At 63.8% G+C, this 171,319-nt stretch carries 157 protein-coding genes, 3 tRNA genes and 1 other RNA gene (1 of these 161 cut by a window edge); 89 read left to right on the top strand and 72 right to left on the bottom strand.

Going from position 1 to position 171,319, the window contains the following annotated elements; genetic code table 11:
- Nucleotides 1-68: 68 nt before the first annotated feature.
- The 4 genes from AU381_RS11455 to AU381_RS11440 form a co-directional block, all read right to left on the bottom strand.
- Nucleotides 69-1,631, bottom strand: a complete 1,563-nt coding sequence (locus AU381_RS11455; protein WP_064241813.1) for an adenylate/guanylate cyclase domain-containing protein — start codon at nucleotides 1,629-1,631, stop codon at nucleotides 69-71.
- 14 nt (nucleotides 1,632-1,645) lie between these two features.
- Entirely contained in the window at nucleotides 1,646-2,017 is a 372-nt protein-coding gene (locus tag AU381_RS11450) for a response regulator (protein ID WP_064241812.1), read from the bottom strand.
- A 148-nt stretch (nucleotides 2,018-2,165) separates the two neighbouring features.
- The gene (locus AU381_RS11445) at nucleotides 2,166-4,925 is read right to left on the bottom strand and encodes a response regulator (RefSeq protein WP_064241811.1); all 2,760 of its coding nucleotides are present in this window, start codon (nucleotides 4,923-4,925) and stop codon (nucleotides 2,166-2,168) included.
- Nucleotides 4,922-5,680, bottom strand: a complete 759-nt coding sequence (locus AU381_RS11440) for a Tll0287-like domain-containing protein (RefSeq protein WP_064241810.1) — start codon at nucleotides 5,678-5,680, stop codon at nucleotides 4,922-4,924. Before AU381_RS11440 ends, AU381_RS11445 begins: the two co-directional genes overlap by 4 nt.
- A 521-nt stretch (nucleotides 5,681-6,201) precedes the next feature.
- Here AU381_RS11440 and AU381_RS11435 point away from each other — a divergent pair.
- The 7 genes from AU381_RS11435 (at nucleotide 6,202) to deoA (ending at nucleotide 15,102) form a co-directional block, all read left to right on the top strand.
- Nucleotides 6,202-8,460 carry a heavy metal translocating P-type ATPase gene (locus AU381_RS11435; protein WP_064241809.1) on the top strand — a complete coding sequence of 753 codons (2,259 nt, stop codon included), beginning with the start codon at nucleotides 6,202-6,204 and terminating at the stop codon, nucleotides 8,458-8,460.
- A 426-nt stretch (nucleotides 8,461-8,886) separates the two neighbouring features.
- Nucleotides 8,887-10,422, top strand: coding sequence for an ABC transporter ATP-binding protein (locus AU381_RS11430; protein ID WP_064241808.1), 1,536 nt, complete (start codon nucleotides 8,887-8,889; stop codon nucleotides 10,420-10,422).
- Nucleotides 10,419-11,552 (top strand): ABC transporter permease, encoded by a 1,134-nt coding sequence (locus tag AU381_RS11425; RefSeq protein WP_064241807.1) that lies wholly within the window; start codon nucleotides 10,419-10,421, stop codon nucleotides 11,550-11,552. The genes AU381_RS11430 and AU381_RS11425 overlap by 4 nt, the downstream gene beginning before the upstream one ends.
- 4 nt (nucleotides 11,553-11,556) lie before the next feature.
- A complete protein-coding gene (locus tag AU381_RS11420) occupies nucleotides 11,557-12,528 on the top strand; it encodes an ABC transporter permease (RefSeq protein WP_064241806.1) in 972 nt (323 codons plus the stop codon).
- A gap of 42 nt (nucleotides 12,529-12,570) precedes the next feature.
- Nucleotides 12,571-12,990 carry a cytidine deaminase gene (locus AU381_RS11415; protein WP_064241805.1) on the top strand — a complete coding sequence of 140 codons (420 nt, stop codon included), beginning with the start codon at nucleotides 12,571-12,573 and terminating at the stop codon, nucleotides 12,988-12,990.
- A complete protein-coding gene (locus tag AU381_RS11410; RefSeq protein WP_064241804.1) occupies nucleotides 12,987-13,784 on the top strand; it encodes a purine-nucleoside phosphorylase in 798 nt (265 codons plus the stop codon). Before AU381_RS11415 ends, AU381_RS11410 begins: the two co-directional genes overlap by 4 nt.
- Nucleotide 13,785: 1 nt before the next feature.
- Nucleotides 13,786-15,102, top strand: coding sequence for a thymidine phosphorylase (deoA, locus tag AU381_RS11405; RefSeq protein WP_064241803.1), 1,317 nt, complete (start codon nucleotides 13,786-13,788; stop codon nucleotides 15,100-15,102).
- On the opposite strand, the gene AU381_RS11400 is transcribed toward deoA, so the two are convergent.
- The 7 genes from AU381_RS11400 to AU381_RS11370 form a co-directional block, all read right to left on the bottom strand.
- A complete protein-coding gene (locus tag AU381_RS11400) occupies nucleotides 15,095-15,616 on the bottom strand; it encodes a TIGR02281 family clan AA aspartic protease (RefSeq protein WP_064241802.1) in 522 nt (173 codons plus the stop codon). The two genes, deoA and AU381_RS11400, sit on opposite strands and share 8 nt — an antisense overlap.
- Before the next feature lie 129 nt (nucleotides 15,617-15,745).
- On the bottom strand, nucleotides 15,746-16,375 hold the full coding sequence (upp, locus tag AU381_RS11395; RefSeq protein WP_064241801.1) for a uracil phosphoribosyltransferase: 630 nt from the start codon (nucleotides 16,373-16,375) through the stop codon (nucleotides 15,746-15,748).
- Between the two features lie 219 nt (nucleotides 16,376-16,594).
- Entirely contained in the window at nucleotides 16,595-17,569 is a 975-nt protein-coding gene (locus AU381_RS11390; protein WP_064241800.1) for an adenosine deaminase, read from the bottom strand.
- Nucleotides 17,566-18,786: a phosphopentomutase gene (locus tag AU381_RS11385; RefSeq protein ID WP_064241799.1), complete on the bottom strand. Its 1,221-nt coding sequence runs from the start codon at nucleotides 18,784-18,786 to the stop codon at nucleotides 17,566-17,568. The genes AU381_RS11390 and AU381_RS11385 overlap by 4 nt, the downstream gene beginning before the upstream one ends.
- Before the next feature lie 125 nt (nucleotides 18,787-18,911).
- Complete coding sequence (locus AU381_RS11380; protein WP_064241798.1) at nucleotides 18,912-19,496, bottom strand: TadE/TadG family type IV pilus assembly protein; 585 nt, start codon at nucleotides 19,494-19,496, stop codon at nucleotides 18,912-18,914.
- A gap of 7 nt (nucleotides 19,497-19,503) precedes the next feature.
- Nucleotides 19,504-20,127 (bottom strand): TadE/TadG family type IV pilus assembly protein, encoded by a 624-nt coding sequence (locus tag AU381_RS11375; protein WP_064241797.1) that lies wholly within the window; start codon nucleotides 20,125-20,127, stop codon nucleotides 19,504-19,506.
- 243 nt (nucleotides 20,128-20,370) lie between these two features.
- Nucleotides 20,371-20,796, bottom strand: a complete 426-nt coding sequence (locus tag AU381_RS11370) for a pilus assembly protein N-terminal domain-containing protein (protein WP_064241796.1) — start codon at nucleotides 20,794-20,796, stop codon at nucleotides 20,371-20,373.
- A gap of 253 nt (nucleotides 20,797-21,049) precedes the next feature.
- Here AU381_RS11370 and AU381_RS11365 point away from each other — a divergent pair, with 253 nt between their 5' ends.
- The 12 genes from AU381_RS11365 (at nucleotide 21,050) to AU381_RS11310 (ending at nucleotide 31,317) form a co-directional block, all read left to right on the top strand.
- Nucleotides 21,050-21,232 (top strand): Flp family type IVb pilin, encoded by a 183-nt coding sequence (locus AU381_RS11365; RefSeq protein WP_018235350.1) that lies wholly within the window; start codon nucleotides 21,050-21,052, stop codon nucleotides 21,230-21,232.
- 142 nt (nucleotides 21,233-21,374) lie between these two features.
- On the top strand, nucleotides 21,375-21,887 hold the full coding sequence (locus tag AU381_RS11360) for an A24 family peptidase (RefSeq protein ID WP_064241795.1): 513 nt from the start codon (nucleotides 21,375-21,377) through the stop codon (nucleotides 21,885-21,887).
- 148 nt (nucleotides 21,888-22,035) lie between these two features.
- Nucleotides 22,036-22,218: a Flp family type IVb pilin gene (locus tag AU381_RS11355; RefSeq protein ID WP_018235348.1), complete on the top strand. Its 183-nt coding sequence runs from the start codon at nucleotides 22,036-22,038 to the stop codon at nucleotides 22,216-22,218.
- Between the two features lie 204 nt (nucleotides 22,219-22,422).
- A complete protein-coding gene (cpaB, locus tag AU381_RS11350) occupies nucleotides 22,423-23,235 on the top strand; it encodes a Flp pilus assembly protein CpaB (RefSeq protein ID WP_064241794.1) in 813 nt (270 codons plus the stop codon).
- 94 nt (nucleotides 23,236-23,329) lie between these two features.
- A complete protein-coding gene (locus AU381_RS11345) occupies nucleotides 23,330-24,802 on the top strand; it encodes a type II and III secretion system protein family protein (protein WP_244520050.1) in 1,473 nt (490 codons plus the stop codon).
- 56 nt (nucleotides 24,803-24,858) lie between these two features.
- Nucleotides 24,859-25,512 carry a CpaD family pilus assembly protein gene (locus tag AU381_RS11340; protein WP_064241792.1) on the top strand — a complete coding sequence of 218 codons (654 nt, stop codon included), beginning with the start codon at nucleotides 24,859-24,861 and terminating at the stop codon, nucleotides 25,510-25,512.
- 37 nt (nucleotides 25,513-25,549) lie between these two features.
- Entirely contained in the window at nucleotides 25,550-26,833 is a 1,284-nt protein-coding gene (locus AU381_RS11335; RefSeq protein ID WP_064241791.1) for a CpaE/TadZ family protein, read from the top strand.
- Nucleotides 26,834-26,907: 74 nt separating this feature from the next.
- Complete coding sequence (locus AU381_RS11330) at nucleotides 26,908-28,374, top strand: TadA family conjugal transfer-associated ATPase (protein ID WP_064241790.1); 1,467 nt, start codon at nucleotides 26,908-26,910, stop codon at nucleotides 28,372-28,374.
- Between the two features lie 107 nt (nucleotides 28,375-28,481).
- Complete coding sequence (locus AU381_RS11325; protein WP_064241789.1) at nucleotides 28,482-29,492, top strand: type II secretion system F family protein; 1,011 nt, start codon at nucleotides 28,482-28,484, stop codon at nucleotides 29,490-29,492.
- A 14-nt stretch (nucleotides 29,493-29,506) separates the two neighbouring features.
- A complete protein-coding gene (locus tag AU381_RS11320) occupies nucleotides 29,507-30,490 on the top strand; it encodes a type II secretion system F family protein (protein ID WP_064241788.1) in 984 nt (327 codons plus the stop codon).
- Nucleotides 30,491-30,646: 156 nt separating this feature from the next.
- Nucleotides 30,647-30,889, top strand: a complete 243-nt coding sequence (locus AU381_RS11315) for a type II toxin-antitoxin system VapB family antitoxin (RefSeq protein WP_064241787.1) — start codon at nucleotides 30,647-30,649, stop codon at nucleotides 30,887-30,889.
- Nucleotides 30,889-31,317: a type II toxin-antitoxin system VapC family toxin gene (locus AU381_RS11310; protein WP_064241786.1), complete on the top strand. Its 429-nt coding sequence runs from the start codon at nucleotides 30,889-30,891 to the stop codon at nucleotides 31,315-31,317. Before AU381_RS11315 ends, AU381_RS11310 begins: the two co-directional genes overlap by 1 nt.
- A gap of 57 nt (nucleotides 31,318-31,374) precedes the next feature.
- On the opposite strand, the gene AU381_RS11305 is transcribed toward AU381_RS11310, so the two are convergent.
- Nucleotides 31,375-32,199: a tetratricopeptide repeat protein gene (locus tag AU381_RS11305; protein ID WP_064241785.1), complete on the bottom strand. Its 825-nt coding sequence runs from the start codon at nucleotides 32,197-32,199 to the stop codon at nucleotides 31,375-31,377.
- Nucleotides 32,200-32,331: 132 nt separating this feature from the next.
- Here AU381_RS11305 and AU381_RS11300 point away from each other — a divergent pair, with 132 nt between their 5' ends.
- The 3 genes from AU381_RS11300 to AU381_RS11290 all read left to right on the top strand — a co-directional run bounded on the left by AU381_RS11300 (nucleotide 32,332) and on the right by AU381_RS11290 (nucleotide 35,200).
- Nucleotides 32,332-33,723 carry a leucyl aminopeptidase family protein gene (locus AU381_RS11300; RefSeq protein WP_064241784.1) on the top strand — a complete coding sequence of 464 codons (1,392 nt, stop codon included), beginning with the start codon at nucleotides 32,332-32,334 and terminating at the stop codon, nucleotides 33,721-33,723.
- Between the two features lie 269 nt (nucleotides 33,724-33,992).
- Nucleotides 33,993-34,337 carry a MarR family transcriptional regulator gene (locus AU381_RS11295; RefSeq protein ID WP_064241783.1) on the top strand — a complete coding sequence of 115 codons (345 nt, stop codon included), beginning with the start codon at nucleotides 33,993-33,995 and terminating at the stop codon, nucleotides 34,335-34,337.
- An 8-nt stretch (nucleotides 34,338-34,345) separates the two neighbouring features.
- Nucleotides 34,346-35,200: a C40 family peptidase gene (locus AU381_RS11290; RefSeq protein WP_064241782.1), complete on the top strand. Its 855-nt coding sequence runs from the start codon at nucleotides 34,346-34,348 to the stop codon at nucleotides 35,198-35,200.
- Between the two features lie 164 nt (nucleotides 35,201-35,364).
- Here the strand turns inward: AU381_RS11290 and AU381_RS11285 are convergent, their stop codons facing one another.
- The 5 genes from AU381_RS11285 to AU381_RS11265 all read right to left on the bottom strand — a co-directional run bounded on the left by AU381_RS11285 (nucleotide 35,365) and on the right by AU381_RS11265 (nucleotide 42,208).
- Nucleotides 35,365-36,324, bottom strand: coding sequence for a 2-hydroxyacid dehydrogenase (locus AU381_RS11285; RefSeq protein ID WP_064241781.1), 960 nt, complete (start codon nucleotides 36,322-36,324; stop codon nucleotides 35,365-35,367).
- 9 nt (nucleotides 36,325-36,333) lie between these two features.
- Nucleotides 36,334-37,962, bottom strand: coding sequence for an ABC transporter ATP-binding protein (locus AU381_RS11280; RefSeq protein WP_064241914.1), 1,629 nt, complete (start codon nucleotides 37,960-37,962; stop codon nucleotides 36,334-36,336).
- Nucleotides 37,963-37,970: 8 nt separating this feature from the next.
- A complete protein-coding gene (locus AU381_RS11275) occupies nucleotides 37,971-39,104 on the bottom strand; it encodes an ABC transporter permease (protein ID WP_064241780.1) in 1,134 nt (377 codons plus the stop codon).
- Entirely contained in the window at nucleotides 39,104-40,183 is a 1,080-nt protein-coding gene (locus tag AU381_RS11270) for a microcin C ABC transporter permease YejB (RefSeq protein WP_064241779.1), read from the bottom strand. Before AU381_RS11270 ends, AU381_RS11275 begins: the two co-directional genes overlap by 1 nt.
- A 168-nt stretch (nucleotides 40,184-40,351) precedes the next feature.
- Complete coding sequence (locus AU381_RS11265) at nucleotides 40,352-42,208, bottom strand: extracellular solute-binding protein (protein WP_082909802.1); 1,857 nt, start codon at nucleotides 42,206-42,208, stop codon at nucleotides 40,352-40,354.
- A 201-nt stretch (nucleotides 42,209-42,409) separates the two neighbouring features.
- On the opposite strand from AU381_RS11265, the gene mepA reads away from it, so the two are divergent.
- The 6 genes from mepA to AU381_RS11235 all read left to right on the top strand — a co-directional run bounded on the left by mepA (nucleotide 42,410) and on the right by AU381_RS11235 (nucleotide 48,646).
- Nucleotides 42,410-43,477, top strand: coding sequence for a penicillin-insensitive murein endopeptidase (gene mepA / locus AU381_RS11260; protein WP_064241778.1), 1,068 nt, complete (start codon nucleotides 42,410-42,412; stop codon nucleotides 43,475-43,477).
- A gap of 306 nt (nucleotides 43,478-43,783) precedes the next feature.
- Nucleotides 43,784-44,164: a methylglyoxal synthase gene (locus AU381_RS11255; RefSeq protein WP_014330524.1), complete on the top strand. Its 381-nt coding sequence runs from the start codon at nucleotides 43,784-43,786 to the stop codon at nucleotides 44,162-44,164.
- Between the two features lie 45 nt (nucleotides 44,165-44,209).
- On the top strand, nucleotides 44,210-45,229 hold the full coding sequence (locus tag AU381_RS11250) for a glucokinase (RefSeq protein ID WP_064241777.1): 1,020 nt from the start codon (nucleotides 44,210-44,212) through the stop codon (nucleotides 45,227-45,229).
- A 109-nt stretch (nucleotides 45,230-45,338) separates the two neighbouring features.
- Nucleotides 45,339-47,144 (top strand): ABC transporter ATP-binding protein, encoded by a 1,806-nt coding sequence (locus AU381_RS11245; protein WP_064241776.1) that lies wholly within the window; start codon nucleotides 45,339-45,341, stop codon nucleotides 47,142-47,144.
- Between the two features lie 18 nt (nucleotides 47,145-47,162).
- Nucleotides 47,163-47,981, top strand: coding sequence for a 4-hydroxy-tetrahydrodipicolinate reductase (dapB, locus tag AU381_RS11240; RefSeq protein ID WP_064241775.1), 819 nt, complete (start codon nucleotides 47,163-47,165; stop codon nucleotides 47,979-47,981).
- A 29-nt stretch (nucleotides 47,982-48,010) separates the two neighbouring features.
- On the top strand, nucleotides 48,011-48,646 hold the full coding sequence (locus tag AU381_RS11235) for a 2,3-bisphosphoglycerate-dependent phosphoglycerate mutase (RefSeq protein WP_064241774.1): 636 nt from the start codon (nucleotides 48,011-48,013) through the stop codon (nucleotides 48,644-48,646).
- 174 nt (nucleotides 48,647-48,820) lie between these two features.
- On the opposite strand, the gene AU381_RS11230 is transcribed toward AU381_RS11235, so the two are convergent.
- Both AU381_RS11230 and AU381_RS11225 read right to left on the bottom strand, forming a co-directional pair.
- A complete protein-coding gene (locus AU381_RS11230; RefSeq protein ID WP_064241773.1) occupies nucleotides 48,821-49,693 on the bottom strand; it encodes a methylated-DNA--[protein]-cysteine S-methyltransferase in 873 nt (290 codons plus the stop codon).
- A 269-nt stretch (nucleotides 49,694-49,962) separates the two neighbouring features.
- A complete protein-coding gene (locus tag AU381_RS11225) occupies nucleotides 49,963-50,460 on the bottom strand; it encodes a DUF2244 domain-containing protein (protein WP_064241772.1) in 498 nt (165 codons plus the stop codon).
- Between the two features lie 22 nt (nucleotides 50,461-50,482).
- Between AU381_RS11225 and nth the strand changes: the two genes are divergently transcribed.
- On the top strand, nucleotides 50,483-51,259 hold the full coding sequence (gene nth, locus AU381_RS11220; RefSeq protein WP_064241771.1) for an endonuclease III: 777 nt from the start codon (nucleotides 50,483-50,485) through the stop codon (nucleotides 51,257-51,259).
- Between the two features lie 14 nt (nucleotides 51,260-51,273).
- Here nth and AU381_RS11215 read toward each other — a convergent pair whose 3' ends face one another.
- Nucleotides 51,274-51,870, bottom strand: a complete 597-nt coding sequence (locus tag AU381_RS11215) for a TetR/AcrR family transcriptional regulator (RefSeq protein WP_064241770.1) — start codon at nucleotides 51,868-51,870, stop codon at nucleotides 51,274-51,276.
- A 68-nt stretch (nucleotides 51,871-51,938) separates the two neighbouring features.
- Between AU381_RS11215 and AU381_RS11210 the strand changes: the two genes are divergently transcribed.
- Both AU381_RS11210 and AU381_RS11205 read left to right on the top strand, forming a co-directional pair.
- The gene (locus AU381_RS11210) at nucleotides 51,939-52,364 is read left to right on the top strand and encodes a VOC family protein (RefSeq protein WP_064241769.1); all 426 of its coding nucleotides are present in this window, start codon (nucleotides 51,939-51,941) and stop codon (nucleotides 52,362-52,364) included.
- A 124-nt stretch (nucleotides 52,365-52,488) separates the two neighbouring features.
- Complete coding sequence (locus AU381_RS11205; protein ID WP_064241768.1) at nucleotides 52,489-53,481, top strand: adenosine kinase; 993 nt, start codon at nucleotides 52,489-52,491, stop codon at nucleotides 53,479-53,481.
- Nucleotides 53,482-53,654: 173 nt separating this feature from the next.
- Here AU381_RS11205 and AU381_RS11200 read toward each other — a convergent pair whose 3' ends face one another.
- The gene (locus AU381_RS11200; protein ID WP_064241767.1) at nucleotides 53,655-54,206 is read right to left on the bottom strand and encodes an SH3 domain-containing protein; all 552 of its coding nucleotides are present in this window, start codon (nucleotides 54,204-54,206) and stop codon (nucleotides 53,655-53,657) included.
- Between the two features lie 289 nt (nucleotides 54,207-54,495).
- Between AU381_RS11200 and AU381_RS11195 the strand changes: the two genes are divergently transcribed.
- Nucleotides 54,496-55,500, top strand: coding sequence for a 2-hydroxyacid dehydrogenase (locus AU381_RS11195; protein WP_064241766.1), 1,005 nt, complete (start codon nucleotides 54,496-54,498; stop codon nucleotides 55,498-55,500).
- Nucleotides 55,501-55,706: 206 nt separating this feature from the next.
- Here the strand turns inward: AU381_RS11195 and AU381_RS11190 are convergent, their stop codons facing one another.
- Nucleotides 55,707-56,468: a molybdopterin-synthase adenylyltransferase MoeB gene (locus tag AU381_RS11190; protein ID WP_064241765.1), complete on the bottom strand. Its 762-nt coding sequence runs from the start codon at nucleotides 56,466-56,468 to the stop codon at nucleotides 55,707-55,709.
- 61 nt (nucleotides 56,469-56,529) lie between these two features.
- Nucleotides 56,530-57,654: a DNA replication/repair protein RecF gene (recF, locus tag AU381_RS11185; RefSeq protein ID WP_064241764.1), complete on the bottom strand. Its 1,125-nt coding sequence runs from the start codon at nucleotides 57,652-57,654 to the stop codon at nucleotides 56,530-56,532.
- A 264-nt stretch (nucleotides 57,655-57,918) separates the two neighbouring features.
- On the opposite strand from recF, the gene AU381_RS11180 reads away from it, so the two are divergent.
- Both AU381_RS11180 and AU381_RS11175 read left to right on the top strand, forming a co-directional pair.
- Nucleotides 57,919-58,554 carry a DUF1326 domain-containing protein gene (locus tag AU381_RS11180; RefSeq protein ID WP_064241763.1) on the top strand — a complete coding sequence of 212 codons (636 nt, stop codon included), beginning with the start codon at nucleotides 57,919-57,921 and terminating at the stop codon, nucleotides 58,552-58,554.
- 1 nt (nucleotide 58,555) lies between these two features.
- Nucleotides 58,556-59,452 carry a DUF2182 domain-containing protein gene (locus AU381_RS11175; protein WP_162273418.1) on the top strand — a complete coding sequence of 299 codons (897 nt, stop codon included), beginning with the start codon at nucleotides 58,556-58,558 and terminating at the stop codon, nucleotides 59,450-59,452.
- A gap of 144 nt (nucleotides 59,453-59,596) precedes the next feature.
- Here the strand turns inward: AU381_RS11175 and dnaJ are convergent, their stop codons facing one another.
- The 3 genes from dnaJ to AU381_RS11160 all read right to left on the bottom strand — a co-directional run bounded on the left by dnaJ (nucleotide 59,597) and on the right by AU381_RS11160 (nucleotide 65,428).
- The gene (dnaJ, locus tag AU381_RS11170; protein ID WP_064241761.1) at nucleotides 59,597-60,739 is read right to left on the bottom strand and encodes a molecular chaperone DnaJ; all 1,143 of its coding nucleotides are present in this window, start codon (nucleotides 60,737-60,739) and stop codon (nucleotides 59,597-59,599) included.
- Nucleotides 60,740-61,016: 277 nt separating this feature from the next.
- A complete protein-coding gene (gene dnaK / locus AU381_RS11165) occupies nucleotides 61,017-62,942 on the bottom strand; it encodes a molecular chaperone DnaK (RefSeq protein WP_064241760.1) in 1,926 nt (641 codons plus the stop codon).
- A 266-nt stretch (nucleotides 62,943-63,208) separates the two neighbouring features.
- A complete protein-coding gene (locus tag AU381_RS11160; RefSeq protein ID WP_064241759.1) occupies nucleotides 63,209-65,428 on the bottom strand; it encodes a transglycosylase domain-containing protein in 2,220 nt (739 codons plus the stop codon).
- Nucleotides 65,429-65,940: 512 nt separating this feature from the next.
- On the opposite strand from AU381_RS11160, the gene AU381_RS11155 reads away from it, so the two are divergent.
- Together AU381_RS11155 and AU381_RS11150 are read left to right on the top strand one after the other, a co-directional pair.
- Nucleotides 65,941-66,828: a DMT family transporter gene (locus AU381_RS11155; protein ID WP_064241758.1), complete on the top strand. Its 888-nt coding sequence runs from the start codon at nucleotides 65,941-65,943 to the stop codon at nucleotides 66,826-66,828.
- Between the two features lie 107 nt (nucleotides 66,829-66,935).
- Nucleotides 66,936-67,424, top strand: a complete 489-nt coding sequence (locus tag AU381_RS11150) for a hypothetical protein (protein ID WP_064241757.1) — start codon at nucleotides 66,936-66,938, stop codon at nucleotides 67,422-67,424.
- A gap of 162 nt (nucleotides 67,425-67,586) precedes the next feature.
- Here the strand turns inward: AU381_RS11150 and AU381_RS11145 are convergent, their stop codons facing one another.
- The 3 genes from AU381_RS11145 to AU381_RS11135 all read right to left on the bottom strand — a co-directional run bounded on the left by AU381_RS11145 (nucleotide 67,587) and on the right by AU381_RS11135 (nucleotide 70,739).
- Complete coding sequence (locus AU381_RS11145; RefSeq protein WP_064241756.1) at nucleotides 67,587-68,534, bottom strand: lysylphosphatidylglycerol synthase transmembrane domain-containing protein; 948 nt, start codon at nucleotides 68,532-68,534, stop codon at nucleotides 67,587-67,589.
- Nucleotides 68,535-68,805: 271 nt separating this feature from the next.
- A complete protein-coding gene (locus tag AU381_RS11140; protein ID WP_082909800.1) occupies nucleotides 68,806-70,197 on the bottom strand; it encodes a M20/M25/M40 family metallo-hydrolase in 1,392 nt (463 codons plus the stop codon).
- A 98-nt stretch (nucleotides 70,198-70,295) separates the two neighbouring features.
- Nucleotides 70,296-70,739: a MarR family winged helix-turn-helix transcriptional regulator gene (locus AU381_RS11135; protein ID WP_064241754.1), complete on the bottom strand. Its 444-nt coding sequence runs from the start codon at nucleotides 70,737-70,739 to the stop codon at nucleotides 70,296-70,298.
- 428 nt (nucleotides 70,740-71,167) lie between these two features.
- On the opposite strand from AU381_RS11135, the gene polA reads away from it, so the two are divergent.
- Nucleotides 71,168-74,182: a DNA polymerase I gene (gene polA / locus AU381_RS11130; RefSeq protein WP_064241753.1), complete on the top strand. Its 3,015-nt coding sequence runs from the start codon at nucleotides 71,168-71,170 to the stop codon at nucleotides 74,180-74,182.
- 163 nt (nucleotides 74,183-74,345) lie between these two features.
- On the opposite strand, the gene AU381_RS11125 is transcribed toward polA, so the two are convergent.
- Nucleotides 74,346-75,347 (bottom strand): chemotaxis protein CheB, encoded by a 1,002-nt coding sequence (locus AU381_RS11125; protein ID WP_064241752.1) that lies wholly within the window; start codon nucleotides 75,345-75,347, stop codon nucleotides 74,346-74,348.
- A 298-nt stretch (nucleotides 75,348-75,645) separates the two neighbouring features.
- Here AU381_RS11125 and AU381_RS11120 point away from each other — a divergent pair, with 298 nt between their 5' ends.
- Together AU381_RS11120 and AU381_RS11115 are read left to right on the top strand one after the other, a co-directional pair.
- Nucleotides 75,646-79,137, top strand: a complete 3,492-nt coding sequence (locus AU381_RS11120) for a chemotaxis protein CheB (RefSeq protein WP_064241751.1) — start codon at nucleotides 75,646-75,648, stop codon at nucleotides 79,135-79,137.
- The gene (locus tag AU381_RS11115; RefSeq protein ID WP_064241750.1) at nucleotides 79,121-79,507 is read left to right on the top strand and encodes a response regulator; all 387 of its coding nucleotides are present in this window, start codon (nucleotides 79,121-79,123) and stop codon (nucleotides 79,505-79,507) included. Before AU381_RS11120 ends, AU381_RS11115 begins: the two co-directional genes overlap by 17 nt.
- A 14-nt stretch (nucleotides 79,508-79,521) precedes the next feature.
- Here the strand turns inward: AU381_RS11115 and AU381_RS11110 are convergent, their stop codons facing one another.
- The 9 genes from AU381_RS11110 to AU381_RS11070 all read right to left on the bottom strand — a co-directional run bounded on the left by AU381_RS11110 (nucleotide 79,522) and on the right by AU381_RS11070 (nucleotide 91,420).
- Nucleotides 79,522-80,154, bottom strand: a complete 633-nt coding sequence (locus AU381_RS11110; RefSeq protein WP_064241749.1) for a TetR family transcriptional regulator — start codon at nucleotides 80,152-80,154, stop codon at nucleotides 79,522-79,524.
- Between the two features lie 150 nt (nucleotides 80,155-80,304).
- A complete protein-coding gene (locus AU381_RS11105; RefSeq protein ID WP_064241748.1) occupies nucleotides 80,305-83,451 on the bottom strand; it encodes an efflux RND transporter permease subunit in 3,147 nt (1,048 codons plus the stop codon).
- Nucleotides 83,452-83,461: 10 nt separating this feature from the next.
- Nucleotides 83,462-84,670 (bottom strand): efflux RND transporter periplasmic adaptor subunit, encoded by a 1,209-nt coding sequence (locus AU381_RS11100; RefSeq protein ID WP_064241747.1) that lies wholly within the window; start codon nucleotides 84,668-84,670, stop codon nucleotides 83,462-83,464.
- Nucleotides 84,671-85,077: 407 nt separating this feature from the next.
- Nucleotides 85,078-86,088 (bottom strand): ABC transporter ATP-binding protein, encoded by a 1,011-nt coding sequence (locus tag AU381_RS11095; protein ID WP_064241746.1) that lies wholly within the window; start codon nucleotides 86,086-86,088, stop codon nucleotides 85,078-85,080.
- Nucleotides 86,089-86,105: 17 nt separating this feature from the next.
- Nucleotides 86,106-87,170: a Gfo/Idh/MocA family protein gene (locus tag AU381_RS11090; RefSeq protein WP_064241745.1), complete on the bottom strand. Its 1,065-nt coding sequence runs from the start codon at nucleotides 87,168-87,170 to the stop codon at nucleotides 86,106-86,108.
- Nucleotides 87,167-88,006 carry a carbohydrate ABC transporter permease gene (locus AU381_RS11085; protein WP_064241912.1) on the bottom strand — a complete coding sequence of 280 codons (840 nt, stop codon included), beginning with the start codon at nucleotides 88,004-88,006 and terminating at the stop codon, nucleotides 87,167-87,169. Before AU381_RS11085 ends, AU381_RS11090 begins: the two co-directional genes overlap by 4 nt.
- Before the next feature lie 13 nt (nucleotides 88,007-88,019).
- The gene (locus AU381_RS11080) at nucleotides 88,020-88,967 is read right to left on the bottom strand and encodes a carbohydrate ABC transporter permease (RefSeq protein WP_064241744.1); all 948 of its coding nucleotides are present in this window, start codon (nucleotides 88,965-88,967) and stop codon (nucleotides 88,020-88,022) included.
- 241 nt (nucleotides 88,968-89,208) lie between these two features.
- Entirely contained in the window at nucleotides 89,209-90,465 is a 1,257-nt protein-coding gene (locus AU381_RS11075) for an ABC transporter substrate-binding protein (RefSeq protein ID WP_064241743.1), read from the bottom strand.
- Between the two features lie 58 nt (nucleotides 90,466-90,523).
- The gene (locus tag AU381_RS11070) at nucleotides 90,524-91,420 is read right to left on the bottom strand and encodes an N-acetylmuramic acid 6-phosphate etherase (protein WP_064241742.1); all 897 of its coding nucleotides are present in this window, start codon (nucleotides 91,418-91,420) and stop codon (nucleotides 90,524-90,526) included.
- 198 nt (nucleotides 91,421-91,618) lie between these two features.
- On the opposite strand from AU381_RS11070, the gene AU381_RS11065 reads away from it, so the two are divergent.
- The 4 genes from AU381_RS11065 (at nucleotide 91,619) to nagA (ending at nucleotide 95,516) form a co-directional block, all read left to right on the top strand.
- Nucleotides 91,619-92,503, top strand: coding sequence for a glucosamine kinase nucleotide-binding domain-containing protein (locus AU381_RS11065; RefSeq protein ID WP_064241741.1), 885 nt, complete (start codon nucleotides 91,619-91,621; stop codon nucleotides 92,501-92,503).
- Nucleotides 92,500-93,264 carry a GntR family transcriptional regulator gene (locus AU381_RS11060; RefSeq protein WP_064241740.1) on the top strand — a complete coding sequence of 255 codons (765 nt, stop codon included), beginning with the start codon at nucleotides 92,500-92,502 and terminating at the stop codon, nucleotides 93,262-93,264. Before AU381_RS11065 ends, AU381_RS11060 begins: the two co-directional genes overlap by 4 nt.
- Before the next feature lie 72 nt (nucleotides 93,265-93,336).
- On the top strand, nucleotides 93,337-94,359 hold the full coding sequence (locus AU381_RS11055) for an SIS domain-containing protein (protein WP_064241739.1): 1,023 nt from the start codon (nucleotides 93,337-93,339) through the stop codon (nucleotides 94,357-94,359).
- Complete coding sequence (gene nagA / locus AU381_RS11050) at nucleotides 94,356-95,516, top strand: N-acetylglucosamine-6-phosphate deacetylase (RefSeq protein ID WP_064241738.1); 1,161 nt, start codon at nucleotides 94,356-94,358, stop codon at nucleotides 95,514-95,516. The genes AU381_RS11055 and nagA overlap by 4 nt, the downstream gene beginning before the upstream one ends.
- Before the next feature lie 213 nt (nucleotides 95,517-95,729).
- Here nagA and AU381_RS11045 read toward each other — a convergent pair whose 3' ends face one another.
- Complete coding sequence (locus tag AU381_RS11045) at nucleotides 95,730-96,674, bottom strand: AEC family transporter (protein ID WP_064241737.1); 945 nt, start codon at nucleotides 96,672-96,674, stop codon at nucleotides 95,730-95,732.
- A gap of 228 nt (nucleotides 96,675-96,902) precedes the next feature.
- Between AU381_RS11045 and AU381_RS11040 the strand changes: the two genes are divergently transcribed.
- The 3 genes from AU381_RS11040 (at nucleotide 96,903) to AU381_RS11030 (ending at nucleotide 98,472) form a co-directional block, all read left to right on the top strand.
- Complete coding sequence (locus tag AU381_RS11040; RefSeq protein WP_064241736.1) at nucleotides 96,903-97,178, top strand: BON domain-containing protein; 276 nt, start codon at nucleotides 96,903-96,905, stop codon at nucleotides 97,176-97,178.
- A 26-nt stretch (nucleotides 97,179-97,204) separates the two neighbouring features.
- Nucleotides 97,205-97,648 (top strand): SRPBCC family protein, encoded by a 444-nt coding sequence (locus tag AU381_RS11035; RefSeq protein WP_064241735.1) that lies wholly within the window; start codon nucleotides 97,205-97,207, stop codon nucleotides 97,646-97,648.
- 107 nt (nucleotides 97,649-97,755) lie between these two features.
- Nucleotides 97,756-98,472, top strand: a complete 717-nt coding sequence (locus AU381_RS11030; protein ID WP_064241734.1) for an SOS response-associated peptidase — start codon at nucleotides 97,756-97,758, stop codon at nucleotides 98,470-98,472.
- A gap of 22 nt (nucleotides 98,473-98,494) precedes the next feature.
- Here the strand turns inward: AU381_RS11030 and abc-f are convergent, their stop codons facing one another.
- The 5 genes from abc-f to AU381_RS11005 all read right to left on the bottom strand — a co-directional run bounded on the left by abc-f (nucleotide 98,495) and on the right by AU381_RS11005 (nucleotide 104,454).
- Nucleotides 98,495-100,117 carry a ribosomal protection-like ABC-F family protein gene (abc-f, locus tag AU381_RS11025; RefSeq protein WP_064241733.1) on the bottom strand — a complete coding sequence of 541 codons (1,623 nt, stop codon included), beginning with the start codon at nucleotides 100,115-100,117 and terminating at the stop codon, nucleotides 98,495-98,497.
- A gap of 279 nt (nucleotides 100,118-100,396) precedes the next feature.
- Entirely contained in the window at nucleotides 100,397-100,804 is a 408-nt protein-coding gene (locus tag AU381_RS11020; RefSeq protein WP_244520041.1) for a c-type cytochrome, read from the bottom strand.
- A 13-nt stretch (nucleotides 100,805-100,817) separates the two neighbouring features.
- Complete coding sequence (locus AU381_RS11015) at nucleotides 100,818-101,186, bottom strand: hypothetical protein (protein WP_064241731.1); 369 nt, start codon at nucleotides 101,184-101,186, stop codon at nucleotides 100,818-100,820.
- Nucleotides 101,187-101,386: 200 nt separating this feature from the next.
- Nucleotides 101,387-104,068, bottom strand: a complete 2,682-nt coding sequence (locus tag AU381_RS11010; protein WP_064241730.1) for an ATP-binding protein — start codon at nucleotides 104,066-104,068, stop codon at nucleotides 101,387-101,389.
- Nucleotides 104,069-104,364: 296 nt separating this feature from the next.
- Nucleotides 104,365-104,454 (bottom strand) — tRNA-Ser (locus AU381_RS11005).
- Nucleotides 104,455-104,767: 313 nt separating this feature from the next.
- Here AU381_RS11005 and AU381_RS11000 point away from each other — a divergent pair.
- The 3 genes from AU381_RS11000 (at nucleotide 104,768) to AU381_RS10990 (ending at nucleotide 106,995) form a co-directional block, all read left to right on the top strand.
- On the top strand, nucleotides 104,768-105,085 hold the full coding sequence (locus tag AU381_RS11000) for a hypothetical protein (RefSeq protein ID WP_064241729.1): 318 nt from the start codon (nucleotides 104,768-104,770) through the stop codon (nucleotides 105,083-105,085).
- 48 nt (nucleotides 105,086-105,133) lie between these two features.
- A complete protein-coding gene (gene msrA, locus AU381_RS10995) occupies nucleotides 105,134-105,784 on the top strand; it encodes a peptide-methionine (S)-S-oxide reductase MsrA (RefSeq protein ID WP_064241728.1) in 651 nt (216 codons plus the stop codon).
- 218 nt (nucleotides 105,785-106,002) lie between these two features.
- Nucleotides 106,003-106,995, top strand: coding sequence for a BMP family lipoprotein (locus tag AU381_RS10990; protein ID WP_064241727.1), 993 nt, complete (start codon nucleotides 106,003-106,005; stop codon nucleotides 106,993-106,995).
- A 77-nt stretch (nucleotides 106,996-107,072) separates the two neighbouring features.
- Here the strand turns inward: AU381_RS10990 and AU381_RS10985 are convergent, their stop codons facing one another.
- Together AU381_RS10985 and AU381_RS10980 are read right to left on the bottom strand one after the other, a co-directional pair.
- Nucleotides 107,073-107,282, bottom strand: a complete 210-nt coding sequence (locus AU381_RS10985) for a SlyX family protein (protein WP_064241726.1) — start codon at nucleotides 107,280-107,282, stop codon at nucleotides 107,073-107,075.
- 65 nt (nucleotides 107,283-107,347) lie between these two features.
- Nucleotides 107,348-108,091 carry a sulfate transporter family protein gene (locus AU381_RS10980; RefSeq protein WP_064241911.1) on the bottom strand — a complete coding sequence of 248 codons (744 nt, stop codon included), beginning with the start codon at nucleotides 108,089-108,091 and terminating at the stop codon, nucleotides 107,348-107,350.
- Between the two features lie 192 nt (nucleotides 108,092-108,283).
- Between AU381_RS10980 and AU381_RS10975 the strand changes: the two genes are divergently transcribed.
- The 3 genes from AU381_RS10975 to AU381_RS10965 are packed head-to-tail and all read left to right on the top strand — an operon-like array spanning nucleotide 108,284 to nucleotide 111,272.
- Nucleotides 108,284-109,645: an amidase gene (locus tag AU381_RS10975; RefSeq protein WP_064241725.1), complete on the top strand. Its 1,362-nt coding sequence runs from the start codon at nucleotides 108,284-108,286 to the stop codon at nucleotides 109,643-109,645.
- Nucleotides 109,642-110,550 (top strand): ROK family protein, encoded by a 909-nt coding sequence (locus tag AU381_RS10970; protein WP_064241724.1) that lies wholly within the window; start codon nucleotides 109,642-109,644, stop codon nucleotides 110,548-110,550. The genes AU381_RS10975 and AU381_RS10970 overlap by 4 nt, the downstream gene beginning before the upstream one ends.
- Nucleotides 110,550-111,272 (top strand): copper homeostasis protein CutC, encoded by a 723-nt coding sequence (locus tag AU381_RS10965; protein WP_064241723.1) that lies wholly within the window; start codon nucleotides 110,550-110,552, stop codon nucleotides 111,270-111,272. Before AU381_RS10970 ends, AU381_RS10965 begins: the two co-directional genes overlap by 1 nt.
- A gap of 87 nt (nucleotides 111,273-111,359) precedes the next feature.
- On the opposite strand, the gene AU381_RS10960 is transcribed toward AU381_RS10965, so the two are convergent.
- Both AU381_RS10960 and AU381_RS10955 read right to left on the bottom strand, forming a co-directional pair.
- Nucleotides 111,360-112,457 carry a branched-chain amino acid aminotransferase gene (locus AU381_RS10960; RefSeq protein ID WP_064241722.1) on the bottom strand — a complete coding sequence of 366 codons (1,098 nt, stop codon included), beginning with the start codon at nucleotides 112,455-112,457 and terminating at the stop codon, nucleotides 111,360-111,362.
- Between the two features lie 234 nt (nucleotides 112,458-112,691).
- Entirely contained in the window at nucleotides 112,692-113,339 is a 648-nt protein-coding gene (locus tag AU381_RS10955) for a c-type cytochrome (RefSeq protein WP_064241721.1), read from the bottom strand.
- A gap of 156 nt (nucleotides 113,340-113,495) precedes the next feature.
- Here AU381_RS10955 and AU381_RS10950 point away from each other — a divergent pair, with 156 nt between their 5' ends.
- The 3 genes from AU381_RS10950 (at nucleotide 113,496) to AU381_RS27705 (ending at nucleotide 115,773) form a co-directional block, all read left to right on the top strand.
- Complete coding sequence (locus AU381_RS10950; protein WP_064241910.1) at nucleotides 113,496-114,242, top strand: 3-deoxy-manno-octulosonate cytidylyltransferase; 747 nt, start codon at nucleotides 113,496-113,498, stop codon at nucleotides 114,240-114,242.
- A gap of 13 nt (nucleotides 114,243-114,255) precedes the next feature.
- A complete protein-coding gene (locus AU381_RS10945) occupies nucleotides 114,256-115,110 on the top strand; it encodes a prephenate dehydratase (protein WP_064241720.1) in 855 nt (284 codons plus the stop codon).
- A gap of 525 nt (nucleotides 115,111-115,635) precedes the next feature.
- Nucleotides 115,636-115,773 carry a DUF1127 domain-containing protein gene (locus AU381_RS27705; protein ID WP_012710021.1) on the top strand — a complete coding sequence of 46 codons (138 nt, stop codon included), beginning with the start codon at nucleotides 115,636-115,638 and terminating at the stop codon, nucleotides 115,771-115,773.
- A gap of 162 nt (nucleotides 115,774-115,935) precedes the next feature.
- On the opposite strand, the gene nudC is transcribed toward AU381_RS27705, so the two are convergent.
- Entirely contained in the window at nucleotides 115,936-116,916 is a 981-nt protein-coding gene (nudC, locus tag AU381_RS10940) for an NAD(+) diphosphatase (protein ID WP_064241719.1), read from the bottom strand.
- 2 nt (nucleotides 116,917-116,918) lie between these two features.
- Entirely contained in the window at nucleotides 116,919-117,323 is a 405-nt protein-coding gene (locus tag AU381_RS10935) for an HIT domain-containing protein (protein ID WP_156528570.1), read from the bottom strand.
- A gap of 106 nt (nucleotides 117,324-117,429) precedes the next feature.
- Here AU381_RS10935 and ffs point away from each other — a divergent pair.
- From ffs to AU381_RS10910, 5 genes are all read left to right on the top strand, one after another.
- Nucleotides 117,430-117,527, top strand: an RNA gene (gene ffs / locus AU381_RS10930) — signal recognition particle sRNA small type.
- A 45-nt stretch (nucleotides 117,528-117,572) separates the two neighbouring features.
- Nucleotides 117,573-119,450 (top strand): DNA polymerase III subunit gamma/tau, encoded by a 1,878-nt coding sequence (locus tag AU381_RS10925; RefSeq protein ID WP_064241717.1) that lies wholly within the window; start codon nucleotides 117,573-117,575, stop codon nucleotides 119,448-119,450.
- A 62-nt stretch (nucleotides 119,451-119,512) separates the two neighbouring features.
- A complete protein-coding gene (locus AU381_RS10920; RefSeq protein ID WP_064241716.1) occupies nucleotides 119,513-119,836 on the top strand; it encodes a YbaB/EbfC family nucleoid-associated protein in 324 nt (107 codons plus the stop codon).
- Between the two features lie 89 nt (nucleotides 119,837-119,925).
- Nucleotides 119,926-120,531, top strand: a complete 606-nt coding sequence (gene recR, locus AU381_RS10915; RefSeq protein ID WP_064241715.1) for a recombination mediator RecR — start codon at nucleotides 119,926-119,928, stop codon at nucleotides 120,529-120,531.
- A gap of 214 nt (nucleotides 120,532-120,745) precedes the next feature.
- Entirely contained in the window at nucleotides 120,746-122,011 is a 1,266-nt protein-coding gene (locus tag AU381_RS10910) for a lytic murein transglycosylase (protein ID WP_064241714.1), read from the top strand.
- 214 nt (nucleotides 122,012-122,225) lie between these two features.
- On the opposite strand, the gene AU381_RS10905 is transcribed toward AU381_RS10910, so the two are convergent.
- A complete protein-coding gene (locus AU381_RS10905) occupies nucleotides 122,226-123,854 on the bottom strand; it encodes an MFS transporter (RefSeq protein WP_064241713.1) in 1,629 nt (542 codons plus the stop codon).
- A 247-nt stretch (nucleotides 123,855-124,101) separates the two neighbouring features.
- Here AU381_RS10905 and rimP point away from each other — a divergent pair, with 247 nt between their 5' ends.
- From rimP to AU381_RS10855, 10 genes are all read left to right on the top strand, one after another.
- A complete protein-coding gene (gene rimP / locus AU381_RS10900; RefSeq protein WP_064241712.1) occupies nucleotides 124,102-124,719 on the top strand; it encodes a ribosome maturation factor RimP in 618 nt (205 codons plus the stop codon).
- 46 nt (nucleotides 124,720-124,765) lie between these two features.
- Nucleotides 124,766-126,376: a transcription termination factor NusA gene (gene nusA / locus AU381_RS10895; RefSeq protein WP_064241711.1), complete on the top strand. Its 1,611-nt coding sequence runs from the start codon at nucleotides 124,766-124,768 to the stop codon at nucleotides 126,374-126,376.
- A 6-nt stretch (nucleotides 126,377-126,382) separates the two neighbouring features.
- Entirely contained in the window at nucleotides 126,383-127,084 is a 702-nt protein-coding gene (locus tag AU381_RS10890; RefSeq protein WP_064241710.1) for an RNA-binding protein, read from the top strand.
- A 105-nt stretch (nucleotides 127,085-127,189) separates the two neighbouring features.
- Nucleotides 127,190-129,862 (top strand): translation initiation factor IF-2, encoded by a 2,673-nt coding sequence (gene infB / locus AU381_RS10885; protein ID WP_064241709.1) that lies wholly within the window; start codon nucleotides 127,190-127,192, stop codon nucleotides 129,860-129,862.
- Nucleotides 129,863-130,139: 277 nt separating this feature from the next.
- The gene (rbfA, locus tag AU381_RS10880; RefSeq protein ID WP_064241708.1) at nucleotides 130,140-130,547 is read left to right on the top strand and encodes a 30S ribosome-binding factor RbfA; all 408 of its coding nucleotides are present in this window, start codon (nucleotides 130,140-130,142) and stop codon (nucleotides 130,545-130,547) included.
- A gap of 8 nt (nucleotides 130,548-130,555) precedes the next feature.
- On the top strand, nucleotides 130,556-131,491 hold the full coding sequence (gene truB / locus AU381_RS10875; protein ID WP_064241707.1) for a tRNA pseudouridine(55) synthase TruB: 936 nt from the start codon (nucleotides 130,556-130,558) through the stop codon (nucleotides 131,489-131,491).
- Between the two features lie 127 nt (nucleotides 131,492-131,618).
- Nucleotides 131,619-133,331, top strand: coding sequence for a sensor histidine kinase (locus tag AU381_RS10870; RefSeq protein WP_064241706.1), 1,713 nt, complete (start codon nucleotides 131,619-131,621; stop codon nucleotides 133,329-133,331).
- 183 nt (nucleotides 133,332-133,514) lie between these two features.
- Entirely contained in the window at nucleotides 133,515-133,784 is a 270-nt protein-coding gene (gene rpsO / locus AU381_RS10865; protein ID WP_037377744.1) for a 30S ribosomal protein S15, read from the top strand.
- 350 nt (nucleotides 133,785-134,134) lie between these two features.
- Nucleotides 134,135-136,297: a polyribonucleotide nucleotidyltransferase gene (gene pnp / locus AU381_RS10860; RefSeq protein ID WP_064241705.1), complete on the top strand. Its 2,163-nt coding sequence runs from the start codon at nucleotides 134,135-134,137 to the stop codon at nucleotides 136,295-136,297.
- 209 nt (nucleotides 136,298-136,506) lie between these two features.
- Nucleotides 136,507-137,523, top strand: a complete 1,017-nt coding sequence (locus AU381_RS10855) for a class I SAM-dependent methyltransferase (protein ID WP_064241704.1) — start codon at nucleotides 136,507-136,509, stop codon at nucleotides 137,521-137,523.
- 114 nt (nucleotides 137,524-137,637) lie between these two features.
- On the opposite strand, the gene fabI is transcribed toward AU381_RS10855, so the two are convergent.
- The 3 genes from fabI to fabA are packed head-to-tail and all read right to left on the bottom strand — an operon-like array spanning nucleotide 137,638 to nucleotide 140,235.
- On the bottom strand, nucleotides 137,638-138,444 hold the full coding sequence (gene fabI / locus AU381_RS10850; RefSeq protein ID WP_064241703.1) for an enoyl-ACP reductase FabI: 807 nt from the start codon (nucleotides 138,442-138,444) through the stop codon (nucleotides 137,638-137,640).
- A 4-nt stretch (nucleotides 138,445-138,448) separates the two neighbouring features.
- Complete coding sequence (gene fabB / locus AU381_RS10845; RefSeq protein ID WP_064241702.1) at nucleotides 138,449-139,669, bottom strand: beta-ketoacyl-ACP synthase I; 1,221 nt, start codon at nucleotides 139,667-139,669, stop codon at nucleotides 138,449-138,451.
- Between the two features lie 50 nt (nucleotides 139,670-139,719).
- Nucleotides 139,720-140,235: a 3-hydroxyacyl-[acyl-carrier-protein] dehydratase FabA gene (gene fabA / locus AU381_RS10840; RefSeq protein WP_064241701.1), complete on the bottom strand. Its 516-nt coding sequence runs from the start codon at nucleotides 140,233-140,235 to the stop codon at nucleotides 139,720-139,722.
- A gap of 378 nt (nucleotides 140,236-140,613) precedes the next feature.
- On the opposite strand from fabA, the gene irrA reads away from it, so the two are divergent.
- Nucleotides 140,614-141,036, top strand: coding sequence for an iron response transcriptional regulator IrrA (gene irrA / locus AU381_RS10835; RefSeq protein ID WP_064241700.1), 423 nt, complete (start codon nucleotides 140,614-140,616; stop codon nucleotides 141,034-141,036).
- A gap of 3 nt (nucleotides 141,037-141,039) precedes the next feature.
- On the opposite strand, the gene AU381_RS10830 is transcribed toward irrA, so the two are convergent.
- The 4 genes from AU381_RS10830 to AU381_RS10815 all read right to left on the bottom strand — a co-directional run bounded on the left by AU381_RS10830 (nucleotide 141,040) and on the right by AU381_RS10815 (nucleotide 143,622).
- A complete protein-coding gene (locus tag AU381_RS10830) occupies nucleotides 141,040-141,675 on the bottom strand; it encodes a trimeric intracellular cation channel family protein (protein ID WP_064241699.1) in 636 nt (211 codons plus the stop codon).
- A gap of 373 nt (nucleotides 141,676-142,048) precedes the next feature.
- Nucleotides 142,049-142,843, bottom strand: a complete 795-nt coding sequence (locus AU381_RS10825) for a YdcF family protein (protein WP_064241698.1) — start codon at nucleotides 142,841-142,843, stop codon at nucleotides 142,049-142,051.
- A gap of 116 nt (nucleotides 142,844-142,959) precedes the next feature.
- Nucleotides 142,960-143,035 (bottom strand) — tRNA-Ala (locus AU381_RS10820).
- Between the two features lie 197 nt (nucleotides 143,036-143,232).
- A complete protein-coding gene (locus AU381_RS10815; protein WP_064241697.1) occupies nucleotides 143,233-143,622 on the bottom strand; it encodes a TIGR02300 family protein in 390 nt (129 codons plus the stop codon).
- Between the two features lie 295 nt (nucleotides 143,623-143,917).
- Here AU381_RS10815 and aroA point away from each other — a divergent pair, with 295 nt between their 5' ends.
- From aroA to rpsA, 4 genes are all read left to right on the top strand, one after another.
- Nucleotides 143,918-145,264 (top strand): 3-phosphoshikimate 1-carboxyvinyltransferase, encoded by a 1,347-nt coding sequence (gene aroA, locus AU381_RS10810; protein ID WP_064241696.1) that lies wholly within the window; start codon nucleotides 143,918-143,920, stop codon nucleotides 145,262-145,264.
- A gap of 62 nt (nucleotides 145,265-145,326) precedes the next feature.
- Nucleotides 145,327-146,010, top strand: coding sequence for a hypothetical protein (locus AU381_RS10805; protein ID WP_244520040.1), 684 nt, complete (start codon nucleotides 145,327-145,329; stop codon nucleotides 146,008-146,010).
- Nucleotides 146,011-146,148: 138 nt separating this feature from the next.
- On the top strand, nucleotides 146,149-146,784 hold the full coding sequence (gene cmk / locus AU381_RS10800) for a (d)CMP kinase (protein ID WP_064241695.1): 636 nt from the start codon (nucleotides 146,149-146,151) through the stop codon (nucleotides 146,782-146,784).
- Nucleotides 146,785-147,046: 262 nt separating this feature from the next.
- Nucleotides 147,047-148,753, top strand: a complete 1,707-nt coding sequence (gene rpsA / locus AU381_RS10795) for a 30S ribosomal protein S1 (protein ID WP_064241694.1) — start codon at nucleotides 147,047-147,049, stop codon at nucleotides 148,751-148,753.
- Nucleotides 148,754-148,878: 125 nt separating this feature from the next.
- On the opposite strand, the gene AU381_RS10790 is transcribed toward rpsA, so the two are convergent.
- On the bottom strand, nucleotides 148,879-150,459 hold the full coding sequence (locus AU381_RS10790; protein ID WP_064241693.1) for a hypothetical protein: 1,581 nt from the start codon (nucleotides 150,457-150,459) through the stop codon (nucleotides 148,879-148,881).
- A gap of 410 nt (nucleotides 150,460-150,869) precedes the next feature.
- Between AU381_RS10790 and AU381_RS10785 the strand changes: the two genes are divergently transcribed.
- Entirely contained in the window at nucleotides 150,870-151,199 is a 330-nt protein-coding gene (locus tag AU381_RS10785; protein ID WP_064241909.1) for a DUF6665 family protein, read from the top strand.
- Nucleotides 151,200-151,298: 99 nt separating this feature from the next.
- Here the strand turns inward: AU381_RS10785 and AU381_RS10780 are convergent, their stop codons facing one another.
- Nucleotides 151,299-151,742: a hypothetical protein gene (locus AU381_RS10780; RefSeq protein ID WP_064241908.1), complete on the bottom strand. Its 444-nt coding sequence runs from the start codon at nucleotides 151,740-151,742 to the stop codon at nucleotides 151,299-151,301.
- 337 nt (nucleotides 151,743-152,079) lie between these two features.
- On the opposite strand from AU381_RS10780, the gene AU381_RS10775 reads away from it, so the two are divergent.
- Together AU381_RS10775 and AU381_RS10770 are read left to right on the top strand one after the other, a co-directional pair.
- Nucleotides 152,080-152,164, top strand: a tRNA-Leu gene (locus AU381_RS10775).
- A gap of 191 nt (nucleotides 152,165-152,355) precedes the next feature.
- Nucleotides 152,356-153,999, top strand: coding sequence for a site-specific integrase (locus AU381_RS10770; RefSeq protein WP_156528568.1), 1,644 nt, complete (start codon nucleotides 152,356-152,358; stop codon nucleotides 153,997-153,999).
- Nucleotides 154,000-154,029: 30 nt separating this feature from the next.
- Here AU381_RS10770 and AU381_RS10765 read toward each other — a convergent pair whose 3' ends face one another.
- Nucleotides 154,030-154,773, bottom strand: coding sequence for a hypothetical protein (locus tag AU381_RS10765; protein ID WP_064241691.1), 744 nt, complete (start codon nucleotides 154,771-154,773; stop codon nucleotides 154,030-154,032).
- A gap of 83 nt (nucleotides 154,774-154,856) precedes the next feature.
- On the opposite strand from AU381_RS10765, the gene AU381_RS10760 reads away from it, so the two are divergent.
- The 3 genes from AU381_RS10760 to AU381_RS10750 all read left to right on the top strand — a co-directional run bounded on the left by AU381_RS10760 (nucleotide 154,857) and on the right by AU381_RS10750 (nucleotide 157,394).
- The gene (locus AU381_RS10760; RefSeq protein ID WP_064241690.1) at nucleotides 154,857-155,945 is read left to right on the top strand and encodes an MBL fold metallo-hydrolase; all 1,089 of its coding nucleotides are present in this window, start codon (nucleotides 154,857-154,859) and stop codon (nucleotides 155,943-155,945) included.
- 328 nt (nucleotides 155,946-156,273) lie between these two features.
- The gene (locus AU381_RS10755; RefSeq protein ID WP_064241689.1) at nucleotides 156,274-156,942 is read left to right on the top strand and encodes a recombinase family protein; all 669 of its coding nucleotides are present in this window, start codon (nucleotides 156,274-156,276) and stop codon (nucleotides 156,940-156,942) included.
- Nucleotides 156,943-157,139: 197 nt separating this feature from the next.
- The gene (locus AU381_RS10750; protein WP_064241688.1) at nucleotides 157,140-157,394 is read left to right on the top strand and encodes a hypothetical protein; all 255 of its coding nucleotides are present in this window, start codon (nucleotides 157,140-157,142) and stop codon (nucleotides 157,392-157,394) included.
- Nucleotides 157,395-158,805: 1,411 nt separating this feature from the next.
- Here the strand turns inward: AU381_RS10750 and AU381_RS10740 are convergent.
- From AU381_RS10740 to AU381_RS29645, 3 genes are read right to left on the bottom strand one after another with little or no spacing between them, the layout of a single operon-like run.
- Nucleotides 158,806-159,159, bottom strand: coding sequence for a hypothetical protein (locus AU381_RS10740; protein WP_064241686.1), 354 nt, complete (start codon nucleotides 159,157-159,159; stop codon nucleotides 158,806-158,808).
- A complete protein-coding gene (locus tag AU381_RS10735) occupies nucleotides 159,160-159,834 on the bottom strand; it encodes a hypothetical protein (RefSeq protein ID WP_156528567.1) in 675 nt (224 codons plus the stop codon). It abuts the gene before it with no gap.
- Complete coding sequence (locus tag AU381_RS29645) at nucleotides 159,834-160,160, bottom strand: hypothetical protein (protein WP_199275321.1); 327 nt, start codon at nucleotides 160,158-160,160, stop codon at nucleotides 159,834-159,836. Before AU381_RS29645 ends, AU381_RS10735 begins: the two co-directional genes overlap by 1 nt.
- A gap of 575 nt (nucleotides 160,161-160,735) precedes the next feature.
- Here AU381_RS29645 and AU381_RS10725 point away from each other — a divergent pair.
- Nucleotides 160,736-160,936, top strand: coding sequence for a hypothetical protein (locus tag AU381_RS10725; protein WP_064241683.1), 201 nt, complete (start codon nucleotides 160,736-160,738; stop codon nucleotides 160,934-160,936).
- Between the two features lie 2 nt (nucleotides 160,937-160,938).
- On the top strand, nucleotides 160,939-161,268 hold the full coding sequence (locus AU381_RS10720; RefSeq protein WP_064241682.1) for a hypothetical protein: 330 nt from the start codon (nucleotides 160,939-160,941) through the stop codon (nucleotides 161,266-161,268).
- 222 nt (nucleotides 161,269-161,490) lie between these two features.
- Here AU381_RS10720 and AU381_RS10715 read toward each other — a convergent pair whose 3' ends face one another.
- The 3 genes from AU381_RS10715 to AU381_RS10705 form a co-directional block, all read right to left on the bottom strand.
- A complete protein-coding gene (locus tag AU381_RS10715; protein WP_064241681.1) occupies nucleotides 161,491-163,449 on the bottom strand; it encodes an adenylate/guanylate cyclase domain-containing protein in 1,959 nt (652 codons plus the stop codon).
- Nucleotides 163,450-163,544: 95 nt separating this feature from the next.
- Nucleotides 163,545-164,576, bottom strand: coding sequence for a hydroxyacid dehydrogenase (locus tag AU381_RS10710; RefSeq protein ID WP_064241680.1), 1,032 nt, complete (start codon nucleotides 164,574-164,576; stop codon nucleotides 163,545-163,547).
- A 40-nt stretch (nucleotides 164,577-164,616) separates the two neighbouring features.
- Nucleotides 164,617-164,946, bottom strand: a complete 330-nt coding sequence (locus AU381_RS10705) for a hypothetical protein (RefSeq protein WP_064241679.1) — start codon at nucleotides 164,944-164,946, stop codon at nucleotides 164,617-164,619.
- Nucleotides 164,947-165,158: 212 nt separating this feature from the next.
- On the opposite strand from AU381_RS10705, the gene AU381_RS10700 reads away from it, so the two are divergent.
- Entirely contained in the window at nucleotides 165,159-165,785 is a 627-nt protein-coding gene (locus AU381_RS10700; RefSeq protein WP_064241678.1) for a ribonuclease D, read from the top strand.
- Between the two features lie 311 nt (nucleotides 165,786-166,096).
- Here the strand turns inward: AU381_RS10700 and AU381_RS10695 are convergent, their stop codons facing one another.
- Both AU381_RS10695 and AU381_RS10690 read right to left on the bottom strand, forming a co-directional pair.
- Nucleotides 166,097-166,441, bottom strand: coding sequence for a YqaA family protein (locus AU381_RS10695; protein WP_064241677.1), 345 nt, complete (start codon nucleotides 166,439-166,441; stop codon nucleotides 166,097-166,099).
- Between the two features lie 85 nt (nucleotides 166,442-166,526).
- Nucleotides 166,527-166,808, bottom strand: a complete 282-nt coding sequence (locus AU381_RS10690; protein ID WP_064241907.1) for an Rdx family protein — start codon at nucleotides 166,806-166,808, stop codon at nucleotides 166,527-166,529.
- A 179-nt stretch (nucleotides 166,809-166,987) separates the two neighbouring features.
- On the opposite strand from AU381_RS10690, the gene AU381_RS10685 reads away from it, so the two are divergent.
- From AU381_RS10685 to AU381_RS10665, 5 genes are all read left to right on the top strand, one after another.
- Nucleotides 166,988-167,437, top strand: a complete 450-nt coding sequence (locus AU381_RS10685; RefSeq protein ID WP_064241676.1) for a DoxX family protein — start codon at nucleotides 166,988-166,990, stop codon at nucleotides 167,435-167,437.
- A gap of 119 nt (nucleotides 167,438-167,556) precedes the next feature.
- On the top strand, nucleotides 167,557-168,048 hold the full coding sequence (locus tag AU381_RS10680; protein WP_064241675.1) for a GFA family protein: 492 nt from the start codon (nucleotides 167,557-167,559) through the stop codon (nucleotides 168,046-168,048).
- On the top strand, nucleotides 168,045-168,596 hold the full coding sequence (locus tag AU381_RS10675) for a sugar O-acetyltransferase (RefSeq protein WP_082909782.1): 552 nt from the start codon (nucleotides 168,045-168,047) through the stop codon (nucleotides 168,594-168,596). Before AU381_RS10680 ends, AU381_RS10675 begins: the two co-directional genes overlap by 4 nt.
- A 27-nt stretch (nucleotides 168,597-168,623) precedes the next feature.
- Entirely contained in the window at nucleotides 168,624-169,124 is a 501-nt protein-coding gene (locus tag AU381_RS10670; RefSeq protein WP_064241674.1) for a GNAT family N-acetyltransferase, read from the top strand.
- Between the two features lie 138 nt (nucleotides 169,125-169,262).
- Entirely contained in the window at nucleotides 169,263-169,547 is a 285-nt protein-coding gene (locus AU381_RS10665; protein ID WP_064241905.1) for a GIY-YIG nuclease family protein, read from the top strand.
- Nucleotides 169,548-169,640: 93 nt separating this feature from the next.
- Here the strand turns inward: AU381_RS10665 and AU381_RS10660 are convergent, their stop codons facing one another.
- Entirely contained in the window at nucleotides 169,641-169,916 is a 276-nt protein-coding gene (locus AU381_RS10660) for a hypothetical protein (RefSeq protein ID WP_244520039.1), read from the bottom strand.
- Between the two features lie 675 nt (nucleotides 169,917-170,591).
- On the bottom strand, nucleotides 170,592-171,319 hold the end of the coding sequence (gene lepA / locus AU381_RS10650) for a translation elongation factor 4 (RefSeq protein ID WP_064241671.1). Its footprint extends 1,108 nt past the window's final position; the window shows 728 of its 1,836 coding nt (coding positions 1,109-1,836); its start codon lies beyond the right edge, outside the window; it ends in the stop codon at nucleotides 170,592-170,594.

The following is a 171,319-nucleotide window of genomic DNA, read 5'->3' as shown; positions in this document are numbered from 1 at the left end:
CAACCAACGACACCGACAAAGGCGCCCGCAGGGCGCCTTTCGCGTTTCAAGGCCGTGCCGGCTCCAGTTTAGCGCACGAGGTAGGTCTCGATCCGGCCGATGCCCTTCAGATCGAGGGCGCAGCGCGGTTCGAGCGCCCACTGGCCGTGCAGGGCGCGTCTGGTCGCCTCCGAGATCTGCACGCTGTCGGGAACACCCTGGGATTCGAGCCGGCTTGCGATGTTCACCGTTTCTCCCCACACGTCGTAGACGAAGCGAAGCCGGCCGATCAGGCCGGCGACGACCGGCCCCGAATGAATGCCGATGCGGACCCGAAAGCGGTCGCCGTCGGGGACGGTGTCCTGCAACGATTCCAGCATCGATTTCCCGAGAGCCACGATCCTGTCGGCGTGATCCGCCGAAGCTTCCGGAATGCCGCAGGCGGCCATATAGGCATCGCCGATGGTCTTGATCTTCTCCACGCGATGCTGCTCGGTCAGCAAATCGAACTTGCTGAACATCCGGTCCAGCCGCCTGACCAAATCTGACGGCGGCAGCCTTGCCGCGATGGACGAGAAGCCGACGATATCGGCGAACAGGATGGAAACCTCTTCGAAGCGGTCGGCGATGATCTCCTCGCCGCCTTGCAACCGGGCAACGATTTGGTCGGGCAGGATCGCGTGAATAAGGCTGTCGGCGCGCCGCTTCTCCGTTTCGATCTGCTGAAGATAGCGATGCTCGCGGTCGAGCCAGCGCTTCTTCTCGAGGGTGGAGTTGATGCGCGCCCGAAGCAGGACGGGATTGAACGGTTTCGTCAGATAGTCATCCGCCCCCGCCTCGATGCAGCGGGCCACCGCGGCAACTTCGCTCAAGCCCGATATCATGATCACCGGGACGTGCCGCCATCGGTCCTCCGCCTTCAGCCGCGAGAGGACTTCGATGCCGTTCATGTCCGGCATCAGTATGTCGAGCAGAATGAGGTCGAACTCGTCCTCTGCCAGTCTGGCGAGTCCCGAGCGGCCGGAATCGGCGGTGACGACGCGATGGCCCTCGCGCCGAAGCCGGCGGGAGAGAAGGTCGCGATTGCTGGCGACGTCATCGACGACGAGAATCCTGCCGCCCTGATCCGGCCAGGCGCCACGCTCGGTCGCGAACAGCAGCCGCTCAAGTTCGGCCGCGTCGAGCCCGGCCTGGTCCCTTGGCTGCAGCGCTTCGATGGCTCCCCCGCGCGAAAGGCCCGCAATGGCATCAACGTGCTTCAACAGCTCAGCCGCCGCCGCCAGTATCACGCCAAGATCCTCCTTCAACGTGTGCGGGTGCAGTTCTCCGGTCTCTTCGAGGATCATTTCGGAATAGCCGATGATGGCGTTGAGCGGCGTGCGCAGGTCATGGCGCAGCCGTGCTTCCGCTTCGGCTTCCTCTCCCGCCGGGCACTTCGCCTTGTCGTCGATCAGGCGATCGATGAGACCGTTCAATTGTCTTGCCGCGTCGCCGATCCGCTCCAGGTCGGTGAACATATGGGCCAAGCCGAGATCCCGCGCCTGTTCGAGCAACAGTTCCTGGAAGCCCAGGATCGCCTGTGCCGGGCCAGCCATCCGCTGCGCCACGTGGGTGGCGAGGGCCTGACGCTGGAATTCATTCCCGACACTCATTGTTCAACCGCCATTCAATGGGATGTGGTGAGCAACTGCTCGATCTTGCGGACAAGCTGCGGCAGGTCGACCGGCTTGCTGTCATAGTCGTCGCAGCCGGCGTCGAGCGCCATGTCCCGGTCGCTCGCCATGGCGTGGGCCGTCAGCGCGATGACCGGAATCGTAGAGGTGAGCGGATTGGCCTTGATCTGCCTGGTCGCTTCCCAGCCGTCCATGACCGGCAGGCTCATATCCATCAGGATCAGATCGGGCTTTTCCGAAGCGGCAAGCTCGACGCCGGCCTTGCCGTTTTCCGCAATCAGCACGTCGAAGCCGCGGCGAGACAGCCGCCGCGAAAGCATGTCGCGGTTCATTTCATTGTCTTCCACCAGAAGGATTCTCGTCATTTCCGATTTCCTCCGGCCTGCTGCAGGTTTGCACGGACGCCTACAGCGCCGTCCGTCTTTTCAGACGCACGAAGACGCTGTAGCCCTTTGAAGCGCTGCATGTTTTTATCCTTGAATCGGCTACGATTAAGGAAACCTGCAGTAGGCTTCAGTCGCCGCCGATGGCCTGACCGGCCGTTTCACGCGACGCGATCTGGCGCTCGAGGGCTTTGACCAGTTGCGACCTGCTGTTTGCCCCCTTGTTGACGACAGCGACCGCCCGATCGCGCAGCCACCCCAACTCATTCGCCGAGAGATCCTTCGACGTGACCACGACCACCGGAATGTCCTGCAGCTCAGGGATTCTCTGCATCTCGCTGAGCGTCTGGAATCCATCCATTTCCGGCATCAGCAGGTCGAGCAGGACCAGGCGGGGCAGAAGCCGTTTCATCATTTCGAGACCGCGCACGCCGTCGCCCGCCTCGTGGACCCTCCAATCTCTCTTCACCAGAATGCGCCTCAGGAACTCGCGGGAAGCCTGGTCGTCGTCGACGACCAGCACGTCGCGGTTTCCGCCTCCGCAGGCCTCAATCGTCCGGATCAGCTTGTCGGTGTCGATGGGCTTGGTCAGATATTCGACCGCACCGAGTGACAGGCCGAGGTCGCGATCGGCCAGGATTGTCGCGAGGATCACGGGGATGGTGCAGAGTTCAGGATCGCTCTTCAACGTGCGCAGCACCGACCAGCCATCCTGGCGGGGCATGATGATATCGAGAATGATGGCATCGGGCCGATGCTCCCGTGCAACCGTTATGCCTTCCGCTCCGCTTGCCGCCTGTATCGAGGCAAGGCCGGCTTCCGCGAGCGCTTTTGCGATCAGGTTGCGGGCCGCCGGGTCGTCGTCGATGATGAGGGCGGTGCGGCCCGGCTGGATGATCCGCGACGGCTCGGCTGCCTGAGCCTCTTCGGCCTCCCGCCTGCAGCGTGCCGGCACTTCCATCGTGAAGACCGAGCCCTTTCCGACTTCGCTTTCGACATTGACGACGCCGCCGATCATGCGACTGAAACTGCGGGTGATGCTCAACCCCAGGCCGGTACCGCCGTAGTTGCGGGTGGTGGAAGCATCGGCCTGCGTGAAGGCGCTGAAAAGCCGGTCCTGCTGTTCCGCCGTCATGCCGATGCCGGTATCGGAGACCTTGAAGACGAGCCAATCGCCGTCCGCTCGCCCTTCGCGCCGAGCCGAAAGCGTGACCCGGCCGCCATTGGTGAATTTCGCCGCATTGCTCAGCAGGTTGAAGAGATTCTGGCGCAGCTTGGTCTGGTCCGAGTGCATCTCCCCGAGGTCGCCGTCGAGTTCCTGGATGAATTCGTTGCGGTTCTTCGCCATCAACGGTGCGACAGTCGCACTCACGTCGGCGAGCAATTCGGCGACGCCGAAGGTTTCGAGGAAGACCTCCATCTTGTTCGCCTCGATCTTCGACAGGTCGAGGATGTCGTTGATGAGCGACAGCAGATGCCGGCCGGCCGAGGCAATTTTCTCAAGGTCGGCAACCAGCTCGTCTCCGTCGTGATCGCGCGCCTCCTCCATCAGCATCTCGCTGTAGCCGATGATCGCGTTGAGCGGCGTGCGCAATTCGTGGCTCATCGAGGCGAGGAAGCGGCTCTTTGCTTCGCTTGCCGCCTCGGCATTGCTCTTGGCACGCTCGAGCTCGACCTGTCGCTGCTTGAGTTCGGTGATGTCGGTATAGACGGCCACCGTTCCACCGTCGGGGACCTTGCGCTTGGTGATGCGCACCCACTTGTCGCCGAACCGTTTCTCGTCGACGAGCCCGGCCGGATCTCGGTGGAGGCGCAGGCGTTCCTCGACCCACTCTTCCGGCCCCTTGCCCTCAAGGTCCACTTTCCCTTTTGCGAGATTCTGCTCGAGGATCTCGCGGAAGCTCTTGCCGCGAAGCTCGTTTGGTTTGTGGCTCGGGAAAATCTCGCAATACTTGCTGTTGGCCACGAGGATTCTGTCATCCGGGTCATAGAGGACGAAGCCGTCGGAGATCGCCTCGAGTGCCGCGGCGATCGTCCGCCTTTGCCGCTCCGCCTCGTCTTCGAGCTTCTTCTTTTCGATCGCGTTCTGCTGGAAAAGAGAAAGCGCTTTCGCCATCGCACCGAATTCGTCGCCGCCCTCCTCGGGGATCGCCACATCGTAGCGGCCCTCGGTCAGGTCGCCGATCACGCGATTGAGGCGCCGCAGCGGGCCGACGATGGAGCGCAGCACGAGGAGCGTCAGAAGCGAGCCGATCAGCACCACGCCGCCCACCAGGACGGCGGCGGTTCTGGCCGTCTTCTGCGTCTGCGCCACGACCTCGTTGCGGGCGGCCTCGGCATCGGCCTTTACCTGCTCGACGAGCCTGTTGAGATTCGTATCGACATGGCCGCTGTGAGTGCGTGCCTTTGCCAGCAAGGTGTTGCCGAGGATGCGGTTGTCCTGGGTATAGCTTTCCGTTGCCTGCAGCGCCGTCTCGACATAGGCGTCGATTTCCGTGCGAATTTCCCGGACGGCGTCCGGGGAGTGCTTGGCAAGGCGCTCCAGTTGGGCATGCAGGCGTTCGCGGGCCTGCTCGGCATTGCGCTGCGAGTTCATCAGCAGACTGACGGAGAGATCGGTCAGCCAGTATCTCAGATCGCCGAAGGCGACATGCGCCGCCGCCGCCGATGCGGCGCGATCGAACAATTCCTGGGTGTCGGCCATGCGCTCGGCGCTGCGATGGAGCGCCTGGGTGAGAAAGACCGATGAGAGGACAAGGCTGATCAGGCCGGCCGCGGTCAGCGTTGCGACGCGGACGGAGATCGGCAGGTTGGCGAGCCGGCTGGCAAGCTTCCTGGCCGGCGCCGGCACGGTCGAGACTGGCCGCAATTTCTCTCCCAGCGCGCTCATTGGAACAAGACGATGCTGATCGCACCGCCCAGGTCGCCCGCCTTGCCGCCCTCTTTCGGATAGCCGGTGACGTCGATTTCACCCTTCGGCGCGCCGTGACAGGTGAGACAGGACTCGGTGTAGTATTCCGGCAGCAGCATACGAAAGGCAGGGCGGCCGTTCATCGTCGTCATTTCCGTGTAACTGTCTCCCTTCGGTCTCTGCGGATCCGGGAAGACCTCCTCGATGACCTTCGCCTCCCAGGCGTCCGGAAGCGACTTGCGGTTACGCACCAGGACCTCCGGCGCAGTCACGCGCACCAGTGCGTCGTTTCCCACCTTGGCGGCGAATTTTTCGTTCATCAGGCGAGCGAAGACGGCCGGCACAAAACCCTTGAAGCCTATGCCGGGTCGGTTGATGTCGTGCTGATGTTCGTCGATCACCTCGCGCATGGCCTCGACCTGTGCCTGGAGCAGTTTGCGGTCGCGCTCCGCCAGATCATCGGAGATCAATTGACTGCCGGTGCGCTTGCCGTAAAGGGCAATCGCTTCCGCCGTGAAACGCTCGCCATCGAGATGCTTGTCTGCGACGGCCGGATCATTGATGAGCGACTGATAATTCGAAAGCACGCTCCGGGCGGCCCTGAGCAATTCGGCGAGCCGCGTCCCGGTCGCTACATCGGCGGCCTCTTCGGCCGCCACCGGAGACGAGAGAAGCATGCAGCCGGATAAAACAGCGAGAATGCAGTTTCGTGCGAAGACCGTAAGAGCTTCCATGTTGCTTTCCCTCCGCAAGGAAGCACAAGTCGGAAAGATATCACAGGAAGCACATGGGAAGGAGTCACCTCATGGGACATGACGGCCCCGCCTGATCTTCCGAAAAGCATTGTCGCGCCCCGGCACGGAATGCCCTGACCGTTCCCGGCCAGGGCGATTTTGATTCCGGGGTATGGAAATAAAGCCATGGCACGGCAATGCGGCCGCAAACGTTACGAGTCGATCAGACCATTGAGCGTTATAGGTTGTGTCAGGGCAGCAATGAAAATACATGGTTGTGTCGAGTTTGCAACTAGAAATTAGGGGTATTTGAGGGAGTCGCGCGGCCACGAAGCAAGGGCACGAACCGGTTGCAAATGTCGGCCGACTTTCAAGCCGCTGCTTGAAGAGCCGAAACTGTAGCCGGCGCTGCGGAATGGCGCTTACAGGCCTGCAACGTCGCGCCCCCCCGACACTTTTTCCGCTTGTAGCTCTAGGCGCTAGAGGTTGTAGCCTGCTCCTGAAGCTAAAGGAGGCGATGCATGACAGGTCCGATTCGGGAAACGAGATATCGCGTCGACGGCATGGATTGCGCGTCCTGCGCCGCAAAGATCGACACCGCCGTTAGGCGGGTCGTCGGTGTCGAGGATGTCAGCGTGTCGGTGACTGCGGCGACGATGACGGTGCGCCATGCCGACCACGCAGATGTCGGCCCGGCGATCAATCGGAAGGTCGTCGGGCTTGGTTACGGGCTCTCGCCCCTGGCTGGCGAAGCGAGGTCGGGTTCATCGCTGCCGGGCGCACATGCTTGCTGCGGCCATCCCCATGGCGCCGAGGGTCATGATCACGGCCATGGGCACTCCCCTGATGTCCCGCCCGAACCTTCCCTCGACCTTACGAAATTTAGCGCCGCCGCGGACCATGTGCGCCACACGGAGCCGTGGTGGCGAACAGGAAGGGGCAGGCTGACACTGGCCTGCGGCGGCGCACTGGTCTGCGCCTATGGTGTCGGAAAACTCTTTCCTGCGACCGAGCCCTGGATATTCACCCTTGCCATGCTTGTCGGCCTGCTGCCGATCGCGAGACGTGCGGTCATGGCCGCACTCGCCGGCACGCCTTTTTCCATCGAGATGCTGATGACGATCGCGGCGGTCGGCGCGGTCTTTATCGGCGCGGGCGAGGAGGCGGCTATGGTCGTGTTTCTCTTCCTGATCGGCGAACTCCTGGAGGGGATCGCCGCCGGCAAGGCACGGGCGAGCATCGAGGCGCTGACCGCGCTTGTGCCGAAAACGGCGCACATGGAGGCACAGGGCCGGTTGATCGAGGTGCCGGCGGAGAGCCTGCCGGCCGGCGCCATCATTCTCGTCCGGCCCGGCGACCGGCTCGCCGCCGACGGGGTGATCCTCACCGGCGAGAGCGGCATCGACGAAGCGCCGGTCACCGGCGAGAGCGCGCCCGTTTTGAAGGGGCCGGGCGACAGCGTCTTCGCCGGCACGGTCAACGGAGACGGAGCCTTGCGGCTGCGCGTCACCGCCGCTGCCGCCGACAACACCATCGCCCGCGTCATCAGGCTCGTCGAGGAGGCGCAGGAGACAAAGGCGCCGACGGAACGGTTCATCGACCGGTTCTCCCGCACCTATACGCCGGCCGTGGCTCTCGTCGCCGCGCTGGTTGCGATGGTGCCGCCGCTCTTCCTCGGTGGGCTCTGGCAGGAGTGGATCTACAAGGGGCTGGCCCTTCTGCTGATCGGCTGCCCCTGCGCCCTGGTCATCTCCACACCGGCGGCCATCGCCGCCAGCCTTTCGGCCGGCGCGCGCCGTGGCCTGCTCATCAAGGGCGGCTCGGTGCTCGAAGGTCTCGGCGAGGTCACGGCCGTCGCCTTCGACAAGACCGGCACGCTCACCGAAGGTAAGCCGAGGGTGACGGATATTCTCGGATTCGACCGAAGCGGAGCGGATGTTCTCAGCCATGCGGCCGCCCTCGAACAAGGATCGAGCCACCCGCTGGCCCAGGCGATCCTGTGCCGCGCCGAAGCCGATGGAGTCGCATTGCCGGCTGTCGCGGACGTCAAGGCGCTCGGCGGCAAAGGCGTCGGCGGCAGGGTGGCGGGCGCAGACCTCTTTCTTGGCTCGCCGCAGGCGGCTGACCACCGCGTGCCGTTGACGGCCGAGCAGAAGGCGCAGGTCGCCGCCCTGCACGATCAAGGGAAGACCGTTTCGGTGCTGGTCGCCGATGGCCGTGCGGCCGGCGCTCTCGCCATGCGCGATGAACCGCGTGCCGATGCCGCGGCGGGCCTGAAGGCGCTGGCCGGTATCGGCCTTCGTGTGATCATGCTCACCGGCGACAACCGGGGCACCGCGCATGCCATTGCCGGCCGGCTCGGGATCGAGGCGCGCGCCGAACTCCTGCCGGAAGACAAGCAGCGTATCGTTGGCGAACTGAAAGCCGAGGGATACGTCGTCGCCAAGGTCGGCGACGGCATCAACGACGCGCCGGCACTGGCGGCGGCCGATGTCGGCATTGCCGTCGGCGGAGGCACCGACGTGGCTCTCGAGACGGCCGACGCCGCCAGCCTGCATGGGCGCGTCACGGATATTGCCGCGATGGTGAGGCTGTCGCGGCGAACGATGCGTAATATCTACCAGAACATAGCCATGGCGCTTGGCCTCAAGGGCGTCTTTCTTGCGACGACCATTGCCGGCGTGACCGGCCTCTGGCCGGCGATCCTGGCCGACACCGGCGCCACGGTCCTGGTAACGATCAACGCGCTGCGCTTGCTGCAGTGGCCAGCGAAAGGCTGAGGCGGTCGGGTAGCGCAATCAGGTTGGTCCGGTTCTGATACCGCCCCGGAGACCCCTCCCCAACCCCTCCCCACAAGGGGGAGGGGCTTCCGATGCCGCGCCGTTTCGACTCCTGTGTCTGCCCCTGCGCCTGATAGCAACGTCTTGAAATGGCGGGCGTTCAAGGCGCGTCAGAGCCCCTCCCCCTTGTGGGGAGGGGTTGGGGAGGGGTCTTGCAGCTTGCCGCGCTCACCGCCCGCATAGCCCCGATCCGCCTGTGTATATTCATGCTGGACTCTCACCGGCGATCCGATGAGAGTATAAGGAGATCGCGATTTGAGGCTTCCGTGCCGGAAAATCGGTGATAAACTTAGACCAAATGGTAAAAATTTGCCGGCACGGTCCTGGGGCGGGTCGAAGCGGGCAAAAAGGGGATCGCAGGCCAATATGGACAATATTGCCATCGAATTGCGCGGGATCGACAAGAGCTTCGGTCCGGTCCATGCCAACAATGACATCAACCTCAAGGTTCGCAAGGGCACCATCCACGGTATCATCGGTGAAAATGGCGCCGGTAAATCGACGCTGATGTCGATCCTCTACGGCTTCTACCAGGCCGACCGTGGCGAGATATTCGTCGACGGAAAGGAAGTTGCCATTCGCGATCCGAACACGGCGATCTCCGTCGGCATCGGCATGGTGCATCAGCACTTCATGCTGGTCGAGAATTTCACCGTGCTCGAGAACGTCATGCTGGGCGCCGAGGACAGCCAGATCCTCAACAAGGGCATCGCCAAGGCGCGCCAGGAACTGAAGGGGCTTGAAAAGGAATACGCGCTCGAGGTCAATCCGGATGCGCTGATCGAGGAGCTGCCGGTCGGCCTCCAGCAACGGGTGGAAATCCTGAAAGCCCTATATCGCAGAGCCGATATCCTCATTCTCGACGAGCCGACCGGCGTGCTGACGCCGGCCGAGGCCGACCACCTCTTCCGCATTCTCGGTCAGCTCAAGGCGCAGGGGAAGACGATCATCCTGATCACCCATAAGCTGCGCGAGATCATGGCGATCACCGACGAGGTCTCGGTGATGCGCCGCGGCGAGATGGTCGCGACCCGCACGACGCGCGAGACCTCTGTCGAGGAGCTTGCCGAGCTCATGGTCGGCCGCCGCGTGCTGCTGCGCGTCGAGAAGGGGGAAGCCAGCCCCGGTGACGTGAAGCTTGCTGTCGAAGGACTGACGGTCAAGGACAGCCGCGGCGTGACCATGGTCGACGATGTCTCCCTCGAGGTGCGGGCCGGCGAGATCGTCGGCATTGCCGGTGTCGCCGGCAACGGCCAGTCGGAACTGCTCGAGGCGATCGCCGGCATCCGCAAGGCGACTTCCGGAACCGTGCTTTTGAACGGCCAGTCCGTCGACGTGACGGGCCATAGGGATCCCGCCGAACTCCGGGCCCGCGGCTTGGCGCATGTCCCGGAAGACCGGCATCACGTCGGTCTTGTCTTGAAGTTCGAGGAGAGCGAGAACGCCATTCTCGGTTACCACAACGACCCGCGCTATCTGAACGGCGTCTTTCTCGACATCGACGCGATCCGCAAGGATGCCGAGGAGAAGATCGCCAAATACGACATCCGCCCGCCGAATGCCCGGTTGAAGACGGCCAATTTCTCCGGCGGCAACCAGCAGAAGATCGTGCTTGCCCGCGAAATGGAGCGTGGCCCCGATGTGCTGATCATCGGCCAGCCGACCCGCGGCGTCGATGTCGGCGCGATCGAATTCATTCACAAGCGGATCATAGAGATGCGCGACCAGGGCAAGGCCGTGCTGCTCGTCTCGGTCGAACTCGACGAGATCCGCTCGCTTTCGGACCGCATCCTCGTGATGTTTGCCGGCCGCGTCGTCGGCGAGCGCAGCCCGGAGGCGACGGAGGGCGAACTCGGTCTCCTGATGGCCGGTGTCGAAGGCCGCAAGGAGGCCGCAGAATGAGCACACCTTACGCGAAGCTGCCGGGCTGGGTCGAATATGGCCTGATCCCGCTGATCAACCTTGCCGTCGCCTTCCTCGTCGCCGGTCTCGTCGTGCTGCTCGTCGGCGAAAATCCGTTCGAGGCCGCCTACCACCTGATCAACGGCGCTTTCGGGCGCGGCGAATATATCGGCTTCACGCTCTATTACGCGACGACCTTCATCTTCACGGGGCTTGCCGTCGCCGTCGCTTTTCATGCCGGGCTCTTCAATATCGGCGGCGAGGGTCAGGCCTATGTCGGCGGCATCGGCGTGGCGCTCGCCTGCCTATGGCTTGACCAGACGTTGCCCTGGTATGTCGTCTTCCCGCTCGCCATTCTCGGCTCGGTCTTCTTCGGCGCGCTCTGGGCCTTCCTGCCCGGCTGGCTGCAGGCCAAGCGCGGCAGCCATATCGTCATCACCACCATCATGTTCAACTTCATCGCCTCGAGCCTGATGGTCTATCTTTTGACGCGCGTCCTGAAACCGCTCGGGTCGATGGCGCCGCAGACGCGGAACTTCGCCGAGGGCGGGCAGTTGCCGAAGCTCGACTGGCTGCTGTCGATCTTCGGCCTCGATGTCGGAACGGCGCCGTTCAACATCTCCTTCCTGCTGGCGCTCGCCGCCGCCTTCGGCGTCTGGGTGCTGATCTGGCGCACCAAGCTCGGCTACGAGATGCGCACCATGGGCCACAGCCCCTCGGCGGCGCGCTATGCCGGCATTCGCGAAAGCCGCATCACCGTCATCACGATGATGATCTCCGGCGGCCTTGCCGGGATGATGGCGCTGAACCCGATCATGGGTGAGCAGTTCCGAATGCAGCTCGATTTCGTCCAGGGCGCCGGCTTCGTCGGCATCGCCGTCGCGCTGATGGGCCGTTCGCATCCCGGCGGCATCATCCCCGCGGCGATCCTCTTCGGTGTTCTCTACCAGGGCGGCGCCGAGATCGCCTTCGAGATGCCGTCGATCTCGCGCGACATGATCGTCATCATCCAGGGTCTCGTCATCCTCTTTGCCGGCGCGCTCGAAAACATGTTCCGGCCGGCGATCACCCGCGCCTTCGCGATGCGCGGCCAGCGCGCGGCGGCCGTCGTCCAGACCAAGGGAGCCTGAAGCCATGGATTTCTTCCACGTCCTCGTGGTGCTCCTCGAATCGACGATCCGCGTCTCCGTGCCGCTGGTCTTTGCGGCGCTCGCCGGCCTCTTCACCGAGCGCGCCGGCGTCTTCGACATCGGGCTTGAAGGCAAGATGCTCGGTGCGGCCTTCGCGGCCGGCGCGGTCGCCGCCGTCACCCAGTCGGTCTGGATGGGCCTCCTTGCCGCTATCCTCATCTCCATACTCCTGTCGCTGGTGCACGGCTATGCCTCGATCACCCAGCGCGGCAACCAGATCGTCTCGGGCGTGGCGATCAACTTCATCGTCGCCGGCTCCACTGTGATCCTCGGCGAAGCCTGGTTCCGCCAGGGTGGCCGCACACCGGCGCTTGCCGAAGGCGCACGGTTCCAGACGATCAACCTTCCCGGGGCGGACGCGATCCGCGATGTGCCGGTCCTCGGGCCGATCTATGCGGATCTCCTGTCCGGGCATTTCCTGCTCACCTATCTCGCCTTCGCCATGGTGCCGGCGAGCTGGTGGATCCTTTACCGCACCCGTTTCGGCCTTCGGCTCCGGGCGGTCGGCGAAAACCCCGGCGCGGTCGACACGGCGGGCATTTCGGTGATCTGGCTCCGGTACCGCGCGGTCATCTGCTGCGGCATTCTCTGTGGCTTTGCCGGCGCCTATCTGTCGCTGGCGATGACCGCCGGCTTCGTCAAGGGGATGACGGCGGGCAAGGGCTATATCGCGCTCGCGGCGCTGATCTTCGCCAAATGGCGGCCGAAGAACGTCATGTTCGCCTGCCTGCTCTTCGGCTTCCTCGACGCGCTCGCCATCCGCCTGCAGGGCACACCCCTGCCGCTCGTCGGCCAGGTGCCTGTGCAACTGATGCAGGCGCTGCCCTATATCCTCACCGTCATCCTGCTTGCCGGTTTCATCGGCAAGGCCATCCCGCCCAAGGCCGGCGGCGTACCCTATGTGAAGGAGCGCTAGTGCATGTCGCCCAAAAGTGTGTAGCGGTTTTGGGATAATGACATGCACAATAACAAGGAAAGATCCATGTCCGAAAACGAGCTTTTCGTCGCGGCGCGTGAAGCCATGGCCAAGGCGCATGCCCCCTATTCGAAGTTTCCGGTGGGGGCGGCGATCCGGGCCGAGGATGGCAAGATCTATACGGGCGCAAACATCGAGAACCTCTCTTTTCCCGAAGGCTGGTGCGCCGAGACGACGGCGATCAGCCACATGGTGATGGCAGGGCAGCGCAAGATCATGGAAGTCGCCGTCATCGCCGAGAAGCTGGCGCTATGCCCGCCCTGCGGCGGCTGCCGGCAGCGGCTGGCGGAATTTTCCGGCGCCAGCACCCGCATCTATCTCTGCGACGAGACGGGCATCAAGAAGAGCCTGGCGCTCGCCGACCTGCTGCCGCACAGCTTCGAAACCGAGATCCTCGGATGACCGGCGCGGCGGAATTCCTGCTTGAGAAACTTGGCGGGCTGTCACCCCGCTATGGTATCGTCCTCGGTTCGGGTCTCGGCGCGCTCGTCGAGGCGGTGACCGAGCCGGTCCGTTTCTCCTATGCCGACATACCTGGCTTCCCGGTCAGCAGCGTTTCCGGCCATGCCGGCGAGCTCGTCCTCGGCCGGCTCGGCGACGTTCCGGTCGCGATCCTGTCCGGCCGGGTTCACTACTACGAGCGTGGCGATGCCAATGCGATGCGCGTGCCGATCGAAACGCTGAAGCAGATAGGCGTCGAAAATCTGATCCTGACCAATTCGGCCGGATCGCTGCGCGAAGACATGCCGCCCGGCTCGGTGATGCGCATCGCCGATCACATTGCCTTTTCCGGCGCCAATCCGCTGATCGGCGCCGAAAGCGACGACCGCTTCGTCGGCATGACGAACGCCTATGACGCGGCGCTCGCCGTCGGGATGGAGGAGGCGGCCGAGCGGCTCGGCATACCGCTCGCGCGTGGCGTCTATATGTGGTTCTCCGGCCCGAGCTTCGAAACGCCGGCCGAAATCCGCATGGCCCGCATTCTGGGTGCCGACGCGGTCGGCATGTCCACCGTGCCGGAGGTCATCCTCGCCCGGTTCTTCGGCTTGAAGGTTGCGGCCGCATCGGTCATCACCAATTTCGGCGCCGGCATGACCGGCGCGGAGCTCAGCCATCAAGAGACCAAGGAGATGGCGCCTTTCGGCGGCCAGCGGCTGGCTTCGATCCTCAAGGAAATGATCGCGAGCGAAGGCTGAGATGGCCCTGCTGCCCCAGGAGGTGATCCGCAAGAAGAGGGACGGCGGTCGGCTCGAACCGGCGGAAATACGCGACTTCATCGACGGCGTCACCGACGGGTCTGTCTCGGAGGGGCAGGTTGCCGCCTTCGCCATGGCCACGTGGTTTTCCGGCATGAACCGCGACGAATGCGTGGCGCTGACGCTGGCGATGCGCGATTCCGGCGAGACCCTCGACTGGAGCGAGTTCGGCCGCCCCATAGTGGACAAGCATTCGACCGGCGGCGTCGGCGACAATGTCTCGCTGATGCTGGCGCCGATCATTGCCGCCTGCGGTCCCAATGTGCCGATGATCTCCGGCCGCGGCCTCGGCCACACCGGCGGCACGCTCGACAAGCTCGAATCGATCCCGGGCTATAACATCCAGCCGTCGCCCGAGTTGTTTCGTCGGATCGTCGATGAGGTCGGCTGCGCCATCATCGGCCAGACCGCCGATCTGGCGCCGGCCGACAAGCGCCTCTATGCGATCCGCGACGTGACGGCGACGGTCGATTCCGTGCCGCTGATCACCGCGTCGATCCTTTCGAAGAAGCTCGCTGCCGGCCTTCAATCGCTGGTGCTCGACGTCAAGCTCGGCAACGGCTCCTTTCTGACCGATCCCTCGGAAACCAAAACCCTCGCCCGTTCGCTCGTCGACGTCGCCAACGGTGCCGGCGTTCGAACCTCGGCGCTGATCACCGACATGAACGAGCCGCTGGCGGATGCGGCCGGCAACGCGCTCGAAGTCGAAAACTGTCTCGCCTATCTGCGCGGCGAGAAGGCGGGCACGCGGCTCGATCGGGTGGTGATGGCCTCCGCGGCAGAGATGCTCGTCGCGGCGGGCATTTCGGCGCATGCGGTTGAGGCGGAAGCGCTGGCTCGCCGCGTCCTGGACAGCGGTGCCGCGCTGGAACGCTTCGCGCTCATGGTCCATCGGCTCGGCGGACCGGCCGATTTCGTCGATCGCCCGGACGTCTATCTCGAAAGGGCGCCGGCAATAATCTCCGTGCCGGCTAGCCGCGACGGCTACCTGACGGCGTGCGAGACGCGCGAGCTCGGAATGGCGGTCATTGCGCTCGGCGGCGGGCGAACGCGCCCGGACGACCGGATCGACCATCGGGTCGGCCTCTCCCACCTCTTGCCGCTTGGCACGAAGGTGGAAAAAGGCGAGCCGATCGCCCTGGTGCATGCCGCCGACCGAAGCCAGGCGGAAGCCATGCGGGAAAGGATTGCGGGGCTCTGCACGATTGGAGATGAGCCCCCCGAGGCGCGCCCCGTCATCATATCCAGGATTATCTGATGAGCCGGAGCGCCCCGTCCTCGACCCTATAGGACGATAGCCGGCTGAGGAAGGACATGCCCACGAGCATGCCCGAGAGTGCCTTGTCCGGAAGGACCATGGCTTTGACGTTCCGAACCGAGATGCCGCCGATTTCAACGCGATCGAGGCTGACAGGAGCGGCCTCGACTATGCCGTTGGCCGTCTGCGCCCGCGCATCGAAGGAGAGGCTGCCGACGGCGATGCCGAACCGCCGGGCTGCAGAGGCATTGATGGCGATCGTGCTTGCACCTGTGTCGACCAGCCCTTGTTCCGACCGCCCGTTGATCCGGAACGTGCCGACGAAATGGCCGGAGCGATCGGCTACGAGCACGACGCCCTGTCCGCTCGCATAGCTGCCGGTCGGCGTGGCGCTCGCCGCGGCTTGCAGTGGCGATGTGGGCTCCCCGCGACCGAGATAATTGGAGACGAGGTCCGGCACGACGAGGGCGATGGCGGCAAGTCCGCCGGCAAAGGCAATCAGACGCGTCAGCATTCCTGTCTCCGGGGCATCGGCGGGGCATTCCACCGATTTGAGCGCATCATTGCTAATGCCGCACAAAAAAGCCGCCGGAAAACCGGCGGCGCTTCATGTGCTTGGACATCTGGTTAACAAAGGACGAACTTATTTCGTTCCGTACATGCGGTCGCCTGCGTCGCCGAGGCCCGGCACGATATAGCCCTTCTCGTTCAGGTGGCTGTCGATCGCGGCCGTGAAGATCGGCACGTCCGGATGGGCTCCCTTGAAATTGCGGATGCCTTCCGGTGCCGCAAGCAGGCAGAGGAAACGGATATTCCTGGCGCCCCGTTCCTTCAGCTTTTCGACCGCTGCGATGGAGGAATTGCCGGTCGCAAGCATCGGGTCAACGACGATGACGAGCCGTTCGTTGAGGCTTTCCGGCGCCTTGAAGTAATACTCGACCGGCTGCAGCGTCTCATGGTCGCGATAGACGCCGATATGCGAGACGCGGGCCGAGGGCACGAGCTCGAGCATGCCCTCGAGCAGGCCGTTGCCGGCGCGCAGGATCGAGGCGAAGACAAGCTTCTTGCCCTCTAGAACGGGAGAGTCCGTCTCCTGCAGCGGCGTCTCGATCCGCTCCATGGTGAGTTCCAGATCGCGCGTCACTTCGTAGCAGAGCAGCGTCGAGATTTCCTTGAGCAGCCGGCGAAATCCTGCGGTCGAGGTCTCTTTCTTGCGCATGATGGTCAGCTTGTGCTGCACCAGCGGATGATCGATCACTGTAACGCCGTCCATGGCTTCACCTTCCCCGAGAATTGGCCTGTCCGACCTCTTTTCCATGGAAAGAGGTGAGGCCGCAAGGGTGTTGGTCGAACTTGCTCTGTGGAGTTGCCCCTCATCCGCCTGCCGGCACCTTCTCCCCGCAGGCGGGGAGAAGGGAAATGCCGCGCCGTCGCAGTCCCCTCTCCCCGCTCGCGGGGAGAGGGCTAAGGTGAGGGGCAATCGCGCACTTAGCTAGACGTGCAAAGCTTCCAGCAGTCTTTCTCTCGTCGGCTCATCCACGAAGGCCGATTCGATTGCCGTCTTCGTCATCCGGTCGATGTCGCTGTCGCCAAAGCCCATCACATGTGCGGCGATCTCGTATTCCTGCGCGAGCGAGGTGTGGAAGAAAGGCGGATCGTCCGAGTTGAGCGTGACGCGGACGCCGGCCTCGTAGAGCGGCCGCAGCGGGTGCGAGGCAAAGTCCGGAAACACTTGCAGCGAAATGTTGGAGCCCGGGCAGACCTCCAGCACCACACCCTCGTCGGCAAGCCGCTTGACGAGATCCGCGTCCTCGATCGCCCGAACGCCATGGCTTATGCGGGAGGGCCGGACATGGTCGAGCGCGTCGCGGACGCTGAAGGCGCCGGAAAGTTCGCCGGCGTGGATGGTCAGGCCGAGACCCGCGTCGCGGACGATGTCGAAGGCGCGGGCGAACTCGGCGACGCTGTGCATGCGCTCCTCGCCCGCCAGGTTGAAGCCGGTGACCAGCGGGTGCCGGTGCATGGCCGCATATTCGGCGGTCCTGGCGACCGATTCCGGTCCGAGATGGCGGATGCCGGTGATCAGCATGCGCGACTCGATCCCGGTTTTTGCCCTGGCCGCCTCCATGCCGGCGGCAAGCCCCTCGAGATAGGCGTCGGCACCGAGCCCGATCGTATTGCCGTGGTCCGGCGAGACGATGATCTCGCTGTAGATCGTTCCCGCTTCGGCGAGCTCCGTCAGGTAGGTTTCGGCGAGCAGCGCATAGTCGCCCTCGGTGCGAAACAGCGAGGCGACCGCGTCGTAGCATTTCACGAAGCTGGTGAAATCCTCCCAGACATAGGCCTTGTCGCGGATGATGGCGCTCGTGTCGACGCCGTATTTGCGGGCCTGCCTCAGCGCCAGTTCCGGCGGTGTGGCGCCCTCGATGTGGCAATGCAGCTCGGCTTTCTTCAGATGTGCGGTCAAATAAGGCTTCTCCCATGTGGACCCGGGGCGATGCCGAGATGTCGGGCGACCGTCTCGCCGATATGGGCGAAACTGTCGGCTATGCCGAAGGACCGGCTCCTGAGCGTCGGGCCGAACATCAAGACCGGCACGCGTTCGCGCGTATGGTCGGTGCCGCGCCAGGTGGGGTCGCAGCCGTGGTCGGCGGTGAGTATGACCATGTCGCCGGGCCGCAGCCGCCTGTCGAGATCGGGCAGGCGCGCGTCGAATGCCTCGAGCGCCGCCGCATAGCCCGGCACGTCGCGGCGGTGGCCGTAGAGCATGTCGAAATCGACGAAATTGGTGAAGACGAGGTCGCCCTCCTCCGCCTCTTCGACCGCCGCGAGGCTCGCGTCGAAGAGCGCCATGTTGCCGTTCGCCTTGGTGAGCCGCGTCACGCCCTGGTGGGCGAAGATATCGCCGATCTTGCCGATCGCATGCACCGTCCGACCGGCGTCCTTCAGCCGGTCGAGGATGGTCGGCTCCGGCGGCAGCACCGAATAGTCGCGCCGGTTGCCGGTGCGGGTGAAATTGCCGGGATCGTCGCCGACGAAGGGCCGGGCGATGACGCGGCCGATATTGTAGTCGTCGACGAGCCGCCGCACGATCTCGCAGAACTCCAGCAGCCGCTCGAGCCCGAAGCTCTGCTCGTGCGCCGCGATCTGGAAGACCGAGTCGGACGAGGTGTAGCAGATCGGCTTGCCGCTTCGCATGTGTTCTTCGCCGTGGCGGGCGATGATGTCGGTGCCGGAGGCGTGGCAATTGCCGAGAATGCCCGGAACGCCGCCTTCACGGCAGATCGCCTCGACGAGCTCGGGCGGAAAGGCATCGCCTTCGGCCGGAAAATAACCCCAATCGAACGTCACCGGTGTGCCGGTGATTTCCCAGTGGCCCGACGGCGTGTCCTTGCCGCGCGAAACCTCGGTGGCGGCGCCGTAGACGCCATAGACGCGCTCCGGAAGCGGCATTCCGGCAGGAACCCGCCCGGTCGCAAGCCGTGCCGCATGGATAAGGCCGAGCGCCGACATGTTGGGGAGTTGCAGCGGCCCTTCGCGCAAACCGGCGCGGCCGCCGGCGCCGGCCGCGCAAAACTCGGCGATGTGTCCCAGCGTATCGGCGCCGAGATCGCCGAAAGCCTCGGCGTCGGGCGCACCGCCGATGCCGAAGGAGTCGAGGACGAAGAGAAAGACACGCGCCATTGAACACCCGCTGAACCGGAGCGCGGGCGCGGTCCGGTGCTATCGAACCGGGCGGGAGCGATCCCGCCCAATCCGGCAGGAATAGCGCGGTGCCAAATTCAATGCAATTGAGCGGATCGAACGCCTCAGCAACCCGAGCATTCGATCGTCGTGCCGAAGCGCTGGCGGTAATAGGAGGTTTGGGAGAGGTCGATCGTGTTCACGCTGCTCGAAAGATCCGGTGCAAAGAGGAGCAGGTCATGCGGGACGACGAGTTCGGTGCGCACGACGAAGGCGTTCACTGCCTCGAGCTCGGCGGGCACAGCGGTCGTGGAATTGGCCGGGTAAGGCGTGCCGCCGTCCTGGTCGCGCGACCAGAGGACGGTGCCAGTCGTCGTACCGGTGACCTGTATGCCGGTGATCTTCAGCGTGTAGTTCGTGCCGCTATAGGGCGCGAGAATGCTTTCCGTGACGTCGTTCATGCCGTCCAGAAAGGCCGTGTCGACGTCCGGCTCCTGGCTCACGAGGTCGGCGACGGCACTCGAGGCACGGGCGACCTTGCGCAGCACCGTGAAGCCGACGGAAATCTCGAATGCGCCGATATAGGCCATGATCAGCAGCGGCGCGACGATGGCGAATTCCACGCCGCCGACGCCGCGACGATCCCGCGACAGGCGGGACAAGGGGCCCAGGACACGCCGGACAAAGGTCTTTCCATGCGAGCGTTCCATGGTGCCCTCAATAGTCTTCGTTGCGGAACGTTGCGGTTGCGACCATCAGATAATCGCGTGGCATGCTGCTGCCGGCGGGCCGGAGCTTGGTGACATAGGGCCGTACGAGATCGGTGATCACCTGCCACCGGTAATAGGCCCGCACCATGGTGAATTCCTGCGCGCCGCCCGGCGCGAACTGGAAGCCGCTGGGGTCGAGGTCGGAGGACGAGGATGAACCGACGCGCGGCACCGCCGCCGGGAACAGGGAGGGGTCACTGACTTCGCGGACATCCAGGTATAGCTTTTCCGGCTGGTTGACCTCCGTCGCAGAGCAGGTCATGAGGACGGCAATCTCGTCGCAGAAGGCCTGTCGGAATTCTGCTTCGCTCATGTCCGTCGACTTACCCTGGTTGAAGGTGATTTCGCCGGTGCGGATCTTGCGCGCCAGGGTGTCGGTCGCATTGGCGAGCAGCTGCTCGCCGGCGAAGGCCACGAATGTCTCGATCGAGGCGAAGACGACGAGGAAGAACGGCAGGGCGAGGATAGCGAATTCGATCGCGGCCGTGCCCTTTCTGTCGCCAAGCAGGCGGCGGAAGATGCCGCGCGATGTGCGCTGGCGGGGCGGGGAGGCTTTCGCATTCGTCGACATTTAGCCGTTCCGTCATGTCACGTCGTGAGCGACGCGGTGCACGCAGTTTCGCCCGCATGCCCGCTTTGTGCAATTGACGCGAGAATACGCTGCGACTGTTGAAAAATCGTTTTCCAAGACCCGAAAAATTTTAGTGGTCTTGGCTACTGCATGTTCTCTTGATCGGAGGCGATCCAAGGATAAAAACATGCAGCACACTCAAAGCGCTACAGCGACCTTTGTGCGTCTGATAAGACGTAGACCTCAGTTTCTGCCTGACGTGGTCGCCTTGCGTTCGGCGTGACGCTCGCAGTTCGGAGAGCATGAGAAGACGGTGCGCGTCGTCTGCTTGTAGACGCGCACGGTGTTGCCTTCGTCGATCGACACGAGGATTCGTTCGTCGACGATCGCATTGCCGTCCTGGTCGAGGATGACGAGGTTCGTCGTGCCGAAATTGCGGCCAGTCAGGACGATGGTCTTCGGGTCGGCGACCGTTGCGTCCGCGACGTCCGAATTGCCGATGATCACCTTGCTGACCGGGCGGTCGAGTTTCAGCACGCGCGCGTGATCCATATAGACCCGCATCATTTGCTCTGCTGCGCCCGCGCCGCCGGCGGCGGATATCCCAACAAGCGTGGCTGCGAGAAAGGCGAGCGTGGCGACCTGCTTGGTCGCAATCGGCGTGGTCATGGCGCGTCCTGATGGCGAATGGCTGCCCGCATCTTGACCTGTTTTGGTGAATGAAAGGTTACATTAGCGCCGCGCAATTTACCGCATCCCTTTCCGGTGCATTCACCCAGAAAAAGGGGGCTTCGCCTTTACCTCGCGCTAACCGGTTTCCTTAAGCCGGTGGCAATTCGACCCCGCTATTTTTCAGGGTATCCGATCAACGGCAAACAGTTGGCGGAAGTGCTGAACAACACGGTGAAGTAGGAGAACCTCCATGAAGACCATTTTCGCCCGCCTGATGAAAGACGAATCCGGTGCAACGGCAATCGAATACGGCCTGATCGCCGCGCTGATCTCTGTCGCCCTGATCACTGGCGCCACGACGCTTGGTGGGCAGTTGAACACGCTCTTTACCGATCTCGGTACCAAGATGACCACTGCCGAAACCAAGTACTGAGCGGCAGTTTCTCATCTGGTGTGGATATGGAAAGCCGCTTCCTCGCGAAGCGGCTTTTTCACTTCAGAAGGGTGCGGCAACCGAATTCGGTGCGGAGCACTTGCTACGACAGAACTTCCTACATCTCGGCAGGCCTAACATTATGGTTATCGCATCTATCTTCGTGGTCTTCCCACTTTGCCTAGCAGTTGCGGCCCTCACTGATCTGTTGACAATGACCATTCCCAATCGAGTGTCCGCAATTCTGCTTGGCGCATTCGTAGTCATTGCGCCGGTTGCCGGGCTGGATATCGGACAGATCGGCCTCCATCTTCTGGCGGCGGCAACGGTATTTGCTCTGTGCTTTTGGCTTTTCGCTCTGGGCGTAATGGGTGGAGGCGACGCGAAACTCCTAACCGCAAGCGCTGTCTGGTTTGGCCTTAACGTGTCTCTGGTCTCATTCCTGATCTGGGTTGCCGTGCTTGGAGGAGTTCTGGCGCTTGTCATCCTCCTTCTCCGCTCGAAGGAACATGTGATTCTTGCTGCAGGAGTGCCGGTGCCCAGCCTGTTGCTGACTGCGAAGAAGATTCCATACGGGATTGCAATCGCTCTGGGCGGCTTCGCGGCCTACCCTGCGTCGCCGATGATGCAAGTAGCGTTCACGCACCTATCCTAAATTGCTACAAAAGCTTCGGCTCTTTTACTTTGCGCTAACTCGTTTCTTTAAGTTCATAGCAATTCGACCCGGCTAAATTATGGGGTATCCGATCAACGGCAAACAGTTGGCGGAAGTGCTGAACAACGCGCGAAGTAGGAGAACCTCCATGAAAACCATTTTCGCCCGCCTGATGAAGGACGAATCCGGTGCAACGGCAATCGAATACGGCCTGATCGCCGCCCTGATCTCTGTCGCCCTGATCACTGGTGCGACTGCACTTGGTGAGCAGTTGAACACGCTCTTTACCGATCTCGGCACTAAGATGACCACTGCCGAGACCAAGTACTAACCGGCGGCTCCACTCGATGTGAAGAAAGCCGCTTTTCAGGAGCGGCTTTCCTCTGAAGCTGTCTGCGTGGCGTTCGTCAGCACGGCGTAGCCGCGAAAATGCGGGTTAATTCTCATTAACCGTCTCCATAAGCAATCCGTTAACTATAATTACACCAATTCCTGATCAATCTGCCCCTGGGGATTTCCAGGGGCTTAGAAGATCATGAAACCGGTGCGCATCATCATTCTGGCGGTAGCCGTGGGTTCCGCGGCAATGGCTGGGCTATTGGCGATGAAGCTCACCCGTGCTCCGGCGCAGCGGATGGCGGAACCGCTTGTCGAGCAGGCGCCGAGCATAAACGTGCTTGTCGCAAGCAAGAGCCTGCCGGTGGGCTCCCGGCTCGGCGCCGATTCGATCCACTGGCTGGCCTGGCCGAAGGATGGTGTCGCCGACGGCATGATTACCGAGGAGAACCGTCCGGCGGCAATCGACGATCTTTCCGGCGCCGTCGTCCGCCTGCCGCTCTTCGACGGCGAGCCCGTGCGCCAGGAAAAAATCGCCGACCCGTCCAACCGCATCATGTCGTCGCTGCTGCCGGCCGGAAAGCGGGCCGTGGCGACAGAGATCACCGTCGCAACCGGCGCCGGCGGCTTCATCCTGCCGAACGACCGCGTCGACGTCATCATGGTGCGGAAGTCCGACGGCGACGTCTACCTGACCGAAACCGTGCTCAGCAACGTCCGGGTGCTGGCGATCGACCAGCAGGTCGAAGAGAAGGACGACGGCTCCAAATCCGTCATCGGCACCACGGCGACCCTCGAGCTCACCCCCGACCAATCGAAAGTCATGACGGTCGCGCAGCAGATGGCCGAGCGCATTTCGTTGGCGTTGCGCAGCGTCGCCGATGCCCAGGAGGCCGATACGGAATCTGCCGACTATCTCTTGAGCGGCGACGGCCAGCCGAGCATCCAGGTCATCAAGTCCGGTTCCATCGTCAAGGACGACGGCACCGCCACCACGCAGAACCAGCAGTAAGATCGGACGGGGCGAGAACGTGAAGCGGAGCGGAAACACATTTCGGACCTGTCTCGCAGCCGGTCTTTCCTTCTCACTGGCATTTTCCGGCGTGATGCTGCCGGCAGGGCCGACCGCGGAAGCGGCTGCCTCGTCGGTGGTCCGGATCCTCGAGAGCGGCCCGGGCGTCAAGAAGAAGGTCAATCTCGGTCTCAACAAGGCCGTGGTCGTCGATCTCCCGACCGACGCCCATGATATTCTCGTTGCCGATCCGGCGCTCGCCGATGCCGTCACGCGCACGTCGCGCCGCATGTACCTGTTCGGCAAGACCGTCGGTCAGACGAACATCTTCGTTTTCGGACCGAATGGAGAGGAGATCGTCAGCCTTGACGTTGCCGTCGAGCGTGATGTCGCCGGCCTCGAAGCCAATCTGCGCCGCTTCATTCCCGATGCGGATATCCATGTCGAAATCGTCTCCGACAACGTGGTCCTGACCGGCAGCGTCCGCACGCCGCTCGACTCGACAAAAGCCGTCGATCTTGCCCGGGCCTTCCTGCAGGGCGGCGAGGCGACGACTCGCAACATCACCGCCCAGGGTACCAATGGCGATGCAGACATATTTGCCGAAGAGCGTCAGACCTCCCAGATCGTCAATCTTCTGACGGTGGAGGGCGAGGATCAGGTAACATTGAAGGTCACGGTGGCCGAGGTCAGCCGGCAGGTGCTTAAGCAGCTCGGCTTTAACGGCCGCGTGACCGATGGCGAAAGTGGACTGAGCTTCCGCAATCCTGCCAATCTGGGCAACGCGATCGGGGTCGCCGCGAACTCCCTCATAAAGGGAACGGTGGGTGGCACCCTCATTGAGAGCTATGTCAATGCCATGGAGCAGGCGGGCGTCATGCGCACGCTGGCGGAGCCGAGCCTGACTGCGATTTCCGGCCAAGAGGCCAAATTCTACGTCGGCGGCGAATTCCGCCTCGCCGGCGTGCAGGAGATCACAACGGAAGAGGATGAGGCTACCGGAGAGTCCGTCCCGGTAGTCGAGCGGGACGTCGAGGATGCCGAATATGGCATTCGCCTGAATTTCAAGCCTGTCGTCCTTGGTGCCGGCCGCATCAGTCTGGCAATCGAGACGGAAGTCTCCGAACCGACCTATGAGGGCTCGGTCGCAACGGGTAATAGCTTTACCAATATCCCCGGCAGTACATTTCTCGGCATCCGTCGGCGCGAAGCCTCGACCAGCGTCGAACTCCCCTCCGGCGGCTCGATCGTCATTGCCGGTCTGGTGCAGGACAATATCCGCCAGGCGATGTCCGGCCTGCCCGGCGCCTCGAAGATCCCGATCCTCGGCACGCTGTTCCGCAGCAAGGACTTCCAGCGCAATGAGACCGAACTGGTGATCATCGCGACGCCCTATCTCGTGCGGCCGGTCGCCCGCAGCGCGCTGTCGCGGCCCGATGACAATTTCAATCCGGCCAACGATCTGGAGAGCTTCTTTGTGGGCCGCGTCAACCGGATCTACGGACGTCCGGAGGCGGCACCGCCCGTCGGTCGCTATCACGGCAATGTCGGTTTCATCTACAAATAGGCCGGGTCATGCACAACCGAAACGCAGTTCCCAGAACACTTGAAAGGCCGACCCCGATGTCGCTGATCCGCACCTCCGCCCGCATGGCCGCATTGGCGATCATTGCCGGCCTCGTTGCAGGCTGCGGCAGCAAGGACAATCTGTCGACCGGCTCGATCCCGGACGACTACCGCACCCGCCATCCGATCGTCATTGCCGAAGGCGAGCGGGTGATCGACATTCCCGTCGCCTCGGGTGACACGCGGCTGACCGCGGGCACGCGCGACGTCATCCGCGGCTTTGCCGCCGAGTACCGCAATGCGTCGAACGGCGTGATCCAGATCATGCTGCCGCGCGGCTCCGCCAATGGCCATGCCGCGCAAATCGTCCGCAAGGAAATCCGTCGCCTGCTGGCGGCAAGCGGCGTGCCGCCGAAGAGAATGATCGAGACCAGCTACGAAGCGGTTGCGCCGGGAGACGCCGCACCCATCCGCCTGAGCTATGTCGCGATCACCGCGCAGACCGCGCCCTGCGGCGAGTGGCCGGAGGACCTTACGCTGAACACGCTGGAGAACCGCAATTACTACAATTTCGGCTGCGCTTCGCAGTCCAATCTCGCCGCCCAGATCGCCAATCCGACCGACCTGATCGGCCCACGCCAGATGTCGCCGGTCGACGCCGCCCAGCGCGGCGAAGTGATTGAAGCCTGGCGCGACGCGGCGTCCGACTGAGCGACGGTGGAATGATGCCGGATTTGAGGAACCCAAGATGAGCGCGATTGACTACAACATCGACACCGGCGCAGCCGAGTTTGCGGCGGACGGATCGCGCCCCGGTGACCTCGACCAGCTCCGGCCCTTGCCGCGCATCTCGATTCACGCCTTCTGCGAGAGCGAAGCCATGCAGCGCCTCATGGAGCGATGCGGGCAGGATCGTCGCATGTCGAAGGTGAGCCTTCGCATCACCGGAGGGAGCATCGCCGCCGCCGCCAACATGTTCGCGAGCGTGTCGACGCCCAATCTGATCATCCTCGAGACCGCCACGGAGCCGCGATCCCTGCTCGCGGAACTGGCGCCGCTGGCTGCGGTCTGCGACCCGACCACCAAGGTCGTCATCGTCGGCCGCCACAATGACATCGCGCTCTATCGCGATCTGATCCGCAACGGCATCTCCGAATATATGGTCGCGCCGGTGGCTATGGCGGATCTCCTGGCGGCAGTCGCGGCGATCTTCGTCGATCCGGAGGCCGAGCCGGTCGGGCGGAGCCTCGCCTTCATTGGCGCGAAAGGGGGCTGCGGCTCGTCGGTGATCGCCCATAATTGCGCCTGGGGGATTTCCAACCTCTTCTCGACGGAAACGATCCTTGCCGATCTCGATCTGCCCTATGGCACCGCGAATATCGATTTCGACCAGGATCCGCCGCAGGGGATCGCCGAGGCGGTCTCCGCGCCGGACCGGCTGGACGAGGTCTTTCTCGACCGGCTTCTCACCAAATGTTCCGAGCACCTGTCGCTGCTCGCCGCACCCTCGATGCTCGATCGCGCCTATGACTTCGAGGCGGCCGCCTTCCAGCCGATCCTCGAAATCCTGCAGCGCAGCGCGCCCGTCTCGGTGCTCGATGTTCCGCATGGCTGGTCGGATTGGACCCGTTCGGTCCTCGGGGAGGCCGACGAGGTGGTGATCACCGCGATCCCGGACCTGGCGAGCCTCAGGAACACGAAGAACCTTCTCGATGCCCTGAAGAAGCTTCGGCCGAACGACAGGCCGCCGCATCTTGTCCTTAACCAGGTCGGTATGCCGAAGCGGCCGGAAATCGCTCCCAACGAGTTCTGCGAGTCGCTGGAAACCGAGGCCGCCGCCATCATCCCCTTCGATGCGGTGCTCTTCGGAAACGCCGCCAATAGCGGGCGGATGATCGCGGAAATCGACAGGAAATCCCCCGCCGCCGAAACATTCTCACAGCTCGCCCATCTCCTGACCGGGCGCACGGCGATCAAGAAGGCGCGCAAGGGCGGTCTCGGAAAGGTTCTGGCAAAACTCGGCAGACGATAGGCACCCGCGGGGCGGGAGCACTTTCGACTCCCGTTCAAACCTGAAGGATCGATGAGAGCAAGCGGAATGAAGTGATGTTTGGCAAACGCGGAAATGAAGGTTTTGGCAAGGTCGGCGCAAAAGCACCCGGGATGCCGCCGTCCATGCCGGCCGCGCCGTCGGGAGCGATGGAGCGTCCCGCCGCCCCGATTCTTTCGGAACCGGCGGCTGCCGCGCCCCGTGCGCAACCGCCCGCCGCTCCGGCGCGCCGCCGTGCGCCGCGCGCGGAGGACTACTACGATACGAAATCGCAGGTCTTTTCCGCGCTGATCGACACGATCGACCTGTCGCAGCTCGCCAAGCTCGATACGGAGAGCGCGCGCGAGGAAATCCGCGACATCGTCAACGACATCATCACCATCAAGAACTTCGCGATGTCGATCGCCGAGCAGGAGGAACTGCTCGACGACATCTGCAACGACGTGCTCGGCTACGGGCCGCTCGAGCCGCTCTTGGCGCGCGACGACATCGCCGACATCATGGTCAACGGTGCCGGCCAGACCTTCATCGAAGTCGGCGGCAAGGTCGAGGAGTCGGACGTCCGCTTTCGCGACAATGCGCAGCTTCTGTCGATCTGCCAGCGCATCGTCAGCCAGGTGGGCCGCCGCGTCGACGAATCGAGCCCGATCTGCGACGCGCGTCTGCCCGACGGCTCGCGCGTCAATGTCATCGCCCCGCCGCTGGCGATCGATGGAACGGCGCTGACGATCCGCAAGTTCAAGAAGGACAAGCTGACGCTGGAGCAGCTCGTGCGCTTCGGCTCGATCACCCCCGCCGGTGCCACGCTCCTGCAGATCATCGGCCGCGTCCGCTGCAATATCGTCATTTCCGGGGGCACGGGCTCCGGCAAGACGACGCTGTTGAACTGCCTGACGCGCTACATCGACGCCGACGAACGGATCATCACCTGCGAAGACTCCGCCGAACTGCAACTGCAGCAGCCGCATGTGGTCCGTCTCGAAACCCGCCCGCCGAACATCGAGGGCGAGGGTCAGATCACCATGCGCGACCTGATCAAGAACTGCCTGCGCATGCGGCCGGAACGCATCATCGTCGGCGAAGTGCGCGGCCCGGAGGTCTTCGACCTGCTTCAGGCGATGAACACCGGCCATGACGGCTCGATGGGCACGATCCACGCCAACACGCCGCGCGAGTGCCTGAGCCGCATGGAGTCGATGATCGCCATGGGCGGCTACACGCTGCCGGCCAAGACCGTGCGCGAAATCATCGCCGGCTCGGTCGACGTGATCATCCAGGCCTCGCGCCTGCGCGACGGGTCGCGCCGCATCACCCACGTCACCGAGGTGACCGGCATGGAGGGTGACGTGATCGTCACCCAGGACCTGATGCGCTACGAGATCGACGGCGAGGACGCCAACGGCCGGATCATCGGCCGCCATGTTTCGACCGGCATCGGCCGGCCGCATTTCTGGGATCGCGCCCGCTACTTCAACGAGGACAAGCGGCTCGCTGCCACGCTCGACGCCATGGAAAAGAACTAGAGCGGGATGTGGAGACGTGCGTGCGGTTTTCCGCCCGCATCCCGCTCCGACAAGAACCCCGCGGCATTCCGCCCGCGTGCTGCTGAAGCAAAGGAACAGACCAAGCGATGTTCGGCATAGACATCACCGTTCTGGCACTGGCCGGCCTTGTCGCGATTGCCGCGGCGGCGCTCGCCTACGGTGTGCTCTATTCCCGGATCGAAAACGACAAGAAGGCGGAAGGCCGCCTGCGCCGGGTCAGCGCCGCCGAGACCGACCGCGCCAAGATCAAGGCGGCGCGCGACCGCGTCAACGAAATGTCGAAGCGGCGCAAATCCCTGCAGGATTCGTTGAAGGAGCTCGAAAAGAAGCAGCAGGAAAAGTCGGCAAATGCCGCCCCCTCCATGAAGAAGCGGCTGGTGCAGGCCAACGTGTCGATCTCGCTCACGCAGTTCTATCTCTTCAGCGCATTTTTCGGCCTGTTCGCCTTCATCGTCGTCCTCATCGCCGGCGCCGGTCTGTGGGTGGCGGGCGGTGTCGCACTCATCGCCGCGGCAGGTCTGCCGCGCTGGGTCGTCGGCTGGAAGATCAAGCGGCGCTGCAAAAAGTTCCTCGACGAGTTTCCGAATGCGCTCGACGTCATGGTTCGCTCGATCAAGTCCGGTCTGCCGCTCAACGATGCATTGCGGCTGATTGCCAGCGATGGCCAGGAGCCGGTGAAGACGGAATTCCGCCGCGTCGTCGAATCCCAGCAGGTGGGGTTGAACGTTCCGGACGCCTGCGCCCGCATGATCCAGAGCATTCCGCTGCCCGAGGTGAACTTCTTCGCGATCGTCATAGCCATCCAGGCGCAGGCCGGCGGAAACCTCTCCGAAGCGCTCGGCAACCTCTCCAAGGTGCTGCGCGAGCGCAAGAAGATGAAGGCGAAGGTCGGCGCCTTGTCGATGGAGGCCAAGGCCTCGGCCTGCATCATCGGCGCGCTGCCCTTTATCGTCTCGCTGCTCGTCTATCTCACATCGCCGGAATACATGATGATCCTTTTCACCGATGCACGCGGCCACATCATCATGGGCGCTTCGGCCGTCTGGATGAGCATCGGCATCTTTGTGATGCGCAACATGATCAATTTCGATATCTGAGGCGAGCGCTTACGATGGACGGCTGGATCAAGACACTCACCGACCCGAACATCATCGTCGCGGTCCTCGTCTCGATGGCCGTTCTTGCGACCTTTTACTCGCTCGCCATTCCCTTTTTCGAGCGCGGCGACCTGACAAAGCGGATGAAGTCCGTCGCCACCGAGCGCGAGCAGATCCGCGCCCGCGAGCGGGCCCGGCTGAACGCCGAAACCTCAGCCGGCAAGGCAAGTCTCAGGGCGCAGCACAATACGTCCGTTCGCCAGATCGTCGAACGGCTCAATCTGAGGCAGGCGCTGGTCGACGAGAATACAGTCAACCGGCTGAAGACCGCCGGCTATCGCTCGCAGAATGCGCTGAACACCTTCCTCTTCGCCCGCTTCTGCCTGCCGTTCCTGTTCCTGGCCATTGCCGTCGTCTACATTTTCGTGCTGGGCAATTTCGCCGACAAGCCGTTCATGCTGAGGGCATGTTTCGCGATCGGCTTCGGCTATCTCGGCTTCTACGCACCGAATATCTTCATCGCCAATGCGATATCGAAGCGCCAGCATTCGATCCGCCGTGCCTGGCCGGACGCTCTGGACCTCCTGCTGATCTGCGTCGAATCGGGCGTGTCGATGGAACTCGCCATGCGGCGTGTCGCCGACGAGATAGCCGCCCAGTCGCCGGCGCTGGCGGAGGAACTGGTGCTGACGACGGCGGAACTCTCCTTTCTGCCCGATCGGCGCATCGCGCTTGAAAATCTCGGCCTGCGCGCCGGCCTCGAGGAGGTCAAGGCGGTGATGCAGGCACTGATCCAGGCCGATCGCTACGGCACGCCGATCGCCCAGGCGCTGCGCGTCCTGGCGCAGGAGAGCCGCGACCAGCGCATGACGGCGGCGGAGAAGAAGGCGGCCGCGCTGCCGCCGAAACTGACGGTGCCGATGATCCTCTTCTTCCTGCCGGTCCTCGTCGCCGTGATCCTTGGCCCCGCCGGCATCCAGGTGGCGGATAAGTTCTAGGGCGCCCACGACTCCTGAGTCAGCGATCGCCTCCGCTCGTTTCACACTCCCGAGAGAGCCCCTTGAAGCTTCTGAGAAGGCGCTACGTATCCGGTGACGTGCTCTTGTTGTGATTGCTGATTTTAGATATCGTGATTTCTCACTGGAGATATCACCATGCCGCTATTCATTCGCGACGATGATGTAACAGCCATGGCCGAGAAGCTCGCCAAGCTCACCAAGGTCAGCAAGACCGACGCCGTTCGGGCGGCGCTTCGCCACGAGTTGGAGCGCACACGGTCGAGTGTGCCGCTGCGCGAACGCCTTGCCAAGATTCATGAGAGGGCGGCTGAAATCGGCCTTCCCAATCCCGCCTTCGACATGAAAGCCTATACCGATGAGATGTGGGGCGACGCCTGATGTTCGTTGATGCCTCGGCGCTCGTCGCCGTCATCAATCAGGAGCCAGGATGGAACGAGCTGGCAAAGCGACTGTCGGACGTTCAAAATGCATGTTTCATCTCCCCGCTCGTGTGCTTTGAGGCGGCCCTGGCGGTGGCTCGGGCGGCCGCCACGGCGGGCGGCGCGGCCGCTAGGCCGACGCTCGAAATCTTCGCGATTGCGCGTGAGCTCGTCGACAACCTGGTTGCGGAACTCGGCGCCAAGGAGATCAGCATTTCCGGCTCGATCGGCGACAAGGCGCTCGATGCTGCGATGACCTACGGCAAAGCCGTGGGGCATCCGGCCGATCTCAACTTCGGCGATTGCTTCGCCTATGCCTGTGCGAAAATTTCCGGGGTGGGGCTCATCTACAAGGGGGACGACTTCGCTCAAACCGATTTGGCGTGAAGATGATGCCGCGACGATCAGAAAATCGCCACCGGATCCGGGTGAAATGAGACCCCGCTAGTCAGTATTCCCGTCATCCGCCTTGGCGAGCTCCGTCCAGGCGCCCTTCTGCGACAGCATCGAGCGCAGATAGGCGACGTTCGCTTCCGCCTGCTCGGGGGTCAGCTCCTGCCGGGCGATTGTTTCGGCCTCCTGGAAGCGGCCCTGCAGCCCGACGGCAAGGGCGAGGTTCTGCCGGACACTGCTGTCGGCGCCCGGCTGGCTCGCCGCCGATTTCAGATACGTCTCGGCGGTCTTCAGATCCTTGGTCAGGAGATAGGACATTCCCAGGTTGGACAGGATGGTGGGCTCGTTCGGCTGAAGGTCCAGAGCCTCGCGATATTTAAGGCGCGCTTCGGACGAGCGGCCGAGCTGGTCGAGGACGGCGCCTTCCGCCGATTTCAGCTTCCAGTCGGGACGGTCCGGCGTCTGCGCCCGGCCGATGGTTTGAAGCGCCTGTTCGAGCTGGCCGGCCGCGGCCTGGGCCTTGCCGTAGGCACCGAGGACTTCGCGATCCGCCGGGTGATTGATCGCCACCTGCCGCATCACGGCCAGCGCCTGTTCGTTGCGGCCGGTCATGCGCAGCAGATTGGCGTAGTTCAAGCCCGCTTCGCGGTTCTTGGGATCGCGTTCATAGGCCTGGCCGATATTCTCCGCGGCGGCCGCCAGCTCGGTCGCGTTCATCGATTGCACCGGTTTTGACAGCTTCGGGATGGAGCCGGTCGTCAGCTCCTGCTTGCCCTGCTGACCGGCACAGCCTCCGAGCGCAAGTGCCATGAGTGCGACGGCCGCGCCTAGCGCGAGGCGATGCATTGAGGATGAGAAGATGTGTTGCGTTGGCATGAAGTGGCGTCCCAGCAGGCAATTGGCACCGGAACTCCGAACATCAGCGGCGCAACTTTCACTCCAGCAATAATCTGTTAACCCTAACAGAGCGTTAATCACGCGAACCCTATCTGTCAGTCGAGGACATTCATGGCTCCCTTCCAGTTCATCGAACGGCCGTCGCCGTTCAACAGCAGCGCCGGCAAGACGCTGCCCATCTTTGCGGTGACGCCGGCGCATATCGAGACGGGGACCATCGACCCGATCGCGCTCGACTGGGCGAAGAAGGCCGGCTTCAAGGCGGACTCCGGCGCCGTGCTCCTCATCCCCTCGGCCGACGGCCATCTCGGCGGCGCGCTGTTCGGTCTCGGCTCGAACCCGTCGGAGGCCCCGTTTCTCACCGGCAAGCTCGCCCGCGCGCTGCCGGCCGGCAAGTGGCATGTCGAAACGGCGCCGCTCACCGCCAATCGCCTGGCGCTCGGCTACGGCCTCGGCTCCTACCGCTTCGAACGCTACAAGTCCGCCAAGCCCGAGGCGCCGACGCTGATGATCCCGGCCGACGCGGACGCAACCGACATCAAGAGGCAGCTCGCCGGCGTCTTCCTGGCCCGCGATCTCATCAACACGCCGACCAATGACATGGGGCCCGAAGCGCTGGAAGCTGCCTTCCGGGCGCTCGCCGCCCACTACAAGGCGGATGTCTCGGTGATATCCGGCGAGGCCTTGCTGACCCAGAATTTCCCGCTGGTGCATACGGTGGGACGCGCCAGCGCCGAGGCGCCGCGGCTCCTCGAGCTGCGCTGGGGCAAGAAGGGGAACAGGAAGGTGACGCTGGTCGGCAAGGGCGTCTGCTTCGACACCGGCGGCCTGGATATCAAGCCAGCCGCCTCGATGCTGCTGATGAAGAAGGACATGGGCGGCGCGGCCAATGTCATGGGCCTGGCGCTGATGATCATGGACGCGAAACTCAAGGTTGATCTGCGCGTCATCGTGCCGGTCGTCGAGAATTCGATTTCCTCCAATGCCTTCCGTCCGGGTGACATCTACAGGAGCCGCAAGGACCTGACGGTGCAGATCGACAACACCGACGCCGAGGGCCGGCTGATCCTTGCCGACGCGCTCGCCTATGCCGACGAGGAGAGGACAGACCTCCTCGTCGACATGGCGACGCTCACCGGCGCCGCACGCGTTGCGCTTGGCCCGGACCTGCCGCCCTTCTTTACCGATGACGAGGAATTGGCCCGGGATCTTTCCGATGCGAGCCTGACGGTGGACGATCCGGTCTGGCGGATGCCGCTCCACATGGGTTACGACAAGGATGTCTCCGCCCGCATCGCCGACCTCACCAATGCGCCCTCGGGCGGCATGGCCGGTTCGATCACCGCGGCGCTGTTCCTCAAGCGCTTCGTGACGAATGCGAGGAGCTGGGTGCATTTCGACATATTCGGCTGGGCGCAGAGCGAGCGACCGCATTCCCCGATCGGCGGCGAAGCCCAGGCGATAAGGGCGCTGTACCATCACATCGGTCGGATTGCGGGATAGCCTTTCGTCCGTATCTGCCCCTCATCCGCCTGCCGGCACCTTCTCCCCGCGAGCGGGGCGAAGGGACAAGTGGCGGCGCCTCGCCCACCACACCGGCCGTGTATAGAAGGGAGATGAGCGAGCGCCGCGAGTTCCCTTCTCCCCATCAAGATGGGGAGAAGGTGCCGGCAGGCGGATGAGGGGCAGCGCGATCGAGAGCAACGAAGGAAACGCTTGCGTAACGAACGGCTGGCTATTGTGCAGGACGTGACTTACGCAGGAGTTTTCCCTTGCCGGTCGAACTGACGCCCTCCCAAGCGCTGGGGCTCTGGCATGCCGTCTCGCTCGAGCAGGTCCGGGTGGATAGCCGCGATCTGACGCTCCGCCAGATGGCGATTCTGCTTGAAATCTATCTCGTGCCGCCGCCGCACACGGTGCGCGGCCTCGCCGCGAGGCTCGGCGTGACCAAGCCGGTGATCACCCGCGCCCTCGATACCATGGGCGCGCTCGGCCTCGTCGACCGGGTGCGCGACGACCGCGACAGGCGTAATGTCGTCATCAAGCGCACCGTCGAGGGCGCGCTCTATCTTGAAAAATTCGGCGATCTGATCATCAATCAGGGCCGCAAATTGTGAGTTCTACCATGCCCGAAGCACTCGATCGCCGTCTCAATGCCTATCGCGAGGACCTGGCGGAGGAGCGCCTGCGCGGCCTCGTCGAAGCGCAGCGTTTCGTCGAGGGCACGCCGGCCGTCGTCTCCGTGCCGGTGACGCCGCTCAGGGCCCGGCCGGATCTCGCCTGCGGCACCGATACGGAATTGCTCTATGGCGAAACGGTGCGCGTTCTCGACGTCGATGATGGATGGGCCTGGGTCAAGTCGGACCTCGACGGCTACGTCGGCTACTTGCCGCAGGACACGCTAGGGGAGCCCGGCGCTCCGCCGACCCACATCGTCGCAGTGCCCCGCACATTCGTTTACCGCGGAGCGGACCTGCGCTTCCCGCAGGCCTTCGCGCTCTCCCTTGGCAGCCGCATCAATGTCGTCGGCGAGGCGGAGACCCGCGGCACCCGCTATTTTCTCCTCGACGGCGGGCTGGCGGTGGTCGCCAACCATTGCGCGCCGGCCAGCGGGCCGATCGGCGACGACTATGTCGCGATCGCCACCCGCTTTATGGAAACCCCCTATCTCTGGGGCGGCCGCTCCGGCTTCGGCATCGACTGTTCCGGTCTCGTGCAACTGGCGATGCAGATGACGGGCCGACGGGTTCCGCGCGATACCGACATGCAAGCCGCGGGGATAGGCAGGCCGGTCGGCCGCGAAGAACTCCGGCGCAGCGACCTCGTCTTCTGGAAGGGGCATGTCGCCATCATGGAGGACGACACGACCCTGGTGCATGCCAACGGCCATACGATGACTGTGGCCCGCGAAGGGCTCGACGATGCTATCCGCCGCATCGGCTGGCTCTACGGAGAGCCGACAGGGTATCGCCGGCCTTAGGAGCCGGTCGTTGACGTCGTGATTTGCCCCTCATCCGCCTGCCGGCACCTTCTCCCCATTCTGATGGGGAGAAGGGACTCGCGGCACGCTCCCAGTCCCCTCTCCCCGCTGGCGAGGGCTAGGGTGAGGGGCAATTCACGGAGATCGAAGCTCTCGGCGGCCGATCAGTAGCCGGCTACCTGATCCACCACATGCTCCAGAGGCAGCCCGTTTTCAAACCGCTCGATCTGCTCATCGACATGGGCAAAGAGCGCCTTGACATCGGACGAAGCAGCAACGTGCGGCGTCACATAGACGTTCGGCATGTCCCAGAAGCGGCTCTCGGGCGACAGCGGCTCCTGTTCGAAGACGTCGAGCGAGGCTCCGCCCAACACGCTGCGATCGAGGCATTCGAGGATGTCGGCCTCGACCTGGCTGCCGCCGCGGCCGGCATTGATGAAGACCGGGGCGCCGAAAGGACCCTTGCGGCTGAGTTTCCTGAACAGGCCTGCATTGAAGATCCCCTTCGTGTCCGCAGTCAGCGGCAGAAGACCGACCAGGAAATCCGTCCTGCCGAGAAAGGCGTCGAGCCCCGCGGCATCATAGGTGTCGATGCCCTCGACCGTCCGCTTGCTTCGCGACCAGCCGATCACCTCGAAGCCCATCACGGCAAGCTTGCGGGCGGCGTCCTGGCCGAGCACGCCCATGCCCATGATTCCGACGGTGACGTCGGTGGCTTCCGGCTGGCTGAGGTCCCGCCATTCGCGCTTCTTCGCCAGCGCCTCATAGGCGCGGTGTTGCCGCAGATGCAGGAGACATTGCATCACGACCCATTCGCTCATCCGCGTCGTTAAAGTCCGGTCGACGAAACGCACCAGCGGCACGTCGGGAAGGCCCGGCAGCGTCAGAACGTGGTCGACGCCGGCGCCGCCGGAAAAGACGACCTTCAAATCCGGCGCACGAGAGAAGAGATCGGGCGCCGACTTCCAGACGACCGCATAGTCTATCCCCGAGAGGTCCCGGCCTCGATGGGCCGGATCCGCAAGATTGATCACCTCGCGTCCGGGAAAGGCGCCTTGGAGGGCGGCGTCCACTTCCTCCGGAATGAATTTCAGATCGACGATGAGGGGACTTTTGGCAGGCATGCGGACGCTCTACTGACGGATGGCGGAAAGGTTGACGGCCTCGAGATTGAAGGCGGCGGCCATCAGCGCCTTGGTATAGTCCTCGGCCGGCGCTTCGAAAATGCGCTCGGCCGGTCCCTGTTCGACAACCTTGCCGAGGCGCATGACGATTACCTCATTGGCAAGCGCCCTGACGACCTTCAAGTCATGACTGATGAACAGATAAGCGAGATTGTGCTTGCGCTGCAGGTCGCGCAAGAGATCGACCACCTGCGCCTGCACGCTCATGTCGAGGGCCGAGGTCGGCTCGTCGAGCATGACGAATTGCGGCTTCAACACCATGGCGCGGGCGATCGCGATGCGCTGCCGCTGGCCGCCGGAGAATTCGTGCGGATAGCGCCAGCGGGTGGCCGGGTCGAGCCCGACCTCCTGCAGCGCTGCGGCGACGCGCCGGTCGCGCTCGTCGTCGGAGAGCGCCCTCTCATGGATTTTCAGCCCCTCGCCGACGATGTCGGCGACGGACATGCGCGGGCTGAGTGACCCGTACGGGTCCTGGAAGACCACCTGCATCCGGTTTCTGAGCGGCCGCATTTCACGGAAACTATAGGCGTCGATATTCTGGCCGACAAAGGCGATCCGTCCCTTCGACGAGATCAGCCGTGTCAGCGCCAGGCCGAGCGTCGTCTTGCCCGAACCGGATTCGCCGACGACGCCGAGCGTCTGCCCGGCGCGCAGCGTCAGGTCGATGCCGTCGACCGCCTTCACATGGTCGACGACGCGGCGCAGGAAGCCGGCCTTGATCGGGAACCAGACCTTGACGTCCTTGCCTTCGATAACGATCGGCTTCGACTGATCGGAAGGCGGCGGCTCGCCCTTCGGCTCGGAGGCGAGCAGGTGCCGCGTATAGGCATGCTGCGGATTGGCGAAGATCTCGGCGGTCGGGCCGGTCTCGACGATCTTGCCCTTGGTCATCACGCAGACCCGGTCGGCGATCTTGCGGACGATGCCGAGGTCGTGGGTGATGAACAGCATGGACATGCCGTGCTCATCCTTGAGCGACTTCAGGAGCTCGAGGATCTGCGCCTGCACGGTGACGTCGAGCGCCGTCGTCGGCTCGTCGGCGATCAGCAGCTCCGGCCGGTTGGCAAGCGCCATGGCGATCATCACGCGCTGGCGCTGGCCGCCGGAGAGCTGGTGCGGATAGGCGCCGAGCCGCTTCTCCGCCTCGCGGATGCCGACCTGGTTGAGGAGCTCCAGCGTCCTGGCGCGCGCTGCCGGCCCCTTGAGGTCCTGGTGGAGTTCGAGGATTTCGCCGATCTGCTGCTCGATCGTGTGCAGCGGATTGAGCGACGTCATCGGCTCCTGGAAGATCATCGTGATGTCGTTGCCGCGCACATGGCGCAGCTCGGCATCGCTCGCTTTCAGGAGATCCTTGCCGTTGAAGAGGATCTCGCCGCTCGGGTGGCTCGCAGCCGGGTAGGGCAGGAGCTTCAGGATCGAGTTCGCCGAGACCGATTTGCCCGAGCCGGACTCGCCGACGAGCGCCACGGTTTCACCGCGCTTGATGTCAAAGGAGATGCGGTCGACGGCGGTTGACGTGTCGCCGCCCTGATGGAAAGCGACGGAAAGATCGCGCACGGAGAGGAGAGTATCTGTCATCGTCGCGCTCACCGGAACGTCTTTCTCGGGTCGAAGGCGTCGCGCGTCGCTTCGCCGACGAAGATCAAGAGCGACAGCATGACCGACATCGCCCAAAAGGCGGTGAGGCCGAGCCACGGCGCCTGGAGGTTCGATTTTCCCTGGGCGATCATCTCGCCGAGCGAGGGCGAGCCGGGCGGCATGCCGAAGCCGAGGAAATCGAGGGATGTGAGCGTCGTGATCGAGCCGGACAGGATGAAGGGCAGGAAGGTCAGCGTCGCCACCATGGCGTTCGGCAGGAGGTGGCGGTGCATGATCGTGCCGTTACCGACGCCGAGCGCGCGCGCCGCGTTGACGTATTCGAAATTGCGCGCCCTGAGGAATTCGGCCCGGACGACGCCGACAAAGCCGACCCAGGAGAAGAGCAGCATGATGCCGAGCAGGATGAAGAAGCCGGGCGGCAGGATGGCGGCGATGATCAGCAGGATGTAGAGCACCGGCATCGACGACCAGATTTCAATGAAGCGCTGAAGAAGCAGGTCGGTCCAGCCGCCGAAATAGCCCTGCACCGCCCCGGCCGAAACGCCGATCACCGCCGAGGCTATGGTGAGCGCCAGGCCGAACAGCACCGAGATGCGGAAACCGTAGATCATCCGTGCCATCACGTCGCGCGCCTGGTCGTCTGTGCCGAGCCAGTTCAGGTTGCCGAGCGTGCAGTTCGGATCGGCGGCGCCTTGCGGATAGGCGGAGCAGCGCTCCTCCTCGCTCATCAGCCAGAATGGAGCGGTCGGCGCCGAATGCGGGATGTTCGAATTGACCGTCTGGTAGGAATAGCGGATCGGCGGCCAGACCATCCAGCCGTTCGCCTCGATCTCGTCGCGGATGAAGTCGGAGCGGAAGTCGGTTTCGGCGAGGAAGCCGCCGAACTTCTCCTCCGGGTAGTTCACCAGCACCGGGAACAGGATCTCGCCCTTGTAGGAGGCGACGATCGGCTTGTCGTTGGCGATCAGCTCGGCACAGAGGCTGAGGCCGAAGAGCACGAGGAAGATCCAGAACGACCAGTAGCCGCGCCGGTTCGCCTTGAAGTTCTGCCAGCGCCGCCGGCCGATCGGCGTCAGCCAGCCGTTTTCCGGGGCCGCTGCGTAGGTTGCGACTGTGCTCATCAGACGTCCCTCCGCTCGAAATCGATCCGGGGGTCGACCCAGGTGTAGATCAGGTCGGAGATGAGGCTGACGAAAAGGCCCATCAGCGAGAAGATGTAGAGGGTGGCGAAGACGATCGGATAGTCGCGCTTGACCACCGCGTCATAGCCGAGCCGGCCGAGACCATCGAGGGAGAAGATATATTCGATGAGCAGCGACCCGGTGAAGAAGGCGGAGATGAAAGCGCCGGGGAAGCCGGCGATGATGATCAGCATGGCGTTGCGGAAGACATGGCCGTACAGCACTTTCCGCTCGGTCAGCCCCTTGGCGCGCGCCGTCGTCACATATTGCTTCTTGATCTCGTCGATGAAGGAATTCTTGGTGAGCAGCGTCGTCGTCGCGAAGGCCGAGAGCAGCAGCGTGATCAGCGGCAGCGTCATGTGCCAGAAATAGTCGAGGATCTTCTGGTACCAGGGAAGCGCGTGGAAATTATCCGAGACGAGACCGCGCAAGGGGAACCAGTCGAAGAACGACCCGCCGGCGAAGATCACGATCAAGAGGATAGCGAAGAGGAAGCTCGGCACCGCATAGCCGACGATGATGACTCCGGAGGTCCAGACATCGAAGGTCGAGCCGTCTGACACCGCCTTCCGGATGCCGAGCGGGATCGAGATGGCGTAGGAGAAGATCAGGATCCAGACCCCGAGCGAGATCGACACCGGCATCTTCTCGATGATGAGGTCGACGACCGAGGTGTTGCGGAAAAAACTCTCGCCGAAATCGAAGCGGGCATAGTTCCACATCATGCCGAGAAAGCGCTCGAGCGGCGGCTTGTCGAAGCCGAACTGCTTCTCGAGCTTGGCGATGAATTCCGGATCGAGACCCTGCGCGCCGCGATAGCTTCCGCCCTCGCCGCCGCCCGGCACGAGATCGCCGCCAGTGCCGGAGAGCCTGTCGGAGCCGGCTGCATTCGTCAGGTCGGCGATCACCTGTTCCACCGGCCCGCCCGGCGCGAATTGGATGACAGCGAAGGAAATGGCCATGATCCCGATGATCGTCGGGATCATCAAGAGCAGCCGGCGCAGGATATAGGCACCCATCAGGCGAACCTCGGCATTGTGGCGCCACCGGTTACCCGGGCGCTGGCTTGCCGTCTATTTCGTCTCAATCCCATACTCCTTGGGCCCCGTCCGATGCCGGCGGTCGATCCATATTTCACTGATTCGCTTCCTGCATTTGGAATCGAGAGCGGGCTCAAGCGCAAGTCTTCATTGGCTGGCGGCACTCTTGAACCACCACACGTCGGGAAAGCCGATTGCGTATTTCGGCAGTTCCGCCGGCCGGCCGAACTTGTCCCAATAGGCGACATTGGCCTTGAGCTTGTAGTAGAGCGGGATGACGTAATTGTGGGCGAGCAGGACGCGGTCGAGCGCCCTGGTGGCGGCGACGAGGGTGTCTCGATCCTTGGCGAAGATCACGCGTTCGATCAGCTTGTCGACACCCGGATCGGCGATCCCGGCGTAGTTCCTCGAACCCTCGCGGGATGCGGCCTTCGATCCCCAATAGTCTGCCTGCTCGTTTCCCGGGCTCAAGGTCTGGCCCCAGACTTCCCAGGTCATGTCGTAATCGAAGGCACGCTCCCGGTTGGTATATTGCGACGGATCGACCATGCGCACGCTTGCTTCGATGCCTATTCTCTTGAGGTTCTGTGTGTAGGGAAGCGCGACCCGCTCGAGCGCTGGGCTGTTTATCAGAATTTCGAAGGCGAAGGGCTTGCCAGTCGCCTTGTTGACCATGCGGTTGCCCTTGAGTTCGAAGCCGGCTTCCTTGAGAAGCGCGATCGCCTTGCGGAGATTGTCGCGCGCCTTTTCCGGCGTTCCGCCGACCGGGTTGGTGTAAGGGGTCGTGAAGACTTCCGGCGGCACCAGGGCTTTGACCTCGTTCAGGATCTTCAATTCCTCGCCTTGCGGCAGGCCCGAGGAGGCGAGCTCGGTGCCGAAGAAGAAGCTGTTCACGCGCTGATACTGATTGAAGAAAATGGTCCGGTTCAGTTCCTCGAAATCGAGCGCATAGTTCAGCGCCTGGCGGACGCGCTCGTCGTCGAAGGGCTTGCGGCGCATGTTGGCAACCATCGCCTGCATCACGCCGGTCGCCCGGAAGGGGTTGGGGATTTCCTCGCGCTTGACACGCCCTTCTTTCACCGCGGGAAAATCGAACCCGGTCGCCCAGCGCATTGCCTGGTTCTCGGTCCAGAAATCGATGTTGCCGGAGCGGAAGGCCTCGAATTCGACGTCGCGATCACCGAAGAAGGAATAGGTGATCGAGTTGAAGTTGTTCTGCCCGACATTGACGTTGAGCGAGGCGCCCCAATAGTCGTCGCGCCGCTCGTAGCGGATCGTGCCGCCGGGGGAGAAGGAGGCGATGCGGTACGGGCCCGATCCCATGACCGGTTCAAGAGTCGTGCGGGTGATGTCGCGCGGCTTGCCGTCCGGCCCGGCGCCTTCCCACCAATGCTTCGGGACGATCAGGATTTCCCCGAGGATATGGGGCAGCTCGCGATTGTTTTTCTCGTCGAACTGGAAGGTGACGTCGCGATCGCCGGTCTTCTCGGCCTTCACGACATGCCCGTAATAGCTTTGATAGAGCGGGTTCAGTTCCTTCGCCTTCTCGAAGCTGAAAACGACGTCCTCGGGTGTCACGGGCTTGCCATCCGCCCATTTCGCCTCCGGTCGCAGGCGGAAGGTCGCCGACGAGATGTCGTCAGGATAGGAAACGCTCTCCGCCAGCAGCCCATAGGCGGTCGAAATCTCGTCGTCGGCGCGCTTCATCAGCGTGTCGAAGACGAGCGCCAACCCGACGGCCAGTTCGCCTTTGGCGACGAGGAGCGGATTGAAAGTGTCGAAGGTCCCCGTCTGTGAAAGCCTGAGGTCGCCGCCCTTCGGGGCATCAGGGTTTGCATAGTCGAAATGCTTGAAGCCGGGCGGATATTTGAGTTCGCCGATGAGGGAGAGTCCGTGGCGCCAGACCGGTTGTTCTTGCGCCTCCGCCAACGGCGCCAGGATGAGGGACATTGCCAGAAAAGCGGTCGCCAGCGTCGTTCGTCCAATACCGCTAAAATCCAGCATCCCGCCGTTTCTCCTTTGTTTTCGGTGATCCTTATAAGCAGAATAGGCCAAATCGCGGCAAATGACAGGACCTGCCCAAAATCAGGCGAAATTTTTGAGTCACATCCGGGCGAATCGCAAGGCTGATGCAACTGCGGCGAATCAGGATAAATGAGCGGGGTGAACCCCGCATGTTTCGGGTCGCCGCCGATGGGGAATGGAATGGGATTTGGTATGCGCGCCGCGCTTCGACGCTCAGGCTCCGGGCTGCTCGCATTGATCGTGAGCGCGGGCCTCTTTTCGACCGATGCCGCGTCGGCGGACGGCACGCCCGCCAAGGAGCTCTTCGGCGCCAGGGCCTTGCCGACTGCAGCGGCGCCGACGTCCTACGGGTTCTATTCCAAGGGATGTCTCGCCGGCGGCATCGCCATCCCGACCGACGGTCCGACCTGGCAGGCGATGCGCCTGTCGCGCAACCGCCGCTGGGGGCATCCCGAGATGATCGCGCTGATCGAGCGCTTCTCCCACGACGCGGCCGAGAGGATCGGCTGGCCGGGCCTGCTCCTCGGCGACATCTCGCAGCCGCGCGGCGGCCCGATGCTCTCCGGCCATGCCTCTCACCAGATCGGTCTCGATGCCGACGTCTGGCTGACGCCGATGCCGCAGAAGACGCTCAGCTATCAGGAGCGCGAGTCGATTTCCGCGACCTCGATGCTCGACAAGAGCAGGTTCCTGACGATCGACCGCTCGGTCTGGACGCCATCCCACGCGCGGCTGATCATGCTGGCGGCGAGCTACCCGGAGGTCGAGCGCGTCTTCGTCAATCCGGCCATCAAGAAGAAGCTCTGCGACAGCTGGAGAGGCGATCGCGCAGCCCTCGGCAAGGTGCGGCCGATCTATGGCCACGACTACCATTTCCATATTCGCATGAAGTGCCCGGCCGGCTCCAAAGGATGCAAGGACCAGGCCGCGGTGCCCGCCGGCGACGGCTGCGACAAGTCGCTCGCCTGGTGGTTTACCGACGAACCCTGGGCGAAACCGAAGAAGAAGCCCGGCGAGAAGCCGCCGAAGCCGAAGTTTGCGACGCTTGCCGATCTGCCGAAGGCCTGCGCACTGGTGCTGAACGGCCCGGCGCCGGCCTCCGAGCAGCAGGCGACCTACGGCACGGCGTACCGGGCTCCAGCCGCCATTCCCGCCGCGGCGACGAGCATCGAGTCGGTCATCGGCGCTGCGGCGGAAGCGCCGCTCGCCAGCGTTCCGGTGCCGCTGCCGCGCCCCGCTCTGCAATAGCCGTCCCCAGGAAAACGCACGGGCTCGCCCACTGCGTCGTTCCTTAACTCACCCCTCCATCCGTCATCCTCGGGTTTGACCCCGGGTCAAGCCCGAGGATGACGGGGAGGGAGCGTTGGCAATTATTCTGCACCTCGGGAATCGTTGGAGTCTTGCAGTTCAAAGTGCAAAAGGCGGACGGCGCGTTAGGTGCCTTCCCAATTCCATGGCGCTCATGTATAGGCGTTCAAATCGATTTAAATCCGACCGGATGTGAACGCGCCGTGCTTTCCGCTCCGGTCCTCGTGAGCTAGCCGGGGACGCCGCATGGCCGATCGCAAATGTCTCGCCCTGATCGCCCATGATCAGAAGAAGGATGACCTCGCCGCCTTTGCTAAGGCGCACGAGGCGACGCTTTCCGGTTGGAAGATCGTTGCAACCGGCACGACCGGCGGCCGCGTCCTCGACGCCTGCCCAGGCCTCGACGTCACGCGGCTGAAAAGCGGGCCGCTCGGCGGCGACCAGCAGATCGGCGCATTGATCGCCACGGGCGACGTCGATTGCCTCATCTTCTTCGTCGACCCGCTGACCGCCATGCCGCACGACGTCGACGTCAAGGCGCTGATGCGTCTGGCGATCGTCTACGATATTCCGATGGCGCTCAATCGTGCGACCGCCGAGCAGTTGATCGACTTCAGGCGCAACTGATACACATCCCCGGAACTATACGCCGCGATTGAGGACGGTCTTGCCATGTTGACTGCGAGTGACCAGAGCTTCTCCTTTCCGATCTTGATCGGAGATATCGGCGGTACGAACGCCCGCTTCGCATTGCTCGCCGACCGGTCAGCCGAGCCCCTGCAGCTTCCGCCGGTCAAGACGGGCGACTTCGAGACGATCGAGGAGGCGCTGCAGAAGAGCATTCTCGACAAGATTTCCGAAAGACCGCGTTCGGCGATCCTCGCGGTGGCGGGTCCGATCAAGAGCGACGAGATCCCCCTGACCAACGCCGGCTGGGTGATCCGGCCGAAGGACATGCTGGCGCGGCTCGGGCTGGAAGACGTGCTGGTCATCAACGACTTCGAGGCGCAGGCGCTCGCCATTGCCGCACCGGCCGAAAAGGATGTCGTGCAGATCGGCGGAGGCAGCGTCCGGCCGCGAAGTTCCCGCGTGGTGCTCGGACCGGGCACCGGGCTCGGCGTCGCCGGCCTGGTCTTTGCCCAGGACACCTGGATTCCCGTTCCGGGCGAAGGCGGCCATGTCGATATCGGCCCGCGCAGCGAGCGCGATTTCCGGATATGGCCGTTCCTCGAGCCGATCGAGGGCCGCATGGCAGGCGAACAGATCCTCTGCGGCCGGGGCATCATGAATCTCTACCGCGCCGTCTGTGCCGCCGATGGTCTCGAGCCGTCGCTCAAGGATCAGGCGGAGGTGACGACCAGCGCGCTTTCCGGTGACGATCCGGCGGCAGTCGAGACCGTATCGCTGTTCTGCGCCTATCTCGGGCGCGTTGCCGGCGACATGGCGCTGATCTTCATGGCGCGTGGCGGCGTCTTCCTGGCCGGCGGCATTTCGCAGAAGATATTGCCGGCGCTGATGAAACCGGAATTCCGAGCCGCCTTCGAGGACAAGGCGCCGCATTCGTCGCTGATGCGGACGATTCCCACTTTTGCGGTCGTCCATCCCATGGCGGCGCTTTCCGGGCTTGCCGCCTTCGCGCGCGCGCCGAGAGATTTCGGTGTTGCAATGGAGGGACGGCGCTGGCGAAGCTGAGCGGCGGACCGATGCAAAGACTCGCCAAAGCAGCTTCAAACCACTATAGACCCCCGACACGTGGCGCCGACGTGCGGCATGCCACAGCTGGCCAGGGAAAACGGGCTTCTTGAACGCCACGAACAGAAAACAGCGCGCGATCGATTCCGAGACGATCACCGGAATCCTGCGGCGCGTCATCGCCGAGAACGGTCGCGACCACATCCGGGGTTATGCCTTCGCCATTTCCTGCCTGATCGTTGTGGCGGCAACGACCGGCTTCACCGCCTGGATCATGGAAACGGTCGTCAACGAAGCCTTCGCCAACCGGCGGGCGGATATCGTCCTCGTGATCTGCGCCGCCATTTTCGCGGCTTTCGTGCTGCGGGGCCTTGCGACCTACGGGCAGGCCGTGGCGCTCTCGAAGATCGGCAACAACATCGTGGCGCGCTACCAGCGCCGGCTCTACTCGCATATCATGGCGCTCAGCGTCGGCTATTTCCACGAGCATCGCTCGGCGCAGCTTGCGGCGAAGATCAGCCAGAATGTCAGCGGCATACGTGACGTACTCAACATGACGGTCACGTCGATCGCCCGGGACTTCCTGACCCTGATCGGTCTGATCGGCGTCATGTTCAGCAAGGACTGGCTGCTCTCGCTGATCGTCTTCTTCGTCGCACCGCCGCTGTTCCTCGGCCTGCGCTACATATCAAGGCGTCTGCGTCTGGCGACGCGCGAGGCCATCGAGGTCAACAGCCGGGTCCTCGGGGCGATGCAGGAAACCATCCAGGGCGTCACCATCATCAAGGCCTTCACGATGGAGAACGAGCTCCGCCGCAAGGTCGAGACGATCATCGATCGGGCCGAGAATCGCGCAAACCGCATCGCGCGGTTGAGCGAGCGCACCGCACCGATGACGGAAACCTTCGCGGGCCTCGCGATCTCCAGCGTGCTTGCTTATGCCGCCTTCCGGACGATCTACGGCAACGTGCCGCCAGGGGCCTTCTTCGCCTTCGTCACGGCGCTGCTGATGGCCTATGATCCGGCGCGGCGCCTGGCGCGGCTGCAGGTGTCGATGGAGCGCGCCGCCGTCAATGCCCGCATGATCTACGAGATCCTCGATACGATTCCGCATCAGCGCGATCGCCCCGATGCGACCGAGCTCAAGCTCGGCGGGGCGACGGTCGAACTGCGCGATGTGCGCTTTTCCTATGCCAATGGCGACGAGATCCTGAGGGGGGTGAGCTTTCGCGCCGAGGGCGGCAAGACGACGGCGCTCGTCGGCCCCTCCGGCGCCGGCAAGTCGACCATCATCAGCCTCATCCCGCGCTTCTACGATCCGCAGTCTGGCGAGATCCTGATTGACGGCCAGAACATCGCCGGCGTTACCAAGCAGTCGCTGCGCAACGGCCTCGCCTATGTCTCGCAGCAGCCCTATCTCTTCGAAGGCTCGATACGCGACAATATTCGCTACGGCCGCCCCGACGCCACGGACCAGGAAGTCGAGGAGGCCGCAAGGCTTGCCTATGCGCACGACTTCATCCTGGCGCAGCCGCAGGGCTACGACACGCCCGTCGGCGAGCATGGGGTGACACTCTCCGGCGGACAGCGGCAGCGCCTGTCGATCGCCCGCGCGCTGGTCCGCAATGCACCGATCCTGCTTCTCGACGAGGCGACCTCGGCGCTCGACACCGAGTCCGAGGCTGCCGTGCAGAAGGCGCTCGAACAGGCGATGAGCGGGCGCACCGTCATCGTCATCGCCCACCGCCTCTCGACCGTCGTCAATGCCGACAAGATCGTCGTGATGAAGGACGGCAAGGTGGTCGAGGAGGGGTCGCATGAGGAGCTTGCGCGGCGGCCGGAGGGTCTCTACGCTCGCCTCCACAATCTGCAGGGCAGCAGCGCAGACCTGCCCGAAGAAGCGAAAATCCTATAGACGCGAGGAAATCTGGCGATGAGCGAAACGGACATGAAGCTCGTGGTGGTCGGCGCGGCCGGTCGAATGGGCCAGACACTGATCCGGATCGTTCACGCGACGGCCGGCGTCCGCCTGCATGCCGCGATCGAACGCTCGAATTCGCCCTTTATCGGCCGGGACGCGGGCGAGCTCGCCGGCCTCGGGCCGATCGGCATCCCCGTCACCGACAAGCCGCTCGAAGCCTTCGTCGAGGCGGAGGGAGTGCTCGACTTCACCGCGCCGGCGGCAACCGTCGAGTTCGCCGGTCTCGCGGCCCAGGCGCGCATCGTCCATGTCATCGGCACCACCGGATGCTCGGCGGACGACGAGGCGAAGATCCGCGCCGCCGCGCGCCATGCCCGTGTCGTAAAGTCGGGCAATATGAGCCTCGGCGTCAATCTTTTGGGCGTGCTCACGGAGACGGCGGCGCGCGCATTATCGCCGGCCGATTGGGACATCGAGATCCTCGAAATGCACCACAAGCACAAGGTCGATGCGCCCTCGGGCACGGCGCTCCTGCTCGGCGAGGCGGCGGCGAAGGGACGCCGCATCGGTCTTGCGGAGCATGCCGTCAAGGTGCGCGACGGCCATACCGGCCCGCGGCCGCAAGGGACGATCGGCTTCGCGACGCTACGCGGCGGCTCGGTCGTCGGCGAGCACTCGGTGATTCTTGCGGGCGAGGGTGAAACGGTGACGCTTTCGCACAGCGCCACGGATCGCTCGATCTTCGCGCGCGGCGCCGTCGCGGCGGCCCTTTGGGGCCGCAGCCAGAAGCCCGGCTTCTATTCCATGCTCGATGTTCTCGGGCTCAACTGACACGTCAATCTCTCAAAGAGGAAATCGAAATGAGCGGCACCCTCGTCCTCGTCCGTCACGGCCAGAGCGAATGGAACCTGAAGAACCTTTTCACCGGCTGGCGCGACCCGGACCTGACCGAGCTCGGCGTCGAGGAGGCGAAGGCGGGCGGCAAGGCGCTCGCCGAATACGGCATCAAGTTCGACGTCGCCTTTACCTCCGATCTCGTCCGCGCCCAGCGCACCTGCCAGATGGTGCTCGACGCCGTCGGCCAGTCCTCGCTCGAAACGATCCGCGACCAGGCGCTCAACGAGCGCGACTACGGCGATCTCTCCGGCCTCAACAAGGACGATGCGCGCGCCAAATGGGGCGAGGAGCAGGTCCACATCTGGCGCCGCTCCTATGACGTGCCGCCGCCCGGCGGCGAAAGCCTGCGCGATACCGGTGCGCGCGTCTGGCCCTATTACCTGACCGAGATCCTGCCGCGTGTGTTGGCCGGAGAGAAGCTGCTGGTCGCCGCCCACGGCAATTCGCTGCGCTCGCTGGTCATGGTGCTCGACCGCTTGACCAAGGAGCAGGTGCTGAACCTCAACCTCGCGACCGGCGTTCCGATGGTTTACAAGCTGAAGGCGGACTCGACGGTTGCTTCCAAGGAAGTGCTCGGCGACATGTCGGCCGCGCACTAATCTTTTGCTGCGTTGAGGGATGCCTCAGCGGCGATGCCCCTCACCCTAGCCCTCTCCCCGTTCTGACGGGGAGAGGGGACCGAGGCGGCGCGGCAAGTCCCTTCGCCCCGCCTGCGGGGAGAAGGTGCCGGCAGGCGGATGAGGGGCAATCCAATCCGCGCAGTGCTTACGATCTCACGCCTTCCCCGCTTCCCAGCCGAGAATCGCCCGCTTTCGCGTCAGCCCCCAGTGATAGCCGGTGAGCTCGCCGCCCTTGCCGAGCGCCCGGTGGCAGGGCACGACGAAGGAGATCGGGTTGCGCCCGACCGCCGCGCCGACGGCGCGCGATGCGGTGGGCTGGCCGATTTCGCCGGCGATCCTCGAATAGGTCGTCGCCTTGCCGAGCGGGATGTTCAAAAGCGCCTGCCAGACCCGGATCTGGAAATCCGAGCCGATCAGCACGATGTTGAGCGGCTCGTCGGCGCACCAGCGCTCCGGGTTGAAGATGCGTGCGGCGTATCGTGCCGTTGCCGCGCTGTCCTCGACGTAGGTGGCATTCGGCCAGCGGCGGGCCATGTCCTCGAAGCTCGCCCGCTCCTCGCCCGCATCGGCAAAGGCAAGGCCGGCGAGGCCGCGGTCGGTCACCATCACCAGCGCCGTGCCGAAGGGGGAGGGGTGAAAGCCGTAGCGGATCGTCAGGCCGGCGCCGCGCGCCTTCCACTCGCCGGGCGACATCGCCTCATGGGTGACGAAGAGGTCGTGCAGCCGCCCCGGGCCGGAGAGCCCGACCTCGATGCTGGTCTCGAGCAGCGGCATGTCCCCCTGGCGAAGGAGCCGCTTGGCATGGTCGAGCGTGACCGCCTGCAGGAAGGCCTTCGGCGAAAGTCCGGCCCAGCGGGTGAAGACCTTCTGGAGCTGCGTCGGCGACTGGCGCAGCCGCCGGGCGATCGCTTCGAGCGACGGCTGGTCGCGGTAGTCCTCCGTCAGCATCTCGATGACATGCCTCACCGTGTCGTAATCGGTACCGTCCGGGGTGATGTCAGTGGGAATGCTTGTCACGACGTTCATGGATCATCTCCTGTCATTGCCGCAGGAAACCATGCGGGGGACCGGATAACCACCCGATTCTTGACTAGAGCGCCGCGCTTTCACTTGAACGCGCAAAGGACGCTCTACAGCGCCGCGCGTCTTATCAGACGCGCAAAGGTCGCTGTAGCACTTTGAACTGCTGCATGTCTTTGTCCTTAAATCGAGGTCGATTTAAGAAGACATGCAGTAGAACTTTGAATCCAGAGCATCTTTCTGCCTTCAGTGATTCCTCCTGAAAGCAGGACCCTCTAGCGCGCCCTGGCCGTGGCGAGCGCGCGGGAGAAGGCGAGGGCGAAGGTTTCGCGATCGTCGCGGTTGAGAAACGAACCGATATCCGTCTGCCGGCCGCCGCCGCTGATCCTCATCGAGACGATTCCGATCTCCTGGTGGCGCTTGATGCTGAAGCGCGCCCAGAACGGGTTGAAGCGATGTTCGGTCATGCGGCCCGACGGCGCGAACTTCTTCACCGACACGTCGGTCCGCGAGACGCTGACCTCCTCCCGGACGCGCGCCGAATGGTAGTTGAACCAGAAGGCCCCGAAGAGCAGCGCGAAATCGAAGCCGAAGAAAAACACGATCGGCCAGGCGCCGATGACGAGGAACACCAGGACATGCAAGAAGCTCATGGCGCCGGCGATCATCAGCAGGATCTTGAACCCCCTCCAGCCGAGCGAACGGTAGGGCGTCAGTTCGGCCGCGAAGATCGGCTCGTCGTTGATGCTTGTCTCGGCGTTGCCTTCGATCATAACCAATGACTATAGATGCAGCATGAAAAACGTGAAGCTCAAATCGTCGCCGGGATCCGCGAAACCGAGAGCGGCAACGGCCGCCCGCCGAACAACGCGGCAGCGCAGTGTCTACAGCAAGGCGGAAGTCGAGGAGATTTTTCGCCGTTTCTCGGTCCAGCGGCCGGAGCCGAAGGGCGAGCTCGAACATGTCAACGCCTTCACCCTGCTGGTGGCGGTGGCTCTGTCGGCGCAGGCGACCGATGCCGGCGTCAACAAGGCGACGCGTCCGCTTTTTGCGGTCGCCGACACGCCGCAAAAGATGCTGGCTCTCGGCGAAGGGAAGCTTCGCGACTACATCAAGACGATCGGTCTTTACCGCAACAAGGCAAAGAACGTCATCGCGCTCAGTGAAAAGCTGATTGCCGACTTCGGCGGCGAGGTGCCGAGGACGCGCGAGGAACTGATGGTCCTGCCGGGCGTCGGCCGCAAGACCGCCAATGTGGTGCTGCAGATGGCCTTCGGCCAGCGGACGATCGCCGTCGACACGCATCTTTTCCGCATCGCCAACCGCATCCGGCTGGCACCCGGCAAAACGCCCGACGAGGTCGAGGCCAATCTGATGCGGGTCATCCCGGAGAAATATCTCTATCACGCCCATCATTGGCTGATTCTGCACGGTCGCTACGTGTGCAAGGCGCGCCGGCCGGAATGCGAGCGGTGCATCATCGCCGACATCTGCAAATCGCCCGAAAAGAGTTGCGACATCCCAGCGCCGCTCGTCGAGTTGCCGCCTCAGGTCATCCCCGTCGCCGGCTGACGGCTGTTCGACCTTCACCGGCCGATCAATCCGCCGATCAGCCGCCCGATGGCGTTGACATAGGCCTCTCGCGCCGCGCCGGTGTCGATTTCGAGCGCCGCCCGGTCGAAGGCGGCCGATAGCAGCACGGCCATCGCCGCAAGCCCATTTCCGTCGAGGTGCCCCGGCGGCATGGCTGCCGCGAGCCCCTCCTGCAACGTCTGCCCGCCATACGCCGCGTCGATGGCCGCCATCTCCGCCACGCCAAGGACAGCAGGGCCATCGAGCAGCAACAGGCGCACGCGCCCTGGTGCTGTCACGGCATCGAAATAGGCCGAAGCGCCTTTGAGCAGCACGTCTCGCGGCGAGCCCTGCCCATCGTCGGAGCGTTCGATGGCTTCGGCGACCTCTCCTGCCTCCCGTTCGACGACGGCGCGAAACAGCGCCTTCTTGTCCTCGAAATGGTGGTAGAGGGCGCCGCGGGTCAGCCCTGCCGCGGCGACGATGTCCGGCGTTGTCGTGTCCGCATAGCCTTTGGCGACGAAGAGTTCGCGCGCGGCGTCGATGATGGCGGCGCGGGTCGTGTCTGAGCGCTCGCGATTCGAGCGTCGGGGCTTTTCCTCTTGTTGCATACATACAGCCTGTATGTTTATACTGAGATACAAACAGATTGTATGTTAATGATCGATGGAGGAAAAGCATGAAATCGACGAGCTACTATCCGGTGATCATGACGGCCGATGTGCGGGCGACCGCCGACTTCTACGTGAAGCATTTTCGCTTCGAGGCGCTTTTCGCCAGCGACTGGTACATGCATCTGCAATCGACCGAAGACGAGCACGTGACGATTGCCGTTCTCGACTACCGTCACGAGACCGTGCCGGAGCAGCACCGGGTTCCCGTCCAGGGGGTGCTCTTGAATTTCGAGGTCGAAGATCCCGATGGGCTCTATGCCGAGATGCGAGATGCCGGGCTTCCGATTCTCAAGGCACTTTGTGACGAAGACTTCGGCCAGCGCCATTTCATCACCGCCGATCCCAACGGCGTGATGATCGATGTCATCAAACCGATCCCGCCCAACGCCGAATTCGTCGACGCCTATGACGAAAGAGTGCTGCCGGCGTGATCGCCGGCGTTGCGCAGGATGCTACGGCGACCTTATGCGTCCCGAACGTCGCTGTTGTGACTTCCAAATGGCCGGAAAACCGCTATTAACGAACACCGGCCATTCAGGAAACCGGACGGAGCTCATGACGAAATTCGATGTACTGACGATCGGCAATGCGATCGTCGATATCATTGCGCGCTGCGATGACAGCTTTCTCGTGCACAACGGCATCATCAAGGGCGCGATGAACCTCATCGATGCGGAGCGGGCGGAGCTTCTCTATTCGCGCATGGGTCCGGCCGTCGAAGCCTCCGGCGGGAGCGCCGGCAACACCGCCGCGGGTGTGGCGAGCCTCGGCGGGCGGGCGGCCTATTTCGGCAAGATCGCCAACGACCAGCTCGGCCAGATATTCACGCACGACATCCGCGCCCAGGGCGTCCACTTCCAGACCACGCCGCTCGAGAGCCTGCCGCCGACGGCGAGATCGATGATCTTCGTCACCGAGGATGGCGAGCGCTCGATGAACACCTATCTCGGCGCCTGCGTCGAGCTCGGCCCGGAGGATGTTGAGGCCGATGTCGTCGCCCAATCCACGGTCACCTATTTCGAAGGCTATCTCTGGGATCCGCCGCGCGCCAAGGACGCCATCCGCGAGGCGGCGCGAATCGCCCATGCCCATGGCCGCGAGACGGCGATGACGCTCTCGGACAGTTTCTGCGTGCATCGCTACCGGGACGAGTTTCTCGACCTGATGCGCTCGGGCACCGTCGACATCGTTTTCGCCAACAGGCAGGAGGCACTGGCACTTTACGAGACGGAGGATTTCGAACTCGCGCTCGAGACGCTCGCCAAGGACTGCAAGCTCGCCGCCGTGACGCTCAGCGAAGAGGGTTCGATCGTCGTGCGCGGCGAGGAACGGGTGCGCGTCCGGGCGAGCGCGGTCGAGCAGGTGGTCGATACGACCGGCGCGGGCGACCTCTATGCGGCCGGCTTCCTCTACGGCTATACGGCCGGCCGTTCGCTGGAAGACTGCAGCAAGCTCGGCAACATGGCGGCTGGCATCGTCATCGGCCAGATCGGCCCGCGGCCGATGGTCTCGCTCGCCGACGCTGCCCGCCAGGCCGCTCTCGTCTAGGGTCCTTACTTACGGTGGCAAGCAAGCCCCTCACCCTAGCCCTCTCCCCGCCTGCGGGGAGAGGGGACTGAAGGTCGCGTCGCGATTCTCCTTCGCCCCGCTTGCGGGGAGAAGGTGCCGGCAGGCGGATGAGGGGGAATTGCAGAACTCAAAGGCGTCCCGCGGCCGGAGCTCTACTTGAACGCTTCGCCCGGGTAAGCGCCCCAGATCTCGCCCTGGGCGATCCAGCCTTCGACCCCTTGTGTCTCCGCATGGCACCAGTCGCCGTTGCACTCGCCGATATGCAGCAGCACGCCCGGCTGCATGCGGGCGACGATCGGCGCCGTGCTTTGCGGGTCGCGCCTCAGATTGACGAAGATTTCTTCGCCCTTGCCGCGCATCCACGGCGCAGCAACGGCGGTGCGATCGCCGGAGAGCAGCGCCTGGTTGACCCAGCCCTCCGTTCCGTCGGCGTCTCGGATGCGGCGCCAGTTGTCGTATTCCTGGATGATCTCGACGGGAACGCCGGATCTCAGATAGCGGAAGGCGACCGCGTAATCGAGGCTGGGCCCTATCCTCAGATTGACGCTCTTGGACTTGAGGCTGACGAAGCGGGGGAGCGGCAGACCACTCGGGCCCTTGGCCGCCTGGCCAAAGGCGGCGGAATTCATGATGGCCGTTCCGAGGAAGGCGGCCAACAACAATTGCGAGGCTTTGGAAATGATGTGACGCATGACGAAGCCCATGTTCCGATCGTAAGCGAAGCCTTGCGGCGTCTCCACAGCGCCGTTGGCCCATCGCAGATGCACAAAGGTCGCTGTAGCACTTTGAATTGCCGCGTGTTTTAATCCTCGGACCGGATCCGATCCAAGGAAACATGCTGGAACGCGCCCGCCCGGACGCGTGCCGCGAATCCTCAACCCGGACAGCGACTTTCAATTGTCTTCCCCACCGGGTCTGGTAGAAATTGCGGCTACAGGGAGAAACTATCACCCAACTTGGTTAACGACCCGTCAACGAGGGCCGCTCACAGGAATGACAAGCAAGAAGAAGCCAACCGTCTACATCACCCGGAAACTGCCGGATGTCGTCGAGACCCGGATGCGCGAGCTCTTCGACGCCGAGCTCAACATCGACGACACGCCGCGCAGCCAGCCGGAGCTGGTTGCCGCGGTGAAAAGGGTCGATGTGCTGGTGCCGACGGTGACGGACCGGATCGACGCCGCTTTGATCGAACAGGCCGGGCCGCAGTTGAAGCTCATCGCCGCCTTTTCGAACGGTGTCGACAACATCGACGTCGACACCGCCGCCCGCAAGGGCATCACCGTCACCAACACGCCGAACGTGCTGACGGAAGACACCGCCGACATGACCATGGCGCTCATCCTTGCGGTGCCGCGCCGGCTCGCCGAGGGTGCGCAGGTGCTGACCGACCGGAAAGGCGAGTGGGCCGGGTGGTCGCCGACCTGGATGCTCGGCCGGCGCATCGCCGGCAAGCGCATCGGCATCGTCGGCATGGGGCGGATCGGCACCGCCGTCGCCCGCCGCGCCAAGGCCTTCGGCCTTTCGATCCATTATCACAACCGCCATCGCGTCAAGCGCGAGACCGAGGAGATGCTGGAGGCGACCTATTGGGACAGCCTCGACCAGATGCTCGCCCGCGTCGACATAGTTTCCGTCAATTGCCCGTCGACGCCCGCCACCTATCATCTGCTTTCGGCCAGGCGGCTGGCGTTGATGCGCCCCGACAGCTACATCGTCAACACCGCGCGCGGCGACGTGATCGACGAAACCGCAATGATCAAATGCCTGCGGGAGGGCAAGATCGCCGGAGCCGGCCTCGACGTCTTCGAGAACGAACCGGCCATCAATCCGAAGCTCATCAGGCTTGCCGGCGAAGGCAAGGTCGTGCTCTTGCCGCATATGAGCTCGGCGACGCTCGAAGGCCGCATCGACATGGGCGAGAAGGTGGTGATCAACATCCGCACCTTCTTCGACGGCCACCGCCCGCCGGACCGCGTGCTGCCGGGGCGGGATTGAAGCGCGTACTGAAAAAGGGTTTTTGCACCTCATCCGCCTGCCGGCACCTTCTTCCCGCAGGCGGGGCGAAGGAGACTCGCGGCGACGTCCCACTCCCCTCTCCCCGCTTGCGGGGAGAGGGTTAGGGCGAGGGGCAAATCCCGCGACGATCGGCTCACTGCTTTCCGCATTTCGATCGCTATCAGGAGCTGGGCTCGAGGCGAATCTCAACCCCGGCCGCGCCGGTAGCGGATCGTGCTGAAGGCGGCGGCGAGGCCGTCATAAAGCAGCAGCCGTCCGATAAGCGGCTCGCCGATGCCGGTGATAAGCTTGATCGTTTCCATTGCCTGCAGCGTGCCGATAACGCCGGTTAAGGCGCCGACCACGCCCGCTTCCGCACAGGCCGGCACGGCGCCCGGCGGCGGCGGCGTCGGGAAGAGATCGCGATAGGACGGATTGGGCTGGCCGTCGGCGTTCGTTTCGTAGGGCTTCAACACGGTGACGGAACCGTCGAAACGCCCGACGGCGCCGGTGACGAGAGGGACCCGTGCCGCCTCCGCCGCATCCGCCGCCAGATAACGCGTCTCGAAATTGTCCGATCCGTCGACGACGAGGTCGTATTGCTGAAAGATCTCCTCGGCGTTTTCGGATGAGAGACGCTGCGCATGCGGCATGACCTCCACATGCGGGTTGAGGTCGGCAATTGCGGCGGCCGCGCTTTCGACCTTCGGCCGGCCGATATCGCCGGTGGCGTGAATGACCTGGCGCTGCAGGTTCGACAGCGAGACGACGTCGTCATCGACAATGCCGAGCCTGCCGACGCCTGCCGCGGCAAGATATTGCAGCACCGGGGCGCCGAGCCCGCCCGCGCCGATGACCAGCACGCGCGCCGCCTTCAGCTTCTGCTGTCCCGCGCCGCCGATCTCCGGCAGCACGATATGGCGCGCATAGCGGGCGATTTCCGATGAGTCGAGGGCCGTTGTGGTCATGTCCGTCTCCGTGGGCTACCTGCCGGCGCATCCTTGAGCACGCCATGGAGCAGGGCGGATGTCACTCCGATACGCGGCCGTTTGCAACGGTCAGATAGCACGCTCGTTCGCCGAGCGCCTCGAACATCGCCCGGTCCGTCCCGGTCATGAAGGCCTGGCCACCGAGCGCGTCGACGCGGTCGAAGAGCGCCGCGCGCCGTCCCTGGTCGAGATGGGCGGCGATCTCGTCGAGCAGCAGGACCGGCGCGTGCCCGGTCATGTCGCCGACGAGGCGCGCATGGGCGAGAACGAGGCCGACGAGCAATGCCTTCTGCTCGCCGGTCGAGCAGCGTTCCGCCTCCATATCCTTCTCCCGGTGGCGGATCAGCAGGTCGCTGCGGTGGGGACCGTCGAGCGTCCGGCCCGCGGCGGCATCGCGAGCACGCCCGTCCTGCAGCGCCTGGAGATATCGCTCTTCCAGATCGTAGGCCGGCGTTCCGTGGAAATCGTCGAGAAAGCCGGCAAGCGACAGGCTGGCCGAAGGGAACGTGCCATCCCCTTGGCTTCGCTCCACGAGCGCCGTCAGGAGCCCCAGCATCTCCAGGCGGGCAAGGGCCATCGAGACGCCCAAGCCGGCCATTTCCCGCTCGATGGCGGTCAGCCAGGCGGGATCCGGCCGGAATTCCGAGAGCAACCGGTTGCGGCTGCGCATGGCACGGTCGAATTCGCTGGCTCGCCGGCCGTGCTCGGGATCGAGCGAGAGCACCAGCCGGTCGAGGAACCGCCGCCGGTCGGAGGACGGGCCGGTGAAGAGGCCGTCCATCGCCGGGGTCAGCCACAGCACGCGCAGATGGTCGGTGAGCTCGTCAACGGTGCGGGCGGGCGTGCCGTTCAGCCTGAGGCGGCGCGATTGCCCTTCCTCGGCGCCCGCGGTACCCGTGCCGATCTCCACCGGCCCTTCCATCCCCTCGACGGCCGCGAAGACCGAGAAGCCATCCATCGCATCGACGCGGACGACCTCCGCGTAGGCGGCGCGCCGCAGGCCGCGGCCCGGCGACAGAAAGGAGATCGCCTCCATCAGATTGGTCTTGCCCGCGCCGTTCTCGCCGGTCAGCACCACATGGCGCTGGTCGAGATCGAGCGAGAGCGCCGCATAGTTGCGAAAATCGCTGAGTTTCAGGCGGGTGAGATAGACCTTGTGGGGCATTGCGGGTCCGAATTCGACGTGTCTGTCAGGTAGGACGAAAGCCGGGCCAAGGCAAGGCGAAAGGGCATCGCGGTTTGCCACTCATCCGCCTGCCGGCGCCTCCTCCCGCGAGCGAGGCGAAGGGATATGCGGCGCACTCTTTACTCCTCGCCCCAAGCTTCGCTCGACCGGCGCCGCGTCGTGCCGTTGGCATCGCTCATTCTCGGGAGTATATTTTTCGTCAGCTGGTAGATAGCTGAACGGTCAGATCCCGGGGAGGTGACGATGACGAACGTCAAATGGACGATCAAGGGCCGTGAGTTTCTTCATTGCAACTGCGCCTATGGTTGCCCCTGCCAGTACAATGCACTGCCCACGCAGGGCCATTGCAGCGCCGTGGGGGTGATCGAGATCGAGGAAGGCCATCACGGCGACACCCGGCTCGATGGCCTGAGATGCGCGATGATCGTCGCATGGCCGGGGGCCATCCACGAGGGCAGGGGCGAAGTCGTGCCGATCGTCGACGAGCGCGCCTCGGCCGCGCAGCGCGAGGCGCTGCTGCGCATCATGAGCGGGCAGGACACCGAACCCGGCGCGACCTTCTTCCAGGTGTTCTCGACAACCTTCGAAACGTTCCACGATCCGGTCTTCGCACTCATCGACTTCGAGGTCGACATCGAGGGCCGGACGGCGCGCGTCAGCATACCGGGATGGATGAAGGCGCGCGGCGAGCCGATCCTCAATCCGGTGACGGGAGAGCAGCACCGCGCCCGCCTCAACCTGCCGAACGGCTTCGAATACGACACCTGCGAGGTGGGGCGCGGCTGGGCCGACACGACCGGGGTCCTGCCGCTCTCGCTGGCGGACTCGCACGCCCATTTCGCCACGATCCATATGACCGAGCGCGGCGTGGTGCACTGACATCATGACCGACACCACGCTCGAATCCCTGTTGCGCCGCGACCGGGCAATCGTCGCTGCGGCGATCGCTACTCTCGCGGCAGTCGCCTGGATCTACATCCTCTGGCTGGTCGCCGGCATGGGCATGACCGACATGGCGATGCCCGGGTCGGGCACCGACGGAGCCATGCCCATGGAGCCTGGCATGCACATGGACATGGATATGAACATGGACATGGGAGGCGGGCCGGGCACCGATCCGCTCGATTCGTTGCTGGGAATTTCGCCGCGTCCCTGGGGTGCCGTCGAGGCTGCCTTCACCCTGACCATGTGGGTGGTGATGATGGTCGGCATGATGCTTCCTTCGGCGTCGCCGATGATCCTTCTCTATGCGCGTGTCGGACGGCAGAGCCTCCGCGACGGCAAGCCCTTCGCGTCGTCGGGCTACTTCACCGGCGGCTATCTCATCGCCTGGACCGGATTCGCGCTCGTCGCCACGCTCGGCCAATGGCTGATCGAAGGGACGCTGCTGACCCCGGCGCTGGCGAGCGCCAGTCGTATCTTCAGCGGCATCGTGCTGATCGTTGCCGGACTATACCAGTGGACGCCGCTGAAAGACGCATGCCTGTCGCAATGCCAGGCGCCGATCGTCTTCCTGCAGAGGCAGGGCGGCTTCCGAAGTGATCCGCGTGGTGCCATGAGGCTCGGTTTCCGCCACGGTCTCTATTGCGTCGGCTGCTGCTGGGCACTGATGGGCCTGCTGTTCGTCGGCGGCATCATGAATGTGCTGTGGATCGCCGCGATCGCTCTCTTCGTACTTGCCGAGAAGCTGGTGCCGGCCGGCCGGCTCCTGTCGCGTGCCGCAGGCGTCGCGCTCATTGCCTTTGGGCTTTGGCAATTGGCTGTAGTGCCGGGTTGAGCGTGCCTCTGCGTGGCGCCCCTCATCCCGCTGCCGCGACCTTCTCCCCGCCGGGCGGTCGCCGGGCAGGGAGAAGGGTGATGCCGCACCGCCCCAGTCTCCTGCCCCCGTCGCGGGCTGGGGTGGAGGGCAGTGAGAGGCGAACTAATCGCTCAACGTATCGAAGAAATCCTTCATGCGGGAGAAGAAGCCCGTCGATTGCGGATTGTTCTCCTTGGAGGAGATCTGCTCGAATTCCTGCAAGAGCTCGCGCTGCCGCTTGGTGAGCTTCTGCGGCGTCTCGATCTGGATCTGGATGTAGAGATCGCCCATCTGGCTGGAGCGCAGCACCGGCATGCCCTTGCCCTTCAGCCGGAACTGCTTGCCGGCCTGGGTGCCCTCCGGCACGGTGACGCGCGATTTCGTGCCGTCCAGCGTGGTGACGTCGAACTTGCCGCCGAGCGCCGCCGTCGTCATCGAGATCGGTACGCTGCAATAGAGGTCGGCGCCGTCGCGCTGGTAGAACTCATGCGGCTTGACCGACAGGAAGATGTAGAGGTCGCCCGCGGGACCACCGCGCAAGCCGGCTTCGCCCTCGCCGGAGAGGCGGATGCGGGTACCGTCCTCGATACCGGCCGGGATGTTGACCGACAGCGTGCGTTCCTCGGTGACGCGGCCCTGGCCATGGCATTTGGTGCAGGGATCGGTGATCGTCTGGCCGCGCCCGCCGCAGGTGGGGCAGGTGCGTTCGATCGAGAAGAAGCCCTGGGCGGCGCGGATGCGGCCGGAGCCCTGGCAGGTGGCGCAGGTCTTCGGGCTGGTGCCCGGCTTGGCGCCTGAGCCCGTGCAGACGTCGCAGGTGACCGATGTCGGCACGCGGATCTGTGCCGTCTTGCCGGAATAGGCCTCCTCGAGGGTGATCTCCATGTTGTAGCGAAGGTCCGCACCGCGTTCGCGTCCGCCGGACGAACGGCGCTGGCGGCCGCCACCCATCATCTCGCCGAAGATGTCTTCGAAAATGTCGGAGAAGCCGCCGGCGCCGCCGCCCGCAAAACCGTTGCCGAAGCCGGCTCCCATGCCGCCCTGCTCGAAGGCCGCGTGGCCGTACCGGTCGTAGGCGGCGCGCTTCTGCGGGTCCTTCAGCGTCTCATAGGCCTGGTTGATTTCCTTGAACGACTTTTCCGCTTCCTGGTCCCCGGGATTGCGGTCCGGGTGATATTGCATCGCCAGTTTGCGGAAGGCGCTCTTCAGCTCCTTCTCGTCCGCGGTTCGTGCAACGCCAAGCGTTTCGTAAAGATCACGTTTCATGCTTCAAAGATTGTCCAGTTGACAAGGCTTGCCAGCGCGAAGGATCCGACCCTGCCTGATTATCTTGCCACAGGATTTAGTAAACCTTGAAGCGCGATACCATAGCCAAGTCGGTCGACAGAGTGCTTTTTGTCGGAATAATGGCCTTCTCGCACCACTTCCCGCCACTTGCCCGTGCATCATCCTTCTGAATGAGCGCCGCCCGACGGTGTCGAAGGCCGCGGCAACAGAAAAGCCCGGGAGCGATCCCGGGCTTCGCTTACTCCATCGACGAACCTTATGCCGACCGTTTGCGGTCGTCCTCGTCCTTGACTTCCTCATAGTCGGCATCGACGACATCGTCGCCGTCGCGCTTGGCGTCGGCGGCCGCATCCGCATGCGCTGCTTCGGCTTGCTGGGCTTCATAGATCGCCTGGCCGAGCTTCATGGAAACCTCCATGAGCGTGTTGGTCTTGGCCTTGATGTCCTCGGCGTCCGGCTCGGATGCTTCGACGGCGGTCTTCAGTGCCGCGATCGCGTCGCTGATCGCCTTGCGATCCGTCTCCGAGACCTTGTCGCCGTATTCCTTCAGCGACTTCTCCGAAGAATGGATCAGGCTCTCGGCCTGGTTCTTGGCCTCGACTGCTTCACGGCGCTTCTTGTCGGCCTCGGCATTGGCTTCAGCGTCCTTGACCATTTTCTCGATGTCCGCGTCGGAGAGACCGCCGGAGGCCTGGATGCGGATCTGGTGCTCCTTGCCGGTGCCCTTGTCCTTCGCGGAAACCTGCACGATGCCGTTGGCGTCGATGTCGAAGGTCACTTCGATCTGCGGCATGCCGCGCGGTGCCGGCGGAATGCCGACCAGGTCGAACTGGCCGAGCAGCTTGTTGTCGGCCGCCATTTCGCGCTCGCCCTGGGAAACGCGGATCGTCACGGCGGACTGGTTGTCGTCGGCCGTCGAGAAGACCTGGCTCTTCTTGGTCGGGATCGTCGTGTTGCGCTCGATCAGGCGGGTGAAGACGCCGCCGAGCGTTTCGATGCCGAGCGACAGCGGCGTCACGTCGAGGAGCAGGACGTCCTTGACGTCGCCCTGCAGCACGCCGGCCTGGATGGCGGCGCCCATGGCGACGACTTCATCCGGGTTGACGCCCTTGTGCGGCTCCTTGCCGAACAGCTGCTTCACGGTTTCCTGGACCTTCGGCATGCGCGTCATGCCGCCGACGAGAACGACCTCGTCGATCTCGGCAGCCGAAACGCCGGCATCCTTGAGCGCTGCCTTGCAGGGCGCGATGGTCTTCTGGATCAGATCCTCGACGAGGCTCTCGAACTTGGAGCGCGACAGTTTCATCGTCAGGTGCTTCGGACCGGAAGCATCGGCCGTGATGAACGGCAGGTTGATCTCGGTCTGCTGCGAGGACGACAGCTCGATCTTCGCCTTTTCGGCAGCCTCCTTGAGGCGCTGCAGCGCAAGCTTGTCGTTCTTGAGGTCGATGCCCTGCTCCTTCTTGAACTCGGCAGCCAGATACTCGACGAGACGCATGTCGAAGTCTTCGCCGCCAAGGAAGGTGTCGCCGTTGGTGGACTTCACCTCGAAGACGCCGTCGCCGATTTCCAGCACGGAAATATCGAACGTGCCGCCGCCGAGGTCGTAGACGGCGATCGTCTTGCCTTCCTTCTTGTCGAGGCCGTAGGCGAGCGCGGCCGCGGTCGGCTCGTTGATGATGCGCAGCACGTCGAGGCCGGCGATCTTGCCGGCATCCTTGGTTGCCTGGCGCTGGGCGTCGTTGAAGTAGGCCGGGACGGTGATGACGGCCTTCTCGACCTTCTCACCAAGATAGGATTCGGCCGTTTCCTTCATCTTCTGAAGGATCATTGCGGAGATCTGCGACGGGGAATAGCTCTTGCCATGTGCCTCGACCCAGGCGTCGCCGTTGTCGGCCTTGACGATCTTGTAGGGGACCATCCCCTTGTCCTTCTGAGTGGTCGGGTCCTCGAAGGTGCGGCCGATCAGGCGCTTGATCGCAAAAAGGGTGTTTTCCGGATTGGTGACGGCCTGGCGCTTGGCCGGCTGGCCGACGAGACGTTCGCCGTCGTCGGAGAAGGCCACCATCGACGGGGTCGTGCGCGCGCCTTCGGCGTTTTCGATTACCTTCGCGTCCTTGCCGTCCATTACGGCGACGCAGGAGTTGGTCGTTCCCAGGTCAATACCAATAACTTTAGCCATGTCGTTCTCTCCTTGCAGCGGACTGTCGGAACCCGGTCAGGCATTCATGGACAGCCCCTAACGGGATGCTCTTTGGATTTGATCGCAGCCGGCAGGCTACGTCGATGCGGCGTATATAAGGACCGGCGTTTCGGACTGCAAGGCATTCTGCGGGGCAAGCAGAGCCAAATGCAAGCCGCCTTTCCCTGCTTCCAAGAGGGCAGCCGGTGCGCGCGACGCGTGCGCCCGCATCGGCCGCCGTCGGCCTGCCGATGGCGGTGCCGCACTCAGCCGCCGGTCAAGAGTTCAAAAAGCGTGGTGCGGCGGGTGGCGCCGGTCGTCTCGCCGACGCCCGCCGGTGGGATCGGGCCGCCCGTCGGCTCTCCGGTCGGGCGGGTCTGGTCGACGGCGACCGCACCGTCCATTGCTGCCGGCCGTTCCGGGAAGGCTGCGGGATCACCGAAGCCGTCGGGCAGGGTCTCGCCGCCGGCGACCGGGGTAGCCTCGTCGAAGACCGGCTGGACGCCGGTCGTGCCGAAGAGCGGCGAGGGCGAAAGCCCTTCATGCGCGGCGACCATGAAGTCGTGCCAGGCCTTGGCCGGCAGCCCGCCGCCGGTGACCTTCTTCATCGACTTGCCGTCGTCATTGCCGAACCAGACGCCGGTCGTCAGGTTGGACGTATAGCCGACGAAGAGCGCGTCGCGGAAGGATTGCGTCGTGCCGGTCTTGCCGGCCGCTTCCCAGTCCGGCAGGCGCGCCTTCTTGCCGGTGCCGTTCGTCAGGACGCCCACCATCATCCGGTTCATCTCGCTGACGATCGCCGGATCGAGCACCCGCGGCGGGTTGTCATAGGTGTTCTCGTAGAGCACCGTGCCGTCGGCGGTGGAGATGCGGCGGATGACATGCGGCGTCGCCTTGAAGCCGCCGTTCATGAAGGGCGCATAGGAGGAGGTGAGCTCGACGAGCGTGACCTCGGACGTGCCGAGCGCGATCGACGCGTTCGCCTGCATCTCGGAATCGATCCCCAGCCGATGCGCGAGCTTGACGACGTTTTGCGGCCCCACCTCCATGACGAGCCCAGCGGCAATCGTGTTCAGGGAATTGGCCAGCGCATCGGCGAGCGTCACCTCGCCGCGATATTTCTGGTCGTAGTTCTCCGGGGTCCAGTTGCCGATCCGGACCGGCGCGTCGTTGCGCACCGACATTGGGGTGCGGCCGATTTCGAGCGCCGCCGCATAGACGAAGGGCTTGAAGGCGGAGCCCGGCTGGCGCTTCGCCTTCGAGGCGCGGTCGAACTGGCTCTCGGCATAGTCCCGGCCGCCGACCAGCGCCCGGATCGCGCCGGTGCCGTCGATCGACACGAGGGCCGCCTGCGAGGCGTTGAGCTTGCCGCCCTCCTCGTCGAGGGTCGCGGCGATGACCTCTTCGGCCTTCTTCTCGAGCGTCAGGTCGATCGTCGTGTCGACGATCAGGTCCTGTTTGATCTCGCCGATCATGCCGGGGAGCTGGTCCATCACCATGTCGGCGACATAGTGCTCGGCTCCCGACCAGAAGCTCTTGGCCCTGGTCGGCGTCTGCGACATCGCGGTCTTGATCTCGGCGTCGGTGATGTAGCCTTCCTCGCGCATGGCACCGAGCACCACCTGGGCGCGCGCCTCGGCGGCCTCAGGGTCGCGCGCCGGCGAAAGCCGCGACGGCGCCTTCAACAGGCCGGCGAGCACCGCCGCCTCGCCGAGATTGACGTCGCGCGCCGACTTGTTGAAGTAGCGTCGCGACGCCGCCTCGACGCCATAGGCATTGGAGCCGAAGAAGACGCGGTTGAGATACATCGCCAGGATCTGGTCTTTGGTGTATTTCTGCTCCAGCCAGAAGGCGAGCAGCACCTCCTGCACCTTTCGCTCGAGCGTGCGCTCCGGCGAGAGGAACAGGTTCTTGGCGAGCTGCTGCGTCAGCGTCGAGCCGCCCTGGACCATGCGCCGGCTCATCAGGTTGGTCAGCATGGCGCGCGCCAGCCCCAGCGGGTCGACGCCGAAGTGCGAATAGAACCGGCGGTCCTCGATGGCGATCACCGCCTGCGGGATGTAGGGGGACATGTCCTCGAGCGCCAGCGCCTCGCCGCCGGTCGCACCCCGATTGGCGATGATCTCGCCGCTTACCGCCAGGATCTTAACGTTCGGCGGACGCTCGGGGATCGACCAGCTCGTGGCACTGGGCATCCGTGCGCCATAGTAGAGCACCAGCCCGCCGACGCCGATCGCCCCCCAGATGCCGAGCACGACGCACCAATAGGCAAGCCGCCGCACCAGACCGAAGAAGCCGCCGCCGGACCCGCCGCGGCTGCGCCGGTTACGCGTCTCGCGCCCGCTTTTGCCGCTCGGCCGGGCGCGCTTGGCCTTGCGTCCGGCACCGCTGACGCGATCGCTGGCATCGACGCGCAGAGCGTCGTCGTCATCGTAGTCGCCGCCGAAGGAAGGTTCGATCCGCTGCCCTGATTTTCTGCTCGCCATGTCCGGTAGGTACGCCCCTTGAGCTGAGCCGGTTCACCATCGCTCCAAGCGCTGCCGGCGGCGCATTCTTCGCAGCGGACCGGACCTCTGCCCGCCCGCCGTGCCGATCCGTCGACTGTAAATGCGGCAATTTAAGGGGGAGTTAAGAAGCGGATTGTGGAAAAACCAAGTGGGTTCAAAACCTTGACCTTTTAAGGCTCTCCGCTGCGGACCCGTCCAGCGGGCGGATACCGCCTTGCACCGGCTGCAATGCTGCGATGCAACATTGGCAGTATTAAATCAGCCGGAATGACTTATGATCATCCTCATCGATGCGCTGCACCTCCTCCCGCGGCGCCCGATGCGGGTCGGTTTCACTCCTCCTCCCAGGAACCGGCCGAGTTCGAAGACCCCGACGCCACCTCCTCCCGGCTCGGGGTCTTTTTCTGTCAACTCACCCGCTTCTCGCAGCTCTGGCGAGCCGCCCGAGAAAGTCGTGGTCTTGGCCGCTGGACGCGTGTATCGACGAGCGCATGAGATCCAAGGCAAACGGCTACGTCTTCGCGCTCCTGGCGATCGTCATCTTCTCGATCCAGGACGGGCTTTCCAAGCATCTCGGCGCCCACTACCCGCCGGTCTTCGTGGCGATGATCCGCTACTGGGCCTTTGCCGCCTTCGCCACGGCGCTGGCCTGGCGGTCGCCGGCGGGGCTCAGCGCCACCGCGGTGACGAAAAGGCCGCTGCTTCAGGTGCTGCGCGGCGTGCTGCTTCCCGCTCAGATCGTCGTCGTCATCACTGCCTTCACCGTCGTCGGGCTTGCTCATTCGCAGGCGATCCTGGCGGCGACGCCGATCTTCGTGGCGCTGCTGTCGATGCCGCTTCTCGGCGAGCGCGTCGGTTGGCGCCGCTGGTCGGCGATCACCGCGGGGCTCGTCGGCGTGCTGTTGATCCTGAAACCTGGCGAGGGCACTTTCGAGGTCGACTTTCTCCTGCCGCTTGCCGGGGCGCTGATGTTCGCCGTCTATGCCATCACGACACGGCTCGTCAGCCGCGATGATTCGGCTATGACGAGCTTCTTCTATACGGGCGTCGTCGGCGCGGCGGCGATCAGCCTCGTCGGCCCGTTCTTCTGGGCGACGCTGTCGGGCCCGGACTGGGTGTGGATGATCCTCCTCTGCATCACCGGCAGCCTGAGCCATTATTTTCTCATTCGCGCCTATGACCTGCTCGATGCCGTCGCCGTGCAGCCGCTCACCTATCTGCAGCTCGTCTTCGCCTCGATCATGGGTGTGACGATCTTCGGCGAGACCCTGACGGCCAACATGATCATCGGCTCGCTGCTGGTGGTGGTGGCGGGGATCTTCACCGTCTGGCGCGAGCGCGTCGTCGCGAGACGCAAGGCTGGACTGCCGCCAGGCTGACGTATTTCATCGGTTCAACGCAAAATCGTCGTCATCGTGCTCGATCGTTCGGACGCCTGGCCGGCGATTCGCGCCGGCCTCGATCATCAGCTCGAAAGGGGAGACGAATGAGGATCGGCTCGATAATCCTGACATTGGCAGCCCTGTCGGCGTCGAGCGTCGCGGGCCTGGCGCAGGAATCCACCCCTTACATCGACGACCGTTCCGACGGCACGGCGCTCGTTCGCTCGCTCTACAACGCGATCAACCGCAAGGAATATGCGAGAGCCTATGCCTATTTCGGCGACAAAAAGCCGGTCGGCGAGTTCAAGGCCTTTGCCGATGGCTACGCGAAGACCGAATCGGTCGAGGTTCGGATCGGCAAGGTGGTGTCCGAGGGTGCCGCCGGAAGCATTTACGCGGCCGTGCCGGTGGCGATCGAGTCCGTCGAACAGGAAGGCAGGGTCCGCTTCTTTTCCGGCTGCTATGTCGCGAGAATCATCAACCCGTCGCTGCAGGTGCCGCCGTTCACCCCCTATCAGATCGAGACGGCGCGCCTCGATGAGGCGGAGGGACCGGTAGACAAAGCGATTCCGGGAGAGTGCAACGTGCCTTAGTGCTTGGCAGTTGATTGCCCCTCTCCTCGGGTTTAACCCGAGGACTAGCCCTCTCCCCGTAAAAACGGGGAGAGGGGACTTAGGCCGGTGCGGCACCGCCCCTTCGCCCCGCCCGCGGGGAGAAGGTGGCCGGCAGGCCGGATGAGGGGGAAGTCTTTACGTCTACGACCCCTTCGCGTCGCGCTGCTCCAGGAAGCGCGAATGCTCGAAGACGAAGATGACGACGAGCGCCAACACGAAGGGGATCAGCAGGTAAAGCAGCCGGAAGATCGCCAGCGCCGCCAGCACGTCGGCCGGATCCATCTCCGGCAGTGCGGCGATGAAGACGAGTTCGAGCACGCCGAGCCCGCCCGGGGCGTGGGACAGCAACGCTGCCGAGAAGGAGGCGAGGAAGATGCCGAGAACGACGATAAAGCCGGGATTGCCCGCCTCCGGCAGCGCGAAATAGATGATGCCGGCGGCGCCGATAAGCTCGACGGGGGCGATGACCAATTGCCTCACGACGATCGAGGGCCGCGGGTAATGAAGCTGGAACCATCGGGTGCGCAGGGGCCGAAGGCCAACCAGACTTCCAAGAATGTAGAGGCAGATAAACGTCAGGAGCAGGCCGCCCGTCGTCAGCGACATCTCGATCGGCAGCACCTCGGCAAATCGCTCGATGATATCCGGCTTGGCAAGCAGCACGATGGCCGAGAGCATCAGCGTGCCGAGCGTGAAGGTGAAGGAGCAGAAGGCGACGAGAATGCCGATCTCGCCGGGCGTCAGTCCCTTCGAGCGATAGGCGCGATAGCGCACCACGGCGCCGGAAAACACCGAGGCTCCGAGATTGTGCGAGAGTGCGTAGGTCGTGAACGAGCAGAGCGTGATGAACCAGATCGAAATGCGGTGGCCGAGATGGTCGAGCGCCAGCTTGTCATAGGCGGCAAGCGCCGCATAGGCGACGAGCGTCGAGCCCATGGCCAGCAGCCAACTGGTGAAGGAAATGGCCTGGAAGCTTGCGACGAACTCGCTCAGTGACAGTCCGCGCAATTCATGAATCAGCGCGCGCACCGAAAAGACGATCGCCGCCAGCCCGACAGCCGGCCAGAAATATGCCTTTAGCCGTGTCATGCTGGCGCCAGGGCGACGTATCGACCGAGGCTTGTCCAGCTATGGAGGGTGTCGCCCGGGCGGCCATATCCGCCGTTGCAGAAAGAATCGCGCCTGAGACGCGATGCCTCGATACTCACCCTTGCCAACAGCCCATTCCCATTCTGTGCGTTTCAAAAAGGGAAGCATTCCGAGGCGGTGAGGTCAAGCAGCACTGGCCGGATATCCGCTCGGATGTCCTCTATTGAGGGTGAGCCGCCGCGAACCTCCGCAGCGGCTGACTGCTGTGGGATCAACCGGCAAGCGCGTCGAGGATGCGGATCCAGGAACGGATGCCCTTGTGGAAGGATGTGAGCTCGTATTTCTCGTTGGGCGAGTGGATGCGGTCGTCGGCAAGGGCGAATCCGACGAGCAGCGATTCCATGCCGAGCATCTTCTGGAAATCGCCGACGATCGGGATCGAACCGCCCATGCCGATGACGATCGCCGGCTTCGGCCATTCTGCCGAGAGCGCCGCCTTTGCGGTGGTGAGAAGCGCCGAATCATAGGGCAGATGAATAGCCGGCGAAGCACCATGGGGGTGGAACTCGACCGAGCAGTCCGCCGGAATTTTCGTGCGGACATAGGCGCGGAAGCTCTCGCGGACCTTCGCCGGGTCCTGGTTGCCGACGAGGCGGAAGGAGACTTTGGCGGAGGCTTGCGCGGCGATCACCGTCTTGAAGCCTTCGCCGGTATAGCCGCCGGTAATGCCGTTGATCTCCGCCGTGGGGCGTGCCCAGGTCAGTTCCAGTACCGAGCGTCCCTTTTCGCCGGAGGGGATCGAAAGTCCCACTTCGCCGAGGAATTTCTCGGCCGTCCGGCCGAGCGTCTCCCAACTCGCCTTGATCTCGCTCGGCGTCTCCTCGACGCCGTCGTAGAAGTTGTCGAGCGTGACGCGGCCGGTCTCGTCGTGAAGCCCGGCCAGAATGTCGGCGAGGATGTGGATCGGATTTGCTGCCGCGCCGCCGAAAAGGCCGGAATGCAGGTCGCGGTCCGCAGCCTTGACGATGATCTCCTCGCCGACGAGGCCACGCAGCCCCGCCGAGATCGCCGGCGTTTCGCGGTCCCACATGCCGGTGTCGCAGATCAGCGCATAGTCGGCCTTGAGCTCGGCGGCATTCGCTTCGAGGAAGGGCTTCAGCGACGGCGAGCCGGACTCCTCTTCCCCTTCGAAGAGTATGGTGATGCGGCAGGGGAGCACCCCATGCGTCTCCTTATAGGCGCGCACCGCCTCGACGAAGGTCATCAGCTGCCCCTTGTCGTCGGAGGTGCCGCGGCCAGTGATCACCTGGCGGCCAGGTTCGAGTTCCTTGATTCCCGGTTCGAAGGGAGGGGCGTCCCAGAGGTTCAGGGGATCGACGGGCTGGACGTCGTAATGGCCGTAAAAGAGCAGGTGCGGCGCGCTCGCCTTTTCGGCGGCATGATGGGCGACCACCATCGGATGGCCGGGCGTGTCGCGCACCGAGGCTTCGAAGCCGAGGGCTTTGAGTTCAGCCGCCAACCATTCGGCCGCCTTGCGGCACTCGGCCCTGAAAGCCGGGTCGGTGGAAATGGACTGGATGCGGACGAGGTCGAAAAGCCGCTCGAGGCTTTGGGGAAGGTTTGCGTCGGCGCGCTCGAGCACAGGGGTGATATCTGCCATCAATGCGAATCCTTGTGTGGGTTTCGCCGGCGAAACTAGAATCGAATGGAGGCGGCTTTAAGCGAAATCTTCTGATGCACGACAGAGAGTCAGGATGGCGCTCAGCAGGGGTCGCCGCTGCGCGCCGCATTGGCCAGCGCCATGCGCATGTATTCGAGCATGAGCTCCTTCTCGAAGCGCCGAAAACCGGCGAGCAGCGACTGCTCCGCCGCGACGGCCGCCTCCTTCGCCGCCGCCTCCATGCCCCGGGCCCGTTCCGTCAGGAAGATCTGCTGCGAGCGCCGGTCGCTCGGATGCTTGCGCCGGAAGACGAGGCCGTCGCGCTCCATGCGGGCGAGCGTATTGGCCATGGTCGCCTGTTCGATGTCGAGACGGTCAAGAAGCTGCTTCTGCGTCAGCCCGTCCTCGGCCCACAATTCCAGCAGGATCGGAAACTGCCCCGGGGCGAAGCCGAGCTTGTGCGCCCGCTCCTGCAGGGCGCGCGAGAAGCTTCTTGCCAGCAGGCTGGCCAGATAGGTCGCAGAGTCCGCACGGTTGAAGGCCATGCCCATGCGTAGGCCCGAATCGGGATGAAGACAAGTTACAAAGCAGGCGATGGAGTGGATCTTGATTCAAACAAAAACCGCCACGGCGCGGAGGCGGCGCCGTAGCGGTTTCGTGAAAGCGGGACAAAGGCCCGGAGAGGGGGATGAGGCCTTTGTCCACATCTGGTGCGGGCGGGGGACAGGCCAATCACCAGACGACGGCATCGTTTAAGTGCCGCTCACCCTGATTTGAGGATTCAAATGTGGCTTTTCAAGGATTGTCCGACGGACTCGCACATTACAAATGCGTAACGTTTCCGTGAGGCGCTCCCCCGCCGAAATGTTCTGCCCGGACGGCCGGAATGGCTGATGGAAATGGGCACTGCGGCCGATCTTTGCAATCAAAACCGCGATGGACCTTTGCCTCCCCCCGCGCTATCCATTGCCGCATGAAAAACGGTGATCATCTCTTCCTCGTCGACGGCTCGGGCTTCATCTTCCGGGCGTTCCACGCCATCCCGCCGCTCAACCGCAAGTCGGACGGGCTTCCGGTCAATGCGGTCGCCGGCTTCTGCAACATGCTCTGGAAGCTTTTGACCGATGCGCGCGACACCTCGGTCGGCGTGACGCCGACGCATTTCGCGGTGATCTTCGACTATTCCTCGAAGACCTTCCGCAACGGGCTCTACGACCAGTACAAGGCGAACCGCACAGCGCCGCCCGAAGACCTGATCCCGCAATTCGGGCTGATCCGTCACGCCACCCGCGCCTTCAACCTGCCCTGCATCGAGAAGGAGGGCTATGAGGCCGACGACCTGATCGCCACCTATGCGCGGCTTGCCGAAGAGGTAGGCGCAGGCGTCACCATCGTTTCCTCCGACAAGGACCTCATGCAGCTGGTCACGTCCAATGTGACGATGTACGACAGCATGAAGGACAAGCAGATCGCCATTCCCGACGTGATCGAGAAATGGGGCGTGCCGCCCGAGAAGATGATCGATCTCCAGGCGATGACCGGCGATTCGACCGACAACGTGCCCGGCATTCCAGGCATCGGCCCGAAGACCGCGGCGCAACTCCTGGAGGAATACGGCGATCTCGATACGCTGCTTGCCCGGGCCGGCGAGGTCAAGCAGCAGAAGAGGCGCGAGGCGATCATCGCCAATGCCGACATGGCGCGCCTGTCGCGCGAACTGGTGAAGCTGGATAAGAATACGCCGCTCGATGTGCCGCTCGAGGATCTGCGGCTCGATTCGCAGGACGGACCGAAGCTCATCGCCTTCCTGAAGACGATGGAGTTCAACACTTTGACGCGCCGCGTGGCGGCGGCGACCGATACCGATGCGGAGACGATCGAGCCGGCCCATGTCCCGGTGGAATGGGGTGCTCAAGCGCACGGGCCCGATCTCGACGTCGGCGAGGCCGCCGGTCCGCCGCCGACGCAGGCGTCGTCGAGCGCCGCGCCGCCGCGCGGCAATGCCGCCAAGGCGGCCGTTTCCTTTCTCACCGGTAGAGACGACGCGGACGCCACTGGCGCGACACCACAGGAGCTCGCGCAGATGCGCGCCGAATTCTTTGCCAAGGCTCCGTTCGACCATTCGGCCTATGTGACGATCCGCGATATCGAGACCCTCGACCGATGGATCGCCGATGCGCGCGAGGCAGGCGTTTTCGGCTTCGATACGGAGACGAACTCACTCGACCCGATGCGGGCGGACCTGGTCGGCTTCTCGCTGGCGATTGCCGATTACGGCGGCAATCCGTTGGGCGGCGCCATCCGCGCCGCCTATGTGCCGCTGATTCATAAGAACGGCGTAGGCGACCTTCTGGGCGGCGGGCTCGTGGAAAACCAGATACCGGTGCGCGAAGCCGTGAGCCGGCTAAAGGACCTGCTGGAAGACCCGTCCGTGCTCAAGGTCGCCCAGAACCTGAAATACGACTATCTCGTCATGAAGCGGCACGGCATCACGCTTGAGAGCTTCGACGACACGATGCTGATGTCCTATGTGGTCGATGCCGGCAATGGCGCCCACGGCATGGATTCGCTCGCCGAGCGCTGGCTCGGCCATGTGCCGATTCCCTACAAGGACGTTGCCGGCACCGGCAAGGCGTCGGTGAGCTTCGATTTCGTCGACATCGACAGGGCGACCGCCTATGCCGCCGAGGATGCCGACGTCACGCTCCGCCTCTGGCACGTGTTGAAGCCGCGGCTTGCCGCCAAGGGGCTGACGCGCGTCTACGAGCGGCTCGAAAGGCCGCTGATCGCCGTCCTGGCGCACATGGAGGAGCGCGGCATCACCGTCGACCGGCAGATCCTCTCGCGCCTCTCCGGCGAGCTGGCGCAGGGGGCCGCCGCACTCGAGGACGAGATCTATCGGCTGGCCGGCGAGACCTTCACCATCGGCTCGCCGAAGCAGCTCGGCGACATCCTGTTCGGCAAGATGGGCTTCCCCGGCGGCACGAAGACGAAAACCGGGCAATGGTCGACCTCCGCTTCGGTGCTCGAGGATCTCGCCGCCGTCGGCCACGAGCTGCCGCGCAAGATCGTCGACTGGCGCCAGCTGACCAAGCTCAAATCCACCTATACGGACGCCCTCCCGGGCTTCGTCCATCCGGAAACCAGGCGCGTCCACACCTGCTACGCGCTCGCCGCCACCACGACGGGGCGGCTTTCCTCCTCCGAGCCGAACCTGCAGAACATTCCGGTGAGGACCGCCGAAGGCCGCAAGATCCGCACCGCCTTCATCGCAACGCCGGGCCACAAACTGGTCTCGGCAGACTACAGCCAGATCGAGCTGCGGGTACTCGCCCACGTCGCCGACATCCCGCAGCTCCGCCAGGCCTTCGCCGACGGCGTCGACATCCATGCAATGACCGCGTCGGAGATGTTCGGGGTGCCGGTAGAAGGCATGCCGAGCGAGATCCGCCGGCGCGCCAAGGCGATCAATTTCGGCATAATCTACGGCATCTCGGCCTTCGGCCTTGCCAACCAGCTGTCGATCGAGCGCTCGGAGGCGGGCGACTATATCAAGCGCTATTTCGAGCGCTTCCCGGGCATCCGCGACTACATGGAGAACACCAAGGCCTTTGCCCGCGAGCACGGTTATGTCGAGACGATCTTCGGCCGCCGCGCCCATTATCCCGACATCCGCTCCTCCAACCCGTCGATGCGCGCCTTCAACGAGCGCGCCTCGATCAACGCGCCGATCCAGGGATCGGCCGCCGACATCATCCGCCGCGCCATGGTCAAGATGGAGCCGGCGCTCGAGGAGGCGAAGCTTTCCGCCCGCATGCTCCTTCAGGTGCATGACGAACTGATCTTCGAGGTCGAGGAAGGCGAAATCGAGCGCACCCTGCCGGTGATCGTGTCGGTGATGGAGAATGCCGCCATGCCGGCGCTCGACATGCGGGTGCCGCTGAAGGTCGATGCGCGTGCTGCGCAGAACTGGGACGAGGCCCATTAACGCTGGCGGCCAGCGCAATTTGCCCTCCCCACAAGGGGGAGGGGCTTCAGAGCCCGCGGCAATCCTCGCGTCAGGCGCAAGGATCGAGCATAAAGGTAAGACGGCGCGGCCCGGGTTAGCCCCTCCCACCCGTGGGGAGGGGTTGGGGAGGGGTTAAAGTTACCTACTCCGCATCCTCGACTTTTTCGGCGGCCGCGCCTTCGGACTTGCCGAGAATGGCACGGCGGAGAGTTTCGGCATGCTGCCGTCCCTCTTCGGCCCGTCGCCCGTTCGCCGCGGCAGCCGCGCCGAGACCGTTGCGGCGGGCGTCGTCCGCCATCTTTTCGCTGAGCGTCACCCTTTCTTCGATGATCCGAAGCGCGACCCTCATCGCCTCGTCGACAGCACCCTCCGACTCGGCCGCCAGCGTCTCGGACGTGTAGGCATGCCCGACCTGGCACCGGAACCGCAGGGGCGGCCCCGCCTTGATCTGTGACAGCACGCCGCCGCAGGCCGGGCACGAGAGTGGCACGACCTCGGCGATTTCCGCCAAGGTGGCCGAGTCGATCTGCCGGCCGAGGGCGATGTCGATTTCCAGTCTAACATCGGGCGGGACCGCCACCGGCGGATCGGCCTCCTCGCTCGTAAGCTGGCGAAGCAGCGCCGCCACGTCCGCGAGCGGAGCGCGATAATCGACATCCGTGGCCTTCAAAGCGCCAATCGGCATGTCAGACGCGGCCGCGTCGGTCGGGTTCTGCACGACGGTTACGCCGCCGCACCGCTTCGCGTCGGCAAGACCGGCCGCCCCGTCATTCAGCATTCCGGTCAGAACGACCGCGATTGCCCGCGATCCGTAACTTGCTCCGACGGAGCGAAACAGCGGATCGATGGCCGGCCGGGACAGGTTTTCGCGTGGGCCACGACCCAGCCTGACGACGTCGTCGATGACGAGCATATGGTGGTCCGCGGGGGCAACATGCACGCGCTCGCCGTCGATCGCGGTGGTGACAGGCAGGGGGGCGCCTTGGCCGAGGACATCAGCGAGCAGGTCGTTTCCACGCACGCCGACATGGATGACGACAAAAAGGACGGCAGGAAAGTCGGAAGGAAGATCGCGAAGCAGATGCTTCACTGCGCCGACCCCTCCCATCGACCCCCCGATGGCTATTACGTCGCGGTGGCCCATGACATCTCCGTTCCACCTACAACGCGCCGCAACCCGATAAGTTCGACGCGGCACCGGGGGCCGTTCCTGCGGGGCGCTTTGAGCAAGACGGTGACTAGGGGGCGGAGAATAAAGGAAAATCCCCGGCGGCGCGCTCTTGGCCCCGGAACATCGCCTGCTATAAGATCGCTAGGCCGGAATGTCGGGTTCGGTGTAAAATGTCCGCCTCTTCGGCGGCTATGTTTCGCCAAGAATCCTGAGACTCAACGCGCCTGAACAGCGCTCGCGGCCGCCCAACGACGTGGCAGGGAGGCAGAGCATGGACCAGCAATCAGATCCGCCGATTGTCGGAATCGGAGCTTCGGCAGGGGGCGTTCAGGCACTCCAGACCTTCTTTGCCAGCATTCCGAGCGACACCGACGCGGCTTTCGTCGTCATCGTTCATCTCGATCCGGATGCCAGGAGCGAGCTCGCGAGCATTCTGGCCTCGCGAACGCAAATGCCGGTCATACAGGTGGATGACGAAGCCCGGCTGGAAGGCAATCACGTCTATGTGATTGCGCCGAACCGTCGGCTGAAGATTGCCGACGGCACCATCGCGGCGCTTCCCTTCGAGGAACCGCGGGCGCATCGCGCGCCGATCGATCTGTTTTTTCGCTCGCTTGCCGAGCAGCAGGGTAGCGGATTCGCGATCGTTCTCACCGGTGCAGGCGCGGACGGCGCGATCGGCGTCAAGGCGATCAAGGAGGCGGGCGGCATCGTGCTGGTCCAGGACCCGAGCGAGGCGGAATACGCCTCCATGCCCCGCAGTGCCATCGCCACCGAGGTTGCAGATTTCGTCCTGCCGATTCGCGAACTCACCGATCAACTGACGGAGCTTCTCGCGAGCCCCGCCAACCCGGTCTCGCCCCTTATACGTACGAACGACGAGGATACGCTCGGCCGGATCCTGGCCCATGTCCGCGTCCGAACGGGGCACGATTTCTCGCAATACAAGCGAGCGACGATCCTGCGCCGCATCAGCAGGCGCGCGCAGGTGACCAGGAAGGAATCACTTCCGGAGTATTACGCCTATCTGCGCGACAACGTGGAGGAGGCGCAGGCGCTCTTCAGCGACTTCCTGATTTCGGTCACGACCTTCTTTCGCGATCCGGCAGCGTTCAAGTCATTGGCCGAAAACGTCATCCCGCAACTGTTCAACGGCGATGCGGCGGGCGACAGCATCCGGGTCTGGGTGCCCGGCTGCGCTACCGGCGAGGAGACGTACACGATCGGCATCCTTCTGCTCGAGGAGGCGGCGCGTCGTGATCTCGCGCCGGAAATCCAGGTCTTCGGCTCCGATCTCGACGTCGGCGCGCTCGCGATAGCACGTGAGGGGCGGTATCCCGCAACGATTGAAAGCGATCTGTCGGAGGAACGCCTGCGTCGGTTCTTCCAGCGGGAGGGTGAACACTACCGCGTGCGCCGCGAACTGCGCGACGTGGTGCTGTTCGCGAGCCACAGCCTGCTGAGAGACCCGCCCTTTTCGCATCTCGACATGATTTCCTGCCGCAACCTGCTGATCTATCTCGACCGACAGCTCCAGCAGCAGGTTTGCAGCACCTTCCACTATGCACTCAATCCGGGCGGCGTCCTGTTCCTCGGTTCGTCGGAAAGCGCCGACCATCCCGCAGGGCTTTTCCGCACTGTGGATCGCGAGGCGCGTATCTACCGATCCGTGGCGGGAACAGGCGAGCGGCGCCCGGCGCTGCCCGTGCTGCTCGGACCGAACCAGGCAGCAGAGAGAGCACCGGTACTCGCGCGGCCGCAATCGCTGGCCAGCAGCGTCAGCGATGCGGCCCTGCATCGCCAGATGCTCGAGAAGATCGCGCCGCCCAGCATGCTCATCGATGAAAGCCATCGGGCCATCCATCTATCCGAGAATGCGGGCCGCTTCCTGAGGCCCTCGGGCGGGCCGGTCAGCACGGACGCGACGGACCTCGTGCGCGAGGAGTTCCGCTTCGATCTCCGGGCGGCCCTGCATCGCGCCTTCGAGCGCAACGAGGCAACGTTGAGCATGCCGATCCTCGCAGAACTCGACGGGCAGCCGCACCGCGTCTACTTGCAAGTCAAACCGGTTCTGCAGGGGAGTGACCCGACGCGCCACGCTCTGGTGCTGTTCATCGAAGGCGAGGCGGTCGACAAGTCGGAAGAGGCGACCTCCGAGACGCTCGATGGGCGCCCGGCGACGAACCAGACCATTCGGCAATTGCAGGAGGAACTGCAGCTCGCGCAGAATCGGCTTCGCGTCACGAGGGAAGAGTCGGAAGCCGCCAACGAGGAACTGCGCGCCGCCAACGAGGAACTCCAGTCGATGAACGAGGAGTATCGTTCGACGGCGGAAGAGCTCGAGACGAGCAAGGAGGAACTGCAGTCGATCAACGAGGAACTGCAAACCGTCAACAACGAGCTCAAGCTGAAGCTGGAGAGCGTGTCGCGCGCCCACAGCGACCTGCAGAACCTGATGGCGGCAACCGATGTCGCGACGCTCTTTCTCAATCCTTCGCTGCGCATCAAGCGCTTCACCCCGCGCCTGATGGAAATCTTCAACGTCACGATGAACGACGAGGGGCGGCCGATCACCGACTTCACCCACCAACTCGAATATGAGGGTTTGGCAGAAGACGCGGATTCGGTCCTGGAACACCTCACGCCGATCGAACGGGAGGTCAAGAGCCGTCGTGACGGCTGGTATCTGGTGCGCATGCGTCCCTATCGCACCATAGACGACAAGATCGATGGCGTTGTGGTGACCTTCGTCGACATTACCGAGCGTCGGCATGCCGAGGTGGTGGCGAAGGAGAGCGCACAGCGTCTCGATCAGGAAACGCGGCTTGTGGAGCTTTCGCGCTCGCCGATCTTCGTTTGGGATTTCGACGACGGCATCAAGCAGTGGAACCGCGGCAGCGAGGAGCTCTACGGCTATTCGCGTGAGGAAGCGCTCGGAAAGCAGAAGGAAAACCTGCTCAAGACCACGGTACCCGGTTCGTCGTTCGAGAAACTCAGGCGGACGCTCGTCGAGACCGGCCGTTGGAGCGGCGAGTTGCATCACACGACGAAGGACGGCCAGGTCTTGACGGTGGAGAGCCAGATCGAGCTCGTGCCGCTGGGCGATCGGCGGCTGGTTCTCGAAAGCACGCGCGATATAAGCGATCGCAAACGCTGGGAGCGCCGCCGGCAGCTGTTGCTCAACGAATTGAGCCATCGCGTGAAGAACACGCTCGCCGTCGTGCAGTCCTTGGCGCGGCAGACGCTGCGCACCACCCATTCGAGCGAGGACTTCGTCGAGCGATTCGAAGGGCGCCTCGATGCCTTGGCGAGCGCTCACAAGCTTCTCGTCGATTCGGAATGGAGCGGCGCCGAGCTTGGCGCCCTGGCGCTCAGCCAGCTCGCGGCCTACGCGGGCACCGACAAGCGCAGGCTGCAGATAGAGGGCGATCCGGTGATGTTGCCGCCAGATATTGCCACGCCCTTCGGTCTGGTCCTTCACGAGCTTGCCACCAACGCGGCCAAATACGGCGCTTTCGCCGCGGCGAACGGTCAGGTCAGCCTCAGTTGGAAAGTGGGGAACAATGACCGGCGGCTGGCTGTTACCTGGGAGGAACGCGATGGTCCGCCGGTCGAACCGCCGGCCGAGCAAGGCTTCGGCGGCGTGCTGATCGAAAATGGCCTGCCCGGAGCGACGGTTCACCGCGATTTCCGGCCGGACGGAGTCGTCTGCACGATCGAGATCAAGCTCCCGGAGAGCCCGCACGATGGAGCGCAACGCTGATCAGAACCTGCCTCTTGCCGGCGCCAGAATTCTGGTCGCCGAGGACGAGATTTTGATAGCGCTCGATATGGAAAATGCCTTTCGCGACGCAGGCGCCGACATCGTCGGGCCATGCATGACGCTGGAAGCTGCCCTGGATGCGGCAAGAAGCGAGCCGCTTTCGCTTGCCGTGCTCGATATACGCCTTGGTGACGGGACGACCGAGGATGTCAGCGACATGCTTGCCGAGCGCGGCATTCCCTTCCTGTTCTACAGCGGACAGGCTCTGCCCGACGTGATGGAACGGAAATGCAACGGCGCGGTGGTGGTCAACAAGCCGGCAACCCAGCAGGATCTCGTAGGCGCCGTGGCAAGCATGCTGGCGGCGTGAGCTTTCTGTGCGCTTCAGGCGGCAGACGGGGCGGGAAGCGTCTGCCGGAAGCTGTCGAAGAGGCGCCTGAGCGCGTCGCGGCCCTCGGCTGCGAGATCGAAACGGCGGCCGAAGAGCAGCCATTCGGTACAGAGGCCCGTCATCATCCAGTGCAACGTGCGGACGGCGGATGTCGGCGTCCAGTTGTCCCGTAATTGCCCGCGCTCAAGAGCGCGAGCAAAGGCGAGTTCGAGCATGGCGGTGTGTCGCTCCTTCATTTCCTTCTGGCGGTCGAGCACAGCGGACATTTCATTGTCGTAGTCGCACCGGAGCATGATCGCGAGAATGCGCTGCCGCTGCTCGTCGACGGCAAGCATTTCGAGCCAGTCGCCGGTCGCTTCCTCGACGATGGCCAGCGTGTCGGAGGTCTCCGTCTCGATCTCACGCGCGATCATGTCTTCCTGCGGCAAAGGCACCGCATCGTAGAGCGCCAGGAAAAGATCGGTCTTGTTGGCGAAGTGCCAGTAGATGGCGCCGCGCGTCACGCCGGCTTCACTGGCAACCTCGTCGAGGGTCGTGCCCGAGACACCCTTCTTGTAAAAAACGCGCTCGGCGGCGCTCAGGATCTTCTTTCGGGTTGCCTCGGCATCGGCCTTGGTTCGGCGCATGTCGTTCTCCTTGCTACAGCGCCGCGCGTCTTGAAGACGCGCAAAGGTCGCTGTAGCACTTTGAATTGCTGCATGTTTGCTTAAATCTGCGACGATCTAAGCAAACATGCAGTTGACGGCCCGCCGGTGAGGGCGGGCCGTGCTTACGCTTTACTCGGCGGGCGTGGCGTTCCCGGATGCGGCCTGCGGTGCCGCGCCCGTCGCCTCTCTCCGCTCGAAAATCTTCATGACGAACACGAAGAAGACCGGCACGAAGAAGATCGCCAGCACCGTGGCCGAGATCATCCCGCCCATGACGCCGGTGCCGATGGCGCGCTGGCTGCCGGAGCTTGCGCCGGTCGCGATCGCGAGCGGCAATACGCCGAGCGTGAAGGCCAGCGAGGTCATCAGGATCGGCCGGAAGCGTAAGTGCGTGGCTTCGAGGGTCGCGTCGATCAGCGACCGGCCCTGTTCGCGCAGCTCCTTGGCGAACTCGATGATCAGGATGGCGTTTTTCGCCGAAAGCCCGATGATCGCGATCAGGCCGACCTTGAAGTAGACGTCGTTCGGCATGTCGCGCATCGTCACCGCCAGCACCGCGCCGATGACGCCGAGCGGCACGACCATGATGACCGAGACGGGGATAGACCAGCTCTCGTAGAGCGCCGCCAGGCACAGGAAGACGAGCAGGCAGGAAAGCGCGATCAGGAGCGGCGCCTGCGAGCCCGACTGGATCTCTTGCAGCGACTGCCCCGTCCATTCATAGCCGAAGCCCGCCGGAAGCTCGGCCGCCAGCCGTTCCATCTCGGCTATCGCATCGCCGGAGGAGTATCCGGGAGCGGCATTGCCGCTGATGCGCACGGCCGGATAGCCGTTATAGCCCACCGTCTGCGTCGGTGCCTTGACCCACTCGATGTTCGCGAATGCCGAAAGCGGAACCATGCCGCCATTCGAATTGCGGACATTGAGGTTCAAAAGATCCGCCGTCTGCATGCGCTGGCTCTCGTCCGCCTGCACCGTCACGCGCTGCATGCGGCCGGCATTCGGGAAGTCGTTGACGTAGGACGAGCCGAGATTGGTCGAGATCGTCGAATTGATGTCGGCAAAGGTCACGCCGAAGGTGTTGGCCTTCTCGCGATCGATGTTGACGCTGACCTGGGCCGCATCGGGCATCCCCTCGAAGCGCACGCCGGTCACGATCTTGCTTTGCGAAGCAAGGCCGAGAAGCTGGTCGCGCGCCTGGGCAAGAGCCACTTCGCCGAGACCGGCGCGGTCCTGCAGCCGGAAGGAGAAGCCTCCGGTGGTGCCAAGGCCCTGGATCGCCGGCGGCGACAGCGCGAAGCTGATCGCGTCCTTGATCTGGCTCATCGCCATCGTCGCGCGGCCGGCGATCGACTGGGCGGCGTTGTTCGCATCGCGTTCGCTCCAGTCCTTGAGCGTCACGAAGGCGAGGCCGGCATTCTGACCGGTGCCGAAGAAGGAGAAGCCGTTGATGGCGACGATCGTATCGACGGCCGGCTCCTGGCCGAAGATCGTCTCCGCCTGCTCGATCACCTCCGTCGTGCGGTTGCCGGTGGCTTCGGACGGCAGCTGCATCATGACGATGACGAAGCCCTGGTCCTCGTCCGGCAGGAAGGAGGAGGGAAGCTGCAGGAAGGCCCAGGCGAGGCCTCCGAGCAGTGCCAGATAGATGACCATGAAGCGGCCGGTGCGCGTCACGAGACGTCCCACAATGCCGGTATAACCGCGCGAGGTCCGGTCGAAGCTGCGGTTGAACCAGCCGAAGAAGCCGCGCTTGGCGTGGTGATGGCCCTTCGGGACCTGTTTCAGGAAGCTCGCGCAGAGCGCCGGCGTCAGCGATAGTGCAAGAAACGCCGAAAACAGGATCGAGACGACCATGGTCAGGCTGAACTGGCGATAGATCACGCCGACGGCACCCGGGAAGAAGGCCATCGGAATGAACACCGAGGCGAGCACCAGCGTGATGCCGATGACCGCGCCGGTGATCTGCCTCATCGCCTTGCGCGTTGCTTCCTTCGGCGTCAGCCCCTCCTGCGACATGATGCGCTCGACGTTCTCGACGACGATGATCGCATCGTCGACGAGGATGCCGATCGCCAGCACCATGCCGAACATGGTGAGCACGTTGATGGAGAAGCCCATCGCCAGCATGACGGCGCAGGTGCCGAGAAGGGCGACCGGCACGACCAGCGTCGGGATGATGGTGTAGCGGATGTTCTGCAGGAACAGGAACATCACCAGGAAGACGAGCGCGACGGCTTCGACCAGTGTCTCCACCACCTTCTGGATCGAGACGGCGACGAAAGGCGAGGTGTCGTAGGGAACGGAATATTCAAGCCCCGGCGGGAAGAATTCGGCGAGCTCGTCCATGCGCGCCTTGATCGCTTCCGAGGTCGAGATCGCATTGCCGCTCGGCGAGAGCTGCACGGCAATCGCCGCCGAGGGCTTGCCGTTGAGGCGCGTCGAGAAGGAATAGCTCTCGCCGCCGATCTCGATGCGGGCGACGTCGCGCAGCCGGACGGCGGAGCCGTCGGCGTTCGCGCGAAGCACGATGGCGCCGAATTCCTCCGGTGACGAAAGCTGGCCCTTGATCACCACCGGGGCACTGATCTGCTGGGTGATCGGATTCGGCTGGGCGCCGATCGAGCCCGAGGCGATCTGGGCGTTCTGCGCCTGGATCGCCGCGGTCACGTCGGCGGCGGTGAGGTTGAGGCCGAGCATCTTGTCGGGGTCGAGCCAGACGCGCATCGAGCGCTCGGTCGCGAAGAGCTGGGCGCGGCCGACGCCCTGGACGCGCTGGATTTCGCTCAGGACGTTGCGGCTCAGGTAATCGCCGAGGCCGATCGCGTCCATCGAACCGTCGGTCGAGGTGAGCGAGATGATCAGCAGGAATCCGGAGCCGGCCTCGTCCACCTGGACGCCCTGCTGCTTCACAGAATCGGGCAGCCTCGGCTCGACACGTTGCACCCGGTTCTGAATGTCGACCGAGGCCTGGCTGGGGTCGGTGCCCGGTTCGAATGTCGCATTGATCTCGACCGAGCCGGAGGCGCTCGTCGTCGATTCGAAGTAGAGCAGGCCTTCGACGCCGTTCAGCTCATCCTCGATCAGCCGCGTGACGCTCTGATAGGTGTCCTGCGACGAGGCGCCGGGATAGGTGGTGTTGATCGAGATCTGCGGCGGCGCCACGTCCGGATATTGCGAAACCGGCAGCAGCGGAACCGCGATGATGCCGGCGACCATGATGAAGATCGCCACCACCCAGGCAAAGATCGGCCTGTCTATGAAAAAACTTGGCATGAGTCGGCTCTCACTTCACTGCAGTGGCGGACTTGTCGTCGGCGGATGCCGCGGCGCTCGCCTGCTCGGCAGCGGGCTTCGCGCTCGGGTTCCAGTCGGAGGGCTCCACCGCCGCGCCGGGGCCGATCTTCTGGAAGCCCTCGACAATGACCTTTTCACCCGCCTTGAGGCCGGCGGTCACCTGCCAGCGCTCGCCGACCGTCCGTCCGAGCGTCACGTTGCGGAACTCGACCTTCTTGTCGGAGGTGACGACATAGACCTGGGACTGACCGGCATTGTTGCGCTGCACCGCCTGCTGCGGAACGGTAATCGCGTCCTTCTCCAGCCCTTGCTGGATCTGCACGCGCACATACATGCCCGGCAGCAGATCGTTGTTGGGGTTGGGGAACTCGCCGCGAAGCGTCACCTGGCCGGTCGTCGCGTCGACCGCGGCCTCGGAAAAGAGCAGCCGGCCCTTCAAGCCGTAGGGCGTGCCGTCGTCGAGGATGAGCTTAACTTCCGCTTCGTTCTTGGCGCTGATGAGCTGGCCGTCCTGAAGCGCCTTGCGCAGCCGGATAAGGTCGGTCGCCGACTGTGTGAAGTCCGCATAGATCGGGTCGAGCTGCTGGATGGTTGCCAGGTTCTCCGAGCCGTTGGCGCTGACGAGCGCCCCTTCGGTGATCAGCGCCCGGCCGATCCGGCCGCTGATCGGCGCGGTAACGTCGGCGTATTGAAGGTTGAGCTTCGCCTCGGCGAGGCCTGCCTCGGCAATGCCGACATCGGCCTCGGCCTGGGCGAGCGCCGCGATCGCATCGTCATATTGCTGAACGGCCGCGACCTGCGCCTCCTTGAGGCGCGACTGCCGTTCGGCGGTTTGCTTCGCCTGGTCGCGCACGGCAAGCGCCCGCTTCAGCGTCGCCTCGGCGCTGTCGACCTTGACCTGGAACGGCGCCGGATCGATCCGGTAGAGCACGTCGCCCTCCTTGACCATCGATCCCTGCTCGAACACCCGGTCGACGACGATGCCGGAAACCCGCGGCCGAACCTCGGCGATCCGCGTCGGCGTGATGCGTCCGGGCAGCTCGTTGGTGATCGGCAAGGGTTCCGCCGCCGTCGTGAAAACGGCGACCGCGGCCGGAGGGAAAGCCGGGGCTGCGGCCTGCTCTTCGTTCTTCTGGCAGCCGGCGAGAAAGAGCACGGTTGCCAGCGAGGCGGCCAGTATCGGTCGGTTCATATGCATCGCAATGTCCAATGTGCAAAGGGGCCGCGTCGCGGCGCCTGCCGCGCGGTCCACCAGGGAGATGAAGCGGGAGCCGGAATCCGGAAGATACCGGAAAGCTAATATACAAACAGGAATGTATGTTAATTTCCGCCGCGGTGCAACCCCGGCTCGGTGCGGCGCGTCAAGGGCAAGGAAGCCAGCAGTCGCAGTGCCTTCGGGTTTGCCGCTGCTTTCTGTTCACGCAGTCGTGATGGCGGATTTGTGTCGGGGCTGCCCCTCATCCGCCTGCCGGCACCTTCTCCCCGCAAGCGGGGCGAAGGGGACTCGCGGCGCTGTCTCGCCTTGCGGTGGCCCGAAACGCCATCGGCGTCCCCCTCTCCCCGCAGGCGGGGAGAGGGCTAGGGTGAGGGGCTCTTATGACTGCACTACTGCCCGGAATCGATCACCCGGCCGTCGGCGTCGAAGCGGTGCATGCCGCCGATCACCGGGGTGGCATGGACGACGTCATCCGCCGCATAGCGGTGCTCGCCGAAGAGCCGCACCGTGAGCGGCCCGACCGCGTCGGATTCGAGATAGACGATCGTGTCGGCGCCGAGATGCTCGACATGAACCACCTTCGCCTTCCAGTCGCCGCCGTCGCGCGAGAGGCCGATATGCTCGGGGCGGATGCCGACCGTCTTCGCCTCTCCGTCGCCGAACTTGTCGCCGTCGATGAAGTTCATCTGCGGCGAGCCGATGAAGCCGGCGACGAAGAGATTGGCGGGTCGGTTGTAGAGTTCCATCGGCGAGCCGACCTGTTCGATGCGTCCCCCGTTCAACACGACGATCTTGTCGGCGAGCGTCATCGCCTCGACCTGGTCATGGGTGACATAGATCATCGTCGCCTTGAGGCTGCGATGCAGGCGGGCGATTTCGAGGCGCGTGTTGACGCGCAGCGCCGCATCGAGGTTCGACAGCGGCTCGTCGAAGAGGAATAGCTTCGGTTCGCGCACGATGGCGCGGCCGATTGCGACGCGCTGGCGCTGACCGCCGGAAAGCTCGGCCGGGCGGCGGGCGAGATAGGGTTCGAGTGACAGCATGCCGGCCGCCTTGCCGACCTTCTCCTCGATCTCGGGTTTCGGCACGCCGGCCTGCTTCAGCCCGAGGCCCATATTGTCCTTCACCGTCAGGTGCGGATAGAGCGCGTAGGACTGGAAGACCATGGCGATGCCGCGCTTGGCGGGAGCGACATGGCCGACTTCGACACCGTCGATCCGTACGCTGCCGGAGGTCGCGTCCTCGAGGCCGGCAATGGTTCTGAGCAGGGTCGATTTTCCGCAGCCCGAGGGACCGACGAAGATGACGAATTCGCCGTCCTTCACCTCGAGGTCGATGCCCTTCAGCACCTCATGGCCGCCATAGGCCTTGCGGATGGATTTGAGTTGCAGTGATCCCACGTGTCGCCCTCTTCAAATTAAAGCTTGACCGGCCTGCCGGTGCGAACGCTTTCGTCCGCCGCCAGGCAGATCTTGAGCGACTGCACCGCATCGTCCATGTGCCGGTCGAGATTGATGTTTTCGCGAATGGCCTTGAGCACGAAGGCCTGTTCACGGTCGCAGAGTTCCTGATGGCCGGGCTCGCCTTCCATCTTGAGGTCTTCGTCGGCCGTGAGGAATCTTCCGTCCGGACCGGTCGCCGCACTGTGCAGGCGTATGACGGCGGTCTTGGTGTGCATGTCGATGTCGTCGGACTTGGCCTTCCCGTCCATGACGATCGAGACCGATCCGTTAGGCGAGATCACGTCCTTCACGAAAAAGGCGGTCTCGGAGATCATCGGCCCCCAGCCGGCCTCGTACCAGCCGACCGAACCGTCTTCGAAGATGACCTGCAGGTGGCCGTAATTGTACATGTCGGCGGCGATCTCGTTGGAGAGCCTCAGGCCCATGCCGCGCACCTCGACGGGCTTTGCGTCGGTTATCTGGCACATGACGTCGATATAATGCACGCCGCAATCGACGATCGGCGCGGTCGTCTGCATCAGCGACTTGTGTGTCGCCCAGGTCGGTCCGCTCGATTGCTGGTTCAGGTTCATCCGGAATACGTAGGGCGGCCCGAGCTTGCGCGCCTCGGCGATCAGCCGCATCCAGGACGGATGGTGGCGCAGGATATAGCCGACGATGAGCTTGCGGCCGTTCGCCCGGGCGCAGGCGACGACGCGCTCCGCGTCGGCGACGGTCGTGGCCAGCGGCTTCTCGACGAAGACATGGCAGCCGGCCTCCATCGCCGTCACCGCATAGGCCGCGTGGCTGTCCGAATAGGTGTTGATCGAGCAGAGCTCCGGCCTGAGCTCGAGGAGCGCCTCCGGGAAGGAGGGCAGGATCTCATAGCCCGCGAGCGCGCCCGGCAGCTCGACCTTCGAGCGGTTGACGAGGCCGGCGATCTCGAAGCCGGGGTTCTCGTGATAGGCAAGCGCATGGCTGCGCCCCATATTGCCGAGACCGGCGACAAGGACGCGGATCGGATTTGCGGAAGAACTCATTTCACCGCTCCTGCCGTGATGCCGCGGATCAGCTGCCGCGAGAAGATGACGTAGAGGACGAGGACGGGGAAGATCGCCAGCGACAGGGCGGAGAGAACCGCGTTCCAGTTGGTGACGAACTGGCCGATGAAGATCTGCGAGCCGAGCGTCACGGTCTTCGTCGTTTCCGCCGGCGCCAGGATCAGCGGGAACCACAGGTCGTTCCAGATCGGGATCATGGTGAAGACCGCGACCGTCGCCATGGCCGGCCGCACCAGCGGCAGCACCAGCCGGAAGAAGATCGCATACTCCGACAATCCGTCGACGCGGCCGGCGTTCTTCAGGTCGTCCGAGACGGTGCGCATGAATTCCGACAGGATGAAGACGGCGAGCGGCAGGCCCTGCGCCGTATAGACGAGGATCAGCGCCGTCAGCGTGTTGACGAGGTTGGTCGCCACCATGCCCTGCAGGATCGCCACCGTGCCGAGCCGGATCGGGATCATGATGCCGAGCGCCAGATAGAGTCCCATCAGCGTGTTGCCGCGGAAGCGATATTCGGAGAGCGCGAAGGCGGCCATGGCGCCGAAGAGCAGCACCAGCGCGATCGACACGACAGTGACGACGACGCTGTTCTGGAAATAACCGATGAAGTCGCCCTGCTTCAGCACCGTCTCGTAGCCGATCAGGCTGAAGCTCTCGGTCGTGGGGATCGCCAGCGGCTCGCGGAAGATCGCATTGCGGCTCTTGAACGAGTTCGCAATCGTCAGGAACACCGGAAACAGCGCGACGAGCGTATAGGCGATCAGCGCGAAATGGACGGCGCCGGTCCGGGCGAAGGAGGTTCTTGCTTTCGACATGCTCATGTCCTCCTCAGAACTGATAGCGGCGCATGCGGCGCTGGATGACGAAGAGGTAGAGCGACACGCCGGCCAGGATGATCAGGAACATGATCGCCGCGATCGTCGCGCCCATCGACCGGTCGCCGAGCTGCAGCTGGAAGCCGAAGAAGGTGCGGTAGAGCAGTGTGCCGAGAATGTCCGTCGACCCGTCCGGGCCGGCAAGCGCCCCTTGAACCGTGTAGATCAGGTCGAAGGCGTTGAAGTTGCCGACGAAGGTCAGGATCGAGACGATGCCGATCGCCGGCAGGATCAAGGGCAGCTTGATCTTCCAGAACTGGCTCCAGCCGGTGACGCCGTCGAGTTCCGCCGCCTCGATCACCTCGTCGGGAATGTTGAGGAGGGCAGCATAGATCAGCATCATCGGGATGCCGACATATTGCCAGACGGAGATCAGCGACACTGCAATCAGCGCAGAGTCAGGCCGGCCGAGCCAGGGTGCGAAGAGCCATTTCATGCCGACGAGATCCATCAGATAGGGCGCGACACCCCAGATCGGCGAAAGAATGAGCTTCCAGATGAAGCCGACGATGACGAAGGACAAGAGCGTCGGCAGGAAGATCGCCGTGCGGTAGAAGGCACTGAAGCGCAGCTTCGGGATCGACAGCATGGCGGCGAGCGCAATGCCGATCGGGTTCTGCACCGCCATGTGGATCAGGAAGAAGACGAAGTTGTTCCTGAGCGCGTTCCAGAAATCCGCCGCCCAGCGCGGATCGCCGAACAGCACCTTGAAATTGCCCAATCCGACGAAGGTATATTGGCCATCGACCGTGTTGTAGAAAGATTGCCGCAGCGTCTCGATCAACGGCAGGATCATCACCGCCGTATAGACGGCGAGCGCCGGCAGCAGAAAGACGAGGATGTGCCAGCGCCGGGGGCGCTTGAGCTCGCCGACTTCCATTGTGGTTTCGCGTGGTTTCATCGGCCTCTGGCCCGTTCTCAATGGCTGGCTCTGTCAGCACAGCCTCATTTCGCTCGAAATGCCGCGTTCAATCCGCCACGTGCTTCTTCAAAGGCCGTCGTGGTCGCCGGCAAAGCCGGCTGTCGGTCTGCGTGTCCCGGCCTGGCACCGTATCAACAAAACTGCGGCGTCGTTTGCCCCGCGATTCGCGCAGTGCATGGGGAAGCGCGCGGCCGGCCCGGCCGCGCGTTCCTCTTCGATCTTACTTAGCCGGCTTGTACCAGCTGTCGAGGCCTTCCTGCAGCTTCTTGCCAGCGTCTTCCGGCGTCTGGGTGCCGTTGATGACATTGGCCGCTGCTACCCAGGCTTCGTTTTCGAGGTTCGGCGTGCCGCGCGACAGGATCTGATAGGTCGAGCGGATCGTCGACTTGCACTTCTCACGCCAGGAGACGAATTCCTGGGCGAGCGGATCGGTCATCTTCACGGCCGTCGAGTTCAGGCTGAAGAAGCCGGGAAGCGCGTTGGCGTAGATTTCCGCAAATTCAGGCGAGGCTACCCAGGTCAGGAAGGTCTTGGCTGCTTCCGCATTCGGGCTCTTGGCATTGAGGCCGATGCCGATGTCGTTGTGGTCGGAGATGTAGCAGGTGTCGCCGGCTTTCTTCACCGGCGGCGGGAAAGCGCCCATCTTGAACTGCGCCTGGGTGTTGAAGCCGGAGATTTCCCAGGAGCCCGCCGGGTAGATCGCGGCGCGGCCGAGCGTGAAGAGGTTCTGGCTGTCCGGATAGGTCTGCGCCTCGAAGCCGTCGCCGAGATAGTCCTTCCATTTGGCGAGCACGCGATAGGGCTCGACCCAGGGTTCGTCGGTCAGCTTCTGCTCGCCCTTGATCAGGGCGAGGCGGCCTTCCTCGCCCTTCCAATAGTTCGGACCGATGTTCTGATAGCCCATGGTCGCGGCTTCCCAGAGATCCTTGGTGCCCATCGCCATCGGGATGTAGTTGCCATCGGCCTTGATCTTCTCAAGAATGGCAAAGAACTCTTCCTCGGTCGTCGGCACGGCAAGCTTGAGCTGGTCGAAGGCGTCCTTGTTGTAGATGAAGCCGTGGATGACCGACGCCATCGGCACGCAGTAGGTCGTCTTGCCGTCATCGGTCGTCCAGGCGGACTTGGCGACGTCGGAGAAGTTCTCCATGCCGGGCAGGTTGGTGAGATCGGCGAGGTGCTTCCTGTTGTAGACTTCGAGCGAAGGATCGAACGGACGGCAGGTGATGAGGTCGCCGGCGGAGCCTGCATCGAGCTTGGCGTTCAGCGCCGCGTTGTACTCCGTCGGCGCGGACGGCGAGAACACCACCTTGATACCCGGGTTCTTGGCCTCGAAGGCGGGGATCAGCTTTTCCTGCCAGATCGCCAGGTCGTCATTGCGCCAGCTTTCGATCGTGAGCGTGGTGTCCGCATGCGCAAGCCCGGCCGAGCCGAGAATGCTCGATGCAAGCAGCAAGCCTTTGATTGTATTACGGGTCATTCAGGTTCTCCCTCTTATAGGCGCCGCCACGGCGCGGTTTTGGATCCCAGTTTGTCGTTCAGGCCGAGACGATGGCGATCGCCCGGCGCAGGTTCTGATTGGCCTTGTCGAGTGCCGCTTCGGCCGCCGCCAAGTCCTTGGCGCCGAAGGCGAGCAGGATCGCCAGCTTGACCGATCCGGAGGCCGCGCCGATCAGCCTTTCGGCCTCGTCGGCGCCAACGCCGGTGATGTCCGAGACGATGCGAATGGCGCGGCCGCGCAGTTTGATATTGTCGGCGCGCAGGTTGACCATGTGGCCGTCGAGCACGTGGCCGAGATGAATTCCGACCAGCGTCGAGAACATGTTGAAGGCGATCTTCTGCGCCGTTCCGGCGCCCATCCGCGTCGAGCCGGAAACCACCTCCGGCGGCGTCTGAAGCAGGATTGCGACGTCTGCATTCTCGAAGAGCGTCGCGCCGGCATTGTTGGCCATGCCGATGACCTTAGCACCGCGCTTCCTCGCCTCGTCGGCGGCCGCAAGCGCATAGGGGGTCGAGCCGCTGGCGGAGACCGAGATCAGGCAGTCGCCGGTTTGAATGCCGGCCTTGCGGATATCGGCGCGCGCAAGCTCCGTGTCGTCCTCGTAGCCGCCCGCGAGATCGCCGAGGCTCGCGGCGCCGCCGGCGAGAAGAATGACGGTCTGTTCCTGGGAAATGCCATAGGTGCCCGGCAGTTCGAGTGCGTCCGCCATGGCCATCAGGCCGGAGCTTCCGGCGCCCGCATAGGCTAGCCGGCCGCCTTCGGAAAGAACGCTCGCGGCAATCGCGGCCGCGGCGGCGATCGACTCGATCGCCCCGTCAACGGCTTTTGCCGCGGCCTGCTGACCGGAGGCAAGCACGCGAAGCGCCGTCGCCGGATCCATGGTGTCCAGGCCCTTGGCGTTGTCGTGGCGCTCTTCGGTCTTCACTGCCGGCATCGCGTCGTTCTCCTCTTTTCCAAATTAATGCCAAAAAAATACCAATTGTCTAGGAGAAATTTAACTTTCGGCTGAACAAAAAATGCTTTGCCAAAATTAACGGCGAAAATTCAGCAAGTTACATGAAATGCTGCCAGCTCAATCGAATGACACTTGGTTAATGGTATTTTTTTGGTATGTTAGACGGCGGAGGTGCCCATGACATCCTATCTGATCGGAATCGATGGTGGCGGAACGAGCTGCCGGGCTGCGGTTGCAGGCCCGGACGGTCGTATCCTCGGCCGCGGCAAATCCGGTGCCGCCAATATTCTCACCGATCCCGAAACGGCGCTGCAGAATATCGCCGATGCCGCCCGCGCGGCTTTCGAGGATGCGGGTCTCGATCCCCAGGGTATCACATCGGCGCGCGCCGTTGTCGGCGTTGCGGGGCACAATGTCGGGGATGCCGTCCACTATGTGAAGCGGCGTTTGCCCTTCGCCGCGGCCGATATCGAATCGGACGGGCTGATCGCCCTGCAGGGCGCGCTTGGCGACAGGGACGGGGCGGTCGCCATTCTCGGAACGGGCACGATCTACATCGCCCGCCAGGGCGAATCGGTGAGCTATATCGGCGGCTGGGGTTTTACGATCGGCGATCATGGCAGCGGTGCCCGAATCGGCCATGCCTTGCTGCAGGAAAGCCTGCTCGCCCATGACGGAATTCACGAAGGCTCGCCCGTAACCCAATCCGTGCTGGCGGAGTTCAACAACGATCCCCGTGACGTCGTCGATTTCGCGCGGCTGGCGAAGCCCGGCGAGTTCGGCCGCTACGCCCCGCGTGTCTTCGACCATGCCGGGCGCGGGGACCCGGTGGCGGCGCGCTTGCTGAAGGCGGCCGCGACGACCGTGGACGAGGCGCTCGACGTGGTGGTTTCCAGAGGCAGCCGGACGATCTGCCTGCTCGGCGGTCTGGCGCCGCTCTATCGTCCCTGGCTTGCCGAACGGCACCAGCCGCTGTTCGTCGAGGCGGAAGCCGACGCGTTGACGGGAGCGGTTGCGCTTGCCGCCGCCCGCTTCGGTACCCGGCCGGAGGCCGTCGCATGAACCAGCAGCTTGCCGCCATCCTGCCGCTCGAAAGCCTGCAATCTGGGGGCGCTGGCCCGCTTTACCTGAAGCTCCGCCAGTCGCTCGAAGAGGCGATCCTGTCGGGCAAGCTCAATCACGGCGATGCGCTGCCCGCCGAGCGGGATCTCGCCGACTACGCCAATGTCAGCCGCGTCACCGTCCGCAAGGCCGTCGACGATCTCGTGCGCGACGGGCTGCTGGTCCGCCGCCACGGCTCCGGCACCTTCGTCGTCCGGCCGGTCTCGCGCGTCGAGCAGTCGCTGTCGCGACTCACCTCCTTTACCGAGGACATGGCGCGGCGCGGTCTCAACACCCGCGCCGAATGGCTGGAGCGGGGGCTTTTCCATCCATCGCCCGACGAGATGATGACGCTCGGCCTTCCCGCCGATGCGCTGGTCGCGCGTCTCGGGCGCCTGCGCATCGCCGACGACATGCCGCTTGCGATCGAACGGGCCTGCGTTTCGGCGGAGTTCGTTCCTGATCCGCTTGCCGTCACCTCATCTCTCTACACGGCGCTCGAAAAATCGCATGCGCGGCCGGTTCGCGCCGTGCAGCGCATCTCCGCCTGCAACATCAAGAACCCCGATGCGACGATGCTGGGCGTCGCCGTCGGAGCGGCCGGTCTTTCGATCGAGCGCGTCTCCTATCTCGCTTCGGGGCGCGTCGTGGAGTTCACCCGCTCGCTCTACCGGGGCGATGCCTATGATTTTGTCGCGGAGCTGACGATCCCGGAAAGCTGACCGCCGGGTGAGATGGTTGTGTGCGTTTTCCGCCCGCATCTCGCTCGAACCTGTTGAGGAAAGGACCTGACGATGCAGACCAACATGCGGCGAGAAATCGACGAAATACCCGAGGCCGCCGCAAGATTGCTCGACCGCTCGGCGGCGGCGCTCGCTGCTGCCGGCACGGCGCTCCGCGCCAAGGATCCGGCCTTCCTGGTGACGATCGCCCGCGGTTCCTCGGATCACGCCGCCCTGTTCCTGAAATATGCGATCGAGCTCACGGCGGGTCGCCCGGTCGCCTCGCTCGGACCGTCGCTTGCCTCGATCTACGGCGCCGAACTGAAACTCGGCGGTGGCGCGGCGATCGCCATCTCGCAATCCGGCAAGAGCCCCGACATCGTGGCGATGGCCGAGGCCGCAACGCGGGCCGGCGCCGTTTCGATTGCGCTGACGAACACGCTGCCCTCGCCGATCGCCGAGGCCTGCAGCCACCCGCTCGATATTCTCGCCGGTCCCGAACTCGCCGTGGCGGCGACCAAATCCTATGTCAACTCCATCGTCGCCGGCCTTGCCGTGCTCGGCGAATGGACGGGTGACGCGGGCCTGAAGCGGGCCGTCGCCGATCTGCCGAACCATTTCGCCAAGGCGGTGAAGCTTGATTGGCAGGATTTCGCCGCCGATCTCGGTGAAGTAGAATCGCTCTATGTGCTCGGCCGCGGCCCGGCGCTGGCGATCGCCAGTGAGGCGGCACTGAAGTTCAAGGAGACGTCCGGCATGCATGCCGAGGCCTATTCCGCGGCGGAAGTGCTGCACGGGCCGGTGGCGCTCGTCGGCGCCCGCTTCCCCGTTCTCGTGCTCGCCGCCCGCGATGCGGCGGAAGCCTCGGTCGCCGAGATCGCCGACGGCATGAGCGCCAAGGGTGCGGTCGTGCATATCACCTCCGCCCGGGCGAGCAAGGCGAAGCGCCTGCCCTGCGTCGAGACCGGCCATCCGATCACCGACGCGCTGGCGCTGATCCTGCCGTTCTACGGTTTCGTCGAAGCCTGGTCGCGCTCGCGCGGTCTCAACCCGGACGCACCGGCAAGCCTGAAGAAGGTAACGGAGACACGATGACTGCGAGAAAGAAGATCACCGGAGCGCGGATTTTCGACGGCATCGACTGGCATGACGGCGCCGCGCTCATCATCGAGGCGGGCCACATCAAGGGGATCGTTCCGGCCGGTGTCGTCGCCGACGAGGCGGAGACGATCGACGCGCGCGGCCTGCTTCTCGTGCCCGGCTTCATCGATTTGCAGGTGAACGGCGGCGGCGGGGCACTGCTCAACGAGCAGCCGACCCTCGACGGCATCCGGCAGATCTGCGCGGCGCACGCGAAATTCGGCACGACGGCGCTGCTGCCGACGCTGATCACCGACACGCGCGAGATCCGTGCCAAGGCTATAGAGGCCGGGCTCGCCGCCAGGGCCGCGGCGTTGCCCGGCTTCCTCGGCCTGCATCTCGAAGGCCCGCATCTTTCGGTCGCCCGCAAGGGAGCCCACGATGCCGCGCTGATCCGCCCGATGGAGGACGCCGACCTCACCGAGATGCTCGCCTGCGTGAAGGCGCTCGGCGTTTTGATGGTCACCGTCGCCCCCGAGAACACCACGAAAGAACAGGTCCGCGCGCTCGCCAGCGCGGGCGCGGTCGTCAGCCTCGGCCATACGGATGTCGGCTTCGAGACGGCCTGCGCATACGCTAGAGCCGGAGCCCGGACCGTTACCCATCTCTTCAATGCCATGAGCGGACTCGGCCACCGCGAACCGGGCGTCGTCGGTGCCGCTCTTGCGACCGGCACGCTGCATGCCGGCCTGATTGCCGACGGCTTCCACGTCCACCCGGCCTCGATGGGCATTGCGCTGCGCGGCAAGCAGGGACCGGGACAGATCTTCCTGGTTACCGATGCGATGTCGCCGATCGGCACCGACATGACGAGCTTCTTCCTGAACGGCCGCGAGATCCTGCGCAAGGACGGGCGCCTGACGCTTGCCGACGGCACGCTTGCCGGCGCCGATATCGACATGCTCTCGTCGGTCCGCTTCGTGCATCAGAAGCTCGGCCTGCCGATCGAGGAAGCAATCCGCATGGCTTCTGCCTATCCGGCCGATGTGATGGGCATCGCCTCGCACAAGGGCCGGCTCCTGCCCGGCACCGACGCCGATTTCGTGCTCCTGACGCCGGAACTCGGGATGAAATCGACCTGGATCGGCGGCGAGCCGGTCTTTGCCGTTTGAGCTTCGACGGCGGATGCGGCGCGCTGGGCCCCTGGTTCGCCGCTACTGCATGAGACGCACGGCGCTGCGGGGGAGACTACAGCGCCGCGCGTCTTATCAGACGCGCAAAGGTCGCTGTAGCACTTTGAAACTGCATGTCTTTGTCCTTAAATCGAGGTCGATTTAAGGAGACATGCAGTAGGGNCGTGAAGGTCTTCCCCCCCCCCCCGGGCATCACATCAAGAGGTAGGCCCAGGCCGAAACGCTGATGACGCCGAGTGCCGTCGTCAGCGTGATCGTCGAGGAGGCGAGTGCGTGGCCGACATTGAAATGGTTGGCGATCAGCCAGGCATTGACGCCGGTCGGTACGGAAGAGGTCAGGACGAGGGCCGCGGTCCAGCTGTCGCTGAGATCGAGGATATGGCAGGCGACGAATACGGCGCCCGGCAGCACGATGAGCTTCAGCGTGCTGGTGACGGTGGCCAGTCCGGTGTTGCCGGCAAGGCCGTATTTGTCGAGCGCCATGCCGATTGAGACGAGCGCGGCGGGTGCGGCGACTCCGGCGAGCTGATCGACGACGATTTTCGCCGGGCCGCCGAGCGGCTGGCCGAGAAGATGGAAGAGCGCGCCCAGGGCGAGCCCGATCACCAGGGGATTGCGGACGAGATTGCGGCCGATTCCTGCCAGCAGCTTGATGATATTCTGCCGCGGCCGGCCGCTCACCTTCTGATCGGCGCGGTCCATCAGCACGGTCCCGGCGATCATCATCACCGGCAGATGCACGGAAAGCAGGATCGAAAGCGCAACGATCCCCTCCTCACCAACGACGCGCGAGACCAGCGGCAGGCCGATGAAGACCGTGTTGGCAAAGGCCGAAGAGACGCCCGCCAGCACCCCCATGCGGGGGTCGCGGCCGAAGCCGAGTGTTGCGGCCAGATGGCCGATCGTCCAGGTGACGGCGACGCCGGAGAAATAGGCGACCCAGAGCGGCCAGGGGGATCCCTCCTTGAAATCCGCCTCGGCGATGGTGCGGAAGAGCAGCACCGGCACGGCGACCCGGAAGACGAAGTCGCCGAGCGCGTCGCCGACGGCCGGCTTCAGATAGCCGAACTTCACGATCAGCCAGCCGGTCAGGATCAGGATGAAGATCGGGAGCACATTCAGGAAAACATCGGACATGCGCGAGCCTTGGCGTTTCGGCTGAACCGACCGGTCGCGATCGATTCCAGAGAGCAGGTCGGAGGAGCGCGCGCCCGGAGCCGCGCTTTGTTCAGGCGGATGGTTCCCGAGCCATAGACCCGTTTAAACCCCGGAGGCAAGGGCAGCGGCCCGGGAAAAGGCAGCGCGACTGCGCCGGGAACATTCCGGCGCCGCAGAGCGTTGCGCTCAAGGACGGGGATAACAGGAATGTCGAGCGAGCACCCGATCTATTCGCACAAGGACGACGACCCGCATCTGACCGATGACGACCTGGCGCAGAAGGTCCTGCGCTTCCTTCGCTACGCAACCTTCATCGACACGAGCGACATAGACGTGATCGCCCTCGGCACCATGGTCGTCCTGTCCGGTACGGTCGCGCGCGAAGCGGACATAGCCTGCGCCGGCGACGCGGCGGCCTCGGTTATCGGCGTTCAGAGCGTCGAGAACCGGCTGACGGCACGGCCGGGCGAAGCGGCGGACTGAGCGGCGAAATTGGCGGAGGACGAGTTATGAAGGACAGCATCGAAAAGCGTATCGAACTGGCAGCTCCGATCGAAAGAGTCTGGCGTGCGCTGACCGATCATGAGGCCTTCGGCGAATGGTTTCGCGTCAAGCTCGACGGTCCCTTCGTCGTCGGTCAGGTCACTACCGGCGAAATCACCTATCCCGGCCACGAGGGCATCAAGTGGACCTCCGTGACGGAGCGGATGGAGGCGCCGCGGCTGTTTGCCTTTCGCTGGCCGCACACCGAAGATCCGAATGCCGATATTGCGGACTCGCCTTCGACGCGCGTCGAATTCCACCTCAAACCCACGACAAGGGGCACGCATCTGACGATCACCGAATCGGGTTTCGGCTCCCTGCCGGAGGAGCGGCGCGAGGAGGCGGCCTGCAACAACGAGAAGGGATGGGAGATCCAGGCCCAGAACATCAAGGCCTTTGTCGAACCCTGATCAGGCCCGCAGCGGCGCGCCACCGTCATTGCCCCAAATTCGGCTGCGAACCCGACGTTGACGTCGCGCACCGCCGCGATACCTTTGCGGTGAGCGAGGGCAAGCGGATGTGCGGACGCGTCTACATCAAGAGCAATCTCGACGGGCTATTGCGCGAATTCTCCTTCGCCGAACGGGAGGCGGTCGAGGGGATGGCCAACCAGTTCCCCCGCTATAACGGTGCCCCCTCGCTCTATTATCCGATCATCATCACCGAGGTGATCCGCGATCCGGACGTGTTCGGCCCGAGCTTCGTCAGCGCCCGCTGGGGGCTGATCCCGCGCTTTGCGAAGGCGCAGCCCGGCCGGCCGCCGCCGATCAATGCGCGCTGCGAGGGCATCTCGGCCGTCGGCCTGTTCAAGGAGGCCTATCGCCGGCGCCGCTGCCTGATCCCGGTCGACGGCTTCTTCGAGTGGAAGGACATCTACAGCACCGGCAAGAACAAGCAGCCGTACGCGATCGCCATGAAGTCCGGCGAGCCCTTCGTGCTTGCCGGCCTCTGGGATACCTGGCGCGACCCGAAGACCGACGAGGACATCCGCACCTTCTGCGTCATTACCTGTCCGGCGAACGAGATGGTCGCGACCATCCACGACCGGATGCCGGTGATCCTGCACCGAGAGGACTATGAGCGCTGGCTTTCGCCTGAAGCGGATCCGTCCGATCTGATGAAGCCGTTTCCGCCGGGGCTGATGACCATGTGGCCGATCGACCGGAAGGTCGGCTCGCCGAAGTATGATGCGGCGGATATTCTGGACCCGGTCGAGCCTCCGGAGGAAGGCTGAGCGCTGCGGCGTCTCCGACCAGTCATGCGCGCAGGCCCGGCGCCTCCTGCCCGGTGCGCTCGACATATTCGGTGTAGCCGCCGCCATATTGATGAATCCCGTCGGGCGTCAGCTCCAAGACGCGGTTGGACAGCGCCGACAGGAAACGGCGGTCGTGCGAGACGAACAGCATGGTGCCCTCGTAGGCCGAAAGGGCCTTAATCAGCATTTCCTTCGTGTCGAGGTCGAGGTGGTTGGTCGGCTCGTCGAGGACGAGGAAGTTCGGCGGGTCGAACAGCATCGCCGCCATCACCAGCCGCGCCTTCTCGCCGCCGGAAAGCACCCGGCAGCGCTTTTCGATGTCGTCGCCGGAAAAGCCGAAACAGCCGGCGAGCGCCCGGAGCGGCGCCTGTCCAGCCTTGGGAAAGCGCTCCTCCAGCCATTGAAGGATGGTGCTGTCGCCGTCGAGCAGGTCCATGGCATGCTGGGCGAAATAGCCGAGCTTGACGCTGGCGCCGAGCGTCACGCTGCCCTGGTCCGGTGCCGCGGTGCCGGTGACGAGCTTCAGCAGCGTCGACTTTCCGGCACCGTTGATGCCCATGATACACCAGCGTTCGCGCCGGCGCACCATGAAGTCGAGACCGCCATAGATCGTCCGGCTGCCATAGGCCATGTGGACGTTCCTGAGGTTGACCACATCTTCCCCGGACCGCGGCGCCGGCAGGAATTCGAAGGCGACGGTCTGGCGGCGGCGCGGCGGCTCGACACGGTCGATCTTTTCGAGCTTCTTGACGCGGCTCTGGACCTGCGACGCGTGCGAGGCGCGGGCCTTGAAACGCTCGATGAACTTGATCTCCTTGGCGAGCATGGCCTGCTGGCGCTCGAACTGGGCCTGCTGCTGCCTTTCGTTCAGCGCCCGCTGTTCCTCGTAGAAACCATAGTCGCCGGAATAGCTCGTCAGCGCGCCGCCATCGATCTCGATGATCCTGGTGACGATCCGGTTCATGAACTCGCGGTCATGCGAGGTCATCAGCAGCGCGCCGTCATAGGTTTTCAGGAAATCCTCGAGCCAGATCAGGCTCTCGAGATCGAGGTGGTTGCTCGGCTCGTCGAGCAGCATGACGTCGGGGCGCATCAAGAGGATACGGGCGAGCGCGACGCGCATCTTCCAGCCGCCCGAGAGCTTGGCGACGTCGCCGTCCATCATCTCCTGGCTGAAGCTGAGCCCGGCCAGCACCTCGCGGGCGCGCCCCTCGAGCGCATAGCCGTCAAGTTCCTCGTAGCGTGCCTGCACCTCGCCGTAGCGATCGATGATCGCGTCCATCTCGTCCATGCGGTCCGGATCCGACATGGCCGCCTCGAGCGCCCGCAGCTCCGCCGCCACGGCGCTGACGGGGCCGGCCCCTTCCATCACCTCGGCGACCGCCGACCGCCCTGCCATCTCGCCGACATCCTGGTCGAAATAGCCGATCGTCACGCCCTTCTCGACGGAAACCTGCCCCTCGTCGGGCTGTTCCTCGCCGGTAATCATCCGGAAAAGCGTCGTCTTACCGGCCCCGTTCGGACCGACAAGCCCGATCCTTTCGCCGCGGTTCAAGGCGGCGGAGGCTTCGATATAGAGTATGCGGTGACTGCTGGACTTGCTGATATTGTCGATACGGATCATGCGGGGGACGGCCTGGTGGGGTTGCGGGCACCCCTATGCCACGGACAGGTGCCGCTGTCACGCGACCCGTGGCATCTGGCCGACGATCCGTCTTCCCTGTTCGGTCCGAAGCGAAAAGCGCGTTGCGCTCAAACGGGTTCACGCGACCCGGATGCGGCCATCCGCTTGTGCGAACCATGTCTCTAGTGTGAATGCATGTGAACCTGGTGCGGCGCCTCGAGGAGGATGCAGCCGCTGCCGCGAGCGCGTTCTGCACTTGCCTCGATGGTCGAAGCGGCCTTACGGCTCCACTCTTTTAGGCCGCCCGCGGCCGAGCGCGCCTTCTGAACGAGCCTGCAGGTAGGCATAAATGTCGTCGATATATGGAGCGAAATTGGGATCGTTGGCGAACCCCTTCATAACTGAGGCCCCGCCACTGCTCCGGCCGTTGCGAACGACGCGCCTGAACTCCTCGATATCGAGCGGCCGGTCGACGAGAGACGACGCAAAGGTCGAGCCAACTCCATCAGGACCGTGGCAATGGTTGCAGCCGGCATGATAACGCCGGTAGCCGTTGTAGGTCCGCGCATCGGCCGTGCCATCGACGACTCTGTAGGATTTGTCAACGGCCGCGGCTTCCTGCAAAGTTCCTCCGGAACCGACCGCGAAGCCACAGGCGACGACGGCGAACAGAACCAGATGCCGCAAGGGCCAAGCTCCGTCACTCCTCGAGTACGGCACTGGTCGCCATGCTGTCGATCGGAGCAGCGCCTGGCTCCAGCACGAGCAGGACTTTGCCATCGCGCATGATCTCGAAGTCGACGGGCGGCTGGTCGGCAGCTTGAGGCACGGAGATCATCAGCTTCTCCCCCGGTCCGAGTGTGGACACGAAGCGGATCGGCTGCGCTTCTGCTCCGGAGGCCAAGGTCGCAACTACCCGGTAGCCGTCTTTCTCTACCGTGTAATACACCGCACCATCGAAGCGGCCGAGATGAATGCTGTGGCCGTTACCCGGCGCCAGTTCCGACGCCGCGGCGATACCTGTCATGGCAAGCAAGGCCATTGCAAATGCGGTAGAACGTCTCGTCATCGCTGTCCCTCCTCTGCGAACCATCGACTGCCCAATTCAAAATGCGGAAGTGACGCGTCCTCGTCTAACGTCTGATAGTACGCGCAAGGCTGTAGGCGGTCTGTTCCCTTGGTGACACGCCCAGCCTATGCGCGGAGCAGCTCAGACACATCGGTACGGTCACCCTATTTCCGGCGGCCGGTTCCCTAATTTTCGCGAGCTTACCTATTTTTCGACGTTAACGGTGCATCGGCGGCTGACAGGAGCCACGGCTCGCCCCGCAGCCGCAGCAGGACTTCCATTCGGTTGGCGGCGTTGAATTTGCCGAGCACGGCGGAAACCTGATGTTCGATCGTGCGCGGCGAGCGAGACAATCGCTGGGCGGCTTCCTTGTTGCTCATGCCCGCGGCGATCAAGGCGAGCACTTGCTGTTCGTGCAGCGTTAAACCAAGCGGGTGACGGCGGGCGGCTCCATACGGCCCTCTGCGCGATTTCGGCAACTGGCCTGCAACACCCAGGCGCTGCGCCTGCTTTCGCGCCAGTGCCGCAGCGGGGCGCGCGCCCAACGACTCGAGAATCGTGACGGCGCGAGCCAGTGCCGACCCGGGATCGGCTCCGCGAACCTGCATCAGAGCAAGCGCAGCTTCGTAGGGAAGCCCCAGGCGCTCCCATTCCCTTGCCGCCTCCAGCGGATCGCCGCGGAGTTCGGCGGCACGACGCAAGGGAATTTGCGCCTTCGGCGCCGGTAGCGGCAGGGCCATACCGGATCGCTGCCACCAGACTGCCAGTTCGCCGAAGTCCGAGATGCGGAAGTTGTCAAGATCCATCGCGGCCAGAGCAGTCAGCTGCTCCTGTCCCGCCCTTGGGTCCTCGGCAAGCCAGGCTGCTTCGGCCAACGCAAGGCGGACCGGCACGATCCGCTGGATCTCGCCGGTCGTCACCCCCTCCTGGAGCGCCTGCTGGAGGAGGTCCAGGCCACCGGACACCCCCGTTCGCACCCGCACCCTTCCCAGAACAGTAAGCGCCGGTAGGTGCATGACCATCGGCAGGCGTTCCAGCTGCATGACGCCCTGCGCGATGATCTCGGCTTCGCGAAAGCGGCCCTGCTCCATGCGAAGCTGAGCCTGGCGCCCGAGCAGGTATTGTGTCGCTGAATCGAGATCGTTCCTTGTGGCGAACGCGATGCCTTCCGCCAACAGGCGTTCAGCCAGAACAAATTCCTTTGACATCACCGCGCACTCCGCGAAGTTGGTGCAGGCGCGCGCCGCATGGTCGTCAAATCCGTGCTCGAGCGCCAGCGCCAGGCTTTCCTCCAGCCGCTCGCGCCCGCCCGGGCGGTCGGCGAAAAAGAGGGCGGTGCCGACATTGTTCAAAGCGTGGATGCGCGTTTCGATCTCGCCCAGTTGGTCGGCGAGCGCGATCGCGCGCAATCCCCAGTCGATCGCTTCGTCGAAGCGATAGTGCAGCATATGAAGCTGAGAGCGCGTGCTGTAGGCCATCGCCAGTTCGGGCCCAGGCGGCAGGTTTTCCATTTCGCGCACCGCCAGGTCTGCGTATTCCTCCGCCGGCTGGCCTTCGCCGCGGCGCCAGTGCAGCCGCGACAGCCTACACAGATTAGGACCGATCTTGTCGGTGCGTCCGAGTTCGCGCCAAATCGCGATAGCACGATGATGGGCGTCAATCACCGGCTCGTAGACGAGCAGCGCCAGTCCCGCCTCGTAGGCCCAGTCCTCGTAGAGCTGTGCGGCCAATTCTGGTGTGGCTTGGGCGACGTATCTGATAGCCGTCGCCAAATGTGAGGCCGCCTCCCGGTGGGCGCCCAGGCGTGCCGCATGCGCCGCGGCTTTTGGCGCGAGCTCAAGCACGCGCGCCCCGTCGTCGGCCCCGGCTGCGTGATGTACCCGTCGGGAAAGCAGTGCAGAGGCGCGTGCTGCGGGGAGTTGCGATATCGCCGCCTCCGCCTTCGCATGGAGCGACCTCTGAAGCCTCGGCGACAGCCGGTCGAGCGTCGCCTGCCGGGCAAGTTCATGGCGAAACGTCAGGGCGCCCTGATTATCGCGCCGCAACAATCCGCGCGTCACGCATTGGTCGACCAATGCTTCGGCGTCGACACCGAGCAGGGCCCGGATCAGCCACGGCTCGACGCTGCCTGGCACGATGCTGATCACCTCCAGCACTTCACGTTCGCCTACCGACAGCCGGGAGAGGCGCGTCCAGACCGCATCGCGTATGGAATCCGGCACGCGCCCAGGTTCGGCCTCGCCGCTTGCCAAAAGCTCGGTAACGAAAAAGGGGTTGCCCTCCGTAACGCGATGGAGATCTGCGGCGCAGCGGCCGGCCTGCTCAGCCAACACCATCACAGCTTCGGGAGACAACGGTTCGAGCGCTATACGGGTCACCGATGCCGAGGGCAGATCGCCGAGCACCTGCGTCAGGGGATGATCGGCGTCGATTTCATCGGCACGCAGACTGAGCACCAGCACGGTGTGAAGCAAGGAGATGCGGCGGCCGAGGTATTTCACAAGGTCGAGCGTCGCGTTGTCGGCCCAATGCACATCCTCGAAGATGAGTACGATCACGTCACCGGCGTGCTGGAGCATGTTCAACAGTGCCGGAAAGAGTCGCTCCGGCGGGGCCGCCTGATCGAGCAGGGCTGCCACGCGCGGGTCAAGCAATTGCCCCATGTCCTGCAAAGGGCCGAGCGGGCACGGGGTGAAAAGCGCTTCGCACCAGCCCCACAGGGTCCGGCAACCCTTGTCCGCGTGCTCAGCGAACTCCCGCAGGAGGGAGGTCTTGCCGATCCCGGCTTCGCCTTCGACCAGCACGGTGCTGCCATGCCCGACCGCAGCGCTCCGCACCGCTCTTCGCAAAGCCTCGAGTGGACCCTCTCGATCGAGCAGCATCACGAAACCCCCTTGAGAGTATAGCAAGAAGCTCACTTCAGCACGATCAGGTTTGTGCGAATTGGAGGCCGTGTTTCAGCAATAGTGGGGATGATTTCTTGTATTTCTTTCCGGCAGCGTCGAATAATCCACTTGCGGTTGCCCATACGCTATACGGAAAACGGAACGGGTGAGATGGCCCAACTGATCGAACGACGTCGCCTGCTGCTTGCCTTTCACCGCAACCCCGAGCGCGCTCTTCAGCGACGTCGCGCCGATGGTAAGAGGTGGTTATCGGAAGTCTCGGGAGAAGCTAATGGCGGACAGAGAGGGATTCGAACCCTCGATACGCTTTCACGTATACACGCGTTCCAGGCGTGCGCCTTCAACCACTCGGCCACCTGTCCATCCGTCTGCAGCCGTTGGTCACTCCGGCTGGATGGGGGAGTGAACTCCACCGTGCTGCCGGCAAAACCGGCGGACGGGCGCGATATATACCGATGATTGGCGGCGGATCAACTGGTTTCTGACAGATTGTTGACATTGCGTGAGATCTTGTGGCGCGGTCGGCCATTGCGCTTGCCTGACGGCGCGCCTATCTCTTTGCACAGGACGCGCCGGGCGTGAATCGGTCTTGCGCCAAGTGACGCTCGGCGCCGCAGGCACACGGCTCCAAACGATCGACGGGCGCAGGGGGCGGAACCCGGCCAAGGAGGGTGAATGCGGCTCTTGCTGCGGTTTGCAAGCTTCGTCGCGCTGACGGCCGCCGTGCTTGCGGGCACGATTGATTCGATCCAGTCGGTGGCGGCCTCCGAGCCGGTACTGACGCCGCTTGCCGAAGGGATCGGGCTGCTTGGCTCCGACGCGCTCAACTGGGTGCAATCGCTGCAGCGAACCGACGCGGGACCCGCCATCTGGCTAACCGCCGTGCACTGGGTCTTCATGCAGCCGGCCTTCGCAGTGCTCCTCGTCGTCGCCCTCCTCCTGTGGATGGCGGGATACAGGAAGAAGCCGGCCGCCGGGCGCTTTGCGGCCTGAAGCGGCCCGGCCCGCTCAGCGCTTTCGGTGCATCGAAAGGAGCCGCAGATGTTTCTGATCGACATGTTCAACAAGAAGACCATCCTGCCCGACGCCGAGACTGCGCTTCCCGGCCGTGCCGAGGAAATCCCGACGGCTGCGACGCACTTCGTCACCGGCCGGCCGCTGAAGGGGCCCTATCCGGACGGCACGAAGAAGGTGCTCTTCGGCATGGGCTGCTTCTGGGGCGCCGAGCGGCTCTTCTGGCAGATCCCCGGCGTCCACGTGACCGCCGTCGGCTATTCCGGCGGGCTGACGCCGAACCCCACCTACCAGGAGACGACGACGGGGCTGACCGGCCACGCCGAGGTCGTGCTCGTCGTCTACGACCCGGGGAAAGTAACGCTTGCCCGCCTGCTCAAGACCTTCTTCGAGGAGCACGATCCGACCCAGGGCATGCGGCAGGGCAACGATATCGGCACGACCTATCGCTCGGCCGTCTATGTATTCGACGAGGAGCAGCTTGCCGAGGCGAATGCGGCGCGCAACGCCTTCAAAAGGGCGCTGAACGCCTTCAACCATGGTCGCGAGATCACCACGGAAATCGCGATCGCCGGGCCCTTCTACTTCGCCGAGGACTATCACCAGCAATATCTCGCCAAGAACCCGGGCGGCTATTGCGGCCTGCGCGGCACCGGCGTCAGCTGCCCGATCGGCTGACGCGAAATACTCGCCCGGCTTGCGCAGCCGCCGGCTCTCCGCAGCGGGGCGGCGGCTTTTTTACCATCTGAAAAATTTTGGATGTTTTTTTGAAGAAGCCGTGCAAGGATGCGGCCACCCAAGCCTTAAACAGAAGAGGGGCGGGCTCCGCGGACACGGCTCATCCCCGCCGCCGGAAAACCCGAAAAAAGATCCATTTGCGACAACAGGGCTGCAAGATGAAAAAAACCATTCTCGGTCTCTTTGCTTTCTCGATGATGTCGGCGACGGCGCTGGCCGCCGATACCAAGCCGGCGATCATCTACGACCTCGGCGGCAAGTTCGACAAATCCTTCAACGAAGCGGCCTTCAACGGCGCCGAAAAGTTCAAGGCCGAATCGGGCATCGAATACCGCGAGTTCGAGATCGCCAACGACGCCCAGCGCGAACAGGCGCTGCGCCGTTTCGCCAGCGACGGCAATAGCCCGATCGTCATGGCCGGCTTCAACTGGGCCGCATCGCTCGAGAAGATCGCCGCGGAATATCCGGATACCAAGTTCGCGATCATCGACATGGTGGTCGAAAAGCCGAACGTCAAATCGATCGTCTTCAAGGAACAGGAAGGCTCCTATCTCGTCGGCGTGCTCGCCGGGCTCGCCTCCAAGTCGAAGACCGTCGGCTTCGTCGGCGGAATGGACATCCCGCTGATCCACAAATTCGCCTGCGGCTATGTCGGCGGCGCCAAGTCGACCGGCGGGGACGTCAAGGTGCTCGAAGCCTATACCGGCACGACGCCGGACGCCTGGAACGATCCGGTCAAGGGCGGCGAGATCGCCAAGTCGCAGATCGACCAGGGCGCGGACGTCGTCTATCACGCCGCCGGCGGCACCGGCGTCGGCGTATTGCAGGCGGCAGCCGACGCGGGCAAGCTCGGCATCGGCGTCGACTCCAACCAGAACATGCTGCAGCCGGGCAAGGTTCTGACCTCGATGCTGAAGCGCGTCGACGTCGCCGTCTACGACGCCTTCACGGCGGCCAAGGACGACAAGTTCGAATTCGGCGTTTCCAATCTCGGCCTCAAGGAAGACGGCGTCGGCTATGCGCTCGACGAGCACAACAAGCCGCTGATCACGCCGGAAATGCTCGATGCGGTCGAGAAGGTGAAGGCCGATATCATCTCCGGCAAGGTGCAGGTGCACGACTACATGACGGACGAGACCTGCCCGTACTGATCGGCCCGTACTGATCGAAACGGCCTGACGCTGAGCCGCCGGCTTTCGACGAGCCGGCGGCTTTTTGCTGCCTCACATCAATAATGCGGCGGCCGTGTCACCGGGTTCGCCTCGCGGGACTGTTCCTCGAGGCTGAGGAAACGCTCGGTCAGCTGGTCGAGCTTGGCGCGCGTCTGCTCGACCGCCTTCCACTGTTCCGCGAGCTGGTCGGAAAGCTCCTCGATGGTCTTCGCCTGGTGCGCCACCGTTTCTTCCAAACGGACGATCCGGCTCTCCATGTCGCTCATGCGCTTCTCCAATTCTTCCTCAGTTCCGCACGCAGATTGTCCAGCTTGACGGCGGCGTCAAGCGATCAGCCCCGTGCTCCGGCCGCGACGCCGCGAACAGGCGAGAAGCCCGGGTCGAGCGCCGAAAGTCTCTTGTGCAGATGCACCATCATCCCGGCGGCAAAGAGCGGCGTCAGCAGGTTGATGAACGGCACGGCCAGGAAAGCCGCGACGACGAGGCCGGCGAGAAACACCGTCGCGCGGTGCTTGACGCGGAAGAGCCGCGCCTCGGCCGGCGAGCGGTGCCGCATCGCCGCGAATTCGAAGAATTCGCGCCCGAGCAGATAGCCGTTGACGAGGAAGAAGGCGATGAGGTTGACGCCGGGCACGAGCAACAGGAAGAGCGCGACGATGTTGCCGAGAATGACGACGCCGAGGAATTTCACCGAGCTGACCATCGCCTCGGCGAGCGGCAGGGGCGTGCCCGGCGGCTCGGCCGGATAGTCTCGCTTCTCGACCACCTCGGCGACATCGTCGAGGAAGAAGCCGGCGATCAGCGCCGTCACCGGGGCGAGCAGCAGCGCCAGAGCGAGAGCGAGGCCGAGGCTGGCGAAAATGCCGATCACGAAAGTGATCCAGCCGGCCCATTCGGGCGTGCCGGGCATCAACACGTCGATCCATGGCAGGGCAAGCCAGACGAACAGCTCGCGGAGCGCAAACCACAGCGCGACGAGCGCCAGCAGCGTGAGGCCGATGACCTTCCAGAAAACGACACGTGTCTCCGAAGCAAAGAGATTGGCGAGGGCGAGCCGCGCCGAGTCGAGAATCATCATGGATCTCCGCAAAGGACAAGAGGGACCGATGTAGGCAGCCGCACGGGCGTCGGCAAGGCACTTGCGCCGTGCTCTCTGGCATTGCACCTAAGAATCTGACGCTGGCAAACGCGGTGCACGGCGATATGCTAAAGCGGAAAAACAGCTCGGTCCGCTACGCCGGACCCGACGACAGGCCAGGGGAAAGCCATGACCCACAACAAGACGCTCGCGAGCCTTGCCGTTTTCGTGCAATCGGGACAATTGGATCCGGTCGCGCTCATCGACGATACCTTGACGCGGATCCAAAGCCATGCCGACCAGTCGATCTTCGTCGGGCTGACGCGCGGTCGCGCCGAGCGGGAGGCCAGGGCGGCCTCCGAACGGATCAGGGCCGGCCGCTCCCTCGGGCTGCTCGACGGCCTGCCGGTCGCCTGGAAGGATCTCTTCGATACGGCGGGCAGCGTCACCACCGCAGGTTCCGTCGTGCTGAAGGACAGTGGTCCGGCTTCTGCCGACGCGGCGGTGGTCGCGGCACTTGGCAGCGCCGGCATGGTGAGCGTCGGCCGCACCAATATGAGCGAGTTCGCCTTTTCCGGCCTCGGCATCAATCCTCACTACGGCACGCCCCGCAATCCAGCGGCGACAGACCAGCACCGGATCCCCGGCGGCTCCTCCTCCGGCTCCGCTGCGGCAGTCGCCGCCGGACTCGTGCCGTTGGCGATCGGCACCGACACCGGCGGATCGGTGCGTATTCCGGCGGCCATGACCGGCATTGTCGGCTACAAGGCGACACGCGGGCGATACGCGATGAAAGGCGTCTTTCCGCTCGCCCAGAGCCTCGATTCGCTCGGGCCCCTCTGCCACACCGTGCAGGACGCCGTCTGGGCGGATGCCGCCATGCACAGCCTGACGGCACCGGTGATCCGCCGTGCCGAGCTTGCCGACCTCTCGGTCGTCATCCCTGAGACGATCGTCTTCGACGAGGCGGAAACCGAGGTCGTCGCGGCATTCGAGGCGGGTATCAAGAGGCTGGAAGCGGCTGGGGCCCGGGTGCGCCGGCAAGCCTTCCCGAGCTTCGCCGAGATCTTCGATCTGATTGCCCGCCACGGCGCACTGGTGAATGCCGAGGCCTATGCACTCCACCGCGAGCGGCTTGGCGGTCCGGATGCCGCCCGCATGGACCCGCGCGTCGTCGTCCGAACGCGCCTTGGCGAGAAGATCACCGTCAGCGACTATATCGCTATCCTCGATGCCCGCGACCGGCTGATCCACCAGACGGTCGAAAGTCTCAAGCCCGGCGAACTCATCGCGCACCCGACGGTGCCGCATGTTGCGCCGCCGGTCGACCCGCTGCTTGCCGACGACGATCTGTTCTTCAAGACCAACGCCAGGACGCTGCGCAACACGTCGATCGGCAATTTCCTCGACTTCTGCGGCGTTTCGATTCCCTGCGGCAAGGGGGCGGCGGGCATGCCGGTCGGCTTCCTTCTATCCGCCCCGCATCACCAGGACGATCGGCTGCTTTCCGCCGCGCTTGCCCTCGAGGCGCTGATCCGGGGCGAGGCATGATCGTCTGCTTCGATATCGGCGGATCGGCGATCAAGGGAGCGATCACCCATTCGCCGGAGCGGATCTTCCCGCTGCCCCGGCGAACGACGCCGCTCAACGATTTCCGTCGCTTCGTCGAAGCCATGGAAGGGGTGCTCGACGAGGCGGGCGGACTGCCCGACCGGATTGCCATCTCGATCACCGGCGTCATCGACCCTGAGACACGGCGGATCAAATGCGCCAACATTCCCTGCATCGACGGACGTGAACTTGCCGCCGAACTCGAGGCGGCGCTGCACCTGCCGGTCGTCATCGCCAATGATGCCGATTGCTTCGCGCTGGCGGAAGCCGGCATCGGCGCCGGACGCGGCCACCGCATCGTCTTCGGCGCGATCCTCGGCACCGGCGTCGGCGGCGGCCTGGTGGTGGATGGCAGGCTGATCAACGCCGATGGCGGCTTTGCCGGCGAATGGGGGCATGGCCCGGTCGCTGCGTCCTCCGCCGGGTACCCGCCCATCGCCATCCCAACCTTCGACTGCGGCTGCGGCCAGCGCGGCTGCGTCGACACCGTCGGCGGCGCGCGCGGGCTGGAGCGTCTGCACGAGACGTTCCATCGCAGGACGCTTGCCAGCCACGAAATCATAGAGGCCTGGCAGGGCGGAGAGGCCGAGGCGTTACGGACGATCGACATTTTCGTCGACCTCGTCAGCGCGCCGCTGGCGCTGGTCATCAACATTACCGGCGCGACGATCGTGCCTGTCGGCGGCGGCCTCTCCAATTCCGAGGCGCTCATGGCCGAGATCGACGTGGCGGTGCGTCGGCGCATCCTCCGCCGCTTTGAAAGACCGCTGGTGGTGCGCGGCGAATGCCGGGTGGAACCGGGGCTGATCGGCGCGGCCCTCCTCGGCTTCGGAGGGAAAGGCTGATGAGCGCCATCCTGCTTGAGGTCTGCGTCGACGACGCTGAAGGTCTGGCGGCTGCGATAGAGGGCGGCGCCGACCGCATCGAACTCTGCTCGGCGCTTGCGGTCGGAGGGCTGACCCCGAGTGCCGGCCTGATGGCGCTTGCAGCCTGCGCGCCGGTGCCGGCCTATGCGATGATCCGGCCGCGGCCCGGCGATTTCGTCTTCCATACCGCTGAACTCGACATCATGCGCCGCGACATCGAAGCGGCGCGTGCCGCGGGGCTCGCCGGCGTCGTGCTCGGAGCATCGCTTCCCGACGGCCGGCTCGACGCGCCGGCGCTCGGCGAACTGACCGGGCACGCCGCTGGACTTGGCCTGACGCTGCACCGCGCCTTCGACCTGGTGCCGGATTTCGCCGAGGCAATCGAAATTGCAGTCGACCTCGGCTTTGAGCGAATCCTGACTTCTGGTGGCGCAAGGAATGCACCCGCAGCCGTCGACACACTGGCCCGGCTTGTCGAACTCGCCGCCGGACGACTCTCGATCATGCCTGGCTCCGGCGTCACCATCGACACGATCGGCCAGCTTCTACCGAGGCTGGCCGTGACGGAAGTCCACTCATCCTGCTCCGTTCGTGATGCGGCCAAGGACAGGCGAATGGTCGAAATGGGGTTCGCACCGCCGGAACGCCGCCGCACCGATGCGGCAACGGTCAGGGCGATGCGGTCGCGGCTTGGAGCCTAAATCGCAGCCGATCTGACGAGAAAACATGCCGCAATCAAAGTGCTAAAGCGACCTTTGCGCGTCTGATAAGACGCGCGGCGCCGTAGTTCAGAACAGCCGATCCAGCCATCCGTGCCGGTCGGGCGCGCGGCCGTTCTGGATGTCGAGCAGCGCTGTCTTCAGCCGTCCGGCCACCGGGCCGGCTCCGCCGTCGCCGATTGTGAAGCTGCGCGTCCGGCCCTTCACCTTGCCGATCGGCGTGACCACCGCGGCAGTGCCGCAAGCGAAGGCCTCGGTCAGCCGGCCGCTCTCCGCGTCCGCCTGCCACTGGTCGATTGAATAGGGCTCCTCGCGCACCGCGGGCCCCAGGTCGCGGGCAAGCGTGATCAGCGAATCGCGGGTGATGCCGGGTAGGATCGTGCCGGTGAGCGGCGGCGTCTGCAGCGAGCCGTCTTCGAAGACGAAAAAGACGTTCATGCCGCCGAGCTCCTCGATCCAGCGTTTCTCGACGGCATCGAGGAAGACGACCTGGTCGCAACCCTCGCGGGTCGCTTCGGCCTGTGCGGCGAGGCTTGCCGCATAGTTGCCGCCGCATTTCGCCTCGCCGGTGCCGCCGGGGGCGGCTCGCGTGTAATGCTCTGAGACCCAGAGGGTCACCGCCGGTGCGCCGCCCTTGAAGTAGGAACCAACCGGCGAGGCGATGACGCAATAGAGATAGTCGGACGACGGCTTCACGCCGAGGATCGCTTCCGTGGCGATCATGAACGGCCGGAGATAGAGCGAGGCACCTTCGGCCGCCGGAATCCAGTCGCGGTCCGTCCTGACCAGTGCGCGCACGGATTCTACGAACAGTTCTTCCGGCAGAGGAGCCATGGCCAGGCGATTGGCGGAGTTCGTGAAACGGCGCGCATTGGCGTCAGGCCGGAACAGTGTTGCACCGCCGTCGGGCAGGCGATAGGCCTTCATGCCTTCGAAGATCTCCTGGGCGTAGTGCAGCACCACCGTCGACGGGCTGAGGTCGAAAGCCTTCCGCGGCTCGATCCTGGCGTCATGCCAGCCGCGTCCCTCCGAATAACGGATCGTCGCCATGTGATCGGTGAGAACGCGGCCGAAGCCCGGGTTCTGCAGCAAGGCCTCGCGCTCGCCCGCTGCCATGGGGCTCGGATGTGTCTCGATGAGGAAAGTGTCTCTACCGCCGCTGGTCATCTATCGTCCGCTCCTTCGTTCCGAACGGCCGTCCCGCGCACATGAAGAGGGGACCTGGTCGGATCGGATTGCATTTGGTTACATTGTCAGTTGCAGGGATATTAGCATCGCCGAGGAAAAATCCGATAGGCGCGGCATCGGCGCGAAGGTTTCCGACGTTTCTCCGGGACCGCGTCTGATCGGATAGAAAAAGCCCGGTCGGTGACCGGGCTCTCCTTGAGAAATATCGAGCGCTTAGTTTGCCGGGGCCGGAGCCGGAGCGGGAGCTGCCGCCTGTCCACCGTCGGCAGGGGCGGCCGCCGGGGCTGCTTCCGTCGCGCCGGTGGCATCCGCCGCCGGCAGCGGGGCCGGGCTGTCCGCCTGTTCGCGCAGCCAGGCGAGCAGGTTGGCGCGCTCGTCCGGCTTTTTCAGGCCGGCAAAGCCCATGGCCGTGCCCGGCACATGCTTCTTCGGCGCTTCGAGGAAGTAGCTCAGGTGATCGTAGTCCCAAACGACCTTGCCGCCTTCGGAAAAGGTCTTCATGCCGGCCGAGTAGGAGAAGCCCTCATGCGAGGCGACCGGGCGGTTGACGACGCTCCAGAGATTGGGGCCGACCTTGTTCGGTCCGCCCTTCTCGATGGTGTGACAGCTTGCGCATTTCTTGAAGACGGCTTCGCCGGCGCTCGCGTCGGCCTTGGCGAGCAGCGGGCCGATAGGCTCCGGCTTTGCTTCTTCGCCGGCGCCGGCACCGGCTTCGCCCGCCGGTTCCTCGGCGACGATCGCAAAGCCTTCCTTCTCGGGAGCTTCGGAATGGAAAATGCCTTCAGAAGCAATGGACACGGTCATCAGCACGAAGACCGTACCCAGCAAGGCACCCACACCCATGTTCACATATGGATTCATCTGCAAACGCTCCCTTTGCCACCGGCGCAAACAAAAACCCGGCCCATCTTGAAATCGCGCGGAACCTATGTCTTTTGGCTCTGCGTTGCAACAGAGATTATCGACCCCGAAGTGAGACCTTTTGACACTTTCTGCGGGGTTTTTGAAGGCAAGATGATGAATCGTGAAAATTCGGGCAAAGCCCTCGTGCTCATTCCGGCGCGCATGGCGTCGACGCGCCTGCCGGGCAAGCCGCTTGCCGACATCTGCGGACTGCCGATGATTGTCCAGGTCGCCAGGCGCGCAGCGGAGGCCGATGTCGGCCGGATCGTCGTCGCCGTCGATGACGGGCAAGTCTTCGAGGCGGTGCGCGACGCCGGCTTCGAAGCAATCATGACGCGTGTCGATCATCAGTCCGGCTCCGACCGGATCTACGAGGCGCTCATGAAGGCCGACCCGGATGGCGAGGCCGAGATCGTCATCAATGTCCAGGGCGACCTGCCGACCATCGAGCCCGGCCCGATCCGCGCGGCGCTGAAGCCGCTCGAAGACGCGGCAACCGACATCGCCACGCTGACGGTGGAAATCACCGACGAGCACGAGAAGACCAATCCCAACGTCGTCAAGGTGGTCGGCTCGCCGCTGTCGGAGAGCCGCCTGCGCGCCCTTTATTTCACCCGCGCGACGGCGCCGCATGGCGCCGGGCCGCTCTACCATCATATCGGCCTCTACGCCTACCGGCGCAGGGCACTCGAGACCTTCGTGTCGCTCAAGCCTTCAACGCTCGAAATGCGCGAATCGCTCGAACAGTTGCGGGCGCTCGAAGCCGGCATGCGCATCGACGTCGAGATCGTCAATTCCGTGCCGCTGGGTGTCGACACGCCGGCCGACCTCGAGAAAGCCCGCCGCATACTCTCGGCTTGAAAGGAAAGCCAAAGTGACCGTCAAGACCAACAGGATTGCCTTCCAGGGCGACTTCGGCGCCAATTCCGACATGGCTTGCCGGGACATGTTCCCGTCCATGGAACCCTTGCCCTGCCAGACCTTCGAGGACGCCTTTCTGGCGGTCGAGAACGGCGATGCCGATCTCGGCATGATCCCGATCGAGAACACGATTGCCGGCCGTGTCGCCGACATCCACCACCTGCTGCCCGAATCGCGCCTGCACATCGTCGGCGAATATTTCATGCCGATCCGCTTCCAGCTGATGGTGCTTCCGGGCGTCAAGCACGATGAGATCCGCACCGTACACAGCCATATCCATGCGCTCGGCCAGTGCCGCAAGATCGTCCGCGCCAATCGCTGGAAGCCGATCGTCGCGGGCGATACGGCCGGTGCCGCCAAGCTGGTTGCCGAGACCGGCGACCGCTCGATGGCGGCGCTCGCCCCGCGGCTTGCCGCCGATCTCTACGGTCTGGAGATCCTCGCCGAGAACGTCGAGGACACCGACAGCAACGTCACGCGTTTTGTCGTGCTGTCGCGCGAGGATCAGCGGACAACGCGCAAGTCGAAAGACGAGCTGATCATCACCACCTTCGTCTTCAACGTACGCAACATCCCGGCCGCCCTATACAAGGCGATGGGCGGCTTTGCCACCAACGGCATCAACATGACGAAGCTCGAAAGCTACCAGCTCGGCGGCAAGTTCGTGGCGACGCAGTTCTATGCGGATATCGAGGGCCATCCGGACGACGAGGGCGTCCGCCACGCTATGGACGAGCTGCGCTTCTTCTCGGAGAACGTCCGCATTCTCGGGACGTACAAGGCGCATCCGATGCGTGGCGTGCTCTGAGCGGCGGCGCCGGGATGATGCCGCGCGATTGGCTTAGTGCCAGATCCAGAGATCTGTGCCGGTCTTGAGGCAAGTCGCATGAGTTCATTGGATGCTGCGCGCTCCGAAAGCGGAGATCGTCCCCGGCACCTTCTCTCAAGATTCGCCATACCCGCCGCCAGCCTCCCCCTCCGTCATCCTCGGGCTTGACCCGAGGATCCAAGTCACGCTGGCCAGGATCGCAGTCAGCAGCGGGGCTTGCGACTGGATCCTCGGGTCAAGCCCGAGGATGACCCATTGCATGGGGTGCCAAGAGGCATTGCGCGAGGGAAGCTTGCTCAGACGAGCAAAGTTCAGCGCAGCACTCTCAAATCCCGTCAATGTGCGGTTCGCGATAGTGCCATGCCGACGCAACGCGGAATGCGGCGACTGCCGTTAACCGGCTACGCGTCCAGCGCATGCCTAATCTGCAATCATGGAACTACTTAAATCTTAGGCAAATGCCTATTTGACCTTCGTCAAGAAAAAGAAAATGGAGTGTCAAAAATGAAGATCCGTCAGAAGATCATGGAATACGCAAAGTTGCGCCGTGCGGTACGCGAGCTGAACGCTCTGGACGACCACGCGCTGAGCGATATCGGTCTTTCCCGTTCCCAGATTCAGGCTGCCGTCTACGGCCGCTAATATATGTGTGGCCGCGCATCCGTTGGATGCACGGCGTCAAGTCTTCCACACTCCGCCGCACTTCGCGCGGGGTGTGCGCGTCTTTCTTGCTGGTCCTGTGCCTCACCTGAATGAGCTCGATGAGCCGCTCCGATCGCGACACCGCTTCCTGCTCCTTCGCGCTCAGCTGCGCTCCGGCCAGGCCAGCCAGTCGCGCATGAGCTGGTGAGCGATTGCGCCCTTCGGCGGCGGGATGTGCTCATCCGGCGTATTGGCGACCCCGGTCGAGCGCTCCAGCATCGCTTCCGTCTCCGCCCGGGTGAACCAGCGCACGTCCTCGAGTTCCTGCTCGTCGCGCCTGATGACGGTCGATCGCGCCTCGGCATAGCAGCCGATCATCAGCGAATGCGGCAGCGGCCAGGGCTGAGAGGCATGATAGCGCACCCGGCCGATGCGGATGCCGGATTCCTCCTGCGTCTCGCGGCGCACGGCGTTTTCGATGGTCTCGCCGGGCTCGACGAAGCCGGCAAGGCAGGAATACATGCCCGGCGCGAAATGCGGGCTGCGGCCGAGCAGGCAGAGGTCGCGCTCGATATCGACCGTCAGCATGATGACCACCGGATCGGTGCGCGGGAAGACCATGTGGCCGCAGGCCGTGCAGATGCGCCGGTAGCCCCCGGCCGCGCCGTCCATCGGCCCGCCGCAGCGGCCGCAGAAGCGATTGTTGGCGTTCCAGGTGACCAGGCTCGACCCTTGGGCGAACTGACCGAGCAGTTCCTCCGGCAGCATCTGCTGCCGGTAGAGCATGCGCGCATCGGCGATCTTGAAGGGCTCCGGCACGGTCTCCTCGGTCAAGCCGGACGGCACGGCGAGCCGCGGCTCGCCGTTCGGCAGGAACCCAAGCAGGATCGCCTCATCGATCGTCGGCTCGAGGCCAGCGAGCTCATAGGGCGCAAAGAGCGGATCGATGATCTTCTCGTCGTGCTTGACGATCAGCTTCGCGCCGGAAAAGGCGAGAAAATGCGCGCCCGGATGCTTGAGCGCCTTCTCGACGCAATCGTCGGCGCGATGCTCCGATTGCCGGTCGAGATGGTTTTCCGCGAAGGCGACGAAGGTGCTCGGCTCCGGATGGGGGCTGTGAAGATCGAAAATCGTTTTCGTCATGTTCAGAGATTTTCCAGAATACGTGCTGCGAATGCCTGACGCTCGTCTTCGGGCCACGGCTCGGCCTTGCCGAAACCCCAGACCGGACCCGGCCAGTTCGGATCTCCGTCTCGGCGGGCGATGACATGCACATGGAGCTGCCGGACGATGTTGCCGAGGGCCCCGATATTGATCTTCTCCGCTCCCGTGACCTTCTTGAGCGCGGTCGCCACCATGTTCGTCTCGAAGGTCAGCATCGTCTGATCGAGCGGCGTGAGCTCGAAGACCTCTGAGACGTCGGCGCGCTGCGGAATGAGGATCAGCCATGGCCAGCGGCGGTCGTTCATCAGGCGCATCTGGCAGAGGCCGATCGAGGCGATCGGTATGCCGTCGTGCTCAAGGCGCTGGTCGAGCGTGAAATCGGTCAAGAAAATCTCCTCGGCAGTAGGCAGATTCGCGTTGTATTCTATATCGATAGCAGTTTTTTGGCGGCTTGGCTTGCATTTGCTTCAGATATTGCCGATATGGAAGCCGGGAGGTTGGTGGTGGACGAGCCACTCGCCAACCGGGTCAGGTCCGGAAGGAAGCAGCCCTAACGAGCCCCGGCACGGGTCATCGTGCCAGCCTCCCACCTTCTCCGTCCTGTCGGGACAAGAGTTCGAACAGCGGCAGGGTCGATGAGCGACGAAGCGCCCATTACATCCCCAGTTTCCTCCGTCGAAAAACCGGCCGCCTACCGCGTTCTGGCGCGCAAATATCGCCCCAAGGATTTCTCCGACCTGATGGTCGGCCAGGAGCCGATGGTGCGTACGCTCACCAACGCCTTCGAGACCGGCCGCATCGCCCAGGCCTATATGCTGACGGGCGTGCGCGGCGTCGGCAAGACGACGACGGCGCGTATCCTAGCGCGGGCTCTGAACTACAAGACCGCCGAGATCGACAAGCCGACGATCGACCTTCGTATTCCGGGCGAGCATTGCCAGGCGATCATGGACGGCCGCCATGTCGACGTCATCGAGATGGACGCCGCCTCGCACACAGGCATCGACGACATCCGCGAGATCATCGAGCAGGTGCGCTACAGGCCCGTCTCGGCGCGCTACAAGGTCTACATCATCGACGAAGTGCACATGCTCTCGACGCAGGCCTTCAACGGCCTGCTGAAGACGCTCGAGGAGCCGCCGGAGCACGTGAAGTTCATCTTCGCGACGACCGAGATCCGTAAGGTTCCAATTACCGTCCTGTCGCGCTGCCAGCGCTTCGACTTGAGGCGCATCAGCGCCTCCGATCTGGTCGGTCTCTTTTCCACCATCCTGAACAAGGAAGCAGTGCCCTTCGAGCCGGAGGCGCTGGCCATGGTGGCGCGTGCGGCGGAAGGTTCGGCGCGCGACGGCCTCTCGCTGCTCGACCAGGCGATCGCCCATGGCGGCGGCTCGGTCGAGATGGAAACGGTGCGCTCGATGCTCGGTCTTGCCGATCGCGCCCGGATCGTCGATCTCTTCGAGCACGTCATCAAGGGCGACGCCGCGGCCGCGCTCGCAGAATTCGCGGCGCAATACGAGGCAGGCGCCAACCCGACGGTCGTCTTGACCGACCTTGCCGATTTCACCCACCTCGTGACGCGCATGAAATACGTGCCCGAGGCCGCGAACGACCAGTCGCTGAGCGAGATCGAGCGCCGGCGCGGCGCCGAATTCGCCGGCAGCGTTGCGGTCACCACCCTGTCGCGCATCTGGCAGATGCTCCTGAAGGGCATTCCGGAGGCGGAAAGCTCGGCGCGCCCGGCCGGTGCCGCCGAGATGGTGCTGATCCGGCTCGCCCATGCCGCCCATCTGCCCGCGCCCGAGGACGCCGCGCGGCGCCTGCTCGAGCTTTCGGGTGGCGAGACCGGCGACGGCCGCCCGGCGCCGACCCGCACTGGCGGCGGCACGCAGGCTCAGGCCGGGCAGCCGGTGCAGGCCCGTTCCGTCGAGGCAGCGCCTGTCCAGCGCCCGTCCGGCAACGGCGCCACCATGCTGCGGGCCGTTCCCGATGTCGCGGCCCAGCCGATAGGCGTCGGCCGGACTGAAGGCAGGCCGGCACCGGCTGCTGCCGCCAGGCCGGAACCTAAAGTTCCCGTCAATTCGGTGAGCGACATCGCCGATCTCTGCGCCAAGAACCGCGACATCAAGCTGAAGGCGCTGGTGCGCGGCTTCCTGCGGCTCGTGCATATCGAGCCCGGCCGGCTCGACGTCAATCTTCCCGACGACGCGCCGAAGACGCTGCTCAACGAGCTGGCCGTCAAGCTCAAGGAATGGACCGGCATCCACTGGGTCGTCAGCTACAGCCGCGAGCCGGGCGAGCCGACGCTGGTCGAGGCCGAGCAGCGCGCCCAGGAGCAGCGCGTCAACGACGCCCGCCAGGATCCGGACGTCGCGGCGATCCTGGCGCGCTTCCCGGGAGCGAGAATTACCGACGTGCGCATTCGCGCCGCGGAGGCGGAGGCGGAGATGCTTGCCCCGGCGGCAGCGGAGTCCGAGGACGGCGATATCGTCCCGGGCGACGACATCGAGTAGCAGCGCATCGCAATAGCGGCGCTTTGAATTCAGGCAGAAATACCAAAGGACAGGAGACGACGATGCGCGACATCATGGGCATGATGGGCAAGGTCAAGGAAATGCAGGCCAAGATGGAGAAGTTGCAGGCGGAGATCGCCGCACTCGAAGTCGACGGCACCTCCGGCGGCGGCCTCGTCAATGTCCGCCTCGACGGAAAGGGCCACATGAAGAGCCTGAAGATCGATCCGTCGCTCTTCAAGGAAGACGATGTCGAGATCCTCGAGGACCTGATCGTCGCCGCCCACAAGGATGCCAAGGAAAAGGCCGAGGCCGTGCAGGCGGAAAAGACCCGCGAACTGACCGCCGGCCTGCCGATTCCGCCCGGCATGAAGCTGCCGTTTTGATAGGCCTTCGCCGGAGCCCGGTTGATCGCCACGCGGTGATTGCCGCCGAAGCGATTCCGTTTGGCTGCGATATGAGCTAAAAGCCGGCTATGGCAAAGCGAGTCACCGGTCCCGAAATCGAAAAGCTCATTCAGCTCCTGGCGAAGGTGCCGGGCCTCGGCCCCCGTTCCGCGCGGCGAGCCGCGCTGCATCTCGTCAAGAAGAAGGAGCAGTTGCTCGGGCCGCTTGCCGAGGCGATGGGCGAGGCGCACCGCAAGGTCAGGATCTGCTCCTGCTGCGGCAATGTCGATACCATCGATCCCTGCACCGTCTGCACCGACGAGCGGCGCGACCAGTCGGTGATCATCGTCGTCGAGGACGTCGCCGATCTCTGGGCGCTGGAGCGGGCCGGGGCCTTGAACGCCGCCTATCATGTGCTCGGCGGCACGCTGTCGCCGCTCGACGGCATCGGACCGGACGACCTGAACATCAAGGGGCTCGTCGACCGGGTCGCCAAGGGCGGCGTGCGCGAGCTGGTCATCGCCGTCAATGCGACCGTCGAGGGCCAGACGACCGCCCATTACATCACCGACCAGCTCGAGGGCATGGACGTGAAGATCACCCGCCTCGCCCATGGCGTTCCCGTCGGCGGCGAGCTCGACTATCTCGACGAAGGTACGCTCACCGCTGCGCTCCGGGCGCGCACGACGATCTGAAGGGATGCCGATGCGTTTGAAGTCTCGTGTTCGCTCGTGGATTGCCGGTCTTCGTGTTGGGGCTACCCCCCTCTGCCCTGCCGGGCATCTCCCCCACAAGGGGGGAGATCAGGTAGCGGCGAGCGCTCAACCCCACAGCACCGTTGCCGCGAGCGCGACTCGCTCTGCAGGGGTAAGCGGCCGCCGCCCGCCGATCTCCCTCCTTGTGGGGGAGATGCCCGGCAGGGCAGAGGGGGGTAAGCGCCGCGCCCGCCTCATCGCCACCATCGCTGCATTCCTGGCCCTCCACCTTCCCGCGCATGCCGCCACCAAGGCCGACGTCGAGGCGCAGTTCCGCCAATGGCTTGCGAATGACCTCTGGCCGGAGGCGAAACAGGCCGGCATCTCCTCCGCGGCATTCAAGGCGGCCTTCGCGGACGTAAAGCTTGATTGGGACCTGCCGGATCTGGCGCCGCCCGGCTTCCCCAAGGCGAAGGAGCGCAAGCAGAGCCAGGCGGAGTTTTCCTCGCCGGGCTCCTACTTCTCCGAAAAGCGGCTGCAGGGCCTGGCTGCAACGGGCCGCAGCCTCGCTTCCGCCCATGCCTCGACGCTGAAACGCATCGAGCGGACCTATGGCGTTCCGGGGCAGGTGGTGCTTGCCATCTGGGGGCGTGAATCCGGCTTCGGCCGGGCGAAGATCCCGCATCCGATCATGGACGTGTTGGCGACCAAGGCCTTCATGTCGACGCGGCCGGAGCTTTTTCGCCGCGAGCTGATCGCGGCGCTGAATATCCTCCAGAGCGGCGACGTCAAGGAGGCGGAGATGCGCGGCTCCTGGGCGGGCGCCATGGGCCAGCCGCAGTTCCTGCCCTCGAGCTTCCTCAAATACGCGGTGGACTTCGACGGCGACGGTCGCCGCGACATTTGGAACTCGGTGCCCGACAGCCTCGCCTCGATCGCCAATTATCTTTCCGAGAAGGGCTGGCAGGGCGGCCGCGACTGGGGCTTCGAAGTATCGATCCCGGGCAGCGTCTCCTGCGCCCAGGAGGGACCGGACCTGGCGCGGCCGATCGCCGATTGGGCCGGCATGGGGATCACCCGCGTCTCGGGCAAGGCCTTTCCGGCCGCCGAGCGCTCGGCATCGGGCATGATGCTGGTGCCGGCCGGCACGCACGGCCCGGGCTTCGTGGTCACGCCCAATTTCTACGTCATCAAGGAATACAACAACTCCGACCTCTACGCCCTCTTCATCGGCAACCTTGCCGACCGCATCGCCGCCGGCGGCGGGCCGTTCCGCGGCGAATGGGGCGATGTCGGCAAGATGCTGCGCTCCGACGTGCTCGGCATGCAGAAGGCGCTGGTCGCGATCGGCTACGATGTCGGCAAGGTCGACGGGCTGCCGGGTTACAAGACCCGCCGCTCGCTCGGCGACTGGCAGGCGAAGAACGGCTTGGCGCCGACCTGCTTTCCGGCCCCGTCGCTCAAGGCGAAGCTCAGGTGAATCTTCGATCGAGGAGGCTTTGGTTCGCCCCTCATCCGCCTGCCGGCACCTTCTCCCCGCAGGCGGGGCGAAGGGACGATGCCGCGCCCGCCCGCTCGCCATTCTCGGCCCCTGGTGAGTGACGGGAGAGCGGCAGGCTCCAGTCCCCTCTCCCCGTCAAAACGGGGAGAGGGCTAGGGTGAGGGGCAAGCAACAAGCGCCACCCGCGCCTCCCTCAATGCATCTCCGCCGGCTGCTTGTAGCGCTCGTAATGCCCTGGAACGATCGTCTGGCGCTCGATCAGCCGGTGGACGCGCGGCGGCTCGGCGCCGCGGTGCAGTGCCGTCAGCTTGTCGCCGACGGCCGCGTCGGCCTGGGTGCGCCGCTGGTTGTGGCGGACATATTCGACCCAGGTCGGCACGTGGTAGGTCTCCGTCCAGATGATCGGGTTTTCGAGGTCGCGCATCAGCGCCCAATGGCCGGCCCCGTCTCGGATGCGGATGCGGCGGCGCTCTGCCATGGTCGTCAGGAATTCGGGGATGTCCGTCTCGTCGATCTCGTAGTCGATCATCACGACGATCGGACCGCTGCGGGGCTTCAGGTCGAGGGCGAGCAGCGGTTCGTTGAAGCGGTTGAGCGGGTCGAGGTTGAGCGACGTGAACTCCGGCAGCGCGAATCGCAGGCCGATGGCGATGCCGGCCAGCATGAGAAGACAGGAGCCGATCAGCGCATTCGAGGCGCCGTACTCTTCGGCTGCGACGCCCCAGAGCCAGCTGCCGCCGGCAATTCCGCCGAAGGTGGTGGTCTGGTAGAGCGAGAGCGCCCGGCCGACCACCCATCGCGGCGTCGACAGCTGCACCGTGGTGTTGAACAGCGACAGCGCCAGCACCCATGAAGCGCCGGAGACGGTGAGAGCGAGCGAGGTCAGCCAGGCTTCAGTGCTGAGCGCAGTGACGATCGCGCTTGCGGCGAAGCCTGCGAAGGCGAGCCGCACGATGGCTTCGCTCGACAGGCGCTCTCTGAGACGGGCGCTGAGCAGCGCGCCGCCGATTGCGCCGAGGCCGAAGGCGCCGAGCATGATGCCGTAGGTGAGCGGCCCGCCGTTGACGAGGTCGCGGGCGACGAGCGGCAGCAGCGCGAGGATCGCGCTTGCCGAAAGGCCGAAGGCGAAGCCGCGCAGGAGCACCTTGCCGATGTTGGGCGACATCGCCACATAGCGAAGCCCGGCCGAAACCGCCCGGCCGAGCCTTTCGCGCGGCAACGCGCTTTGGGGGAGGCTCGGCCTCCAGCGGAAAATCGCGAACAGGATCGCGAAATAGCTGAGCGCGTTGACCGCGAAGGCGGCGGCCGCTCCGGCGGCGGCGACGATCGCGCCGCCGATCGCCGGGCCGACGCTGCGGGTGATGTTGAAGCCCATGCTGTTCAGCGCGACGGCCGCCGGCAGGTCGTTGCGCGGCACCATGTCGCCGACCGAAGCCTGCCAGGACGGGTTGTTGAGCGCCGTGCCGCAGCCGATCAGGAAGGTGAACAGAAGCAACAGCCACGGTGTGACGAGCCCGAAATAGGCAAAGGCGGTCAAGAGTGCCGAAACGACAAGCATGAAGGCCTGCGCGACGAGCATGATGCGCCGCCGGTCGAAATTGTCGGCGAGCGCGCCGGAGACCAGCGAGAAGAGCATGATCGGCAGCGAGGTCGAGGCCTGCACCAGCGCCACCATGTTGACCGACTGCGAGATCGACGTCATCAGCCAGGCGGCACCCACCGCCTGGATCAGTCCGCCGAAATTGGATGCGAGGCTGGCGATCCAGATGATCCGGAAAGTGTCGTGCCGGAAGGGGGCCAGCGGCGATATGCGGTTCGTCACCTCGTGTCTCTCTCCTTGCCCGTGTGCTCTTGTGAGTTTCGTTTATAAACCTCGAAATGCGGCACGCCAGCCGCTTAAACTTGCCTTTGGAGAGGCTTTATATCCTTTGCCGCCTCGGACTGCCGCAAGCCTTGCAATTTCCGGCGACGAAGCGTATATGAGCCTCAAATTCTTGATCGGTAGATGAAGAGTGGGCCCGACAGGACCCGCTCTTTTTTATTAGCCGGTCCGATGAGGAGATGATCGTTTGTCCGATCCGACAACGGCTGAAACTGCAAATGAACCGCGGCTGATTACCGAAACCGGCCTCGACCGGCGCATTGCCGACATCATCGAGCCGGTGCTGGTGCAGATGGGTTTCCGCCTGGTGCGCGTGCGCATGTCCGGCCAGAACGGCCTGACGCTGCAGATCATGACCGAGCGCAACGACGGCACCATGACCGTCGAGGATTGCGAGGAAGTCTCCAAGGCCATCTCGCCGGTTCTCGATGTGGAAGATCCGATCGACAAGGCGTATCATCTCGAAGTATCGTCGCCGGGCATCGATCGCCCGATGGTGCGCAGGTCCGATTTCGTCCGCTGGCAGGGCCATCTGATGAAGTGCGAGACTTCGATCATGGTCGACGGGCGCAAGCGCTTCCGCGGCAAGATCGTGACGGTGGACGAGGAGGGTTTCCGCCTCGAGCGCGATCAGCCCGCCTATGGCGAAGAGGCCGTCGTTGCCATCCCGTTCACCGCCCTTTCGGAAGCACGGCTGATCCTGACCGACGACCTGATCCGCGACGCGCTGGCGGCCGACAAGAAGGCAAAGGCGGCGCGCGCCGCCAACCAGAATTTCGAAGACGAAGACAGTGATATCGAATGAGGCAGGGTGCGCTTGCGAGGCCCCTGTAACCAGACGGAGACAAGACATGGCAGTCAGTGCTAACCGGCTCGAGCTTCTGCAGATCGCGGACGCTGTGGCACGCGAAAAGGTGATCGACCGCGAGATCGTTCTGGCCGCGATGGCAGATGCGATCCAGAAGGCGGCCCGTTCGCGCTACGGTTCGGAAACGAACATCCGGGCGGACATCAATTCCAAGACCGGTGAAATCCGTCTGCAGCGCCTTCTCGAAGTCGTCGAGAAAGCCGAGGACTACTCGACGCAGATTCCGCTCGAACTCGCCCGCGACCGCAATCCGGACGCCAAGCTCGGCGATTTCATTGCCGATCCGCTGCCGCCGATGGACTTCGGCCGCATCGCCGCTCAATCCGCCAAGCAGGTGATCGTGCAGAAGGTTCGCGAGGCCGAGCGCGACCGCCAGTATGAGGAATTCAAGGACCGGGTCGGCGAGATCGTCAACGGCACCGTCAAGCGCGTCGAATACGGCAACGTCATCGTCGACCTCGGCCGTGGCGAAGGCATCATCCGCCGCGACGAGATGATCCCGCGCGAAAACATGCGCTATGGCGACCGCGTCCGTGCCTTCGTCTACGACGTCCGCCGCGAGCAGCGCGGCCCGCAGATCTTCCTGTCGCGCACCCATCCGCAGTTCATGGTCAAGCTCTTCACCATGGAGGTGCCGGAAATCTACGACGGCATCATCCAGATCAAGTCCGTCGCCCGTGACCCGGGCTCGCGCGCCAAGATCGCCGTCGTCTCGAACGATTCGTCGATCGACCCGGTCGGCGCCTGCGTCGGCATGCGCGGCTCGCGCGTCCAGGCGGTCGTCGGCGAGCTCCAGGGCGAGAAGATCGATATCATCCCGTGGTCGCCGGACCCGGCCTCCTTCATCGTCAACGCCCTGCAGCCGGCCGAAGTGACCAAGGTCGTTCTCGACGAGGACGCGGAGCGCATCGAGGTCGTCGTGCCGGACGAGCAGCTGTCGCTGGCGATCGGCCGCCGCGGCCAGAACGTGCGCCTCGCCTCGCAGCTCACCGGCTGGGACATCGACATCCTGACCGAGCAGGAGGAGAGCGAGCGCCGCCAGAAGGAATTCAACGAGCGCACCCAGCTCTTCATGGAAGCGCTGGACGTCGACGAGATGGTCGGCCAGGTGCTCGCTTCCGAGGGCTTCGCCCAGGTCGAGGAGCTCGCCTATGTCGACCTCGACGAAATTTCCTCGATCGATGGCTTCGACGAGGAAACCGCGACGGAAATCCAGACGCGCGCCCGCGAATATCTCGATAAGATCGAGGCCGAAATGGACGCCAGGCGTAAGGAGCTCGGCGTCTCCGACGAGCTGCGCCAGATCGATGGGCTGACCAGCCAGATGCTGGTTGCGCTGGGCGAGGAAGGCATCAAGTCGATCGAGGACTTCGCCGGCTGCGCCGCCGACGACCTCGTCGGCTGGACCGAGCGCAAGGACGGCGAGACGAAGCGCTTCGAGGGTACCTTCTCGAAGTTGGAGGTCAGCCGTGAAGAGGCCGAAGCCATGATCGTCCAGGCGCGCCTGGCGGCCGGCTGGATCACCGAGGAAGACCTCGCCGCCGATCAGGACGAGCCGATCGAAGTTGCCGAAGGCTCGGAGCAGGATGCCTGATCCACGATGACAGCCGCCACCGAAATCCTGCCGTCGGAAGTCCTGCCGTCGGACAAGGGCCCGAAGGACCGGAGCGGCAGCAGCCGGACCTGCATCGTCACGCGCGAGAGCGGCCCCCCGGATGAGCTGATCCGCTTCGTGGCTGGACCCGACGGCCGCGTTGTTCCCGACCTGAAGCGGCAGCTTCCCGGACGCGGCTGCTGGGTTAAGGCGGAGCGGCGCTTCGTCGAGAAGGCGGTGGCGAAGAAGCTCTTCGCCCGCGCCCTTCGCACCGAGGTGAAGGCCGAGGCGGCGTTGGCCGACGAGGTCGACAGGCTGCTCGCCGAGCAGCTTGCCGGAATGATGAACATGGCGCGCAAGGCCGGCCAGTTCGTCTCCGGAGCCACGAAGACGGAACAGGCGGTGCGCGGGCTCGCGGCGCTTGGCGTTTTCCATGCGATCGACGCGGCCGCCGACGGCGTCCGCAAGATCGACCAGGCCCGCAAGGCGATGAGCTTCGTCGCCGAGGATGAAACGGAAATACCTGCGTTCCGCCCGTTTGCGGCGGCGGAAATGGAGGGGCTTTTGGGAAGTAATGCTTTTATCCATGCCGCAGCGCTTGCAGGGCAGGCGGGTGAGGGTGTAGTGAAGCGCGCAATCATGCTCGAAAAGTACCGAGGATCCGTCCCGGTCCGGGCCGAAGGCGGCGCTGATAAGCCACAGCAATGACACGCGTCACCGGCAGAGGCCGGCATCGCGAGCGCTGCTTGAGACAAATTGGAAGACGGGGTCAGGTGTTTCGCATCCGGCCCTGATCGCTAGGAACGGAACGGAATGACCGACAACAAAGACGACAAGACACTCAGCGTAGCGGGCAAGAAGACGCTGACCCTGAAGCCCTCCGGGGTGACGCAGGGAACCGTGCGCCAGGATATGGGCCGCGGTCGCACGAAGGCGGTCGTGGTCGAAACCAAGAAAAAGTTCGGCCTGGCGCGGCACAAGGACGAGCGGCCGATCACGCCGGTGACCGCCACGCCCGTGGCTCGGCCCGCCGAACCGCGCCCCGTTCAGCCGCATCCGGCCGGCCGCCCGGCTCCGCAGCCGCAACCGCATCAGCCGCGCGCCGAGCAGAACCGTCCGCGCGTCGGCGTCGTGCTGAACGACCTCTCTGCCGGCGAGATAGAAGCCCGCCGTCGGGCGCTTGCCGAAGCCCAGGTCCGCGACGCCGAGGAAGCAAAGCGTCGCGCCGAAGAGGAAGCGCGCCGCCGCGTCGAGGAAGAAGCGCGCATCGCGCGCGAGAAGGAAGAGGCCGTACGCCGCGCCGCCGAAGAGGCTGCTCGCCCAGCTGTCGTCGAAGCGGAGACCGTCGAAGAGACGGTCGAGGCAGCGCGTCCGGTTGTCGCCGAGCGCCGTGCCGAGGCGCGTCCGCAGGCCGCCCGTCCGGCGCCCGCCGCGCCGCAAGCGCCGGCGGCCCCTGCCGCGGCCCTGCGCGGCCGCCGCGCCGGTGTCGAGGAAGAGGATGAGCGTCCGCGCGGCGGAGCCGGGCCGGCCCGCGGCAAGGTCGCGCGTCCCGAGCCGGCAAAGCCTGCTCCCCGTGCCAAGGGCGATGAGGGCCGTCGCCAGGGCAAGCTGACGCTGACGGCTGCCGTCGACGAAGACGGCGGCCAGCGCGGCCGTTCGCTTTCGGCGATGCGCCGCCGCCAGGAGAAGTTCAGGCGCAGCCAGATGCAGGAAACGCGCGAGAAGATCTCGCGCGAAGTCGTCCTGCCGGAGACCATCACGATTCAGGAACTGTCGCAGCGCATGTCCGAGCGCGCCGTCGACGTCATCAAGTTCCTGATGAAGGAAGGCCAGATGATGAAGCCCGGCGATCTGATCGATGCGGACCTTGCAGAACTGATCGCCGGCGAATTCGGCCACACGGTCAAGCGCGTCTCCGAATCGGACGTCGAGGAAGGCATCTTCAACATCGCCGATACGGATGAGACCATGGTGCCGCGTCCGCCGATCGTCACGATCATGGGCCACGTCGACCACGGCAAGACATCGCTTCTCGATGCGATCCGGCATGCCAATGTGGTCGCCGGCGAAGCAGGCGGCATCACCCAGCACATCGGCGCCTACCAGGTCGAACAGAACGGCCAGAAGATCACCTTCATCGACACCCCCGGCCACGCCGCCTTCACGGCGATGCGTGCGCGCGGCGCCCAGGCGACGGACATTGCCGTCCTTGTCGTGGCGGCCGATGACAGCGTGATGCCGCAGACGATCGAATCGATCAACCACGCCAAGGCGGCCGGCGTGCCGATCATCGTGGCGATCAACAAGATCGACAAGCCGACGGCGAACCCGCAAAAGGTCCGCACCGAGCTCTTGCAGCACGAGGTCTTCGTCGAATCGATGGGCGGTGAAGTGCTCGACGTCGAGGTTTCGGCGAAGAACCAGACCAACCTCGACAAGCTGCTCGAGGCGATCCTGCTGCAGGCGGAAATTCTCGACCTCAAGGCCAATGCGAACCGGACGGCCGAGGGTACGGTGGTGGAAGCCGAGCTCGACCGCGGCCGCGGTGCGGTCGCCACCGTTCTCGTCCAGAAGGGCACGCTGACGCCCGGCCAGATCATCGTCGCGGGCGACCAGTGGGGCCGCGTGCGCGCGCTCGTCAACGACAAGGGCGAGCATGTGAAGGCTGCCGGGCCATCGACCCCGGTCGAGGTTCTCGGTCTCTCCGGCACGCCGGCGGCCGGCGACAAGTTCGCCGTCGTCGAGAACGAAAGCCGTGCGCGCGAGATCTCCGAATATCGCCAGCGGCTTGCCCGCGAGAAGATGGTTGCCCGTCAGTCCGGCTCGCGCGGTTCGCTCGAGCAGATGATGAGCCAGCTTCAGGCCTCCGGCCTGAAGGAGTTCCCGCTGGTCATCAAGGGCGACGTGCAGGGCTCGATCGAAGCGATCGCCGGTGCTCTCGACAAGCTCGGAACCGACGAGGTGCGGGCGCGCATCGTCCATTCTGGCGCGGGCGGCATCACCGAGTCGGATATCTCGCTCGCCGAAGCCTCGAACGCCGCGATCATCGGCTTCAATGTCCGCGCCAACAAGCAGGCACGCGACGCGGCCGAACGGTCCGGTATCGAGATCCGCTACTACAACATCATCTACGATCTGGTGGATGACGTGAAGGCGGCGATGTCCGGCCTGCTTTCGCCCGAGCGGCGCGAAACCTTCCTCGGCAATGCCGAGATCCTGGAGGTGTTCAACATCACCAAGGTCGGCAAGGTCGCGGGCTGCCGCGTCACCGAGGGCAAGGTCGAGCGCGGCGTCGGCGTGCGCCTGGTGCGCGACAACGTCGTCATCCACGAGGGCAAGCTCAAGACGCTCAAGCGCTTCAAGGACGAAGTCTCCGAGGTCCAGTCCGGCCAGGAATGCGGCATGGCCTTCGAGAACTACGAGGATATCCGCGCCGGCGACACGATCGAGTGCTTCCGCGTCGAACACATCACGCGGACGCTTTAAGTCGATCCGGCAACAGAGTGTGCGAGCGCCGGATCATCTCCGGCGCTCCTTTTTATTGCGGGGCGACACGAGGTGCCGGCGGTGTTCCGCCTGCATTCGTCCCGCCTCTACTGCATGTTTCCTTAAATCGGAGCCGGTTTAAGGATAAAACCATGCAGCATTTCAAAGGGCTACAGCGACCTTTGTGCGTCTCAAAGACGCACGGCGCTGTAGCGAACCGATCGCATCGCGATTGAAGTCGCTACGACCGCAACCGCCGTGATCCAGGATAGACACGATGACCAGATCCACATCCTCCGCTCCGTCCCAGCGCATGTTGCGCGTCGGCGAACAGGTGCGCGCCGCGATCACCCAGGTCCTGCAGCGCGGCGAAGTGCGCGATCCGCTGATCGAAAAGACAGTGGTTTCGATTTCCGAGGTGCGCATGTCCCCCGACCTGAAGATCGCCACCGCCTATGTGACGCCGCTCGGTGTCGCCGATCACGCGGCGGTCATCGAAGCGCTGAACAAGCATGCGAAATTCATTCGCGGCCGGCTCGGGCCGCAGCTCCGGCAGATGAAGTACATGCCCGACGTCCGCTTCAGGGACGACACCAGCTTCGACAACTACCAAAAGATCGATGCGCTGCTGCGCTCGCCGGAAGTCAGCCGCGACCTCGATCCCGACACCGACGACGAAGAATAGAAAGATCCATGTCCAAGCCGCGCAAACCCAAGGGCCGCCCGATTTCGGGCTGGCTGATCCTCGACAAGCCGCTCGATTTCGGCTCCACCGAGGCGGTGTCCAAGATCAAGTGGCTGTTCAAGGCGCAGAAGGCCGGCCATGCCGGCACGCTCGATCCGCTGGCCTCCGGCATGCTGCCGATTGCGCTCGGCGACGCCACGAAAACCGTTCCCTATGTGATGGATGGGCGGAAGATCTACGAGTTCACCGTCGCCTGGGGCGAGGAACGCTCGACCGACGACCTCGAAGGCGATGTCGTTCGCTCGTCTGCCGAGCGTCCGAGCGAAGAGGCGGTCCGTGCCCTGCTGCCGAAATATACCGGCGTGATCGCGCAGGTACCGCCGCAGTTCTCCGCAATCAAGATCGACGGCGAGCGCGCCTATGATCTTGCTCGCGATGGCGAGACCGTCGAGATCCCGGCGCGCGAGGTGGAGGTCTTCCGCTTGTCGCTCATCGGCTGCACGCCGCATCTCGCCCATTTGGAGATCGAATGCGGCAAGGGCACCTATGTCCGTTCGCTCGCCCGCGACATGGGCCGCGATCTCGGCTGTTTCGGCCATATCGCCTCGTTGCGCCGTACTTTCGTCGCCCCCTTCGGGGAAGAGGATCTGGTCCCGCTCGCCGATCTCGTCGCACTAGAGAAGATCGAAGACGAGGCGGAACGACTTGCCGCGCTCGACGATTATCTGATCGATACCGGCGAGGCGCTTTCGGATCTGCCGCATGTTGCGGTGAGCGACGATCAGGCGCATCGGTTGAGAATGGGCAATCCGGTCATCCTGCGTGGTCGGGACGCGCCGCTGCCGACCCCCGAGGCCTACGCAACCGCACGCGGCAAGCTCGTCGCGATCGGTGAAGTCGCCGAAGGTGAATTTCGACCGAAGCGTGTGTTCGCCAGCCATTGACCGGCAGCCGGCGCCGGCCAACAATTGCTCCGGTCTGTGCAAGCTGCGTAGGCGCAACGGAGCCAAGAAGCCCGGATCGGTGGTGGTCTGCCATCGCAGTCGGGTCAGGCGGCGAAAGGCGGTTCGGATGCTCAGGGCGCCAGAGAAAAGCGAGGGCGAGGTCCCGTCCGGCGGCCTGCAGGCCGTGGCAGCCTTCGTTCGCCAATATCTTCGCAGGCCGTTCAGCTTCTACCTGCTTTCGCTGCTGCTGATTGCGATCGTCCCCTCCTTCATCTTTTCCTTCGTCATCGTGAAGCGGAGCGTCGATGCGCAGGAGCAGGTCGTCACCTCGCTGCTCAAGGCCTCGACCGGGTCGGTGACCCGGATCGTCGAGCGCGAGGTCGAGGGTATGATGACAACGCTCAAGGTGCTGTCGACCTCCGGAGCCGTCGATCTTCGCAATCTGCGCGGCTTTTACGACCGCGCTTCGAGCGCACTGGCGGGCACTCATTCCAATCTGATCGTCGTCGATAGCGACCACAATTTGCGGATGAGCACCGGCGTCCCTTTCGGGACGCTGTTGGGGAGGGCATCCGACCCGGAACTCGACCTTGCCCTGAAGAGCAGCGGACCGCTCGTTTCGGGCACCTTCTTCGCCAACACCGCCAGGAGTTGGGTCTTCAACGTCTATCTGCCGATAAACGGGCCGGACGGAGATCGGTATCTGTTGGGCCTGACCCAGGACGCCGCTCGGATGGTCAAGGCGGTCAATCGGGACACGCTTTCACCGGGTTGGAATGCCGCACTGGTCGATGGCAAGGGCAAGGTGATCGCTTCCTCGGATCCCTCGGCCCGCTCGGGTGAAGCGTTCTTTCTGAGCAAGCTCCCTCAGATCAGCATCGGCGTCAGCGATATCAGGGAGCATGGCGTCGATTACCGCGTCGTCTCGGAATTCTCCGTAATCACCGGCTGGCGCATCGTTGCCTGGGCGCCGCGTGAGATCGTCGATGCGCCGCTCCTCTGGTCGTTTCTCTGGCTGTCGCTCGGGGGGATCATCTTCGCCAGCATCGCAATCGCCGGATCGTTGATCATCGCGCGGTTGCTGACGCAAGGCGTCAAGCTGCTGGCGCTCGACGCGCGGCGCCTCGGCGCCGGCGAAGTGATCGAGCCGCGCCGTTACGTCATCACCGAAGTCGAGGCCGTGTCGGCAGCACTTGCCCGCGCGGCGGCGGCACGAACCAGGGCGGAGGCGGAAATTCGCCTGCTGATGCGCGAAGTCGCGCATCGCTCGAAGAACCAGCTGACCGTCATCCAGTCGATGCTGGCCCAATCCGCCTGGTCGAGCGAGGACACGTCCGATTTCGTCGAGGCGTTCCGCAAGCGGCTCGCGGGTCTCGCCCGCTCGACCGATCTGATGATTGCCAATGCGGCGATCGGCGTGGACTTCCGCGAACTCGCCGAGGACCAGCTTCAGCCCTTTGCCCCCGACGATCCGGGGCGCATCGTGCTTGACGGGCCGCCCTTGCGGCTGGAGACGCAGATGGCGCAGACGCTCGGCATGGTGCTTCACGAACTCGCCACCAATGCGATCAAGCATGGCGCACTCGCCAATTCGAGCGGGGCGATCAGGCTCGAATGGTCTCTCTCCGAGGGAGCGATCGTCATCCGATGGCGCGAAAGCGGTGCGGATCTCGTCGAGCCGGCACAGGCACCCCGCAAGGGTTTCGGATCGGTGGTGATCGAGCGCATGCTCGGCATGGCGTTGCGCGCCGAACTCGAAAGAACCATGCATGCCGATGGTATCGAGTGGCGCATCCGCATCCCTCGGGGCGGCGAGGCCGGGGCGGCATGTAGCAGGTGACGTCGGCCGCCCGGGCGCGACGGGGGCCGATCGGCGGCCGGCTCTATCGCCCTTTCCTTTTGCGTCCGTTTCGGTTATAGGCACGCCAGCGAAAGGCACCGCCTCTTCGTGTGAACGGCCGCGGCTGGACGACATCCCGGCTGCCGGCGACCCTCAAATCCTGGAAAACGAAAGGATCATCCGATGTCGATCACTGCAGAGCGCAAGGCTCAGCTCATCAAGGAATTCGCAACCGTCGAAGGCGATACCGGTTCTCCGGAAGTCCAGGTTGCGCTCCTGACGGAACGGATCAACAATCTGACCGAACACTTCAAGGACCACAAGAAGGACAACCATTCCCGCCGTGGTCTTCTCGCGATGGTTTCCAGCCGTCGTTCGCTCCTCGACTATCTGAAGAAGAAAGACGAAGCGCGCTACAGCAAGCTGATCGGTGCCCTCGGCATCCGTCGCTAATCGACTGTCCGGCGGGTCGCTCGGCGATCCGCCGGTTTTTTATCTGGGCGTTGAGCGCCCGCTAACATTCTCCCTGGGCGCCGGAGGCGCTTAAGAGGGAGAGACGTCCAGCGAGCCGGATGGGCCGGTATCGCGGATCAACCGATGGCCCGTCATGGGGCAGGATTGCAGGATGCTTCGGCGCCTGCTCGCCGAAGCGCTTCCATGCGGGTGAGCGCGGCAAGGTGGCGAGCGGCCGGTTCTGTTTGAAGCCTCCCGTTGTCTTGCCCGTGATGCGCCACACCAAGCGGCACCGAGATCGCCTGCGCTGCAACAGCCGCGGACGGTCTCCCGCACACGAAGGACAGAACATGTTCGAGACCCACAAGGTAGAAATCGAATGGGCTGGGCGTACGCTCAAGCTCGAAACCGGCAAGATCGCCCGTCAGGCCGACGGCGCCGTTCTCGCCACCTATGGCGAAACCGTCGTGCTCGCCACGGTGGTTTCCGCCAAGGCACCGAAGCCCGGTCAGGACTTCTTCCCCCTGACCGTCAACTACCAGGAAAAGACCTATGCCGCCGGCAAGATCCCCGGCGGCTATTTCAAGCGTGAAGGCCGCCCGAGCGAAAACGAGACGCTCGTTTCTCGCCTGATCGACCGGCCGATCCGCCCGCTCTTCCCGGATGGTTACAAGAACGACACCCAGGTGATCGTCACGGTCATGCAGCATGACCTCGAAAACAATCCCGACGTGGTTTCCATGGTTGCGGCCTCCGCGGCGCTGACGCTTTCCGGCATCCCCTTCATGGGACCGATCGGCGGTGCCCGCGTCGGTTACATCAACGGCGAATACGTGCTGAACCCGCATCTCGACGAAATGGACGAATCCTCGCTGGATCTGGTCGTCGCCGGCACGCAGGAAGCCGTGCTGATGGTCGAGTCGGAAGCCAAGGAACTGCCGGAAGACGTCATGCTCGGCGCGGTCGTTTTCGGCCAGCAGGGCTTCCAGCCGGTGATCGACGCGATCATCAAGCTCGCCGAAGTCGCCGCCAAGGAGCCGCGCGAGTTCGACCCGGAAGATCACTCCGCCCTCGAAAACGCCATGCTGGCGATCGCCGAGGACGAACTGCGCAACGCCTACAAGATCACCGAGAAGGCCGCACGCTACGCCGCCGTCGACGCCGTCAAGGCGAAGGTCAAGGAACATTTCCTGCCGGAAGGCATCGAGAACCCTGCCCACACGGCAGAGGAAATCGCCTCCGTCTTCAAGCACCTGCAGGCCAAGATCGTTCGCTGGAACATCCTCGATACCCAGAGCCGCATCGACGGTCGCGACCTCGTCACGGTTCGCCCGATCGTCGCCGAAGTCGGCATCCTGCCGCGCACCCACGGCTCCTCGCTCTTTACCCGTGGTGAAACGCAGGCGATCGTCGTTGCCACGCTCGGTACCGGCGAAGACGAGCAGTATGTCGATTCCTTGACCGGCATGTACAAGGAAAACTTCATGCTGCACTACAACTTCCCGCCCTTCTCGGTCGGTGAGACGGGCCGCATGGGTTCTCCGGGCCGCCGCGAAATCGGCCATGGCAAGCTCGCCTGGCGCGCCATCCACCCGATGCTGCCGACGGCGGAGCAGTTCCCCTATACGCTGCGCGTCGTTTCGGAGATCACCGAATCGAACGGCTCCTCCTCGATGGCAACCGTCTGCGGCACCTCGCTGGCGTTGATGGATGCGGGCGTTCCGCTCGCCAAGCCGGTCGCAGGTATCGCCATGGGCCTGATCAAGGAAGGCGACCGCTTCGCCGTTCTCTCCGACATTCTCGGTGACGAAGATCATCTCGGCGACATGGACTTCAAGGTTGCAGGCACGGAAGCCGGCATCACCTCGCTGCAGATGGACATCAAGATCGAGGGCATCACCGAAGAGATCATGGGCGTCGCGCTCAACCAGGCGAAGGGCGGCCGCATGCACATCCTCGGCGAAATGGCCAAGGCCATTTCCGAGAGCCGCGGCCAGCTCGGCGAATTCGCGCCGCGCATCGAGGTGATGAACATTCCGGTCGACAAGATCCGCGAAGTCATCGGCTCCGGCGGCAAGGTCATCCGCGAGATCGTCGAAAAGACCGGCGCAAAGATCAACATCGAGGACGACGGCACCGTCAAGATCGCTTCCGCGTCGGGCAAGGAGATCGAAGCGGCCCGCAAATGGATCCACTCGATCGTCGCCGAGCCGGAAGTCGGCCAGATCTACGAGGGCACGGTCGTCAAGACCGCCGATTTCGGCGCCTTCGTCAATTTCTTCGGCGCCCGCGACGGCCTCGTCCACATCTCGCAGCTCGCCTCCGAGCGCGTCGCCAAGACGACCGACGTCGTCAAGGAAGGCGACAAGGTCTGGGTCAAGCTGATGGGCTTCGACGAGCGCGGCAAGGTTCGCCTCTCCATGAAGGTCGTCGACCAGGCGACTGGCAAGGAAGTCGTCGCCGAGAAGGGCGAAAAGTCCGAGAAAAAGGACGGCGGCGAAGCGGCCGAGTAAGGCCGTCACCCTCGCTTGCACTCGAAAATGCCCCTCCCCAACCCCTCCCCACAAGGGGGAGGGGCTTAGCCCGCGTCGCTGCCTCAGAACGCACAGAAGCATCCGCTCTTGCGGAACCGTTGATGGATGAACAAGGGGCGCGGCAAGGAACCCCTCCCCCTTGTGGGGAGGGGTTGGGGAGGGGTCTTTCCAAGACACGGAATCGCCCCATGAGCCGCGACGCGCTGAAAACCCTGTTCCACCCCTTCGAGACCGGCGTCATCGATCCGCCGGGGGAGGGCGAGCGCGTCCTGTTTCTGGGCGCTGAAGCGGGCTACAGGCTGCCGGAAGGCTTCGTGGCGCCGATTACCGCCGTGCAGCCCCTGCGGCCGCTCTATCGTGCCCTCGAGGCGATGCGGGCCGATGTGAGCCCCGTCGTTGCGGGCGAGGACTATGACATTGCCCTGGTGCTTTGCGGGAAACACAAGGGCGAGAACGAGGACCGCATCGCCGAGGCGCTGAAGCGGACGCGCGAGGGCGCCCTTGTCGTCGTTGCCGGCAGCAAGGAAGACGGCATCCAGTCGCTGAGGAAGCGCATCGCCAAATTCGAATGGGACGGCGACCATCTGCCGAAATACCATGGCGTCGCCTTCTGGTTCACACGGCCCGAGGATGTGGCCGATGCCATCCATCAGCTCGCCAAGGTACCGGTGCGGGTGGACGGCCTCTTCGAGGCGGCGCCAGGCATGTTCTCGCATGATCGCGTCGACGCCGGTTCGGAGCTTCTCGCCTCGCGCCTGCCGAAGGATTTCACCGGCCATGCAGCCGACTTCGGTGCCGGCTGGGGCTATCTCTCCGTGATGCTGGCGCAGGCATCACCCGGGCTCAAGGGCATAGATCTGTTCGAGGCCGATCATGATGCGCTGGAAGCGGCGCGCCGCAACATGAAGGCGAACGCACCCACGATGCCGGCTCGCTTCTATTGGCATGACCTGGCGAGCGAGGACACCCGCGACAAATACGACCTGATCGTGATGAATCCGCCCTTCCATGAAGGGCATGCCGCCGAGCCGGCGATTGGATCAGCGATCATCAAGGCGGCGCTGAAGGCGCTGAAGCAGGGCGGCAAGCTCATGCTCGTCGCCAATCGGGGCCTGCCCTACGAGCAGGTTCTGGCAGAGAACGCCAGGGAGTATGGCGAAACCTGCCGCAACGCGCGCTTCAAGGTGCTCTGGGCGAAGCGCTGACGAGGTTCGCACCTTCGCCCCTCAACCGGCCTGCCGGCCACCGGCTCCCCGCGCGCGGGGAAAGGGGACTTTGGGGCAAATCTTCAAACGTTTTGGTAACGGGCGGGTACCCGGTTACTCCACGTCGGCGACGCGCAACGTCTCGAGCGTCGGCATCGAGGTGATGTTGTAGCCGGAATCCACATAATGGATCTCGCCGGTGACGCCGCGGGAAAGGTCCGAAAGCAGGTAGAGCGCCGAGCTGCCGACGTCCTCGATGGTGACGGTGCGGCGCAGCGGCGAGTTCTTCTGCTGCCAGGAGAGCATGGCGCGGGCGTCGGAAATGCCGGCGCCGGCGAGCGTGCGGATCGGCCCGGCCGAGATGGCGTTGACGCGGATGCCGCGCGTGCCGTAGTCGGCCGCGAGATAGCGCACCGAGGCCTCCAGCGCCGCCTTGGCGACGCCCATGACGTTGTAGTTCGGCATGACCCGTACCGAGCCGCCATAGGTGAGCGTCAGCATCGTGCCGCCGTCGCTCATGAGGTCGGCGGCCCGCCTGGCGATCTCGGTGAAGGAGAAGCAGGAGATCACCATGGTGCGGCTGAAATTCTCCCGCGACGTGTCTGCGTAGAGCCCTTTCAGTTCGTTCTTGTCGGAGAAGCCGATGGCATGGACGATGAAGTCGAGCTTCCCCCAGCGTTCCTTGATCGCCGCAATGACGGCGTCGACGGAGGCGAGGTCCTCGACATCGCAGGGCAGCAGGAATTCGGAATTCAATTCGGCGGCGAGCGGCTTGACGCGTTTGCCGAGTGCTTCTCCCTGATAGGTGAAGGCAAGCTCGGCGCCTTGGCTCGCGAGCGCCTTGGCGATCCCCCAGGCAATAGAATGGTTGTTGGCCACACCCATGATGAGGCCGCGCTTTCCGTTCATCAGTCCGTTCATCTGGTTATCCGTTGTAGCGCTGGAAGACGAGCGTGGCGTTGGTGCCGCCGAAGCCGAAGGAGTTCGAGAGAACCGTGTCGATCCTGGCGTTGTCGATGCGCTTGCGGACGATCGGCACGCCTTCGAACTCGGGGTCGAGCGTGTCGATATGGGCGCTTTCACCGATGAAGCCGGCCTGCATCATCAAGAGGCCATAGATCGACTCCTGCACGCCGGCAGCACCCAGCGAATGCCCGGTCAGCGATTTGGTCGACTGGATATGCGGCATCTTCTCGCCGAAGACCTCGCGGATCGCGCCGATCTCCTTCTGGTCGCCGACCGGCGTCGAGGTTCCGTGGGTGTTGATGTAATCGACGTCGCCCTTCACCGTCGAAAGCGCCTGGCGCATGCAGCGGACCGCGCCCTCGCCGGAGGGGGCCACCATGTCGTAGCCGTCCGAAGTCGCGCCGTAGCCGACGATCTCGGCATAGATCTTGGCGCCGCGGGCCTTGGCGTGCTCCAGCTCCTCGAGGACGAGGACGCCGGCGCCGCCGGCAATCACGAAGCCGTCACGGTCGACGTCATAGGCGCGCGAGGCGGAGGAGGGCGTGTCGTTGAACTTGGAGGACATGGCGCCCATGGCGTCGAAGAGGTTCGACATGGTCCAGTCGAGGTCCTCGTGTCCGCCGGCGAACATCACGTCCTGCTTGCCCCACTGGATCATTTCCGCGGCATTGCCGATGCAGTGCGCCGAGGTCGAGCAGGCCGACGAGATCGAGTAGTTGACGCCGTGGATCTGAAACCAGGTGGCAAGCGTCGCGGAAGCCGTCGAGGACATCGCCTTCGGCACCGCGAAGGGTCCGATGCGCTTGGGGCTTACGTTCTTGCGGGTGATTTCGGCGGCCTCGACGATGGTGCGCGTCGAGGCGCCGCCGGAGCCCATGATGATGCCGGTGCGCTCGCTGGTGATCTCGGCGGCTTCGAGGCCGGCATCGGCGATCGCCTGCTTCATCGCCACGTGGTTCCAGGCGCCGGCCTGCGACAGGAAGCGCATGGCGCGCCGGTCGACGAGGTCGGTCGGGTCGAGTGTCGGCTGGCCCCAGACCTGGCACTTGAAGCCATGCTCGGCGAAGTCCGGGGAAAAGGTGATGCCCGATTTCGCTTCGCTGAGCGACGCGGTGACTTCGTCGGCATTGTTGCCGATTGAGGAAACGATGCCGAGGCCCGTTACAACAACCCGTCTCATGGTAGATGACCTTTTGTTAGTTGGAATCGTGCGGGGCGAGACCCCGCAGTTCAGTCGGCCTTTTCCTGGAAGAGGCCGACCCTGAGGTCGGTAGCCTTGTAGATCGTTTCGCCGTCGGCCTTCATCCAGCCGTCGGCGATGCCGAGAACCAGCCGGCCGCGCATCACCCGCTTGAAGTCGATGCCGTATTCGACCAGCTTCGTCTTCGGCGTCACCATGCCGGTGAACTTCACCTCGCCGGTCGAGAGGGCCCGGCCCTTGCCGGGCTCGCCGAGCCAGCCCAGGAAGAAGCCGGTCAGCTGCCACATGGCGTCGAGGCCGAGGCAGCCCGGCATCACCGGATCTCCCATGAAGTGGCAGGGGAAGAACCAGAGGTCCGGGGTGATGTCGAACTCGGCGCGCACATAGCCCTTATCGTGAGGGCCGCCGGTTTCCGAGATCTCGGTGATGCGGTTGAACATCAGCATCGGCGGCAGCGGCAGCTGCGCGTTGCCGGGGCCAAACATTTCGCCTCGGCCGCAGGTCAGGATTTCCTCATAGCTGAAGCTGGATTGCCTGGTGGTCATGAATGGTTGCTTCCCCGAGTGTCTCAAGTGTTCTCCGACCTGCTTTAGAGCAAGTTCGGCCTGAATTGAAGCGCGGCCCGCCCTGGGCGCTGCCGGTTGCAGTTTGGCACGTTCTTCCAAGTAGAGCGACATGCGGGCGGAAAAAGCGCCTTCGCATTTTTCCTCATGTCGCTCACTGTGGCGATCTCGTTCCGCCGTCGCTTACAATATGAATGTGGCGTCTGCCAGAGTTAAATACCAGCCTTCCCCCGCTTTAGGCGGATTTTCAGGCCTTTGCGGCCGCTTCCAGGACCGGAATCTATTGAAAGCCTCGGCGCCAGAAGTTATATCGCAAGCTGATACTCCATAAACTTGGCAGGAATATCGGAACGGCTGCGCATGACGAAAGCAACGGATATCTCTTCGCAGGAGAGGCTGCGCAATTCGGGACTGCGCCCGACGCGCCAGCGGATCGCGCTCGCCGATCTGATTTTCGCCAAGGGCGATCGCCACCTGACGGTCGAGGAATTGCATGAAGAGGCGGTCGAGGCCGGTGTGCCCGTATCGCTCGCGACCGTCTACAACACGCTGCACCAGTTCACCGAGGCCGGCATGATCCGCGTTCTCGCCGTCGAGAGCGCCAAGACCTATTTCGACACGAATGTCTCGGATCACCACCATTTCTTCATCGAGGGCCAGAACGAAGTCCTCGACATTCCGGTGAGCAATATCCGGATCGGCAATCTCCCCGAGCCGCCGGAAGGCATGGAGATCTCCCATGTCGACGTGGTGGTCCGGTTGCGCCGCAAGACGCAGCGCTGAGATCTACATAACTTCGTCCGGATCGCGACCGGGGCCGGCCTTGCCGGTCGGCAGCGTCCAGCCATATCGAAGTGCCCCGCCGCGCACCGCAAAGGCAGCAGCCACCCCGAGCGCCGAACTTGCGGCAAGCGGCAGGCCGACGAGCGTCGCCACCACGAAGGCGCCGGCCCCGACTAGTGCGGCGGTGACATAGATTTCCGGCCGGAGCAGCACCGAGGGTTCGCCGGCCAAGAGATCGCGAAGAATGCCGCCAAAGGTCGCCGTCAGCATGCCCGTGACCAGAGCAACGATCGGCGAACCGGTCGCCGCCAGCCCCTTCGCCGCGCCCATCACGCAATAGGCCGAAAGCCCGACCGCATCGAGCCAGACGAGCAGCCGGTAACGCGACTCGAAGCGGTGCGACGTCAGGAACACTATGAGCCCGGCGCAAGCGCAGACGATCAGATAGGCCGGGTTCATCACCCAGAAAACCGGCGTCGCGCCGAGGATCACGTCGCGCATCGTGCCGCCGCCGATGCCGGTGACGGAGGCGAGAAACAGGTAGCCGATGATGTCGAGCTGCTTGCGCGAGGCCGAAAGCGCGCCGGTCGCCGCAAACACCGCGACACCGGCATAGTCGAGGATTTCGAGGATCGGCATGGGTGCTCCGCTTGCGATGGCGCTGATCCGGGATCGACGCTATTCGCGATCATTACCGGAATGACGGGATTAAGTCAGCGGGCGGCAGGCTCGGTGGTCAAGGACATGCGCTGCAGCGCGCCGCGGTAGCCGCGCTTGCCCCTCATCCGGCCTGCCGGCCACCTTCTCCCCGCGAGCGGGGCGAAGGGGACTCGCGGCGCCCGCTCCAACCCCCTCTCGTCGCATGCGCGCAAGCTGGGAGAGGGACGGCAGTGACCGCAATCACTTCCCCCAAAACGCGGATAGAGCGCGCGACGGTGCCGCTTGCCCCCTTCGCCCCGCTTGCGGGGAGAAGGTGCCGGCAGGCGGATGAGGGGGATTCTCTTAATGCAGCCTATTCCGGTTCCGGCAGCAGCGTTTGCGTCCGGCCGAGCAGATAGTAGGCGAGAAGCCCGGTCCATTCCTTGGCGGCCGTCGTCGCCAGTTGCGCGTTGAGCGAGGGCTGGGTGAAATCGAAACCGAGCCGCACCCTGCCGCTCGTCCGGTAGTCCGCCGGCCAGGGAACGACCTCGATGCCGTTCGAGCGGAAGAGGCCGACCGCGCGGGGCATATGATAGGCCGAGGTGACCAGCGCGCAGCGTCCGAGCCCGTTCGCCGCGAGCAGCTCCCTGGTGTAGCGGGCGTTCTCGAAGGTCGTGCGCGAGTCTTCGTCGCGGATCACCCTGTCGGCGGCGATCCCGAACGCATCGAAGAAGCCTTGCGAGGCGCGCGCATCGCCCTCATAGGCGCCGCTGATCGAGCCGTCTCCGCCCGAAACGAGGATGCGTGCCGCCGGATAGGCCTCGGCGAGCCGCACCGTCTCGATGAAGCGATCCGCCGCCTGGTTGAACTCCATGCCGCCGCGGCTTGCTATCACCACATTCTCGAAGGCGCCGCCGAGCACGATGATGCAGGAGATCTCCGCCGGCGGTGGCGAGGGGCGGGAAAACCGGTCCTCGAGGATCTGCAGGAAATAGGGGCCGGTGGTGGTGAAGAGGCTGAGGAAAAGCACCACGAGGCCGAGTGAGGCGAAAACGCCGCCGCTGCGGCGGAAGCGGGCGAGCATGAGCAGCACGCCGACGAGGATGCTGAAAAACGCCAGGGACAGCGGCTGGGCGACGAGCCAAAAGATTTTCGAGACGAGGAACATGCGGATTTGCTCTTCGGCTCACTTGGTTAAGATTTTGTGAATTCCATCGTCAGTGGCATCTCGCGACGAGCAATCGCCGCCTTCGCCAATTGCATCTAACTGAGAGTGGAAGATTTTGGTGGAGCTAAGCGGGATCGAACCGCTGACCTCTTGCATGCCATGCAAGCGCTCTCCCAGCTGAGCTATAGCCCCATCAAGGGTCCGGCAGTGCCGGTTCCGGGAAACCGTCGGGCATTGTGCCCGGCGAGTGGCGGCTTATTACTTCTGCTTTCGGCAGATGGCAAGCCGAAAATTGAAGGCCGGGGCGATTTTATTTTCTCTTCCGGCCATCCGCCCGGCCGCCGTATCGTCTTGCGGCCGGAGCGGCTTTTATGCGTCTTTTGAAAGTCTTAGACGTCCTCGTCCTCGTCCGAGACGCCGATGAGGTCGCTCATGTCGTCATCATCGTCTTCGTCGTCGGCCTCGAGGAAGGTGTCGTCGTCGTCGCCGTCGATCTCGACGTCGTCATCGCCGAGATCCGGCAGGTCGTCGCCGCCCGCTGCCTCTTCGTCGGCATCCTCGAGCGAGACGAGTTCGACTTCGGTGTTCTCTGCATCGACTTCCGTGACGTCTTCCTCTTCCTCCTTCTCGAGCACCTTGGCGACGGAGCTCTCCTCGAAGAAGGACAGCGGATAGGACTTGCCCGTATAGGGGGAGACGATCGGATCACGGTTCAGATCGTAGAATTTGCGCCCCGTTTCCGGGTCGATGCGCTTTGTTCCAAGTTCCGGTTTTGCCACAGTCAAAGCCTCTTGAATGGCCGGCGAGCCGGCTCTTGCCGGAAAGCCGGCGGGTGGAAAGGTATCAAGCTTATGATGATTAGCCGGTCCCCATAATCGTCTTGGTGTCGTCTGTCAAAGGCAAACTTCCGCGGCAAACTTCGCGGCCGGGCAAGCCGCATTTTCTTCGTGGGGGAGGATGACCCCTTTTGCTCTTTATGTTAGGGAGCCGCAACACCGGCGGTTCCTCCTTCAACTCCCAAGCTGCGCTTGATCCCTGGACCGCCGCCGAGCCGGATTGTCAGAGGTAAACATCATGTCCCATGGCCTGAGCCCGCGGCCCGCCACCGCCAAGAAGTCTGCCGATCTCAAGGGCACGGTGCGCATTCCCGGCGACAAGTCGATCTCGCATCGCTCCTTCATGTTCGGCGGGCTTGCCTCGGGCGAGACGCGCATCACCGGCCTGCTCGAAGGCGAGGACGTGATCAATACCGGCAAGGCGATGCAGGCGATGGGCGCCAGGATCCGCAAGGAGGGCGGCACCTGGATCATCAACGGGGTCGGCAACGGCGCGCTGCTGGCGCCGCAAGCGCCGCTCGACTTCGGCAATGCCGGCACCGGCTGCCGGCTGACCATGGGGCTGGTCGGCGTCTATGATTTCGATTCCACCTTCATTGGTGACGCCTCGCTGACAAAGCGTCCGATGGGCCGCGTGCTCGATCCGCTGCGTGAGATGGGCGTCCAGGTGAAATCGGCCGAGGGTGACCGGCTGCCGGTGACGCTGCGCGGGCCACAGACGCCGAACCCGATCACCTATCGCGTGCCGATGGCGTCCGCCCAGGTCAAATCCGCCGTGCTGCTCGCCGGCCTCAACACGCCCGGCATCACCACCGTCATCGAGCCGGTGATGACCCGCGACCACACGGAAAAGATGCTGCAGGGTTTTGGCGCCAATCTGTCGGTCGAGACCGATACGCAAGGCGTGCGCACCATTCGCCTCGAAGGCCGCGGCAAGCTTACCGGCCAGGTAATCGACGTGCCGGGCGATCCGTCCTCCACCGCCTTCCCGCTGGTGGCGGCGCTGATCGTTCCGGGCTCGGACGTCACCATTCTCAACGTCTTGATGAACCCGACCCGCACCGGTCTCATCCTGACGCTGCAGGAAATGGGCGCCAACATCGAAGTCACGAACCAGCGGCTTGCCGGTGGCGAGGACGTCGCGGATCTGCGCGTGCGCTATTCGGAGCTGAAGGGCGTCACCGTACCGGAAGAGCGCGCCCCGTCGATGATCGACGAATATCCGGTGCTCGCCGTCGCCGCCGCCTTTGCCGAAGGCGCCACCGTGATGAACGGCCTCGACGAGTTGCGCGTCAAGGAATCCGACCGCCTCTCCGCCGTCGCCGATGGCCTGAAGCTCAACGGCGTCGACTGCGACGAGGGCGAAGCCTCGCTGGTCGTGCGCGGCCGCCCCGGCGGCAAGGGCCTCGGCAATGCTGCGGGCGGCCAGGTGAAGACCCATCTCGACCACCGCATCGCCATGAGCTTCCTCGTCATGGGGCTCGCCTCCGAACATCCGGTGACCGTCGACGACGCGACGATGATCGCGACAAGCTTCCCGGAATTCATGGACCTGATGACGGGGCTTGGCGCGAAGATCGAGTGACCAAGACAACGGGACACCGGTCGGGGTCGCGTGGAGCCGAATCCCTGCAAAGGCGAGGTGGTATGGGCCTAAGGGCGACGGTCGGATGGCTGCTTACGATGGCCGTCGTTGTGGTCCTCACGCTGTTGACGCAGATCGGCGGCCTGATCTGGCTTCTTTCGCTTTGCATTTCGCGCCTGTGGAGGGGACGGATCGGCGTTACCGCCTTTCTCCTGCTGTTTGCGAGCTTGTATGCGGCCGGCACCGCCCTGAGCCACGCCGTCGCTCCCGTCTTCGGCCGGGTCCCGCTTCCTTGCTTCGACGACGGTTCGTCCCGCCTTCGAATGCAAACTGCATTGTATTGCGTGCTGAACCGCCAATATGTGGTTCCGAAATTGAGAGAGGCGGCCTTCGCTTTGTCGCGGCATATGGACGAGGCGTTTCCGGGAACGACCAGCTTGGCGCTTGATGCGAACTTTCCCTTTTTCGACGGCTTTCCGCTGTTGCCGCATCTGTCGCATGCGGACGGTCGGAAGCTTGACGTGGCATTCTATTATCAGGATGCCGAGGGGCGTTTCCTCGACCGAGCGACGCGCTCTCCGGTCGGCTACTTTGCCTTCGAGCAGCCACGCGAAGATAGCGCCCTGCCATGCAAGGGTCGCAACGACCTGTTGACGTTTCGGTGGGGATGTCCTGCAAGCGCTCTGGCAGCCTTGGGCGCTCGAAGAAAAGCGAACCCGGGAGGCTCTTCGGTGGCTCTCCGATGAAGGCCGCGGCTTCGGCGTAGAGAAGATATTCGTGGAACCCCATCTGGCGCAGAGGCTTGGCGTCTCCGCGGAAAACATCAGGTTTCAGGGCTGCCGGGCAGCCCGGCACGACGATCATATTCACATGCAGGTTACAAAATGACACTTACCATCGCCATCGACGGGCCCGCAGCCGCCGGCAAGGGGACGCTTTCGCGCCGGATTGCCGAGGAATACGGCTTCCACCATCTCGACACGGGGCTCACCTACCGCGCCACCGCCAAGGCGCTTCTCGATGCCGGGCTGCCGCTCGACAATGAGGCGGTGGCCGAGAAGATGGCCCGCGAGGTCGAGCTTGCCGGGCTCGACCGCTCGGTGCTTTCGGCGCATGCGATCGGCGAGGCGGCGTCGAAGATTGCCGTGATGCCGGCAGTGCGCCGGGCGCTGGTCAATGCGCAGCGTGACTTTTCGCGGAAGAAACCGGGCACGGTGCTCGACGGGCGCGACATCGGCACCGTCGTCTGCCCGGACGCGGCGGTGAAGCTCTATGTAACGGCCTCGCCGGAGGTGCGGGCGAAGCGGCGCTATGACGAGATCATCGCCGGCGGCGGGGCGGCCGATTATGCGGCGATCTTCGAGGACGTGAAGCAACGCGACGAGCGCGACATGGGCCGCGCCGACAGCCCGCTGAAACCCGCCGAGGATGCGCACTTGCTCGACACGTCCGAAATGGGTATAGAGGCCGCATTCCAGGCGGCGAAGGTGCTGATCGACGCTGCCCTGAAGAAGATTTGAGGGAAGGTTTTTCGGCCCACGGCCGGATGTGTCTTCGAGCATGATCCCGAAAAGTGCGCAGCGGTTCTCGGAATGGATCATGCGAATTCAAAGAATGAAGAGCGTGATGACAATTCGCAGAATGGTCTTCACGCTCTGACAAAGCCTGAAATTCCGTCCATGCGCCGGATTGCCCTTGAAAAGGGCGGACTGGGTTCAGGCCTGTTCAACACCAGCCCCCGGCGCATATGCGTCTCCGGCAGGAGATGCAGCAGGAGATTATATGTCTGCAACCACCCCCACCCGTGATGATTTCGCCGCACTTCTCGAAGAGTCCTTCGCCAAGACGGACCTCGCCGAAGGCTATGTCGCCAAGGGCGTCATCACGGCGATCGAAAAGGACGTCGCCATCGTCGACGTCGGTCTGAAGGTCGAAGGCCGCGTGCCGCTGAAGGAATTCGGCGCCAAGGCCAAGGACGGCTCGCTCAAGGTCGGCGACGAAGTCGAGGTCTATGTCGAGCGTATCGAAAACGCGCTCGGCGAAGCCGTTCTGTCGCGCGAGAAGGCTCGCCGCGAAGAGAGCTGGATGCGCCTGGAAGTGAAGTTCGAAGCCGGCGAACGCGTCGAAGGCATCATCTTCAACCAGGTCAAGGGCGGCTTCACCGTCGATCTCGACGGCGCTGTAGCCTTCCTGCCGCGTTCGCAGGTCGACATCCGTCCGATCCGCGACGTAACCCCGCTGATGCACAACCCGCAGCCCTTCGAAATCCTCAAGATGGACAAGCGCCGCGGCAATATCGTCGTTTCGCGCCGCACGGTTCTCGAAGAGTCGCGCGCCGAGCAGCGTTCTGAAATCGTTCAGAACCTCGAGGAAGGCCAGGTTGTCGAAGGTGTCGTCAAGAACATCACCGATTACGGTGCGTTCGTCGACCTCGGCGGCATCGACGGCTTGCTGCACGTCACCGACATGGCATGGCGTCGCGTCAACCATCCGTCGGAGATCCTGAGCATCGGCCAGCAGGTCAAGGTTCAGATCATCCGCATCAACCAGGAAACCCACCGCATCTCGCTCGGCATGAAGCAGCTCGAGTCCGATCCGTGGGATGGCATCGGTGCGAAGTATCCGGTCGGCAAGAAGATCACCGGTACGGTCACGAACATCACCGACTACGGTGCGTTCGTCGAGCTGGAGCCGGGCATCGAAGGCCTGATCCACATCTCCGAAATGTCCTGGACCAAGAAGAACGTCCACCCCGGCAAGATCCTGTCGACTAGCCAGGAAGTCGACGTGGTCGTTCTCGAAGTCGATCCGACCAAGCGCCGCATCTCCCTCGGCCTCAAGCAGACGCTCGAGAACCCGTGGCAGGCATTCGCGCATAGCCATCCGGCCGGCACCGAAGTCGAAGGCGAAGTCAAGAACAAGACCGAATTCGGCCTGTTCATCGGCCTCGACGGCGATGTCGACGGCATGGTCCACCTCTCCGACCTCGACTGGAACCGTCCGGGCGAGCAGGTCATCGAGGAATACAACAAGGGCGATGTCGTCCGTGCTGTCGTTCTCGATGTGGACGTCGAGAAGGAGCGCATCTCGCTCGGCATCAAGCAGCTCGGCAAGGATGCGGTCGGCGAAGCTGCCGCTTCCGGCGAACTGCGCAAGAACGCCGTCGTTTCGGCCGAAGTCATCGGCGTCAACGATGGCGGCATCGAAGTGAAGCTCGTCAACCACGAAGACATCACCTCGTTCATCCGCCGCGCCGATCTGTCGCGTGACCGTGACGAACAGCGTCCGGAGCGCTTCTCGGTTGGTCAGGTTGTCGACGCCCGCGTCACCAACTTCTCCAAGAAGGACCGCAAGATCCAGCTGTCGATCAAGGCTCTGGAAATCGCGGAAGAGAAGGAAGCGGTCGCTCAGTTCGGCTCGTCCGACTCGGGCGCCTCGCTCGGCGACATCCTGGGTGCAGCACTGAAGAACCGTCAGAGCAACGAGTAATCGCTGCCAGGCCTGAAATGATGAGCCCGCGGAGAGCGATCTCCGCGGGCTTTTTCGTGGCGAGGCCGAGACGGCCAGGGGGCCGGCATTGAACCGCCCCAAAAGCGTGCCGTCAGGATAGGCGCCTAACCCAGCCCGCCGAGCTTGCTGTAGAGGTCATAGGAATCGCTCGCCTCCGGGTCGTCCGCATCGTCGCCGCCTCCTTCGGGATCCTGTCCTTCCTTCTCCTCTTTCCGATCCTCCGGATCCGTGCCGGCCCCGCCCTGGTTGTCATCGCGGCGGGAACGGTCGGCCGTGTCGCGCCCGTCATCCGCTTCCTCCTGCGCCGGCAGATAGGGCACCATTGCGAAGGGAATGATTTCCGGGAGCCCGCCTTCGACGAGGAGGGCGATCGCCTGTCGCATGGCGACGTCCTCGCCGGCCGGCGCTCGCCGTTCCACGACAGGCGTTCCGGCGGAGGGCCTCTCCGTCTTTTCCGAGGCGATCGGTTCGGCGATGGGCTGGGAGTCCGCCGCAGCGTTGTCCCGCCGCGCGCCGTCCGGCCCAGGCGCGGCCGGCGCCGACCGAGTCGGCACGGGCTCCCGTTCGGCGCCCCTGGGCACCCGCACCCGCCGGTCTTCAGCCATGATGTCGGGCAGGTCGAGGCTGCCTTGTAGCAGCAGCTCGGCGGCGTCGGCGAGCGAGGGCTCCGGGAATGCCTCACGCACCACCGCGGCTTGGGCCGGCAGCCGCCTGTCTCCGCCTGCGCGCGTCGGCCCATAGGTTCCGTCCGTCTCGAATGCGTCCGCGTCCCGGGCAGAACCTAGCATCGTCGCCGTTTCCGCTTCGCCGAAAGTCTGGTCCGGCCCGTTGTCGGGCATCTCGGCCGACTGTTGGGGGCCGGCCGCTTCGCCGCCTTCGAAACCAGCCGGCAAGGCTTCGTCTCCTGCCGCAGCTGTAGCACCGACACTATCGGAGGTGTCCGGCAATGCCGGCGGCATCGCCTCGGCCGCCTCGACGCCGTCCTCAGCAGCCCTGACGGAGGCCGTCGTAGCCGCAACATCGCCGTTGCCGGGCGGCGATTGCGCGGGTTGCGTGACTCGGTCCTGCGCCCGCTGCGGCGCCGCACGGGTCGGCTCGCCGGGCTCGGTCGCCTGCGACGTGTCATGAAGCGTCAGCTCGGCGGCGTCCCCATCGTCCGCGCCATAGGTTTTCCTCAGCATTGCCTGGAGCAGCGCCAGGTCGCTAGGCGGGGGCGTCTGGGCGGCACCAAGGTGCTGGGCCACCGGCAACTGCAGCGGCAGGTTCCGTATGCCCGTATGACCGGCGGGCAGGGGTACGGTGGAGACCGCTCCCGTCGATGGTCCGCCTCGGGTCAGGGCCGCGAGGCGTCGCGCGAGGCTGCCGCCGCCAAGCTGCTTCTCGATCACCAGCCGTTCCGGCAGCGGCAAGGATTCCACGGCCTCGACCAGACGCCGGGTAAAGGCGCGGCCGGTCTCCTGCGGCAAGGGCGAAAATTTGAGAACGCGGGCAATATCCTCCATGAGCCGCACCAGCGCGTCGCGCGGAAGAACCTCCTTGCCGGAAAGGTGACGGCCGAGCATGTCGAGCAGCTTCTGGATCGCCTCGGTGCGCGGGCCGGAAGGCAGCAAGACGCGCCGGACGATCTGGACGGCGTCGTCGCCCGGCGCGCTTGCGTTCCTGATCGTGCCAATCGGTATCGGCATCCTCGTCTCCAATTGCGTACGGCGGCGCCATGCGGAACCGCGCTCGCCATCGAACGTCTTGCTGCTGGAGGGCGCTTCATGCGCGTAGCGGCCGATGGGCGGGCCCGCCGCGGCCTCGCCGCCGGCATGGGACCTACAGCGCCGCGCGTCATAGCGGACGCGCGAAGGCCGCTGTAACACTTTGAATGCTGCATGTTTTGTCCTTAAGTCGGCTCCAAGGAAACATGCAGAATGCATGATCATAAAAACTAGGGCAAAGAAGTTTATGAAGCGTTAACCATAGAGACCGTGACGGCGCCGGAACACTCTGCAGGGTGCGGCACGAAGCCGGTATGCGCCTGATGTTCGCCCTCTTGCGGGAAGGCACCTCCCGGGCCATCCTGCCGGGACGAGCCCTGATGGAGGTACCGATGACATTCCGTCCGCCGCAGTCGCTGCGCCGTTTCGATGCCGGAAGCGGCGTGAACGTCCTCGAATACGAACTCATGGCCGAACGCGCCGATGCCTTGGGGCGCCACGGCCTCAAGGTCGAGAAAGCGATCGCTGCCCTGAACGGCTTCGACCCGCAAAAAGGCCAGCCGGAGGAACGCGAGCGGCTTCTCGACGAGGCGGCCGACGCCGTCTGGGCCTTCTTCATCCAGCGCGAAATCTGCGGCCTGCGCGACAGCCGCGATGCGGTGCGCCGCTACGGCATCCCGAAGGAGGTCATGGCGCGGCTCGGGATTGTCAGAAAGCGATAGCCCGAACTCTCGCAATGCCGCTTGCGGCAGTCTTCCGCGACGCGGCCTTCAAAAATCGGGAGGCCCGGCGAAAGCCGCCGCGCCTCATCGAGCGAGCCCTTACCAGCCCCGGCCGAAGCCCCCATAAAAGCCAGGCCGGTAGTACCGCGGGCCATAATAGCGGTACGGATAGTAACCCCCGTAATACCGGTAGGGATAGTAGCCGGGATAGTAGCCCGGGCCGTAATAGCGGGTCCCGTAATAATACCGGTTGCCGTAATAATAGCGCGGATAGTACCCGACGCCCGGTCCGAAGTAGAAGCTGATGCCGGACCGGCGATAGCCGTGATGGTAACCCGGCCAGCCACCGTAGTAGCCGCCCCGCCAGCGCGGGTAATAGCCCCGACCATAATATCCACGGTGGGTCACGTTCTGGATGTCTGCGGGGGCCTTGATCTCTATGTCGAGCGCCGGACGCGGCATGGCCTGGACAGGCGCGACAGGGGGGATCATGGAGGCGGCCGCCAGCGCGCAGCTCATAACGAAATTTCGAAATCCCGTCATCTTCATCTCACTTTCCGAAAGGCGTGCTTTCTGGTTCTTGTCCCTCCTCCTAGACTCTTGTTTGGGTGGCCTTTTTCCCTGACGTCGGGGCGCGAGCACGTACTCGGACGCCGGATTCCGCGCCGATCAGCCGTCCGAGGAAGCATGCGCCTCTTCGATGCTCATGTCACCGAAATTCTTGCCGCATCTTTGAGGGGTTGGAACGCGTCGGCCCGATCGGAGGAAGGCCGGGCACAACGAGGCGCCGCCGCCCCGCAGTGCTTTTTCGCGTCCGGGCGTGAAAACTTCAAAATGCCTGTTGACACTTCGTCCCCGGCCTTTTACATGCCGGTCCGTCGCCCAGATGGCGGAATTGGTAGACGCGCAGGTTTCAGGTACCTGTGCCGCGAGGCGTGGAGGTTCGAGTCCTCTTCTGGGCACCATTTCCCTTTGAACGTGTTGTAAACGTTCAACTAACTGATTTTGCATGATCTTCGCTCACCCGAGTGCTACACACGGGTGACACACATGCGCATCAGAATGGCATCCCCCATGCTCCGCAAAGGTTCGACAGTCCTCCAGTTCAGGCAGCGCATTCCACGCGATGTCCTCGACAGGGCCAGGGGGGTGTGCTTTGGCAATTCCTGTGGGCGACGAGGTCCTCCACACGATTGTCGGTCCCGCAGCTCAGGAAGTCACGGGCTCTCTGCGCACTCGCGATCCTCATGAGGCGAAGGCGCGGAAGTCAGTCGTCCTTGCATACCTCAACGACATCTGGCGGTCACTTCGTGAAGGCCCGAAGCGGCTGACCCAAAAGCAGATCGTCGCGTTGGCTGGCGAAGCCTATCGCGAGCTTGTTTCGTCGTTCGACGATAATCCCGGTTCGCCCGAGACATGGAAGCAGCTCGTCCTGCTACAGATCAAGGGCATGGCTCAGGATGCGCGGGAGCGGTGGTTTGGCCCTGCTGTTGACCCGATCTTGGCGAAACATCGGCTTGTCGTCGATAGTGACAGCCGCTCCGCTCTTATAGCTGCCGTTGGCGTGTCGCTGTCTCAGGCTTCGGTTCGCCTCGCGCAGAACGCCGGGGGCGACTATAGCCCTGACACGGTCGTATCTCGTTTCCCGCCGCTGGAATTGAACAGGCAACCCAACCCGACGCCCCCGTCAGCAGATGTCACGACCGGTGACGGCGGACCGACCATCCGCGAAATGTCTGAGAAAAAGCTGGCGATGAAAGGTAAGGGACACGCTACGACCGAGGCGACCGAGACGGCATTGCGGCTATTCGAAAGCTTTCACGGTCAAAAGCCTATGGCAGCCATCAGCCGCAGGGAAGTAGCTGATTGGATAGAGCTTCTGCAGCGCAAACCCACGCAACCTGATAAAGACCACCGCAGCCTCGGCTTGCGTGAACTGGTCACGGCATATGCAGAACGTTCCGACGTACCGAGACTTTCTGGCAAGAGCATCAACGGGCATGTCGGCCATCTCAACTCCATTTGGACGTGGGCGAGACAGCGGGGACACATTGACCGATCTCTTGATAATCCGTTCAGTGAGCAGCGTGTCGAAGAGAGGGCGCCAGCAGCCGACGAGGGGTTCACTCCCGCCCAACTGCAAGCCATCTTCAATCTACCGGTCTTTACGCAGGGAACGCGCCCCCTCGGGGGCAGAGGAGAAGCGTCATTCTGGGTGCCGCTCTTGCTCTTGACGTACGGCAATCGCCCAGAGGAGATTTGTCAGCTTCTCGTCAGCGACGTGTTCTTCGACGATGAAGAGAAAGCATGGTGCCTACGGATCACCGACGAGGGTACCCATCCCATGAAAGGCGCCAGAAACATAAAGGCCGATGGGAACCCCTTGGTCAGGCGAACCCTGCCGGTCGCCAAGCGGCTGTTGGACCTTGGTTTCGCGGAGTACGTCGAGAGCCTCAAAAAGGCGGGGGAGTTGGCGCTATTTCCCAAGCTGACCACAAAAGGAAAGCGCCGCTATCTGCACTCCAGCTTCGCGGCGTGGTGGGGCAAGTATCTCCGCGAGAACGGCGCCATTCCTGAGGCCGGTAACAAGCCCCTGCGTGGCTTTCGCGATGCTTGGACTACCGCCGCAGCACGTAGCGGTTTAACCGAGGAAGAGCGAGAGTGGATACAAGGGCATTACATCGGCAAAGGAAAGACGAGCAACCGACGCTATGGTGTGCGGGACTTTGGAGCCAAGATCGACGCGGTCTCCTACAAGGGCCTTGATTTGTCGCGGCTACGGGGGCGAAAGCTTCCTTAGCGTCATGGCCTATCTGATGTCGGACATCCCTCAAACTGGTGCGGCATACTTCGTTTCGGGTGCATCAAGTTTGTCACATGCCAGAAGTAACTGTCGCGCATATCGTTTTGACGCCTCTCTCATTCGCGCATCCGACACGCCAAACAGGACGTATACGAAATGGAGAACGCTTACCGTCAAAACATATGGAAGCGAAGCAGTGGCATCGTTGAACCACTGTATGTATCCATAAAGTATAAGAAGGCAGGTCAGGCTTACTGCTAAGTTCATCATGAGGGCGATCCACTTTAGACCGAGCAGATTTCGGAAGTATCCGTATGTAATATTCTCATCATATATGATGCGATACTGAGTAGTGTCTCGTGTGGCTTCACGCAACCATGTAGCAGCTTCATTGTAGAATTGCCTCGCGCCCAGGGGGTCAGAAGTGGCTTGCTCCATCGTTGGATAAGGCCGCCGCAATTGCTTGCTTAGGAAAGACAGATACCTCAGCTTTGCCTCGTCGCTGAAGGTTCGATCGCTATAGTAGATTGGATCGAACGTTGGCCAACCGCCGTTGTCACGGTAGACGCGATTTTGAACCCTACGCCCCGCTTCGCGGGAAACGTTTGAAAGCGCGAACAGCACCACAACAAGTCCAATGGTCGCCCAGAGTTGGGTCGCATCGAAAGAGCGGAGATCGAGGACTGCGACGAGGAGCGCTATTGCTGGTGCCACTGTGATGATCGCGGGGGCGAGCCTCGCTTTGACTGTGTATAAGTCGAAATGTTCCACGCTCGGCCTCGCTCACTGGTTGATTTCGCGCAGGATGCTCGCAAGCTTAGTCCAAGCTATCACTGATTTGGGGCGAGTCGTAAATGGCCGACTTCTATGAGTTAGACTTCTTGGCAGTGGAGACGCAGAAGAGTGGCGATGCAATTTCCCTTCGCTACTCCCTGAATGGCCAAGAGTTCATACACGTTATTGATGGTGGTTTTGCGGAGACTGGGGAGCGCTTGGTTACCCACATCCGAGATCACTACGGCAGTCCGAGTTATATCGATCACGTCGTGGCGACACATCCAGATGGTGATCATACAGTCGGGCTTCGGTCCGTTCTCGAAGCTTTCGACGTCGGTGCACTCTGGATGCTCAGGCCGTGGCACTACGTTGATTTGTTAATGCCAGGATTTCCAACCTACAAAAGCAGGTCGGCACTCGTAAGCAAGTTGCGTGAGTTATATCCTAATCTTGCTGCTCTCGAAGACATCGCTATTGATCGCGGCATCCCGATCTATGAGCCGCTCCAGGGTGCCACCATCGGTGTCTTCACAGTCCTCGCCCCTTCCCTTAATCATTTCTTGCAGTGTGTATGGGAGTCGGATCGCACACCAGAAACCTCGATGGGCGAGAAGGCGTCGGCGTTCACGGGATTGGCTTCACTTGTTCTCGAAGCAGCTAAGAGAGCCATAAACTACACGCTCGCTTCGTGGGGGCTGGAGGCGTTCTCGCCCGAGTCGAGCAGCCGTGAGAATGAAATGAGTGTCGTTCAATACGGGGTGCTGTGTGACCAACGGATTTTGTTAACTGCCGATGCCGGAAGAGACGGGCTAACCGAAGCACTGGATTATGCTCCTAATGCAGGCGTTTCATTCCCCGGAGTAGACAAGTTTCAGGTCCCCCACCACGGCTCGCGCCGAAACCTCAGTTCGGAAATCTGCGACCGCATCCTTGGGCCGAAGCTACCGGCGAAAGCCGAAGCCTCTCTCTTTAACGCTTACATCAGGTCCGCCAAAGCTGACCCGGACCATCCTCGAAAGGTTGTCATTCGCGCCTGTATCCACCGTGGCGGCAACGTCTACATGACAGAAGGCCAATCAATTGTGACAGGAGTAAATCGCCCGACGCGCACAGGTTGGACGAGCCTCGTAGCGGCGGACTATCCACATGAGCAGGAAGAGGCGTAGCTGTAAGCTAATGCTCTGAGGCGGCCTTACGCTGGCTTCTGATGTGTCAATAGGGAGGGGCCGGATGTTTATCGAAAAAATGTCCGGCACCCAATCAGATTAGCGGATGGGCGCGTTCCCCCCCGGTACCCCCTCCGATCTGTCACATCTCGGCAGCAATTCTCTCCTCCGCCCGTACCGCTTGTCCAATTCAGCGCGACGAAGTCGGAGCACACGCAGCGATGTACTCGGCGGGGTTTCCTCTGATCGCGTGCCGGTTTACACGCACAACGAACGTTGACATTTGATAATGGCGCTGACATGCTCCCTCCAACACAGGAGATCGGACATGCAGCAATACGTCATCTACACCCGAGTGAGCACCGAGGATCAGGGCCGTAGTGGTCTTGGGCTGGAGGCTCAGGAGCGGGACATCGCCATCTTCCTCGACAAGTTCTCCGACATACCCTTCGAGATCATCGGGGAGTTCCGTGACGTGCAGTCGGGAGCAGACAGTGAACGCCCTGAGCTGGCCAAGGCGTTGGAACTGGTGCGCAAGACGGGGGCTGAGCTGCTGGTTGCCAAGCTGGACCGGCTGAGCCGTAAGGTCTCCTTCATCGCCACGCTGATGGACGACAAGAGGGTGAAGCTCCGGGTCGCGCAGATGCCCCAAGCGGACAAGTTCCAGCTCCACATCTACGCGGCGTTAGCGGAACAGGAGCGGACGTTCATTTCCGAGCGGACCAAGGCGGCGCTTAAGGCTGCCAAGGGACGAGGCGTCCGTCTCGGTGGTCTCCGCGACAAGACGATGAAGCGCAACGAAGCGATCCAGCAGAAGGCGGATGCCGAAGCAGCCAAGGTCATGAAGATTGTCGGGCCGTTGAGAGCGTCGGGGCAGACCCTGAGCGCTATCGCTGAGACGTTGGACAGCATGAACATTCCGACATCCCGGGGCGGCAAGTGGACGCCGACGCAAGTGTCGAGGGTCTTGGATCGGGTCTCTTCTCGGTCCTCATAGCGGATAGCCGTACTCTGTTGCGGTAGGGGCTTTCCAGAGGCGGGAACGTCTTCCTGCCATCACCATAGCCGCAACCGCAGAATGCGCTCAGGAGGCCGCTACGGTGCCATGGCGCGGGGCCGAATAGGGACAACAGGAGCAACTTCTTCTCGATCTTGCGCCCCACCATCCCATCGACGCCGCGAAAGGAAATCACCATGGCACACACCGAGGCCAAACAATCACGACCAGTCCGATATTTCGCGGTGACATACTTCGACGGGGAGGAGGTCTTGAGCGGTGGCCGTCAGTCTGTCTTCCGCTCGAAACGACTGTGCCGCGCCAAGCGGATTGCTCGGTCAAACATGCCACTCGATGCCGACCGGATGGAGCTTGTCGAGATCAACGGCGCAGACTTCGACGAGCGCCGGGAAGCCCGACGACAGTGCTCTGGCGAATTGGGGCAACAGTAGGTCTACCCCGGGTTCCTCTATGGTTATAGCTAAGGCATCCACCCAGATGGACCGGGGTTCCTGACCAAAGCTCCCTGAGAGAAGAGGGATGGACCATTCCATCTCCTCCCCATGACCATAGCGTAACCGCAGTGAACCACGGTCTACACCTGCGGTACCGCCTTAGGCTGGCACTGTGGCTCCCCTCTCGCAGGTGATCTCCGTGGCACCCACGTGGAAGCATTCCATCGCTCACACCGAGGTCCCGCCTGTAATGAGGAGGATCAGCGATCTCCTCCAGCCCTATAGGTCAACCGGAGTTGCGCTGTCTGTCTTCGCCCTGGGCGATCTGTGAGGCATCCGTGACAGGCTCCGTCACCCCCACTGCAGCGCCACACGGACAACGTTTGGGGTAGCGAACACAGACTCCTCCGGTCTCCGGTGCCAACGTCCAGCCAAACCCCCGGCGTTCGTAATTCGCCCCCACCGCATCACAAAGAATGCCGGTCTCTGGGCGCTCCGGCAGTGCGCCACTTCACCTTCACCATCATCACCAACAGGAAAGGTATCCTGCGTTGATCCCAGCGGTTCTCACCGCCATGCACACCATTGAGCTGATCGGCTCTTACGTCGCCCGTCATGTCGAAAGCGGCCTCACAGTCGATCTCACCTCCCGTCGAAACCGCAGTACGACCAAGGGGCCAATCTCTCCGTTGTGTCGGAAGCTCGTTGACCTCGGGCATGATCCCAGTGGAACGGTACGTGTCATTCGCAAGGCGCTCGACAAGGAGGGACACATCCCCGTCTTTCAGCGCGACCGTACGCTCAAGACTTGGGCTGACGTCGATTGCGTCGAGAGCGAAACACGGTCGGTACGTGTCCAGAAATACCGCCCACTCCCTGCTGCGGTAGAGGCATTTCAGAGGGGCTAGCGCCTTCGGACGGCAACCGTAGCCAGAAGACCATGAAGCGCTTCCTTGGCGGGGACTGGCGGCAATAAGCTGGCTCCCCTCCCGAGGCCAACTGTTGGCGCTGGATCAGTTTGTTTGCCCTCTTGGCGACTGCATCGGTGTTGTTTGCGGTCCCTCATTGCCGGGTTCTAGCCGAAGGAGACGAGCAAGGATTTCGTCTCGGGTAGGGTTCGACTGTAGGGTAGCCAAGGGGTGTCTCAGGCCAAAGCCTTCAAGGATGGCATGTTGTCAGAGAGGCCGTTGATTAGCCGCAGCGATGCCGAGCCTCTCACATGAACGAACTGAAACTCACCGCCGTCAACAACAAAGCCCGGCCCCCCCGACACCAGTTCCTCATCTGCGGCGCAACGAGGATCGAAGAGTTTCGGGCTGCCAAACTATGGTCGGAGGCTCTCCACGGGCTCCCCGAGGCCCTAAGAGCGACGGGCATAACCAATTTGACTGCAACCCCGTCGGTTCCATTAAAGAGGTGGCCCCAAAACGTCTTCGCGCTGTAACGGGGATTGCTGTGCCAGTTGAGCCTTCAGGTCGGGCTGTTCCTCTCTCGGAAAGAAGGCTTCGTTAATCGCGGTGAGCTGATTGATGAGTACACTCAACCCTTGGTGGTCAAGACATAAACGTAAGTCGCCACTGCAAATCAGGGAGCCGTTGGATGAAATCCCTGTTTCACTGTACAATGTAACGACAACATTGCTGCCGCTGCGGAACGCATGAGCAGCGCCGTTGACCATTAGTGGCTTAAGTACTGAAAAGTCCCCGTAAAGAACCGCTCTTCCTCGGCCTTCTATCTCAAAATCAATGATTTTCGACTGCATCTATTTGCCCATCAACTTTGACGTTCCCCTAATGTAACTGGTCACATCCTTTGTTTCGAGCAGTCGCTTCCTCAGCTCATCGCTCATTTCTTGTTTTCTCAGTGCAATGGAGGAGGCGGGGTCGTCGGTCTCGAAACACAGATCAAACCACGGCTGCCCCCGCTTGAGGATGATGTCTTCGTCGGGGTTGAGCCATTCCACCGCCCAAGAAAGCGGTCTGGGCCAATTGTGTATAGGAAACCGTCCTTCAATCAATCGGAAGCCAGTCTGCCTACCTATTAGCTCTCTAGGAAACGCTTGATTGAGGTAACAGGGCGTTTCACTGGTGAATACATAAGGGGCTGTTATCTGGAAAACCGGATGCTCATGAGATGCCCACTGCTCTCTCGGGCTCCAAACGAACTGTTTACGAAGCTTTTCAATCGTAATTGAGGATTGCGACAGCACCGGCCGAACTTCCGGTCGATCTTTTGTTCCTGTAAAACGCAGTCGAAGGTCGTACGGCGCGTCGACGGTATAAGTCCGACTAAGTCTGGATAGAACCGCCGGACACGACATAACACCGCTGCGCCGGTCATTGTTTTTGTTGGTTTTGATTTGGCTTCTAGGGTCGAAATAGATGGCGCTGGCCTCTACTTCCAGCAGAAGCCAACCAATTTTTACCACCGCCGACATTAGTTGCAGTAGGTTTGATTGCCGTAAGTCGAGCAGCTCGATCCGTTGCTGCCGTAACTATGATTGCCATAGGTGGAAAAACTCGATCCATCACTTCCGTAAACCTGGTTGCCATAGCTCGAGAAGCTGGATCCGTCATTCCCGTACACCTGATTACCGTACTGGGAATAGCTGGAACCGTCATTTCCATAAACGTGGTTGCCATATTGGGAGTAGCTGGAACCATCGCTCCCATACATGTGGTTTCCATATTGGCTGTACGTCTGTGCGTCCGCGGAAGCGGCTCCCAGTACCCCAGCAGCAATTGCAACAATCCCTAGTTTCATTAGCCCCTCCATTACATCCACGTTGGACATGCATGAAGCAAGAGGTAAACACTAGTTTTATCTCGGTCAAATGTATTCGTTGCTCAGAAATTCCGAGCCATCGAGAACACCGTGTCACGTCTACATGGCCTACTGCCGTGGCCACCTCGATTGACCGAGGCTGGTCGCGAGGTGCTGCCCAACTTCGGCAACCCGGCAGACATCCACGGCGAGGAGCATGTGGTCTCCGAACTCCGCGCGGCTGGGGCGATGACCGAGGACGAACGGAAGCAACGTACGCGTCTTCGCTGTGCATAAGCCTATGGTGTGGAAAGATTTCTTGGGCACCATGAACGTTTCCACTCAGGCAACTGTCCCGCTGCCAGAAGTATTTCCTTGGCCGTCCGCAGCCTGAACTCTCGGCGCTTCTGCGGATTGGGCCGGTTCTTCAAATATTTGCCTCAGTGGAGCCATTGCCGCGGTGCAATCATCTCGTTGGTTTTGCTTCAATATTCTCTGTTGACGGTGGTTCGTCGCTTTCATAGAGGCGGAACGGGGATCGACCCAATGTGATTTGCGAATAGGGAGACGACGCAATGCTCATCAAGATCGGCGGCTTCGAAATGGAAGTCTCGCGTGGCGGTATGTTCCTCGGCATCAACCTCGGGAAGCGCTGGCGTTACCAAACATTCCGCACATGGACGGCAACTGGGCTGAGTGCATCAGATTGGATAGACCGCACCCCGAATAGCGTGGCCGATAGTAAGGCCGTCGAGGCGGGTCGCCGGGGTTTCTGAGGATGCGGAAGAAGATCACGAAGCCCCTACAGCGGGTTCAACCTGTGTCGCCCCGCAAGTTCAACAACCTCCAATCCCCCGGCGTCCCAGTCCAGTACGACACAGTCTACGGGTACTTCTCCAGAAGGTTTCCTGACGTGTTCGACCGGCTCGACGATCCCATCACCTACCTTAGCAACGATATTGAGGCTTTGGTCATCCGGTCGTTCGACATGGGCCGCATCTGCAAGATCGTCGAAGCTCCCAAAGCCCTGAGGGAAAGAGGTGTGGAGAGGGTGTTGGCATTCCCGCACGTCGTACTGGTTCGACACTACCGTCCACGGACGGAGTAAGGCAAGGAGCTACGAGGGAACTTGCGCGGCACCCCACAAGAGTGCTACACAAGGTGCAAACGGTGAGCGGAAAAATCGTGTAATTTCAATAGGGAAGAGGTCTAATTGCCCAGTCCTCTTCTGGGCACCATTTCCCTTCAGAAATGCAGAAAAAGCCCGGATTGCCGGGCTTTTTGCATTTTCCGGACGTGATCGGGGCGGGCTGAGCTTGAGCATGAACGTTTACGCCGCCGTTCCCGTCTGCTCGCCCGCCTGCTGCTCGGCGATCGCGGCGGCCGCCAGGACCTCGTAGATTTCCAAAGCACCGGCTCGCCCCTTTGCCTGGGCGAGGCCGAGCGGGCGGAAGGCGATGACGTCTCCGCATTGCGCCACCACGGCGCCGCTCGCCAGGATCGTCGTGCCGTAGTCCTTGTTCATCCCCTCGAGCCGCGAGGCGACGTTCACCGTGTCGCCCATGGCGGTATATTGCAGGCGTTCCTTGGCGCCGACACTGCCGACGACGGCCGGGCCGGTATGGATGCCGAAGCGGGTGCGAAACTCCGGCAGCCCTTTCTCCCGCTGTTTCGCGTTGAAGGCGGCGAGCCGCTCTTCGACGGCCAGCGCGCAGCGACAGGCGTGTTCGGCATGCCGCGGGTCGGCGACCGGCGCGTTCCACATGGCAAAGACCGAATCGCCCAGAAACTGGATGATCGTGCCGTCATGCGCGGCAACCACTTCGCTGAAGATGTCGAAATATTCCGACAGCATCGCGACCACCGCCTCCGGCGAGTGGTGTTCGCTGATGGCGGTGAAGTCGTAGATATCGGTGAACAGCGCCGTCACCTCCTGGCGCCAGCCGGCGCGGCCGGTGAACTGCCCCGACTCGATGCCCTTGCGCACCAGCTCCCGCGGCACATAGAGCGCGAAGGTGAAGATCGCATCGCGCGCCCTGTTCATCGCGCCGTTGAGGGTCGAGATTTCCGTCACATGCGAGGGCACGTCGATCGGCGTGGTGAAATCGAGATCCTGCAGCCGGTTGGCGCTGGCGGTGAGCTGGTTCAGCGACTTGGTGATCAGATGCGCGAGCACCAGCGAGAAAAGCACGGCAAGCACCACCACCGAACCCGAGACGGCAAGGCCCTGGACGAGCGTCTCGTTGGCGGCCGCCATCAACTCGTCGAGCGGCGCCGCGACGACGATCCGGTGGCCGGACAGAAGCACTGCCGACTGGAGCGCCGTCACCATCACCAGATAGGTGCGATCGCCGACGTCGACAAAGCTCACCTTGCCCGGTGTCGGCGGGTTACGCCGAATGCTCTCGACGAGCGGGTCGGTTTCAGGCACCGCAACCGGCGCGGTGCTGTCCTTGGTGGCGAGGATGCGTTTCATCGCCACCGGATCGGAATGGATGATGGGCCTTCCGACGGCGTCGAGAACCAGGGACACGGAGTCGTCCGTCAGGCGTTCGCGAGACAGGAAGTCGGTGATCGTGTCCAATACGACATCGGCGCCGATGACGATCTTCGGGTTGCCGCGATGGGCCTGCGAAATGGTCATGCCGAGCTTGTTCGTCGTTGCCATCTCGTAAGGGCCAATCGCCATCGGCGCCTTTCCGTTGACGGCCGCGCGATACCAGGGGCGCATCCGCGGATCATAGCCGGCCGGGGGCACCCGGCGCTCGGCGAACTGCAGGCCGCTTGCGTCGAGGAAGAGGACCCGGTCGAGCCGCTTTCCCTGATCGTCCCGTTCCATCGAGCGGACGGCGAGCGTCGCCCCCCGCGGTGCGTCGAGCGCCATCCGCCAGGCCGCGGACCGAAGATCGACGACGTGGAAGAAGGCGCCGCTCGGATAGCCGACATAGACGCCGTCGATATGGGGCGAGCGGATGATGCCTTCGCGCAGCACCGCCACCTTGTCGTTCATGCGCTCCGGCGGCGGCAGCAGAAACGCATTGGCGACGGATGCGACGAGGCTGACCAGCGCGGACGTGTCGCCGGACAGCATGCCGAGCCGATCGACGAGGCGGTCGACGAAAGCCCCCATGTTGGCCTCGGCATTCGCGATCGCCGCGTTGCGGGCGCGGCGGTAGTCGAGACCTACGAGAGTGGCGGAGACGACGACGAGGATCGCGACCATGACGAGGCTCAGCAGCGACCGGAGCGTCCAGGTCTCGGGACGCTTTTTCTCCTCTGAGCCGCGCATGTTTCCGTGCCCCTATGCGGATTGGCCGAATGATCTTTGCAAGATAGCGGGGATTTGCAATAGGGCTGTTTGTCGCCCTTGTCAGCAGGTCCGCATCAATTGACGCTGACCGGCCGGGATCGCATCCGCGCCACCGTCTCGCGTTCCGCCCGCTTGCAGCGCATTGGCGGCAGATTGCGGTCCATCAATTCCATGTCCTCGAGCACCATCTTGCCCATCTTCTTGAAGGCCGGATCGAGCGCGCCGGCCCGGTGCGCCGAGCGCAGGAAGCCGGGAAGCCGGCGGACCGGATGGTCGAGCGGCAGCGGTTCTTCCGGGAAGACGTCGCTTGCCGCGACGATCCGGCCGGCTTCGACCGCGGCGATCAGCGCATCGAAATCGACGACGCCGGCGCGGCTCAGGAGGATGAAGGCAGCTCCGTGGCGCATTTTCGAGAAGGCCTCGGCACCGAGAAAACCCTCGTTCTCGCTGGTGACCGCGGCGACGACGAAGACGAAATCGCTGCTCGAAAGCACCGTCTCGATCGATGCCGGCTCGACCCCGGCTTCGGTGAGAATGGAGCCGGGCAGCCAGGGATCATAGACGCGGATCCTGGCACGAAATCCGGAAAGCACCCGGTTCAAGGCCTTGCCGAGATCGCCGAAGCCGATGATGCCGATCTCGGAACCGGAGAGGAGCCGCGCCGAGCGGTTGCCTTCGCCGCCCCAGAGCTCGCGCCCCTCGCGGAAGGCGAGATCGGCGTCGACAATGCCGCGGGCGAGATTGAGCGCCATGGCGAGCCCCAGCTCCGCCACCGGCTCGGCGAACACCTGCCCGGTCGTGACGACGTGAATGCCGCGGCGGAACAGCACCTCGTAGGGCATGTTGTCGAGGAGATTGCTCTCGACATTGAGGATGGCGCGCAGCCGCGGCATGCGCGCGAGCGTTGCCTCGTCGAGCGGCGGTTGGCCGATGACGTAGCGGACCTCGGCAAGCGTTGCGTCGCCGAGGCTGGCGATGTTTTCCGGGTCGGCTTCAATGAGGCGATACCGCCTGTTGAGTTCGTCCAGCGCTTTCCGGCTGAAGATCAGCTCGAGCGTACGGGGCGCCGGCGCGCTGATGACAAGCGGTCGGTTCGTCTCTGGCATCCTGTTCCTCCATTCTTTGGTCGGCAAAACCTCGCCGCACTCAATAGTTCAAACCCCGCTTCTGCCGTTCGAGCGACGGCGGCAGCCGCCCGCTCTGGAAGACCGGCCCGTCGCCCTTGCGGCAGCGGTAGATCGTGTCGTAGCGGGGGCGGCCATGGGAGGGCTCGAAGGGCCCGTAGCGGTCGATGAAGACCTGCTCGCACACCGTGCTCTCGCCGTCCTGCAGCGGATTCAATGGCTGCACGCCGGGAAGGTCCTGAAAGCTCTGAGCCAGTTGCGGAGGCGCCTCGTCCGCCAGGCCGGCATTGGCCGAGAAGCTCAGCATCAAGGCGGACAGGAAAAGCGACAGCGTGGAACGGAACGAAGTCATGCCTGCGAACTTTCGGGAGGGCGGCGGCGAAACGCCGACTGAGTGACACCGTATCGCGGCCGACAAACTTGCGCTATAGGCCAGCTACGCTCTACAGCGCCGCGCGTCCGGTCAGGCGCGCTAAGGCTGTAGCACTTTGAAACGCCGCATGGTTTTGCCCTTAAATCGATTCCGATTTAAGGGATCATGCAGCAACGATCTGGGGATTCTCGATGGCGAATACAATACGGTTCCACGAAGGTGACATTTCCGCAGCCGACGCGGCCCGCTATACCGGCGCGATCGCCATCGATACGGAAACGCTTGGCCTCGTCCCCCGCCGCGATCGTCTCTGCGTCGTGCAGCTCTCGCCTGGCGACGGCACCGCCGACGTGATCCGCATCGCCGCCGGCCAGAGAGAGGCGCCGAATCTCGTTGCCATGCTTGCCGATCCGGCCCGCCAGAAAATCTTTCACTTCGGTCGCTTCGACATCGCGGTGCTGTTCCATACTTTCGGCGTCACCGCTTCCCCGGTCTTCTGCACCAAGATCGCTTCGCGCCTGAGCCGCACCTATACGGACCGCCACGGCCTCAAGGACAACCTCAAGGAACTGCTCGACATCGATATTTCGAAGCAGCAGCAGTCCTCCGATTGGGCCGCCGATATCCTCTCGCCGGCGCAGCTCGAATATGCCGCCTCGGACGTCCTTCACCTGCATGCTCTTCGCGACAAGCTGACGGCGCGCCTCATGCGCGACGGCCGCATGGACCATGCCGAAGCCTGCTTCGCCTTCCTGCCGACGCGCGCCAAGCTCGACCTGCTCGGCTGGGAGGAAACGGATATTTTCGCGCATAGCTGAGGGTGGCCTTCTCGCTTCCGGGGACGGCGGCCTCGCGCACTGTTGTCCTTGAGCTTGCTCCGATCGTCGATTCGACCCCACTCCAGCGTCATCCTCGGGCTTGACCCGAGGATCCATGCGCATGCCAGCAATGTTCGAAAATTGGTCACGCCGATTCTGAAAAACGCGAGCACACTACCTGTTCGTGTTTGGATCCTCGGGTCAAGCCCGAAGATGACCCATTGACGGGAGGCGCCTGTGACACCAAAGGCGCACCGCCCGCGCATGATTCCGGGCGCGACGCGGTTTGGGGGCCGCTCCCATTCAACTCTTCAAGGCATCAGCCACAGCAGGACCGCGTAGCGCGCCGCCTTGCCGATCGTCACATAGGCGAGGAAGACCAGAAGCGGGGTCCTGAGCAGCCCGGCGGCGAGCGTCAGCGGATCGCCGACGATCGGCAGCCAGGAGAACAGCAGCACCGGCCGGCCGAAGCGCGCGAAGAGTGTCTCGGCCTTTTGCCGCGCCTGGCGCGAAACCGGAAACCAGCGCCGGTCCTCGAAACGGATTGCGAAGCGGCCGAGCGCGAAATTGGCGAGGGCGCCGAGCACATTGCCCGCGGTCGCTGCGAGAAACAGCGCAGTCCGGCTCGTCTCGGCCGAAAGGGCCGCGGCAACCACCGCCGCCTCCGACAGGCCGAAGAGCAGGGTCGCGGAGAGAAAGGCAGCACCGAAGACGCCGGCAAGCGTGGCGAGGTCCAGGGGGTCAGTTCCTGTCGACGTGGCCGAGATCGCGCTCCGGCTCGATCACGTCGCGGATTCGCTGCTTCAATTCCTTCGGACCCGGGAAGCCGCCGTCGCGCTTGCGCTCCCAGACGAGCTCGCCATTGACGCGGATCTCGAAATTGCCGCCGGTGCCGGGGATCAGTGCCACCTCGCCGAGCGTATCGGCAAAGGTCGACAGCAGCTCCTGCGCCATCCAGCCGGCGCGCAGCAGCCAGTTGCACTGAGTGCAGTAGAGGATTGTGACGCGCGGCTTTTCATTCATGCGAAATGTCCTGTTTTCGGCCACCATAGCTTTCCGACCGGCGCGGAACAACCGGCGCCTCACCGGCTCTTCACACAATTGTCAACTGGAGCAATCATGTTTTTATCGCGCGGTCCTTGTTTTTGAAGGGATGTGCGGCAAGAGACTTTGGCATGCAACACATTGCGAGAGGGGATAGCATGACCACTGCAACCAACAGCCGCCCGCGGACCATCCTGCCGGCGCTCGAAAAAATCTACCTGCCGCTCGACGCTTTTGCCGAAACGCTGCTGCGCGTGCTGGCGGGCGCGCTGCTCGTCACCCACGGCTACGGCAAGATCCTCGATCCGTTCGGCGCCGTCGGCATGGTCGAGGGGCTGGGCTTCTATCCGGGCGTCCTCTGGTCGCCGCTGCTTTCCGCCACCGAATTCTTCGGCGGCATCTTCATCGCCATCGGCTTCCTGACCCGGCCCGCCGCCTTTGCGGCGACCATCGTCCTGCTCGTCACGGTCTATTTCCACGGCATCGTCCAGGGCCAGGGCCTCGGCGGCGCCGAGAAGTCGATCCTCTGGGCGGCGATCACCTTCTTCTTCGCCGTCCGCGGCGCCAACGGCCAGTCGGTCGACGCCAAGCTCGGCAAGCAATTCTGAATCTTGCGCCGAGGACGCGGGCGTACCCCCGCCGGGTCCTCAGTACCGCGTCTCCTCGGAGCAGCACTTGAACGGCCGCGTCACCCGTGGTCATCTCGGGCCAATGAGGAGGTGACGGGATGAGTGAAGCGATCGAAGGCGGCTGCTTCTGCGGCCGCATCCATTATCGGCTGAAGCGCCGGCCGATGTTCGTCCATTGCTGCCATTGCCGCGATTGCCAGCGGCAGGTCGGCAGCGCCTTCGTGATCAATGGCATCGTCGAGGCGGAGAATCTCGAGATCCTGACGGGCGAGCCCATGATGGTGACGCTCTCGACCGATAGCGGCCGTCCGCACGACGTCTATCGCTGCGCCGTTTGCCAGTCGGCCCTCTGGAGCGACTATGGTCGCCGCAAGTGGCTCTCGTTCCTGCGCCTCACGACACTCGACCGGCCGTCGGCATTTGCGCCGGACGTGCATATCTACACGCGCTCGAAACTCGATTGGGTGCCGCTGCCGGCGGGCGCCAGGGTCTTCGACGCCTATTACGACGTTCAGGCCGAATGGCCGCGGGAAAGCCTCGAACGCCTCAATGCGGCGCGCGCCAAGGCAAAGGGGCAGGCGAAGCCGTGACGAAGAGCGAGCGCGAAAAGATGGCGGCGGGCGAGTGGTATGCCTGCCTCGATCCGGAACTCGACGCGCTGCGCGCCGCCGCCCGCCGGGCGGTTCACCAGCACAACACGATGGCGCCGGACGAGCGCGGCCGCATGGCCCCGGCGCTGCAGGCGCTCTTCGCGGCCGTCGCGGCGGAGGTCGTGATCGAGGCGCCGTTCCATTGTTCCTACGGCATCAACATATCGCTCGGCGCCGGCGTCTACCTGAACGCCGGCTGCACCATCCTCGACAGCGCCCCGGTCGCGATCGGCGAGGGTTCGATGCTGGGGCCGGGCGTCCACATCTACTGCGCCGAGCACCACAAGGACGTGGCGCTCCGCCGCGCCGGGTTGGAGACCGCCCGGCCCGTGATGATCGGCAGGGACGTCTGGATCGGCGGCGGGGCGATTCTGCTGGCCGGCGTCACGATCGGCGATAGTGCCATCGTCGGGGCCGGCGCGGTGGTGACTCGGGATGTCGCGCCGGGGGCGACCGTGGTAGGGAATCCGGCGCGGGTTCTTCGCTGAGGAGAGATCCAGTACGGGAGACGATGAATGGCTGACGCGACAACGATCAATGTCCGCCCGGCACGGGCCGAAGACGTGCCGGCGCTCTGTGCCTTCCTCAACGAAATCATCAGGATCGGCGGTACCACGGCGCACGAAACACCGTTTACCGACGAGAGCTTCGTCAGCCATTTTCTGGAAGGGCCGGGCTTCGTCAGTTGCTTCGTCGCGGAGGACGGCTCGGGCCAGCCCTGCGCTTTCCAGGGCCTGGAGCGCTCGGACGGCCTGCCGGAAGGCTGGGCGGATATCGGCACTTTCGCCCGCCCCCATGCGAAGCTACCCGGTGCCGGAACGGCGCTTTTCGCCGCCACGAAAGCGCATGCCCGCGACGCCGGCCTCACGGCGATCAACGCCACGATCCGCGCCGACAATGTGGGCGGGATCGCCTACTACAGCAAGATGGGCTTCGTCGACTACAGGGTCGACAAGGCGGTGCCGCTGAAGGATGGGCGGTTGGTTGATCGGATTTCGAAGCGGTATTTGCTTTGAGGCGCTGGCGAGATCAATCGCGCAGGGCTTGGCGGCGGTTGCCCAACAGCGACGTCACCCGTACCTGGTTATTGACGCTTTTCTCTCCCGTCATCCTCGGGCTTGACCCGAGGATCCATGCCCAAGCATCCTCCGCGCATGGCCGGCTATGTCTACATCGTTACGAATCACAAGCGGGGGACGCTTTACATTGGCGTCACATCGAGCCTCGAGCGCCGTATCTTTGAGCACCGAGAGGGCCTGACGCCGGGCTTTGCGTCGAAGTATGGATGCAATCGACTCGTCTGGTATGAGGAACATCTGCAGATCGGCACGGCCATCCAGCGCGAGAAATCCCTCAAACGCTGGTATCGGCAATGGAAGATAGAGCTCATCGAGAAGATGAATCCGGACTGGCGCGATCTATATTTCGAGCTTTGGTAGGCTTGTGCATGGATCCTCGGGTCAAGCCCGAGGATGACACTATAGATAAGTCGAAGAAAGCCAGCGCCATCGGCGCTGGCTCGGCCGCTTCTGTCACGCGGCTCGCCTCTTTAGGGCTGCATGCCGACTGCCGACGTGTTTGCGTTCCTTCAACACTTCGTTGACGCGTCCGGGATTGACGTCGAGGCTGGCCGCAATGCGGTTCTGGAACTCTCCGTTCCAGCTACGAAGCCAGATCTCGACGGCATCTTCAAAACTGAGCGTGTAGCTCGGCTTGCCATTATCGTTCATGATGATGATCTCCAAAGAAGGAGTGCCCTCTTGAAACGGAGACCAGGAAATGCGATTCTGAATAGGCAAACGGTTCAAGTATCGGCATTTCCAGTTTATCCGTCCAACGGATTCGGGCATGTCCGCTGACACCACGGGTCACATTGCAGATTGGGTATCAGCCAATCTGTTTTGTGGCCCTTTTCGTTATGGCCAACCGCGAAGAAAACGGCGGCCTTAAAACCGCAGATATTCGCGGAGCTCTGGCAGAAATTTGGAGATACGAAAGGTCTAAATGACAGTGTACCTTTGTTTTATCTCACCAGTGATCGCGAGAAGGAACATGGCTCCAGCTTTACGCACAAAGCGGCGCTGGAAGTCCTGCGGGTCTATAGGGCAACCTTGGAATACGCGGCGTTAGAGAACGGAGAGTCTGGGCACCAAGCAGTGCAAGTTGAGGAGGACAGCCGGAATGAATTAGACCAAGGTCCTGGTCCGGAGTTCGAGTCTGTTAGCGAAGCTTCGGTAGCACCAAAGACAACAAAAAAAGCCACGAGCAGCACGCTCTACCTCTTGCGGCGGGGGAGCGAGAGCTTCAATCCGGGATTCTGTCGAAGGACGGAGCTACTTATCGGGTGATAGTTAGTGGTCGGATTGGCGTCAAGGAGGTCGAGCGGCTAATTGCAAAGCTGAATTTCGACAAAGAGATTCTCGCGGACGATTCAGAGAATGGCCTGTAGCGAACCCCAGGTTCGAGAAAGTCGTTAGCTGTCCTCACTCATCGCCCATCTTCAGCGCGGCGATGAACGCCTCCTGCGGGATCTCCACCTTGCCGAACTGGCGCATGCGCTTCTTGCCTTCCTTCTGCTTTTCCAGAAGCTTGCGCTTGCGGGTGGCGTCGCCGCCGTAGCACTTGGCGGTCACGTCCTTCCTGAGCGCGCGCACCGTTTCGCGGGCGATGATGCGGCCGCCGATCGCCGCCTGGATCGGGATCTGGAACATGTGCTGCGGGATCAGGTCCTTCAGTTTCTCGCACATGACCCGACCACGCTTTTCCGCGGCCGAGCGATGGACCAGCATCGACAGCGCATCGACCGGCTCGGCGTTGACGAGGATCGACATCTTGACGAGGTCGCTCTCGCGATAGTCCGCGAGGTGGTAGTCGAAGGAGGCGTAGCCCTTGGAGATGGATTTCAGCCGGTCGTAGAAGTCGAACACGACTTCGTTGAGTGGCAGGTCGTAGGTGAGCATCGCCCGGTTGCCGACATAGGTGAGCTCGATCTGGATGCCGCGCCGGTCCTGGCAGAGCTTCAGGATGCCGCCCAAATATTCGTCGGGCGTCATGATCGTTGCCTTGATCCACGGCTCGCGGAATTCGGCGATCTTGACGACGTCGGGCATGTCGGCCGGGTTGTGCAGCTCCTTCTCGGTGCCGTCGGTCATGGTCAGCTGATAAACGACCGAAGGGGCGGTGGCGATCAGGTCGAGGTCGAACTCGCGCG

This window comes from Sinorhizobium glycinis (assembly GCF_001651865.1).
Taxonomy (GTDB): Bacteria; Pseudomonadota; Alphaproteobacteria; order Rhizobiales; family Rhizobiaceae; genus Sinorhizobium; species Sinorhizobium glycinis.
This window is presented reverse-complemented; position numbering and strand designations above follow the sequence as displayed.

What these genes read in the sequence shown, in the direction of transcription:
- deoA (WP_064241803.1), top strand. Translation starts at nt 13,786, where the DNA reads ATGGCCCTGCTGCCCCAGGAGGTGATCCGCAAGAAGAGGGACGGCGGT.
- AU381_RS11275 (WP_064241780.1), bottom strand. Translation starts at nt 39,104, where the DNA reads ATGAGCACAGTCGCAACCTACGCAGCGGCCCCGGAAAACGGCTGGCTG.
- AU381_RS10780 (WP_064241908.1), bottom strand. Translation starts at nt 151,742, where the DNA reads ATGACGGGATTTCGAAATTTCGTTATGAGCTGCGCGCTGGCGGCCGCC.
- msrA (WP_064241728.1), top strand. Translation starts at nt 105,134, where the DNA reads ATGTTTCTGATCGACATGTTCAACAAGAAGACCATCCTGCCCGACGCC.
- AU381_RS11190 (WP_064241765.1), bottom strand. Translation starts at nt 56,468, where the DNA reads ATGACCACAACGGCCCTCGACTCATCGGAAATCGCCCGCTATGCGCGC.
- irrA (WP_064241700.1), top strand. Translation starts at nt 140,614, where the DNA reads ATGACGAAAGCAACGGATATCTCTTCGCAGGAGAGGCTGCGCAATTCG.
- AU381_RS10950 (WP_064241910.1), top strand. Translation starts at nt 113,496, where the DNA reads ATGAATCGTGAAAATTCGGGCAAAGCCCTCGTGCTCATTCCGGCGCGC.
- AU381_RS11255 (WP_014330524.1), top strand. Translation starts at nt 43,784, where the DNA reads ATGGCCGATCGCAAATGTCTCGCCCTGATCGCCCATGATCAGAAGAAG.
- AU381_RS10955 (WP_064241721.1), bottom strand. Translation starts at nt 113,339, where the DNA reads ATGAATCCATATGTGAACATGGGTGTGGGTGCCTTGCTGGGTACGGTC.
- AU381_RS11070 (WP_064241742.1), bottom strand. Translation starts at nt 91,420, where the DNA reads ATGCCGGCAGTGAAGACCGAAGAGCGCCACGACAACGCCAAGGGCCTG.
- AU381_RS11385 (WP_064241799.1), bottom strand. Translation starts at nt 18,786, where the DNA reads ATGGCGCGTGTCTTTCTCTTCGTCCTCGACTCCTTCGGCATCGGCGGT.
- dnaJ (WP_064241761.1), bottom strand. Translation starts at nt 60,739, where the DNA reads ATGAAACGTGATCTTTACGAAACGCTTGGCGTTGCACGAACCGCGGAC.
- AU381_RS11055 (WP_064241739.1), top strand. Translation starts at nt 93,337, where the DNA reads ATGCAGACCAACATGCGGCGAGAAATCGACGAAATACCCGAGGCCGCC.
- AU381_RS10725 (WP_064241683.1), top strand. Translation starts at nt 160,736, where the DNA reads ATGCTCATCAAGATCGGCGGCTTCGAAATGGAAGTCTCGCGTGGCGGT.
- AU381_RS11075 (WP_064241743.1), bottom strand. Translation starts at nt 90,465, where the DNA reads ATGACCCGTAATACAATCAAAGGCTTGCTGCTTGCATCGAGCATTCTC.
- cpaB (WP_064241794.1), top strand. Translation starts at nt 22,423, where the DNA reads ATGAAACCGGTGCGCATCATCATTCTGGCGGTAGCCGTGGGTTCCGCG.
- AU381_RS11265 (WP_082909802.1), bottom strand. Translation starts at nt 42,208, where the DNA reads ATGCTGGATTTTAGCGGTATTGGACGAACGACGCTGGCGACCGCTTTT.
- AU381_RS10855 (WP_064241704.1), top strand. Translation starts at nt 136,507, where the DNA reads ATGAGCCGCGACGCGCTGAAAACCCTGTTCCACCCCTTCGAGACCGGC.
- AU381_RS11195 (WP_064241766.1), top strand. Translation starts at nt 54,496, where the DNA reads ATGACAAGCAAGAAGAAGCCAACCGTCTACATCACCCGGAAACTGCCG.
- AU381_RS11015 (WP_064241731.1), bottom strand. Translation starts at nt 101,186, where the DNA reads ATGACGAGACGTTCTACCGCATTTGCAATGGCCTTGCTTGCCATGACA.
- AU381_RS11305 (WP_064241785.1), bottom strand. Translation starts at nt 32,199, where the DNA reads ATGCCAACGCAACACATCTTCTCATCCTCAATGCATCGCCTCGCGCTA.
- dnaK (WP_064241760.1), bottom strand. Translation starts at nt 62,942, where the DNA reads ATGGCTAAAGTTATTGGTATTGACCTGGGAACGACCAACTCCTGCGTC.
- AU381_RS10805 (WP_244520040.1), top strand. Translation starts at nt 145,327, where the DNA reads ATGGGCCTAAGGGCGACGGTCGGATGGCTGCTTACGATGGCCGTCGTT.
- AU381_RS10680 (WP_064241675.1), top strand. Translation starts at nt 167,557, where the DNA reads ATGAGTGAAGCGATCGAAGGCGGCTGCTTCTGCGGCCGCATCCATTAT.
- AU381_RS11370 (WP_064241796.1), bottom strand. Translation starts at nt 20,796, where the DNA reads ATGACCACGCCGATTGCGACCAAGCAGGTCGCCACGCTCGCCTTTCTC.
- polA (WP_064241753.1), top strand. Translation starts at nt 71,168, where the DNA reads ATGAAAAACGGTGATCATCTCTTCCTCGTCGACGGCTCGGGCTTCATC.
- rpsO (WP_037377744.1), top strand. Translation starts at nt 133,515, where the DNA reads ATGTCGATCACTGCAGAGCGCAAGGCTCAGCTCATCAAGGAATTCGCA.
- AU381_RS10705 (WP_064241679.1), bottom strand. Translation starts at nt 164,946, where the DNA reads ATGACTTCGTTCCGTTCCACGCTGTCGCTTTTCCTGTCCGCCTTGATG.
- AU381_RS10720 (WP_064241682.1), top strand. Translation starts at nt 160,939, where the DNA reads ATGCGGAAGAAGATCACGAAGCCCCTACAGCGGGTTCAACCTGTGTCG.
- AU381_RS11235 (WP_064241774.1), top strand. Translation starts at nt 48,011, where the DNA reads ATGAGCGGCACCCTCGTCCTCGTCCGTCACGGCCAGAGCGAATGGAAC.
- AU381_RS11365 (WP_018235350.1), top strand. Translation starts at nt 21,050, where the DNA reads ATGAAGACCATTTTCGCCCGCCTGATGAAAGACGAATCCGGTGCAACG.
- AU381_RS10870 (WP_064241706.1), top strand. Translation starts at nt 131,619, where the DNA reads ATGCTCAGGGCGCCAGAGAAAAGCGAGGGCGAGGTCCCGTCCGGCGGC.
- upp (WP_064241801.1), bottom strand. Translation starts at nt 16,375, where the DNA reads ATGGACGGCGTTACAGTGATCGATCATCCGCTGGTGCAGCACAAGCTG.
- AU381_RS11325 (WP_064241789.1), top strand. Translation starts at nt 28,482, where the DNA reads ATGTTCGGCATAGACATCACCGTTCTGGCACTGGCCGGCCTTGTCGCG.
- AU381_RS11335 (WP_064241791.1), top strand. Translation starts at nt 25,550, where the DNA reads ATGAGCGCGATTGACTACAACATCGACACCGGCGCAGCCGAGTTTGCG.
- AU381_RS10965 (WP_064241723.1), top strand. Translation starts at nt 110,550, where the DNA reads ATGAGCGCCATCCTGCTTGAGGTCTGCGTCGACGACGCTGAAGGTCTG.
- AU381_RS11250 (WP_064241777.1), top strand. Translation starts at nt 44,210, where the DNA reads ATGTTGACTGCGAGTGACCAGAGCTTCTCCTTTCCGATCTTGATCGGA.
- AU381_RS10715 (WP_064241681.1), bottom strand. Translation starts at nt 163,449, where the DNA reads ATGCGCGGCTCAGAGGAGAAAAAGCGTCCCGAGACCTGGACGCTCCGG.
- AU381_RS10700 (WP_064241678.1), top strand. Translation starts at nt 165,159, where the DNA reads ATGGCGAATACAATACGGTTCCACGAAGGTGACATTTCCGCAGCCGAC.
- dapB (WP_064241775.1), top strand. Translation starts at nt 47,163, where the DNA reads ATGAGCGAAACGGACATGAAGCTCGTGGTGGTCGGCGCGGCCGGTCGA.
- fabA (WP_064241701.1), bottom strand. Translation starts at nt 140,235, where the DNA reads ATGACCACCAGGCAATCCAGCTTCAGCTATGAGGAAATCCTGACCTGC.
- AU381_RS27705 (WP_012710021.1), top strand. Translation starts at nt 115,636, where the DNA reads ATGAAGATCCGTCAGAAGATCATGGAATACGCAAAGTTGCGCCGTGCG.
- mepA (WP_064241778.1), top strand. Translation starts at nt 42,410, where the DNA reads ATGGGATTTGGTATGCGCGCCGCGCTTCGACGCTCAGGCTCCGGGCTG.
- AU381_RS11345 (WP_244520050.1), top strand. Translation starts at nt 23,330, where the DNA reads ATGCTGCCGGCAGGGCCGACCGCGGAAGCGGCTGCCTCGTCGGTGGTC.
- pnp (WP_064241705.1), top strand. Translation starts at nt 134,135, where the DNA reads ATGTTCGAGACCCACAAGGTAGAAATCGAATGGGCTGGGCGTACGCTC.
- fabB (WP_064241702.1), bottom strand. Translation starts at nt 139,669, where the DNA reads ATGAGACGGGTTGTTGTAACGGGCCTCGGCATCGTTTCCTCAATCGGC.
- AU381_RS11060 (WP_064241740.1), top strand. Translation starts at nt 92,500, where the DNA reads ATGAACCAGCAGCTTGCCGCCATCCTGCCGCTCGAAAGCCTGCAATCT.
- AU381_RS11085 (WP_064241912.1), bottom strand. Translation starts at nt 88,006, where the DNA reads ATGTCGAAAGCAAGAACCTCCTTCGCCCGGACCGGCGCCGTCCATTTC.
- AU381_RS10785 (WP_064241909.1), top strand. Translation starts at nt 150,870, where the DNA reads ATGACATTCCGTCCGCCGCAGTCGCTGCGCCGTTTCGATGCCGGAAGC.
- AU381_RS11200 (WP_064241767.1), bottom strand. Translation starts at nt 54,206, where the DNA reads ATGGGCTTCGTCATGCGTCACATCATTTCCAAAGCCTCGCAATTGTTG.
- AU381_RS10920 (WP_064241716.1), top strand. Translation starts at nt 119,513, where the DNA reads ATGCGCGACATCATGGGCATGATGGGCAAGGTCAAGGAAATGCAGGCC.
- AU381_RS11435 (WP_064241809.1), top strand. Translation starts at nt 6,202, where the DNA reads ATGACAGGTCCGATTCGGGAAACGAGATATCGCGTCGACGGCATGGAT.
- AU381_RS11425 (WP_064241807.1), top strand. Translation starts at nt 10,419, where the DNA reads ATGAGCACACCTTACGCGAAGCTGCCGGGCTGGGTCGAATATGGCCTG.
- AU381_RS11375 (WP_064241797.1), bottom strand. Translation starts at nt 20,127, where the DNA reads ATGTCGACGAATGCGAAAGCCTCCCCGCCCCGCCAGCGCACATCGCGC.
- nusA (WP_064241711.1), top strand. Translation starts at nt 124,766, where the DNA reads ATGGCAGTCAGTGCTAACCGGCTCGAGCTTCTGCAGATCGCGGACGCT.
- AU381_RS11450 (WP_064241812.1), bottom strand. Translation starts at nt 2,017, where the DNA reads ATGACGAGAATCCTTCTGGTGGAAGACAATGAAATGAACCGCGACATG.
- abc-f (WP_064241733.1), bottom strand. Translation starts at nt 100,117, where the DNA reads ATGATCCGTATCGACAATATCAGCAAGTCCAGCAGTCACCGCATACTC.
- AU381_RS11400 (WP_064241802.1), bottom strand. Translation starts at nt 15,616, where the DNA reads ATGCTGACGCGTCTGATTGCCTTTGCCGGCGGACTTGCCGCCATCGCC.
- AU381_RS11205 (WP_064241768.1), top strand. Translation starts at nt 52,489, where the DNA reads ATGACGAAATTCGATGTACTGACGATCGGCAATGCGATCGTCGATATC.
- AU381_RS10670 (WP_064241674.1), top strand. Translation starts at nt 168,624, where the DNA reads ATGGCTGACGCGACAACGATCAATGTCCGCCCGGCACGGGCCGAAGAC.
- AU381_RS11340 (WP_064241792.1), top strand. Translation starts at nt 24,859, where the DNA reads ATGTCGCTGATCCGCACCTCCGCCCGCATGGCCGCATTGGCGATCATT.
- AU381_RS11145 (WP_064241756.1), bottom strand. Translation starts at nt 68,534, where the DNA reads ATGACACGGCTAAAGGCATATTTCTGGCCGGCTGTCGGGCTGGCGGCG.
- AU381_RS10735 (WP_156528567.1), bottom strand. Translation starts at nt 159,834, where the DNA reads ATGTCGGCGGTGGTAAAAATTGGTTGGCTTCTGCTGGAAGTAGAGGCC.
- aroA (WP_064241696.1), top strand. Translation starts at nt 143,918, where the DNA reads ATGTCCCATGGCCTGAGCCCGCGGCCCGCCACCGCCAAGAAGTCTGCC.
- AU381_RS11300 (WP_064241784.1), top strand. Translation starts at nt 32,332, where the DNA reads ATGGCTCCCTTCCAGTTCATCGAACGGCCGTCGCCGTTCAACAGCAGC.
- rpsA (WP_064241694.1), top strand. Translation starts at nt 147,047, where the DNA reads ATGTCTGCAACCACCCCCACCCGTGATGATTTCGCCGCACTTCTCGAA.
- AU381_RS11410 (WP_064241804.1), top strand. Translation starts at nt 12,987, where the DNA reads ATGACCGGCGCGGCGGAATTCCTGCTTGAGAAACTTGGCGGGCTGTCA.
- AU381_RS10925 (WP_064241717.1), top strand. Translation starts at nt 117,573, where the DNA reads ATGAGCGACGAAGCGCCCATTACATCCCCAGTTTCCTCCGTCGAAAAA.
- AU381_RS11285 (WP_064241781.1), bottom strand. Translation starts at nt 36,324, where the DNA reads ATGCCTGCCAAAAGTCCCCTCATCGTCGATCTGAAATTCATTCCGGAG.
- AU381_RS11090 (WP_064241745.1), bottom strand. Translation starts at nt 87,170, where the DNA reads ATGAGTTCTTCCGCAAATCCGATCCGCGTCCTTGTCGCCGGTCTCGGC.
- nudC (WP_064241719.1), bottom strand. Translation starts at nt 116,916, where the DNA reads ATGACGAAAACGATTTTCGATCTTCACAGCCCCCATCCGGAGCCGAGC.
- AU381_RS11180 (WP_064241763.1), top strand. Translation starts at nt 57,919, where the DNA reads ATGACGAACGTCAAATGGACGATCAAGGGCCGTGAGTTTCTTCATTGC.
- AU381_RS10910 (WP_064241714.1), top strand. Translation starts at nt 120,746, where the DNA reads ATGCCCGGCAGGGCAGAGGGGGGTAAGCGCCGCGCCCGCCTCATCGCC.
- nagA (WP_064241738.1), top strand. Translation starts at nt 94,356, where the DNA reads ATGACTGCGAGAAAGAAGATCACCGGAGCGCGGATTTTCGACGGCATC.
- AU381_RS11080 (WP_064241744.1), bottom strand. Translation starts at nt 88,967, where the DNA reads ATGAAACCACGCGAAACCACAATGGAAGTCGGCGAGCTCAAGCGCCCC.
- AU381_RS10990 (WP_064241727.1), top strand. Translation starts at nt 106,003, where the DNA reads ATGAAAAAAACCATTCTCGGTCTCTTTGCTTTCTCGATGATGTCGGCG.
- AU381_RS10830 (WP_064241699.1), bottom strand. Translation starts at nt 141,675, where the DNA reads ATGCCGATCCTCGAAATCCTCGACTATGCCGGTGTCGCGGTGTTTGCG.
- AU381_RS10960 (WP_064241722.1), bottom strand. Translation starts at nt 112,457, where the DNA reads ATGACCAGCGGCGGTAGAGACACTTTCCTCATCGAGACACATCCGAGC.
- recF (WP_064241764.1), bottom strand. Translation starts at nt 57,654, where the DNA reads ATGCCCCACAAGGTCTATCTCACCCGCCTGAAACTCAGCGATTTTCGC.
- recR (WP_064241715.1), top strand. Translation starts at nt 119,926, where the DNA reads ATGGCAAAGCGAGTCACCGGTCCCGAAATCGAAAAGCTCATTCAGCTC.
- AU381_RS11280 (WP_064241914.1), bottom strand. Translation starts at nt 37,962, where the DNA reads ATGACAGATACTCTCCTCTCCGTGCGCGATCTTTCCGTCGCTTTCCAT.
- AU381_RS10970 (WP_064241724.1), top strand. Translation starts at nt 109,642, where the DNA reads ATGATCGTCTGCTTCGATATCGGCGGATCGGCGATCAAGGGAGCGATC.
- AU381_RS11455 (WP_064241813.1), bottom strand. Translation starts at nt 1,631, where the DNA reads ATGAGTGTCGGGAATGAATTCCAGCGTCAGGCCCTCGCCACCCACGTG.
- fabI (WP_064241703.1), bottom strand. Translation starts at nt 138,444, where the DNA reads ATGAACGGACTGATGAACGGAAAGCGCGGCCTCATCATGGGTGTGGCC.
- AU381_RS11135 (WP_064241754.1), bottom strand. Translation starts at nt 70,739, where the DNA reads ATGGCCTTCAACCGTGCGGACTCTGCGACCTATCTGGCCAGCCTGCTG.
- AU381_RS10710 (WP_064241680.1), bottom strand. Translation starts at nt 164,576, where the DNA reads ATGCCAGAGACGAACCGACCGCTTGTCATCAGCGCGCCGGCGCCCCGT.
- AU381_RS10790 (WP_064241693.1), bottom strand. Translation starts at nt 150,459, where the DNA reads ATGCCGATACCGATTGGCACGATCAGGAACGCAAGCGCGCCGGGCGAC.
- AU381_RS11100 (WP_064241747.1), bottom strand. Translation starts at nt 84,670, where the DNA reads ATGCATATGAACCGACCGATACTGGCCGCCTCGCTGGCAACCGTGCTC.
- AU381_RS11215 (WP_064241770.1), bottom strand. Translation starts at nt 51,870, where the DNA reads ATGCAACAAGAGGAAAAGCCCCGACGCTCGAATCGCGAGCGCTCAGAC.
- AU381_RS11420 (WP_064241806.1), top strand. Translation starts at nt 11,557, where the DNA reads ATGGATTTCTTCCACGTCCTCGTGGTGCTCCTCGAATCGACGATCCGC.
- AU381_RS11010 (WP_064241730.1), bottom strand. Translation starts at nt 104,068, where the DNA reads ATGCTGCTCGATCGAGAGGGTCCACTCGAGGCTTTGCGAAGAGCGGTG.
- AU381_RS11000 (WP_064241729.1), top strand. Translation starts at nt 104,768, where the DNA reads ATGCGGCTCTTGCTGCGGTTTGCAAGCTTCGTCGCGCTGACGGCCGCC.
- AU381_RS11045 (WP_064241737.1), bottom strand. Translation starts at nt 96,674, where the DNA reads ATGTCCGATGTTTTCCTGAATGTGCTCCCGATCTTCATCCTGATCCTG.
- cmk (WP_064241695.1), top strand. Translation starts at nt 146,149, where the DNA reads ATGACACTTACCATCGCCATCGACGGGCCCGCAGCCGCCGGCAAGGGG.
- AU381_RS11110 (WP_064241749.1), bottom strand. Translation starts at nt 80,154, where the DNA reads ATGCGCCGAACCAAGGCCGATGCCGAGGCAACCCGAAAGAAGATCCTG.
- AU381_RS11035 (WP_064241735.1), top strand. Translation starts at nt 97,205, where the DNA reads ATGAAGGACAGCATCGAAAAGCGTATCGAACTGGCAGCTCCGATCGAA.
- AU381_RS11445 (WP_064241811.1), bottom strand. Translation starts at nt 4,925, where the DNA reads ATGAGCGCGCTGGGAGAGAAATTGCGGCCAGTCTCGACCGTGCCGGCG.
- AU381_RS11270 (WP_064241779.1), bottom strand. Translation starts at nt 40,183, where the DNA reads ATGGGTGCCTATATCCTGCGCCGGCTGCTCTTGATGATCCCGACGATC.
- AU381_RS10825 (WP_064241698.1), bottom strand. Translation starts at nt 142,843, where the DNA reads ATGTTCCTCGTCTCGAAAATCTTTTGGCTCGTCGCCCAGCCGCTGTCC.
- AU381_RS11030 (WP_064241734.1), top strand. Translation starts at nt 97,756, where the DNA reads ATGTGCGGACGCGTCTACATCAAGAGCAATCTCGACGGGCTATTGCGC.
- AU381_RS11065 (WP_064241741.1), top strand. Translation starts at nt 91,619, where the DNA reads ATGACATCCTATCTGATCGGAATCGATGGTGGCGGAACGAGCTGCCGG.
- AU381_RS11160 (WP_064241759.1), bottom strand. Translation starts at nt 65,428, where the DNA reads ATGGCGAGCAGAAAATCAGGGCAGCGGATCGAACCTTCCTTCGGCGGC.
- AU381_RS10685 (WP_064241676.1), top strand. Translation starts at nt 166,988, where the DNA reads ATGACCACTGCAACCAACAGCCGCCCGCGGACCATCCTGCCGGCGCTC.
- AU381_RS10980 (WP_064241911.1), bottom strand. Translation starts at nt 108,091, where the DNA reads ATGATTCTCGACTCGGCGCGGCTCGCCCTCGCCAATCTCTTTGCTTCG.
- AU381_RS11155 (WP_064241758.1), top strand. Translation starts at nt 65,941, where the DNA reads ATGAGATCCAAGGCAAACGGCTACGTCTTCGCGCTCCTGGCGATCGTC.
- AU381_RS10760 (WP_064241690.1), top strand. Translation starts at nt 154,857, where the DNA reads ATGGCCGACTTCTATGAGTTAGACTTCTTGGCAGTGGAGACGCAGAAG.
- AU381_RS11290 (WP_064241782.1), top strand. Translation starts at nt 34,346, where the DNA reads ATGCCCGAAGCACTCGATCGCCGTCTCAATGCCTATCGCGAGGACCTG.
- AU381_RS10665 (WP_064241905.1), top strand. Translation starts at nt 169,263, where the DNA reads ATGGCCGGCTATGTCTACATCGTTACGAATCACAAGCGGGGGACGCTT.
- AU381_RS11230 (WP_064241773.1), bottom strand. Translation starts at nt 49,693, where the DNA reads ATGAACGTCGTGACAAGCATTCCCACTGACATCACCCCGGACGGTACC.
- AU381_RS10890 (WP_064241710.1), top strand. Translation starts at nt 126,383, where the DNA reads ATGACAGCCGCCACCGAAATCCTGCCGTCGGAAGTCCTGCCGTCGGAC.
- AU381_RS11210 (WP_064241769.1), top strand. Translation starts at nt 51,939, where the DNA reads ATGAAATCGACGAGCTACTATCCGGTGATCATGACGGCCGATGTGCGG.
- AU381_RS11380 (WP_064241798.1), bottom strand. Translation starts at nt 19,496, where the DNA reads ATGGAACGCTCGCATGGAAAGACCTTTGTCCGGCGTGTCCTGGGCCCC.
- AU381_RS11330 (WP_064241790.1), top strand. Translation starts at nt 26,908, where the DNA reads ATGTTTGGCAAACGCGGAAATGAAGGTTTTGGCAAGGTCGGCGCAAAA.
- nth (WP_064241771.1), top strand. Translation starts at nt 50,483, where the DNA reads ATGAAAAACGTGAAGCTCAAATCGTCGCCGGGATCCGCGAAACCGAGA.
- AU381_RS11115 (WP_064241750.1), top strand. Translation starts at nt 79,121, where the DNA reads ATGGAGCGCAACGCTGATCAGAACCTGCCTCTTGCCGGCGCCAGAATT.
- AU381_RS10975 (WP_064241725.1), top strand. Translation starts at nt 108,284, where the DNA reads ATGACCCACAACAAGACGCTCGCGAGCCTTGCCGTTTTCGTGCAATCG.
- AU381_RS11105 (WP_064241748.1), bottom strand. Translation starts at nt 83,451, where the DNA reads ATGCCAAGTTTTTTCATAGACAGGCCGATCTTTGCCTGGGTGGTGGCG.
- AU381_RS11315 (WP_064241787.1), top strand. Translation starts at nt 30,647, where the DNA reads ATGCCGCTATTCATTCGCGACGATGATGTAACAGCCATGGCCGAGAAG.
- AU381_RS10690 (WP_064241907.1), bottom strand. Translation starts at nt 166,808, where the DNA reads ATGAATGAAAAGCCGCGCGTCACAATCCTCTACTGCACTCAGTGCAAC.
- AU381_RS11360 (WP_064241795.1), top strand. Translation starts at nt 21,375, where the DNA reads ATGGTTATCGCATCTATCTTCGTGGTCTTCCCACTTTGCCTAGCAGTT.
- AU381_RS11125 (WP_064241752.1), bottom strand. Translation starts at nt 75,347, where the DNA reads ATGGGCCACCGCGACGTAATAGCCATCGGGGGGTCGATGGGAGGGGTC.
- truB (WP_064241707.1), top strand. Translation starts at nt 130,556, where the DNA reads ATGTCCAAGCCGCGCAAACCCAAGGGCCGCCCGATTTCGGGCTGGCTG.
- AU381_RS10750 (WP_064241688.1), top strand. Translation starts at nt 157,140, where the DNA reads ATGGCACACACCGAGGCCAAACAATCACGACCAGTCCGATATTTCGCG.
- AU381_RS11120 (WP_064241751.1), top strand. Translation starts at nt 75,646, where the DNA reads ATGGACCAGCAATCAGATCCGCCGATTGTCGGAATCGGAGCTTCGGCA.
- rbfA (WP_064241708.1), top strand. Translation starts at nt 130,140, where the DNA reads ATGACCAGATCCACATCCTCCGCTCCGTCCCAGCGCATGTTGCGCGTC.
- infB (WP_064241709.1), top strand. Translation starts at nt 127,190, where the DNA reads ATGACCGACAACAAAGACGACAAGACACTCAGCGTAGCGGGCAAGAAG.
- AU381_RS11310 (WP_064241786.1), top strand. Translation starts at nt 30,889, where the DNA reads ATGTTCGTTGATGCCTCGGCGCTCGTCGCCGTCATCAATCAGGAGCCA.
- AU381_RS10755 (WP_064241689.1), top strand. Translation starts at nt 156,274, where the DNA reads ATGCAGCAATACGTCATCTACACCCGAGTGAGCACCGAGGATCAGGGC.
- AU381_RS29645 (WP_199275321.1), bottom strand. Translation starts at nt 160,160, where the DNA reads ATGAAACTAGGGATTGTTGCAATTGCTGCTGGGGTACTGGGAGCCGCT.
- AU381_RS10985 (WP_064241726.1), bottom strand. Translation starts at nt 107,282, where the DNA reads ATGAGCGACATGGAGAGCCGGATCGTCCGTTTGGAAGAAACGGTGGCG.
- AU381_RS11225 (WP_064241772.1), bottom strand. Translation starts at nt 50,460, where the DNA reads ATGATCGAAGGCAACGCCGAGACAAGCATCAACGACGAGCCGATCTTC.
- AU381_RS10740 (WP_064241686.1), bottom strand. Translation starts at nt 159,159, where the DNA reads ATGCAGTCGAAAATCATTGATTTTGAGATAGAAGGCCGAGGAAGAGCG.
- AU381_RS11440 (WP_064241810.1), bottom strand. Translation starts at nt 5,680, where the DNA reads ATGGAAGCTCTTACGGTCTTCGCACGAAACTGCATTCTCGCTGTTTTA.
- AU381_RS11415 (WP_064241805.1), top strand. Translation starts at nt 12,571, where the DNA reads ATGCACAATAACAAGGAAAGATCCATGTCCGAAAACGAGCTTTTCGTC.
- AU381_RS11430 (WP_064241808.1), top strand. Translation starts at nt 8,887, where the DNA reads ATGGACAATATTGCCATCGAATTGCGCGGGATCGACAAGAGCTTCGGT.
- AU381_RS11150 (WP_064241757.1), top strand. Translation starts at nt 66,936, where the DNA reads ATGAGGATCGGCTCGATAATCCTGACATTGGCAGCCCTGTCGGCGTCG.
- AU381_RS11320 (WP_064241788.1), top strand. Translation starts at nt 29,507, where the DNA reads ATGGACGGCTGGATCAAGACACTCACCGACCCGAACATCATCGTCGCG.
- AU381_RS11040 (WP_064241736.1), top strand. Translation starts at nt 96,903, where the DNA reads ATGTCGAGCGAGCACCCGATCTATTCGCACAAGGACGACGACCCGCAT.
- AU381_RS11355 (WP_018235348.1), top strand. Translation starts at nt 22,036, where the DNA reads ATGAAAACCATTTTCGCCCGCCTGATGAAGGACGAATCCGGTGCAACG.